Raw genomic sequence first — 230,686 nt, forward strand, 5'->3', positions numbered from 1 at the left:
TAAATACGGGGTGTTCTGGTGCGTGCACTTCCAGAGTGGCCACACGGCATGTTTGCCCGGCTGTTGGGTTTTCATCTTTCCCCAAAAGCAGGCTGTTGGCGGGGCATGGCTGGTTGTCCGCCACCTTTACAGCCGCTTGCAGGCCCAACGCAGAGAGATTGACCGGTTGGGCTTTTGCGTGCAGGTCATCCCCCTGCACCTGCGCGGTGGCCAGCGGCGGCACCGGGCGCGGTGGCACATTGCGCGTGATAATCCGCTGTTCTGCCGGTGTTGCTGCGTGTGCCTGCGCATATGTTAGCCCAGCGCTTGCCAACACCATACATGCGCCCAGATACCGTATAAAAGCCAAACCGTTTTTTCCTTCCTGCGCGTTGCCACCTGCCTGCTGTATTTATATCCGTTGTGGATACAGCCGGGCATTCAGGAGTGTAAGCACCAGCACAACCACTGCGCCACCCCCAACAGCCAACATAAGCGCAGGTGCCAGCCCCATACCTAATTGGGTAGCAAACCATGTTTGAAGCAAAGCGTTACTGGCGGCAATAAGGTTCCCGCACTGATAGGCAAGGCCGGGGAACGTAGCCCGCACAGAAGGCGGCGAAAGCTCGCTTAAATAGGCAGGCACCACGCCCCACGCGCCCTGAATACAGAACTGGATACACACAGCCCCCAACCCCAGCCAGAGCAGAGAATGTGGGAGTGTCCATAACGGCAGCAAAGGCAGCGTTAAGGCCGCAGCAAGAATAATGGCATATTGCCGCCCGATTTTTTGCGACAGAAACCCAAAGAACAATCCGCCCGCAATGGCAGCCAGATTATACAGCACCACAACGGTTGTAATGGACGTTGGCGGCACATGCCGTTCCAGCGCCAGAAACACTTTGGGGTAGAGATCCTGAGAACCGTGGCTCATGAAATTGAAAGCCGCCATCAGCACTACGGCAAAAACACATAATGCCGCATTGCCTTTTATAATGGCCAACAAGCCAAGATGTGCTTCTGCACTTCCGTGTTGTGTATCGGCCTTCTGCCGGGCCAGCCAATCCGGGCTTTCTGGCACACGCAGCCAGATATACAGGGCAGAAAAAATAGCGCCACTGCCCAGCACAAACAACCCACGCCACCCCAAAACCGGCAAGAGCAAAAATACCAGAGATGCCAGCAAATACCCCGCAGGGTACCCCGCCTGCAAAATGCCAGAAGCGGTGCCACGCCAGCTTTTGGGCACGCTTTCCATAATCAGGGATGTACCCACCCCCCATTCTCCCCCAAGGGCAATGCCGAATAGGGTGCGTAGCGCCAAAAATATAACAAGCGTTGGCGCAAAGGCCGATGCCAATTCTATAAGAGAATAAATAATAATTGTTAAAATCAGCACAGGTTTGCGGCCATATTTATCTGCCGCGCGCCCGCACAGAAAAGCTCCTAATGGCCGTGTCATCAACGTAAGTGTGGGCGCAAGCAGCACACTTTGCAGGGAAACGTTAAAACTGCGTGCCACATCATCAAGTGTGAACAACACAATAAAGAAATCACATGCATCCAACATCCATGCCAGAAAGGATGCCAGCACAACATGGCGAGCTGTTGCTTTATCTACCGACTGATCAGGCAGAGTAGACGGTGTTACAGACGAAAAAGAAGGCTCGGTCATTCACAGCTCCGGTTCTACAACCTGTTTTTACCGTGATGGTGCCACGCAAGCCCTTACAGCAGCCAGTGAATCTCAGATCACGACCCCGCCAGTGCGCCCATTTTTGCGTGATAAGCCAACATCAGCCCGTTTGTTAGAAACAGAACACACAACAGGGCCGAGGGGTTCCCCCGGCCCTGAAGCATCTTGCCGCGCGAAGCAAACTTGTAAAACCTCGCTTTAAGGTCAGGCCCTTGCCTGTGTGCGAGGTGCAGATTCCTCATCAAAAGCCATGTGGCTCCATACTCTGTCACACAGCATACGCACGATGGAAGGATCATTCAGCGATGAAAGATCTCCCAGATTATCCATTTCCCCACTGGCAATTTTGCGCAGCAAGCGGCGTACAATCTTGCCAGAACGGGTGCGGGGCAGATCTGGCACCAGATAAACAGCCTCTGGCGTGGCATAACGCCCCAACATACCGGAGATAAGGCGGCTTATGCCTTTTTCTGTCAGTTCCGTAGCCACGTTCTGGCGCTGGATAACAAATACCGCCAGCGCCTGCCCCTTTACCGGGTGCGGGATGCCCACTGCAGCAGATTCCACAATACGATGATCTGCTGCCAACGCATCTTCCACTTCTGCTGTACCCAAACGGTGCCCTGCAATATTGATAACATCGTCCATGCGCCCCGTAATCCAGTAATAGCCATCGGCATCTCGCCGTGCGCCATCACCCGTGAAATAATGCCCCGGAACCATACCAAAATATGTCTGGCAGAAGCGAGCATGATCTTTCCAGATTGTGCGGGCCTGCCCCGGCCATGAACGCGCAATGCACAGGCTGCCTTCCGCAGGCCCCTGCACCGGCCTGCCCTGCGTATCGGCTATGACCATTTCCAACCCCGGCAGCGGCGTGCTGGCAGAGCCGGGTTTAAGCGGTTGCACACCCGGCACTGGCCCCAGCACAATACCGGCGGTTTCTGTCTGCCACCATGTATCCACCACGGGGCAACGCTTTTTACCCACAACATCGTGATACCACAGCCACGCATCCGGGCTTATGGGTTCCCCCGCCACACCCAGCAAACGCAGAGACTCCAGATTGCGGGCATTCACCACATCATCGCCATCGGCCATCATGGCGCGCACGGCTGTGGGGGCAGTAAACAGCATGGTCACCTTATGCTCATCTATCAGATCCAACCACCTGCCCGGAGCGGGATATGAAGGCAGGCTATCGGAAATCATGGTGGTGCCGCCATTGGCCAGCGGGCCATACACAACGGATGTATGCCCGGTTATCCATGCCACATCTGCCGTGCACCACAGAACATCACCGGGTTGGTGATGGTATACCATGTCCATGGTGTAAGCTGCCCACACCATATAGCCACCAGTGGCATGCACAACTGCTTTGGGCTTTCCTGTGCTGCCAGATGTGTAGAGCATAAATAATGGTGCTTCTGCCCGCATGACAACGGGCACAAAATCTGCCTCAAACGAATCTACAAAATCATGAAAATCGTAATCCCTACCAGGCAGCATGGGAACAGGTGCATCAGACGTGCGCACAACCAGAACAGCCCTCACGCCACTTTCTGCACCTGCCTTGCACAGGGCTTCATCCATAATCGCTTTAAAGGGCACAATCTTGTTGCCGCGCATGCTTTCGCTGGCGGTAATTACCGCAACTGCGCCGCTATCTATAATACGTTCTGCAATACCTTCTGCCGAAAAACCACCAAACAGCACCACATGCACCGCGCCAATACGCGCACAGGCCAGCATGGCCACCACGGCTTCTGAAATCATGGGCAGGCAAATGGCAACGCGGTGCCCTTCCTCCACCCCCAAATGCACCAGCGCGTTAGACAGGCGGCAAACCCGTTCATGCAGCATGGCATATGTAATTTTTTCTGCCTCGGCCCGGCCTTCACGGTGGCTGATAAGGGCAACCTGATCGGCCTTGTCTGTCAGATGCTTATCAATACAGCACACGGATGCGTTGATAAGGCCATCTTCAAACCAGCTTATGGACACATCACCCGTAAAGCTGCCCGTAAAGCCACGCCTAGGCTTGCGGTGCCAGTGCACACGCCGGGCCTGTTGCAGCCAAAAACCATCCGGGTCTCGGCGTGCATAGCGCTGCATGGCGGCCAGTTCCGCAGGTGGCATCAGGGCCGGGTAATCTGCATATTGTGTAGGCAGGATAGTGATGTTTTCCGACATTGTTCCGTCTCCCTTACTTTTTTGTTGTTTGTTGTTCGGGATAGAAAGAGAATGTTCAGGCGGCGTTGCGATCGGCCTGACCGATGTGCGGCAGAACCGTGGCCACAATGCCTGCGTCCAATGATTCATAATCGTAATACCGGATTGTTTTGTACAGTTCCTCTCGCGTTTGCATACGGGGCAACATGTCTTGCGTACCGCCTGTGCGTGCAATGGTTTTGTACAAATCATCCTGCGCCTTATTGGCTGCCCGCAGGGAACTGACAGGCCAGATGACCATACGGTATCCCATATCTTCAAACTGAGATGCCGTGAAATAAGGAGAACGCCCAAATTCCGTCATGTTGGCAAGCAGGGGCACATCCGGCATACGGCGCACAAACTCCCTGAACATATCTTCAGAAGTCAGTGCTTCGGGAAAAATGGCATCTGCTCCAGCCTCGTAATACAAACGGGCGCGAGCTACTGCACCATCCAGCCCTTCTGAGCTCGCGGCATCTGTGCGGGCAATAATCACCATATCACGCCGGGCCTTGGCTGCGGCGGCCACCTTTTGCGCCATCTCCTGCGGGGTGGCGAGCTTTTTGTTATTCAGGTGCCCGCATTTTTTGGGCAGGATCTGGTCCTCAATATGCACGGCAGCGGCACCGGAATCTTCAAAAGCCCTGACCATGTTCATGACATTCAGAACTTCACCATATCCGGTATCACCATCCACCAAAAGCGGCAGGCCAGAGGCCCGTGCAATCTGGCGGATAAAGAAACACGCATCCTCAATAGTGATAATACCCAGATCAGGCAGCCCCATGCTGGCAGACATAGCCGCACCTGAAAGATAAAGAGTCTGAAAGCCGTTATCCTTGGCCTGCAATGCCGCCTGCCCATTATGTGCACCGGGAATTTGCATAATACCCGATTTGTTCAGCAGAGCGCGAAACCGCTGCCCGGCTGGTGTTTGCGGCAGATCCTTGCCTACCAGATATGTCATGCTGCATGCTCCAGGCCATCGCGTTCACGCAGGGGCACAAAAGGCCGATTATCCGGCCCCACATAGTTGGCAGACGGGCGAATGATTTTTCCATCCTGCCGCTGTTCCATAATGTGGGCGCACCACCCTGTTACGCGGGCAATTACAAAGATAGGTGTAAACATGGCCGTGGGAATACCCATGGCGTTGTAAGAAACCGCGCTGAACCAATCCAGATTAGGGAACATCTTTTTCTGTTCATCCATAATCCGTTCAATCCGCTCGGCTACATGATACAGGCGCATGTTGCCATTACGGCGCGAAAGGTTGCGGGCTGTTTCCTTGATAATCTCGTTGCGCGGGTCTGCTATGGTATAAACCGGGTGCCCAAAACCGATGATAACTTCACGGTTTTCCAAGCGCCTGAGAATATCCTCCTCGGCCTCATCCGCTGTGCGATAGCGTTGCTGAATATCCAGCGCCACCTCATTGGCACCGCCATGTTTGGGGCCACGCAGGGCACCTATGGCGGCTGTTACAGCAGAATACATATCCGAACCCGTGCCTGCTACCACTCTGGCGGTAAATGTGGAGGCGTTGAATTCATGCTCGGCATACAGAATAAGGGATGTGTGCATGGCCTGCACCCAATCCTCCGGTGGCGCTTTGCCATGCAGAAGATGCAAAAAGTGACCGCCTACACTTTCATCATCCGTATTGGTATCTATCCGCCGTCCGTGGTTGGAAAAATGATACCAATACAGCAACATGGAGCCTAAAGATGCCACAAGCCTATCCGCAATATCCCGCGCACCGGCGGTGGGGCAATCGCTCCGTTCCGGCAGCGCGCAGCCCAGAACGGAAACGGCCGTGCGCAAAACATCCATAGGGTGTGTAGCGGCTGGCAGACGTTCCAAGGCGGCACGCACAATGGCAGGAATATCCCGCATGCTGGCCAGATGCCGCCTGTAGGCTTCCAGCTCTGCACTATTGGGCAGATAACCGTGGATAAGAAGGTGTGCGACCTCTTCAAACGTGCTGGCGCGTGCAAGATCTTTGATATCGTACCCACGATAATGCAGATCATTCCCGCTCTGCCCCACAGTGCTGAGCGCCGTGTTGCCCGCAACCGTGCCTGACAGCGCAACAGATTTTTTTGGTTTTCTGTGCAGATGCGTTGTCATTGTTCTATTCCTTCCTGTGCGTTATCGCCTGTTTAGGAAGCCAGAGCCGTAGAGGTGGCAGCCGTAACCGTAGCGGGCTTGGCCTGCCCGAAATTGAAAATGCCTTCCGCAGTATTCTGGCGGATATCTCGCTCCGGAATGGCAATTTCCAGCATATGTAACTCCCCTGCTTTCAGGTTGGGCAGGTTTTGCACAATGTCCAAAAACCTTTCGGCTTCCTGATGCGGCACAATACCTTCTGAAAGTGTTTGGAACTTACGAATATAATCAGCCCGCTGCCACGGTGTGGCCCCTAGGGTATGGGCATTGGCAACAGCCAGTTCATCCGCAATAACCGAGCCATCTTTCATGCGGATAACAATGCGGCCGCCAAAGGCTTTTTTGTCCGGGTCTGTTTCGTGATACCTTTGTGTCCACTCGGGTTTTTCTATTGTGTGGATCTTGCGCCAGAGCCGCACTGTATCTGGCCTGCGGGCACGTTCCGGGGCATAGGAATGCACGTGGTGCCAGCTACCATCCTGCAAGGCCACGGCCACAATATACATGATGGAATGATCCAGCGTTTCCCGCGAGGCTTGCGGATCAAACTTTTGCGGATCATTCGAGCCCGTGCCAATAACGTAATGTGTGTGATGGCTGGTTTCTATCAGCACATCATCAACATCATCCCAGTTTTTGATTTTCTGGCCCATACGAAAGGCAAGATCAATAAGCGCCTGGCTTTGATATTCTGCCGAATGTTCCTTGGTGAAGGATGACAGAATAGCGCGTTTGGGCTCACCCATTTCTGGCAATGGCACACGGTAATGCGCATTTTTACCATCCAGCATCCAGGCAATAACACCATCTTCCCCTTCATAAATCGGGGTTGGAGATGTTTCGCCCATCATGGCGCGGTCAACGGCCTCTACCGCCATTTTGCTGGCATGGGCCGGGGCATAGGCTTTCCATGATGAAATTTCACCCTTGCGGCTTTGGCGCGTAGCGGTGGTAACGTGCAAAGCCTGCCCAATGGCCTGATAGATAACCGCTGGCGGCAAGCGCATAAGCGTGCCAATACCCGCAGCCACAGATGGGCCAAGATGCGCCACATGATCTATCTTGTGTTTGTGCAAACAAATGGCACGGGCAAGATCTATCTGAATTTCATACCCCGTGGCGGCACCACGGATTAAATCTGCACCGCTGCGGCGGCACTGCTGGGCAACCGCCAGAATGCCGGGAATATTATCGCCCGGATGAGAATATTCTTCCGCTAAAAATGTATCATGAAAATCCAGCTCACGCACGGCGGTACCGTTGGCCCATGCGGCCCATTCTGCATGCACACGCACATTTGGCCCCATGCCAAACACCGTGGCGCCACCTTCCCGCCGATGTGCCAGAGCCTCGGCCCGCGCGCTCATGACGGAATGACGGTTTACAGAGGCCATGGCAACAGATGCGTTATCTATCAGCCGGTTGATAATCATATCCGTAACTGCGGCCTCCACCGGCACCGGATCTGCCGCCACCTGCGCAATTTTCCACGCAAGCTGTTCGGGCCGTGGCAGACGGTCGCTTTCTGGATGAACACGCACATCATGATACTGCATTGTTTTTACCTCATGATCGGAATTTGATCGTGAGGGGAGTGTTGCAGAGTGTTGTTTTGAGCGGCAGAGAGATAAGAGTAAAAAGAGGCGAAGGGAATGTTCCCGTTTGCGAAGTTTGCGAAGTTCGTACCATGCCACAAACCAGAACCAAGCTTTTTGCTGGCCCGCGCTTGCGGCAGTTGCGCCAACGCGAAACCCTGACCCAAGCCAACTTGGCAGACATGCTAGACATATCACCAAGTTATCTTAACCAGTTAGAACGTAACCACCGGCCCGTTCCGCACCCCCTGTTGCAAAAGCTGTGTGAACGCTTTGACCTGACCCCGGCATGGTTCAGCAACACCAAAGAAGCCCATACCGTGCAGGCCATGCGCGAAACCATGGCAGACCCTGTATTTAAAAATGCATCCTTACCTTTGGCCAAAATGGCAGATGCCGTACATGCCAACCCGGATTTATGCGCAGCATTTTTAACCCTTTACCGCGCCTATAAATTTGAGCAGGAGCGTGAAAGCGACACTCTTTCTCCCTCCCCTCCGCTGGAGCCATATGAAACGGTAGGAGACTGGGTACAGCAACATCGCAACTATTTTCATGAACTCGATTGTGCAGCCGAAAAATTTTACGAAAATCTTGATCTCAAAAACGGCTTGGCCGAAGCCTTAAAAACCTATCTGCTTGATCAGCACGGCTTGCACACGCAACAAGACCCGGCGCTGGAAGAAGGCGGGCTGGTGTGGCGGATAGACCGGCACCGCCGCACCATTTTTTTACCCCCAGACCAACCGCCGGAAAGCACGCTGTTCTATCTGGCGCAGATTATTGGCCAACGAGACCATACCCGCCTGATAAGCAGCATTTTACGGCGTGAAGGCCCCAAAGAGAAAAATGCATTGGAACTGGGCCGTGTGTATCTGGGCAACTACTTTGCCGGGGCCTTGCTGTTGCCCTATATGCGCTTCCTGCACGCAGCACAGACCATGCGTTATGATATTGAGCGCCTGCGCCGCCATTTTGGCACCAGCTTTGAACAGATAAGCCACAGATTAAGCACGTTACAGCGCCCCGGTATGGAGGGCATTCCCTTTTATTTTCTCAAACTGGATATTGCGGGAAATATTCTTAAAAGTTTTTCTGCCAACCGTTTTTCTCAGGCACGGTTTGGTGGCCCCTGCCCGTTGTGGAACATCTTTCGGGCCTTTGCCACACCGGGGCAGGTGCAGGTACAGCTTTCTCAAACCACGGATGATTCCATTTACCTCAACGTTGCCCGCACAGTGGGGCATGAGGGCGTAACCTATACAGACCGCCCACGGCAGATTGCCATTGTGCTGGGCTGCACCATAAGCGATGCCGCAAAAACGGTTTATGCAGATGGTTTAAACCTGAATGATCACAGATTGGTTGTGCCTATTGGCCCCGGCTGCCGCGCCTGTGTGCGGGATAATTGCAGCCACAGATCTTTGCCTGTTTCGGGCCGGATGCTGGATACAGGAAGTGATGCCAGAGGCGTTGTGCCCTACCGGGCGCTACCTGAAAAACCCTGATATTTTATAAGGAAGAAGATAGTCTGGTGGGGCAAGGGGAACTTAAAAGACCTATCTGGAATGACCGGGGATGCAAAAACATTCCAGATAGGAACCGGGGATTGAACGGGATAAATCAAGACGAACCAAGAGTTGTCGCGACGATGCCCCTTGCCCCACCAGCAGAAACGCCTTCATCGCCGCGACAATTTTGATAATAAGAACCATTCTCAATAAACGCAACATAAAAAAGCAGGGGTGGAGAACTTTTTTGCTCCCCACCCCTGCCTTGCAACACAGTGTGTTGTTTTAGTTGGCTTTTTTAGCCGGTGTGGAGGGAGCTACTTTTTCCACCACATCGTCAGAAACAAAAACAATGCCATCCAGAAGTTGGTTAAGTGCTTCTACAGCCTGCTGAGGCTGTCGGCCTTCTGTAAACACTTTTGCGCGGTACAGGGCGCCTTCGCTCTGTTCCAGCGGTGCAAGGGCCAGAATGAAGTCTGCATCTTCACCCACAACCTGCAGGCTCTGCTGTGCCTGCTGGGTCTGCCCGGCCTGGAACTGCTTGTTGGCGTTAGCCAGTGCTGCCTGTTTTTCTGGAGCCAGTGTTTCGCTTACAATAAATTCACCGCCAACTGGTACCCATGTTGTGGGGTTGGCAACCGGCGTATGGCTTGCAGAAACCGGATGCTGCGGGGCTGGCTGAAGCTGGCTTTCTGCCGCAAAGAACTTCTTGTTATCTGCACTGGCGGCCTTGAAGCGCTTTTGCGCATCATACAGCGGCGGAATGGCGGCATCGGTTTTGCCCTGAGCCAGCAGATCACGCGCCTGAAACACGTCCATCATGGCTTTCTGGCCATCAACGGAAAGACGATGCATGGCATGGCCAGCCTTGAACTTTTCCCACGTGGTGTGCACGGTGCCTGCCTGTGCCACAGAAAAACTGGTGAGCAATACAGCAGATGCTGCAAAAAGAGCTTTTAAACGCATAAAAACTAATCCAAACTGATTTAAATTTTCAAAAGATAACGGATGATATCCTGAAAATTAATTTAATGCGCCGGGTGGGGTGATACAATTCATCTATATTAAAAAATATATTATAGTCAGGCGTTTTTTATTTATTGTCTGATACCTGAATGTTCTTTCTTCTCAAAACTCTGCTTTCAGCTCTCATTATTGCTCTGGTTTCCACTTTGGCGCGCCGTTACCCAGGATTTGGCGCGCTGGTTGCTGCCCTACCCCTTGTTTCCGTATTTGGCATGATCTGGCTTTGGCTGGAAACGCATGATCCCGCACGGATGGAAGCTCATGTGAGTGCCACGTTCTGGTATGTGCTGCCTTCCCTCCCCATGTTTTTGTTCATGCCGTGGCTGATGCGGTGTGGCGTGCATTTCTGGCCCGCGCTGGCCAGCGGCTGCGGCTTAACCATTGTTTTGTACCTGCTGATGATCTGGGCTGGCCCTTGGCTTGGCATCAGCCAATAAAACCTCTTGCCAGCAGAGTCGCCCACAGATTCTGCGGATGCTCCAGTGGGTAAGCCTGTGGATAACGTGTACAACCTACGTGAAAATTGTGGCTTGTACTGCTTTCTCCCAACACTTACCGCCGTATTTTGCGCGGTGACGGCAAGCGCCAGAAACTCTGCTTAATGGTGTCCGCCACCGCCGGAAACGGATCTACCCCTGTATTGCGAATAAGGGTTGCCACAGTCACCTGATCGCAATGTGGAGAACGTTGCACGTTCTTGCAGACATACACGCCCGCAGCCTGACGATGCTCAGAATACACAGCCTTCCATGTAGAAGACGGTACAAACACGTGGTCTGGCCCAATGGTTGGAATAGGATGCCCATGAAAAGCAGGACCGGTGACCACATACACATCACCCTCCTGCACAGCCAATTCCCGCACCGTGTATTCAATACGTGCCCAAATACCCTGATTAAGCACAATGGATTGCGGTACCATGTTGGAATACGCAAAAGTTTCAAATTGCGCTGTAGGCGTTGGCTGGTCCGCACTGGGGGCCATGTGCCCTCTGCTATAGCCGGATTTTTTGTAATCCTGATCTCGGCTGCCATCTGGCCAGCGGGAATCTGCATAAAAAGTGCCCGCACGCATCAAGCGTTCTGCAAGGCGCACATTATTGGCCTGCAAATGCTCCGCCGCCCACAAGGGTGTGTGCGTGACAGATGAAACCAAAACAGCATAGCCTGTGTTACAAAGCAGTTCTGTCTGCTTTAGCATGAAAGGCCGCGTTAGGGCGGGCAATCTGTTTTCTGGCCCAAAAGCCTGACATGCTGCGTTTTCCTGCGCCCAAGCAGCAGAAACTGGCAGGCAGGCCAAAACCACGCCCAAGCATATTTTCGCAACACGCACACTCATTGCACGGATACCAGCGTGAAGCCCTGTTTTGAATACACAATGCTGCCTTTGTTGAATGCCATAAAATACGAAATGTCTTTATAGAAAAGATAACGCCCAAACAAAGGCACATAAAACCCAATCAGCCACAGTTATGGAGTAGAAATGGAGCAGCCCTCACCTTCCAGCACCAATACACCAGAGGCCCTGCGTGAACGCCGCACGCAAATGATAACGGCAAAACTACCCACCAAAATGCGCCGTGGCATACAGTGGTTACGCAAACCCGAGCAAAAATGGGTGCGTCTGCCATCTGGGCTGCTGTTAATTCTGGGTGGGCTGCTTTCTTTTTTACCTGTGCTGGGTGTGTGGATGCTGCCCTTGGGGATTTTACTGCTGGCGGAAGATATTCCGCTCTTTCAAAGCCTGAGCGGTAAGATGTTGGGATGGATTGCCCGGCGCAAGCCCTCGTGGTTAGGCATTGCTGAAAACGAAACAGAAGAAGAAGCCTTCCTGCGCGTTCAAACCTTTCTGGAGCAGGATTTATATCATCCCTGAAGTTTTTATCCGCAGCCATCTTGACTGCCAAGCTTAGTGGCCTTGTCCACAGATTCTGCGGATGCTCCGGTGGGTAAGCCTGTGGATAACGGGCACAACCCATGTGAGTCACGCTGATGATTTGCCCATACCCTGTATAAATCTGGGCATCTGGCTGAATGCATTTTTCAGGGTTCTACTAACCATCCCGCATCATGCATGGCTGTAATTTTCATGATATCCGGCCAAGAATATAGTCAACCGCCCCCCTGCCCGATATGAACCCTAAAAATATTTTCATATTAGGGCCATACAATGGGTAAATATAATAAAAATATAGAAATACAGCTGATGCGCATTATCTCCATTGCCTTGGTTGTTATGGCGCATCAGGCATCACTTCGTACCAATATTCACCCACATTTTGGAGAAAGCCTGGGAACAGTATTACGCCCTTGGTTGGGTGTAGATATTTTCTTTGTCATATCCGGTTACTTCATGGGCTATATGGTTTTGGGTAAATCCAAACCCAATATGGCATTGGCAGAAAAAGTTTCCTTCTCCCTCGACTTTTTCAAGAAAAGATTTCTCAGGCTTTTTCCTGCTGCCTTTTTCTGGATTACCGTAACACTCACGGCGGGCCTTATTTCATCCAATCGCGGCTTGTGGGGGGATCAAACCAGCCTGTTCTATAAATGGCTGACTTCTATTTTATATATCAGAAACTTTGAAAACGCAGCCTCCCCCAGCCCCTTAGGCTGGTATTGGTCTTTATCGCTTGAAAATCAGTTTTATATTGTTCTGCCGCTTTTATTCTTCACCATAGGCAGAAAGTTTTTTATCCCCTGCGTTTATGCTTTGGCTGTTCTGCTGCTTTTCTGGCTACCCGGTGGCGTTGATTGGGGATGGTACCGCCCCACAGGGTTTATATGGGGGCTTATTGCTTATCATCTTGTAAATACACAGGGGATAGGTGATGTTATACGTGCAAAAGCACCACAAATTCCTGCAACACTTTCTGTCTTTCTGCTTATTTTTGGCCTTGTTGCGTCTACAGCCATACCCGCTGCATTTCAGAACCAGATGATGCCTTTTGCCATCAGCATTGTCTCTATTCTGGCGTGTGTGTACGTGGTGTATGCGGCCTTAAAATGCGGCACGTTGACTGTGCCAAAACCACTGGCCTTTCTAAGTTACTGGGGTGGAGAAATTACTTACTCCTTTTACCTGTGCCATATTGTTGTGTGGGATATTATGCAGGATATGCGCCAGTCTTACGGTTTGAGAATATCGTCCGAACTTTTTGCTGCTTCCGGCATCAGCATGGCCATTCTTTTTGCCACGCTCTCTTATTTCTTTATTGAATTACCATTTTATAAAAAGAAATCTGATCTGGAACCAACACTCAAGTAACCACAAAAAAAACCGCCGAAAGGCGGTTTTTTTCTTACCCAATCTTAAAATGCGCCTACAGTTTTAAACAGCTTCTGACATTTCATACGGAATGTTGGCTTTTGTCAGCTCTGCCAGAAAATCTCTATCCACGACAGCATCCTTGTAGTTCTCATCTTCCACACATTCCCGCCAGGAAAGTTCTGAGGCAGACGGCTTGCTGGTTTTCCATGTCTGGTGCAGGGCTGAGGCCTTGGAAACAAACTCTTTTAGAACAGAAATGGTCACTGTGCTCATAAGGTGAACTTTCTCTTTAATCTTGGCAATTGCCTATATGTGGCCTTCGCAGATGTGCGGTGCAAGGTATCAATTCACACTTTCCACAAGGTTGTACACAGGCAAGCCCCCCTACACACTCAGCATGGAAAGAGGCATAATTTATGCCCGACGATGCGGCGGTCTGGCTTTACGCCAGTTTCCTTCAGAAAAGGCCTTATAGGCCAGTTCATCATGCCCATAACTGGCGACTGCACGGCTATGATGCCCAAGCAAAAACCCATCACCACAGGCATGGTCCGCCCACTCTGGCGTGACATCATAAAGATACTTTATCGCCCCAATAGTCGTTGTACCCGGTCCGGTATTCACCCAGATATTCTCAAAACTGTTTGGGTTGTTTTTATAACGGGTAAGAGACTCACAAAGTGCATGAATGATGGCTTCAATAACGGGATGCTTTTTTCTGGAAATAATTAACCCGTTTTCAATGCACCATGGCGCGCCAACAGCATACATAAGAAAACATTCGTAAGACGCATGGCCAGTTATATGTGCAAGCGGCGCATGCATGGAAATATCAACATCAACATAAATGCCACCATGAACATACATATCGCACATACGCCACAGATCAGACCGCATGGCAGGATGGAAGCACACATCAAAAAGTGCCACCATATCCTGCCCAAAATGGGTATGCAGAAACGCACGAGCTGATTCATCATGCGTAAGAACCAGCTCAAAACCAGGATTATTATTTTTTACTTTTTCAATAGAGCGGGCTACATCATCTGGTAGTGTTTCACTATGCCAGTATTGAGAAATTCTTTTGGGAATATTCGGCGGCAAAATGCTTTGGCTTGGAGGATCAAGATCCGCCTGAGCCAGTGTTGGAAGCCAACCGCTTTCTACCCCTTCATGCAAACAACGGAAAAAATCCATTTTAACATGTGGCGGATTAGGACGCTTTGATTGCGTGCTCATACCTTTCATCATAAATATTGTTTTGTATGACATCTAGAATATCGCATCTGTGATTATTTTGCTTTCTGTAGAATAACAAAATACCAACCTTAAAGTAAAGATATGAACACAAAAGCAGCTTTTCATGGCAAATGTTCATGTGCCATATAGGCTATTCCAGGAACGATATTGGAGGAAATACCAAAATCTTCCAATGCAGGCATATTGATAAATTCATATTATTGTCAGTCATATCCAACCCCAAGGGATCTTATGGACAGTCTGAAAAAATTTAAACGATCTTTAAAAGATCAGCTCTCTTTACTCGGATATTACCGGCAGTTAAAACGTGTTGTGCGGCATACCCAAGGGCTTGAAGTGGTTTCTATGGGAGATCATTGCCTGACAGCTTCAGTCATTAAAAATCTTGGCCTTAAACAAAAATCCTACCCGTTTGATTGGATATTTAGTGATATCCGCATGGTAAACCACTGTATTCATGATGAATTTTCAACATTTCTGGATAAATCACAGCATATAAAAATTGCTGATAGCGATAAGCTCTCACCAGATGCAAATTTTTGTGATCACAGATATTATAAAGAACACTACGGTGTTCTGTTCACATTTAATCACTATGATATATCTGTTGATGATGTTTACAAATATTATAAACGCTGTGTTGAGAGATTTGTAGAACTACTCAATTCAGATAAAAAAGTTATGTTTTTATGTATTTCCCAAAAAATTTGTCAGAATGACTTTTATGAACTTTCAAAAACCTTATCATTTTACAAAAATAAATATCTCCTCGCCCTGAACTTTATCCAGCGTGAGGATGGTCTCTACACATGCAATATCAGCGCAGAAACAGAAAATGCTCTTTTATATTCCATTTCACGCAAAGAAAGTATTGATGGCACAAATTTTCAAACAACACAGGATTTTATCAGCTTCATGACTGTTTTTTGTTCATTCCTTGCCACCCAAAAGGGATAACAAAAACAAAGCTATCAAATTTTTGCCGTATATCCGTGACATACAACCAGAAGCCAAGAGCCTGTCCGCTACCTATGGCGGCTCTTGGTCAATATCCACGCCAAAACCCAGACCGCATTACCAGCAGCCGCCAGCCCACAGCCAAGATGATAGTGGCAAGGAAAACTCCCCCGCCACCAACAATCATCCCACACTCAAAATCCGGTGTCATGCAGACTGGATGGCCGCATTATCCGCCTTACATTTGGCAAAAATGACTTCAATATCCGCCACGTTCGGCCCGGTTTTGCTCTTGGACTGCTCAATGGCCTGCTTCACCGTTTCATAAACTTCCGGCCCATATTTCTCGGCCAGACCTGCAACGGTGGTTACAACACCAAGGATAGCGCTGATTTCTGCTGCGTTCATGTTACTTGCTCCCTCCAATAGTTGCACAGGAATCCGGCGTAGTCCCGGTTTTCAGGCCTGCCCAGCAGATTTCGAATGATGCGAAGTCTGTCTGCAATGCGGACACGGCTGTTTGCGTGATGCTACTGCCGGCCTCAATGGAGGTTTCCAGAGACGAGATTTCGTTAAACAAGGTCTGGCTGGCACGTTTGGCGATATCTTTTTGCGTATCAGTCAGCGCCACACCCGGTACCTTGCCTGCCATCACATCCGGCATCGGGTTAGCTAGCACATGGTAGGCGCTGTCCACATCGTAAACAGCCTGGTGTAGTTTCCCCTGCGCCGTATTGGCGCAAGCTGCCAAAAGCGGTAGAAGCCCCAGCGCAAAAAATACTTTCTTCATTTCGTATTGTCTTTCGGAATGGTCACAATAGATTCACTCCCTCCCTGAGGAAGATCGGATTTAGAAGAAACTGCACCGCGCAAAATAAGCGCAGCATTGGCAGCCTGCTTCCAGTTGAGAGCAAGGAAGTTGATAATCCGGTAAAGCAGCCAAAGCTTGCCGGACTGATTGGCCGGAAGCGGGATCTGGGTTGCGGCTGCACCTGCTGCTGCAAACACAACACAGGCATAAAGCACCCATGTTGCTTCTGGCTGAGGGAGAGCTGCCGCCATAGCGGGCAAAGACAGGCCAGCCGTAATGGCCTTGGCTGTCTGAGCCACAACGGTGGAACGTTGAGGTTCTACGGGAACAGGTGCATCAGTCATGTACGCCACCTCCCCGCAGGCTGACAAACAACCTGTTCACATCTACAACTTCAATCATCAGGCTCCCACTTGGGCTGCTGTGCATGCACCGGCACAGTTCGGCTGGCACGATCTTTGCCGTGCGTTCGCATTCGGTTTCAGTGAGAAACACCGTCTTTGTCCTTTCCAAGTAATCGCCATGCCAACTGCTGCTCGAGAGGTAGAAGAACGTGCTTCATGCCTTGATGGCCTGCTGAAATAGAGAAGTATTTGCAGCGGCATTGGCCTGCCCAAGCACTGTGTTATAATGCTGCTTGTGGTAAGCGCTGAGGGCTGCTGCATCTGTGGCAGAGGGCAATGGTTCAGAAGTACGCAAGTATTGCGCTCTGCACATACAAGCTGAATAAGCCTTGTTCTGCACAAGGTTTTCTGCTTCAGGCAGACCAGTCAAACCGCTTGCTGCCAGTATGCGATTAGCAAGATCAGGCCGGTAACGCAGAAAGTTCAGCCAAATATCATCATGAGTTCTGGGCTCCATCTGGAACCAGCCCAGTGCAGGCCCATTGATTTGCCGGTCATGCATAAACCTACTTTCGACAAGCCCTGTGCCTGTCACCAGATTTACTGCTGCATTGCCGCCAAGATTGATAGCTTCCAATACCGGAAGAATGATCTGGCGCTTGATGGCTGAAAGGGTTGCGATCCACACATTTTTAGTGCTCATGCTGCCTCCATTTCACGCGGGGGCAGAATGAACTGTGTTTCCTGTGGCTGAGGTGCAGGCTGTGTGGGCGCATCCCACGGTTCACGCCAGTGCAGCCACTTCACCCAGATTGTGCTGGCCACTTCCTGATCAGAAAGAAGTGTAGAACCAACAGCAGCCCCAAGCGTGCAGAACAGCCCCACAATAACCGCCAGTTTTTTCCAGCGCCGCAAACTGTCTTCTGCCAGCCTGTTCCGCTCTTCCTGTGCACCGGTATGTGCCGCCAACTGACGCGTCAGATCGGAAAGCTGAATACCAATCCGGTCCATTCCTGCATTGGTGGCTTGCTGGCGTGCGTTGCCTTCAGCTCGCACCGCAGCAATATCCCGGCTGATGCTGTCCAGTTTGCCGTCTGTTACGTCCTGCCGCCTCTCTACAGCGGCAAGACGTTCTTCATGATCATCCAGGCGTGCATGGACGCCATCAGCCACGCAGGGGGTGCCCGCGCTCTGTTCATCTGTCATTCTTTTATCCGAGAAGAAATGGACTGCCTTACAAAAGGCAGCCCTTGCGATTATGCGCCGCTATAGCCCCATTGCGCATCAATCCACGCAATACGGGTTTGTGCATAATTCATGATGTAAGAGACACTTTCTTTTTCAATATTCATGCTTACATCAATAGATCCTGTTGCACCGGTCAATTTCCAGTTTTCTAGATCCTGCTGCATTATTGTTGGATCAATCAGCACAACATATTCAGCAATCCAACGTTTAATACGCGCGGCATCAATAATTCCAGCTTGCCGCAACTGCGCCCAACGTGCCCGCAGTTCTGGACGAAAGATGGTATGCATAAGCTTAAAAAAGCCGGGAGACTGCCACCCATAACCATTTGGATTTTCCATAACCCATCCAATATTCTCGGCGTCAGATTTAGAACCACCCAAATCTATAATTAGCCCCCACGTTTCATCGCAATCGTACAACCATACAGACCATATCCCAGAGGTAGACGTCGCATTCCAACTGCCCAGTTCAAAGTTACTCTGCATGCTGTCATACGAACCTGCCAGTTCACATATCAGCACATAATCCAGAAATGACTGGAGATCGATATATTGTGGATACGTTGCGCGGGCATCTACGTTTCCAGCAACACAATCACCAAACCACTTCACAATCCTTGAACATGCAGCGTTGATATCTGGTGCAGATGTGGAAATATCATCTTGATCATCATACCCAGAAATGGCGGGAGACTGCACAGTCCATTCTGTAGATGTAAACGTGCCTTCCCAGATATTTCCTGCATGCTGCGGCTGAATTAAAATATGCTGGTTATTGCTATCATCCATAAGATAATCTGGAAGATCAGCAGGGGAACGCAACACATACATACCCAGAAATGTACCGTTCTGCCAAAGTTCCGCAGGGAAACCAGCCGTTGTAAACAACGCGGATGTATGTGTCCCTAAATCAGTACCATCAAAATACTGATAAGCAGACAACGGAGCCAGTAGCCCAGAAGGATTTTTACGCATCTCACGCCAGATAGCCGTCGTCAGGCTATCACGCACAAGAGTACGATCCGTACCATACCCTTTCAACGTCACACTTGTCATGGGGAACCAGTCACCAATACGAAGTGATAACTTGTTTCCTGTAATAGAATTTTTTAGTTTCAGTTTCCAGTTCTGTTTCAAAGCCCCTTGCGAGGATTGCCCTTGTGTCTGCCACGTCCCTGAAGCTGAAAAAAGCGGTGTTGTTCCCTCAAAAACTGTCACTGACATATTTGGGGTTGTGCTGGTGGTGGGCAGATCACCTTCCACCAAAATACGCCACGGTGCAGAGGGGGCCGCAAGAGTAATATAATCCCACTGGCCAGAGATATTGTTCGCACCCAGCTGAACAATACCCCCATTATTTATAAACCCTGTTGTGGGCTCAGAAACCTTAGCCAAAGATCAACCTCCCGTAGTAACGGGATGCGCCATCCCACATAATTTCCACGCAACAGATGGCCCCGATACGGCTATCCACAAAGGCAGCCCCTTCGGGCCATATTACGTTGTCAGGCCATGTAATTTCACAATTCCCGTCATACGGCTGTTGGGTAAAAACACGCATGGTCTGCAATTCGCCAACATTGCCGCCAGATACAGACAGAACACAGTCCTGATCAGGCAGGATGCGGTATCCAATGTTGCCATAACTTGCGAATGCCAGATTACAAGAAGCGCCGGGGTTTAGCTTGGTCAAGATTGGTGTGCCGCTTGTTACAGCATCCACAATCTGACCGCCGGAGAGAGTGTTTCCACCCGCTCCGGTTGCAACCCCTGCTGAAAAATCAAGCAGGGTTGACATTAGGCCGCGCCTCCAATTGTTGTTTTAGAAGCATTCTCCAGTACGGTAACGCGCGAAACGAGACCAGAAACCTGTAAAGTCAGGCCTGCCAGAATAACAGGAAAGATTTCTTCATAACGCAGCATTTGAATGTACTGCTGCTTACCAGAAGCATCAACGCTCTGCGCCTGCGTGAAGCTTTTGTCTTCGTTCTGCGTAACAGTAAAAATGGCCGTTTTTGTCCACAAAGCAAACTTTGACGGATCTAAGCCTGCCGCCGTAATCGCAGCTTCGATATCCTGAGCGATGTAACCAACATGGTAACGGGCGTTTGCCGCTCCCTTTTCAGCAATAGAAGTATTAAGCTGATATACAGTCGGTTTAACCGTTGCGAGTGCGGCAATAAGCTTCTGACCATCTGCATAAGCAGTATCGGTCAGCCTACCTGCAATGGTCTTGGTTGTTGCATCAGAGGTAACCACTGTAGCATTCTGAGCATAAACCGTATTAACCGGCTGTGCCGCAACGCCGATATTCAAGGAACCAGAAGAACGCCCGGTTAGGACAGTTCCGTCCAGATAGCGACCAAAAGACTTGCTACCATCGGGATTAATCCAGTTTAAATAATCTTTAGCGGAAGCTGAGCTACCATTATAATTGACAATAGCACTATTACCAGCACCGATAACGTTAGAACCGTAACCAAAGTTAATATAAGGAGCGTTATTATTGGCAGAGTTAGAAGGAATAACTACTGAGCCATCTGTTTCAATTTGCACAACACCGCCAGCAGCGCCTACGGATGTTACAGGAACATAAGTATTCCCCAAGTTAGCAACAGCATTTTTAGCGGCAGTCGCATCAGACTGCGCTGCCTGTGCTGTTGTATTTGCTGTAGATGCATTAGTGTTTGCCGTAGCGACCGCAGTTGCATTATCACCGACAGCTTTGCCAAGATCAGCAAGGGTCTGACTGGTCGTGCCGCCTGTAGCAGTGACAGAACAGGCGGAAAGATCAAGACCCGTAGGTGCGCCGTAAGTTGTAGACATGTAAAATTACTCCGAAACGGCGCACAGAACGCCAATGTTGTTAATGGTGTTAGGAAAGAAAATGCTGCCGTCTGTCAGGACAATTCCGGTATCGGCATCCACAGACAGACCGGCAGGCAGAGATGAGAGATTGCTAATGTAGGCAGCCGGCGCCACATACACATTCCCGTTCACGGTGAAATCTGATGGAACAGCACCCGTGGTTCTTGGCCGTGCCACCACAGCGCCACCTAGAACAGTCAGGTAATCATCATCCTGCATGGCTGTCGCCATATCAGAAAGTGCGATATCTCCTGATGATGTCCGTATCTTTGCGCTTTCATCCAAAGCCAAAATCGGCTTCAGTGTTGCTGTCTGGGTCTGTGTGGCAGGCACAACGGTCAGCGCAGATTGCAGGGCTGTACCGTCTGTCAGCGCCAGATTGCCGCTTCCATCCAAAGCAGCCACACCATTCGCTTTACCGCGTGCTGCGTTTACACCATTGGCTGCATTCTCGGTTGCCTGTTCTGCCTGTGTTGTGGCCGTTTCTGCTGCCGCCTGAGCTGCAGTTACCGCATCAGATAAACCGATAGTTTCAGAAATACCTTCAGCTAAAACAGAAACAGGTATCTGTTCTGCCTGCGTCGTGCCAGCTGATGTAACGACACCCACAAGTGTATCTGTACTGGATACGGCACTCGCCTGCGGCAAAGACGAGATAGGGGTGCCAGAGGACGTTGTCGTCCCCGACATTATTTACGTTCGTCCATACGGACGCCTCCATTTTTTGAAATGGGATTCCGAGCGACAACCTATGCCGTTATTCGGAAAATCCCTTTAATTTTCATCTGGGATGATATTTTTCTTCCCGAGATGATGACGCAGGAATAGCAGCGACCACGCGGAAACGTCAAGAACAAAATGAGAACAAATGTTCACGATATGGGAAAAATATCCGTCCAAGCCGAAAAAATCTGGAAGGTTCTAAAAACCTCTTGGTTTTGAGAGTGTATATATGATTCCATCCCCGTACCGTGATGAAGGGATGATGGCATGAAGCATGTAGGGTTGATTTGATGCCGAGGGACCACTGTCGCGCCTGAGCGGGATGCTGACTATCTATCAATATCGAGACAGATCCTGAATGCCACGCTGGTCGCGGCGCCAAAGCAGCACAATAAGTGGGCCGTGTTCTCAAAGGATAGAAGAACAAACCATCTAAGCTGCCCTGTAAGGACAGGGCTGCCCGCTAGCTGATACGCAAATGGAAGGCTAAGCACCTGCTAATCATGCCGCTGTGAAAGGTCGAGCGCCGCTTCCTGATAGAGACGGGCCTGTGTTCCGGCCGCGCTACAGACGGGGGATTGGGAGAGGATATGCAGACAAAAGGAGAGCAAGCGGCGGTCAGATAAAAGCGGCTTGGTCAGTCGCATGTAGAAAGGCTGGGTTGCCTGGCCATATGCGGGTTTGGACACCGAAAGGAATAACAAAGGAAAAGACCATCTTTGTTCCTGACGTTACGCCTCATGATTTACGACATACATGGGCATCGTGGCACTATTGTCTGTATCGTGACATTTCGGCTCTCAAAGAGGATGGGGGACTATGGGCATCGTGGCGCGCTATGCAAAGAAAACGCCTGATGCATATCGTGAAGAGATTCGCGCTTGGTGGGGGCTGTCTGAGCGGCACGGATCTGGCACGGATATAGCTGCCAAATAATACGAATTGATGCCGCTTAATGGCACTATATAGATAGATTTTTTAGGGAGAGTAATGCTCAAAATCCGCAGAAAACTGCTGGTTAGGGATGGTGGGCGCAACAGGGATTGAACCTGTGACCCCTACCATGTCAAGATAGTGCTCTACCGCTGAGCTATGCGCCCATCCGTAACCGTGGGCCGCCTTTTATCCTTCTTGCGTGGCAAACGCAACCCCTTAGAATACCAGCAACATGAAAAACCTTGCCCACTCCCTGCTGCCACGCCATTTGGCACGTTTGCTGGAAAACACATCAGAGGCAGACTTGTCAGATCAGACAAGCCGGGCCATCGCGCCGGCTCCGTTTGTGGTGCGAGGTAGCGTGGGTGCGCCAATTGTGCTGGCCTCCCCTCATTCCGGGCAGTTTTACCCAGAAGCCTTTGTGCAAAACTCCCGCCAGCCTCTTTCTGTCTTACGCAGTGGAGAGGATAGCCATATTCACCTTTTGGCAGAGCAGGCACATGCCTTAGGGCCAGCCTTGCTACATGCCACCTTCCCCCGCGTGTTTTGCGATGTAAACCGTGGCGCGTGGGATCTGGATACGCGCATGTTCCATGGCCCCATTCCTGCTTTTGTACGCCCTACAGAGCGTGGTCTTGCCGGTCTTGGCTCCATTCCACGTATTGTCGGCAACAGAAAGCCCATTTACCGGCATCGCCTGCCTTTTATGGAAGCCGCCCTGCGCATCCGCCATTATTGGATGCCTTACCATGCCACGCTGGCCGATATGCTGGACAAAACACGCGCAGAACACGGCACCTGCATGCTGCTAGACTTACACTCCATGCCCGATGTGCCTGAAGCGGCAAGCCCAGACTTTGTGCTGGGCGATGCCCACGGCACCACATGCCACCCAGATATTATCAGCACAGCCGAACAGACCTTACAGAGCCTAGGCTTCCGTACCACGCGCAACCAACCTTACGCTGGTGGATATATCACCCGCCATTACGGCAGACCGCAGCAAAACCTGCATGCCCTGCAAATTGAAATGCGCAGAAGTTTGTACATGGATGAAGAAACCCATATCTGCCACGCAGGCTTTGCACCGCTTTCCAACGCGCTGGCCACGCTTACGGAAAAGCTTCTGAAACTCTTTCCCGCTTCCCACGGTTTATAGAAAAGAAGCATGCGTATTATCTAACGGAGTGGATATTGAAAACGTAGCACAACCACCACATCTGATAATCACATAAAAGCAAACAATGCATTACAGGACGTGAACATGACAGAAACAACCCAGAACACCACACCCAATGCCGAAACGCGGGAGTTTAGTGCAGAAGTTGGGCGGATGCTGGATCTGGTTGTCCACTCTCTTTATTCTGAAAGAGAAATCTTCCTGCGCGAACTCGTGGCCAACGCAGCAGATGCCACAGACCGCAGACGCTTTGAAGCCCTGACAGATGGCGCTCGCGCCCTGCCAGAAGATGCCAAAATTCATATCAACCCGGATAAAGACGCACGCCTGCTGACCATTACCGATGATGGTTCGGGCATGACCAAGGAAGAACTTATTAACAACCTTGGCACCATTGCACGTTCTGGCACCCGCGCCTTTGGCCAGCAGCTTGAAAACGCCAAACCGGAAGATCGCCCCAGCCTGATCGGTCAGTTCGGTGTGGGCTTTTATGCGGCCTTCATGGTGGCGGATAAAGTGGATGTTGTGTCCCGCCGCGCGGGTTCTGATGAAGCATGGCGCTGGACTTCCGATGGACGTGGATCTTACACGTTGGAACCCGCCACGCGTGATAAGCCGGGCACAGATATCACCCTGCACATCAAGTCTGATGCTGAAGAGTTTCTGGACCCCACCCGCCTGCAAACCATTATTCGCAAATGGTCGGACAACATTGCATGGCCTGTAACGATCCTGCATGACGGTAAGGAAGAAACAGCCAATGAAGGTAAAGCACTTTGGCTAAAACCCAAAAGTGAAATTACAGAAGAACAGCTTGAAGAATTCTACCGACACCTGACCCACAACTTCGATAAACCGTGGGATACCCTGCACTGGCGCGCAGAAGGCACCATTGAATTTGCAGCCCTGCTGTTTATCCCTTCCATGCGGCCTTTTGAATTTGCGGAACAAACGCGCGAAAGCAAACTACGCCTGCATGTGCGCCGCATGTTTATTACTGATGAAGCCGAAATTCTGCCGCCGTGGCTGCGCTTTGTGCAGGGCGTTGTAGATACGGAAGACCTGCCGCTTAACGTTTCGCGCGAAATGTTGCAGGCTACCCCTGTGCTCGCACGCATTCGCAAGGCTGTCACCAGCAAGGTGATGGGTGAGCTGAAAACCCGCGCCAAGGATGCCGAAAGCTACGCTGCATTTTGGGAAAATTTTGGCCCGGTGTTGAAAGAAGGCATGTGGGATGACCCAGCGTACCGCACGGAAGTTGCCGCACTCAGCCGCTTCCGCTCCAGCGCTGTAGATGGTCTGACCTCTCTGGATGACTACATCAGCCGCATGAAGCCGGAACAGGATGCCATTTACTATGTAACGGGTGATAGCGCAGAAGTGCTGGCGGCATCTCCGCAGATTGAAGGCTTCAAGGCACGCAGTGTGGAAGTGTTGCTGCTGTCTGACCCGGTTGATTCCTTCTGGCCAGAACGTCTGGGCACGTATGAGGGCAAAGCCCTGCGCAACGTGGCACAGGGTATGACTGATCTGGAAAAATTTGGTGCGCCAGAAGAAACATCTGCCGAAAAGGCAGACATGGAAGCCCTGATTCCAGCCCTGAAAGAAGCACTGGGCGAAGATGTTTCAGACATATGCGCCACAGATCGTCTGGTTTCCAGCGCAATGGTGCTGAGTGCGCCAGAAGGTGGGCCGGATCTGCAACTGCGCAAACTGCTGCAACGCAGCGGGCAGAACATGCCAGAAGCGGCACCCATTCTGGAACTCAACCCGGCACATCCTATCGTGCATACGCTGGCACAAAAGGTAAAAGCTGGTGAAAAAGTGGATGCCTTGGCCCATATTCTGCTGGATGTTGCCAGCATTCAGAATGGTGACACTCCCAAGGATGTAAATGCCTTTTCTCGCCGCCTGATGGAATATCTGGCGCAGGGCACACAGCCAGAAGCCCCCAAGGCCTAAGGCTCGGCTTCACAAAATATTTATATGTTTCAAAAAGGCCCGGTTCTGCCGGGCCTTTCCTTTTTGTAAAACAAGATTTTCAAAAACTATTTTACAACAACAGCGCAGCAAGATCTGACCAATTACAGTAGAAAAGAACTTTTCCCACTCTGGCGCATTCTAGTAGGCAGAACCCGCTATTGCGCTTTTATTACAAAAGATAGCGGCACTTTTTTGAATAAGACCTGTTGTATGGAAAATTTTGAAAGGGCTATCTAAATGTTCTCCACCAAAAAAACAATAATGGCTGCAAGCTGTATTCTGGGGCTCAGTGCCGCAAGTATGGCACACGCACAGAACACACCTTCCCATCTTCCAGCAGGCACCACATTTCCGACCACTCCTGCAGATGCCCTTCCGGTAACAGATCCGGCCCATCCGGCTTCTGCTCCTACAAATGGCGCACAGGTTGTGGGGAATGTTTCGGGCACCTCTACCACAGCCACCCCCGGCGTTTTGGGGGAAGGTGGCCTGCCATCAATAGAAAACGCAAGCACCGGCAACGTGGCGGGGCTGCTTTCCTATTGCGTGCATAAAAATTATGCCTCTGGCACAACACCACGCAGTGTGGCCCGCAATCTTTCCAAACGCCCCGATGTGCGGAACGATCAGGGATATTCTTTAGGGGGGCAAGGGTTGCTACAAAACAGCACATCCAAACCCTTTGATATTGCCACGCTTGAACTTTCCAAGCGCGTAAAGCTGTGCAGCGACCTTACAAAAAAGGGCCAAAGCCTGACAGACTAATATCCTTCATACATGGGCAGGCCATAGCAGCCTGCCCTACTTTGTAAATATGCCAAACCTGCCTCTGCTGGCGTTACTTTTTACTTTCTGCTTTTTTGACATCCTTCCAAATACTATCAAGCATTTCCACGCTTTGGTCTTGCATGGAAAGCCCCTGTTCCGCCAGAACAGCCTCCACACCTTCAAACCTGCGAGTGAATTTGTCACATGCCTGGCGCAAGCAGGCTTCCGGGTCCAGCTTCAGCCTCCGTGCCAGACTGGCAATGGAAAACAGAACATCGCCCAGTTCATCCTGCATGCGCTCACGATTACCGGCTTCCAGCTCAACAGAAAACTCTTCAATCTCTTCATGAACCTTGGCCACCACGCCAGAAATATCAGGCCAGTCAAACCCCACACGTGCAGCCCGCGCAGCCAGTTTGGAGGCGCGTAATAATGCAGGCAATGCTGGCGGCACTCCCGCCAAGGCACCCGGTATAGCCGCCCCTTTACCAGTTTGCCCGGCACTACGTTGCCGTTCCTGCTCTTTCAACGTCTCCCATTGGCCGGGAATGTCCTGCTTTGGTTGCGGCGTATCCGCTACGGCATGGTCTTCCAGCACATCGGCTCCAAACACCACATGGGGGTGGCGGCGGATCATCTTTTCCGTAATCATGCGGGCTACGGTTGCAAAATCAAACCGCCCCTCTTCCTGCGCAAGCTGGGCTTGATACACAACCTGTAGCAGCAGGTCTCCCAATTCATCGGGAAACGCATTCCAATCTTTTTTCTGGATGGCATCCAGCACTTCATACGCTTCTTCAATGGCGTAGGGTGCTATGCTTTCATGCGTTTGCTCTCTGTCCCACGGGCAGCCCTCCTTGGGGTCTCGCAAACGGGCCATAAGGGCGAGCAGACGTTGCAATTCGTATGCTGCCTGCTGGCTGTTGCCCTGTTGTGCGCTTTTTGTTGGTTGGCGGGATGCGGGGGAAGTGGTCATGCTTGTTTCTGCCTTTGGTTTGCATACATACACCGCTACCCGGTGCAAAAAGATATGATGGCATTTTGCCATAAACAGCCGTGCCGTCTATGCGGCAGCACCCAGAAAGCCTAATCTGCCGCCAGAACCAGAATGAGGTAAGGCATGACACAGAAACCCGTAGTCTTTATTGATGGTGAAGCCGGCACAACAGGGCTTGAAATTCGCGAACGCCTTGCCCCTTTGCCTGTCACGCTCCATTCCGTAGAACCCGCACACCGCAAGGACCCAACCGCTCGTAAGGAAGCCATGCAGGCGGCCGATCTGGTTGTGCTGTGCCTGCCTGATGATGCCTCCCGCGAGGCTGTTGAAATGGCCGCAGAGCTAGGCGATGCCGCACCCCGCATTCTGGATGCCAGCACGGCTTTCCGCACAGCACCCGGCTGGGTTTATGGCTTTCCCGAACTGGAAGCTGGACAGGCCCAAGCCATTGCCATTGCCCCCCGCGTAACCAACCCCGGTTGTTACCCCACAGGTGCCATTGCCCTGCTGCGCCCGCTGGTGGATGCCGGTGTGATGGATGCGCGCTACCCGGTGTGTATTAACGCCATTAGCGGATACTCCGGCGGTGGCCGCAGCATGATAGAAGCGCATGAGGGCGATGATGGCCCTGCATTTGAACTGTATGGCCTGAAGCTTGAGCACAAGCACGTGCCCGAAATTCATCAACATGCGGGGCTTAAGCGCAGGCCGGTTTTTGTGCCTTCTGTTGGGCATTTTGCGCGCGGCATGATTGTGTCCATCCCGCTGCATCTGGATGATCTGAACGGAAACGTGAGCGGGGAAGACCTGCACAACATTCTGGAAAAACGCTACGCAGGGCAAGACCATGTGCGTGTGCTGGCCGCAGAGCCAAAACTTTCTGCCGAAGCCCTTGCGGGAAGCGACAGAATGGAACTGCGCGTGCATGCCAATACCCAGAACCGACAGGCACTGCTTACGGCCCGTTTGGATAATCTGGGCAAAGGGGCATCTGGTGCTGCGTTGCAGAACATCCGGCTGATGCTGGACCTGAACGCCGCCTAAACTCTGCCCTGCCCACGCAAAATAGAAGAAAGGTTAAACACTATGAGCAACCGTGTTGCGCTTGTAACTGGCGGAAGCCGAGGCATTGGTGCCGCTATTGTTGAGGCTCTGGCAAAAGATGGCTACGACATTGCCCTGTCTTACGCCAACAGTGCAGAGGCTGCCGAAAAGGTTGCCCAGAAAGTGCGCGCACTTGGCCGTAAGGCCGTTACAATCAAAGCCAATGGTGCCACGGTAGAAGGCAACAAGGCTGTTATTGCCAAAACCATTGCAGATTTTGGCCGGATTGATGCGCTGGTGTGCAATGCGGGCATGTTTCCTTATGGCCCAATTAACGAAACCAGCGTTGAAGATATTGAAAAAGTTCTCAACCTGAACGTGCGCGCTGTTATGATTGAAACAGCAGAGGCCACAAAGCACATGCAAAAAGGTGGGCGCCTTATCTTTATCGGTTCTGCCTTTGGTGCGCGTGCGCCTTTCCCCGGCATTTCCCTTTACGCCACCACCAAAGCGGCACTCCGCGGCTTTGCCAAAGGCGTTGCGCGGGATCTGGGGCCAAAAGGCATTACGGCCAACGTGGTGGAACCCGGCCCGATTGATACAGACATGAACCCGGCTGAAGGCGAAGTTGCAAAACTGATCAGCAGTTTTGTCGCAACCGGTGCTTATGGCACCGTAGCAGACATTGCATCTACTGTTGCCTTCCTTGCCAGCCCGCAGGCTGAATACATTACGGGTGCAGCCATTCCGGTTGATGGTGGTCTGGAAGCTTAAAAAGCTACCCATTTTCTAATGGGATTTTATTATGAGCCCCAACATCTTTTTACAGATGTTGGGGCTTTTTCTATTCCGTAGCTCCTGACAGCAGAAACTATGCTGACAACGCAGCATATTCCTGTTGGTCGGCCTGTACAACATATGGGCCAGCTGCTCGGACTTCCAGGCTGAGAATACCCATTTTGCTTGTTACGATGTTGTGCAGTGGCAACAATGCATTGCCGTTGGTCCATGCGCAATCTTGCCAGCCCATATCATGCCACCCTTCTGGCTTGGATGGCGCCAGATGCTCCTGAACCTGCTGCGACACCCGGATAGAGCCAAAATGGATTTTGCCAACAGCAACACCCATTTGACGACGATCATCCACAAACGGTCCGATAGAATCACAAGGGCGGCTGGAGCGAGATACCACGCGCACACTCTCCACCCCTGCGGGAAGCATGAAGCTGTAAATGTTCTCGGATTTTTTGAATGGATAAATAGTTGCCCCACTGTTGGTAATTAACTTGAGGTCCGGGTCTTCAATAAGAACTTTTGCTTCTGCACGGCCCTCGATTCCCAGATCTTTTGCTTTTTCTTCCAATTTTTGGAAAATTGGTTCAACAAAATCACGCTGAACACCCAATGGTGCAGCGGCATCTTTCTGCCAGTTTTTCTGCTTTCCACCAATTCTGACAACTTTGCCAGCCTGCTGGAAGTTACGACGGCTTCCTGTATCCAGATAGCTTTCAGTCAGCATACCATCTGCCATAATGACTGAATGTTTTTCCGTTTCAATATGGTAGTAATCATAAGATGTCATGGTGGTATCATAATAAATGGAACGACCATTTACCAACATACGTGCAGGAACAAACTTTCCTTCCACAAACAGACAATGTTCGGGTGTTATCAACATATCTTTAAAAGGTACGTTTTCTGCAATAGAATTTTTTAGAATCCGTATAGGATATCCAGCTTGATCTTCTGGCAAATTGGCATTGACAACAACATGTGCTGTTCCTGCCCATACCACTTCTTTTTGTTCTTCTGTACCATCAATAAAAACAGAAACCTTTTCACCGGGAGCAATATCCTGCACCGGCATATATCCATTTTGTGTTTTTATTAAAGAATCTTTTAAAAAACATGAAAATGTATCGCTGTACGTTCCATCTGTTGAAATAGTTGCAACCGAATATGCGCCTGATAAGCTTGGGGCAATGTTTAGCGGGTTAGAAACCGTTGTTGTATCTGGTATCACAACGTACAATTTCTGGTTTGTATAACCAATGCCTTCGTTAAGATCTGTACTGATAATTGTTTCTTTAGTTGTTGGATCATACGTTGCATATAGATCTGATGTAGAAATAGAAAGATCTAATGTGAAATGGTAATCATATGGATTGCTGATTTCATAATAATTGGAACCTGTCAGTCCGGATGCACCCGAAAGAGATACATCCTGATTTGATGAGGTAATTTCTATAGTATTTGAATCTGACATTTGAGAATCACCATATAATTTCATGAAAACATGCCAAAACGTAAGAGGTTTTGAAGCATGCCTATGAATGCAAAAATTACATACCTGATTTGATTATTTATTTTTGATAAGCATTAATGAACAAAATAAATACATAACATATAATATACATTTGTTTATTTAGTTAATTTGTTAGGTATTCTTTTATTTGTTACTTTACTATACTATTGTCAGAAAATATATTTTGCCAGAATATAGGTCTGCCGCAATGGCACAACTTTCTTAGTCGAAGGTGAAAACCTATGAAAACTCTGAACGATTCCGAAATCGCTATGGTTGCTGGCGGCACGCTGGGCGATGCTCTGGGCACCACACTGACAGACACACTGGCTGGTCTGGATGTTGGTCTGGCCACCATCCTTGGCGGCGTGAACAGCACGGTTAATGCCCTGGTTCCTGCTGTAACAAGCGGCGTAACCACGATTGGTGACGGCCTGCTGACGGGTCTGGACGCCACGACCAATGGCGTGACCTCCCTGCTGGGTGACGTTCTGAAAGTTTAATTTCAGAAATTTCCAGGCGGTTTGCAAAAAGCCGCCTGGTTATTTTGCAAAAATACTAAAGTGGTAAAACCTTGCACTCTTCAAAAAAGCCTGCATGAGTTCGGACCTTTTTAGGCGTGAGGTTCTGGAAGCACGGCGCCAATCATGGCTTGGGCAGGTTCAGGCCTCTCAACCGCTTTCTATCCGGATTGCGGCATGGTTCACGCTCGCCCTTGTGGTACTGGCCATTCTCTACACTATCTGGGGTGTTTATACCCGGCGTGTGCACGCTACTGGCTTAATGGTTCCCCCTTCGGGTCTTATTACCGTTAACGCCAATACAACTGGCACCATTGCCCTGCAAAACGCCATGGAAGGCCAACATGTTAAAAAAGGTGATGTACTGTTCACCATAGATCTGGAAGCCACATCCTCATCAGGCCCCACGCAGGAGCATATTCTCTCCCAGTTACGCCACCAGCGCGATCTGTTGCAGCAGCAAAAAGATATTCGCGCCCAAGACGCGCCCGTGGAAAAACAATCCATGGTGACCCAGATCCGTTACCTCAACCAGCAACACCAACATATCGGGCACCAGCTTGATAACGATGCCCATGTGCTGCCCGTGGTGGAAGCTGCCGTACGCCGCATGCAAACGGCACAGTCCGCGCATCTGGTGACAGAAACACAGTTCCAGAGCCAGCTTTACACCTATGCCCAACTACTCAGTAGTCATGCACAGTTTTTGCAAAGCTATACAGATACAGAAGGAAAGATTGCGGACCTTACCACAAAGCTCATCCGTTACGATGGCCAACTGGCGCATGATCTGAATGATCTGGACAAGCAGATAGCCCAGATTGACCAACAGATTGCAGAAAGTGAAGGCCACCGCAGCAGTATTATCCTTGCTCCAGATGATGGCACCCTCACCGCCATTCGCGTTAACCCCGGCCAGCAGGTTTCCTCTGGCACACCTTTGCTCACGTTATTGCCCACAGGCCATGCTTTGGAAGCTGAATTGTATGTCAGCTCTGCTTCTATAGGGTTTTTGCATGAGGGCGAACCCGTGCTGCTGCGCTATGCTGCCTTTCCCTACCAACGTTTTGGTTTGTATCGCGGTCATGTCAGCGAGATCACTCGTGCGCCCGTCACCGCAACAGATGGCACAGGCCAGAAAGCGGCTCCTTCAGACAAAGACAAAACGCAATCCCAAAATCCGGGGCAAGATATTTACCGCATTCGTGTGCGCCCCGATCAGCAGTTTGTTGAAGCCTATGGCCAACACAAGCCCCTTGAAGCTGGCATGGAAGTGGAAGCCGATATCGCTATTGATACCCGCAGATTGTACCAATGGATTTTCGACCCTGTTATTAGCATGCGCGATGATTTTTACGCCGTGAGCGGAGGATTGAGGTAATGGGCGTAACCCTCAAATCCCTTGAATTCGGGTGGCGTTCGCGCACGCCTGTTATTTTACAGGTAGAAGCCGCAGAATGTGGTTTGGCATGTCTGGCCATGATTATGGGCCATTATGGCAATCAGATTGATCTGGCCACATTGCGCAGGCGTTATTCCATATCCGTTAAAGGCGTTACTCTGCGCGATCTTATCGCCACGGCTGATACGGTGGGCCTCTCCACCCGTGCCGTGCGGCTAGAACTGGAAGATTTGCCCAACCTGCGCATGCCCTGCATTTTGCACTGGAGCATGAACCACTTTGTGGTGCTTACGCAGGTTAAGGGCAACAAAGTTACCATTCATGATCCAGCAGTAGGCCGCCGCACACTCAGCATGGGCGAAGTCTCGCGCGAGTTCACGGGTATTGCCCTGGAAGCCTCCCCAAACGATAGCTTCCGCCGCGAGGATGACCGAGAAACCTTGCGCCTGCGCGATCTGTTTCGCCATGTAGCAGGGCTACGCCCGGCCCTTATGGTGCTGGGTGCGCTTTCTCTTGGGCTGGAAGTGATTGCGCTGATCATGCCCATGGTCTCGCAGGTCGTGATTGATGAAGTGGTGGTAACGGCCGATCATGAACTGCTTATTACCATTGCCTGTGGCATGGCCCTGCTTTTGCTCTTGCAGATGCTTATTGGCTGTGTGCGTCAATGGGCCGTGCTACTGCTGAGCACACGGGTTGGCCTGCAATGGAACACCAGCCTGTTCGACCATCTCTCTCGCTTGCCGCTGGATTACTTTTCCAAACGCCATGTAGGCGATGTACTCTCACGCTTTAACTCACTGGGTACCATCCAAAAAACCATCACCACCGATATGGTCCAAACGGTTATGGATGGGCTGATGGCCGTGGGCATGGCCATCATGCTGTTCATTTATGGTGGCTGGCTGGGCATGGTGGCTATGGTGGCCACGGGGCTGGATGTGCTGTTACGGCTGATTACCTACCGCATCTACCGTGAGGCATCTGAAGAACAAATTGTTATTGATGCCCGCCAGCAAAGCCATTTTATAGAAACCCTGCGCGGCATGGCCAGCGTAAAGCTTTTGGGCCTGCGCGAGCGCCGCCGTACCACATGGCTGAATTTGCTGGTGGACAGCATTAACATCCGCCTACGCCTGCAACGGTATGATCTGATCTATGGCCGCATGGGCGATCTGATTTTTGGCGCTGACCGCCTGATTATGATGGTTCTGGGCGCGGGTGCTGTCATGAGCGGCCATATGACAGTGGGTATGCTGGTGGCTTTCCTGTCCTACAAAGATCAGTTCGCCACACGCATTGGCAATCTGATTAGCAGCGGCTTTCAGATACGTATGCTGAATGTGCAGACAGACCGTTTGTCCGACATTGTGATGACAGACCCGGAAGCCACAAGTACCACGGCTGCAGTGCCCCCACCCCGCTCGGGTGAGAAACGGGCCAGTGGCACGCTTAGTTGCTTTGGCCTGTCTGCACGCTATGGCTCGCAGGATCCGTGGATCTTCCGCAACATCTCACTGGAAGTGCCTGCAGGCAGCAGTGTAGCCATTGTCGGCCCTTCGGGCTGTGGCAAAACCACATTCCTTAAAGCCCTGATGGGGCTGATGGAAACGCAGGAAGGCAGCATCCGGCTGGATGGTGCGGATTTGGAAAGCCTGACGCTTGAAGGCTATCGCAACCGCATTGCCGGCGTATTGCAAGATGATGGCCTGTTCTCTGGCTCTATTGCAGACAATATCAGCGGCTTTTCCGAACAGGTGGATGAAGCATGGCTGGTGGAATGCGCCACCCGCGCCGCCATTATTGATGATATCAAACGCATGCCAATGGGGTTTGAAACCTTGGTAGGTGATATGGGCAGTGGGCTTTCTGGCGGGCAGAAGCAGCGCGTCATTCTGGCACGCGCGCTCTACCGCAAACCTGAAATCCTGTTTCTGGATGAAGCCACCAGCCATCTGGATGAACTGACCGAACACAAGGTGGCCGAGGCCCTACGCGATATGAACGTCACCCGCATTATGGTTGCACATCGCCCGGCAACCATCGCACATGCGGATACCATCTATATCTTCCAGCCCGGTGGGGTTCTGACGCAATATCAACCACCCAATAAGCAAAACAGAGCTGCGTCTTAACCTGTTAGTTTAGGGAATACGCACAACCAGCCGCCCCCGCACATGCCCTGCCAGCAGCATATCTGCAGCCTGCGGGGCTTCCGCCAGATCAATCTCACGCACCATGTCATCAAGCTGCCGCGGGTTTATCAGTTCAGCAAGGCGCGCCCATGCCTCCTGCCGCTCTCGCCGCGGGCATTGCACGCTATCAATGCCCACCAATGTCACACCACGCAAAATAAACGGGGCAACCGTTGCGGGAAAATCCATCCCTCCGGCTAATCCACACGCTGTAACCACCCCTTGCGGGCGCATACTTGCACATACAGAGGCCAGAACCTGCCCCCCCACAACATCAACCGCACCAGCCCAACGCGCTTTTTCTAACGGGCGAGATGGCGTGGTAAAGTGCGCACGCGGTAATACTTCTGCAGCCCCCAAACTGTGCAGGTAAGGTTGTTCCTCCAACCGCCCGGTTACAGCCACAACCTGATACCCCAACCGCGACAGCAGCATGATAGCCACGCTGCCCACCCCACCGCTGGCACCCGTTACAAGTACTGGCCCACTGGCTGGTTCCACCCCTTCACGCTGAAGAGCCTGCACACATAGCATGGCCGTAAAGCCAGCCGTGCCAAGCGCCATAACCTGCCGCCCATTCAACCCCAAAGGTTGTGGCAAAGCCCATAAACCCGGCACACGCGCCAGTTGGGCAAACCCGCCCCAGCGGCTTTCCCCCAAGCCATGCCCAGTCACAATAACATCCTGCCCAACAGGAACTGCCGGATGTGTAGAGGCTTCCACTTTGCCTGCCAGATCAATACCCGGCACCATGGGCCAGTTACGTATGATCGGGCCTTTACCTGTAAGGGCAAGCGCATCCTTGTAGTTGAGGGATGACCACTGCACCCGGATTGTTACATCCCCTTCTGGCAGGTCTGCTTCTGCCAGTTCGCGCAGCGTAACCTGCTGGCCAGTTTGTGTTTTTTCTACATACAGGGCTTTGAACATGTTTTTTCACCGCTGGTTAAGCTTTTGCCACCCATCAACCGGCCAAAATCTGGGGCACGGTACGCAGTACACCAACGCATGCAAAGCCCATCTGTGCCTGCATGACAGTATTTTGAAGTTTCCTCTCATTCCTGTTGGGAACAAAAATTAAACTAGGTATCTGTTCGGCCTGCGGGTATAGATGAAGCCACCATTACAGGTTTCACTTTATTTCGGACGTTCTCTTGTTCCTGTTTATTATGGGTCTGCTGACCCTTGTCCTGCTGATTGCTGTCAGCATTCTGATTTCACTTTCCGAGATATCCTTCGCAGCCGCGCGGGAGGTCAGGCTTCGCAGTCGTGCAGAAGCAGGAGACAAGCGCGCCCAAGCCTTTTTGGCCCTGCGCCGTAACAGCGGGCAGGTGATGACCGCCATCCAGATCTGCCTGAACGGTGTGGGCATTCTGGGCGGTATTGCCAGTTCCGAAATGTTCACCCCGCCTGTCACCGAATTTTTAAGCCGCTGGGGTATGTCAGACTGGTGGGCACAAAATCTGGCCTCTACCTTCAGCTTTATTTTTGTAACCGGCGCCTTTGTTCTGTTTGCTGACCTGCTGCCCAAGCGCGTAGCCATGAACAACCCGGACAAGGTGGCCATGGCCGTAGGGTGGTTCCCCCGCGTGGCCCTGCGGGTGCTGTATCCGTTTGTATGGATTTTCTCCAAAATTTCCGATGCCATTTTGCATGCCCTGAAAATTCCGGCAGCTTCTGCGGTGGAACCCATAACGCCGGAAGACCTGCATGCCATTCTGGCCGCTGGCACGGCATCCGGGGTACTGCTGCAACAGGAACACCAGATGATTGAGAACGTGCTGGCCCTACAGGCACGTTCCGTAACCTCCGCCATGACCCCGCGTGATGAAATCATCTTTCTAGATATTCAGGACTCGCCCGAACATAACCACGAAAAGGTACGCACCAACCCTTATTCCCGCTATCCGCTGTGCAATGGTGGGCTGGATAGAGTTATCGGCTCCATCCGTGCGGAAGACGTTCTGGCATCTGTGGTGGATCCTTCCATTGCACCCTCTGGCCGCCCCCATAGCAACCCCATTGCCCGGATGCGACGTGAAGTTCTCTCTGTTCCCGAAACGCTGAACCTTTGGGATACACTGGCCCAGTTTGATACGCACGGCACCGGCTTTGCCCTGATTGTTAATGAATACGGGCTGGTTGTGGGGCTGATTACCTTTAAAGACATTATGGGCGTGCTGATGGATGGGTTAGCCAGCCCGTTTGAAGAACAGGCCATAGTCAAGCGTGATGAAAACTCATGGCTGGTGGATGGTGCCGCCCCGATTGGTGATGTCATCCGCGAACTGCATGTATTGGATTTGCCCGATAGCGAGCAGTTTGACACAATTGGTGGCTTTATTATGCACCGTCTGCGCCGCATGGCCCGCAAGGCAGACCGGGTAGATGCCGCTGGTTTCCGCTTTGAAGTGGTGGATGTGGAAGGTTTCCGTATCAACCAGTTGCTTGTGACACGTATGACCGAGACCTCATGAATTTTCCCTGCCTCCGTTCCTCCGCTTTCCTTTTTGCCAGCCTTCTGGGTACCACATTTTCTCTTTTTCCACCTGCAATCATTATTCCAGAGGCATCTGCTGCACAGGCAGATACCTCTGATGCCACATTGGAACGGGTTGTGCTGGTTTCCCGCCACGGAATACGCAGCCCAACCAAACCTTTAGACAAGCTGGAAAAAAAGACCCGTCATACATGGACACCATGGCCTGTTCCCCCCGGTGAGATGACAGCACATGGCCAGTTTGATCTGGGCCTGATGGGGCAGTTTTTAAAAAGCTATTACCACATTGCCAGCAGGGATAGCTCCGCCCGTTGCCTGCCAGAACAGCCAGCTTTTATCTGGGCAGATTCCGCCAGCAGCCGCACACAACACAGCGGTGATATTCTAGCTGCGGCCTTGAGCGATGGGTGCCAGACGCAGGCCCGTTCCATGCCTGCCAAAACGCATGATCCACTGTTTAATGCCCTGGCGGCCCAAAAGACCGCACTAGATACAAATGACGTTGAAAAAGTTTTAGACCCTGAGCCAACATCAGATACACAACTGCCACCACCTGTGCAGTCTGGCATTGCAACCTTGCAGGCCCTGTTTGCCCCCAATGCCTGCGCCACTGGTACATCACCGTGTTTTTCCAAACACGCGCCGTTCTCATGGAAAAAAGGTACACCACATGCCGAAAATGGCATGGCGTTAGGTTCTACTGTTTCGGAAGCTCTGTTGCTGGAATATGCGCAGGGGCTTCCTTCTTCTATTCCGACAGCAAATGCGGATGCCGTGCAGACACTTAATAGCGTTCTGCCTGTGCATAATTACCAAAGTGCACGTATGCGCCGTACTCCAGCCATTGCCATCCCTCGGGGTGGCAAGCTGGCCCAAGCTATTTTAACACTCTTGAATGAACAGCCCTTTCCCTTACCGGATGGTAGCGTGCTGCCTGCGCAAGCCCGTGTAGTGATGTTTGCCGGGCATGATACGACGCTGGATATGCTGACAACTCTGTTTGGGTTGGACTGGACCTTTACAGACCAGCCAGACCCCACCGCCCCAGATACAACTCTGGCTTTTGAAACATGGAAGCACCCTGATGGACGCAAAGAAATCCGCTTTGCTGTTTTCCATCAGTCTCTCGCCCAACTGCGAGAAGGCCTGAAGCTGGACAATGTTGCCGGGCAAGGTGCACCCATGCCGTTAACCAGCACACTATGTAACCAGCCTAAAAATGAAATCTGTTGGCTGAAAAACCTGAGCCAAAACGTGCCGCAACATTAACCTTACACTCTGCCTGTGCATTGCTACCGCAGTGCACAGGCAAACACATTAGTTACTGCATGGGTTTAAGAAACCGAAATACAGAGCGCGTAATTTTGTTACCCTTGTAACGCACCTGCGTTTTTTTTGGCAAAACGCCAAAATGTTCTTTTACCCGGTAAGTATCCAGGCTGAACCCTGCTGCCAGCGCTTCCTTGTAAAGCTCATCAAACTTCTGTTGCAGATCTGGGCGCGGATGGTTGTAAATTGTGCCATCAAACCAGTGTTTGCGATCTTCCCCCTTCAAACGTTGCAAGGAATATTTGTGGGAGAACTGCGTGCCCATATCCGAATAATGCAGGAACTTTAACGCTTCCAGCGGCATGCCATCACCATCCAGATTGCTAAAGGCAGGATCTAGCGGCTGGATATATTCGGGATGCTTTTCAAAAAACGTTTTCAGCTTTTTGTGGGCCGAAGCGTCTTTCTTAATTTCTGCCAACGGGGGCAAAAGCTTCATGGCGGCTTCGCAGTCCCACATCAGGGTACCCAACCGTAAATCTCGCCCATGGCCAGATGCGAGCATCACCTTGCCTTGTGGAATAGGCTGGTTCCATAGTTCTGCAATATCTGAAAGAGCAAAAATATCAGCGTCCATATACAGCGCACGACCCTTGCCACCACAATAGGCAGGAATCCCCCATCTAAAGCCAGAAAAAGGCGTTGGCCATTCCGTTGTATTCCAGCCTTCCTCCGGTTTCAGGCCGGAATACCAGAAACTGGAAGGATCACGCGTAAGCTGCATGAAAGTAATATTCACCGGCAAACTGCTATATTTTGTAATACTATAGTGTAACACCATTAACTGTTCGAGGTCACAATCATTTGGATCACAGCCAATAAACAGTTTAACTACGGTATTCATTCGTAGGTCTTTCATATTGATTTTTTGTTATTAGAATAAACGTTTGCATAACAGAAAGAGCCAACGCTTCAAACAGAAGTAAGGCTAGTTTATTTTTTAATTACTACAGGACCGTTTATCTTGTAAAAAAGCTTTTCTTGGTCATATTTTCATTCTTTCTTTTCCTTAAAAATGGCATGATTATCTACCATATATACGTATGTATCATGGCTTATATACAGAGGACAAATATACATGAAACTTTATAAAGCAGCGTTTGCCTTTCTGCCGGCACTTTTGCTGGCTGCTTGCGCTGAAACGCCCATGGGCCCGACTGCACAGGTATTGCCCGGCCCCGGTAAGGATTACGGCACATTCCTGCAGGAACAGAATTTTTGCCGTTCTCAGGCTGCTGCTGCTGTTCATGGTCAGGCCGGTAGCCAGAATCGCAAGGCCCTGTATGGCGGGCTGGCAACAACTGCGCTTGGCGCTGGCTTGGGTGCTGCTGTTGGTGGTGGCACAGGTGCTGGCATTGGTGCCGCGGCTGGTGCGTTGGGCGGTGGCCTGGGTGGCAGTGCGTATTCCAACAGCCAGCAGGGTGGCATTCAGACCCAGTACAACAATGCGTATGTAGCCTGCATGGTTGCTTACAAAAACGTGCTGCCTGCCCCCAATGCTGGTTATATGCCCCAGCAGTAAAAGCTACGCTCTATCAGCCCACATATATTACGTGGGTTGATATCAGCAAAAAGGGATCGTTCCTTGCGGAACGATCCCTTTTTTTAGTGGGAAAATGTTGGGTTTAGAATGCAGCCTGCACACGGGCAGCAACGGAATTCCCATCGCGGCCAAGAATGTTATAGGCTTGGCTGTTACGTGTTACGATAAAGTGGTTGAAGTCCAGCATCACACGGAAGTGGCGGTTGGGATACCAGTTCACCCCACCGGACCATACTGTCTGGCGGCCACCACGCACACTGTTTGCCGTATCATCAAAATCAGCCACACTGTAACGGCCAGAAAGTTCCAGCGCCCCCCAGTAACCGTGTGCGGGATCAAATTCGTGTTCCACACCCGGTGCAGAGAAAGCACCTTCTTTTTCGTTATACATACGCGGCTTGCCGAACAGCGTATAGTTGGCCGCGCCATAGTAACCCTCGAACGACAGGGACGGCAGAGACTGCCCACCCTGCTGCTGGTTGCGGGTTACGCCGATGTGGTAATATTCACCCTTCAGCACCAGCTTTTTCCAGCGGAAGCCGAGTTCTGGACCGGCAGACCACACGGAACCAATGTTGCGCAAGGCACCCGTGTTCAACAACGCTGTTGTTGTCAGATTAACTTCTGGTGCTTCCTTAAAGGTATATGTGCGGCCATTTGTGCCATCGTTCACTTTGAACGCGCTGATGGCAGAAAGACCCAGATGCACGTCTATGTCTTTAGAAACATAGGGACGCCCGGCAACACGGAAGGTGCCACCTGTCTGGCTATCGCCAATGTTGGTATCCTTGGCGCGGTTACCAAATGTCTGGCCTGTGAAATACCCTGCAATCCACCAGCGTTTTTCATAATGCAAGCCACCAACACTAAAGCGGGCATCGCCTGCGGCAATGTTACGCACGATATCCGTGATGGCAGGACGTTCCATCATTTCGAAATCGTTGGAGCTTTCGGAATCTTCTTCCGTCACGCGAGGCTGGAAGTAGCCTACTGTTAGAATGGTGTTGTGCAAACCGGTGTAGTTCAGGTTGGCTTCATACAGACCATCAGACCCATCCGCGCTGCCAGACCCGAAATCAGGCGTTACGTTTGCCACCCAGTCTTTATACCGGAAGGTGAATGGAATACGCAGGCGGCGTGCGTTTTCTGTAAAGCTGGAGAAATCACCCTTGGTCTCGCCCCGACGCGGAGACATACCCATAAAGCCCCCGAAGTCTTCATGGAATGCCAGACCAATGGACAGACCATAAGCTCCATCTTCAGATGCAACCGTAAAGCGCCCTTTGGGGAAACCGATGGTCATACCACCAACGTGCACGTTTTCGTCCTGCTGCGTCGCTGCCTTGAAATCTTTCCATGATGTCGTCATGCCACGATCAGAAGGGGGCGTGCCAACACCGTTGTTCAGCAGAATGTTTTTATGCGGAACCTGTTCACCAAACTTTACGTTGGGATCTACATCGTTATCAGCATATTTTTCGGGGAACTTATACCCGTTCTGTGCCGTTGTACGTGCAGTCCGGCGTGAAACAGGGCCTTTCTGCCGTGCTTCGTTTTGAGCGATCTGAGATTTAAGATGTGTGATCTGCCCCATCATTTCACGCCGCATTTCAGCCATTTCGGCTTTCAGGGCGCGGATCTGGGCATCATCTGAACTGGAAGCCTCGGCCACTGGGGCGATTCCAGACATCAAAATAGAAGCAAATGCAAAAGATGGAAGAAGCGGTGAACAACGACGCATCATGGCCATTCCAAAACAGAAGAGGAGCGATGCGTGGTGAATAACTTTATTCCAACTTTTTGTGCGTGACGCTTAGATGATGGTTTCATGACAGTTTCATGAAAAAAGCGGCCCACAAAGAGGCCGCTTTCCATGATAAAATATATTATTGAAATAAGGGTATTAAAAACTGCTTATTTACCAGCCTGCCATGCAGATTGAATGCTATCCTTAACCGCCTTGGGCAGTGGCACGTAATCCAGCTTTGCTGCAATGGAATCGCCCTTGGCAAAATCCCAGATAAAGAAGCGCTTTACAGCTTCATCACGCGCAGGGTTACGTGCAGGCAGCGGCACCAGCACATAAGTGGCAGAAACAATTGGCCATGCCTGTGCGCCAGAAGTATTCAGCAAATTGACAGAAAAATGCGAAGCATTTTTCCAATCTGCAGCTTCTGCTGCCTGAGAGAAACTGGCCTGAGAGGCTGCAACGGCCTGACCAGAACTGTTCTTGAGGCGAATGGTGGTCAGATGGTTACGGCTGGCATAGGCGTATTCCACATACCCTACGCCGCCTTCAGTGTTCTGCACGGTGGCAGATACGCCATCGTTCCCGCGTGCGCCCAAACCACCTGGCCAGCTGATGGATGTGCCTGCGCCGTACTGATCATGCCAATTTTTGGAAGACTGATCGAGGTAGGATGTAAACACAAACGTTGTGCCAGACCCATCTGCACGATGAATAGGAGCAACAGCCGTATCTGGCAGGGAAACACCCGGGTTGAGTGCTGCAATTTTTGGATCATTCCAGCTGGTGATATCGCCGGAATAAATAGAAGCCAGCACATCACCGCTCAGCACCAGCACATCTGCCTTAATGCCCGGAATGTTCACAACCGGCACAATTCCACCCATAACGGTGGGGAACTGAAAAAGATGTGCACTTTCCAGCTTTTTGGCATCCATAGGTGCATCAGATGCCCCAAAATCCACCGTGCCAGCCAAAATCTGATTTTGCCCAGCGCTGGACCCTACAGTCTGATAATTTACATTAACACCTGTATCTGCTTTGGCGGCAGAGGCCCAAGCCTCATAAATCGGGGCAGCAAAACTGGATCCCGCACCAGTTACACTTTGTGCATGAGAAAAAGAGGGCACAGCAGCCAGCAAGCAGGCAACCGCAGCAGCACAGGTTTCAGACCGAAAAGAAAAACGCATTTTGGGGAGCATCCCTAAGCATCAACACAAAACGGCACCAGTACATGCCGCCTCTGCTTCGTAAGGGAGGGAACGCAAAAATGGGTTACGTCTGCAAGACAGTTTGGTGACAGTTTAATGAATGATCAGCCACTAACGGCAAAAGTGGCAGCCAGATATGGCAGGATGTGCCCTGCCCCACTGCACTTTCCACCACAAAACGCCCCCCATGCCGGCTGACAATATGCTGTACAATAGCAAGTCCCAACCCACTACCCTGCACAGCCGCCGCAGTTTTGGCCACGCGGTAAAACCGTTCTGTTAAACGAGCCAGATGCCGGGCAGGAATACCGGGGCCATTATCTGTTACACTCAGCACAATACCTGGCGCAGATGACCAACGTTGATCAGCCTCGGCCTGCTGGCAGGTTATGGTAATAAAGACAGGTTTACCGGCCTTTGTCTTTTCTGAAACAAGGCTATATTTTATGGCATTTTCAACAAGATTAACCACAACCTGCAAAAGCTGGGTTTCATCCCCGGCAACCTGCCAGCTCTTGTTTTCTGGCGGCTGTACATCAACCGTAACGGGCAAACCGGCAGCCAGAAGATCCCCTTCTGTCTGGCACTGATCAAACAGATCAACCAATCTCACCGCTTCCCGCGGTTTTTGGTGTTCCTGCATTTGCACGCGGGAAAGATAAAGCAGACTGTTCAGCAGGTTCTGCATCCGCTTGGCCTGCTGAGCCATAATTTCTAAAAACTCTTTTTGTGCCACAGGGTCATCCGCGGCTGGCCCTTGCAGGGTTTCTATAAATCCTAGCAATGCGGCCAAAGGCGTGCGTAATTCATGGCTGGCAAAAGCTACAAAATCTGTGTGCTGGCGTTCTGCAACAACGGCATCTGTTTCATCATACAGATCAACAAACACCAATGTTGTTTGCGCATTGGGGGATGTGTTTTCCCGGCGCATACTTATTGGCAACAAGGCTGCTGGCAGAGTCTGTTTTTGTAAAACAGCCTGAACTACCCGTAGCCGTGGAATATCCAAAATAACACGTACGCGCCCCGGCTGTGTGCTCCCTGCCTTTTGCGCAAGCACCACATCCAGTTTGGCCTGAAACGCCGGATGGCGCACTATACTGCCCAGGTCTCCATCAAACTGTTGTTCAGCCATTTTGGAAACCACGCACAAACCGCGTGTTTCATTTATCACCAGCATGGCAGCTGGCAGGCAGGCCATAACCTGCTCCAGGCAAGGTTGAGAAACTTCCTTACTGGGGCTGCGCCGAGCCAGAACAGGCACACGGCTTACAGAGGCTCGCATACGCCCAAGCACCATGCCACCCAAAGTTGCCATGGCTGCACCAACCATGGCCCCCTCCCCCATTATCAGCCATGCCTGTGCAACCATGCCAAAAATTTACCCTGTTCTAGCCCTGCGGCAGATCCAGCGCATACCCTCTGGCTCGCACTGTACGGATAAGATCCTGCTCATCCCCTTCATTCAGGGTTTGCCGCAGGCGGCGGATATGCACATCCACCGTGCGCAATTCTACAAAAGAACTGCGTTCCCAAGCATGTTTCAAAAGCTCCTCGCGAGAGAAAACTTTGCCCGGGTTGAGCATAAAGAATTCCAGCAGACGGTATTCGGTTGGCCCCAGAGCCAGCAAACGTCCGCTGCGTTCCACCTTGTGGCTCACCCGGTCCATCACCAGTGTATCAAACCGCAGGGTTTTATCTGCTGGCGGCAAACGGCGCAGCATGGCTTTTACGCGCGCAAACAACGCTTCCATGCTGAAGGGTTTTACAAGATAATCATCCGCTCCGGTATCTAAACCGCGGATCGTATCTGTTTCTTCCCCACGCGCACTTAACATCACAATAGGAAGCGTTGCTGTTTTGGGCTGCCCCCTTAACTGGCGGCACACTTCCAAGCCAGAAATACCTGGCAGCATCCAGTCCAGCAGCAACAGGTCAGGGCGTTTTTGGCGCACTTGTTCAAGTGCTGCTTCACCATCCCCAACAACGCGGACTGCATATCCCTGCTTTTCAAGATTGTAGCCGATAAGCCGGGAGAGTGCCGGATCATCCTCAACCACCAGAAGATCTGCCTTATTCATGCTTTCCCTGCTTTTTGTAACATGATTGAAAGATAGGGGGTTCTCACAGCAAAAAACAACGTCCCGCCACCTCGCAAGAAAGAGATCATGTGTGAAAACCGCTTATATATCGGGCAAAAAGTACCCGTATGAAAGTTTTGTGAAACCCTCACAAAGTTGCAACAAAAAAAGGCCTTCCCTTATGGAGAAGGCCCTTTTGTTACAAACGCATTGCCTGCCGGATCAATCTTCAAACGGGTCGCGCATCAGAATGGTGTCATCCCGATCCGGGCTGGTGGAAAGCAGAGTAACAGGTGCACCCACCAGCTCTTCAATACGGCGCACGTATTTAATGGCCTGCGCTGGCAGGTCTGCCCAGCGGCGTGCACCGTGGGTGGTTTCCTTCCAACCTTCCAGCGTTTCATAAACCGGGCGCACACGCTGCTGCGCTGCCGGGGCGGACGGGAAGCGTTCGATCTTCTGGCCGTCCAATTCATACCCAACGCAAATCCGGATTTCATCCAGACCATCCAGCACGTCCAGCTTGGTAAGCGCCAAACCGTTTACGCCACCAACGCGCACGGCATGACGCACCAGCACGGAATCGAACCAGCCACAACGGCGTGGGCGACCCGTGTTGGTGCCAAATTCATGCCCACGTTCACCAAGGCGGCGGCCTGTTTCATCATGCAGTTCTGTGGGGAACGGACCTTCACCCACACGGGTGCAATACGCCTTGGCAATACCCAGAACAAAACCCGCAGCCGTTGGGCCCATGCCTGAACCCGTGCCAGCATTAGCGGCAACTGTGTTAGAGCTGGTAACAAACGGATAGGTGCCGTGGTCCACATCCAGCATGACAGCCTGCGCACCTTCAAACAGAATGCGGCGACCTGCACGGCGGGCATCATCCAGAATGTCCCATGTAGGTGCCATATAAGGCAGCACTTTAGGGGCAATATCTGTCAGGAACTTAAGCAGTTCTTCTTTGGTGAATACGGGTGCACCCAGCCCTGCCAGCAGGGTGTTGTGGTGCAGCAGCAGTTCATCCAGCTTCCAGTCCAGCGTTTCTGGCTCGGCCAGATCACACAGGCGGATAGCGCGGCGGGCCACTTTATCTTCATACGCTGGGCCAATGCCACGGCCCGTGGTGCCAATTTTACGATCACCACGCGCAGCCTCACGCGCGCGATCCAGTGCACCGTGCACAGGCAGAATCAGGGGGGCATTTTCTGCAATCTTGAGCGTATCGGGCGTAACTTCCAGCCCCTGTTCCTGAATACGGCCAATTTCTGCCAGCAGTGCCTGCGGGTCCACCACCACGCCATTGCCAATAATGCCCAGCTTGTTGTTCACCACGCCAGAAGGCAGCAGGGAAAGCTTGTAAACCTGATTGCCCACAACCAGCGTATGCCCGGCATTGTGCCCACCCTGAAAGCGCACAACAATATCGGCCCGACTGGCTAGCCAATCTACGATTTTGCCTTTGCCTTCATCACCCCACTGGGCGCCAATCACGGTTACGTTGGACATGGATGGTGTGCTCCTGAAAGAATCTTGCCGCTAACTGAAAGAGAATACAGCCCCTTACGGGGAAAAATCATGACAAGGCCATGCAGTTGGTGCCACGCAATACATGCGTGCAGCCCAAACGGCGCGCTTCGACCTCTGGCTCTGCGGTGAGAGAAGATGCCGCCAGCGTGGCGTAACCTTGCGTGCGCAGGCGTACGGCCTCCCGCTTATCTGCTCCCGGTGCCAGATAGACACGAGGGCGCGCAGGGGTTGGCGGAATCATGCGGAACAGCACATCTGGCCGCAATGTCAGCCCACAAGCGGGTTCATTATCATTACACAGGTAACGACCACCGCGCCCCAGCTCTTCCGAACGGCCAACGGCAAACAGCGTCACACACACACCTGTATGATATTTCCAGCCCCGAAACTCTACCGGGTCCACCGTCATACGCAGGTTGGGACATTGCTCACGCAGGGCGGCAACCGTATCTACCAGACGGTCCAGAACAGCACGCGCCTTGGGGGGGAGGGTAATTTCCGTTAACCGCGCCACGGCATGTTCGGCCAGACCTGTGGCTTCCAGCAATGCAATAAGCGTACTGGCCAAGGCCCCACCCTGTTCAGCCACAGCGGCGGAATCCTTACGGTCCAACGCACGCATAAGGGCTGCACGCTGCGCTTCGGGCACTTTGCTTTCTTCCAGCAGGGCCGGAATAAAAGGCGGCATGGTGAGATCGAAGGAAACATCCTTCACACCCAGACGCTCAAGAGCTTCCGCCCCAACAGACATCACCTCTGCATCCGCCTCTGGCGAATCCGGGCCTATCAGTTCGATACCTGTCTGCATAATCTGGCGGCTGCTTTCTTCCGCCGCTACGGGGGACACCACAACACACACACCGGCGTAGGAAACACGCAGCGGGCGCGGTGTGCTGGCCACACGCGTTGCCGCCATACGGGCAACCTGCGGCGTAATATCCGGGCGCAGCACCATCATGCGGCGGGTATCCGGGTCCATCACCCGGAAACTCTGTTCCGCAAGGGCCGCACCGGCACCCGCCAGATACGTGTCCTCAAACTCTATAAGAGGAGGTCGCACGCGGTCGTATCCGTGGGATGCAAACACGTCCATAAGCGTGGCAACACCCTCTGCCTCGGTTCGGGCATCGGGTGTTAAAAAATCTACAAAGCCTGCGGGCAGCAGCGCCGGGCTGAAAGGCGGGTCTTCCGTCATGCTTCGGGCTATAGCACTGCATGGCGTGCCCGTCATGCCCGCAAAGGGGCACTTTTTGCGCTATATGCTTCTAACCGGTGTGGTTTTTTCAGCCATCTGCGTTGCCGGGCAGGGTTTCCCACCCTGTGCCAATAAAAGTCAGCACCCGCCGGCCCATGCCATCTGCACGCAAAACAATCAGATTCTGGTCTTCCAACCAGCCTAGCAAACGGCGCGCACGCCCTTTTGAAACCGTGCCATATACCCGTGCAATAGCGGCATCAGATGGGCATGGCTGCCGCTCCAGCGCGGCACGGGCCAGAAAAAGCCCCACGGCCTGAAGATCCTCCGGCAAGGTGGAGGCCAGAGCTTCGGCCTCCTGCCATTCGGGCTGGGTGGATGTTTCTTCATCCACCCCGCTACGTGCCGTAGCCAAGGCCCGATTAAAGCGCCGCATATCCAGCGCATTGCGCCCAAGCCCAGCAATACGGCACCGCACCAGAAAATCCTGATACAAAACAGGTGCCGGACGAAAGGCTGCTTCCTCATCCTCCATCATGTCACGCAGGATGGCGCGCATCCGGGCTTCACGCTCGGTTTGGGTTTCGGATGTTTCTTCGGGGGCTTCCTGTTCGGCTTGAGCGGCCTGTGCCTCACCATGTGCAGCAAGTTGGGTGAGCAAATCAGGCGGCGGAGGCGCAGGTGCCTTGCGGGGGCGGACAGGCATATCCTGCACAGGCACAGGAGCCAAAATAAGATCATGCACAGGCGCTGGCGGCGGCTCAAACGGTGTGAGCACCGGCCCGGCAGAACGGCTTTCTGTTTCCACCGTGCCAATACGCACCGGCGTTGGCCTGCGGCACAGGGCCGGACCAAGAGCAACAAAGGTGCCGCGCGCCAGATCACGGAACGATTCGGCCTGCCTGCGCTCCATCCCCAGCAGATCTGCTGCGCGGGACATATCAATATCCAGAAATGTCCGGCCCATTAAAAAGTTGGAGGCCTCTGCGGCCACGTTTTTAGCCAACTTGGCCAAACGCTGTGTGGCAATAACCCCGGCCAGACCACGTTTACGGCCACGGCACATCAGGTTTGTCATGGCGCCGAGGGATGCCCGCCGGGCTTCGTCCGAAACCTCCCCTGCGGCGGCTGGTGCGAAAAGCTGGGCTTCATCCACCACCACCAACACCGGGTACCAATATTGGCGCGGCACCTCGAACATACCGCCCAAAAATGCAGCCGCCCAGCGCATCTGCTGATCTGCATCCAGCCCTTCCAGATTCAGCACAACAGACGCACGGTGCATGCGCATACGCTCACCCGCCGCATGCAGCGCCATTTCGGAATGGTCTGCACCATCGATCACCAGATGGCCGAATTTTTCCGCAAGGCTGACAAAATCCCCCTCCGGGTCAATAATCGCTTGCTGCACCATGCGGGCAGATTGCTCCAGCAACCGCCGCAGCAAGTGCGATTTACCAGACCCCGAATTGCCCTGCACCAGCAGGCGCGTGGCCAGAAGTTCGGCCAAATCTAATTGCGCCGGGCCACCCCCCGGCACTTCACCCATTATAATCATGCTGCTCATGGCTGGAGGGGATACCGCTTAGCCCCTGTATCCTGCAACCATACCTGTAGGCCCTTTGCCGCCGCGCGCCCTGTGGCAAGGCAGGCATGCAGCAGATAGCCGCCGGTTGGGGCCTCCCAATCCAGCATTTCACCCGCCACAAATACGCCGGGCACTGCACGCAGCATAAAGCCATCTGTGCAGGAGTCGGACGTAATGCCACCAGCGGTGGAAATGGCACGGGCAAGCGGTTGCGGAGTGCTCAACACAACGGGCACAGCTTTTAACCGTGCAGCCAAGGCTTGAGGAGAAGAAGGGATATCCTGTCCCCCTTCACGCAGCAGTGCGACAGCAACAGGCGGCAGGCGCAATGCCTTGCGTAATTTATTGGAAAGGCTCTCACGCGGGCGGGTGGCGGCCAGACGGCGGGCTATTTCCTGCTCTGGCATATCCGGGCGCAAATCTACCATCACAATGGCCACGCCTTCTTCGGCAATTGCAGCCCGGATAGGAGCAGACAGCGCATAAATCGCGCCGCCTTCCAACCCGTTGGCCGTTACCATTACTTCACCCTGCACACGTTGCCCTGCAAAGCTGAGAGCTACAGGTTTAAGGGGAACGCCGGCAAAGCGCTCCTTAAACAGATCAGACCACGCTGTTTCAAAACCACAATTTGCGGGCTGTAATGGCGCTATATTTACACCCTGCTGCGCCAGAACCGAAACCCAGCCCCCTGCACTGCCCAAGCGTGGCCAGCTTGCCCCGCCTAGCGCTAGCAATGTGGCATCTGCCTGCATGGGGTATGGTTCATCCTGCCCTTCACGCTGCACAAGCAGGTTGCCTTGGGCATCCCACCCTTTCCATGCGGTGCGGGTGTGAAACACAACTCCAAGCTCCCGTAGCCGTGCCAGCCATGCACGCAGCAACGGAGATGCCTTCATGGCCGAAGGAAATACGCGGCCGGAAGACCCTGTAAAATGGGCTTGCCCCAGCCCTTCCATCCAGTGCTGGATATCTTGGGTTGTCCACGCATCCAATGCTGGCCGCAACCATGATTGCGCCATCCCATAACGCCGCATCAAGGCCTCATGCGGTTCGGAATGTGTGATGTTTAACCCACCCCGCCCCGCCATAAGCAGCTTGCGGCCAACACTGGGCATACGCTCCAGCACCTGCACGCTGCAACCAGCCTGCGCCAGATACTCCGCCGCAGCCAGCCCCGCAGGACCAGCCCCGACAATAACGATGTTTGCGGCTGAGGCGTGTGTCATGAGCAAGGTATTACTGGAATCGGAAAAGCGGAATCATACCGCCTTTCCGTCAGCACTGCGCACGGCTTTTGCCAGATCTTCAATCTGCGCCAACACGCGCGGAAGTGTTTCTGCCGTAGCGCGGCCTTTGTCATCCAGCGTTTCCGCCAAAGTGGAAAGCAGGGCCGAAGCCACAACCGCACCATCTGCAATGCTGGAAGCATTGGCAGCCTGCTGCGGCGTGCGCACACCAAACCCAATGGCGATTGGCAGTTTGGTAACCTTGCGCAGGCGTGGAATGGCGGCTTCCAGATCATGCGTAGTGGCAGACCGTGTGCCGGTAATGCCCGTAATGCTGACGTAATACACAAAGCCAGATGCGTGAGAGAGCACATAAGGCAGGCGCTCATCCGATGTGGTAGGCGCCACAAGCCGGATGATATCCAGCTTGTTGGCCTTGGCAAATGGTGCCAGCACATCGGCTTCCTCTGGCGGCAGATCCACCAGAATCAACCCGTCCACACCGGCACTGGCGGCATCACGGCAGAAGCGTTCATACCCGTAGGATTCTACCGGGTTCAGATACCCCATAAGGATAATGGGGGTTTCGTTATCCTGCTGGCGGAAGTCCGTGACCATATCCAGCACACCTGCCAGCGTGGCTCCGGCTTTAAGGCCACGGCGGGCAGCAGCCTGAATAACAGGGCCATCGGCGGAGGGATCTGAAAAAGGCATGCCAATTTCAATCAGGTCTGCGCCAGCAGCGGGCATTTTGCGCAGCAGTTCGAGCGATGTATCCCAATCCGGATCATACGCTTCCAGATACGGAATAAGCGCGCCGCGGCCTTGGGCCGCAAGTGCTTTAAAACGGGCTGCTATACGGCTCACAGCTTGACCCCCAGATGTTCGGCAACAGTGAAGATGTCTTTATCACCCCGGCCAGAAAGGTTGACCACCAGCAGGGTATCCTTGGAAAGCGTAGGCGCAATTTTGGCGGCATATGCCACGGCATGGGCGGATTCCAGCGCAGGAATAATACCTTCCATACGTGTGCAGAATTGGAAGGCATCCAGTGCCTCATTATCCGTAATACCTACGTATTCTGCGCGGCCGATATCATGCAGCCATGAATGCTCCGGCCCTACTCCGGGGTAATCCAACCCGGCACTAATGGAGTGTGCTTCTTCAATCTGCCCATCTGCGTTCTGAAGCAGATATGTGCGGTTGCCATGCAGCACACCGGGACGCCCGCGTTCAATAGAAGCTGCGGTTTTGCCGCTATCCAGCCCGTGGCCAGCAGCTTCCACACCAATCAGACGCACGGATTTATCATCCAGGAACGGATAGAAAATCCCCATAGCGTTGGAACCACCGCCAATGGCCGCCACCACCACATCTGGCAGACGGCCTTCGGCTGCCTTCATCTGGGCCTTGGTTTCCGTGCCGATCACGCTCTGGAAATCACGCACCATAGCCGGATACGGATGCGGGCCTGCCACTGTGCCAATAAGCATGTAGGTATCGGCAATATTGGCCACCCAATCACGCATGGCCTCGTTCATGGCGTCCTTCAGCGTACCTGCGCCAGAGGTAACGGGCACCACCTCTGCACCTAGCAGACGCATGCGGAACACGTTGGGTTTTTGCCGTTCCACATCGGTAGCACCCATGTAGATCACGCATTTCAGGCCAAACAGGGCACATACGGTTGCCGTGGCCACACCATGCTGACCAGCACCGGTTTCCGCCACAATACGGGTGCGGCCCATACGCCGAGCCAGCAAAATCTGCCCCATGACGTTATTGAGCTTGTGTGAGCCCGTATGATTGAGTTCTTCACGCTTAAGAAAAATTTTAGCGCCACCCAATTCTTCCGTCATGCGCTGGGCAAACCAGAGTGGGCTGGGGCGGCCGACATAATCTTTCAGATAATAATCCAGCTCCTTCTGGAAAGCCGGATCAGCCTTGGCGACCTTATAGGCCTCATCCAGTTCCAGAATGAGGGGCATAAGGGTTTCCGCTACAAAACGGCCCCCATGACGCCCACCAAAATGCCCCCGCTCATCCGGCTGGTGCCGGAGGGAATTGCTATGCACCGCTGACGTGCCGTGTTCCTTCGGATCTGCCATTTCTGGTCTGCCGCTCCCATACCGCGTGAAAAACCGCGCCTGCCAGATATGTAAAAGCCTGACATCGCCTGTCATAACGAAGCCGCAGGCTTACCAGATACCGCAAGGCGTTGCACAGCCCTGCAACCACGTAACCTTGCCAGAAACATGTAGAAGGCCGCATAATTTGTAACAGTTGAATATTTGCAGCCCACATCGCCACCTGACATTCTGTGTTCAGAAAACAGTGGCCCTGCCTGCCTTCGGTAGCGCGCGCACACAAATGGAGAATCGCATGTTCCTGGCCCACCGGCCTGGTATGCCCGCACGGGCTATTGAGACCGCAGCCGACGCCGCCGATGCCGTATGGCTGGACCTTTTAGACCCCACACCGCAGGAACAGGCTCTGGCAACCCAGTTATGTGGCCAGCCCATTCCCACACTGGATGATCTGAACGAAATTGAAAGTTCATCCCGCATTAGTGTGCGCAATGGCGCGGCCTTTCTTTCCTCCCCTTTATTACAAAAAACCGGCCCGGAATTTCAGACAACACCCGTAGGCTTTATTCTCACGCAAAACCGGCTGTTCACTATTCGCTTTCAGGCTTATCAGTCTTTTGAAACCGTGGCGTTACTTGTGGCGGACCATGCGCAGGTTATGCCCGCCCCCCATGCCATTCCCACGCCAGAATCAACGACCCCTACGCCTGCATCCACCGCGGCTCCCTCTGCCCCATTACACACCCAGCATGATGCGACCCTGCATGCCGGGGAAATTCTGGTGGCGTTGATTGAAACCATTGTAGACCGGCTGGCCGATATTCTGGAAAGCGTTGGAGACCTGCTGGACACCCTCTCTCACGATATTTTCCGCACCCGCCCTTCCGGGTCTGCAGTGCGCAACATTGCCTCTTGGCAGCGTGACCTGCTTCAGCGCGTGGGCAGTTCGGGCAATCTGTGTTCACGTATGCGCGATACGCTTTTGGGTATGGAGCGCATTGCCCTGTTTTTGAGCGAAAGCCGCAAAACGGCCAGCGCCATCCCCACCCCCGGATATATGCTGAGCACACGCCACATCACCACGGATTCAGTCCCCCAAGCGGGGGAAAGCAATACTGCCGCCGCTTATGCGCTTTCCAACCCGCTGCGGATGCGCATTACCACCGTAAGCCGAGACCTTTCCTCGCTAGATGCCTATGTTTCCCAAGCGCAGGACAAAGTGGAATTTCTGCTAGATGCCACGCTAGGCTTTATCAACATTGAACAGAACGGGGTGATGAAGGTGCTGACAGTTGTCAGCTTTATTGGTGTTGCCCCAACTTTGATTGCCGGTATCTATGGTATGAACTTCAAGAACATACCTGAACTGAACTGGTCTTTCGGATACTGGTATTCACTCGGGCTTATGGCCTCCACCATTGTGTTGCCGCTACTGTGGTTCTGGAAAAAAGGCTGGCTGGGAGGGATCAAGTAAGATGCAACAGTTCTGGAAAACGGCTTTTTTCTGCGCCTCTCTTATGGGGGCCGTTGCTACGGCACATGCAGCTTCTTCCACACCGACTCAGGCTCCGCCACCCAATGGGTATCAGGCATTTTTTGATCATCTCAGCACCGAGCCGCTGCGTTATGCCGCCATTTCTTCGCACAATGGCAAACGGCTTCTTGTGGGGCTTCACCCCTCAACAGAAGGCCATGTAGCTGGAGAATTAATGCTGCTGGATACCACCATGCGCCCATTGCTCACTGCGGATGTAGAAGGCACAGCACCTGACCTGCAAAATGGGCAAACAGGTACGTGCCAACTCACAACCACCCTGAAGGAAGACAGCCTGCACCTGAACGGCCCGTGTTCGCGGGACCAGATTTCCGGTGGGCTTACGCGCACTATGCACCCTTCCCAACTGTGGTCTCAGGTCAACAGCTTTATCTCGCCCGATATGTCAGTTTCTGCCGTGTGGCTAACGCGTGCTGGGTGGAATGCTGCCATTACGCCCGCACCCACGCCATAACGCCCACCCCACAAGGTTATTGACGATACATCTGGCCGTCGTTATTATACGGCCCCATAGTGCTGGCTGACTTCACCTGCCCAGTGCATCCTCCCTTTAGTCTGGATTATTCTGCCCCGGCATCACCTTCCAGCAAGGTGTCTATTTGCCATAGCCACGCGCTTTCGGCAGCCGATGGCATGAGAAATCCTGACATATCCCTTATGAACTTTTGCCAGTCAGGGCATTTCCTAGATGCATCTTGCGGAACTCAAGGCCAAATCCCCAGCGGATCTTCTGGCCTGCGCTGAAGACCTGAATATTGAAAACGCGTCATCCCTGCGTAAGCAGGACATGATGTTTGCCATCCTGAAGGCACTGGCCGACAACGACCAGGCGATCTACGGCGAAGGCACGCTTGAGATCATGCATGACGGGTTTGGTTACCTGCGTTCCCCCGAATCTAACTATCTTCCCGGCCCGGATGATATTTATATCTCCCCCACTCAGGTGCGCCGCTTTGGCCTGCGCACGGGTGATACGGTAGAAGGCCAGATTCGCGCCCCGCGTGACGGTGAACGCTACTTCTCTATGCTCAAGATCAACACGATCAACTTTGAGCCACCGGATGCCGTACGCCACCGGATCAACTTTGATAACCTGACCCCACTTTACCCTGAACGTCGCCTTCAGATGGAAGTGGAAAGTCAGGCAACCGCACCAGAACCGAAGGCTGAAAAAGGCAAGAAAGGCGCGCAGAAAGACTTTACGCCGCGCGTTATTGATCTTGTCTCCCCCATCGGTATGGGCCAGCGTGCCCTTATTGTGGCGCCACCCCGTTCGGGTAAAACGGTTATGCTGCAAAGCATTGCCTCGTCCATCAGTGCCAACCATCCGGAAGTTTTCCTGATTGTTCTGCTGATTGATGAACGCCCCGAAGAAGTGACCGACATGGCGCGCTCTGTGCGCGGTGAGGTGATTGCTTCCACCTTTGATGAACCCGCACACCGCCACGTGCAGGTTACAGAAATGGTGCTGGAAAAAGCCAAGCGCCTTGTTGAACACAAGCGCGATGTGGTGATCCTGCTGGATTCCATCACCCGTCTGGCCCGCGCCTACAACACCGTTGTGCCCTCATCCGGCAAGGTGCTGACCGGTGGTGTGGATGCCAACGCCTTACAGCGGCCCAAGCGCTTCTTTGGTGCTGCCCGTAATATTGAAGAAGGCGGTTCCCTCACCATTATCGCCACGGCGCTGATTGATACCGGCAGCCGTATGGACGAAGTGATCTTTGAAGAATTCAAAGGCACGGGTAACTCCGAACTGGTGCTGGATCGCAAGCTGGCAGACAAGCGCACCTTCCCGGCTATCGACATCACCAAGAGCGGCACCCGTAAGGAAGAACTGCTGGTAGATCGGGCTACGCTGTCCAAAATGTGGGTTCTGCGCCGTATTCTGGCCCCTATGGGCACGATGGACGCCATGGACTTCCTGCTGGACAAGCTGAAATACAGCAAAACCAACAACGACTTCTTCGAAGCCATGAACAACTGACCGGGCAGGCTTTTTTCGCCTCTCCCTCTATCAGTTCTTTTCTGCAGAGCGCCTGCTTCGGTTTACGAAGCAGGCGTTTCCTGTTTTTTGCGCAGTGTGAGCACCACGCTACCATCGGGCTGCGGCACATCAGACAAAATGGCATGCCCCAGCGCACGGGCAGACCGGCTGATATTCTTCAGCGGCTCCTCCCCTTTCAGGCGCACCGCCAGCAAGCCACCCGGCGGCAGGCCATCCAGCGCCAAGCGCGTGCGCACAAATGTCATGGGGCATTTTTCCGTTGTAATATCCAAAACGGCAATGCGCGGCTCTTCCTGCACGTTAAAATCGGGCACATAGGCAGCAGAACGAGTCATTCAGAAACTCCACAAAAGGACGAAAAACATAAGCTCATCTGCAAAAGATAGGGGCCTGCATCGCATAAAAAAACTGCCAGCGAGTGTAAAATTGGACAAACCCTATCACTTTCGGCTACCTGAAACCTGAAACACAAATTGTAACTCAAAGCAGGATTTGTGATCTTGAAGGCACAGTCGGCAGAATCGCGGATCGAGCAGCTGTGTGTTGAACACGGCCTGAAAATGACCGGACAGCGGCGCGTTATTGCGCGTGTTCTGTCTGAAGCAGACGACCACCCAGATGTGGAAGAGCTGTACCGCCGTGCCTTAACGCTGGATTCCCGCATTTCAGTGGCCACGGTATATCGCACCGTACGCCTTCTGGAAGAAAAAGGCATTCTGGAACGCCGCGATTTTGGCGGCGGGCGCGCACGGTATGAAGCAACGGAAAATGGGCGGCACCATTATCATCTGATAGACGTGGATAATGGGAAGGTTATAGAGTTTGAAGACCCGGAACATGAAGCCTTGATGAAAAAAGTGGCTGATCGGCTGGGCTTTGAATTTGTTTCCATGCGGCTGGAGCTGTTTGGCCGCAAAAAATCCGCTGCAAAGTCGGGCACCAAAACATCCTCTCGTGCCCGCCAGAAAGGAAATGCTGCATGAGTGCAACGCGCAACAACGGAGGGGGGCTTTCTGCGCTGGATCTGGAACGCAAAGGCTTTCCTGAACTGCGTGGTGGCACCCTGAGCGTACGCATTGCAGAAACAGAGGCCGAGCTGGAAGCAGCCCAAGCCCTGCGCTATCGTGTTTTTTATGAAGAAATGGGCGCACGCCCCGAGGGCGAAACCCTGCGCCTGAAACGCGATATTGATGAATTTGACAATGTAGCAGACCACCTTCTGGTTATTGACCACGCCATTGCCTCAGACGCACGTGGCGTAGTGGGCACATATCGGCTGGTGCAAAGTGACGCCGCTAAAAAAATCGGACGTTTTTATTCTTCCAGCGAGTATGACATTACGCCGCTAAAAGAATTCCCCGGTAAATTGCTGGAAGTAGGTCGGTCCTGCGTAGATAAAAACTACCGTGGGCGCACAGCCATGCAGTTGCTGTGGCGTGGCATTGCCTCCTACATTTTCCTGCATCAGATTGATCTGCTGTTTGGCTGCGCCAGCCTGCCGGGAACAGACCCGGACAAAATGGCAGATGAGCTGACGTATCTGTATCACAACCACTTGGCCCCTCCGGCCCTGCGCGTGCGTGCATTGCCAGACCGGAAAGTGGAAATGCTGCGCACAGACCCGCACAGCCTGAACCTGCGCCGGTGCCTGGCTGGGCTGCCACCGCTTATTAAAGGCTATCTGCGGCTGGGCGGCTATGTGGGTGATGGCGCTGTGGTGGACCCACAGTTCAACACCACAGATGTGGCTATTCTGGTGAAAAGTGAGCTGCTGGCAGATAAATATTACAGGCATTACGAACGCCGCCTGCGCGATGCGCTGGACTGATAACGGACAGCTTTTTCAACGTCCGTTTTCTTTTTCTGTCAGTCAGTAAACTAAGGTTTGCGCCGTGGTAAAACTGCCCGCGTTTTTTCAAACGGCGCATACCCGCCTGCGTCGATGCTGGCGGGAAAATTGGCGTTTCATGGGGTTCATGCTGGGAGTTGGCGCTCTTTCTGCGCTGGCCCTGCCCCCTTTGCACTTTTTGCCCATATTGCTGCTCACCTTTGGCATACTGGGCCGGATACTTAACACCACAACAAGTTGGAAACACGCGGCTTGGGCTGGCTGCCTGTTTGGCTTCGGCTTTTACACGGCCGGGCTTTACTGGCTGGTCAATGCGGTGCTGATCCGCGCAGATGAATTCTGGTGGTTTGTGCCCTTCCCTTCCATGGGGTGCGCCCTGATTCTTGCACCAATGGTCGGTGTACCCGCAGCACTCAGCACATTTGTGCCCTCAGGGTTGCGGCGTCTGGCATTTTTTGCGGGTGCGTGGACTGTATTTGATATGGGCCGCACATTTTTATTCAGCGGCTTTACGTGGAATGCACTGGGGAGCTGCCTTGCCATACCCGGCCTTGTTGGGGACCTGCTGATTCAACCTGCCGCATGGGTGGGAGAAGATGGGCTGACCTTGGCGCTTGTACTGGCAAGCCTGCTATGCGGAAGTGCCTTGTTAGACAGCCTGCATCTGCACACACCATTTACACCACAATCAGCAGCACCGTGCTGCACATCTACAGCACGGCGCAGAATTTACGCGGGCAGTCTCGCAGCCTCTGTGCTTTGGCTTGGTGTTGGCGCAGTACGCTTTTACAGCATTCAACCGCAAGGCGAATCCGGCCCGATAGCTGTTATGGTGCAAGGCAATGTGCCGGAAACTGAAAAAGTCGGCAAATTACGCCCCAGAGATATCTTTTTGCGCTACCTGCGCCTTACTGCTCAAGGTGTGCAGCAGGCACGGCAAATTCAGATTCAGCAGGCCGCCTCTGGCGCACCTTACCGCCCTATTGTGTTTTTATGGCCAGAAACCTCTTTCCCCGGCTATGATCTGCTGCAGGATACGCCCAAGGCCCGCGAAGTTATTATGGATTGGGCGCTGGGGGCAGATGCAGGGATTATTGGGGCACTCCGCCAAGATGATAATGGGCGTTACCGTAATTCCGTTTTAGCTTTAGCGCCCGATGGTGCCGTAAGTGCTGTGTATGACAAAGCACGCCTTGTACCTTTTGGAGAGTATCAACCCTCCTTCATTCCTTTGCAGATTGTACCACAAGGCGGATTGGCTGCTGGCCCGGGCCCTCAAACATGGCATTTGGCCAACATTCCTCCTGTTGGGCCGTTAATCTGTTACGAAGTTATTTTTTCAGGTGATGTCACCAACCGTCATGATCGGCCCCGTTGGCTTGCCAATGTCACGAATGATGGGTGGTTTGGCAACAGCGCGGGACCGCGCCAACACTTGGAATCCGTGCGCTTACGCGCCGTAGAAGAAGGGCTGCCCATTGTAAGGGCTGCCAATACAGGTATTTCTGCGGCCTTTGATGGCAGAGGCCATCTTCTTGCCAAATTGGGGTGGGACAAAACAGGTGCACTCGTTTCTGCTGTGCCTGCGGCCCTGTCTCGCACGTTTTTCGGGCATTACGGACAAACTGTTCCTTTACTATTATGCACTTTGCTGATTCTCGGGATGTCTATCCGACGCAGAAAAGCCTAACTTTTTCTTAATTTCCTGTTCACCGTTTTTTCAATTTTATGGCGCAGTTGCCTTTAAAGCAGGTGTCTGCGCTGTTTTTCTTTTGGAGGAGACGGCAAACATCTTTATAAAATGTTAACCTTCTTGAGCATATTCCCTCGTGAAAGCAGGAAAAGTTTCGAGGCGTGAAACATACGGAGCAGGAACCGATCGACACACCATGATCCAGCCTCATGCTGCTGCCAGTGCTATTGATGCCCATGTTGGCAAACGCATAAGACTACGCCGCACATTGCTGGGACTTTCTCAGGAAAAGCTGGGAGAAGCTTTGGGAATTACCTTCCAGCAAATACAAAAATATGAACGCGGAGCAAACCGGGTAGGTGCTTCGCGATTGTACCATATTGCCTGTGTGCTGGATGTACCGATCAGCTTCTTTTTTGATGATATGCACCCCGTCGGGGCTGTTTCCAACAAACATGCGCAGTTTTCGGAAACACGTAAAAGCTTTGGCACAACATCAGACAAAAATACGCCCGCAGCGCCTACAACAGATACAAAAAGCGTATTCAAAAAGCAGGAAACACTGGAACTGGTGCGTGCATATTACAGTATTCCAGATACGCAAATGCGCCGAAAAATTCTTGAGCTTATGCTAACAATGAGCAACCCCAAATAAACAAAGGGCGGCCCTTAAAGCCGCCCTTTTTAATGGCTGGATCAGAAGCTCTGATCGTCTCCGCCACCCCAGTCTCCACCGGCGTCTCCGGCATCTCCGCCCCAGTCAGAACTGTTCGCGTCAAAGTTAGGGTCTGCGCTGGTGCCAGCACCACCAAACGGATCTGCACCAGCGGCTCCAGCGCCAGCTCCCGCATCACCATAGTAATTGTTAATGGTTTCTGTGGGGGCTGCACCACCGCCCCAACCTGCATCACCACTGGCTGCACCTGCATCATGGTGTCCGCTGAAAAGGCTGGTCAGCGCATTGGCGGCCATCATACCACCCGCAACACCTGTAGCTGTTGAAAGCGCGCTGCCCAAAAAGCCCGAACCACCCTGAAACATGGAGGGGCGCATACCATAAGGCATGGGCTGAGGCTGATACTGCGGCGGCATGGGAGCTGCAGCAGGGCGACCACCCCAACCCGGAGGAGCTGTTGTTGGCTGCGGTTGCGGCTGTGCATTCTGCCCACCGCCAAACAGGCCGCCAAAGAAACCACCAGATTTCTGCTGCCCGGCGCTCTGCTGCTGTGCCTGTTGCAACGCCTGCTGAGCCTGCTGCAACTGGAACTGAAGCTGCTGAATACGGTTTTGCGCTTCTACCAGTGCGGCTTCCTGCACAACTGCCATCTGGGTAATGCGGTAACGCGCTTCCGGATATTTCTGGAATTCCTGCGCAATAAACTGGTCTGCCTCAGGGTCAATCGGGGGCAGATTGGGCCGCGTAGAGGGCACACTGGCAAAACCGCCCTGTGGTGCACCGCTTACACGCGCAAAGAATTTTTCGATCAGATCGCGTTCGTCGTTATTCATCCCATACCTTCCCTGCCCTTTTGGGCCTAACACTGGCGGCTATAGCCTCTGTTTTTACGCCAACACTCTGTCCAAGATGTGGCGCGGATACAAGCCCGATGCAAGAAGCCCTGCGCAGGAAGAATTGCACCATGGCCTGCCTTCTCTTCCGGTTCGGCGCATGGGGCTGTATGGTGTGCCCGCACGCAGCATGTATGAGCTGCATTATAACGTAACCTACCGGAGTAGCACCCTGATCATGGACCCGGCGTCTCCCCGCCCCACTGAGCGGCCTCTTTCCTTTCAGGATCTTATCCTGATCCTTCACCAGTTCTGGTCCAAACAGGGATGCGCCATTCTCCAGCCCTATGATCAGGAAATAGGCGCGGGCACCCTTTCCCCCCATACCACCTTGCGCGCCCTTGGCAGCAAACCGTGGAAAGCGGCTTATGTGCAGCCCTGCCGCCGCCCGTCTGATGGCCGGTATGGGGAAAATCCAAACCGCTTGCAGCACTATTATCAGTATCAGGTTCTGCTCAAACCCACGCCGGAAGAAAGCCAGAAACTGCTGCTGGACAGCTACCGCGCTATTGGGATTGACCCGGAACTGCACGATATCCGCTTTGTAGAAGATGACTGGGAAAACCCCACCATCGGTGCATGGGGCCTTGGCTGGGAAGTCTGGTGTGATGGCATGGAAGTCACGCAGTTTACGTATTTCCAGCAGGTTGGCGGTATTCCCGTAACCTTGCCTTCTACCGAGCTGACATACGGTCTGGAACGTCTGGCCATGTATGTGCAGGGCGTAGAGAACGTGTACGATCTGGATTACAACGGCGCGGGCCTGACCTACGGCGATGTCTTCCTGCGCGCCGAAAAAGACTATTCCCGCCATAACTTTGAACTGGCGAATACGGACCTGCTGTTCCAGCACTTTACAGATGCGGAAAAAGAAAGCGTGGCACTGGCAGAAGCCGGTGTGGCCCAGCCTGCATATGACCAGTGCCTGAAAGCCAGCCATCTGTTCAATCTGCTGGATGCGCGCGGCGTTATCAGCGTGAGCGAACGTGCCGCCTATATTGCCCGAGTGCGTAATCTGGCCAAGCTATGCTGTGAAACCTGGCTGGCTGGCGAGGACAAGTAAGATAATGCCCGAACTGCTGATAGAACTGTTCTCTGAAGAAATTCCGGCCCGCATGCAAAGTCAGGCAGGGGAAAACCTCCTGCGCTTGCTGACAGAAGCTCTGGCCCCTCTGCACCCGCAAAATGCCGTGGCGGCCACTGGCCCGCGCCGTATTGCCGCCAGCCTGAACATTGATGCCACCGTACCCGGCCGCACGGTTTCTGAACGTGGCCCGCGTGAAGGCGCGCCAGACAAGGCGCTGGATGGCTTTACCCGCAAGCACGGCGTAACGCGCGATGCGCTTACGCTACAGAACGGCTTCTGGATTCTGGAGCGTGAAGAACCAGCCGTAAGCGCACAGGCCCATATTGCGGCTGTGCTGCCTGATCTGCTGCGGCGCTTCCCTTGGCCCAAATCCATGCGCTGGGGTGCTGGCAGCAGCTTTACATGGGTGCGCCCACTGCGCCGCATTCTGTGCATTCTGGATGGTGAAACCGTGCCTTTCTCCCTCGCTCAGGGTGAAGATAACGGGCACAATCTGGTGGCTGCCAACCTTACAGAGGGCCATCGCTTCCTCAACCCCGGTGCCGTGGCTGTTTCCAGCGCTGCGGAATGGCGGAAAACCCTGCATGATCGCCATGTGATGGTGGATGCTGCAGAACGCCGCAAAACCATTACAGAAGGCCTGAACACACTGGCAGCCTCCGAAGGGTTGCAGATTGTGCCAGATGCCGGATTGGTGGACGAAGTGGCCGGGCTGGTGGAATGGCCTGTGCCGTTCCTTGGCCAGATTGATGCGCAGTTTATGGAACTGCCTGCCGAAGTGATGCAGGTTTCCATGCGTGTGAACCAGCGTTACTTTGCCCTGCGCAACAGCGATGGCACGGCCGCGCCGCGCTTTGCTTTTGTGGCCAACATTGTACCCGCAGATGATGGCACACTTATTGTCACCGGTAATGAACGCGTGCTGCGTGCCCGCTTTGCAGATGCCCGCCACTTCTGGGATCTGGACCGCAAGCAAACGCTGGCTTCCCGTCTGAAGGCGCTCGATTCCATCACCTTCCATGCCAGCTTGGGCTCTCAGGGTGATCGCACGCGCCGCATGGTGCGTCTGGCCGGTATTCTGGCCGACATGGTGGGCGCTCCCAAGGCCGATTGCGAACGCGCAGCCGAGCTGAGCAAAACTGACCTGACAACCGGCATGGTTGGAGAATTCCCCGAACTTCAGGGCGTGATGGGCGGTTACTACGCCAAGCATGACGGCGAAAGTGCTGCCGTGGCACAGGCCATTAGCGAGCAATACACTCCGCGCGGCCCCGGTGATTCGGTGCCAACTGCTCCGGTTTCCGTCGTGCTGGGTCTGGCTGACCGCATTGATATGCTGGTGGCCTTCTTTGCCGCTGGTGAAAAACCTTCCGGTTCGGGAGATCCGTTCGGTCTGCGCCGCGCAGCCTTGGGTGTTATCCGCCTGATCCGTGAAAACAATCTGCGGCTTGATCTGGTGCGCCTGTTTGTTCTGGCCGCCGAAGCTCTGCCTGCTGATTTGCAGGATGCGCCTGATCTGGATCTGCTGCCTCAGTTCATTGCCGAACGTCTGCGCGTGCAGGTGCGCTCTGAAGGTGCGCGGCATGATTGTCTGGCCGCAATTTCCGTTGATAATTCGGATACGGACATCGTGCGCCTGCTGGCCCGTGCCCATGCTTTGCAGGACATGCTGGAAACGGAAGACGGCAAAAACCTGCTGGCCGCCACGCGCCGCGCCGCCAACATTCTGCGGATTGAAGACAAGAAAGACGGCCCGCACGAAGATATGCCAGACCCCGCCCTGTTCACGCAGGATGAGGAACGCGCCCTGTTTGACGCGCTGGAACGTGTGGAACCCGCCGTGGAAAAGGACTTTGCCGCCGAACGCTTTACCGATGCCATGCGTGAAGCCGCCAGCCTGCGCGAACCACTGGATAAGTTCTTTGAAGTGGTAACGGTAAATGCCCCAGAACCAGAACTGCGGCTGAACCGCTTAAAGCTGCTTTCCCGCGTTGTGCGTATGATGCGGCTGATTGCAGATTTCAGCCAGATTGAGGGGTAATTACCCAGATAACCTTAACGTGGCTTGCTGCCTGTAAACGCGGCAAGCCACGTTAAATTCTGCCCGCAAAAACTCTACACAATGCGTTGCACGCAAGCGTGTAGCTGATACCCACAAAAAGCATAGTGTCTGCCCCAATACTCTTTTAGACAGGCACCAACCTTTCTCCGGCAAACCAAAGCTGGAACAGGCTTTTTCCGGTTTTTTACATGGTAGAATAGAATGACGTCTTCCCGCTCTCTTACCCTTGGTGTGCTGAATGGTATGGGAAGCGGTGCGTTATGGGGCACTGTATTTATTATTCCCCTGCTTCTACATGATTTTACATCTCTGCAAATGACAGCCGGGCGTTACATTGTTTACGGCCTGATCTCTCTGGCCTTGCTATTACCCCGTTGGAATATTCTTAAAAACATTCTGGGAAAAGCCGAATGGATTGCGCTTATCCGCTTATCTATTCTGGGCAATGTTCTGTATTACATTCTACTTTCCACCGCCATTACAACCGTAGGCGGCCCCGTAACCACGCTTATTATTGGTTTTTTACCCATTGCCGTGCTGGTTATGGGCATACGGGCCGGTAGTAGCATCCGTGTCAAACGGATTGCTGCCCCCATGAGCCTCAGTATTATTGGCATTCTGCTTATTGTTTCGCGCAGTTTTACGGCTCATGCCACAGCCACTCCGACGCATTCAGTTGCTTTTTCCACCCAGATTATTGGATTGTTCTGCGCTGTAGGAGCCTTGGCATCATGGACATTGTATGCCGTTGAAAACACACGCTGGCTGTTAAAAACCTCTACGGTGAGTGACCATGACTGGTCCCTGCTGACAGGCGTTGTGACCGGCGCACTAGCCCTTGTGCTGGTTATTCCCGCTTTTGTTTTTCATGCTGCGCCCCATGCTTGGCTAGATTGGGCACGTTTTTGGGGCGTATGTAGTGCTACGGCGCTTTTGGCTTCTGTAGTCGCCAACGGGTTATGGAACCGAGCCTCCCGCCTGCTGCCGCTCACACTTTCTGGACAGATGATTATTTTTGAAACGCTGTTTGCTCTGCTTTACAGCTTTGTATGGGCGCATCGCTGGCCAAGTATTGTAGAATTTTGCGCCATTATCTGCCTGATAACAGGTGTGCTGTGGTGCACGGCAGCCCACCGTACACCACACAACACATCTGAATAAAAGCTGAAATCAGGTTCGGGGTGTGCGGCCAAAAAAGAGGCTGATCACCAGCAGCACTACAAACACAAACAGCAGAATTTTCGCTATTTCTGTAAAGTTGCCTGCCGCGCCAGAAAACCCGAATATGGATGCCAGAAGGGCAAAAATTAGAAAAATCAGAACCCAGCGTAAAATAGCCATCTACTTTCTCCCTTCCGTCACACGTCAACGCGTATGACTGTTAGTGGCCTGTAGTAGAAAGACTAACGCACAAAAGCGGCAACAGTTTGCTGTTACCGCTTTGAGCTTACGCTGTACGCCTCTAGGGCGGCTTTAGTGTTCTTCTGCGCCGGGAATAATATCATAAGCTGGGCTACCGGCAGGTGGCCCGGGTGGCGGGGCATCACCTACCGCAATACCTACCATCTTTTCGGCTGATGCACCAATTTCTCGCGCATCAATGGCCGTGCCAAGTTCACCACTGCTGCCTGTGCCAACAGCATAGAGCATTTGGCCCGGTGTAAGCAGATTAGCCACGCGCGTAGCTTCACGCGGAGCAATGCAAATAACGGAGTGATCTTTCAAAATCACACCGGAAAGTTCCCCATTGGCATTGTAAAGCTGCTGCCAGATTTCGCCATGCAGCACCAAATCGGGGCCAGCAATCATTTCTGTAGAATGCACGGGCATGGCAATAAAGTTATCCTGCATGCCACGGCCACGCGGGCTGGTAATTCCAAATGCCCGAATAATAGGCAGTGTGCGGCCTTTTAACCCGCGGATGGAAATAGCATCCCCCGGTTTAACCAGACCAGCCAATGCATGCGTTTGTTCAGGAGAAACAAAAACCTGCGTGCCATCTTCCAGCACCAGCCCAAACACACCCCCGTGAGGGGATGGCAGAAACTGCGCGACCTTAGCGCTAAAGGAAGGCAAGCCAGAAAGATCATACACACCATCTGCCTGCTTTTCTGTGTGTGTCTGCCGAGCAGAAAAGGACTCTGCCTTGGTGGCAGGCGTTTTATGTGCTGGCGCGGCTACAGCCACGGAAGACACGAATAATGCAGCAGACAAAAAAAGCAGATAGCGCATAGCCCAACCGATTATGAAACGCCGCCCCCGCCCATATGTGCACGGGGGACAGCATTGCGTGAGATTCGTGGCCCTATTCTTTGCCACGAACTGTCATTCCCGCAAGAGCGGGAAAAGCGTGTCAGTGGCGGAAATGGCGCATACCAGTAAACACCATGGCAATACCGGCAGCATCTGCTGCGGCAATCACCTCGTTATCACGGATGGAACCACCGGGCTGGATAACCGCTGTGGCCCCAGCGGCAACAATGGTTTCCAGACCATCTGCAAACGGGAAGAACGCATCAGACGCAGCAACAGAACCCTGCGTAAGCGGCGTGTCCTGCCCGGCAGCCTTTGCAGCCTCACCACTTTTGGAAGCCGCAATACGCGCAGAATCCACACGGCTCATCTGGCCAGCGCCAATGCCTACCGTGGCGCCATCCTTGGCATACACAATAGCGTTGGACTTAACGTGCTTAGCCACACGGAATGCAAAGATCAGATCCTGCATTTCCTGTTCCGTAGGGGCGCGCTTTGTCACCACCTTCAGGCCTTCACGGCTGATCTGGCCGTTATCACGCGTTTGAGCCAGAAAACCACCGGCTACGGAACGCACCACAATGCCTTCTGCCGCAGGGTTAGGCAGGCCACCGGTTAGCAGCAGACGCAGGTTCTTTTTGCGGGACAGAAGCGCCTTGGCATCTTCTTCCGCATCCGGAGCCACAATCACTTCTGTAAAGATGGTGGAAATTTTTTCTGCCGTGGCAGCATCCAGCGTGCGGTTAAGGGCCACAATGCCCCCAAAGGCAGAAACCGGATCGCACCGCAGGGCCTGATCCCACGCAGATGTTAGTGAAGGTGCAACAGCCACACCGCAGGGGTTGGCATGTTTTACAATTACAACGGCTGGGCTATCAAATTCGGCAACAGCCTCAAACGCAGCATCGGTATCATTAATGTTGTTGTAGGACAGAGACTTGCCCTGCACCTGCTGTGCCGTTGCCACGCCCGGGCACACTGTGCCATCGCGATAGAAAGCAGCCTTCTGGTGCGGGTTTTCACCGTAACGCAGAATTTCCGCACGCTGGCCAGCCATAATAAACCGTTCGGGGAAAGGCTGCTGAGCCTGCTTAGCAAACCATGCAGCAATAGCGGCATCATAAGCGGCAGTACGGGCATACGCAGCACCCGCATAGGCACGGCGCATTTCCAGTGTGGTGCCACCATCACCCAGCGCATCAATCAGCCCTTCATACTGGGCTGGGTCTGTCAGCACCACCACATGGGCGTGATTTTTGGCGGCAGCGCGAATAAGTGCCGGGCCGCCGATATCAATGTTTTCAATGCAAGTATCTGCATCTGCGCCAGAAGCAACCGTTTTTTCAAACGGATACAGATTTACAGCTACCAGATCGATCGGGCCAATACCGTGTTCTTCCATCTGGGCCACGTGGGCTGGCAGATCACGCCGGCCCAGAATGCCGCCATGAATTTTGGGTACCAGTGTTTTTACCCGGCCATCCAGAATTTCGGGGAAACCTGTGTAATCCGAAACTTCCGTAACAGGGATGCCCGCATCGCGCAGCGCCTTGGCAGACCCCCCGGTAGAAAGAATTTCCGCTCCCTGCGCTGCAAGAGCGCGGGCAAGATCAAGCAGACCCGTTTTATCGGAAACAGAAACAAGGGCACGACGGATAGGCAGCGTCGTCTGGCTCATGGCGGACCTTTCGCATGGCAAAAACGTAATGCGGGCTGATGAACCCACATGCCACATGCAGACCATCAGCCGAGGGGTGAAAAACGACAAAACCCGCCTTAGCGGCGGGTAAATGTCCAGTACATAGGCTGGCGGCCAGCAGCAATGGCCTTGGCCTCATACCGTGTGGGGAACCAGCCTTCTGGCCGGGTTAAAACGGGTTCGGGCGCTTCAAAGTAATCCTGAGCTGCCATAACTTCCTGCACCCATGCCTGATAGGTAGGATCATCACTGGCAACGCGCCATACGGCACCGGGCTTAAGCACACGTGCAGCCAACGCCACATTTTGCGGATGCACAAAGCGCCGCTTGGCATGGCGTGCCTTGGGCCACGGATCTGGGAACATCAGGAACAACCTGTCCAGACACGCATCGGGCAGCACATTCAGCACTTGCCGGGCGTCATCATCCCACAGCCGCAGCATTTCTGGCACGGGAGCCGTTGCTTCCTCCCCCACCGGCACAAGGCGGCTTAACAGGGAGCACAAACCGTTATGGAAAACTTCGGAGGCAATGTACCCCACTTCGGGGTGCGCATTGGTTTGGGCAAGCACGTGCTCACCACCACCAAAGCCAACCTCAAACCAGATCTGTTCTGGCTTATGGCCAAAAACAGAAGCCGGATCTGCCGCGCGTTCTAGCGGAAAGCGCATACGCGGCAGGGTTTCATCCAGCAGCCGTTCCTGACGAGGGCGCAACGGATGCCCACGCTGGCGGCCGTACAGCCGCTCCGGCGGAGGTTTAACATCTGTTACCACAGGCTGACCATTTTCAGCCGAACCTTTAGCCTCCGCCATGAACAGAACGCCCTAAACTTAGCGGTTCAGCGCGCTACGCAGGGCATCAACCAGATCGGTCTGTTCCCACGTAAAGGTGTCCAGCTTTGCATCTGGCGTGCGGCCAAAGTGACCGTAAGCAGATGTTACAGCATAAATCGGACGGTTCAGGCGCAGGTGCTTACGGATACCACGCGGGGTGAGATCCATAACTTCACGCAGAATATCACCCAGACGGTTTTCATCCACGTCCTTGCCGGTTTCATCCAGATCCACATAAACGGACAGCGGATGAGACACGCCAATGGCGTAGGAAAGCTGAATGGTGCAACGGTCTGCCAGACCAGCGGCCACAACGTTTTTGGCCAGATAGCGGCAAGCATAGGCTGCGGAACGGTCAACCTTCGTGGGGTCCTTACCGGAGAATGCACCACCACCATGCGGGGCTGCACCACCATAGGTATCCACAATGATCTTACGGCCTGTCAGCCCGCAGTCACCATCCGGGCCACCAATAACGAACACACCCGTGGGGTTGACGTAGAATTCTTTTTCCGGCGGCACCCAGCCTTCGGGCAGCACATTCTTAACCACCTGGCCCAGACGACCACGCAGTTCTTCCTGATTCACACCTTCATCATGCTGGGTGGAAATCACCACGGAGGTGGCACCAACCGGGCGGCCATTGACGTAACGCAGGGTTACCTGGCTTTTGGCATCCGGCTGCAGGCCAGCCACAATCGGGTCACCCGCACGGCGCAGATCACGCATTTCATGCAGAATGCGGTGCGCGTAGTAAATGGGAGCTGGCATAAGGGTATCGGTTTCGTTCGAGGCATACCCGAACATGATCCCCTGATCGCCTGCGCCTTCATCTTTCTCGGCTGCGCTATCAACGCCTACCGCAATATCGGCAGACTGCGCATGCAGGTAATTGGCAGCTTCCGCACGGCGCCAGGAAAAACCTTCCTGATCGTAACCGATATCTTTGACAGCTTCGCGCGCCAGTTCAATCAGCTTGTCCGATGTAACGGAAGATGGGCCACGTACTTCACCCGCAAGAATGATGCGGTTGGTGGTTACCAGCGTTTCACAGGCAACGCGGGCTTCCGGATCTGCCGCAAGATAAGCGTCCAGAACGGTATCGCTGATCCGGTCAGCAACTTTATCGGGATGGCCTTCGGAAACAGACTCCGAAGTAAACAGAAAATCGCCGTCTTTACGCATGATGGTGCCGTTTGCCCCACGCACTGTGAAAAAGGAAACAGAAGCCCGCCCTAAAAAAAAGGGGGACGAGGTCGTATGAAGGGATAGAAAGCAGCGGTCAAGAGTATTGACCAAACAGGCCAACCAGAATCGCCGTTTTCAGCCTTGCGCCCAACGCGGGGCGGACACTGCCCGCCCCTTTGTTCTGGCATTATAGCGGGGGCAGACCCAGCACATCTTCCATGCTGTAAAGACCGGGTTTGCGCCCTTTTACCCACTTGGCTGCACGCACCGCACCCGTAGCAAAAATGCGCCGGTCAAAGGCGCGGTGGCCCAGAATGATCTGCTCATCGGCTGATGTGAACAATACTTCATGTTTGCCCACAATCTGCCCGCCACGTAAGGCTGCAAAGCCAATGGCCCCTTCCTTACGGGGCCCTGTATGGCCATCACGCCCGCTTTCCCGCACGTCTGCCAGCTTTACACCACGCCCCTGTGCCACGGCCTCACCAATAGCCAAGGCCGTACCAGATGGTGCATCCACTTTCTGCCGATGATGCATTTCCACAATTTCAGCATCATAGGAGTCTGCTGGCAGTACGCGGGCCATCATCTGCGCCAAACGCTGCACTAATGTGACGCCTGGAGAGTAATTGGCAGCATGCACCACAGCAATTTTTTCTGCCGCTTTGTTCACGGCTGACTGCTGCTCTGCTGAAAGACCAGTTGTGCCCAGCACCCATGCCGTACCCGCTGCGGCCAGAGCCTGCGCGTTCGGGATAACGGTATCAGCGTGGGTGAAATCAATCACCACATCGCTGTTAGCTGCAAGCTCGGCCATATCCTTAAACAGCGGCACACCTTGGGGCAGACCACTGGCTGCTTCCGGCTTGCGTGTTGTGCCGCCAGAAAGGGTTGCCCCTGCGGCCTGCACTTCCTCCACTAGCAAACGGCCCACGCGCCCCGTTATGCCTGCAATACCGATACGCATGAGCGCTTATTCCTTCCCTTCAAAAAAGTCCCGAACACGGCGGAAGAAGCCCGTATGTTCGGGGCTCTGCTTCACATCCTCACCGGCTTCTTTTTCAAATTCTTCCAACAGTTCACGCTGGCGCTTGCTGAGGTTTTGCGGCGTTTCCACCGTAACCTGAATGTACATATCGCCACGAGCGGTAGAGCGCAGAACCGAGAAGCCTTTGCCGCGCAGGCGGAAATGTGCACCGGTTTGCGTGCCAGCCGGAATTTTCACCTTGGTGCGGGAGCCATCAATAACAGGCACTTCAATTTCTGTGCCCAAAGCAGCCTGCGCCATGCGCAACGGCACGCGGCAATAAATGTTGGCACCATCGCGCTGGAAAATACCATGTTCCGTAACGGAAACATGGATATACAGATCACCCGGCGGCACACCGTTGCCTCCGGCCTCTCCTTCACCAGAAAGACGGATGCGGGTGCCATCTTCCACACCGGCAGGAATCTGCACTTCAACCGTGCGTTCCTTTTCCACTGTGCCTTCGCCGTGGCAAACCTTGCAGGGGTTTTTCACCACCTTGCCTGCGCCATGACAGGTTGGGCATGGGCGTTCCACAACAAAGAAGCCCTGCTGCGCCCGCACCTTGCCTGCGCCGTGACAGCTTGGGCAGACTTCAACGCCCGATGCGCCATCATCAGAGCCGGTGCCGTGGCAGGCTTCGCACGCCACGCGGGTTATCACCCGCACATCTTTCTTTACGCCGCTGAAAGCTTCTTCCAGCGTGATTTCAACATGAGTCTGGATATCGTTGCCGGTGCGGGCACGGCCACCGCGGCGGCCACCCATCATATCACCAAACATCTGTTCGAAAATATCGCCCAGACCACCGCCGCCAAAGCCACCGCTAAAGTCAAACCCGCCGGGGCCAGGGCCACCGCCTTCAAACGCGGCATGGCCGTACTGGTCATACGCAGCGCGCTTTTGTTCGTCCTTCAGGATATCGTAGGCTTGGTTGATTTCCTTGAACTTGGCTTCTGCTGCATCATCCCCGGGGTTCCGATCTGGATGATACTTCATGGCCAGCTTGCGATAGGATTTCTTGAGTTCATCGGCCGTGGCTGTTCGGGAAACTTCAAGAATTGCGTAGTAATCGAGCTGAGTGGCCATGGAAGTCCTCTTGTCGGGGGCTGCCTCTAAAGCATGAGCACAGCATGTGTCCGAAACAACAAAAAGCGCCCGCCTTACAATGAAGCGCGGACGCCAGAAATAAAGTAAAGGGTGACTATGTTTGTCACATAGTCACCCTTGTGCATAGCGTCCGATCAGGACTTCTTGGTGTCGTTCACGTCTTCAAAGTCGGCGTCAACGATTTCTTTTTCGTCCGGCTTTGCTGCTTCTGCTTCTGGAGCAGCTTCACCAGCCTGACCAGCCTTGTAAGCAGCTTCACCCACCTTCATGGCTGCCTGTGTCAGACGTTCGGTTGCGCTTTTCAGAGCTTCTGCGTCTGTGCCTTCCATAGCGGCCTTAACAGCAGCAATGGCGCTTTCAGCTTCGCTCTTTTCAGCGGCCGGAACCTTGTCACCAGCTTCGGTCAGAGACTTTTCAGTCTGATGCACCAGAGCTTCGGCATTGTTACGCAGTTCTACCTGCTCACGCTTGGCTTTATCGGCTTCAGCGTTGGCTTCAGCGTCCTTCACCATCTTGTCGATATCGGTATCGGACAGACCACCAGAAGCCTGGATCTTGATCTGCTGTTCCTTACCGGTTGCCTTGTCCTTAGCAGACACAGACACAATGCCGTTGGCATCGATATCGAAGGTCACTTCAATCTGCGGCACGCCACGCGGAGCTGCGGGAATACCAGTAAGGTCGAAGTTACCCAGCAGCTTGTTATCGGCTGCCATTTCGCGTTCGCCCTGATAGACCTTAATGGTCACAGCGCTCTGGTTATCTTCCGCCGTGGAGAACACCTGGCTCTTCTTGGTCGGAATGGTTGTGTTGCGGTCGATCAGACGGGTGAACACACCACCCAGCGTTTCAATACCCAGAGAAAGCGGCGTTACGTCCAGAAGCAGAACGTCTTTAACATCACCCTTCAGAACGGCACCCTGAATAGCAGCACCAATGGCCACAACTTCATCGGGGTTCACGTTACGGGCAGGGTCTTTACCAAAGAAGCCTTTAACCGTTTCGATAACCTTAGGCATACGGGTCATACCGCCAACCAGAATGACTTCGTCAATCTGAGAAGCAGACAGGCCAGCATCTTTCAGCGCTGCCTTACAGGGTTCCAGCGTACGCTGTACCAGATCGTCCACAAGGCTTTCCAGCTTGGCGCGGGTCAGCTTCAGAACAAGGTGTTTCGGGCCAGACGCATCAGCCGTGATAAACGGCAGGTTGATTTCTGTTTCCTTGGAAGAAGACAGTTCGATCTTGGCTTTTTCTGCTGCTTCTTTCAGACGCTGCAGAGCCAGCTTGTCAGACCGCAGATCAATACCCTGTTCGCGTTTGAACTCATCTGCCAGATAGCCGATGATGCGGTTATCAAAGTCTTCACCACCCAGGAACGTATCACCATTGGTGGATTTCACTTCGATCACGCCATCGGAAATTTCCAGAACGGAAACGTCAAACGTGCCGCCACCAAGGTCATACACAGCCACGGTGCCGCCGCTTTTCTTTTCCAGCCCGTAAGCCAGAGCAGCTGCTGTGGGTTCGTTGATGATACGCAGCACTTCAAGGCCGGCAATCTTACCTGCATCCTTGGTGGCCTGACGCTGGGCATCATTAAAGTAAGCCGGAACAGTAATAACGGCCTGAGAAACTTTTTCACCCAGATAGGATTCAGCCGTTTCCTTCATCTTGCCCAGAACGAAGGCGGAAATCTGTGAGGGGGCATATTTTTTGCCGCGCGCCTCAACCCATGCATCGCCGTTGTCACCCTGAACAATGGCGTAGGGCACCATTTCCTTGTCTTTCTGGACTGTCGGATCATCAAAACGACGACCGATCAGACGCTTAACAGCGTAGAAAGTGTTGGCCGGGTTGGTAACTGCCTGACGCTTTGCAGCCTGCCCCACCAGCATTTCACCACCTTCGGTGAAAGCTACCATAGACGGGGTGGTACGTGCGCCTTCGCTGTTTTCAATAACCTTAGTTTCATTACCTTCACGCACTGCAACGCAGGAGTTGGTCGTACCAAGGTCGATACCAATAACTTTACTCATTATATATTCCCTTTCAGCGACCCCATCTGGCCCGAAGCACCAGAAAAGGCCCTTGCTTTCATTTACCCGCCCGCTCTGCCCATAACGGGGTAAAAGCAGGCCTGAATGATAACCCTGATGTATGGTGGCGTTTTCTCTTTTTCAAGAAGGGAAAACACCTTGGCGGGCAGGATTTTTTACCTGCCGCCATGCCGTAACCTCCTGATCAGGAAGCCTTGGCAACCACCACCATGGCTGGCTTAAGCAGGCGCCCGTGCAGCGTCCATGTTGGCGTCCATGCCTGCATGACCGTACCGGGTTCGTGCTCAGCACTCGGCTGTTCTGCCATTGCCTGATGCAGGTTGGCATCAAACGGCTTGCCTGCCGGGTCATCACACTTGATGCCGTGACGTTCCAGAATAGAAATGAAGGAGCGTTCCGTGCTTTCAATGCCTTCACGCATTTTGGTCAGCACAGAATCTTCGCCTTCCTGCGCAGGTGGCAGGCTGGCCAGCGCACGGCGCAGGTTTTCTGCCGCTTCCACCACGTCACGCGCAAATTTCTGCACGGCGTACTGGCGGGCATCATCCAGATCACGCTTTGCACGAGCGCGCAGGTTCTGGTTTTCAGCCTCTGAACGCAGCCACTTTTCTTTAAAGTCAGCAGCGGTCTGCTCAAGTTCCTGAATACGCGCTTCCGGGCCGCTTGGCTGACCGTTCTGCGCAGCTTCAGCAGCGGCTTCGTGTTCCGGAGCCGTCTGCTCGGCCGGGGCCGGCTGTGCTGCCGGCGTTTCGACCTGTGTGGGATCTGTATCTTGGGTCATGCCTTTTGAAGTAAGCAACACAAACGCCGCCGACAAGACCCGCCACCCCTGCCATGTGCATGATTTTATGCCCTATCTACACAATACAGAAAAAAGCTGGCCGATTCTGGACAGGGGCACTTGGCAGGATAGGATGGCAGGGCCTAGTCTATAGGGCTTGCTCGCATGGCAGCAGGGAAGGACAACGCAGACAATGACAGAGCGCACCAAGCAGACAATTGCGCTGGTGGATGATGACCGCAATATCCTGACATCGGTGCAGATGACGCTGGAGGCAGAAGGCTTCAATGTTCGCACATATACAGATGGCGAATCGGCCTTGCAGGGTTTAACGGCTTATCCGGTTGATCTGGCTGTTCTGGATATCAAGATGCCCCGCATGGATGGCATGGAACTTCTGCAACGGTTGCGCACCCGCTCCAACCTGCCTGTCATTTTCCTGTCCTCCAAGAACGAGGAAGTTGACCAGCTTATGGGCCTGCGCCTTGGGGCGGATGATTACATCACCAAGCCGTTCTCCCAACGCCTGCTGCTGGAACGCATTCGTGCCCTTCTGCGCCGGAATGAAGTGAGCCGTGCAGAAGCCAATGGGGAGCCTACGGGCGGCGCATTGGTGCGTGGCAACCTTTCCTTGGATGAGCTGCGCCACAAATGCACATGGAAAGGGGAAGATGTGCCCCTGACCGTAACGGAATTTCTGCTGGTAAAAACACTGGCCCAGCGGCCCGGACTGGTGAAATCCCGCGATCAGCTGATTGATGCTGCGTATGGGGACACCGTGTATGTGGATGACCGCACCATCGACAGCCATATCAAACGTGTACGCAAAAAATTCCGCCAGGTGGATGACGAATTCAACCAGATCGAAACCCTGTACGGTATCGGTTACCGATATCGGGAAGACTGATCGCGGTTCATGACCAGCCAGCCCGCCCCTTCTTTTTTTAAGGCGCTGGCAGGCCGCATTGGTGGCCTGCATTATCTGTCCATGCCGGGCAACAAACCCCGCAAAGGCAGTATAGAAGCCACAGCGGCTTATCAGGCCTCTCGCACACGGCTGATTTCTCCGCTGATGCGGCGGGTCTTGCTGGTTAACATTCTGCCAATTGCCCTGCTGGGCGTGACCATTCTGTTTCTGAACCAGTTTCGGAACGGCCTGCTGGCAACAGAAGTTACCGCCCTGCGTGAACAGGCCCGGATTTATGCGGGCGCATTGGGGCAAAGTGCCGTACGCGCCGCACACCCCCATGCTACTAATCCGCAGGACCGTGACTATGTGCTGGAAGAATCTCTGGCCCGCCCACTGTTGCTGCGGCTGACAGAACCAAGCCCCAACGCCCATGCCCGCCTGTTTGGGCCAGATGGCCGCTTGGTGGCTGACAACCTGGCAGACTGGCCTGAAACAGCAGAACCTGCCCCAGCCACACCGCGCAATGAGCAACGTGTTAAAACCATTCCTTTTCCACCGGCCACGCAGCCCGGCATTTATGAACGGTTTCTGACATGGCTATGGGGAAGCCATAATTCGGGCATTGTCACGCTGAATACGGATGAGGAAGATATTCCTGCCCGGCCCTCCGGCACAGCTGTCGGCACAAAAGGCGCACCGCCGCCACCTCCGCTGGAAGCACCGCCCTATATCCGGCGTACCGCACGGGGTCGCCTGATTATTACGGTAGCTGAACCTGTCATGCATGATGGCAGCACCATTGGCATTATTCAGCTAACCCGCGTGGCCTCACAGGTTGATCGGTCCCTGTTTGCCATTCGGTCTTCCATTCTGTCCGTTTTTCTGATGGCTCTTGTGCTGACGGTACTGCTCTCGTGGTACCTCTCTCTCACCATTGCGCGGCCACTGTTGCGGCTGGCCGCATCAGCACAGGTTATGCGTGATGCAACAGGCCGCACTGGCACCGTGCCCGCACGACTGCTGGCCCGACGTGATGAAATTGGTGATGTGGCACGTGCCCTGCAAGCCAGCGCACAAGCACTCTGGAAGCGTATGGACGCCATTGAACGCTTTGCCGCTGATGTCAGCCATGAAATTAAAAATCCGCTGTCCTCCATCCGCTCGGCCATTGAAACACTGCTGCGTATTGAAGACCTGAACCAACAACGCCGCCTGCTGACCATTATCAACGATGATGTGCGCAGGCTGGACAGGCTGATTACCGATATTTCAGACGCCAGCCGTCTGGACGCCGAAATGTCGCGCGCAAAGGCCGAACCTGTTGCCATTGCACCGCTGCTTTCTGTTTTGGCAGAAATTCAGCAGGCTACCCGGCAAGATGGGCAACCCATTGTGCAAACAAATGTGCAGGGTGATACCCCAGAAAGCCCATTGGAAGTTCTGGCTGTAGAAGATCGTCTTGTGCAGGTTTTGCGCAACCTGATTGGTAATGCCATTTCCTTTTCTCCGCCCAACGGCCACATCACGCTCTCAGCTATGCCAACAGGCAAGATGGTCACCATTTCTGTGGCAGATGAAGGCCCGGGCATTCCGCAGGCCAAGCTGGATTCGATTTTTGACCGCTTTTATTCCGAGCGCCCGAAGAATGAAAATTTCGGCCAACACTCAGGCTTGGGGCTTTCCATCAGCCGTCAGATTATAGAAGCCCTGCACGGCACGATTTCCGTTGATAATCTGCACAACCAGAATGGGCAGGTTATCGGAGCCTGTTTTACCATTCAGCTCCCACGGGTCATTGTCACTCGTTAGCCCGGTAAAACAGAGTGCATTCAGAAGGCGTAATCTTCTTCCTGCGCTTCAGCCACTTCTTCCTGCACAACCAGCTCAAAAATAATTTTGGGCTGGGAAGAAGGCGCATCCTTTAACCACATCAGTGTCATGATTGGGGAAATGGAAGGAAAAAACTGCCGAAAAACGGGAAAACAGGACGGAAAATTTTCGGCATCAGCAACTGTGCAGAGAATATGGGTAACATCATGCAAGGCATGCCCCTGTTGGGCCAGAAGCTCTACCCCCTGCTCCAGTGCTGCACGGCACTGCTCAGCCATATCAAGCCCTTTGATATGCGGCGCCGTTATGCCTGAAAGAACAAATCCGCCCGTTATATGTTTAAGATGTGGTGTATGCTGTTTCACCAAAGCCCGATCTGCCTGTTGTTTTTGCGTCATGACAATGTCAGGACGTAAGGCAAGAATGAACAGACCGCAATTTTCTCTTTCGTAACAAACGCCTTGTTTTACGTCACAAAACGCAACGATGTGTTACGAAGTGATGCCTGCCTTGAGGATAATGCCTTCTCACAACGGGCCAAACTGCAGTAAAGTGGCTGAGCAAAGCACTTAACAGGTTTACTGGCTGATTCCGGGTTCTGGCATCTTTCTGCATCATCAACCAGCACCTGCCAGCCTCAAGATGGAGAGGAAAAGCCGTTCATGGTTACGGCAGATGATACGCCCGCACCACGCCGCATTCTGCTGGTGTCCGGCCTATCTGGGGCGGGCAAATCCTCTATCCTGCGGATTCTGGAAGATCTGGAACACGAAGTTATCGACAACCCACCACTTGGGATGTTGGATGATATTGTTGCCCGTGCAGAACGCCCTGTTGCCATTGGGGTAGATTCCCGCACCCGTGGGTTTGATGCTTCCGCCGTGCTGGAAGCCATGGCCCGCCTGCGCATGAACCCGCACCTGCGTGTTGAACTGATTTATGCCACAGCAGATGAAAGCGTGTTGCTACGCCGCTATACGGCAACACGCCGCCGCCATCCGCTGGCACCGCACGGCAGTATCAAAGAAGGCATTGAAGAAGAAATAGCCCTGACAGCTCCGCTACGGGCTGCGGCTGATCTGGTGATTGATACAACAGATATGCCCCCGCCGGAGCTACGCCAGTTTGTAGAAAGCCGCTTTAGCCCGTGGACAGGTGGGGCGCAGGAAGGCCTGACTGTAGCGCTGATGTCCTTCGCCTACCCGGCGGGCCTGCCGCGTGAAGCTGATATTGTTTTTGATGCCCGCTTTTTGCGCAATCCGCATTATGTGCCGGAACTGGCCCCAAAAACCGGTTTGGATGCTGACGTAGCAGAATATGTGGCTGAAGACCGCGATTACCTGCCCTTCCTGAACCAGATTCATACCATGCTGCAACTGGTGCTTCCGCGCTTTGTACAGGAAGGCAAGAAATACGCCACCATTGCCATTGGCTGTTCAGGCGGGCGGCATCGCTCCGTAACCATTGTGGAAGCCTTGGCCAAAAGACTTTCCGCGCCTGACGGAATGGGGAAGTATGAGGGCGCGGGAAAATGGCCCATCATGGTCATGCACCGTGAACTGGCCCGGCAGGGCATTACCTCTTGGCGTTGGGCCAGAAAACCTGTGGAGCCTGCCTTGTCTGATTCTTCACGCACACTCTAATTCCAGACGGAAACATACTGCCCTCAGGCATGGCCCACCTGTCCGCTCAAGCGCAATGGGTCGATATTGATAGAAGCCAAGGCACGCCGCCATTTGGCTGCATGGTCGCTCCCAAACACAATATCCCGCGTGGCGGGTGCCACCAGCCAGGCATCCTGCTGAAGAATTTCTTCTTCAAGCTGTCCGGCTGTCCAACTGGCATGGCCCATAGCCAACAAGGCTTCTTGCGGGCCTTTGCCTGCGGCAATTTCCTTCAGCACATCCACGCTGCCTGTCAGGGCAACATTTGGGCTGACACTCAGGCTATTTTCCCCTTCCCATTCAGCGGAATGCAGCACAAGACCCCGCCCTGCATCTACCGGGCCACCTGCACACAAACCAATCCGCCGGACCGGGGGCATGGGCTGGATATCAAGTTGGGCTAGCAATTCATCAAAGCTGGCCACAGCCAAGCGCTTGTTCACCACCAACCCCATTGTGCCCGTATCTGGCGCATGCGCGCAGATATAAATCACACTCTGAGCAAAAGGTGTTTGCGCCAACATGGGGGAAGCCACCAGCAACATACCTGCGAGAGAATGTGTTTCTTCTGGCTCGGATGGCGCAGAAATAGAAGAATTTACGGATATCATACTCAGAATATGAGAAGCGCCTCTTTTTTTGACAAGATTGAACCTGCCTTTATGACTGACATATGCCCCGCCGCAATCTGTGAAGGGCAAATATTTTGTAAGGCAATTATAGCATGAATACCCTTTCGCGCTTTCTGGATGCGCTAGACAGCTATCATGTTACGGATGGCAGCAAGTTTAAACTAAGCGCGCATAATCCGAATGATGACGGCAATCTGGGCCTGACAAAAGCAGATGGAAAACTTCTGCTGCGCAAAGTCAAAAGCCTTTTGCAAATATTGCAAGAACTTCTCTACGCCAACCAGACCCACTCTCTGCTGATCATTTTGCAAGGTATGGATGCTGCGGGTAAAGATGGCACTATCAAGCATGTAATGTCTGGCGTGAACCCCCAAGGGGTTTCCGTAACGTCTTTCAAACAACCCGGCCCGACTGAACTGCAACACGGCTTTTTATGGCGTATCCATACCGCCGCACCGCAGGCAGGGCGTATCGTTATTTTTAACCGCAGCCAGTATGAAGATGTGCTGGTAACCCGCGTGCATCCAGAATTGCTCCAGAACGCTCATCTGACGGGGGAAGTGAACACCCCTGAATTCTGGCAAGGCCGCTTTAGCGATATCCGCCATCTGGAACACTATTTTAGCCGCCAAGGCACTGTGGTGCTTAAGTTTTTCCTGAACATCTCGCCCGAAGAACAGCGGAAACGCCTGTTGGCCCGGCTGGATATTCCAGAAAAGCGCTGGAAATTCTCACCTTCCGATTTGAAAGAGCGTGAATTCTGGAAGGAATACGCCACAGCTTATCAGGATGCCATTGCCGAAACAGCGCGCCCATATGCACCGTGGATTATCGTGCCTTCCAACCACAAATGGTATGCGCGCCTTGTGGTAATTGGCACCATTATTCGCGCTCTTAGAAACCTGCATCAGGTTACACCCAAGCCCGCGCCAGAAGTTGAACACTTTCTGGATGAATACCGCGCCCATCTTCTGGCTGAAAAAGGCCAGATCCCCACTCCACAGAACTGAACCTGAATGATGTCTTCACGTTTTCCCGCACTTATGCTGGCAGGCCTTACGGGTCTGGTAGCCTCTTGCCTTTCCTCCCCAGCACAAGCCCGATGGGGCTGGAAGCAGGAAGCTCCTTCTGCCTCCTCCATGCCTGCAACCTGCAATAATCAGGATTTCCTGAACAAACAGCAGGATTATGAAAACGGCGGTGCCAAAGGGGATACACCCGTCCATATCTGCGGCACCGTGCGCGCAGTCAGCGCCAAGGCGCGCCATACACGCAGCGGGTGGCATGGATATTTTTATGTAACCGTTGCCCCCAACATTTCCATCCGCATTGTGACCAATCTGGATGAAATGCACACACCCTCATGGCCGTGGGTCAATAAGGGAGACCAGGTGGAAGTGGTGGGGCGTTATTATTACGATTCCTACCGCAAACAGGGCATTGACTGGACACACCGTGGCACTGGCAAATCCTGGCCAATTCCAGGTTCTGTTACGGTTAACGGCACCAAGTACGACTGATCTTTTTCAGTTCCACGCAGCACATACAAACAGGGCCGCCAGATATTTTCTGGCGGCCCTGCTGTTATTTACGCACGTGGCAGACATTCATCAGCCCGTTGCTTCTTCCTCATGCTCACTGCCGTGGGTGTCTTCCCCATTGTTGGATGAGCTATTGCTTTCAACAATATCAAACGCCAGTTCACCGTTCTTCAGGCCAATTTTAACGGCTCCACCCTTTGCCAGCTTGCCAAACAGCAGTTCTTCGGCCAGCGGCTTCTTGATGGATTCCTGAATAACGCGCCCCAGAGGCCGTGCGCCATACAGCCTGTCATACCCGCGCTCTGCCAGCCATTCCTTGGCTGCGGAAGACAGTTCGATGGTTACGTTGCGGTCTGCAAGCTGTGCTTCCAACTGGAGCACAAACTTTTCAACCACCTGCCCCACAATTTCAGGCGAGAGGTGTGCAAACGGAATAATGGCATCCAGACGGTTGCGGAATTCTGGCGTAAACAGGCGTTTGATGGCCTCTTCATCCTCACCTTCACGCACCTGACGACCAAAGCCCACGGCTTCCTTGCTCATATCCGACGCACCGGCATTGGTGGTCATGATCAGGATAACGTTGCGGAAATCGACCGTCTTGCCGTTATGGTCTGTCAGCTTTCCGTTATCCATCACCTGCAACAGCACGTTGTACAGATCTGGATGTGCCTTTTCGATTTCATCCAGAAGCAGCACAGCGTGTGGGTGCTGATCAATGGCATCCGTTAGCAAACCTCCCTGATCGAACCCAACATACCCCGGAGGCGCACCCAACAGACGAGAGATGGAATGCCGCTCCATGTATTCGGACATATCGAAGCGAACCAGCTCAATCCCCAGCGCCGTTGCAAGCTGACGGGCTACTTCTGTTTTACCAACCCCTGTGGGGCCAGAGAACAGATAGTTGCCAATCGGCTTTTCTGCATCCCGCAGGCCAGCACGCGCCAGCTTGATGGCCGCAGACAAGGCATCAATGGCCTGATCCTGCCCGAACACCATCCCTTTCAGGTCACGTTCCAGAGAACGCAGCACTTCCTTATCATCCGCAGAGATGCTTTTGGGTGGGATGCGGGCAATACGCGCGATAATGTCTTCCACATCCTTCAGGTTCACCGTCTTACGGCGGCGGCCTTCTGGCTGGAGCATGCGGGAAGCACCTACCTCATCAATCACGTCAATCGCCTTATCAGGCAGCTTGCGATCATGAATGTATTTGGCAGACAGTTCCACTGCCGCACGAATGGCTTCTTCCGTGTAACGCACCTTGTGGTGTTTTTCGTAGCTGCCTTTCAGGCCGCGCAGAATTTTCACCGCATCATCAATGGTGGGTTCTGGCACATCAATTTTCTGGAAGCGCCGCACAAGTGCACGGTCTTTTTCGAAGTGCTGCCGGAATTCCTTATACGTTGTGGACCCAATGCAGCGCAGAGTGCCTGCCGCCAATGCAGGTTTAAGCAGGTTGGAGGCGTCCATCGCGCCGCCTGATGTTGCCCCAGCACCAATAACGGTGTGGATTTCATCAATAAACAAGATGGCGTGCGGGTCCTGATCCAGCTCTGTCACCACAGCTTTCAGGCGTTCTTCAAAATCACCGCGGTAGCGTGTGCCTGCCAGCAATGCGCCCATATCCAACGAATAGATGGTGGATTTCAGCAGCACTTCTGGCACGTTACCTTCCACAATGCGGCGAGCAAGCCCTTCCGCAATGGCGGTTTTGCCTACACCCGGATCCCCCACATAAAGTGGGTTGTTCTTGGTGCGGCGGCACAGAATCTGAATGGTACGCTCAATTTCCGTATCGCGTCCGATAAGCGGATCTACCTTACCGGCAATCGCCTTATCGTTCAGATTGACGCAATAGGTAGACAGCGCATCCTGATTGCCCTTCTGGCTCTTGCTTTCTGTCCGTTCGGGTTCTTCCCCGCCCTTTTCTGCATTGGATTCCGTGCCCGCAACCGGGCGGCGCGTGGAACGATCCGGCGCTTTGGCAATACCGTGAGACAGAAAGTTAACAGCATCCAGCCGCGTCATATCCTGCAACTGCAGGAAATACACTGCATGGCTTTCCCGTTCGGCAAACAGGGCCACAAGCACGTTTGCGCCTGTTACCTCATCCCGCCCGGTTGATTGCACATGAATAGCCGCCCGCTGAATAACGCGCTGAAACGCGGCGGTAGGTTTTGGTTCTGTTGGCCGATCAGATGCCAGCCCGGCCAAATCCTTATCCAGAAAACCTGTCAGATCCGTGCGCAGGCGGTCCAGATCCACCCCGCACGCCCGGAACACCGTAACGGCGTCCGCATCATCAACCAGGGCAAGAAGCAGATGCTCAAGCGTGGCGTATTCATGATGCCGTTCACCGGCCAGAATGAGCGCCCGATGTAGAGTCTGTTCGAGATTGCGTGACAACATGACGAGACGCTCCTTTCCCCAGACATTGCAGGCACGGTAGCAACGCTACCCACCATACCCGCAGCCCTTGTTATCATATTTGGCTGCTTCTTCAGGAAATGCGAGTCTTATTCCGCGTAAAAAACGCGTATCATGCCGTTTTTTGGCAATAACGTTGCAGAAGTGATCAGTCTTTTTCGATCGTGCACTGTAATGGGTGCTGGTTTTGCCGCGCCAGATCCATAACTTGCGCCACCTTGGTTTCCGCTACTTCATAAGTGAACACACCGCACACCCCAACACCACGCCGATGCACATTCAGCATGATGTCTGTGGCCTCTTCCCGATTCTTCTGAAAAAAGCGTTCGAGCACGTACACCACAAATTCCATTGGGGTGTAATCATCATTCAGCATCAGCACTTTGTACATGGCCGGCTTGCGGGTTTTGGGCTTGGCCCGCACCACCACGCCAATATCAGCGCCATCATCTGAAGAATCCGTGCCTCCGCCACGGCGCAAAGGCCCATTACCCGTATGCAGAACAGGATCGCGATGCAGAACCATTATGGGCAAACTCCGGCAGCAGGTCAGACAAAATCATGAGGCTGTATCTTCCACCATATTGGTTACGGCAACCCCATATGGAAGAGGACATACCACGCCATACCTTTATAACGTGCCTATGCTCTGTGCACTGCCATATTTGTGCCACATAGGCAGAACACACGAAAACAGACACACTACCACGCCGCTAAAACTGAAACCCTGATTCGGATTTTTCCAGATTTATGCAGTCGTGGGCTTGCGATCTTAAGCGGCAGACGGAATAGTAACCCTGCAGGAAGCAGGTGGGGGTGGCAGTGGCAGACAGGACAGTAATGCGGCACGCAACAACGGCAGAAAACAATAAACTGCCCAAGCTGAAACGTAAAAAAACGCCATCTTTGCGCAAATGGATTGGCCTGCTGGCAGGATTAGCCGTTGGCACCACCGCCACTTATGGCAAAGCGCATGCACAATATGCGGGGCAGTTAAGCTCCATTGTGGTAGATGCACGCACAGGCGCTGTTCTTTCGCAAGATGATCCAGACCTCCGCCGCTACCCGGCCAGCCTGACAAAGCTGATGACCCTGTATATGACATTCAACGCCCTGCGCGCTGGTGCCATCTCACTGGATCAGGCTGTGCCCGTTTCCATCCATGCCTCTACTATGGAACCTTCCAAACTCGGATTGGTTCCCGGCTCGCATCTTACGGTTGAACAGGCGATTCTGGCTCTTGTTACAAAATCCGCCAACGATGCCGCCTGCGCATTGGGTGAATTGATTGGTGGCGGCAGCGAACCCCAGTTTGCCGCAATGATGACGCAGCAGGCCCATTACCTGGGCATGAGCAACACCACCTTCCGCAACGCCTCTGGCCTGCCTGACCCGGACCAGATGACAACAGCGCGCGACCTGTCCACCCTGGGCCGCCGTCTGATTTCTGATTTCCCAGAATATTACCACTACTTTTCAACACCGTATTTCAGCTTCCACCGCCGTATCATTCCCAACCACAACCCCATGTTGAAAGTGTATGCAGGGGCAGATGGCATGAAAACCGGCTACACACAGGAAGCCGGGCGTAACCTTGTTACCTCCGCCATTCGCGATAACGTGCGGCTTGTGGGCGTGGTTATGGGGGCTTCCAGCAATACCCAGCGTTCACTGGTTATGGCCAATCAGCTAGACCGCGGGTTTGATGCAGAAGGTGTAGCCCCTGTTGCACGGCCCCTTATGCTGGCCCGTGCCCAAATTGGCACACGCACAGCCCGCAACCATCATGCACTTATCATGGCGGCATCTGCCCACCGCCGTGTGGTGGAAGTGGCCTCAGCCCCTGCGGCACGCCGTGGCCGACACGTTCTGGCCATGCCAGTTTCTGGCGGCCACCATGTGCGGCTGATTGGTGCCAAGGTGCGGCCTGCAACGGCAACTTCTTCCAGAAGTGCAACCAAACACCGCACAGCACATAACCATACCTGAGTTTTTTCTGCCGATTCTTCCGGCTTAGGCAATCCGCAACGGCATAAGCGGGTTGCCTTTACTGCTTGCTAGTTCCATCTTGCGGCTGACTCGTTTAACGCCTGCAAAATTTAGGGAGCAGCATTATGGCCGGCAGAGGCGGAATTATTCTGCATACTGAAGAAGATTTTAAAATGTTGCGTGCTGCCGGCCGTCTGGCAGCTTCTACGCTGGATATGATTACCCCTTACGTCAAACCCGGCGTGACCACTGGGGAACTTGATCGTATTATTCATGAATACACGCTGGCGCATGGCGCCGTGCCTGGCCCGCTGAATTATCGCGGTTACCCCAAATCCTGCTGTATTTCCGTTAACCATGTTGTGTGCCATGGCATTCCCGGTGATCGCGTTCTGCAGGAAGGGGATATCGTGAATATTGATGTCACCCCCAAGCTGAACGGCTGGTTTGGTGATAGCAGCCGCATGTACACAGTGGGCAAGGTTGCTATCAAAGCAGCCAAGCTGATTACGGCAACCTATGAAAGCATGATGCGCGGGATTGAAGCCGTACGCCCCGGTGCCACGCTGGGTGATATTGGTTACGCCATCCAGAGCTATGCAGAAAAACATCGTTATTCGATTGTGGAAGACTTCTGCGGCCACGGCATCGGCCAGACCTTTCATACCGAGCCCAACATCCTGCACTATGGCCGCCCCGGTGAAGGCATGAAGCTGAAGGCAGGTATGGTATTTACCATTGAGCCCATGCTGAACATTGGCAAAGCCGATGTGAAAATTCTGGAAGATGGGTGGACAGCTGTAACGCGAGATCGCTCCCTTTCCGCCCAGTTTGAGCACATGCTGGCTGTAACCGAAAAAGGTTATGAAATTTTCACGCTTTCTCCTGCTGGCTATACCTGCCCACCCTACCCTGTAAAAGGATAAGCCCCCATGCCTGCTCCCATACAGCGTTTCTCCCTCCCCTCCCGTTTGGTGGCGATGGCAGTGCTTTGTATGGGAGTGGGGGCTACTACCGTACAGCCGCTATGGGCAGCGGCACCTGTGGCATCTGCGCCAGACCCACTGGCATTCAGCACAACGCAGCCTGATCAGTTACCCCCTTTAGCTCCCATACGTGGGGTGCATGGCATGGCCGTTTCTGCCCAACGCCTTGCATCTGAAGCCGGAGCACACATTCTAGCCCAAGGCGGCAATGCAGCAGATGCCGCCGTGGCTATGGGGTATGCATTGGCTGTTGTTTACCCTGCGGCAGGTAACTTGGGCGGAGGCGGCTTTATGCTGCTGCGCCCACCGGGCAAACAGCAAAGTGTTTTTCTGGATTTTAGGGAAAAAGCCCCCGCTGCGGCCACCCCCACCATGTTTTTGGATGAGCACGGCAATGTGCTGCCCGATCAGTCCGTCATCGGGTGGAAGGCTGTTGCCATTCCCGGCACTGTTGCTGGTCTGGAGGAAGTTCATAAACGCTGGGGCAAATTGCCGCGTCAGGCTGTGCTAGCCCCGGCCATTCGGCTGGCGCGTGAAGGCTTTGTGCTAGAAACGGGAGATGTAGCCTTACTGAACACCTCGACCGAGGCTTTTCGTAAAGACCCCTATGCACGGGCTATTTTCCTGCGCCCCGATGGCTCTCCCCTACAGGTGGGAGACAAACTGGTGCAAAAAGACCTTGCCCGCTCATTGGAACAGATTGCCCGCCACGGGGCAGATGCGTTTTACAAAGGCCCCATTGCCCATGCCATTGTAGATGCCTCTCGCAAGAATGGTGGCATCCTTACCCTTGCAGATTTTGCACATTACGCACCGCGCGAGCTGCCTCCGCTAACGTGCCATTATCGCGGGCTGGAAGTGGAAACCGCACCACCCCCAAGTGCCGGTGGTGTTGCCCTGTGTGAAATGCTGAACATTCTGGGTGGCTACAATATGCAAACCCTTGGTTTGCACACAGCCCCAGCTTTGCAGCGTGAAATAGAAGCCATGCGCCACGCTTATTCTGATAGGCGTGATTTGGGTGATCCGGCTTTTGTGCCCAACCCCAGCCAGCATTTGCTAGACACAACTTACGCAGCCGAAATACGGGCGCATATTCCCACAGATCATGCTGTGCCTTCTACATCCCTGAAAGCCGGGGATTCCTCTGCCGAAAAACCTGAAACCACACAGTTTTCTGTAATGGACAAAAATGGCTTTGCCATTTCCACTACATACACACTGAACGGATGGTTTGGCGCCAAGGTGATTGGTGGCAATACCGGCATTTTCATGAATGATGAGATGGATGATTTTTCCATCAAACCCGGCGCGCCCAATATGTTTGGTATTCCCGGCAGCACAGCCAACGCCATTGCTCCGGGTAAAACGCCACTTTCTTCCATGACGCCCACCATTCTCTCCCGTAATGGCAAGCCCGTTATGGTGATAGGCAGCCCCGGTGGCTCGCGCATTCCCACCATTGTGCTGTCTGTTATTCTGGGTGTTGTGGATTACGGATTGGATATCCAGCAGGCTATTGATCTGCCGCGCCTACATGAACAGTGGATGCCCGATGCAGTGGAAATAGAATCCGGCGCGGTCTCTTCATCTGTAGAACACACGCTGGAGCATGAGGGCTACCATTTTGCCCCTCATGCACCGTGGGGCATACCAGAGGGTATTCTTGCCGGCAGCCCACGCTTAACAGACCAGACCACAGGTGCCCCGCCGTATTTTGGCGGGTATGACAGACGCCACCCCGGCGGTGCCGCTATAGGCGAATAAGCCTATAGCCTGTCCAACTTGTGGGTGGTTCCCTTAGGGTCTTTCACTTGCTTGGGGCCTTGCACATATTCAGGCCCCAACGGCACCTTGCCGTAACCCCCGGGAATATCCAGCACATAGAGCGGCCACGCCAAACCGGTTACGCGCCCGCGCAACCCTGCAAGCAGGCGCTGCCCTTCTTCTACCGGCACATGAAAATGCGCTGTACCGGGGGCTGGGTCCAACTGGTGCAGGTAATATGGGCGCATGCGGGTTTCCACCATAGCGCGGAACAGGTCTTCCAGCGCCTGCTCGCTATCATTCACACCACGCAGCAGAACAGATTGCCCCAGTAGCGGAATACCCCTGCGCACAATGCGCTTAAGGCATGCCCGCGCGGGCTCGGACATTTCCCGCGCGTGGTTGATGTGTACAGCCATCCACATTGCTTTGTCTGTTTCCAGCGCATCCAACAGGGCATCTGTTACCCGCTCCGGATCTGCTACAGGCACACGGCTATGTACACGAATAGTCGTGACGTGCGGCATGGCCGAAAGCGCTGCCACAATATGCCCAAGTCGACGCGGAGAAAGCATCAGCGGATCTCCGCCTGTCAGAATCACTTCGCGAATCTGTTCATGCGTGCGCAGCCACTCCAGCGCCTGTTCCAGTGCTGCATCATCCAACACACCGCCATCTGGCCCCACATGCTCGCGCCTAAAGCAGAATCGGCAATAAAGCGGGCAGATCAGCAAAGGCTTTAACAACGCCCGATCTGCATAACGGTGCACAATGCCGGGCACGGGTGAAAGCGCGTTATCCCCAATAGGGTCAGAGCGTTCCTCTGGCGCAATCTCCAATTCCTGGGCGGAGGGCACAACCTGTACGCCTATCGGATCATCCGGCGTGGTGATTAAATCCAGAAAAGCCGGTGGAATGGCTGTGGCATAATGCTGGGCAACATCATCCAGCATCTCATGCTGTTTGGGGGGCACCAAACCGGCTGCTATCAGATCATCCGGGGTGCGCAATGTTTTGCGCCGTGAAAAAGAGGGCTTGACCGGGAAAGACATGTCACGCCTCTACTCCTCTCATGTCAGACTCTGCAACTGTTCAGCCTGATCCGGGTATGAAAGACCCAGATCATATTCTTGACCGGCTTCCTTTTCTGCTGCGCCGTAATCTGGTTTTACGCGGAGCCCGCGCCTTTCTGGAAGCGCGTGGTTGTGTGGAAGTGGAAACGCCTTACGCCGTGCCTACACCGGGGGAGGAGGTACATCTTCAACCCTTCCATACGGTACAAGAAGCACCTGATGGCGTGCAACAAAACCTGTTCCTGCACACCAGCCCGGAATTTGCCATGAAGCGTATTGTGGCGGCCACCGGGCTCCCTGTTTTTCAGTTTGCGCGTGTCTGGCGAAATGGCGAGGACAGTCACCTGCACGCCCCAGAATTTACCATGCTGGAATGGTACCAACCCAACATGACACTGGAAGGGCTGATGGATGAAACCGAGGCCCTTTTACAAGCCGTATTGCCGCCGATTCTCCACCATTCTGGCCATAGCCTGAACATATCCGGCCCGTTTGAGCGGCTGACCATGCAAGAAGCCTTCCATCGCCATGCCGGTGTCGACCTTCTGCCTACAGAAGGGAATGCACAGGCATTGGCAAACGCGGCAGGCAGCACATTGCGTGAGGGCGAAACGTGGGAGGACCTGTTCTTCCGCCTGCTAATGGAGCGCATAGAACCAGCCATTGGCCGCACGCGCCCTACGTTTCTTACCCATTGGCCAGCCAGCCAAGCCGCCTTGGCGCGCAAAAGCCCGCAAGACCCACGTGTGGCCCTACGGTTTGAGCTTTATGCTGCGGGCATGGAGTTGGCGAACGCTTTTGAAGAACTGACAGACGCCACAGAGCAACGCCTCCGTTTTGAGGCCGACCGCCACCAGCGCAAAACCCTCTACCCCAACCGCCCAGATTGGCCGGTGGATGAAAAACTGCTCAGCGCCCTGCCCCATATGCCCACCTGCTCTGGCATTGCGCTGGGATTTGATAGGTTGGTTATGCTGGCTTGCGGCACAACACGTATACAGAACGTCTTGTGGATAAACGGTTAGTCTGCAACATTTGGCGCAACCATAATATGTTGTTCAACATTTATCCGTATGATGCCCGGTTACAAAACTGCCGGCGGGAGCCAGAGCTGCCATGATGCATAAAAGATTTATCCTGCTGCTGGGCGCTCTGGCCCTAACGGGTTGCCAGGTACCCAGCAAAAAGGAACGGCGCCAGCTTGATTCCATGATCGGCAAACAAACAACCGATGTGGTGCGTACATTTGGCGTGCCAACGCGGCAGTTTGTTTCTGGCAACCATACCTTTCTGGCCTATATCAACCAGCAAACCGACTACACCATGCCCATGAGCGGTTGGGGATGGGACGGCGGCTGGGGTGGCTGGGGCGGATACGGCCCCGGCTGGGGCATGGGCGGCTGGGATGGTGGATGGGGCGGCATGGGTGGTGGCATGGGCACAGCCTATACCTACACCTGCCAGACCACGTTTGAGCTGGTAAACGGTATTGTAACAGCCTGGACAATGCGAGGAGACGGGTGCTGAGTATGCCCGGTGCGGTCTTCTACTTCATGAAGCCAGCCTTTCTTTTAGCGGCATGATCTTTTGGGAGACATCCATGCACTCTAAGCGTGTTCTGTACAGAACAGCCTTTACCTCTCGTGCGCTTGCACCCGCAGCCATAGGCATTGCAGCCTTGGTGCTTGGCGGCTGTACGCAAAGCCGCGCACGGCAGGATACGTATAAAGTTGCCAATTCAACCTGTTCATACATGATGCCAACAGTTTCGGGCACACGCACGTACGTACCCACCCAACAAAGCCAGAACTTTGCTGGGGCCGAACCAAAAGGTGCCCCAGATAGCAAGATTGCCTATCCCAACCCAGAAACACCGGCTTTTTGCGACCGTCCTTTGTCAGACACGCTTCCGAGTTCTCTGGAAATGGCAGATTACACCCATTTGCTCACGGCAACAGGGCTGCTTGCCATTCTCCAGCAAGATGGACCGTTTACAGTTTTCGGTATCCCGAATTCCGCGCTGGAAACCTATGATGCCCAGACAGGCAACAAGCTGACAAGCCCGGACAATACGGCAGTTATCAAGGAAATACTGTCTTACACCATTGTAAAAGGGCGGTGGCCTCTGGCCAAAATCAAGCAGGCGGCTCTGGCCTCCCCCACCCAATCGGTCGGGTTGCCTACCCTGAATGGCCAGTTGCTTTCAGCGTGGGTGGATGGGCCGTCTGGCCAAGTGGTTATTGGCAACGGACAAGGCATGACATCCCACCTATGGGTTACGGGAATTCCGCAATCTAACGGTGTGCTTTACTTCACGCAGGATCTTGTTCTTCCACCTGTTGCGCAACAAAACGCAGCTACCAGCACATCTGCTTCTGCGGCCTCTGTAACCCCTGCAAACCCACTGCCCACAGCACAGGCACAGGCACAGGCACAGGCACAGGCACAGGCACAGGCACAGGCACAGGCACAGGCACAGGCCAGCACGGTGGCCGCACGCACGCAACCGGCTACAGCCACCTACACATCTCGCAAGGAAAACCTTACAACGCCGCCTGTTTTACAACTGCCCTGAAAACAGTTTGAGAACACAAAAAGCCCCTGCCAGTGTAAATACCGGCAGGGGCTTTTTTTATGGATGAAGCAGGCAAGGAAGCCTGCTAACACCACCGCAGAATTAGAGGGCAGACTGCGCCTTATCCAGCACCATGCTGCACAGCTTGGTTTTGAGTTCACCCTTCAGGTTTGCCAAGGAGAACATCTGGTTATTGCCAGTCTGCAGCAGGCCGCGCTGGCCGGCTTCATACGCGCTGGAAGATGTCACGCCCGGCTGCTGTGTCAGGCTACCCAGAACGGATTGTGCTGTAGAAGAGCTCTGCTGGAGCACATTGTTCTGCACACAGTAGCCAAGAATACCGGCCAGATTGCCCGTGCTGGCGGAAGAAAGGCTTGGCAGCATGCTGGATGCCATGCTTGTGCCCTGACTTGCCACACCGCTTTCAGCACCAGACAGGGCACTTTTACCGATAGAGCCCAGTCCGCCGCCAAAACCCTGTGCATGCACAGCCGGAGCAGCCACAACACCAGCAGCCATAGCCAGCATCAGGAATGTTTTTTTATTCAGCATGGAAAATATCCAGTTCTCGATAATCGTGCCGCTTCCTTCATCCGCAGATCAGTATGATCTGTTTGATCAGAAAGCACGTTCTGATACTTAGCATTGCCCGCAAACATGGCAAAAACCCGTATCAAACCCGACAAAAATCAGCCTTGCCACGCATCTGGCTGCTGCCACCACTGTTCAGATGGCATAACAAAATCTGCCCCACTGGCATTCAACGCGGTCAGATCAGCCGGGGTTTGCGCCTGCGCCACCACGGGCAGCTCCATCATCAAAGACCACCAGCGCGTAAGAGCAGAAACAGTTTCAAGAGATGCGCCATCTTCTGCGCCAAAGCAGATGTAATCTGCGCCATCTTCACCAGCACACATGGCGGCATCTCGGCTTTCCCCCACAGCCACGCCAAGCTGAAGATCCGGCCCGATAATACGCCGCACATCTTTTACAGAAGCCGCTGTATATGACGCAGAAAGGTGCACGCCATCACACCCGGTTTCCTGCGCAAGAGTGGGGGCATTTTCCAGCATCAGGGCGATATCACGCGCCTGAATAACCGGTTTAAGCAGCAATACGGTCTGGCGAGCCGCAGAAGCAGGCATATCCACCAGCCGCAGCAACACGGCTGCGGGCTGATGGTGCGCTAAACCTGCCTCAAGGACAGGTAGAAAAGCCTGCGCATCAGACACAGCAGGCGTAACAAGATAAAGATCAGACATAGCGTTCCTTATCTCATGCCCGCTGCGCAGATACTACGGCTGTTTTAGCCTTTGAAAATGGTGGTGATTTTGTCCAGCAGGGCCAGAGCTTCTGCCTTCGGACGCTGGAACACGTTACGACCGATAATGGAACCGAAGCCACCGCCATCCTGAATACCCTGAATGGTCTGCAGCAGTTCATCCGTGCTGGTATGTGCACCACCGGAGAAGATCACGATACGGCGGCCTGCAAAGCAGGACTGCACCACGTGCTGCACGCGGGCAGCCAGAGTGGCAACGTCAATCTTGTTCTGCTCATACGCTGGCTTGTTGGCATCCAGCGCCACAACTTCCGTTGGCGGCTTTACCTTGATGATGTGCGCACCCGTCAGCGCTGCCATATGTGCGGCATAGGCGCATACATCCACTGCGGTTTCAGCTTTTTTGTCCAGAACGGGGCCACGTGGGTAGCTCCATACAATAACGGCCAAGCCAGCAGCTTTGGCTTCTGCCGCCAGTTCGCGCAGTTCTTCCATCTGCTCGAAGCAGTATTCGGAACCTGGATAGATGGTGAAACCAATACCGGAGCAACCCAGACGCAGTGCATCAGACACGGTGCCCGTTACAGCCTGATCTTTTTCTGTTGCAAGGCTGTTGGAGCTATTGCACTTCAGAATCAGCGGAATTTCGCCAGCATATGTTGCTGCGCCGCATTCCAGCATACCCAGCGGTGCTGCATAGCCGCTCAGGCCAGCTTCAATAGCCAGCTCAAAGTGATAATGCGGGTCATATGCTGCCGGATTGGCTGCAAAGGAACGGGCCGGGCCATGCTCAAACCCCTGATCAACCGGCAGAATCACCAGCTTGCCCGTGCCACCCAGCTTACCTGCGTTAAGCAGACGAGCCAGATTCATCTTGGTGCCGGGATTATCGCTCTCGTACTGGTCGAGAATAGCCTTAACCTTGGGGGTAAGTGTCATGGGTAACAATCCTTTTTTTGCCTTGTGTCCGGCAGTTTATTTTCCGGATCTGAGGATTGGCAATAACCGTCGGTGAAATACCCGACAAGAGAAGACGTGTGACATAATGATGGTATAAGGTGAAATGATGGCGGCCGGGCACGCAACAACATGCCAGATTCCTGCATATAAACCGCTTTTACCGCCTTAAACTGGGCCGTAGGAGCCTGCAACACTGCGTGTTTTTGGCCCATACGTACGGCACCCAATGCATAAGCTGCGCTGCCACCGCAATCCAGCGCATGCCAAAATGCACAGCCTGCCGAATCCTCCAGCGCTGCAATAAGAGCCAACCACCAACCCGCCCCCATAAAACCAGCAGCACCCGGGGCAGACAAAAAACCAAAACGCGCGCTTGTACCGTCTATCATGCCCGCCACTTCACGCGCAGCACGACAGGCAGCCATGCCAGATTCGTATCCATCAATCGTAAACAGCCTGTCTGGCTGCAATTTTGGCAAGAAAAGTGAAGCGTTTTTGGTTAGCATGCTTGACGCCATCGCGTTTGCGGGTGATTCCTGAGCGCAGTTGACAAAAACAAGAATGCAGGATCAAGCCGTGGAGCCGTCTTTGCCCCAGACTGACGAACACGCTGGTAAACAGCACCCGGCCACACAGCCACCGGCTGGGCAAGACCCCATAGCCCGGCTGGATCGTGCCTTGCAACGCATTTCCTTTGCTGTTGAAAAAGGGCTGCAACAGCAAACCCGCACGGGCACGGAAAAACAGGAACTGGTGGCCAATGTAGATGCCCTTCTCTCCCGCGTGCGTGATGCGCTGGAGCGGGCGGATAAGCCATCCCCCCTTACCTTTTACAACCCGGCAGAACACGAACAGGGAAACTGATAGAGCATGGCACTTGTTTCGGTTCGGATTAACGGCCACAGCTATACGGTAGGGTGCGATAACGGGCAGGAACGCCACGTTCAGGCCATGGCCCAGCAGGTGGAACGCCGCGTGCAGCGCGTGCGGGACATGGGCTTTAGTGGAGATGCCCGGGTGCTGGTGCTGGCCGCCCTTTTAATGGCGGATGAGATACAGGATCTTTCTGGCAGCCGCGTGCCAGATGCCACCATACAAGCTGCAAAAGATGCCGAACGCCTGCGGGCAGAGCAGGCTTTGACAGCCAGCCGTTTGGCAGATTTGGCCGAACGTGCGGAATCTCTTGCAGCGGAGCTTGAGCGCGCCTACATAGATGAGGCGGGGCTGCCCAACGCGTGAGGCAAGTCATCCCCTGGGCCGATAAGCACTTCCTAGGGAGCTGGCTCTGTTGTGGCCCTGGTCACATTATCCGGCGCCCACCTGCACTCGCAGGTCCTGGAGGTTGAAAGACCCACGGTTCATGGTGGCTCCGCACATTTCTTCCCCACAAGGTGATCCGCCTGCTGTTGCCGCACGCAAAAAAGAATTGCGCCAGCACTGCATGGCTACGCTAAAGGCGCGTGATGAGGCGCTGGACAGCGGTATCCTCACCCATTTGCATACGCTTCTGCGCCCCCTGCTGCCTGCCGTTGTTGCTGGCGTGTGGCCTCTGCCGCATGAAGTGAACTTATGCCCGCTGTGCCACACATTAGTGGATGCAGGCGCAACCATGGTCCTGCCTGAAACACCACCACGTGGACAGCCCCTTATTTTTCGGCGCTGGACGCCCCATACCTCCATGATGCAAGGCCGGTTTGGCACAGAATTTCCAGATGGCCCGGTGCTGCAACCCGCCATCATATTGGTGCCATTGCTAGGATTTGACCGCACAGGCAACCGGCTAGGATATGGCGGCGGATATTATGATCGTACTCTGGCCGCCATGCCCGATGCCCTTAGCATTGGGTATACACCATCCTGCCAGGAATTAGACAGTCTGCCTGCTGGCCCGTATGACAGGCCACTTTCCTGTATTGTGACTGAAAAGGAGATTCTCCGTTTTGACTAACTGCAAACACAGGAAACCCTTGGCGTGAGACTCCTTTTTCTGGGTGATATTGTTGGCCGCACGGGCCGCGAAGCCGTTTTAAGCCGCCTGCCCGCCCTGCGTGAAAAACTGGCGCTGGATCTGGTTGTAGTAAATGCCGAAAACGCCAGCCACGGCTTTGGCCTTTCCCCCGCTATTGCAACATCCCTGCTGCAAGGCGGCGTAGATGTTCTTACCCTTGGCAACCATGCGTGGGACAGGCGCGATCTGATTGGGCACATTACCTCCGAACCCCGCATTGTGCGCCCACTCAACTATCCCCCCGGCACGCCCGGCCAAGGCAGTGTGGTGGTAGAATTGGCAGATGGCCGCAAAGCCCTTGTGGTCAACGTCATGGGCCGTTTGTTTATGGACCCGCTGGATGACCCATTCCGGTGCATGAATGAACTGCTGAACAAGCATCGTCTTGGCACCACCATACAAGCGGCTATTGTGGATGTGCATGCAGAAGCCACGAGCGAAAAGTGGGCTATGGGCCACATGCTGGATGGCCGCGTTTCTTTGGTAGTGGGCACGCATACGCATACCCCCACGGCAGACCACCGGATTCTGGCAGGCGGCACCGCGTTTCAGACAGATGCAGGCATGTGCGGGGATTACGACAGCGTTATTGGCATGACCAAGGAACCCGCAGTCACGCGCTTTGTGCGCAAAATGCCGGGCGAACGCCTGCAACCCGCTGAAGGCGAAGCCACAATATGCGGAATTATGGTGGAAACAGAAGATGCCACCGGCCTTGCCCGCCGTGTGGCTCCTCTGCGCCAAGGGGGCTTGCTGGCCCAGACACTGCCTGATTTTTAAATCAGGCAGCACGTTTGTGGCGCTGTTTTAGGAGGCCTGATCTTTCAAAGCAGCCACAGCTTGCTGTGTGGCAATAGTAAGGGATTGAGGCAGCGCATCCAGCGCAAACCATTCCAGCCCATCATGCTTATGTGGCTCGCAGATATGGGGCTGCCCGGTGTACTGCTGCACCGTGTAAACAGGGGCAACCCAATGTGCGCCAGCTGCCGGATCAATCTGATCCACCACGCAAAGCAAAGCACCCAACTGCACGACTAAGCCGGTTTCTTCCTGCACTTCACGGATAACGGCTGCAGGTACGGTTTCAAACGGATCAACCTTACCGCCCGGCAAGCCCCAACAGCCTGCTTCTGGCTGTTTAAGGCGACGTATCAGCAGAATCTGGCCAGCATTATTCAGAATGGCTGCGCCACATCCTACTGCTGGTAAAGTCGGCTGCGCGCTCACCACACCAACCTTTTAATAGCGGCAACCGGAGCCAAACCTGCGGCCTTGGCTTCTTCTTTTGCCAACTGGATATCATCCCCAATCATTTCCTGATGGATACCACCCAGAATCCACAGCCCGGCCACATCTACAGCAGAAGCACCGCGCATATCGGTGGCCAGTGCATCGCCAATGGCCAAAATACGCTGGCGTGGCACATTCAGCATCTCAAAAACAGGTTCGTACACACGGGGGTATGGCTTACCAATCCAGCTCACCTTGCCGCCCTGTTCTGCATAAAAGGCAGCAAGTGCACCCGCACAAATCTGCCGTTTACCGCCTTTTACCACCACCATATCCGGGTTGGCGCATACCATTGGCAGGCCCCGTTCCAGACAGGCACGCAGTTCTGGCAGATACGGGTCTAGCGACCCCACGCCGCGTTCAGCATCTGGCCCGGTGTTCATGATAAAATCAGCATCGGCAGGCTGCGCCACGCGCTGCACGTCCAACCCATCATACAGGCCCAGATCATGCGTGCCGCCAATATGCAGCACTTTGGGACCAAGATTGGCAAACCAGGGGTCTGTTCGCGCTTTTAACAAGCGGCGGGTTTCTTCACCGCTTGTCATCACGCCATCATGCAGTTCACGGGAAATGCCAAAGGCTTCAAGCTGCGCGCACACCACATCTGCCGGACGAGGCGCATTGGAAAGCATGACAATTTTTTTGCCCGATGCACGCAGGGCCTGCAAACATTCCACAGCACCGGGATACGGCTGCACACCGTCATGCACCGTGCCCCATAGATCTATAATGTAGCCATCGTACTGATCTGCCAGCGCGGCAAGGCCTGTAATCTGCTGCATATCTTCTACAGTTTGTTGCGCTGTCATAAATCCTTACCCCGAATATCATCCAGCGTTTCAATGCCCTGCGCACGCATGATGTGCTGCATTTCACGCTTTAACCGCCCAACCAGTGCGGGGCCTTCATAAGCAAATGCTGTGTAAACCTGCACCAGATCAGCCCCAAGGCGGATTCGGGTCAGAATGTCTTCCCCGCTTTCAATGCCACCACAAGCCACCAATGCCAGACGGCCAGCCGCAGCCTGCGCAACCAGACGCAGCATTTCCGTTGCGCGTGGTTTGAGCGGACGGCCAGAAAGACCTCCGGCTTCTGTGCGATACGGGCTTTGCAGGGAATCGGGGCGTGCCAGCGTGGTGTTGGTAACAATCAGCCCCTGTGCGCCACCAGCTACGGCAGCTTCTACAATCGGGCCAATGGCATCATCTTCCAGATCTGGTGCCAGCTTAATCAGCAACGGTGGTCGTTCTGCATGGCGGGCCGAAATAGCATCCAGAATCCCTCGCAGGCGGGCAGCATCCTGCAAACCACGCAGGCCCGGCGTGTTGGGGGAAGAAACATTCAGCACAATGTAATTCACGTATGGCTTAACGCGGGCCACCAGTTCTGGATAATCACGCTCCGGGTCTGCGCCGGTTTTGTTAATGCCGATATTGGCACCTACCGGTGCCCCGGCCCCACCGCCCCGGCCTGATGGCAACGGGCGGGACAGACGCGCCAGACGCACGGCAAACTTGTCGATCCCCTGGTTATTAAAGCCCATGCGGTTGATAACCGCCCGGTCTTCCGTAAGGCGGAAAAGCCGGGGCTTGGGGTTGCCAGCCTGCGGGCGTGGCGTAACGGTTCCGGCTTCTACAAACCCGAATCCCAATTGCGCCAAGGGGCGCAGAACACGAGCGTTCTTATCAAACCCAGCGGCAATGCCGATGGGGTTGGAAAACCGCATACCCAGCGCGCGCGTGGCAAGGGCAGGATCATCCTTGGGCCGCTTTATGGGTACGGATACGCCCAGCGTCAGGGCATCCAAAGCCAGTTCATGGGCCTGTTCCGGATCTAACCGGCGCAGGAACGGAAGAGAGAGTGAGGCAAGCACAGACATGCCTTGTGTACTGCCCCAAGCCCAGCCTCAAGAAAAGCAGAAAAAACAGAGCCACCACACAAGCGTGAGAAAAGTTGATGCATTTTTATCTTGATAATGAGAATTATTCTCATCTAAATAGAGTTATCGCACACATGCCACACAAAGGATGAAGGCTTCTGCCTTCAGGAATGCGCCATGACACGTTCACCTGTTTACCTGACGGATCTTGCCTGCAGCGAACGGCTGACACTTTGGACCATTCGCCGCCTTGCAGGAATACAAACAAACCCCCACACGCCCACAACCGGGCCATCGGGCGGCCTGTTTCTACCCTGCTTCAGGCAGGAGTTTCTGGCTGTTGCACAAACCTTTCATGATGCGCTGACAGATATGGCCGCGCTGGAAATGCCTGCACTGGATATTCGGGTTGGCTGCGCTCTGTCTGTCACCAGCACAGAGTATCGTCTTTTATTGGCAACTGAAGCCGCGCAGAATGAGCGCAATACAGATATGGACACCCTGCTTCAGCCACTTGTGCCTTTTGCTGGACTGCGTGCACGTCTTGCTTCTGCCATTACAACACTGGGGGCTTGCCTTGCCGGAGCGGGATACTGGCTCTCTCACAGTTCCAGCCGTGTTGTGCCCACCAAGGTATCGGAACGCCCATCCGCTTATGGGGCTTACCCGGCCACGGCAGCACTTTCTCTCGCCCGCTGGCATGATCTGGACATGCAACCTAGACAAATGGTGGCGCACTGGCAGGAACGGGCCTCCTCAAAATATCAGCACTCGCAAGGGTTTCCGGTATCTTGATCAGGATAATAATTTTTTCTAAGGAAAAACGTGACACTGAATCTCAGGAAGCGTTTTTCCCTTACTTGTAAGGCGAGACCTTCTGCGCCGTTTTCTTGAAAGTTCTGTGGCAAGGCAGGTCTCTTTTGTTCGCGCTTCCCCAAGCAAAAACACAGATAGAAACCATGAAAGATCTGCCATCTTCTCAGCCCAACAAGCGCCCATTCCTCATACGGATCGGAAAAGCCCTGCGCCCGGTTTTTAACAAGCTCATTGCGCGGGATTCTTTCATTCCCAATACGCCGGTGTTAGATCCGGACATTTTTCCGTGGACCCAGATTCTACAGCGTTACTGGCAGGATATTGCCCGCGAATTTCATACCCTGAATGCTGCGGGAACAGCTATTCCGCCGTTACGGGCTCTTTCTCCTGATCACACGCGCATTGCTCCAGATACACGGTGGAAATCCTTTTTCCTGTACGGCTATGGCGTGAAAGTTCCGGAAAACTGCGCGCGCATGCCTAAAACGGCAGAACTTATTTCTCGTATTCCAGATTTGAATTCCGCCTTTTTCTCGGTGCTGGAACCCGGTGCCGTTATTCCCCCACACTATGGCGTAACCAAAGGATTGATAACCTGCCATTTGGGAATTTCCGTGCCTCGCAATGCCAATGACTGCTGGATTCGTGTCGCAGGCCAAAAACTGGTGTGGCACAATGGGCAGTGCCTGCTGTTTGATGATACGTACCAGCATGATGTGCACAACAATACATCAGACACACGCATCGTGCTGTTGATGCAGATCCGGCGGCCGACCAAAGGCATGGGTAGGATTGTGCAAAACCTCTTTCTAAACGGTATCCGCCGTTCTGCTTTTGTTAAGGATGTCCAGCACAACATTGCCCAATGGAACCAGCTTCAGGGCACAATGAAAGCCGCCTGATGTTTCAATTTACAAACTCGGTTGGCAGAATTTTCAGCCGGGTTTGTTTTCTGTTTGTTCCTTTTTGAGCCGTCTTCTGCTAGCATAGCTAGGTGATGACAGCAGTTGTACGCCGCATTATCCATATTGATATGGATGCTTTTTATGCATCTGTTGAACAACGGGACAATCCAGCGCTTAAAGGCCAGCCTGTAGCGGTAGGCCGATGCCAGGAACGCGGTGTGGTTGCCGCCGCCAGCTATGAAGCCCGAAAATTTGGCGTACGTTCTGCCATGCCATCGGTTCAGGCGCAGCGCAAATGCCCACACCTTATTTTTGTGCCACCGCGTTTTGATGTTTACCGTGCTGTTTCTGCCCAGATTCACGCTATTTTCGCGCGTTATACGCCCCTTATTCAGCCTCTTTCGTTAGATGAAGCCTATTTGGATGTGACGCATCCGCTCCTGCCCCGCCCTTCTGCCACAGCCATTGCGGAAGAAATACGTGCTGCCATTTTGCGTGAAACAGGGCTTACGGCCTCGGCTGGTGTGTCTTACAACAAATTTCTGGCCAAGCTGGCCTCAGATTACCGCAAGCCCAATGGACAATTTGTTATTCCGCCCAACCGGGGGGAAGATTTTGTGGCCAGCCTGCCCGTAAATGCTTTTCATGGCGTAGGACCTGCCACAGCCCGGCGGATGCACACACTGGGCATTCATACAGGGGCAGATTTACGGCGCTTTTCATTGGATATTTTGCGCCAGCATTTTGGCAAGGCAGCAGCTTTTTATTATGGCATTGCCCGCGGCAAAGATGATCGGCCGGTAGAACCAAACAGGCCGCGCAAATCGCTCGGCAAGGAAGTCACATTCGAGCAGGATTTGCGCACTCCAGCCGAATTACATGCAGCGTTGCGTGAACTGGCTAACAAAGTATGGGCCGGATGCCAGAAACGGAACCTGACAGGCCGCACGATTACCCTCAAATTACGCTATACAGATTTTGACCAATGCACGCGCAGCCTCTCCTTAGCTGATCCGGTGCAAGATGAGGAAATTCTGGCCGAAATGGCGTGCCGGTTACTTGCGCCATTGTTGCCAGTGCGCGCGCCAGTAAGACTTTTAGGCATTACCCTTTCAACTCTTTTAAACCCGCAAGATCAGGAAGCTGCCACGCAGCTCTCTTTACTTTCATAGATAATAAATAAATAAAGTTTTTATCCTAAATCATAGTACTTATATTTAATTTATTTCTATACCAAAACAAAAAATATATATTTATTATCTGTGATATTGATTTGGATTTTGCATATTCCTTATACGATTCAGTTCGATTCTTACTCGATATTCGTATTTAATTGCGATTATTTAACGGTTTCATCTTTACAACCTGCAAAATCCAATGCACCCGATACCAATCGGTTGTGACATAATTTTGTAATCAAGGTTGACGAGATGACTGCTTCCCCCACCTCAGACGGGCATACACCTGCCAATGCAGGCGCACGCACTGAAGATGGATACCATCGTGGTTTGGGTAAGCGACAAATCCAAATGATCTCGCTGGGCGGGGCTATCGGCACCGGGTTATTTCTAGGGGCTGGCTCCCGCCTGCAGGCAGTCGGGCCATCTCTCGCCTTGGTTTATCTGGTGTGTGGTGTTTTTGCTTTTCTGATGCTGCGTGCACTGGGGGAGTTGGTGATGTACCGCCCCACCAGTGGCAGCTTTGTTTCCTACACGCGGGAATTTTTAGGCCCCAAAGCCTCTTATATTGCCGGCACTATGGCCTTTTTTAACTGGGCCGTAACAGGCATTGTGGATATTACAGCCGTGGCGCTTTACATGCGTTTTTGGCCTGTTTTTTCCAGCGTACCGCAATGGCTTTTTGCCCTGCTAGCCCTTGTGCTGATAACCGGCATGAACCTGACCGGCGTAAAATGGTTTGGGGAACTGGAGTTCTGGCTTTCCTTGGTCAAAGTGCTGGCCTTGGGCGGATTTCTGGTCATCGCGCTGGTTATTCTGGCCTTGCGCTACCCCGTAGATGGGCACGCAACCGGGCTGCATCTGATTACCGAAAATGGCGGCATGTTTCCCCACGGCTTTTTGCCGGCACTGGTATTGGTGCAAGGCGTTGTGTTTGCCTATGCCAGTATTGAGCTGATTGGCACCGCAGCGGGGGAATGTGAGGATGTTAAATCCGTTCTGCCGCAAGCCATTAACAACGTTATCTGGCGTATTGCCATTTTTTACGTAGGCACCATTACGCTGCTTGTGCTGCTGCTACCGTGGAACACGTATCAAGCAGGTGTCAGCCCCTTTGTTACCTTCCTCTCTAAGTTAGGTGTGCCAGGCATAGACAGTGTGATGAACGTTGTGGTGCTCACAGCAGCTCTCTCCAGCCTGAACTCTGGCCTCTATTCTACTGGCCGCGTGTTGCGTGCATTGGCGCTGGATGGCGCTGCCCCACGTTATTTGGCCCGCATGAACAAACAGGCTGTGCCTTCTGCGGCCATTCTTTCCACCGTGGCCATCTATCTGGTGGGCGTGGTGTTGAATTACTTCATCCCCAGCCAGATTTTTGAAATTATGCTCAGTTTGGCCTCACTGGGTATTCTCAGCACGTGGTGTTTTATTGTGCTGTGCCAGATCCAACTGCGCAAAAAAATCCGCCGCGGAGAAATTGCTCCAACCTCTTTCCCGATGCCGGGAGCGCCTTTCACTTCGTGGCTGGCTCTCGCCTTCTTTATTGGCATCGTTGGGCTGATGGCGTTTGATTACCCAACCGGAACGGCAACGATATGCGCCATTCCCCTGCTGACTTTGGCGCTGGCATGGGGCTGGCGCCGCATGCGCTCCGCTCCGGAACATGACGCCGTGCCACAAACCGTTCCTTCTGTTGTGTTGACGGAAGATTTTTTGGTTCCCCATGAAGGGTCAGACAGATCATGATTCAGGCAGCCAGTGTGTTTTCCTCCCTCCAGCCGCGCGCGGGCGTTAAGTGTTGTCCTGCTGTTTGTCGCTCTCTGGTAGGCACATTGTTGCTTTCTGTCGGCCTTTCCACAGCCCATGCCGCAGATACAGGCAACAGTGCCGCTGCCGGATCTCAAGCTCCGGGGGAAGCACGCCCGCAATGGTATACGGGGTCTCTTGTTTCGCCTTCTGGTGCGCTTTCCAAAGCTGGTGTGTTCGCGTGGGAACCTTACGTCAGCTACAATCTGCCGGTGGGGTATCTGGATGCAAACGGCAATAGCCACCCGCTCCACCCTCGTCAGCAATCTGTTTCCAATTTTACGCTGTATAAATACTCCATCACTGATTCCATCAGTATTCAGGTCACCCCTACCATCAGTTACTTGTGGAAGAAGAAAGCTGGCACCAGTAGCGGGCTTAAATTTGGAGATCTGCCTGTTGATTTAATGTGGCGTTATCTGGATGCAGATCCTGCACGCTATATTCCAGCGCTCAGTGTATTTGCCGGGGTTGGTTTTCCTACCGGCAATTATCAGAGACTGGGCCGGGCTGAAGATGGCGTTGGTTCTGGCGTTTATACGTTCCGCTTAGCTTTTACGGAACAATCCACTTACACCCTGCCGGGGCAGCATGAATTGCGCTTGCGAATGTGGGGCACCTTCCGCCGCGCGCTTACAACCGCACATCTGCATAATGTCAGCAGTTACGGTACAGAGGTTGGGTTCCGTGGCACAGCACAACCCGGCATGTATGGGGAAAGCGGGTTTTCTCTGGAATTTGGCATCAACCAGAAATGGGTTTTGGCCATGGATCTGGCGCGAGACTGGGCCGATGGATCTCACATTAAAGGCCGCACGCCTACAAGCGGCAAAATAGAACGCATAGACCGCATTAACAGCTCTTCAGGAGACTGGTTGATAGCCCCTGCTGTTGAATACAACTGGTCTCCCCGTTTTGGGGTGATTGCAGGTGTTTCAACCTATTTTGCTGGCCATAACACCGGGTTTTCGGTTTCACCCCAAGTTGCATTTAATAGTGTGTTTTAACCGTTGCATATTGAAAATAAAAAAGAGCGGACTTTCATCCGCTCTTTTTTATAACACCGTATCTGGAAAATCTGATTACTCAACCAGATCTGGATGACGGAACTCCATCACCAATTCCAGATCATAATGTGCGGCCAATGCTTCCGTTGCTGTGCGTGAAGAATTATGCACACGGTAGCGACACAGAATTTCTGGCAGGTATCCGGGCTCCAGCCCTGCATCAATAAACTTCAGCCAGAAATCATAATCTTCCCAGCCTTCCTCAATGTGCGAGAAACCACCAACCTTTTCCCATGCGCTTTTGCGGATAAGCGCCATCACATCCACATAGTTGTTCTTGCGCATGCGTGCGGCATCCCAGATATCGGCATGGCCAATACCTTTGCGATCTCCAAACTCTTCAATCTGGGTATAAACCGCTGGAAACTTACCCTGCACAAGGGCTGTGTAGATTTTTTCAAGTGCAGTTGGGTAAATAGTATTATCGGCATCGATAATAAACACATACTCTGATTGCGCATGTTCAAACGCCATATTGCGCGAAAACGATGGCCCCTGATTACGCGGGTTGGTCAAACACTGCAGGCTATAAAAACGCTGCTTGTTTTCTTCCATCCATTCCGCAATCACATCAACGGAATCATCACGCTGGGAGCAGTCATCAACAACCACAATTTCCAGATCAGCATGCGTTTGATCTGCAATGCTATCCAGGCACTCTTCAATAACAGAAGCATAATTGAAGTTGGTAACGCAGACCGTAATCAGGTTTTTAGGTTTCCGAGATTTTTTCTTATAGGAAAAAATAACTTCCGGGCTGGGGTCCCATGGCTTGATAACGCTCATTTCACAGTGCTCCACACAGCAGAAATGTAATTTTTGAGATCGATATTCTTGGAATTGAATATTTTTTCATCTTGCAGAACATCAAAAATATTCTGCTGAATTCTGGCGGCCTCTTTTTGCCCATCTTCCGTCTTGATCAACCATTCTACCAGATTGGGCATATGCCGCGGCGTTTCCGCCAAGAAATGCTCACCTGCCTTATACAGCGGATGCGGGAAACATTCTTCTGTAACAACAATGGTGCCGGAAGCCATGCCCTGTTTGACAATCCGATGCCATTCAAAAAAGCAATTATCATCACGATGAATGTTTAACGCCACCTTGGAATTTTCTGCGACATAGCGCGGGAGGCGTGAAAGAATATCGTACATACCGGAGGACGGAATGGGCCCATCCGCCTTGCGGTAATAGAAGAAGCACTGATAGTTGGAAAAGAAGGCCGCTGAACGCGAAAAGAATTTTTCACGCTTGCGGGAAGCATTCCCAAAAAAGCTGACATCAATATCGCGTTCGACAATCGGCCGGAAGGGAGAGGAACCTGTTTTGGCCCCCTCTGGCAAAATACGGAACAACGGATGCTTTCTGTCTGCATCGGTAAGCTTGCAAGCTTCTATTTTTACCGGTGGATCAAAGTGGAAAACCGGCAGCCCGACATCAGAAAAGGATTTGAGGTTCTGATAACACAGATCCATCACCCCAGCAGACATGAGAATGTAGAGGATCCCACGTGTAAACCAGAGTGTCTGAGGTTGTTCTGTATTAAACATGATGGATTTTCTAATAATCTCATCACGCTTCCAGATTTCGTTTCCATCCAAAAAGAAGAATTCATGCGGAGCACAGAAAATGCAAAGCTCAGGGGTTTCTTCTTCTGGCGTTTTTTCAGTAAGTACCTTGGAATTCAGGCCGGCATCACACAGATAGTCGCTGAGGCACTCTGCCAGTTCCTGAATAAAGGAATTACCTTCGGAATGGTAAAATACCCCAATCGTTTTAGGAAAGTTCTTGCCGTAAACCTTATCGGTAATCTTGTAATTAATATCGTGCTTACACTCATTCCCCAAAAAGCGAACAATTGAGCGCTTGGAAAAAATTTCTCGCCCTTCACCAATACCATACAGCAACGCATGGCGGGCCGTTGGCATACTTGCGGATGAAACATCGCTGTTCATACGCACGTAATCATCTTCGTTAAAGAACGGATATTTCTTTAATCTGTTGAGAGCATTCGTAATGGAAACATAAGAATATTCTTGCAACAGACCTTTTTCAAAGAAAAATAGATGGTCATTATTTCTGATATAATGTGCAAACGGGTTTTCGTTTTTCCCGATAACATTTTTATAAAGGTTATAATATATTTCTGTATTGAAATTATCATTAGGATTACGGTTTTCATGCACACCGTAAAGAACATAATGTATAATTGGATCAAGACCAGATTTTTTTACATCGGGATTTTCTTTAAGATAAAATTCAATATCGAATTTTCCCGAATCAATTATTGATTTTATATCTTTTTTATTCCAGGCGGTCAAACTTACCATTGCATTTTCCGTTTGAATGCTATCGCTATTTACAGATGCTTGCTCGGAACATAAATTTTTATGCTAGAAAATACAAGAGTTAACTATTTCTCTACATGAAAATTATTATATCTATCTATGATTTTGCAATTTTATCATGAACTCATTGCCTGAAAATACTTTCTTTCAAGTCAGTGGGAGACTATATAGATACCCAACGTGTTTCATGAATTAAATTTTTATAAACCCTCAATGAGGCCTCACCCCCTTACATCCCCCCTCTTGCTGAACAAGTAATCCCTCATTGCAAACCCAAACAGAATAAGAGCTATCTTGTCGGAGTTCTTTTATGTCTACAACAACAAAAAATAATCTTCCCCTTACATCTCCAGATTTTTTATTCCCCACAGATCTCCAAAAAACAGAACGCAAGATCAATCGTATTCTTCTTGTTGGCTCATGTTTAACTTCTTTGTATCTGGAAGCCTTTAAGGGATATTATCCGGATATCAATTTTGATTATATCCCTTACAACTTTGTAAGTATTTTACCCAAAGCTCCGCCAGCGCCCACCGATCAGTACGATCTGCAATATGTACAAATTCCACTCCGCACCGTTTTAAGTGATCGTGTGGTAGAAGGCTTTCAACTGAATGATCCGGCCGTTGCAGAAAGTATCCTCAACGATGCTTTCAACACGTTGGATGTTATGCTGGATGCAGCCCTGCTTTATAACCGCGAACATGGATTGCTGACATTTGTCTCCAATTTCATGGCTCCACAAATGAGCACAGCTTCCAGCCTACTCTCCCAAGGCACAGAAACAGATCTTACCTATATGGTAAGGCGCCTGAACATGCATTTGGCCCGGAAAATTTCCAGTTATAAAAATGCTTATGTGCTGGATGTTGATTCCGTTGTGTCCTCCTTGGGCAAACGGTATGTGCTGGATGATATCATTTACTTCCATACTCATGGCGGTCTGTCTTTTCAGGATTGGGATGATTTTGGTGCGATTGAGCGCAACGAACCCATTCCTGCACTGGAAACGATTTACCCCATTCATCGGGAAGAATTTGTTAAAACCATCTTTCGCCAAATTGTTGCAGCCTACCGCACTGTGCATCAGGTAGATCAGGTCAAGGCCGTTATTTTTGATCTGGATAATACTCTATGGCGCGGCCAGATAGCCGAACATTACCGCCCAGAAGCACAACCTTGGCCACGCACAGATGGTTGGCCCGTAGGTTTGTGGGAAACTGTACAGACCTTGCGCGCCCGCGGTATTCTGGTGGCCATTTGCTCCAAAAATGATGAAGCCTATGTGCGCGAACGGTGGGATGACATTATCAACCCTCAGTTTATCAAATTGGAAGATTTTGCCTCTGTTAAAATCAACTGGGTTCCCAAGCCGGAAAACATCGCTGCTATCTGTCAGGAATTCAATATCAAGCCCAAAAGCGTTGTGTTTGTAGATGACAACCCAGTAGAACGTGCTTCTGTTAACACGGCTTTTCCTGAAATTCGCACAATTGGCGGCAACCCGTATCTCACGCGCCGTATCCTTTTGTGGTCACCTGAAACACAGGTTGCCCGTCTGACACAGGAATCTGCCCAACGGGAAACCATGATCCGCGGGCAAATTGCGCGTGAAGAAACACGTGCCAGTCTGAACCGTGAAGAATTTTTAGCATCTTTGGAATGCACGGTTTCCCTCACCTACATCACAGATACCGAACAACCAGAACTGGCACGCGCTCTAGAACTGACCAACAAAACCAACCAATTCAACACTTCTGGCAAACGGTGGACGTTTGAAGAACTCACTCGTTTTCTTACAGAGGGCGGAGAGGTTATTGTTGCAACAGTGCAGGACAAGTTCACGAACTATGGATTGGTGAGTGTACTTTACCTACGCAATAACGAAATTGTACAGTTTGTCATGAGCTGCCGCGTTTTGGGTATGGAGGTAGAAAAAAGCATTGTTGCTGATGTTGTCAGCCATGTTCGGGAAAAACATGGAGATGTCCGTATAACGGCGTCTATCCATGATCTTCCTGATAATACACCATGCCGTAATATTTATAAGGATTGCGACTTCCGGGAAGATTGGGTTTCAGAAAACATCCACTATTATATTTTAGATGAAAATAAAGAAGTGGAATTCCCATCCCACATAGAAGTTGTGGAAGAAGTATAAAATTACTAGCGCATAATATAAATAAAAAAGGGCGTATGGTTTAATAACCATACGCCCTTTTTTGAAACTTTAGAGCATACTACCGCAGTGGGCGGCCTTCCTGAAAACCATAACAAATGTAATGGATAAAAGGCCCTGGTCCAAATCCGGCCACATCAGGATTTACCCGCAAATAGGAAAGACTATCAAACAGCGCATTCGGGTTTCTGCCCTCCTTTGCACCGTAATCCAGAAAGTGTTCTAGCGGATCCACGCCCGCCTCACGGATATCTGGGTAAGCATTAAGGTACCACTGGCTATCAAAAAAGATAGCGGCCCGACGTTCTTTTTCAGCTTCTTGTTCCACAATACCCGCCTGAGACTGAAGTGCCAATGCAATTTGTTCTGCCGCAGGAGCCTGTGTAGGCTCTGCTACGGGAGCCGCTGCTACTTGTTCTGTAACCTGAGGTGCCACCGCTGGCTCATGTACTTCTGACACCGCAGGAGCCGTAACTTTTTTACGCGCCACTTTTACACGAGAAGAACGAACCTTACTCACAGGCTTTTTTTCACCGGACATCGCAACACTCCCTCGTGACGTTTTGCATATCAAGCACGTCGATACGTAAATGATTTTCTGACAGGCCTAATACAAGCATAATTATTTTTCTGTCCAGAAAATACTGATACCAAACCCACTCGTACTCTTTTCAATTTCTAAATACGAGGGAAAAACATGATTTACAATGTATCCGTAAAATCCACATAAAGAACCCTCTTCATAAAAATTTTACGAATACATGTCATTGCTTACCAAGTAGGCGTAGGCCCCTTTACAACAACAGCAAGATCATCCGGCCTGATCCATTTTTTGAATGCAGCCTGCACTTCTGCTCCCGTTGCCTTGTAATAAGCTTTTGCCCCACGATCTGCATTATCAAGCGGCAAATCCAGATCTTCCAAATAAAGATACTGCGCGGCAATCCGGCTTAAGCTGGCTCTGGCAAGAGGCAAGCTCCGCAAGAGTGAGGCTTTAGCCAAAGAAAGTTCTTCTGCTGTAGGCGGTGCAGACTGCATGGCCTTCAGGTCTTTCATGACAACACTCTGCGCTTTACCAACTTTATCTGGATCAGCACCATAATTGACCGTATAGGCCCCGCGCGTACGCCCCCAATCAAAGGAACTGCTTACAGAATAAACATAACCTGTCTTCACCCGCATATCTCTATACAGACGTGAGGAGAACAACCCGCCCCCAAGCACTTCATTACCCAACTGCAGCAGGAAGTGATCAGGATTTTGTGCCGTCAGGCCCAATGTTTCTGCCAGCACAACATCATTCTGCACGCTGCTTTTGTCAGGCACTGTCGCACGGGATGTTTTGCTCAGCGGCACGGTAGGCAGGTTAACATCAGGTGCCGGTCCTTCAACTTTCCAGCTACCAAATGCTTTTTCTAATACAGCCTGTGCTTTTTCTGGTGTGATATCGCCTGTTACAACAATAGTTGTCAGATCTGGGCGCCATGCACTTTGGTAATAATGCAGAACGTCATCACGGGTTATGCTCATAATAGATTCAGGCGTGGCATCACGCTGTGTCGGATCTGTTTCCGGCAGAATTGCGGCCTTAATCGCTTTATCAAACAGATGTCCGGGAGATACCAGTTCCCCAGCCTGTGCTTGCGCCAACTGTGTGCGTACAACCGTAAAATCTTTTTCCGGGAATGCTGGATGCAATTCATTTTCTGCCAGCAGGTTCACGCCTTTTTCAAAATCAGGCGTAAGAACCTGTAGGGAGAAGTTACCCCCTGCATCTTCCCATGCAGGCACATCATCCAGGGCTTTCTGGAAAGCCAGACGATCATGCTGCGTTGTGCCGTAGGAGAACAGAGCCTCTGTTAAGCTATGCACACCTTCCTTGCCCTTGGGTTCCTGCAATTCCGGCGTCTGGCGAATTTGGCCAGAAAGCTGAATGGTGTGGCTGACATGAGATGGCCAGACAATCAGCTTGATACCGTTAGACAAAGTGCTAACCGCAGGTTGCGGTGTAGGTTTGGGTTCTTCCAGTTTGGCCAGAGCTTTTTCTGCCCATTGCGGCAGTTTTACCGGCTTATCCGGAGCTGTTGCAAAAGATTCCGCCCCGCCAAAGCCTTTGCCAGAAACAGCCTTGCCAGATGCTTCTGGGGTAAGAATGGCAGACACGGCATGTGTCGGATCAAGCAGCTTTGCAGCCAGATCATTCACTGCCTTTGGTGTAACCGCCTGATAAGCAGCGACCAGATCTCCCGGGCTATCCAGATGCTGGAATGCCAGTGCATTAGACCAGATAGATGCCAGACCACTTACAGAGTTGGCAGAAAACTGAAGCTGGGCAATTTCTTTCTGCTTTGCGGCTTCAACCAATTCTGCTGGCACGCCTTCCTTGCGGATTTTTTCCAGCACAGCTTTCATGGCGTTCATGGGGCCAGAAGCATCTGCACCTTTGGGGAAAGCCGCAAGCGCCAAGCCAAAACCAGCTTCTTTTTTGGGAGCGTATTCAAACCCTGCGTACAATGCCTTGCCCTGTGGCACCAGATCATACAGAGCACCACGTTGGCTGGAGAGCACATCTGACAGAATATCCGCTGTTGCGAAATCTGATGAAGAGCTGCCTGCCATAGGGAATGCAAGCGTTGCAAACCCAACCGGATAATCTGTGGAAAGCGTAAGCGTTTTGGCAGGCGGCGCCACCGGAGTTACCTTGTGGCGCTGCGGCAGATCCTTCCGCGGGATATCGGCAAACGTATCCTGCACCAACTGCAAGGTAGAAACCGGGTTAATGTCACCCACAATAACCAGCACGGCATTGTTGGGGCCATACCACTTCTGGTAAAAATCTCTCAGATCAGCGGCGGTGGTTTTATCAAAGGAAGGCCGTGTGCCCAGTGCATCGTGTTCGTAAGGCGTGCCTGCAAACAGAATACCCTGCAGTTGTTCCAGATACCGGTAAGCCGGGCTGGAAAGATCACGCGCAACTTCCTGCTCAATCGCGCCGCGCTCTTTTTCCCAATCTGCTTCAGACAGGGTTAAGCCGTTCATGCGTAGGGCTTCAATTTTCAGCAAAACAGGCAAATCCTGCGCCTGTGCTGTATAGAAATACTGCGTTACATCTTCTGTTGTATCTGCATTATAACTGCCGCCCAAGCGCGTACCGATAGCTGCAAGCTGATCCTTATCCAAACCCTTGCTGCCACGGAACATCATGTGTTCCAGCGCATGTGCCGTGCCGGGAAAGCCTTCTGGCACTTCTGCCGAGCCAACCAGATAGTTGATTTCCGTGGTGACAACCGGTGCCAACCTGTTAGGGACAATTACAACCTTGAGGCCATTCGGAAGCGTTGCACGCACAACCTGCGCACTGCTCAGGCTGGGGGGCACAAGCGCAGATGGCATACCCGGCGCAGCATCCTGAGCATGCGCCAATGTGGGGGAAAGAGCCGTTCCCCCCAACAGGGCCAGCGTTATGGCCAGCAGTGAAAAGCGTGTACGGGCAGCAGAAGGCTTGCGGAAAATCATTCAGGCTTCCTGTTCATGCAGAAACAGATCAAAAAAGGGAAGTTACTGCCCCAAAGCAGGCAAAGGCAACTTTTTAACCAAGGCAGAAAGTTTATGCCGCCGAAGTTCAGACCGGGCACGTGCATCTTCTGTCATGTAATTTAACTGGATGGTGTAGCGCTGCCCCACAAACTGCTTATGCCCATGCCATGTGGTTGGGCCGTTGGGGAAAATCAGCAAAGTGCCATCTACAGGCGGCACTTCCTTGGCGTAATCCTCAATATCATGCGGGCCGCGCAAAAGGCGCAAACACCCTTCCTGCCGCTCCCATGCTTCACCCACCCCTGATGGATTGAGGTACAGCAAAATGGTTACGCGTTTGGCTAATGAATCTGTATGGATACGCCCATCTTTTTCACGCGTGCGCCCACGAATGGTGAGCATGGACGGCGCGTGTTCAAGATTGAGATGAAATTTTTCCGCTACAATCGCCTTTAGCCGTGGCCCTTCCAGTTCTTCCACCAGATGTTCCATAAGGGGAGAAAGCTGCAAGGACTCTGGCGGGAAAGACCCCCCAGACACAATATGCGGCCGATGCGCAAACAAACGCCCCAGATCTTCTGAACGGATAAAATGCGGCACCACCACATGCGGGAAAGGATCAGGCGCAACAGAAGCCTGCTCCAGTGCTGTATAATCCGGCTGGATAAAAGTATCTGACGTTGTCATGCCGTAATGTCCGCACAAATGAGGGTTTGCTCTGCGGACGGTAGAAGGGATAAGCGGCAGAAACAAGGCCTGCCAGAACGCACACCGTGTTTCTCTGCTTTTTCGCTGTATTTTTGGCCGATACCTACCGTATTGCCTTCAGATTACCTCTTTTTCCGTCTGGCAGCCGGGTCATATCCGCCACCACCTGGGCCTAATGGCCGTGGCACCTTATCCTTTTTGGGTTTACGCCCACTTGTTTGCGCCTTTCCTGCGGTTGAAGCCGCTACCGGTGGCGGTTCCAACCCAAGCTGCAAGGCTTCCAGCCTCTGAATTTCATCCCGCAGACGGGCAGCCGTTTCAAACTCCAGTTCCGCTGCGGCAGAACGCATGCGCTTTTCCAACCCGGCAATGGCTGCCCCCAGATCCTGCCCCACAAACTCAGCAACACCGGTATCTTCATCCGGCGCGATGGTAACGTAATCCTGCTCGAACACAGAAGATACAATATCGCTGATATTCTTGCGCACGCTTTGCGGCGTAATACCGTGCTCTGTGTTCCACGCTATCTGTTTTTCACGCCTGCGAGCTGTTTCCTCTACGGCGTATGTCAGAGAATCCGTCATTTTATCTGCATAAAGCAGAACCCGACCCTCTACATTTCGGGCCGCACGGCCAATGGTCTGGATAAGAGATGTGCGCGAACGCAGGAAGCCTTCCTTATCTGCATCCAGAATAGCTACCAGCGAACATTCTGGAATATCCAAACCTTCTCGTAACAGGTTAATGCCAATGAGCACATCAAACGCGCCCATGCGCAGGTCTCGGATAATTTCTATGCGTTCCAGTGTATCTACATCGGAATGCAGATATCTTACCCGAATACCGGCTTCGTTCATGTAATCAGTTAAATCTTCCGCCATGCGTTTGGTCAGCGTTGTCACCAACACACGCCCACCCTTGCCAATGGTGGTGCGGCATTCTGCCAGCAGGTCATCTACCTGATGCTCAACAGGCCGAATAATGGTGATCGGGTCCACCAACCCGGTTGGGCGAATAACCTGTTCAGCAAACACACCGCCTGTGCGTTCCATTTCCCACGGGCCAGGCGTAGCACTTACAAAAAGGCTTTGAGGGCGAAATTTATCCCACTCCGCAAAATTTAAAGGCCGGTTATCCAGACAGGAAGGAAGCCGAAAGCCAAACTCCGCCAACACAGATTTGCGCGCGTGGTCTCCTCGTTCCATACCACCAATCTGCGGCACGGTTACGTGGCTTTCATCTACAATCAATAGCGCATCTTCTGGCAGGTATTCAAACAGGGTTGGTGGTGGGTCACCCGGTTTGCGGCCGGAAAGATAGCGGGAATAGTTTTCGATCCCCTTACACACACCTGTTGTTTCCAGCATTTCCAGATCAAAGGTGGTACGTTGGTCCAGCCGTTCTGCTTCCAGCAGCTTGCCAGCCTTTGTAAACACATCAAGCTGCTCGCGCAGCTCCTGCTTGATGCCTTTGATGGCCTGATTCAACGTAGGGCGTGGGGTCACGTAATGGCTGTTTGCGTAAACAGTAATTTCTTGCAGATCAGCCGTTTTTTCACCCGTTAGCGGGTCAAACTCTATAAGCCCGTCAACCTCATCCCCGAACAGGGAAACACGCCAGGCTCTGTCCTCATTCTGCACAGGAAAAATATCTATTGTTTCACCCCGGACACGGAAGGTGCCACGCGCAAACGCAGCATCGTTCCGACGGTACTGGAGTTCAACAAGGCTTTTTATCAGCTTATCCCGGTCAATCTCTCCGCCCAGTTCCAGCTTCACCACCATACGGGAATAGGTTTCTACAGACCCGATACCGTAAATGCAGGACACAGAAGCCACGATAATCACATCGTTCCGCTCCAGCAGGGCCTGTGTGGCGGCATGGCGCATACGGTCGATCTGTTCGTTTATCTGGCTGTCTTTTTCAATATACGTATCAGAACGTGGCACATAGGCTTCTGGCTGATAGTAATCGTAATAACTGACAAAGTATTCCACAGCATTATTGGGAAAAAACTGCTTCATTTCCCCATAAAGCTGGGCTGCCAATGTTTTGTTGGGTGCCAAAATAAGTGTTGGCTTTTGCGTGGCCTCAATAATCTTGGCCATGGAAAAGGTTTTACCAGAACCCGTAACCCCCAGCAGAACCTGATCGCGTTCTCCAGCTTCCACGCCTGCCACCAGTTCACTGATAGCTTGCGGCTGATCACCTGCTGGTTCGTATTCGGACACCACTTCCATACGCTTGAGGCGTGGACGCGGAGCCTGCTTTTCCGGCTCGAACAGAACTGGGGGGAGACTGGCTGCACGCTCGCTTAATGAAGGGCGCTTTTTGCCACGTGCCGCAGAAGAAGAAGTTTTGGAAGCCATTGCCCAAACATGGGCTGCCACAGCCCCTTGCGCAAGATATGAAAGCGTACAGACCGCGACAAAACAGCCCTAACGCACCACATGAAACAGGATGCGGGACAGCGGGGTATGGGAAAGCACAATCACCACCAACCCTAGCCCGATGCCGACACGCCCGCCAATATAGGTGCATGCCTGAGAAAGCTCATCCCGGCTGGCCATATCCATAAACGGATCAAGCCCTTTATAATCAGCCAACGCCCGCATGCTGCGATAGCGGGAGAGCGCATCTACCCCTAACCCAGCACGGCTAAACTGCTGGGCACTGTACTGATCCAGATCTTCTTTACGAAACTGGATAGCTCCACCCCGATGGGAAACCTTTTTAGGCCCACCCCCAAATATTTCGAGAAATCTGAGCCTTCGGGCCGGAATACCCAAATATTCCGCAGCCTCTGCACGCCCCAACAACTGTTGGAGCGGAAACATACAGACTGCCGCCTGCTCAGGTTCAGCCTGATAAGGGGGATGCGGCTCTTTCATAACGTAACAGAGTGCGAAAAAAGCCGCATCTGAGTCAATGCGTATGGGCCACCGCCAGCCTTGCGGCAAGAACAGGGCTGGAAAAGCCAGCCCTGCGCCTGTTAGGGGATTAGGCCCGCAATGGCGGTGCCATAAACTCGGGTCCCACCGGATCCTTGATATCCTTGGCCAAGATGGCATCAATAGCTTTCATGTCTTCTGCATCCAGCTTCCAGCCAAAAGCATCATCCACGCCTGCAATCTGTTCTGGCTTACGCGCACCCCACAACGCAATTGTCGGGCCACGGTCCAGCACCCAGCGAATAGCCAGCGCCAACATGCTTTTGCCATACTTGTTGGCAATGGCTTTAAGATCTTCCACCGCCTGCAAATACTGGCCAAAACGCGGTTGCTGAAATTTGGGGTCTGTTTTGCGCAGATCATCCCCTTCAAACTTCCGGTCTGCCGTCATACGGCCAGAAAGCAGGCCACGGCACAGCGGGCCATAAGCCAGCACAACCAGATTGTTCTTTTCTGCATACGGCAGCACATCGCGCTCAATTTCACGCTCAAACAGGTTGTATGGCGGCTGCACGGCAGAAACAGGGGCAAACTTGCGGAATTCATCCATCTGTGCGGGTGAGAAGTTGCTCAACCCCAAGGCTTTAACCTTGCCGCTTTTTACCAGATTTTCCAGAGCACGGGCTGTTTCTTCAAACGGCGTACGCGTATCGGGCCAATGCACCTGATACAGATCAATATAATCTGTGCGCAGACGGCTTAAAGACTTTTCAACTTCTTCTTCAATCCGTGCTGGCCGACTATCTCTAAAAACCTTGCCATCCTGCCAGTTCAGCCCAACCTTGGTAGCCAGAATAACGCGGCCACGCCGGCCTTCCAACGCCTTGCCAATAACTTCTTCAGAATGCCCAAATCCATAGACTGGTGCTGTATCAATCATGTTGATACCAAGCTCCAGAGCTTCATCTATCGTCTTGCTGGCGTTTGCATCATCTGCGCCGCCCCACATGGAACCACCAATGGCCCACGTGCCTAGCGCAATGCGGGAAGCAGGTTTGGCTATACCCGGAATGGCAATTGTATCTGCCGACATAAGATGCGCTCCTTGATAGCTGGTTTGTATTTTCCGTGCGCAACATCCACACGGTTATGGCTTTATTTAACACGCATTTTCTGCATTGGGGCAAAGGGAAAAAACAACCAAATCCCTTTTACGCAGATAAGGGTTGACCAGTATTCATGACCTTCTACACTTCCCGATCATGAAAACATCATGCCATTCCTGCCTCCCCCGCTCCGGTGTTCTTGCTATTGTACGCAGGCAAAATAATTTTTTGCTTGTCCGCCGTGCCAATGCGCCAGATGCCGGGCTATGGGGTTTTCCGGGAGGACGGATTGAACCGGGAGAAACAATTTTTCATGCTGCAGAACGTGAACTGTTAGAAGAAACATCCTTACCTGCAAAAGCAACTTCTGTAATAGATGCTTTTGACAGCTTACATCATGACACCAATGGAAAGCTGACGTTCCATTACATTATCCTTGCTGTAAGATGTGAAGAGCACGAACACACCCAGAACCCGGTACAGGCTGGTGATGATGCCTTGGAGGCACGCTGGTTTTCCTACCAGGAAATCAGCACATTGGGGGCGCGTGCCAGCGCTCGGCTGCATAGTTTGGCACGTCAGATTCTGAAAATGGAAGATCCCACTCACCTTATCTGACGTGCAGATAGTATTTTAGGAAATTTCTAAAATTTCCTTTATTGTCTTCACATAATTCTCTTGCGTGTTTTCTGTAGAAATCCGCTTGAGTTCACGCACATGCACTTTTTCCCACAGTTCCTTGTCCTCATACAAACGGACAATGGCATCTGCAAAACCTTGTGCGTCTGAGACACTGGCGCACAGCATATCTTCACCCGGCACCCATCCAACCTGCTCGCACAAGATATCCGTTGCTACAATAGGAATGCCATGTGCTGCGGCTTCGTGCAGTTTGTAGGGTATCCCCCCCGCATACCGGGTTGGTGCCACAAATACCCGGTGGCTGTTATAAACAGGCGTTACATCCTCTACCCGCCCCGTTACCACAATACGTGGGTTATTAATGAGGGGTGTCAGATCAACACGCGGGTTTACATAACCACATACTGTAAATTTAACGTCTTCTGGCAAACGGCCATCCAGTAATGGCAGCACTTCTCCACTAAACCATGCAAGGGAATCCACATTAGGAGAATCCTGATCATGCATGGCCCCTAAAAAGAGAATATTCCGACGATCTTCCCACCCGGGAGACCGCGTTGAGACATTTTGCAAATGGCCAAGAACATGAACATTCGAAAAACCATGCGCATTAAGAACTTTGGAATCCTTGCTGTTCACTGCAATGATTTTTTCAGCCATAAACAGATGTCTGAATTCATGCTTCAGAAGATCATCCACCGTTTTTTCTGGCGTCTGCCCACGCAATTCCATTTTACGGTGCTCACGCGGTGCTGATACAGCTTCGGTATCTATAATCACCATTGTGCCTGTTAGGGCATCTGCACAATCCATCAGCACCGGGGCTAGACGGTCTGCATTATGCGTACGTGCAATCCAGATAGCATCATAATACCCAGCGCGGGACTTAATAAAATCTTCCAGTTCTGGCAGTTCCCGATCCCAAATCACTTCTGCCCGATCGGGAAAAGCCATGCAGATATCTTCCTGAGATTCTGTTGGCCTGAATACCGGGTACACCGTTACCTGGCATCCGGCCGCAATCATGCTGCGCACGATATCGTTCGAACGTGTAAAGCCAGACCCCAAAAACCGATAAGGCAATCTGTCTTCAATAAATAAAATGCGTTTCTGATCCTGCTTACTAAAACGCGCCTTTGTCAGCATTCTTGGGTTGTTCAGGCTTTTCTGGCGCAAATATGCCGTGTGCTTGCGGCGGAACACATCCTGATTGCGCGCTATCATGGAGCCACCACTCATGAAGCTGGATGTTCCATACTCATAATGCACGACCACCACCGAGGGATCATACACCACATCAAACCCGGCTTCATGAATACGCACGCACAGATCTGTTTCTTCAAAATACGCTGGGGCATAATCTGTATCAAATCCGCCCAACTTGCGGAGCAAAGATGTGCGCACCATCAGGAATGCACCGGCACAATAATCTACAGATCTTACAAAATTGGCTTCTGGCACATCCGGGCGCTGATCGCGCAGATAACCGCATACCGATCCATCACGCCAGACAATGCTACCCGCTTCTTGCAAGAGGCCATTGGTGCGCACAAGCTTGCCACCTACGGCTCCTGTTTTTATTTCATGCCGTAACCGTGCCAAAGCATTGCCAACAGCTTCGGGCATCAGTTCTGTATCATTGTTCAGATAAAGCGTGAACGGCCCACGCACTTTTTCCAATGCAGCATTACAACCCAGCAGGAACCCAACATTGCCGGGAAAACGCACAACATCCAACCCGCGCACATAACGTTCAATATGGCGCACACTATCGGTAGAGCCGGAATCCACCACAATAACCTGCATTTGGCCATTATAATTGGCACGTAACGATGCCAATGCGCTCATGGTCATCGCAAACAGATTATGTGCTACAATAATAACGCTTAAATCTGGCACATCATATGTAAAATCCAGTGTCTGGTTCAAAAGAACCGGCAACCGGATCTGACACATTTCATGGTAGAGTTTTTTGGAAAGAGCTTCACTTTCCTTAAGCCCTTCCACATCATCTTCTAACCTGCCGCCATGCGCAAGATAATGCGCGAATGCATCCGGGAAATCACCACGGCTGACTTCCTTTTGCACAACTGCATTACGATAATAGGATTCAAGATCAACATTGGCACTCGGTTTGCGCAGTTCATGCACACCATAGCGCAGAAAATGTTCATAAAAATTACGGAAGTTTCCGCTTTCAACCGCACCGCTTACGTCATGATTCACGCTGCCGTAAAACTCTTCCGAGAAATACGCGTTCGGGTTGTAATCTGTTGGTGTGGCATTACACAGATAATGGTGCAAAGCCGAGAGCCAGCGCCCTGAATCCAGTTCCTTCCTGACATGCGGATAGGTTTGGAGGTACCATTCAGGATCAAAATACCAAGACAGGCGCTGACCATATCCCTGCTCAGACTGCACGTTACTTACGCATTGCGCAAATGCGCCCAAACCTTCAATCCGTGCATGGCCACTTTTAAGATACGCTGTGGGGTTAAAAAACCATGATCCCGTTAAAAACTGCTCATCACCTACATTGAGGTAATGATCATAGAAATTCCGGAATCCTGCTTCTTCCAATACATTAGGTTGAAGATTGGGATGCTGCTTGAAATAAAATTCACGATCAAAAAGCCAATGCGGATTATGAGAAGAAAATCCCGTTTGGCAATAATGGTCAAACCCGGATTTCCATTCGCCTTTTTCCACAGCATTGGCAACCGCAGGATAACGCTGCAGATACCAATCTTCATCAAAATACGGGTTGGGTGAATGACGGAGCGCTGGCCCCTTTTCCCTATAAAATTCTTCTAATGCTTCTGTGCCCGCAATACCCAGAAAATTCAGAACATCCCCATATTTTTCTGCGTACCATGTTGCGTCAAATACGCTCCAATCGATTTTTTTAATATGACCGCTTAAAGACATAAAGATATCCTGACATTTCATTCAGGCACACAGTATAAGATTTATACGCAGTGCTTCAACCGCTACAATACGGCAACGAAGTGACTACGCCTTCAACAATAAAAACCTAACACTCAAACTGTAATATTTAATGGAAAATACGGCGCGTCACACGTTCCAGTTTTTTACGCCAAACCATAAACACCCACAACACAGCAGCCGCATACAGGCCGCCCATTGCCGCCATGGAAAGCGGAACCCCCGGCACCAGATACGTACCAGCATCACAGGGTTTGGAAGGCAACAGCGGCATGGAGGCCAGACGTTCTGCCATGGTATGCCCGGATATATGGGGCGCATGGCACGCTGGCAGCGGGCTTGGCCACCATTGCCACTCCACCCCTACATGGCAGATGGCAAGCCCAATATCTGCCACCATAAAAGGCACCGTTAACCACAAAAGCTGGCGTGCCACCTTATCTGGCAGCACAGCAGCCACAATGGCTGTACCCAACAGCAAGCGCCACGGCCACCGCTCCCACAGGCACAATTCGCACGGCATAATTTGCAAAACATGCTGGGTGTACCACACCACGCCCAGCGCCAATAACGCTGCACCTGCCAAAAATAGCGCCAACGGCCGAGATGGGTGGCTCCCCTTCATTCAGACCGTACCTCTGCCAATGCCGTAATAAAGGAACGCGCCCAACTGCCAGCCGTAACGCGCCAGACATCTGGCTGCAGCCGCTTCCACCTTACCTGTCTTTCTGAAAGAGACATGCTGAGTGATTTATGCAAGGCATCCGCCACTTCATCTGCATCATGCGGGTTTACCAAAAGCGCATCTTCCATTTCTGGCGCAGCACCAGCAAAACGGGAAAGAATAAGCACGCCAGGGTCTTCTTTATCCTGGGCTGCCACGTATTCCTTAGCAACCAGATTCATCCCATCCCGCAAGGGTGTTACCAACGCTGCGCGAGAAAGGCGGAAAAACGGAGCCAGCAGTTCACGCGGGACAGGGTGCGTAAGGTAACGGATAGGAACCCAGTCAAAATCTCCGTACGTGCCGTTAATATGGCCAACCACGCCATCCAGTTCTTCGCGCAGCACCTTGTATTCTGGCACACTGCCGCGAGAAACCGGGGTAATTTGCAGATAAATAACCTTACCGCGATATTCCGGATATTTACGCAAGAACACTTCGTAAGCCCGAAAACGCTCCGGCAGTCCCTTGGAATAATCCATACGGTCTACGCCGATAATCAACGGCAAGCCCCGCAGGCTTTTTTCAAGTTTCTGCACCTCCGGGTTATCTAAACCAGAAGAAGCCTGCTGCTGAAAACTTTCGGGATCTATTCCAATAGGGAACACACGTGCCTGCGCAGGCACACCTACAACGGAGAAACCTTCGTTGACATTTCGTGCATCGTCTTCTGTCTGCACACCCATCACATCATAGGCACGCAAAGACCGCATGAGTTTTTCTGCCCCCGGCAAGGCCCGCATCAAGCTCCATGGTGGGAACGGAATGTGCAGGAAAAAGCCGATACGGCATTTTATGCCCAACTCACGCAGCGCAAGCCCAAGTGGGAATAGATGGTAATCATGCACCCATATCAAATCATCAGATTTCAATAAGGGGGCAAGTTTCTGCGCAAACATGGTGTTTACGGCATGGTATATGTGCCTATCCTGCCGACTATAATTCATTAACCCGGCGCGATAATGGCAGAGAGGCCAGAGGATTCCGTTGGAATATCCTTCGTAAAATCCATTATACTCGGATTTGGTTAGATCCACGGTGGCGTAGGTTACATTATCCACCGTGTCTATGCTAACGCGCCGATCTTCCCCTTCATCATCTGGAATTTGTTGCCCAGACCATCCAAACCACAGGCATTCCTGCCCTTGCACGGCATCACGCAGAGCAACAGCCAACCCTCCAGCAGGTTGAGCACGATCGCGCACAGCCGGAACGCGATTGGAAACAATAACAAGACGCCCCATCCCTTACCGGCTCCCGCCTGTAAGAGAGGCCAACCAAGCCCGAAAAATGGAAGGGGTTGGAAAATCAGTTGGAATACGTAACCCCACGCCACCCATTCTGCGTACGGCAGCTATGGCATCTTCATCCGTTACGTCATCCCCTACAAACACAGGCTTTCTGCCCGTAAAGGGAGGACTTTCCATTAACAGGGAGACCGCATAGCCTTTATCAATTCCGGCCGGGCGAATTTCCCACGCCATTTTGGCTGGCAAAAGCAAGAATGCGCCTTGAGATTGCTTAACCCATTCATCCGCTGCCTGACGCAACGTTTCCGCAGCTTCTGGTGCGGCACGATAATGCAGAACAAAACCGCCTTCTTTATGCTCTAAGCGTGTGCCCGGCAGTGTTGCCAGCAGATCCCGCGCTTGAGCCAACCATTCAGGCGGGAGGGTAGGCAATGCTGCGCGTTCAATAGGGCCACCGGGGCGATGCCGGATAGCCACGCCGTGCTCACCCGCAACGGCAAAAGGCACATCACCCAGAAAATGATCGATCTGATCAATCGGGCGGCCAGAAACAACGGCCAAAGCATCCCCACATGCTTCACGCAGGCGGCGCAGGCTATCAAGAAGCCCATTTGGCACCACAACAGATTCTGGTGTGGGAGCAATATCAACCAGAGTACCGTCAAAATCGAGCAGAAAGGCAGTTTCATTCAACGGGGGTAGATGAAAACGGAAATCCTGCGCACCGAGAGAACCTAGCACGTTTGCACCTCAATTCTTGTTGTGATGGCTGGCCCTGATGACAAGACTGCTAGGCACTTGCAGCCAGACCACGATATTTTAACACGTTGCCGAACACCCCCTGCTTCGACAACCACCGATCTTACAGACCTGCCGCGCGGAACCGGCACAAAACTGAAACGGTTCCTTACCCAACGCTAATAAACGCCACCGGTTTCTTGCTTGTCTGGTATGGCATCGGGAATATCGGGATTGCCTGCATGGTTGGAAGATGAATTATCCCCCGCAGGGGCCGGAGTTGTATCCGAACCAGATGTCGGCGGCGCAGCAGGTGCAACCGGTTTAGGCAATGGGGGCAACATAGGCTGTGTGTCCTCGCCCTCACACCGCACCATACGCACGTCGTAAACCGGGCTTTCAAATACGCCCAATGTAGGTTCTGCCGCTAGCATCCAGCCCTGAAAGATGGCTCCGTTGGGGTGTTTATCCTGCAAAGCCAGCCATGCAGCAGCATCGGGAGAAAGTGTTGGCGGACGTTGCAAACAACGTGATGGCGTAATGTCCAAACTTTTATAATGTGCGGTTGTGCCGACTGGCACAGAAAGAACCTCTACATGGGCATCCAGCTTGTCCAGCACACGCACTACAGCCGTATTTTTACCTTGCCACGTATCTGGCGCATACACTGCCGGAGGTGCCAAAGCGGTACCCGCAGCATGTGCCAGCAAAGGCATTGCGGCCAGAATGGCCCCGCAGGCTACAGCTTTAGAAGTTGCGCGCTTCATGCCACCTGCCCTCCGTTTTTAGGAGAGGCAAGGCTATCAACCATATCTTTCAAACGCGCCCGCATAAACTGTTCACTCACCCCCATCAGCATGGCATCCTCAAATGCATCGCGCATAATATCCTGCACTTCCTGCCAGTTTTCTTCCAAAACACGCAGTTTTTCATGGCAGGTTATGGGGTCTCCATCATCCTGCGGCCAGACGCGTGGCTTTTCCATGCTGTTGTTTCCCGGCTTCAATCTTGAATTAACGGATTTTTATGTCTGTTTCAGGGCAGATCATTCCCGCCCGTGCCACCACCATTTGCAGGTGCTGCCTTGTTGGCACGTGTGAGGGTATCCGTAACCGAGAAAATGAATTTGCTGAGCAACTGCTCCAGACTGATGGAGCCCTGTGTCTGCCCAACTGTCTCACCGGGTTTGAGGGTTTTGTCATCCCCTCCGGGGGAGAGGGCAATATACTTGCCGCCCAGCAGGCTATCACTGGTGATAATGGCTGCCGTATCATCTGAAAGATGAATATCGGGTCGCACAGTGAAAGTGACATGCGCCTTAAAGGTGTGTGGGTCTACCGTTTCACGCACCACCTGCCCGACTGTTACCCCAGCCAGCCGCACGTCAGAGCCAATATCCAGCCCATCTATGTGCGTGAAATCAGCATTAAGCTGGTAACCGGTTGTGTCTGTCTTGCGGCCTTCGCCCACCACGGCAGCCACCAGCATGCCGCCGATAGCCACCAACACAAAAGTGCCTGTAAGCAGTTCTGTAAGACTACGCCGAGATTTTTCTGCCATTGCTGAAGCCATAAGCCGCATCGCACTCCCTGTATTGCCTGTTCGGTTTAGCAGGAAATGCGCAGCAGATCACGCATCAGGTGTCCATGCTTCGTAATCTCCCGTTGCGGGAGGATGCTTGCCGGTAGAATACAGGCTTCCCGCTGGCCTGTAAGCTTGTGCCGTGCCTGTCATATTTGGCTTATGCGGAAGCTGCCACGGCTTGCGTTCTTCTACCGGAATAGGTGCATCCAGCGTGTGGTGCAGCCACCCCCACCATTCAGGCGGCACGGCAGAAGGGTCCTCCCCTTTCAGGTAGATCACCCAGCGTTCGGGCCGTTCCACCCCACCACCCTGACGGGCCGGGCCTGTTGATTCGTAATAGCAGCGGCCATCGGCATCCTTGCCAACCAGCCGCCCCTTCCGGCGCGTATGCAGCCATGTTCCAAAGTTTGCCATGTTGTGGATGATAGGACTCCGCGCCATGCCCGGTCCATGAAATATGCACGCGCTTTCGATCAACTGCGCTCGAGCAAGCGGTATTTGGGCGGGAAACGCAACTTCACAAAAAGTTATCCCCCATATCCTCATTATGCAGAGTGTTAACTGCCTTTTGGCGGCACGATTCCGGGTTCCGACGCGATAGGCGGAAACGATAAACTGCCCGCATGAACGCAACAGCCAGACGCCACTGGAATGGCGTGCTGATGAGCACGCTAGAGGCCGCAGCAGACCCGGACGCTCCCCTTCGCTCCGTTACGCTGCCCGCAGAATGGGATACAGATGCCGCAACGGCATTGGCCCAGCTTGTACCAGGAGATGAAGCGCTGGATCTGCCCAGCCTTGCCTCCCGCTGGATTGATGCGCTGGCACCAGATGATGCCACGGCCCGATCTTTGGTGTGGATGCTGCTTACGCGGCAAGCCGCCCCAACGGAAGCCGTATGGCATTGTCGTTTTGACCGCCCGCCGGGCTTTATTGTTAATCTGGCGGCCTTTGTTTCCCCCGGTGAAGGGTTTGCTGCGCGCACGTTTGTTGCGGCTCTGCGGCTGATCTGTTCCGTATTACGCCATGCTGCCAGCACACTGGCCAGCCAGCGCAATGGGGAACTGCCGCTGCCAGATTTATTTGCACCAGAACAAACAGAAGCAGCCCCCACCGCACCAGCAGATACACTTGCCCCTACCCCCTTGGCTGGTGATATTCTGCTGACCAATCTGGACGCATGCCTTGCGGGCGTTGGGCTGGATTACGATAGCGAAGATGGCCGCGCCGCCGCGTGCGCCATAGCTGCGCTGGCCACACTCACTGCCCATGCTGGTCGGGGGCCAGAATCTCTCCCGCTGCCACCGGTGCGCACCGTTCTGCCCGGATTGGGAGAAACCCTGCGTGCTGTCTGGAACGAAGCGGCAGTGGAAACAGAAACGCCTCTGGCCCCGATTGAAACCGGCTTTTCTTCCTCCAACCCGATAGACGGGCTTTTGGGTGTGGAAGCCTGTGGGCTGGCTCCGGCTTTTTCCATGTTGCGGCCAGATGGCAAACTTTCCAGAAGCGCCTTACTGCGGCTGGAAGCCCGTGGCTTTACGGTTGAAACAGCTTTGGCTGCCGCACTGGCGGGTGAAACTGTTTTACCTCAACCCGGCCCCAACGCACATTTAGCCATGTATCGTGCCCTGACTGGTTTTGTGGACCGCATGCCCGCACGGCCAGAAGTGCAGAATCAGCCAATCCGCAACAAGCTGGAACGGGGCATACGCCGCACTCTGCCCCCACGGCATGGTGGCTTTACGCAAAAAACCACCATTGGCGGCCACCGCCTGTTCCTGCGCACAGGGGAATATGAAGATGGCACGCTGGGTGAGCTCGCCCTCACCCCCACGCGGGAAAGCGGCATGGTGCGCGGGCTGATGGAAAGCCTGGGTGAAGCCGTGAGCATTGGCCTGCAATACGGTGCCCCGCTGGAAGCCTTTGTGGAAAACTTTGCCTACACCTGTTTTGGCCCGGCTGGCACGGTGGAGGGAGACCCGGTTGCCTCCTACGCCACATCCATGTTGGACTATGCCTTCCGCGCCTTATCAGACACATATCTGGGCGTGCGGCTGCCAGATGGCCCGCATCAGGATGCGCAATCTGACCCGGACCCACTTCTGCCGCTAGATCTGCCAGAAGCAGATGATACGCCCCCCACCGGGCGCAAGCGCCGTAATCTGCGGCTTGTCTGCTAAAGGCATACGGTCCATTCTGCTGGGCAAGAGGCAAGTTTCTGCTTCTTGCCCAGCTTTTTAACACAAGGAATACAGCGTGATGAGCACTCCTGAATCCCGTCTGGCTGAACTTGGTATCGAACTTCCTACACCTGCCGCACCTGTTGCCAACTATGTAGCCTGCGTTCAAACAGGTTCTCTTCTGGTGGTTTCCGGCCAGTTGCCTCTTAAAGATGGTAAGCTGTTTGCTACCGGCAAGCTGGGTGATGCCGTTTCTGTTGAAACAGCGGTTGAAGCTGCGCGTTACAGCATGATCAACGTAATTGCACAGGTGCGCGCTGCTGTGGGCGACCTTTCCCGCGTGAAACGCGTGGTGCGTCTGGGTGGCTTTATTGCCTGCACGCCAGAGTTCACCTCGCACGCGGCTGCCATGAATGGTGCATCTGATCTGGCCGTTGCCGTATTTGGTGATGCCGGACGCCATGCCCGCTCCACCGTTGGCGTACCTTCCCTGCCGCTGGATGCCCCGGTTGAAGTAGAAGGGCTGTTCGAAATCGGCTGAGCTTGCAGGAAAGACAGACATGGCTGACTGGTCCGTATCTCTGCACAACAGTATCCACGCCATTCCGGCAACGGAGTGGGATGCCTGTGCTGGGGCGGACAACCCATTTGTCAGCCATGCTTTTCTTTCTGCATTGGAAGACAGCGGTTCCGTACGCAAAGAAACAGGCTGGCTGCCACAGTATGTCAGCCTGCATGCGCCAGATGGGCAATTGGCCGCCACTTGCCCTGCCTATATTAAAGGCCATTCATGGGGTGAGTATGTGTTCGACCAAGGTTGGGCACGTGCGTTTGAAGCCGCTGGTGGGCGTTATTACCCCAAACTGCAAATTGCCGTTCCCTTTACCCCGGCACCCGGCCCACGCCTTTTAACGCACCCCAATGCCCCGGCAGAAACCCAACAAGTTATGGCGGATGCCCTCCGCCAGATCTGCCATGATACAGGGCTTTCCTCCGCCCATGTAACATTCTGCACCAAGCAGGAAAGTCATGTGTTGGCAGAGCGCGGATGGCTCCCGCGCCTTGGCTTACAGTATCACTGGCACAATCAGAATTACGCCTGTTTTGATGATTTTCTGGAAACACTTTCATCACGCAAGCGCAAAGCCATCCGGCGCGAGCGGCGTGATGCCAATGCCGCTGGCCTGAGCTTTCATACCCTGCGCGGATCAGACATTACGCCGGAAGACTGGCAAGCGTTTTATACGTTTTACCAGAACACAATTGATAAGAAATGGGGCAACGCCTACCTGACACCCGATTTCTTCCCATTACTTTCCGAACGCTTGCAAGACCGTGTTGTGCTGATGATAGCACGGCATGAGGGCGCACCCGTTGCCGCAGCCCTGAACCTTTTAGGAAGCGATACATTGTATGGCCGCAACTGGGGGTGTGTTGGCAACTGGCCGTTTTTGCATTTTGAGCTGTGCTATTATCGCGCCATAGATTTTGCCATTGCCCACGGCCTCAAGCGGGTAGAAGCCGGAGCGCAGGGTGAACATAAAATCCAGCGCGGCTATTTGCCTGCTCTTACACATTCTGCCCATTGGCTGGAAAACCCTTCACTCCGCAATGGTGTTGGGGCTTTCCTTCAGGCAGAACGCCCCGCTATATTGGCGGAAGCCGAGGCCCTTAACGTGCTTTCGCCCTATCGGCAGGGTGAAACATGACCTGAAATTTCTTATGCATACCGGGCATATACGGGTGAAAACGTTGTCGTTTGGCGTTTTTTTGCGTATGCCCCAGCTTGAAACTCCACACGCTTCTGCATGATCAACTGGCAGCTCCATGACCAACGCATCTTCATCCTCCCTTCCCTCCGATCATCAGGCTTCTCTGATTGATGGCAAAGGCTTTGCCGCCAAAATGCGCCAGCATATCCGTGAGGATGTTCTGGCGTTTCACGAGAAACATGGCGTAACGCCCGGTCTGGCCGTTATTCTGGTTGGGAATGATCCTGCCAGCGAAGTGTATGTGCGCAACAAGGCTGTGCAGACCCATCACGCTGGCATGCGCTCCTTCATGCATATGCTGCCCGAAAACACATCGGAAGCTGAACTGCTGGCGCTGATAGAACGCCTGAACAAAGACCCCGAAATTCATGGCATTCTGGTGCAGCTTCCCCTGCCCAACGGGCTGGATGGACGCCGCGTAACCAACGCCATTCTGCCTGAAAAAGATGTGGATGGTCTGGGCGAAATTAACGCTGGGCGTCTGGCTGTTGGCCTGCCTTCGCTCATTCCCTGCACGCCGCTGGGCTGCCTGCTGCTGCTACGTGACCAGTTGGGGGATATGAAAGGCCAGCACGCCGTGGTTATCGGGGCTTCCAACCTTGTGGGCAAACCTATGGCTCTGCTGCTGCTGGCAGAAGGTTGCACGGTTTCTATTGCACATATTCACACGCGCGATACGGCAGCACTTGCGCGGCAAGCCGATATTCTCGTGGTGGCCACCGGTTGCCGTGAGCTGGTGCGCGGGGACTGGATTAAACCTGGTGCGACCGTGATTGACGTTGGCATCACCCGTATCAAAACCGATGATGGCAAAACCCGCCTTGTAGGTGACGTTGCGTTTGATGAAGCTGTTAAAGTGGCAGGCCGCATTACGCCGGTTCCCGGTGGCGTTGGCCCAATGACCATTGCCTGCCTGCTGAAAAACACGCTAACCGCAGCCAAATTGCAGCTTGAGGGGAGTGCGGAATGAGCCTTTCTCGCCTTTCGGTTGAGCTAATTCCGCGTTCTGCTGAGGCTCTGGCCGCAGATGTAGCTACGGTTAAAGCCACATTCCCTGCCGCAGATACGCTGAATATTCCTGACCTGATGCGCTTTCCCCTCCGCAGTTGGGATGCCGCAGCACTTGTACGCCCTCAGTTTGGAAATGTTATTCCGCATATCCGGGCCATAGATATTGCGCCCGATGCCCCTCTGCCCGGGGCAGACCAACCGGGGTTGGAAGAAATTCTGGTAGTGCATGGTGATCCACCAGCAGATCTTAGCCACCGTACATACCCCAACAGCACGGAAAGCATTATCCGCCGCTATCGGCGTGAAGCGCCGCATCTCAAAATCTATGCAGCGTTTGATCCTTACCGCCGTGCTCCGTGGAAAGAACTGGAAGATGTGGCCCGCAAGAAAGAAGCCGGAGCCATTGGTTTTTTCACACAGCCCGTATTTGACCTGAAGCTGTTTGACCTGTGCCGGGAATGGATGCAGGGCGAATGCGTATTCTGGGGGCTTTCCCCCGTTATTGGCCCCAAATCACGCTCTTATTGGGAAACGACAAACCACATTGTTTTCCCGCGTGATTTTTCTCCTACGCTGGATGCCAATATCCAGTTTGCACAAACGGTTCTTAAAGAACTGGCGCAGGAAAAAGGCAAAGCCTACCTGATGCCGGTGCGCATCAAGCTGGAGCAATATCTTCCCGCTCTGCAGGATGCCGTGGCATAACAAGCCGTGCAATCTGCCTGTATAATTTCCACCTATCCGATCGTTTTATAGGATCAGCCCATGCCGTTCTATCTTCTCTCTTGGCATGGTGCACTGGCAGGTTATACGGGGCTACGCTTGCATCCGGTTTCCTTTGCGCAGTCCTTTATGCGTGGCACAACCCCCGCCACGCTGGATGAGCAATCTGGGGTATTAAACCCCGGTGGGGCATTTACCAAAGCAGAAGCCGTCGAAAACTTTGCAGGCCGCCCGCTTGTATCTATCCGGGCAGGTAAAGGCTATCTTTCCAGCCGAGACCAGAATGTGTTCGATGTTGTGCCGCTTTGCGCTACGTGGGAGCGGTTTCTGCTTCTGCCGCCAGAGCTACTTCCTATCCTGCGCGATCTTACAGAACAGGAATGGTATCAGGGCACGCGCTTTGTTGGTCGTGCCACCTGTGCAGAACATCATCTGCAACTTGGTGGGCACAAATGGCCAACAGAACAACTGCAAGCCGAACGCACAAAAGACACCATAACGCTGTGGAGTGAAGCCACACCAGAAAAGGTCACCTTTACTGTGTGCCCTTCCCGCGTTCTGTCTGGGCTGATGGAAGATGTGCTGCATCTTTTACAAACAAACACATTGCGCCCTGCCACAACGCCGTGGGCCACATTGGATGATCTGCGCGAACAGATTCTGCGCTTAAGTGTTATCCCGCGTGATACAGGCACATGCGTGCAACTGGCACGCTTGTGCGCTCTTTTTGGGCAATGGGAACTGGCAGATGGTTTTTTAACCACAGCCCGCCAACACGATACACGGCCCGAACTACAATGGATGGCCGCCGTTCTGGCCTTGCGCACCAAAAATTACGATACCGCTGCCACATTAATGGAGCAGGCCCTTACCACCCGTTATCCTGATCGGGATATAGGCACACTGCTTGCCCCATTGGTAGCGCGGCAAAAGGCGGGCGAAAGTGCTCTTTTGCTGGTACCTGGTGCTTTAAGCAGCGTCGGCCTTCCGGCTTTTGAAACACCGTTTGATACGCTGTTGGTGCCTATGCGCCTTGCATCCAAAAACGGTCCGGATATCCGCCGCATCTATAGCTCTCTGTTTGAGCAGGCCTTCCAGAAACTGGATACAGAAAACCGCCTGCGCCTGTTAACGGCAGAAGCCCGGTTAAATGGCCTGAGCTGGTGGGAAGAACTGGGTTTGGGCCATACAAGCTGGCTAGCTGGCCTACAGGCCGAAGCGGATGAACATTATGCCATTGCCCGCAAACTGGCCGTGCAGGAAAATATGGCTCCAGCCCCGTATGATCAAGGGGTGTTTTCATGGCTCAGCACGCAGGAATGTGGGCGCTTGGCCAGCCGCGCCATACCGGATGTAACGGGTGTAGCAAACTGGCAATGGCACTTCAGCATGCCAGAAGAACAACCTTCCACCTGCTTGGCTTTTGCCTGCACGGGGCAACAGTTTGATCTGGTTCCCGGGCTTGTGCTTTCCCTTATTCATGCGTGCCGGGAAGATCGTTCTGCTGGCAAAATCCAGCTTTGCCTTGGTGTTGCCAACCCAACAGTGGATCAGCTTACCTTTCTCTCCACTGTTTCAGAATGGTTGGAAAACCATGCCACAACATTGCGGCTCAGTTTTGGACACGGAGAAACCAGATCAGATGCCACCATGCTGGAACCCGCATTACGCTATCTGATCCTGCCCGATATTGCCGCCCAGTTTAGGGTGCCTGTGTTGATAGGAGATTGCGCAGGTTATTTCCCTGCCAATTTTGTAAGCCTGCTGCGGGATATGAAAGCCCATGCAACATATGGCTTTGATCTGACCCAGTTTGATGACAACGGGCAGCAGCAATATGGCACACCGTGGAGCATGAATACGGCTTTGGCCTATTTTGGCGAAGCTGAACTTGTGCCCGCTATTGCCGCCTTTATGAGCGATTATCTGAATACAGTCTGCTCACCCGGCAATCCGTATCATACAGATATGGACCGCTGCGCATTGGCGCAGGTCTTTCGTCGCTTTGTAAGGTCTCGCTGGGCGCAACTTTCCATCCGGTTTTTAAATGATGGTCCGCCCCTGTTGGTTATGCCGCAACATGGGCAAACTGGGCTTGTGACACCAGATGATGTTTTAAACGATCTTAAAGCCTATACACGTTAAAGCCATTTCAGCCATCGCTACGGCTATTCCCCTGAACCTTTTTATAAGGTTCAGGGGAAATCAAAGCTCAATCGCGGGAGCCGCTACCATATAGGGCTGTCAGGCTGGCAGAAGCCAACTTGTGGTGGTTGACCATGAAACCCACCAATGCCGGGCTGGAATCTTCCTGCACATCCAACGTGGGCACATCCAACGCGTAAACCGTAAAGACATAACGGTGCACGCGCCCCGGCGGAGGTGCAGCCCCACCATAACCGGGCACACCAAAATCTGTGCGCACCTGCATGGCACCTTTTGGCAGCTTGTCCCCGGCCGAACCGGCACCTTCTGGCAGTGCTGTAATAGTGGCGGGAATGTTCACCACCACCCAATGCCACCAACCCGAACCGGTTGGGGCATCCGGGTCATACACCGTTACCACAAAGCTTTTGGTGCCTGCGGGAGCATCTTTCCATTCCAACGCGGGGGAGAGATTCTGCCCATGCTGGCCCATACCATTGTAAACCTGTGCCTGTGGCAGTGTATCACCATTTACAAAGGCAGGGCTTGTAAGAACAAATGCCATAAGAGCGGTTCCCGTACTGTTACCAGTTGCGGCTGATCAACCAGAATTCTTCGGATGTCAGCGTAACGCCTGCTTTGGATTCTGCTGCTGCTTTGGCCAGAGCCTCAATCCGTTCAATCATAATAACCTTACGCTGATGCGCTTCTGTGGTTTCATCGCTGGTTTTCAGCACACCCAAAGAAACTTCAGCGGCTTTGGCAACACGTGCTGCATCCAGAAGAGCGTAAGACATAAAGTGTCATCCTTTAAAATATCTATGCACCGGAATACCTTCCGGCGTTACTGAAAGGGGAATCTGGCCCCTAAGCGCCCTCTCTTCAACCCCTACAGGCTGCATGCCACCTGCAGAACTGCGCCTTTGCCTCTGGCCTTGGCCCAGCCTATTGCGTAAACGGTGCCATCATGAGCAGTGACCGCACCGAAGATTTTGATTTTCACCTCCCAGAAAGCCTGATCGCGCAGGAACCCGCCCGCCCGCGAGAAGCCGCGCGCCTTCTGGATGCCACACAGCCCGACATGTTTGCTGATAGGCATATCCGTGATCTGCCCTCGCTTCTGAAGCGGGGAGATTTGCTGGTTGCAAACAATACGGCCGTTATTCGTGCCCAACTTCATGGCCTGCGCGGAGAAGCCAAAATTGGCATTACGCTGGACCAGATTCAGCCAGATGGCAGTTGGCATGTGTTGGTGCGCAATGCGCGCAGGCTCAAGGTGGGCGATACTATTGCGTTCCCCGGTGTGCAGGACACAGCCCGCGTACAGGCGTTGGAACCCGGCGGGGGTGCGGTGCTTCGGTTCAGTGCGGAGGGAGATGCTTTTGATGCGTTTCTGCAAAAAGCAGGCGCATTGGCACTACCGCCCTATATTCATCGCCCGGAAGGTCCAACGGCGCAGGATACCAGTGATTACGCCACCATTTTTGAGCGTAACAAAGGGGCCGTGGCCGCACCCACTGCCGGGCTGCATTTTACGCCCGCGCTGTTGAAAGCCATAGATGCCGCAGGCGCCCAGCGCTGCACGCTCACCTTGCATGTAGGGGCCGGTACCTTTTTGCCTGTGCGGGAAGCCGAAATTTCTGAACACAAAATGCATTCAGAACGCGGCATCATCACCCCGGAAACAGCAGAGCGCATCAACGCCACCCGTAAGGCTGGCGGACGCATTATTGCCATTGGCACCACAAGCCTGCGCCTTTTGGAAACTGCAACCGATGAAAATGGCATTGTGCATCCGTTTGATGGCACAACCTCCATTTTCATTCGGCCCGGCTATCAATTCCGCGCTGTAGATATGCTGCTTACCAATTTCCACCTGCCACGCTCTACGCTGTTCATGCTGGTTTCCGCCTTTGCAGGCGTAGAACGTGCCCGGCAGATTTATGCCCATGCTGTTGCCAGCGGTTACCGCTTTTATTCCTACGGCGATGCCTGCCTGCTGCACTGCGCCCACTCCATCCATGCCCACCACCTTGGAACAGTAGAATGACCCGCTTTAACTGGACTTGTGAAAGCACAGATGGCGCAGCACGCGCTGGCATGCTGCACACAGCCCACGGCCCTGTGGCCACCCCAACCTTTATGCCGGTTGGCACAGTTGGCACGGTAAAAGCCATGACCATGGATGCCGTGCGCTCCACCGGCGCGGGCATTGTTCTGGGCAATACCTATCACCTTATGCTGCGGCCGGGGGCAGAACGCATACGTGCGCTGGGTGGCCTCCATAAATTTATGGATTGGTCTGGACCGATTCTGACAGATTCCGGCGGCTTTCAGGTGATGTCCCTTGGTGCGCTGCGGCGGCTGGATCAGGACGGCGTGACCTTCCGCTCCCATATTGATGGCTCTGAACATCGGCTTACGCCTGAAAGTTCAACAGATATCCAGCACGCGCTGGATGCCACCATCACCATGTGTTTTGATGAATGCCCGGCCCTGCCCGCACCGCCAGAAGCCATTGCGGCTTCCATGCGGCTTTCCATGCGCTGGGCGGCACGTTCTCGCCAAGCCTATGTACAGCGCGAAGGATATGGTCAATTTGGTATTGTGCAAGGCGGCACGGAACCTGAACTGCGGGCCGAAAGTGTAAAGGCGCTCACCGATATCGGGTTTGAAGGCTACGCCATTGGCGGTCTGGCGGTAGGCGAAGGGCAGGAACTGATGTTCGCCACGTTGGACACCACTACCCCTATTATGCCGCAGGACAAGCCGCGCTATCTTATGGGTGTAGGCACGCCAGATGATCTACTGGGTAGCGTGCAACGCGGTGTGGATATGTTTGACTGCGTGATGCCCACACGCGCAGGCCGCACTGCCCGCGCCTATACCGAGCGCGGCACGCTCAACCTGCGTAATGCACGCCATGCCACAGATGCACGCCCCATTTCTCCGCACTGTGACTGTCTGGCCTGTTCACGACATAGCCGCGCCTATCTGCACCATTTGTTCCGCGCCAATGAAATTCTCGGCCCCATGCTGCTGACATGGCATAATATTGCCTATTATCAGCGCCTGATGCGCCAGATCCGGCAGGCTATTGTTGAAAAACGGCTGGATGCCTTGGCCACCACTTTGCGTGCAGAATGGGCAGCAGAGGATTGGACGGAAGATGAAATGCCACAACCCACCATTCCGCCCGTTCCCTGACCAAGTGCTTCCATGACTGCACCTTCCGCGCATCCGCCTCAACCTGCCGCACCAGCGGCAAAACTGGCGGAAAAAATACGCATAAAAGCGCTGGAACTGGGGTTTGATGCCATTGGCTTCTGCCCGGCCCATCTGGGACCAGAAGTGCGCGCGCGGCTGAAAGATTTTCTGGCTGAAGGGTATCATGGTGAAATGGGCTGGTTGGCCGACCGCACCGAACAACGCAGCCAACCTACTGCCCTATGGCCAGAAGCCCGCAGTGTTATTGCGTTGGGCCTGAACTACGCACCGGCAGAGAATCCGTTAAGCGCACTCCAGAATCGCACATGCGGCAATATTTCCGTTTATGCGCGCCACCGTGATTATCACGATGTTGTTAAGGGCATGCTCAAGCATCTGGCCCAGTTTGTCGTGCGTGAAGCCCGCATGGTGCTGGATACACCCGCGGATGTAAAAGTATTTGTTGATACAGCCCCCGTGGCAGAAAAGCCTTTGGCCGCGCAGGCCGGGTTAGGCTGGCAAGGTAAACACACCAATCTGGTTTCCCGCCAACATGGAAGCTGGCTCTTTCTGGGTGAAATCTACACCACGCTGGAGCTGCCAGCATCTGCCGAGTCTGGAGGCAGTTGTGGCAGCTGTACCCGCTGCCTGAACGCATGCCCCACGCAGGCTTTTCCAGCACCTTATCAAATGGATGCACGCAAGTGCATTTCTTACCTGACTATTGAACATGCAGGGCCTATTCCGCACCCACTGCGTAAAGCCATTGGCACACATATTTATGGTTGCGATGATTGTCTGGCCGTATGTCCGTGGAACCGCTTTGCCCAAACATCCCGCCATATCAAGCTACAACCGCGACCAGATTTGATAGCGCCAGAGCTGGCAGCACTCAGCCAATTGGACGATGCCGCTTTCCGCACCATGTTTTCTGGCTCTCCCATCAAACGCATTGGGCGCAACCGGTTTATACGGAATGTGCTGATAGCTATTGGCAACTCTGGCAACCCGGAGCTGCTGCCTTACGCACATGCCTTGCGGCAAGACCCGGATTCTGTGGTGGCGGAAGCGGCAGATTGGGCCATGCAATGCCTGACGGGAGATGCAGCTTGAGCCGCCATTTACGCAAACGCAGCCTGATTCTGGCAGGCCATGATACCAGCGTAGCGCTAGAATCGGCCTTCTGGAACACGCTGGAAGATATAGCAAACCAGCAAAAGCAAACGCTGCCGCAACTGGTTACAAAAGTGGATGCCGCACGTTCCCCCGAGCAATCACTGGCCTCTGCCTTACGGGTTTATGCGCTGGAATGGCTGAAACAACAGCTTTCCATCAGCGCGACTCCCTGCACCTGAGAACAACGCAGAACTGCTGTGCCAGCTTAAAGCATCAGGTTGTTTGGGCAGGCTGCCAGAACGTGATAAACTGCTTTCATGGCGATCTGGGGTAAAATTTTTGGTGGCGTAGCCGGTTTTGCCGTAGGCGGCCCGGTTGGCGCAGCGGTTGGCACAGCACTGGGCCACGCAGCAGATACAGGTGCGATTCTTCAGCCCCCAACAGGCGGTTGGAGCGATAAATGGGCTGCGCGCGCAAGGCCAGACCCTAATGGAGCAGCTACCTTTGTGGCCGCCAAGCTGGCTGCCGCCCTTGGCAAGAAGGAACAGCTTTATGGGCTCTCCTGCGTTATTCTGAGCGCCAAGCTGGCCAAGTGCGATGCGCCGGTTAACCGGCGTGAAATCAACGCCTTTAAATCTCGTTTTCGCGTGCCTGATGAAAACATGCGTGAAGTTGGTCGTCTGTTTGATATGGCGCGCCAACGCACGGATGACTACGAAGCCTTTGCGCGCGAACTGGGGCAGGTTTACGCAACAGACAAACGCCCATTGGAAGACCTGATGGGGATTCTATTTACGATTGCGCGGGCTGATCTGGCAGCGGATGAGCCGCTAGCCCCAGAGGAAGAGCGCTTTCTTAAACGCGTGCATGCCTTGTTTGGCCTGAGCCGTGGCGCTTGGGAACGTGCAGCCCATGGGCGGTCTACCCCAGCGATGGCTGAAGATGATGCCTATGCTGTTATGGGCGCCTCGCCAGATCTTTCAAATGAAGAACTGCGTGCCCTATGGAAAAAGCTGGTGCGGCAATATCACCCGGATATCCTTCTGGCCCGAAATGCCAGCGCCGTTGAAATTGAAGCCGCATCCGTCAAGATTTCACGCATTAATGCTGCATGGGATATCATCAAGCGGGATCGTGGTCTTTAACTTCAGGATTCTCTTTTCTTTTTGAAGCAAGATAAGAAGTGCGACTTTCTGGCAACAGGTTGTACAAAAATCTTTCACACTGCTGTCAAAGATCGCGCCCACAGGTCTATTTTACGCCCCTGTTTGTTATGCAAGTAAGCCCTGCCATTGCGCCGCTGGTTTCTCGTGGTAGAGAAAGCGACAGCAATTGGCCTGCATACAGCATGGGCCAGACGGTCGTCACAGAGCAAAGGTAAAGGTGGCAATGATTTCAGGACGGAACGGCTCAAGGCTCCGCCCTCGCGCGCAGGCAAAAAAAAGTCAGACGCGGGAAGGTTCCTCGGCACAGCGCCGTTTTCGTCTGGGCACATTCTGCCTGGCCGCCACTTTGCTGAGCACAGCAGGATGCAGCGCCATTAAGGCCCCCGTGCCCAAAGACCCGGATGCTCTGGCTGAATACAAGGCCGCGAACGATCCCTACGAACCGTTGAACCGCAAGATGTTCAACATGACCATGAAGTTCGATAAATGGGCCCTTCGCCCCATGGCCAAGGCTTACGTATGGGCCGTACCGCGCCCGGTGCGTAATTCTCTGGGCAATCTTGTCAGAACCATGAACGAACCCTCCGTGTTCTTTAACGATGTCGGGGCCGGCAAACCACGCCGCGCAGGCGATATGTTTGTGCGCTGGTGCGTGAACATGACAGTAGGTTTGGGCGGCTTGATTGACGTGGCCAAAATGGCTGGCTTCCCACACCACGATAACGATGCCGGCATGACATTGGCCAACTGGGGTATTCCCGCAGGGCCTTATCTGTTCCTGCCCATGGGTCCATCTTCTATCCGTGATGGTATTGGCTACGCCATTGACCAAGGCCTTTCTCCATGGGACTATGTTCCCCGCGGATACGGGTTGGTCAGCTTCAACTGGGCGTATAACCTGTTTGGGGTGGTTCATGCCCGTTCTGAGCATCTGGATGAGCTTGATGCGCTGGAACGTGATGCGCTGGATCCCTATGCCACCATCCGCAGTGCCTATCAGCAACAGCGCCGGGCGCAGGCCGAAGCCATCAAGAATGATAACCGTGCGACCGTGCCAGACTGGTACCATTAAGAAAAACAGCCAAAAGGGTACACAGACATGAAATTTCTTTCAAGCCGCCGTGTTGTTCTGGGTGCCTTTGCCCTGCTTTGCGCTGGTGGCCTTTTTTCCGCTCCTGCGCGCGCTGCGGAAAACGCAAAACAGTTTATTCAGGTGTTTGGCAACCAGCTTGTTGCCATCGTCAACAGCCCAATTCCGTTGGCTGAAAAGAAAGAAAAAGTTCTGCCTTTGGTGCAGAAAAACGTCGATATTGATGGAATCGGCCGTTACTGCCTGGGCCGTTACTGGAAAACTGCTTCTCCAGACCAGCAGCAGCGTTATCTGGGCCTGTTCCATCAGGTTCTGGTTAACGCCATTACGGACAAGCTGGGTGAATACCGTGGCGTAAACTTTACGCTGGGTAATGTCACCAGCACTGGCGCAGGTGAATATGCCGTGGACAGCACGCTGGTACGCCCACAGCAGCCTGCTGCTGCCATGCAGTGGATTGTAAGCGAAGCCTCTGGCAGCCCAAAAGTGGTGGATGTTATTGGTGAAGGTGCAAGCCTGCGCCTGACACAGCGGAATGACTATTCCTCCTACATCGCACGCAATGGCGGTAACGTAGGTGCCCTGCTGGATGCTCTGCAGCGCCAGTTGAGCCACCACAACGCACCGGCTAACTAACGCGCACATATTCCAATTTAAAAAGGGGGTGTTCCATATGGAACACCCCCTTTTTTATAGCTTGGGCCAAACGCTTTCATAAACCAGCATTGTCTGGCCATCTCTCTCAAACGTTTCTTCCACTCGCATCCCAATACCGCCCAGAATAGTGCGGGATGCCACATTGCTTTCTGCCGCAACGGCTATCACTTTATTAATCCCGGCATCATGCGCAAAGTTAAGGGCTGCACTTGCAGCCTCTCGTGCAATACCGCGGCCACTAGCCCACGGAAAAAGCGCAAAGCGCAAGGCAAAGCCACGCCCATCTGGCCGGTCATGAATACCGGTCATGCCTACAAAACGGCCTTGTTCATGAATAGTGAAAATACCTACCCGGTGGCAGGCCCAGAAAGCGATATCATCCGCCATTTCCAGTTCCGCCTGCTGGCGGCTGCGCACACCACCAAGCATACGGCCAAAGGCACCGCCATCGGCTTTCAGGCGCACCATATCTTCCATATCCCGCCAGGTTACGGGCTTAAGCAGCAGGCGCGGAGTTCTGACTGAACGCGAATCCACAATTCACGCCTTGCAGCAAAGAAAAGGTAGATACCCTTCCTTTAATTGCACTTGCTGCCGGTAATACATGGTGTCTTCATCAAGATAGGAGCCCAATAAACATGGGCTCCTATAAACCTTACTTAACGAGCAAGAGGTTTGTACTGGATGCGGCCAGGTTCTGTAGCCTCTGGCCCCAAACGGCGGCGCTTGTCTTCTTCATATGCCTGGAAGTTCCCTTCAAACCATTCCACATGGGAATCGCCTTCAAAGGCCAGAATATGCGTAGCCAGACGATCCAGGAACCAGCGGTCATGCGAGATCACCACAGCGCAACCGGGGAATTCTGCCAGCGCATCTTCCAACGCACGCAGGGTATCCACATCCAAATCGTTGGTCGGTTCGTCCAACAGGATCACGTTGCTTTCCTGCCGCAGCATCTTGGCCAGATGCACGCGGTTACGCTCACCACCAGAAAGCACGCCGACCTTCTTCTGCTGGTCAGACCCTTTAAAGTTAAAGGCCCCAACATAGGCGCGTGAAGGCACAGCCCGCTTACCCAGATAGATGACATCCGTGCCGCCGGAAATTTCTTCCCACACGGTTTTGTCTGCATCGAGATCATCACGAGACTGATCAACGTAGCCAAGCTTTACGGTTTCACCAATCTTCAGATCACCCGCATCTGGCTTTTCCTGCCCGATAATCATTTTGAACAGGGTGGATTTACCAGCACCGTTCGGGCCGATAACCCCCACAATACCACCCGGCGGCAGCTTGAAATTGAGGTTATCAATCAGCAGGCGTTCACCAAAGCCCTTGGTCAGGTTTTCGGCTTCAATAACAGTGCCACCAAGGCGGGGGCCGGGCGGAATAACAATGTCTGCAACGCCGCTAACTTTTTCAGCACTGGCAGCCAGCATTTCCTCATATTTGGTAATACGGGCCTTGCTTTTGGTCTGCCGAGCTTTGGGGCTGGCATTAATCCATTCCTGTTCCGCAGCCAATGCACGCTGGCGGGAACTTTCTTCTTTTTCTTCCTGTGCCAGGCGCTTGCGCTTCTGTTCCAGCCAGGAGGAATAGTTGCCTTCAAACGGAATGCCGCGGCCACGCTCGATTTCCAGAATCCAGTTGGTCACGTTGTCCAGGAAGTAACGGTCATGGGTAATGACCATCACAGTGCCATCGTAATCCTTCAGCGTGCGTTCAAGCCACGCAACGCTTTCAGCATCCAAATGGTTGGTTGGTTCGTCCAACAGCAGCAGGTCGGGCTTTTCCAGCAACAGGCGGCACAGGGCCACGCGGCGGCGCTCACCACCAGAAAGCTTATCTACCGGGCTATCTGCGGGCGGGCAGCGCAGGGCATCCAGCGCAATATCCAGCTTGCGGTCCAGCTCCCAGCCATCACCGGCATCAATCTTTTCCTGCAATTCGGCCTGTTCGGCCAGCAGGGCGTTCATTTCTTCATCTTCCATGGGCTCGGCAAAGCGGGCGGAAATCTCGTTAAACCGATCTACGGCCTTTTTGAGATCACCAAAGCCCAGAGCCACGTTTTCACCCACGGTCAGCTTGGGATCTAGCTGCGGTTCCTGCTCCAGATAGCCAACACGCACACCTTCTGCGGCCCATGCCTCACCACCGAATTCCTTATCGATGCCGGCCATAATTTTCAGCAGGGTAGACTTACCAGCACCGTTCACACCCAGAATGCCGATTTTGGCACCCGGCATGAAGGACAGCGTGATGCCTTTGAACACTTCACGCCCGCCGGGATAGGACTTTGTCAGATCCTTCATGACATAAACGTATTGATAGGATGCCATGATAATGAACTCCCGTAATGCGGATGGGTAAGATAAAAGGGCGGGTGCGACCTCATCGGCGCAGCAAGCTGTTATCGCCTGCGCCCGGCAGGACTTGAACCCGCAACCAAGCCGTTATGAGCGGCCCGCTCTAACCAATTGAGCTACGGGCGCGCAGGCGGGTTCCTGATTACGCAACCTGAGCGATTTGGCAAGGGTTTCTGTGCTGAAAACTGCCACCTGGCATGAAAAACGCATTACTCTTGGCAAGCGGGCATCTGCCAGATAGGGTTTGCCGCCTTTAATTTTTCAGCTCTGGAGCAGTCTTCAATGGACGTTTCAAAACTTTCCCCCGGCAAAGATGTGCCGTTTGATATTAACGTCGTGATCGAAATTCCGCAGGGTTCTTCTGTCAAATACGAAATCGACAAAGAAAGCGGCGCCCTTGTTGTGGACCGTTTTCTGTTTACGCCCATGGCTTACCCCACCGCTTACGGCTTTATCCCCAACACGCTGGCCGCTGATGGCGACCCGACGGATGCCCTGGTGCTGACCCCGCACAATGTTGTGCCCGGCTGCGTGATTCGCGCCCGCCCGATTGGCGTTCTGAAGATGGAAGACGAATCCGGTCAGGACGAAAAAATCATCTGCGTACCGCACGACAAGGTGCACCCGCAGTTCACCAAAGTGGAAAGCGTGAGCGATCTGCCGGAAATTACCGTGCAGGCCATTGAGCACTTCTTCACCCGCTATAAAGACCTCGAAAAAGGCAAATGGGTGAAAGTGACCGGTTGGGGCACGAAGGAAGAAGCAGGCGAGTTCATTGTAAAAGCTCTGGAAGCTGCAAAAGGCAAATAAGCCGCCTTTGCACTCTGCTTACAAAAAGCTGCGGTAGCTTCTGCTCCGCAGCTTTTTTCTTGCCTCATACCCTGCGTAAAAAGAGCTCTCCCAGAAAACGGCTTATCAAGCGCGCCCTTGCCCTCCAATATGAAGCACGCGGATATTGGAGAAAACCAGCATGCCCATTCCGGGGTCTTCCCTTCCCTCACGCCAGCCCGTTCTCTTTCTCCCTCATGGGGGTGGCCCCTGCTTTTTTATGGACTGGCCCGAGACGTGGGACCGGATGGCGGAATATCTCCGCAGCACACAAAGCACCCTGCCCCGTAAACCTGATGCCATTCTGGTGGTTTCCGGCCATTGGGAGGAAGACATCCCCACCGTTACGGCTGCGCCCAATCCACCGCTCATTTATGATTACTATGGCTTTCCGCCACATACCTATCAGCTACAATACCCGGCACCGGGCAGCCCGGCGCTGGCGAGCACTGTTTGTAACCTTTTGCATGAAGCTGGCATGCCATGTGCCACAGACGAAGAGCGCGGGTTCGACCACGGCGTTTTCATCCCTTTCATGCTGGCGTTTGAAAACGCCGATATTCCGATTGTAGAGATATCCCTGCTTAAAAGCATGGATCCTGCAGCCCATATTGCCCTTGGGGCTGCTCTGGAGCCTCTGCGCGCCCAGAATGTGCTGATTGTTGGCACGGGCATGACCTATCATAACCTACGCCACTTTATGAACGGTTCCCCCGCGACCAATCAGGCTGCACAAGAATTTGATACATGGTTGGTAAAAGCGGTGACTGCCCCACCAGTTGAGCGCAATACCCAGCTTTTACACTGGGCCTCTGCACCCGGCGCACGTGTCTGCCACCCGCGCGAGGAACATTTACTGCCACTTATGGTGGCCGCAGGTGCCGCTGGGCAGGATGAAGGCATACGCACGTATAGCGATACAGTTTTAGGTAAAGCGCTATCTGGATTCCGCTTCGGTTAGAGGCGGAAAAAACTTACCGGAAACTTTCTGTTTGCTCAGGAGCTATCCCTCTCAAAGCTCTCGTTTTTGAAGGAACAGCTTATGAGCACTCTTTTCCCGCGCCCTTTCCTGACACTTGTGGGATTAACCTTTGTTCTCTCAACAGCTCAAGCTGCTCCAGCCTTTTCCGCTGTTGAACAGGGAAACTACGCCGTAGATCCCAACCACACACAGGTGGTGTTTTATGTGCTCCATCTGGGCTTTACCAATTATAGCGGCTTTTTCTCAAACGCATCGGGCACGCTTGCACTTGATCCTGCCCAGCCAGCCGAATCCCGGCTGAGCGTTTCCATCCCTGTTGGCAGCATTCTGACACCCAGCACCAAGCTGACAGAAGAGCTGAAAACATCTGAGTGGTTTGATGTGGCCCACTACCCCAAGGCTGAATTTGTTTCCTCCAAAATCACACAAACCGGCACAGACACCGCCGATATTGAAGGGCAATTCACGCTACATGGCATTACACAGCCACTTACCCTGCATGCACGCTTTATAGGTGCTGGGCAAAACCCCATGAACAAAACCTATACTGTGGGCTTTCAGGCCACGGGGGAGCTCAAACGCAGTGCCTATGGCATAAAAACCTATGTGCCTATGGTGGCAGACAAAGTAGAGCTTTCCATTGCTGGGGCGTTTGAAAAGGCAAAATAAGCCATTCCATTCAAAAGAAATTGCCGTTTTTCTGGGTGTAGCGAGAGAAAATTTTCCTGAAATGAATTTTTTTATGAAAACCCTGTTGCCAAACGCGAAAACATCGCTATAAAGCGCGACATACCAACGCACGAAAGCGCGTTGAAACTGCGGGTGTAGCTCAGTTGGTTAGAGCGCCGGCCTGTCACGCCGGAGGTCGCGGGTTCGAGCCCCGTCACTCGCGCCACTTTATTTCCTTAAAAAATTATTTTCTTTAGGAACACAAAAGTGGTGCGGCCTGCTTTTGTCCGGCTGCCAGGCAGCCGGAAGCAAGGCTTTTCAGCTTCAATCACCTAAAGCGCTGGCACCCTGCAGAATAACTGCAACGGCATGCACTGTGGCAGCAATACGCGCAGCTGTTTGCACGGCAGATGCCCCCAATGCTTCACGCACGATCTTTTCATGGCTGGTCACGCACAGATCACACCCGTTGATCACAGAAACAGCCAGACACCACAGCTCAAAATCAGCTTTTTCTACGCCGGGCTTCGCAATCACGCTCATGCGCAGCTGTGCAGGCATTTTGGAATATTCACCACCTGCCATGTGCACAAAGCGATAGTAAATATTGTTCATGGCCATAATGGCATTGGCTGATTTAGCTGCCGTCAGTGCTTCGGGTGACAGTGTTGAAGCAAACTGCGCCACAATGGCTGATGTTACTTCATCATTCCGGGCTGCCAGTGCAGATGCCACAAATGTGCCTGCAAGCTGCTGCGGTGTCAGCGTAACATCGTTAGCCAGAGAGCTGAGATTAAGCCGCAGATCCTTGGCATAATCGGGAATACGATCCTTGATTGCATCAATGGACATAGCGTTTTCCAGTTTTCAGGTTATTCGGGAAAAATCAGACGCATAGCGCCAGCACGGTTTTTGCCGCGTAAGCTGCACCACTGTTTGGCACAGATGGTAACCACATCAGGGCCACCGCCTCCCCCTTTATGGAAGAAGGCAACGGGTGGCATATGCCACCCGCACCGCCTCATCCGCCCCGCAGGCCGGATGAAATTTTCAGGCTCAGACTTTAATAAAGTCGTCACCCTTCTTCCAGTTACATGGGCACAGTTCGTCGCTCTGCAGGCCATCCAGAATACGCAGGATTTCCTGTGGGTTACGACCAACGGACAGATCGTTGACGGACACGTGGCGAATCACGCCATGCGGGTCCACAACAAAGGTAGCGCGCAGGGCAACGCCAGCTTCTTTAGCCAGAACGCCTGTGCCTTCTGTCAGCTCACGCTTGACGTCAGCCAGCATCGGGATCGGCAGATCCTTCAGGTCATCATGATGCAGGCGCCAGTTAAGGTGCACGAACTGGCTGTCGATGGACACACCGTACACAACGGCATCACGATCAGCGAAGTCTTTGGCCAGCTTACCGAAAGCAACGATTTCTGTCGGGCAGACGAACGTGAAGTCCATCGGCCAGAAGAATACGATCTTCCACTTACCAGCATCGCTCTTGTCAGAAATCTGAACGAAGTCGCCCTTCAGGCCTTCCGGGCCACCAGGAACGGCGGTCAGATCAAAGCTTGGGAATTTATCGCCAACTGTCAGCATAATCTTGCTCCTTATAGCTTGGCACACGCCATGCAGCACCAACGTGCCACCGGCTGTGTTGTCCTGTATGGCGCGGCTTTTTCATTTAAGCCAATGAATATTTTATATCAAAATCATTGAAGTATTCGATGAAATGCCGAACATTTGCCTCTCAGATACATTGCATCAGGAAATCACGCCGTGCTGCCGCTGCCTTCTGCCCAGCAATTACGCTATCTGATCACCCTTTCAGAACTGCGCCATTTCGGGCGGGCCGCCGCCGCTTGCGCTGTTACGCAATCCACCCTTTCCGCTGGCATTATGGCGCTGGAACGCCAGCTTGATGCCCCTTTGCTGGACCGCACCGTGGGCAAAAAAGTGGTGTTCACCCCTTTGGGGCACGAAATTGCGCTCAAGGCCCGGCAGGCACTAGCCGCGCTGGAAGCCGTGCCACAACTGGCAGCCGCAGCCCGCACACCACTGACAGGGCCATTACGAGTCGGCATTATTCCCACCATCGGGCCATTTCTGATTCCGCAGCTTGTGCGTAACCTGCGTGAACATTTCCCGCGCCTTTTGCTCTCCATTACGGAAGACACCACCGAACATCTGCTTGAAAAGCTTTCACTCGGCCAATTGGATATACTGGTGCTGGCCATGCCCTGCCTGTGTGATGGCACCGAAACGCACCCATTATGGCAAGACCCCTTCCGGGTGATTATGCCGCCTGACCACCCATTTTCTGCCTTACCTGCCGTGCCGGCTTCTCAGTTATCCGAACACAGCATGATCATGATGGAAGATGGCCACTGCCTGCGCGATCAAACTCTGGCCATCTGCCGCCAAAGCCCAAGCCGCAGCGGATCTGAAGGCGAAAGCGACTCCACCTTTACCGCCATGTCTCTTCACTCCATGGCCGAAATGGTGGAACTGGGGTTGGGCATTGCCATCATGCCGGAACTGGCCATCCATGCGGGCATTCTGCATGGGCGCAACCTTATTGCACGCCCCCTCACCAGTGATCTGGCACGGCGCACCATTGGGCTGGCATGGCGGCCGAGATCTCCTCGTGCAGCCGATTTTCAGACACTTGCCACAACCTTTGCGGCCTTGGCTCCACCTGTATCCACCCCGCACAAAGCAAATAAAGCCGTTAAATTATAAGAAAATGCGCCCGAAACTGCGAGAAATATTGACTCTAACGCACGCACCCGGTATGTGCCGAGCCAACTTATTTTGTACGTCCATCAGCATCGGCGGAGAAAACGGGCCATGAAAATCAGAAACAGCCTGAAGTCGGCCAAAGTGCGCGATAAAGACTGCCGTGTAGTGCGTCGTCGCGGCCGGGTTTATGTTATCAACAAGAAGAACCCTCGCATGAAAGCTCGTCAGGGCTAATTTCATGCGTCATCCGGCCCTCTTTGGCTGGCTGAACACGCATGTCATGCGTAAAACCCGTTTTTCCGCTTGCCGGAGAAACGGGTTTTTGTTTGTCGGCCTCTGCGCAATATATGCTGGCCTTCCTGCTACGGTGTGGGCACAGGCCAATACGCCGATAGCCCCCTCCGCGCCTTTACAGGCAAATACGGCTACGCAACATCCCAGCAGCGTTGCTGAGCAGATAAAACAGCTCTCTACGGCATTGGCTCATGCCAAAACGCCAGAAGAAGCTCATGGTCTGCAAGAAAAGCTGGAAGCCCTCCGCTCCGCCAAACTCTCCCCCACCACACAGCTTTTGGTCCGTCGGGCTGAAAAAGACCTGACAACTGATAAGCCAGATGATGCGGTAGAAGACATAGGCGATGCCCTAGCCCTGCAACACGACCAAGCCATTCTGTGGCGCACACGCGCCCAAATGCGCCTTGTGGCTGGAGACCTAAAAGGGGCCATCACCGACATTGGTGAGGCTTTGCAGCGTGATCCGCTGGATGTGGAAAGCTGGAGCCTTCTGGCCAGTGTTGAAGAACATCGCAACGATGGCAAAGCTGCCCTGAAAGCATGGCAAAAGGTGCTGGAACTCAGCCCCATGACAGACCGCAACCACAAGCGGCTGGATGCACTGCACATTAAAGCCTACGGGCAACCTACCTGATAGGGAATCGGGCCTTTAGGCCTGCTTGTTCTCTATCAGGCTTTTGCGAATTTTACGGCCCCGCTCAATCCGATCCACAATATAATCAGAATCTTCCCACCGGATAGCACGCGCCATGGCCTGCGCATCTTCCATAAACCGGCCCAGCATTTCCAGCAGCGCTTCGCGATTAGACAGGAAGATATCCCGCCACATGATGGGATCTGATGCCGCAATGCGCGTAAAATCCCGAAAACCGGATGCAGCAAAATCCAACACTTCGGAGCGCGTTTCGCTCGCCAGATCATCTGCTGTGCCGCAAATGGTGAAAGCCAGCAAATGCGGCAGATGGCTTACAATGGCGCAAACACGATCATGATGTGCGGGTGTCATTTCCCGCAAACGGGCACCGCAACGCTCCCACAGGGTGCGCACTTTTTGCAGTGCCTCTGCGGTCGTGCAGTCTAACGGCGTAATCAGGCACCAGCGATTCTCGAACAAATCTGCCAGCCCAGCATCTGGGCCAGAAAATTCTGTGCCTGCCATGGGGTGCGTAGGCACGTAAGGCACATCTGCCCGAAGTGAAGGGCTAATAGCCTCAATCACCGATACTTTGGTAGAGCCAACATCCGTCAATATCGCGCCGGGCTTCATGGCCGGAACAACTTGTGCGGCCACAGGCCCCATAGCGCCAACTGGCACGCATAACATCACGCAATCCGCCTGTGCGGCTGCGGCTGCGGCATCTGTTGTCACTTCATCCGCAATACCCAATTCCGCCACACGGGCGCATACATCTGGGCTCTGATCCACCGCTATAAGCTTGCGGGCCAGATTTCCCTCCGCCTGTGCGCGCCGCAGTACGGAAGACCCGATAAGCCCCGGCCCAATAACAGCCAGCGTATCAAAAACAGGCACAGTATTCTCAGCCAAGGTGGGAATCCTTCACCACTGAAGAAGGTGGGGGATAAGCAGCCTTGTCCTCATCCGTTTTATCATTACCCCGCAAACCGTGCATTTCCATGAACTGCCACGCCAGCAGAACAGGAATGCCAATAATGATCTCACGCCCGCGGCGCAGCAGGGAAAGCCCGAGCGAGACAGAAGGATCAATACCAAAAGCATGGCCCAGCGCCATATAGGCCCCTTCCTGCACACCCAGACTACCGGGCACCAGAAAGCCCAAAGACATGATGGCGCAGGTGACACCTTCCACGGCAACGGCATTGGGGAAGGAAAGATGCGCCCCCAAAAAACGTGCCGTCAGCCAAAGCATGGCCGCGCTGCCCAGCCATCCCACAAAATGGTACAGCGCCGAACGGCAGATATGCCACGGACGGCTCCATGCAGCTTCCATCCGCTCTTGCAGATCATCCGCGCCTTGTGTGAGGTTTTCATGCCATTGGGAGGCAAGGCTGCGGGTAAATGTGCCACCAAATTTACGGAACAGATTACCACCATGCCGCTGGGTCCAGATAAACCCGGCCGTACCTGCAATCAGGAACACCGCGCCACACACCACGGGCACAACAAACGGGCTGGAACGCTGATGCGCCACCAGAAAGGCAACAGCCAGCAGCACAAACGCCACCTGCCCCATCACTTCCGTGGTGATATCTACCAGATTGGCGCAAGCGGCCTCTGGCAACGCTACTTCCCGCTTATCGCCTTTATAAAACCCATGCGATGAGCACGTGGCCCGAATGCCGATAACAATGCCACCAAGCTGAGAAAAAGGCAGACATGTTGCTGCGGCGTCACGCACCATACGGGCAGACAACAGCCTGAAATAGCCCAGTTCGGGAAAAGCCGCATGCCAAGCCAGCCCCAGAACGCCATCTACCAGCAACTGGCAGCATACCATTACAAGAAAGCCGCCCAGACCTATACGCATAACAGCATGCAAAACGGAATCGAAACCGCTCCATGCCATTGCTGCCGTAACGGCCACAAGCCCGAGAAAAGTAAGAAAAACCGTAAGCTTCTTCAAGGCCCCAGCTCTGTCTGTCCAGCACACCCAAGGCCCTTTGCCATGTGGTAAAAAGCAAAAGACGCATCAGTGTGTGTGTGTGATTGGTCCGTCCCCTTACACCACCACGGGGTCTGGCGCCACCTCGGACAGCAGGATAAAGAAACAGACCTGCCGTTCGGGATTAACGTCCTTACCACTTTTTATTTACGTATCGTACCTCTGGGGGAGCGTATATTCTCATGACTGCCCATACCCTCGTAACCGGCGCAACAGGCTTTGTTGGTTCCGCCGTAGCCCGCACTTTGCTGGAACGGGGGCATTCCCTGCGGCTAATGGTGCGCGATGGCAGCGACAGACGCAATATTGCTGACATTCCTGCCGATCTGGTGGACGGTGACCTTTCTCGCCCCGAAACCTTTGCCCGTGCGGTAGAAGGCTGCCGCTACGTGTTTCACGTTGCGGCTGATTACCGCCTGTGGGTGCCAGACCCCGGCCCTATGATGACGGCAAACGTAGAGGGCACGCGCCAGCTTATGCTTGCTGCACAAGCGGCTGGTGTTGAAAAAATTGTGTATTGTTCCTCTGTCGCGGCATTGGGCCTGATTGGTGATGGCTCCATTGCCGATGAAAACACGCCTGTGCAGGAACATGCCGTTATTGGCATTTACAAGCGCTCCAAATACCGGGCCGAGCAGGAAGTGCTGCAACTGGTGCGTGATCAAGGGCTGCCGGCTGTTATCGTTAACCCCTCCACCCCTGTTGGCCCGCGAGACATCAAGCCTACCCCCACCGGGCAGATGATTCTGGATTGCGCCGCCGGTCGCATGCCCGCCTATGTAGATACAGGCGTGAACATTGTGCATGTAGATGACGTGGCAGAAGGCCATGCGCTGGCGCTGGAACGCGGCACAATTGGCGAAAAATATATTCTGGGTGGAGAAAATTACCTGCTGGGCGATCTGTTCGCCATGGTTTCAGAAATTGCCCACGTGCCGCCACCAAAAATCCGGCTGCCGCAGGAAGTGATCTGGCCTGTAGCTATTGTATCCGAATGGCTTTCCCGCTCCTTTGGCATCAACCCACGCGTTACGCGTGAGATGCTGGCCATGTCGCGCAAGAAAATGTTCTTCTCGTCCGATAAAGCCAAGCGTGAGCTGGGGTATAACCCGCGCCCAGCCCGCAAGGCAGTAGAAGATGCCATTACCTGGTTCCGCAATAACGGCATGCTGAAATAGGAGCGCAGCGGTGATACTGGCTCTGGCTATTTTATGCGCCATTATCTGGATCGGGCTGATATTTTTTCATGGAAAGTTCTGGCAGGCTGGCCCCACTCTGCGCCCCGCAGAGGCAGGCCGAACGCATATGGACATTGCGCCGGATGTTACGGTGGTTGTGCCTGCCCGAGATGAAGCTGATTCCATCCAGCCCGCCCTTTCCTCTCTGCTGGCGCAGGATTACGTGGGCCGCCTTTCCGTTATTTTGGTAAATGATCGCAGCACGGATAATACCGGTGCATTGGCTCGTGCCCTGCCAGACCCCCATAACCGGCTGACAGTTGTAGATGGGGCAGACCCTTCTGCCGGGTGGAGCGGCAAACTATGGGCCGTTGCCCAAGGTGTGGCAGAAGCCGAACGTCAATGTGCAGATGGCAGCGGTTACATGCTGTTTACAGATGCAGATATTCTTCATGCACCTGCGCATGTTTCCACCTTGGTGGCCAAGGCACAAACAGACCGCCTGCACATGGTTTCCGAAATGGTGGAACTCCAGTGCGAAAGCCTTGCCGAGCGCGCCTTGGTGCCAGCTTTCGTGTTCTTTTTTGCCCTGCTTTATCCGTTTGCCAAAGTGAACAACCCCAAGGATAAAACAGCCGGGGCCGCAGGTGGCACCATTTTGCTGCGGCGTGATATGCTCCGCCAAATTGGTGGCATTGAAGCCCTGCGTGGCGCCTTGATAGATGACTGCACATTGGCAAGCTGCGTTAAACAGGCAGGCGGCCACTTGTATCTGGGGCATTCCTGCCTGGCAAAATCTGTACGTCCCTATCCAACGGCTGGTGATATCTGGCGTATGATTGCACGTACAGCTTATGTGCAGTTGCGCTTTTCCCCTACGCTACTGGTGCTGACAGTATTGGCCATGATGATCGTATGGCTTGCCCCTGCAGCACTTGCTTTTCTGGCACACGGGCCTGCACAATGGGTAGGAGCAGCCACATTGGTGGCCTCTCTTTGCTCCTTTATCCCCACATTGCGGCGCTTTCGCCTTTCGCCCTTATGGGCATTGGCGTTGCCGTTTATCGCGCTGTTTTATACAGCCGCCACAATCGGGTCTGCCCTTAACCATCACCGGGGCAAAGGTGTGGTCTGGAAAGACCGCGCCTACACCGAAGCCATCCCCAATGATGGGCGCGCACTGGAGCAAAAAAGCCGGCGCGCCTAAAATATATCTTAAGGCCTCCCTCTGGGCAGGGCCGCAGTTAAGGGATAGGCATTCCCAGCAGCCTCATGTAAATCACGGGGCTGCCCTTACCGCGCAATCATATTGAGCCAGGCATGACCAACACAACCAGCGTATGGGGAACAGCAGACGTTTCATCCGGCAAGGGAGCTTCGGATGAAAACTTTCCCGTCGGTTCCCTGCTAATCAGCAAAAGGCTGCGCCCGCACGTGCATGCCTATTATGATTACGCGCGTGTTATTGATGACATTGCAGACAGCGAAACGCTTGCCCCCGATGACAAGATTACACGCCTGAATGCAATGGAAGAGGTTCTGCTGGGCAAGCGCGAACCTATCAACCGGCCCGATGCCCAAAGTGCGGCCACGCTGCGCCAGTCTTTGCTGCAAACACATGTGCCGTTTGAAACAGCAACCGATCTGCTGATTGCGTTCCGTGACGATTCGCGCGGGCATGTCTATCAAACATGGAATGATCTGCTGCAATACTGCCGGTATTCCGCCAACCCTGTGGGTCGTTACCTGATCGGCCTGCACGAAGAATCTTCCGCGGCTTTTGCTCCTTCCGATGCACTTTGCACATCACTGCAGATCCTGAACCACCTTCAGGATTGCGCGGGGGATCTCAAACGCCTGAAACGCTGCTATATCCCGGCAGACATGATGCAACGCTGCGGCACATCGCAAGATGATCTGCTGGCAGGCAGCACCTCTCCTGCCATGCGGCGCGTTTTCAACACCATGCTGGATGGCGTGGATGCCCTGAACCAACAGGCATCCGCCTTGGCCGCCCATATCCGTGACCGCCGGTTCCGTATGGAATGTGCTGCCATTGTAGACTTGGCACACTGCCTCACCCGCCGTTTGCGGCGTGAAGACCCTCTGGCAGGACGTGTGGCTTTGCGCCGGGCAGACGGCATGCATGCAGCCATTGCGGCCCTGCGGGCATGGGCATGACCTTTCCGAATGGCAGAACTTCTGTAAAAAGAGCCTGACCAAATAACTTTGACAATCGAACAACAAGTGAGAAGCGCGTGACAACCCCAGACATCCAGATGCATGACGAGCCGACCCCCCTTGGGTGTGATCCTGCTGATCTTGCCTGGGTGGAAAGCACGGTCAAACAGGCAGGAACTTCCTTTGCCGCTGGTATGCGCATCCTGCCCCCCATGCGCCGTTACGGCATGTATGCCATTTACGCTTTCTGCCGTGTGGTGGACGATATTGCCGATGGGCTTACCCCGCTGGCAGAACGCACGCAGGCGTTGGAAGAATGGCACAAAAAGATTGCCCACCTGTATCAGGACCGGCTTGAAACCCCACATGAGCCGCTGGAGCGCGTTTTACTGGCTGCCATTCCGTTCTTTGCCCTGCAACAGGCAGATTTTGATGCCATTATTGATGGCATGCTGATGGATACGGCCAGCCCGATTGTGGCGCCGGATGAAAAAACGCTGGACCTTTACTGTGACCGCGTTGCCGCTGCCGTAGGCCGTTTGTCTGTGCGTATCTTTGGTGAATGCTCTGATGAAGGCAATAAAGTAGCCTATCATCTGGGCCGTGCCCTGCAGTTGACCAACATCCTGCGCGATCTGCCCGAAGATGCCGCACGCGGCCGCCTGTATCTGCCTTCCGATCTACTGGACCGGTTTAATGTGCCGCATGATCCGGTAAAGGCGCTTACGGCACCCGGCCTACAGGAAGTTACCAAAATCATTGCCGCCCGTGCGCAGGATCACTTCACCACGGCTTTTGCCACCATGAAGCTCTGCCGCCCGCGCACCATGCTGCCAGCTCGCATTATGGGCGCCAGCTATGAAACGGTGCTGAAAAACCTGCGCAAACGTGGCTGGGGCCCTGATGTGCTGCGTCAGCTGCCTGAAAGCTCCACCGTGGGCAAGGTTTACGCGCTCGCCTGCTCTTATCTCCCCTGATCGCACGATAAGGAAACGGTGATGACAGGCACTCTGCATATTATTGGCGCGGGCATGGCCGGTTTGGCTGCTGCAGTGGAAGCCGCAGGCTCCGGCCCACGTATTATCGTGCACGAAGCTGGCCGCGCCTGCGGTGGGCGTGCGCGCTCTTATATGGACCGTCAGCTTGGTTGCCGGATTGATAACGGCAACCATCTGCTGCTTTCTGCAAACAAAACCGTTTTCCGTTATCTGGGGCTTACTGGCGCGCTGGATACCTTAACAGGCCCCCACGCGCCGCTTTTCCCCTTTGTGGATCTAGCCGAAGATGCCCGCTGGACATTAAACCTCTCCCGCGGGCGTATGCCGTGGTGGGTGTTTCAGCCGCATCGGCGTGTGCCGGATATGCGTCTGCCAGATTTGCGCAGCCTGTACCGTCTGATGAATGCTGGCGAAAACGAAACCGTTGCTGATTGCCTGCTACCCGGTGCCTTGGCACGGCGGCTGTTAGAACCGTTTGCTATTTCTGCCCTCAATACACTTACCGATACCGGAAGTGCCGCATTGCTGGGCGCTGTTATTCGTGAATCCCTTTCCTTGGGTGGTACTGCCTGTATTCCGTGGTTTGCCAAGGACGGTCTTTCCGAAACCTTGGTAGATCCGGCCCTCAAGCACCTACAGGATATGAATGTAGAAGTGCGCACTCAAAGCCGCATTACCGGTGTGGAAGAAGCGCGCGGACGCATTACAACCCTGCATACGCCCGAAGAAGACATTGCCTTGGGGCCTGATGATTCCATCATCATGGCTGTGCCCGCCCCTGTGGCGCACACACTGCTGGCCAACAAGATTGCAGGCATAACCGTTCCAACAGAATTTGAAAGCATTCTGAACCTGCATTTCCGGCTGGATGAACGCCCCATTCCACAAGGCTCTTTTGCGCAATGTGGATTTATGGGCGTTATTGGCGGTGTAACGGAATGGGTTTTCCTGCGTGAGAACATCCTGTCCGTTACCGTAAGTGCTGCCAACCGCTATGCAGACCAGAATCAGGATGATCTGGCCCGCACCATCTGGCAGGAAGTTTGCCGCGCTTGTGATGCCGTGCTGGAGCAACCCCTCCCGGCCGCACCGGCAGCCCAACGCGTTGTGTGGGAAAAACGCGCAACCTTTGCCGCCACGCCAGAACAAAACCGCCTGCGCTGCGGCCCAGCCACACCTTTGGTAAATCTGGCTCTAGCCGGAGACTGGACAAACACCGGCCTGCCCGCAACCCTTGAAGGGGCCATGCGGTCTGGCGTGCAGGCTGTTCATACTTTGGGCATCAAACACCCACGGTAATAACCCTTTAAAACACACTCCGCTCTAAACAGCTTTACGCTTGCAAGCAGAAAGGATTTTCTGACATGGCCGCCGATGGGAGTGCTCTTTCCGAATCACGCCTTTCTTCAGAGGCTCTGGATCGTGCGGTCCTTAGTGCGCATACGGCGCTCAGTCAGGCCCAGCAAGATGATGGGCATTGGGTTTATGAACTGGAAGCCGATGCCACCATTCCTGCTGAATATATCCTGCTCGAACATTTTATGGACAGGATTGATGATGCGCTGGAGCAGAAAATTGCCATCTACCTGCGCCGCATCCAAAGCGAAGAACACGGCGGCTGGCCCCTTTACCACAATGGCAAGTTTGACCTTTCAGCCACTGTAAAAGCCTATTTCGCGCTGAAAGCTGTGGGGGATGATATTAACGCCCCCCATATGCAACGTGCGCGAGAAGCCATTCTGGATCACGGCGGCGCAGAACGCTCGAACGTATTCACACGCTCTCAGCTTGCTCTGTTTGGGGAAGTGCCGTGGCGCGCAACCCCGGTTATGCCGGTAGAGTTAATGCTTCTGCCTGCCAAGGCATTCTTTTCCGTATGGAATATGTCTTACTGGTCTCGCACGGTTATTGCCCCGCTTCTGGTGCTGGCAGCCCTGCGCCCTGTGGCGGCAAACCCGCGGCAAGTTCATGTCCGCGAGCTGTTTGTAACGCCACCAGAAAAAGTGCAGGACTGGATCCGCGGTCCTTATCGCTCTGCATGGGGGTATGTTTTTAAAGGGCTGGATAGCGTTTTACGGCCGGTCGTGCCGTTTATTCCCGAAAAAACACATAAAAAGGCTATTCAAGCCGCCCTTGATTTTATCGAGCCTCGCCTGAACGGCAAAGATGGATTGGGGGCTATTTACCCCGCCATGGCCAATGTGGTGATGATGTATCGGGCCATGGGCGTGCCGGATGAAGACCCACGTGCAAAAACGGCATGGGAAGCCGTGCAGGCCCTCATCGTTGAAAAAGATGATGAAGCTTACTGCCAGCCCTGCGTTTCCCCCATTTGGGACACCGGCCTTTCTGGCCATGCCATGATTGAGGCAGCCTCCGGCCCCAATGGAATCGCACCAGAAAAAACTGTTGCTGAGCTGAAAAAAGCCTCTGCATGGCTCCGCAGCAAGCAGATCCTGAACGTGAAGGGAGATTGGGCTGTTCGTAACCCCAATCTGGCTCCCGGTGGGTGGGCTTTCCAATACGGAAACGACTATTACCCGGATGTGGATGATACAGCCGTAGTAGGCATGTTGCTGCACCGTGAAGGCGACCCCGCAAATGCTGAAGCCATTGAGCGCGCACGCACATGGATTGTGGGCATGCAAAGCACAGATGGTGGCTGGGGTGCTTTTGATATCGACAACAACAAGGATGTGCTCAACCACATTCCCTTTGCCGATCACGGCGCCTTACTAGACCCACCTACTGCCGATGTTACTGCCCGCTGCATCTCCTTTCTGGCCCAATTGCGGAACCCGGAAGATGAACCCGTTATTCAACGCGGGCTGGAGTATCTGCGCAAAGAGCAGGAAAAAGATGGCTCCTGGTTTGGGCGCTGGGGCACAAACTACATTTACGGCACATGGTCTGCCCTGTGCGCCCTGAATGCTGCTGGCGTTTCCCACGATGATCCTGCCGTGGTGAAAGCTGTGGAATGGCTACGCTCCGTCCAGCGTGCAGATGGTGGCTGGGGTGAAGGTTGCGAATCTTATGAAGGTGGCCCGCACGGCACATATGGCGAAAGCCTGCCCTCGCAAACTGCATGGGCTGTGCTGGGGCTGATGGCCGCAGGGCGGCGGGATGATCCAGCCGTAACACGCGGTATTGCATGGTTGGCAGACCAGCAGGATGCGAACGGGGAATGACATGAAGACCCCTATAATGCTGTTGGCTTCCCCAAAGTGTTTTACCTGCGTTACCACGGCTATAAGCAGTTCTTCCCGCTTATGGCATTAGCGCGCTATCGCAACCTTGAAAGCAGCAATACGCGCCGCGTTTCCTTTGGGTTCTAAATCAATGACATCAGCTTCCGCCCAGCCTTCCCCATCTCGCCCCGGTATTCTGGTGGGGTTAAAAGCGGAAGCACGCCTTATCCGCACTATTTTCCCTCATGCTGCCATTGCTGCCAGTGGTGCCACACATGCAGGGGCAAAGCGGGAAGCAGCCAGATTGGTGGCCAGCGGGGCTGATTGCCTGCTCTCCTTTGGCTTGGCAGCGGGGCTAAACCCAGCGTTATCTGCTGGCACCATTGTTATTCCTGAAAAGGTTTCCTGCTGGGGTACAGATGCCGTGTGTGATGCCACCTTACGCCATATTCTGGGGGGAGATCAGGCTGGTGTACAGGGTGGTACGCTGCTGCATAGTGATACTGTTGTGATGGACGCCGCCCATAAGGCACAGCTTTTTGCGCAGTCTCATTGCCCGGCATTGGATATGGAAAGTGGTTTCCTCGCCAAGGCAGCAGAAGACGCTGGTCTGCCTTTTGCGGTACTGCGGGTTGTGTGCGATCCGGCAGACCGCTCCCTACCTCCCATTGCAGGATCTGTTCTTTCTCCTGAAGGGGGGCTGCAAATCGGCAAATTGATATGTGATGTCGTGCGCCACCCAACACAGATTGGTGGGCTTATTCACCTTGGGCAAGATGCCGCTTTGGCACGTAAGGCCATGATCTCGTTTCTAACGGCACAGGCACAAATGCCAGCTTTCAAACGGCTTGCTGGCAGCTAATTCGCTTAGCGTCCGTCCATATTGGATACAATTTCATCTGCGTCCTCATCATCGGAGGACGCTTCAAAACTTTCCCAGACATTCTGTGGGACCGGGCGATTGAGAAACACAAACCCGGCCGCTACCATGATAGCGCCTGAAACAGGGAACACCCATCGGAAAGCCAGCATGGCCCAGCTATCTTGCGGATGGCTATATGCTACCGCCATCCAGCCGGTAAAGCACATCAGCGTAAAGCCACCACCCACTAACAAAGCAATGAGCAGAATGCGCCTGACGTAAGGTGACGCCAAGGCGCTTTTCTGATTTGGATTACTGTTTGAAGGCACGGGCAAGGAAGTTCTGCGTTTCAAGTGATACGGGCAAAGTGGTGTTGGTAAGAGCAACACCTTTCCACCCAGCCCCAAGAGCCGTGTACAGATTTACCGCATCACGCAGACGTTCCAGCTTGGCGAGAGCTTCCATGTTTTGCGCGTTCAAGGTTGTGCGTTCGGTTGTCAGCACTTCCAAAAATCCTACCAGACCAGCACCATAGAGTTTACGCGCGCGCTCACTGGCAGTTGCACTATCTTCTGCGGCTTTATGCAGTTGTTCGGCATATTCAATGTCATCATGCCATGCAGCCATGGCATCTTCAACTTCCTTAAAGCCCTGCAACACTGTCTGACGATATGTCAGACGCGCGGCTTCTGCCGCAGCCTGTGCTGCACGAACTTCTGCCGTCATCTTGCCGCCGTGCATCAATGGCATGCTGGCCATCAGCAGGAACTGCCAGCTCATGGCATTTGCCTGAAACGCCTGATACATGGCGGATGCATTGGGGTTAAAGGTGAGCGGCACCACAAAGTGCGGATACAGGTTGGCAACAGCCACGCCAATCTGAGCCGTGGCTACAGCGTATTGCCGTTCTGCCATACGGATATCCGGGCGGTTGGCAATAACAATGGATGGCAGTGTGGCAGGAAATTCCGGCACAATTGGCAGAGGCCGCGGTATCTTCAGCTCCTCTTCCAGCTCACCCGGCATTTTGCCCAGCAACACGGCAATGGCATGCGTTACTTGTGAAACACGTGTTTTAAGCGGCTCACGCGCAGCAATCTGCGCATCCATTTCTGCCTGAGCCTGTGCAATCTGCAAGGTGTTGCCCACACCTTCCAGATACAGCTTGTTAGTCAGGTCCAGCGCATCCTTGGCAACGCGAATGTTATCTGTGGCGATCTTGATCTGAAGCTGTGTTACGCGCAGCAACATATAGTCGGACGCAAGTTCGGACAGCAGCCCCATCAGCAATGCGCGGCGGCCTTCAATATTGGCTTCAACCTGATGTTCATGCGCTTCCACATCACGGCGGATACGCCCGAACATATCCAGCTCCCACGATGCCATGACACCATAGGTAAGCATGGAGGCTTCTGGCCGATTCTGGGGATTACCGGGGCGGATTGGCCAGTTATCGATGTTGATGGAATAGCGCACATCACCACCGCCCATATTAGCATCCATTTGCGGATACCACTGCGCGGCAGACCGATCACGAATAGCCCGTTCGGCCAGAATACGCTGCCCGGCAATCTGCAGATCGTAGTTGCCCTTAATGGCATCCTCTACCAACCGGGTCAGAATGGGGTCTTTGAACAAAGACCACCATTCCGTCATTTCCTTATTGGTGCGTTCGATCTCTTCAGGTGTAGCCGGATGCTCCTCTTCCTCCGTCTCCTTGAACGCTGCCGGAACCTTCATGCGGTCTGGCTGATAATTTGGCCCTACGGTACAGGCTGACAACAACATGGATGTTGCCAGAAACAGCCCAAGGCGACGACGACCCTTCATGTTCTGTCTCATGTCCTGCGCTTACAGATGATCTTGAAGCCAGGTCGTCAACTTTCCGCGGCGGCCTCTGGGTTCAGGGCCTACGCTCACAGTTGCCGTCATACCTGCTGCCAGCGTGACACTATCGGGCACGTGGTCAATGTGAATACGTACGGGAATACGCTGTGCCAGACGTACCCAGGTGAAGATCGGGTTTACATCCTGTAGCCCAAGCTTATCCGGTGTGCCGTTGGTATCGTTAATACCACGTGCGATGCTGACAACGTGGCCTGTAAGGATCGGCTTATAGCCCATCAGCTTAACGCGGGCTTCATCACCCACGTGTACGCCCCACATCTTTGTTTCTTCGAAATACCCGTAAACCCAGTAGGAGTCGGAATCGATAACAGCCATACGGGCCTGCCCGGCAGAGGCGTAATCACCGACTCGCAGGTTCAGGTTGGTAATGTAGCCGTTGACCGGAGAATACAGAACCGAACGCTGCAGGTTCAGTTTAGCCACATCCAGAGCAGCGCGTGCTGCATCAACAGATGCAATCTGCGTAGCCACATTGGAGTTAAAGACTTCCTGTTCTTCGGCCGACACAATGCCACCCAAGCCCATACGGCGGCGGGCATCGTTGCGTTTCAGCTTCAAATCTTCCAATGCGCCATCAAGCCGGGCCTGTGCCTCACGGATAGCAAGACGGAAACGCACCGGATCGAGCACAAACAGGGGGTCGCCCTTATGCACGAACTGGTTATCCACGATGGGAATCTGCACCACGGTGCCGGAAACTTCAGGCGCCACGTCTACAACGTACACACGCACACGGCCATCTCGGGTCCAAGGTGCAATCATATACACGTTCCACAGGGTAATCCCCAGAACGATGGCCAGTGAGACGACCGCAAGGGTCAGAACAACTCGTATCAGGGTGCGCAGAAGGGGCATTGCGGAGACTCAAAAGCCTTTTCGGGTCAGACGTAGAGGATCAGCAGGCAAAGGATACTGACGTATAACGATACTTCAAACAACGCGATATGCCAGAACCAGCCCAGAAGGCCGCTCCACCACAACACGAAGCGAACAAACATTGTAATCGGCAGCGCCGCTAGGGCGTACACGACAATAGGTGCAATAAAAACACCAAAAATATTGAATTCAGCTAGCATGGCACTGTTCTGGAAACTGGCATTACCGCATGCCTCTTTTATCACCACCAACGGTATCTCGGTGGTTTTGGGCGGCTTGCTCAACCCGGTCAAGAACGCCGCAGCATTCTTCCAGCTCTTCGGTGGAAACATCTTCAGTCAGGCGGGCTGTCACTTCATCAGCCACACGGCTGACAAGAGCCGCAACACTGCGCCCTTCTTCCGTAATACTTACCAGTTTGGAGCGGCGATCTTCTTCATCCGTTTCACGCACCACGTAGCCGCGCTTTTCCAGCACATCCAGAAGCCGCACCAGTGAAGGGGCTTCCAAGGACAGGGAGCGGGCCAGATCTGTCTGGCGCATGGGTGTTTTGGAGAAGTTAAGATAATAAATGGGCCGCCATGTGGCGTCTGTCAGGCCAAAGGCCCGCAGATCGGCATCAATCTCCCGCCGCCACACAGCAGCAAGACGCGCCAGCCGGTATCCAAAGAAACGGCGGGGCTCATTGGCCATAACGGGATGATGATTCGGTTCCATTCCCTACCCACACTAGTGAGCGTGCAAACAATTTGCACACTCACGAAAGACAGCGCCATCATTTACAGAAAAAATCCTGCGCGCCAATGCAAATTTGGAATGGAACCTATGGTTTCGTCCAGAGTGGACGATTTCAGTCCTTTTTCCGCCGTACAACGTCCCACACTTTGCGAGATCCGCCGCGGCCCATGGCTGTTGCAACGGTTGCCGTTACAGCTGCCATGGTCATGGAGTCGCGCATCATGGTGATGTTGCGGTCACGGGCAATGCGGGCTTCCACTTCCTGAACTGTCAGGTAAGAGCGGCGGCCAAACAGTACGCAAACCAGAGCTACAAAGAGATCCAGACCGAATACTGTAAAGGCCGCACCCACTGGGCCAAAATGGCCTACAAAAACCAAAAGCACCCAAAGGAGCCCATGCCCTGTAATCAGGGCAAATAGTCCAAATACTGCCGCCATTGCCAACAATACGGCCTGCTTGCCGTATCGTATGGCCATCTGTTGCATCAGGTTGGACTGAGCATTCAGGGCGGATTTACCAAGATCAAAGATACGCATGGGCTCCGAGGCTACCTTTGTTCAGATGACGCACAAGCGTCAGCGTGACAGACGCCCAAGGATAAAGCCCACCACGCCGGAAATGGCAATGGACAACCAGGAAGACTGACCACGATTACGCTTAGCAAGATCGCTTTGTGCATGATCGGCCAGTTCGCGCGCATTGGCAACCGCCTGCTCCTTCAGCGTGCCGGCTTTATCCCCTGCACGGCCCAGTGCTGGCACCAGATGCTGGGTCACAAGGCGTTCAAGATGTGCTTTTACGGCTTCCAATTCGTCCCGTGCCGTGTCGGCTGCGGCTTCGCCTGCTGCTTTTACTTCTTTGATTTTATCTGAAGACATGAAAGAAACCTCCGTTTACCTGCCTGAAATATAGTGCACTTTACTTCTAACCCACGGAAAGGGACATAGTTGCATGCATACCACGCATGGCTCATCCACAGCACTGGCGGTTCACAATCTGGCGTTCTTTCATAACGCACAACCGCTCACGCTTTCTCTACCGGCGGGAAGCTGCACAGCCATACTGGGAATCGGGCAGGACAATGAAGATCTGACCTGTCTGGCAGAAACATTGGCCGGCAGACGCCCCTGTACGGTTGAGCAGATAGAAATTAACGGCACACCATATAACTTAGGCACATCTGGCCATAAAAAACTGGCAACAATAGGCCCGCACGCGCCCTTGTTTCCGCATATTTCCGTTTTGGACAACATTCTCCTGCCCCTCCGCGCCAGTGGCACACTCCATAAAGCTGAGGTCTCACATCGCGGAGCTGAAATACTGGCCCTAACAGGGTTGGAAGCCCTGCGTGCCCAACCGGCACGCACACTTAATGCAGAACAGATATTTCGGACCCAGCTCGCCCGTGCCCTGATTACACAGCCTGAGGTTGTGGTTCTGAACCAGCCTTTCGAAAAAATGGATCAGCCCACCATCCGGCGTGCAATCACGTTTTTGGACCGGTTACGCCACGCCATAGGCTTGAGTATTCTACTGCTTTCACGGCAGAAGCAGGATTGCATGATGGCGGCAGACCAGATTGGCGTTATGCAAAACGGCACCCTGTTACAGATAGGAGATGTTACCACCCTTCTAAACCGCCCGGCTTGCCTGAGCGTGGCGGAACAGTTTGGCGATGCCAATGTTATCAGCGGCAAGGTACTTCTTATAGAAGATGACATTGCCGAATTGCGCCTACCATCGGGCGAAACGGTGGAAGCCGTGGCCGATTACAATCTGGAAGAAAATGACCTTGCCAGCATTTGCATCCTGCCTGACCGTCTTTCTGTTCTATTTCCTCGTTCTGGCGTTATGGAAATCGAAGATAAAACAGATATTGTCTGCACCCTTGTTTCGGCTCACCACATTGGCCACGCCATTGCCATGCGCTTTCGCACCTTGGATGGAACAGAAATTATAGCACATCGGCCGTTAGTCCATTTGCCGCGTGAACTCCGCCCTGGCAACAAGGCCATATTGGCCTGGCAACCACAGAACGCTATCGCCTTTCCGATGGATGCAAAATAAGGCTAAACTCATCTGCCTTTATCTGGCTGCACTTTATGCGCGAGGTTACCCTGTTTTCTTTTTCTTTCCTGCACGGTCGCTCCAGCGGGACACCGTCACCCCATCCTCGGAAACAAGAGCCTTCTGCCGGGACCATCTCCCGACGGAAAGCCCTTCTGGCTGGGTTGGGCGGCGGCGTAATCTCTCTTGCCCCTCAAATAGTTCAGGCGCGCCCTGTGCGCAGACATACGGTTGCACATACAGACACTGCCTTAAGGGTGCTGACATTTTCAGGCAGGATTTGTGAGATACAGAAAAAAATCCTTTTTGCCGGATATACGCGCCAGACACATCACCGCATCATCACCTCTGGATGGGACGGTTCTCTGACCGCCCTTCAACAGCAGGAAAAAACCAACCCCAAACATTGGGCTGCGATCATGATGGAAAACAGCAGTCTGGCGCTAGGTGGCAGCGCAGGCTTGCTTGCCCCCCTGCCTGAAGATGCAGCACAACCCAATTATTCAACCAGCATTGATTATGCCATTGCGTGGGATAGCTCGCGTTTTGATACGCCCCCCAACTGGGCTGATTTTTGGGATGTTGCCCGCCACCCGGGACGGCGCAGCCTGCGACGCGACCCCCGCACCACATTAGAAATTGCCCTGCTTGCTGATGGCGTGCCATCTGAAATGGTGTACCGCACACTCAACACCCAAGACGGGCTAATGCGCGCCTTCCGCAAACTGGATCAGTTACGGCCTTATATTGTGTGGTGGTCCACCCCAGAAGAAGCCGCACAGATTTTAAAAAGCGGCGGCGCTCTTATGGGGCTTGCTCCTACAGGGGAAATGCTGAACACAACCGCGGGTGATACCAAACGGTTTGGCATTTGTTGGCAGCAACGCCTGCAAATACGTTACGGATGGGGTGTGCCGCATAGTTCTGCCTCCACGGCTGCCGCACTTAGTTTTGTATCATGGCTTGATCAGGCACAGCAGCAGCAAGCATTTTCCAACGCGTGGCCGTCTTTACCATCCATGAAAGACATGACGGTGGATAACAACTTACGCCATCTGGCTGCGCCACTTGTTGTTGATGATATCTTCTGGATAAATCACTTAAACATCATTGCAGAACATTTTGAACAATGGGCGCTCCGCAAGTGATCCCTTCTCTGATGCATATCCCATTGCCTTATTCCTTTTTATGGGGATTTACCTGCATAAGCATGACCAGCATGTTTCTTATGTTTGTTCTGCTCATGCTGGCATTTGCCACACATGCAGGGCGCATTTTTTATATTTCATTCTTTATGTTGTTTATTCCCACAACAGTTCTTGGTATTTTTCTGCCTGTTGTTCTTAACGCACCTTATACTCCTTTTTTACAGGGCGCTTTAAGCCTGCCCCTGCTTGCCCTTTGGCCGCTGGCCAAACTCGAAACCCTACCAGAAGCATGGAGCGCGACAGCACGTGAATTGGGAGCCAACAGAAGCACATGCCTACAGCTTATTATCTGGCCCCTTCTTAAAAAACCTTTAATAGCAAGCTGCTTTCTTTCCCTCTTTTTTGGCATCACACAATGACAGCACCTTTTTGGGAAACAACCCCACTTACAGAAATGACTACAGAGCAATGGGAAAGTTTGTGCGATGGATGCGGTCGCTGCTGTTTGCACAAACTGCGTGATGATGACACAGAAGAACTGCATTACACATCTGTCGCGTGCCGTCTTCTGGATGTTAAAACCTGCCAGTGCACAGATTACGCACAACGCCACCGCAAAGTGCAGGATTGCATTACTCTGACACCAAAGATGATTCCTGAACTTGATTGGTTGCCACCAGACTGTGCGTATCGCCGCCTTTCAGAAGGGCGCGGTCTGCCACAGTGGCACCCATTGCTAACGCATACAGCTGAATCTGTTATTTCTTCTGGTGAATCTGCTGCCGGACGTTGCATAAGTGAAAGACGCGCAGGTGCATTGGAAGATTACATCGTCAGTTGGCCTGGCCTTCCTGCTGAGGAATCTCATTAAAAATCTTTGCCCAGAAAGATGTTTTCTTGAATTTTAAAGAAAATCCCTCTTGGCCAGATACGATTATGTTGGAAGGGTATGGTGCTGCCAAAATAATTTGGCGCATTTCAGCCAAAGCCAAACGCTGCATCATACGGATTTCTGCAAAAGAACAGGCTATTCTTGTTACTTTACCCAAAGGTTTTCCCTACACACAGGCCTTGGCATTTGTGCAAAAACAGACGCAATGGATTACAACGCGCCTTGAAAAATTAGTACAAACACCGCGCTTTGCTATCGGCTCCAATATCCCTATTCAAGATAAGAACTATACAATTTGCCATGCACCAGACCGCAGAGGAGGTGCATGGCTAGAAAATGAGTGTCTTTTTGTAAGTGGAGATCCCTCTTTTCTTGCGCGCCGCGTAGAAGACTTTCTCAAACAACATGCAACCAAAGTTCTTGCTCAAGAAATGCACCATCTCGCCCACACTGTTGGGCTTACCCCTAAACGTTTAGATGTGCGCGATACATCCAGCCGCTGGGGCAGTTGTTCATCTTCGGGGCGTATAATGTTGTCTTGGCGCCTAATAATGGCACCATTTTTTGTACGCCATTATTTGATTGCCCATGAATTAAGCCATCTACAACACATGAATCATAGTATCCAATTCTGGAAAATGGTCGACACATTAACCCCTCACAGACAGCAAGCAGAAAGCTGGCTGCAACATTTTGGACCTGTTTTACAAGCTGTTCGATAAACATGCTGTTGCAGTTATCTCCGACCATGCTAAAACGCTTTCAACCACCATAGATGCACCATGGCATCTGCGCGAACTTGGCGGAATGGTAGACGCAGGAGACTTAAAATCTCCAGTCCGTAAAGGGCGTGCGGGTTCGAGTCCCGCAGTTCGCATACCTTAAGGCGTTGATTTCATTGAGAAAATCTGAAAGCGGTGAAGTGTAAACCCGCTTCTCCACAGTCCTTCTCCAAAATGGAGAAGTTCTCAATGCTGGCTCTCGTGGGCACCCACTACCATTTCCGCCGCGTCGTCCCCGTTGCCTTGCGCCCCCTCTTCGGCAAAACTGAATTCTGGATTTCCCTCAAAACGGGAAGCAAATCAGAAGCCCGCCTCTCGGCCATGGCTCTTCATGCCCAGACCAGCGCGCTTTTCAGGACGGCCCGCCTTATGACTGACCCAGCCCAGAAGAAACCCATCACCAAAGACGACCTTCTGGCGCTGTATCAAGACATCATCAAAAAGCAGAAAGAGGTCATAGAGACCAACGAGCGGCATGCCGCAGAACAGCTCAAACTTGAGCGCTACCGCGCCAGCATGACCCGCTATGAAGACCTTCTCAAGACAAGAGCCTTCATCACCTATTCCTCAGAGGCCCTGGAACAGCTCAATCAGAACATGACCAGGCTGCGACAGGACATGATAACGGGCACAGCGCAGGACAAGACCAGCCTTGCCCGCAAGACCGAAGAAATAGACCGGCTTCATGCGACCCTGGTCAAACTGTTCCAGACTGGCCCGGCTTTGTCTCAGGCCCCCGGCGCTGTGCCGCCGTCCCACCAGTTAGCCTCGCCTACCCCAACGCCGACTGCCCCGCCCTCTCCCCGCCTGACAGAAGCCCTCCACCTTGCCTTGCTGGCGGATAGCCAGAAGAGTGACGCCACCAAGAAAGAAACTGCCCGCACGGTGGCACTGTTTGTGCAGGTTTTTGGCGATAAGCCGGTTAAAGAAATTACCGGACGGGTAGCTGGGGAGTTTCGAGATCTGCTTTTCTCCCTCCCAACTTCCTACGCCAAGGGCAAGCAGGAGAGGAATTTAAACGCCGAGGTCGAGCGGGCACAGGAGCTTGACCTGCCGACCCTCAGTGGCAAGAGCGTGAAGAACCACTTCATGCGCCTCTCAGCCCTCTGGAACCAGCTACTCCGCCGCGAGATTGCAGACAAGAACCCGTGGAGCAACTGGGACTTTGACCTGACCAAGCGCAATCCCCGCAGGGCATGGACTGATGACGAACTGGCCCTGCTGTCCTCTTCAGCATGGACCTGTAGCACCATCTCGCAAGCCACCTTTGCAGGCATCACACTGGTTGCCGCCTATAGCGGTATGAGGCTGGGAGAAATCTGCAACCTGCGCAATGAGGATGTTCAGGAGGTTGACGGTATCCCCTGTTTCCTTATCGGCCCTCACCCCGAAGACAAGTGGGCTCCCAAGACGGAAGCGGGCACCCGTAACGTGCCCATCCATAGTGCCTTGCTGGACTGGGATATTCTGGATTTCAGGAAAAACGGCGAGAAATTCCTGTTCCCGGAGCTGAAAACACCCAAAAGTGGCCCGCGTGGCACTGACTTTGGTCGGAATTTCTCGAAGTTCAAAACAACGATTGGCCTGCCTGCCGCCATTACGTTCCATAGTTTCCGGCACACGGTGTCTACCCGTCTCCGTAATCAGGCTGGAGACCTCAGAGAACTCTGGATTGATGCCCTGCTTGGTCATGAAGCCAGCCATAAGAGCCAGGGTGCCACGACCTATCTCTCCGGCATTGCAACGGAAAATCTCAAGCAGACCGTGGAAGCTATAAGCTATCCGACACTCTGTTTAAGACGGAATCTATGGCTTCTTAGGAGGGCAAGCGGAAAGTCTGCTTCTGAAACGCCAACACATGAAAGCCGACATCTATATACTCAGTGTTGCGCACGCCTTGTCCCTACACCTCGGGGGCAATCTCTCTTCCCGCCTGTACCTCGGGGTCATTTTCAAAAGCGTGCAGAACAGAGGACCAGAACGCCCTCAGGCTTGGAAAACTGCCCCAATTAGGTGGTTCTTCAACATCCGCAGTGGGATTAATACCGAGTACGGCCCAACTGACGCGATCGATGTCCGCATCGCCATAGGCCAGTAACGTCGTTAATTCGTCGATCGTTTGCGTTTTGAATGGCAGATTATATGTGCGAGGTCCCCATTGGATAGCTTCCGCTAGCGTGTTTCCAAACATATCGGCATCTTCACCCAAACAGTTGGCCCCCAGACTAGTCAGGCACGGAAACTTGTCAAGAATGTCATATTTAGTACAGGCGGACAGTATGGACATAATAATTCATCCATTGTGTTCTTTTTTGGTAATTGTAACAAGGAGGCGGTGTGCGGCTTTGCGTTGTCGATTAGCACTCTCGATCACGATAGCTCCCTTTCCCACGAGATATCCTTCGACGTCGACTGAACTTCCATTTGCGGCGCTCTTGAGCCAGGCATCAATCTTATGGGAGTTAGCTTTGAGAACCCGGTGAATAGCACGTTCAGCCTCTTCCTTCGAAGTGAAGAATGAAACGACAGGGCGTTTTTCCTTCGTAAACCGGCGTTCGATATATTCGTCGCTTGGATCGACGTGCTTTAGCAGGACATGACCCCCTGCCTTGCGATTATGTGGCGGTGCCTCATGGTGTTTGAGATCGAGCCGTTTCTGTCGATGGGGTGAGAGAAGGTTCTGGTTGGTAGGCGTTCTTGTCGGTTGAGAGGCATAGGGGGAAGGTCGGTGGAAGTGCTCCGCCGTGATATCGGCATGCCGGAAGGTCAGTCGGCTTGCATCCGCCGATGCGACGCGAATGACCCGAGTTGCCGCAAAATGTCCTGCCGCATGCAGCAGGCCTCCGGGGATCAGTGCGTCTGCGGCCGCACCTGCCAGACCCGCAACAGTGGGAGACGCATGCGCCTTCAGGGCTGCGGCGCGGACCGCACGTTCGGTCCGCGTTTGTGGTGGTGCGCCAGTATTCCACGCACGTCGTCCGGCGGTCATCATATCAACGCCGTGGGCTGCGAGCGCAAGGCCGCCCACTTTGCTGAGCAACGGTTCAGGGGCGACCAGAAGGCCAGTGGCCCCGGCCATTTCAGCCGCCCCGAAACCGATTGTGGCCAGACCTTCGGCTCGGTTGAAAGTTTGCTGGCTCGGCAGGTAGCGTCTGACGATGCTGACAAGCTGATGTTCGCTCATGACAAATGTCAGAGCGGGATGTTGGTTGGTATTCGACATGGCGTGTCCTGAAAACGCAGACACAAAAAAAGCCCGCCGGTGAGGGCGGGCTTTACGTGTCACACGGGTGATCCGCACCGTGGCTATGCCATGGCGTTTTTGGAGTGGATCATAATTTTGTGGGAAAGTCTGGATGAGTGAATATCACTATCCGAACTGTATTAAATATGTAGTAAAAACTGCGCGTGGATACCAGATGGAAAACAGGTCGACTGGATTCCAGCAATGTCCGGTTTTGTAAAATTGTTAACCACACACAGATGTCCGAAATGAGGCGGTATCCGCCTCTCTATTCCTTCCTGATCAGTTCCAGACCCTCTTCATATGTCGTCACGGAAAACTCGGGAAAATGATATTTGAATTTGGTTGAGTCGAAGAGATTGTCCTGCTCATAACGGGGCAGTAATTCCCTGATCTCCCGCACCTTTTTTGAGAAAATGCCTGCGATGATCAGTGACCATTTTCCAATGACCGAATAAGCGGGGGATCGATCGAAAATCCTGCTCGCCATGGTAACAAATGTCTTGTAAGTCGGCCGCTCGTCACAGCACGGCAGATGCCAGGTCTGCCCGAAAGCTCCCGGTGTATTGCCCAGCGTTGCGAGCGCGCGGCTCGCATCCGGCGTCCAGATGAGGGTCCGGCGGGTGTCGTCACGGACAGGAACTAGGGGCCTTTTACCTGCTTTCAGCCTGTCAATGATCAGGGCGTTGGTGAAGCTCTGGGTTTTCCCCGGGCCATAGAATTCCGGTGCGCGGGCAATGAGCACGGGAATGTCTCCGCGTGCCATTTCCTGCAGCACCATGGTGGCCATTGCCGCGCGCACCCGTCCTTTCCGGCCAACTGGCGCAAAGCGCGTTTCCTCCGTCTGGATCTGGCTGTTCTGCGGATACATGTAGGTATTGTCGAAATAGGCAAAGCTGGCCCCCGCCGCCCGGCACGCCTGCAAGGCATTCCTCAGCATGACGGGAAACCGTTCTTCCCAAAGTTTGCTGTCAGGGGGCAGGCCGGCCGTAAAGTAGACGATCCGGCTGCCTTTTACTGCCTGTGTCGTCTGCTCTGCATCCAGCAGGTTCGCCGCCATGAGCGTATCGTCTTCGTTGACCTTGCGAGGATTGCGACTCACAAGCCGCAACTCCCCGGTATGATGCTGATGCAATGTCCGCGCCAGTTCCGTGGCGATCTGGCCATTTGCACCCAGTATCGTCTGCATGTGAGGCTGCCTCCATGATGTCAGGTAGGTTTGCCTTTACACCATTAACCTTGAAGTCAGATTTAATGTCAAACCACAGATTGACCTTCAACCGGGCTTGAACGTTACAGGGCAGTGGTCAGAAACGCTGCCGCATGGGAGGGGCCAGCCATGAACCGTCGTATCCTTCACGTTGTTACCAACACCGCTCATTTCGGCAATTCCGCGCATCCGACCGGATTATGGCTGTCGGAACTGACGCATGCGTGGGACGTATTTGCCGCCAGCGGTCATGAACAACGCATTGTCAGCCCAAAAGGCGGCAGGGTTCCGCTTGATCCGCGCTCATTGAAATGGCCGATGCGCGATGCCTCCGCCAGGGCCTGGCAGGCCGATCCGGCAAAAATGGCCCTGCTGTCTTCAACATATTGCCCCGCAGACATCAATCCGGGTGATTACGATGCGATCTACTTCACCGGCGGTCATGGCGTGATGTGGGATTTTCCAGACAATGAGGGCCTTCAAACCATCACCCGCGCGCTATGGGAAAAGGGCGGTGTGGTCTCCGCTGTCTGTCATGGATATTGCGGACTGTTGAACACCCGGCTTGCAGACGGTTCCTTTCTGGTCCGGGGTCGGAAAATCACCGGGTTTTCGTGGACCGAGGAGAGGCTGGCAGGTGTCACACGAGAAATTCCCTACAATGCGGAAGCCCAGATGAAGGCACGGGGCGCGTTTTATGAAAAGGCGTTGCTTCCGTTCATGTCCCATATCGTGACGGATGGACGGCTGGTGACGGGACAGAACCCCTTTTCCGCCAGAGCGACGGCAAGAAAAGTGGTGGCGCTTCTGAATAAGGCTTAACGGGAGGCCGTCTTTTTACGGCGGCCAGAGCTTACTGACTGACGGCGGTCCGTCGCATCCAGAAGGCGGATATCGTCCGACGTGACGTCGAGGGCTTCGGGATGTTCCGCAAGCATGTTCGTCAGGACACGATGCGCGTTGGCCGCACAGTCCATGTCGTCAGGGCGTGCCTGAATATCCTCGATCAGGCGGAGCAGATGCACCCTGCTCTGCGTCAGGCGTGCCTGCAGCGCTTCGATATCTGCAATCTTGCGTGTCAGGGCATCCATCAATGTAGCATGGTCCCAACGCGTCAGATCAGAGGGCAGCAGGGCGCGGATTTCGTCCAGGGTAAACCCGGCTCTCTGCGCCGTTGTGATAAGACCCAGAATGGTCACGGTCTGAGATGAATAGGTTCGGTATCCGTTGGACCGACGGTCAACCGCTTTTAGCAGTCCAATGCGCTCATAGAACCGGATTTTGGAGGTCGTAAGACCACTTTTCTGGGCCAGTTCCCCAATCCTCATGTCCGGTTTCCCATTCTAAATTCATCTTGACGTTGAACTTATGTTCAACGTTAGCGTCTGGGCAATATCAAGCTCTGAATTGTTCAGGAGATGTATCATGTCATTCGTAACGACGTCCGACGGCACGGAAATTTTCTACAAGGACTGGGGACCGAAGGGTGCCCAGCCGATCGTCTTCCATCATGGCTGGCCGCTCAGCGCCGATGACTGGGACACGCAGATGCTGTTTTTCCTGAGCAAGGGATTTCGCGTGATCGCGCATGACCGTCGTGGTCATGGTCGCTCGGCACAGGTGAGCGACGGGCACGACATGGATCATTATGCGGCGGATACATCGGCCGTTGTCGAACATCTCGACCTGAAAAATGCCATCCATGTCGGACATTCGACCGGCGGGGGCCAGGTTGCCCGCTATGTCGCGAAATATGGTCAGCCTCAGGGACGTGTTGCCAAGGCCGTGCTCATCAGTTCCGTGCCGCCCCTGATGGTTCAGACGGACCGCAGCCCTGAAGGCGCACCGATCGCTGTCCTGAACGGACTGCGTGCGGGGCTTGCGGCCAATCGCGCGCAGTTCTTTCTCGATGTGGCCAGCGGGCCGTTCTACGGCTTCAACCGCCCGGGAGCTGAAGTTTCGGAAGGCACGATCCGCAACTGGTGGCGTCAGGGCATGATGGGCAGCGCCAAGGCCCATTACGAGGGCATCAAAGCATTCTCCGAAACGGATCAGACCGAGGATCTGAAGGCCATCACAGTACCGGTGCTCGTGCTGCAGGGTGATGATGATCAGGTCGTGCCTTACCAGAACGCGGCGGTCCTTCAGGACAGGCTGCTTCGGAACAGCACGCTGAAAATCTATCCCGGTTATCCGCACGGCATGCACACGACACATGCAGGCGTCATCAATGCAGATATCCTGGCGTTCATTACTGGATGATGATCGCATCATAACGATGTGACGTTTAGCGTCAGCAGGTAGCGTCTGGACTCTCCATCTGCCCTGTTGTGAGTTCAGTTCCCGAAATGTCGCCGCGCAGAAATCTGTCCGTCGATGTCGGCTTACGGTATCCTTAAGCCTCTTATTCAGATTGGGAACCGGTTCATGAGAAATTTGTTCTTTTTTCGTTCCTTGCGGGGAAATAGATTACCTTAGTCTCCATGGGGTTTGTGTCAGGAGCCAGCAGTGTCCAATGGCTACCCGTTGGGTGCCCTGGACAAGCTGGCAAGGGGGAGTGCCTCCCCCGTTGACCCCCACAAATAGGGAGACTGAAACCATGCCTGAAATCCGAACGTCCCGCCTCTCCGTCAGGGCCAGACCTGACGAACTCGACCGATGGCAAGTCGTCGCACGACGGGCCGGGCACCACACCACCGCCGCGTGGATACGCGCTTTGTTGCGTGATGCCGAGTTCGCAGGCCAGGAAGGCGACCTGCTCCTTGCTGAACTCAGAGGCCTACGGGGCGACCTTGCCCGCATTGGCAACAACCTCAACCAGTTAGCACATGCCGCCAACCGTGGCGAAGCGGTCGCCTGTGCCGCCACCCTGGACGACATCGACGCCCTGAAAGAGAGAACTGACAGGCTGTTGCGTCGTATCCGTCCTGCATCCCGGCAGACGATACATTGACCTTGCCCTCACAGATGTGTGGCCATGATTGTCAAGGAAACCCGCATCAAGACGGGCAGCGGCCATAAAGCCCTTGCCGCCCATGTCTTACGGGGGGAGAAAAACGAAGCCATTCTGGTGCGTGAAGGCAGCGAATACTGGCTTAAAGACTGGGTCAGGGAAGCACGCCGTGAAGGCCTGACCTATGGCCTCCGCCATATTGCCTTCAATCCCGAACAGGTCATGACAGACACTGAACTGTCAGGTTTTGCTGACCGGCTTTGTGAGGAACTTGGAGCGAATAAAGCCTCTCGCACCCTTATCATTCACCAGAAAGACGGCAAGAGGCACGGGCATCTTATTCTGCCGGAATGGCAGCACAACCATGTGCTGAGTAGCTGCTTCTCCTATATGCGACTGGAGAAGGTCGCCCGGTTAGAAGAAATCAGGCTGGGACACCCTTTAATAGCAGGGCGTCATGACGCAGCTATTGCCAAGGCCTTGCGCAAAGAGGGTAAACAGAGCGAAGCCGAACTGGTGGAAGCCCTCATACCAGAGGATACCTCCCTCCCCCGTGCAGCATACACCTCACAGGCACGCCGCATGACAGAACGGCAGGCTGTGGATTTACCGGCTTTGAAGAAAGAGATTACCGCCCTCTGGCAGCGTTCTGGCGAGAAGCTCCCGGCCTTCCGCCGTCTGTTACGGGAGCAGGGGCTGGTCATGCGTGAAGGCGAGAGACAGGCCACCAGACCAGGGGCGCATATTATCGAGACAGCAGACGGCACCCTGATTGGCTCTTTTACCCGGCTGACAAAAACACGCATGAAAGACTTCCGTGCGCTTCTGATGCAGGAAGCCTTGCCAGCAGAAGAACCCCGCCGTGTGCGCCCTGTTGCCGCCCGTGCCTGCCGGTTAAGCCCGCTTAGCGCCAGACCGCCCCTCGCCCTTCCACCGGAAGCGATGATTATGCCATTGCGTACAAGGCAGAGGCATCGTCCTACAGTGACCTCACTCAACCAGACACACCACCTTAACCCGGGCTTTGCCCACTACCTGGCAGACTGGAAAAAAGAGGTGGCGCGCTGTGAACAGATTATCCGCCAGAACCCTCTGTCCGTTTATGGGCCTGTGCCAACACGCGACCAGGTCTTCCAAAACGTCCTTAAAGAAACAAGGAAACTCCGCTTACAGCTTAAAAGCGCCAAGGAAACTCTCGACCTGGCGCATCAGGAACGCAAGGCAGCCTATGCGTCCCTGTTCGGGGGCCTGACCGAACGACGGAACAGGGCAGATGAGGCTTTTGAAAAGGCCATGCTTGTCCTTGCTGAAATCCTCTTCCATCTGATTGAGACCCTGCTCTATCTGTTCGGCCTGCGGGCAGAACCACCCCCGCCCCTCACCTTGCCGGTGCCGACAGAACGGGAACGCTCGTTAAAAAACTATTACAAACAGGAAAGAACATACGTGGCGGTGCTTCTCGATAAAGAGAGAAGACTTGACCTGCTCCGCGTCCTTTACCGGAAATCCATGACCCGACGGCAAGAAGAGCAAAGCAAGGCTGAAACTGCCTATAAGCCAACCCTCGAAGCCGCTCACAACCGCTTACGCCAGCTCAAGCAACTGCCTGGCCAGCACAAAGACCTTGATGAGGCCACACGAAAAGCCTTCTTCCGGGCTCAACATGCCGGGGAGCTTGAACAGGCTCTCATGATTCTCAGAACGCAGCCCTATAAAACAACCCACCCCAGAAAGGAGTTTTTCAGGCCCGAAACAGAAGCCACAACCTGGCAAAAACCCGCACCGAACCCGCAGTTAAACCGAAAGCTCTCTTCCACCCCTTCACCGTTTTGAACGTTTTGGGAAGTCTCTTGACGAGACCTTATTTCTTCTCCAAAGTTCTTCTCATAAATCGTTACCGGGAAGGACGCCTTTTAGCGTTTTTCTTGATGAAATCATGAAGGTTTCGAACGTAACTCACCCTCTTCTCAGGGTTCGAGTCCCGCAGTTCGCACTGCTAAGCACTTAAAATATAACAGTAAAATGAGAATTTGACAGGTCTGCGGGATTTTCCCGTTTGTCTTCCCAGAATGGGAAACCCAGAAGCTTCGAGGAGAGGCAAACTGGCTGGCGGCCATGATTGTGGATATTCGCAGAAATCAGACACTGGCACAACAGGCCGGAAACCTTCCGGCATCGTCTTCAGCTCCTCTTGAAGGAGGTGGGCGCAGAAGAAAAGCCTGTTCCTGTTAAATCGTCCTCCCCTCGCCTGTCGGTGATGGCGGAAAAATTCATCTATGCTGACACAGTGGCCGGTGAGTTCTTCGACCTTCTGGCATCTCTGCCCGCCACACATGGCAAAGGAAAAACTGTTCTCCCTCTGCGCATGGTGATTGCTCAGGCCAAAGAGCAGGGGCTGGAAACTGTTAGTGGCAAAACAGTGAAGAACCATTTCTCGCGCATGTCCTCACTTTGAAGCCATCTTGCTCAGCGTGATCTTGTAGATAAAAACCTATCGGCAGACTGGGACTTCAACGTTACCAAAAATATTGTACGCAGAGGATGGACTAATAGAGAATTGGCTTTGACTTGCAAGCACACAGTGTTCTGATGCTGCAGTCTCACATCGGACTTGGGCTGGCATTGTCACAATAGGCATGTTCACGGGCATGCGGTTAGGCGAAATCTGCAACCTCAGACATCAAGACATAGAAGTGATAGAGGTAGTTCCCTGCTTTCATGTTCATCCTCAGATGCCGAAGAATCTGTTCGATCACGGCACTTTCGCATCAGAGACACAGTCGCCAGTGGACGTTTTTCCTGTCACCAAAATGGACAGGCAGGTCACGCCAGGGAATGCTGGCACGGTAACGATACAGAACCGCTCCCATAAACAGACGGTTATCGGCAGATGTTCCGCCGACATGACCTTCACAACTCAGAAGAAAATCTTTTACTGGCCGACACTTACTTGCAAGAGCATGGTGAATCACTCTAGGCGACTCTCTCTACCCGTGGATGCGGCTTATTCAGCATGGAATTACCGAAAAAATTATGGAACACCTCAAAATTCAAATATAGAAAAATAAATTTCTGCACAGCATGGAAAAAACAATAAGAATATTCAATAGTTTTCTCCCTCAAACAACATTACGCTGAAAAGACACCTCATCGGTACCGATTATGTTCTTATCTATGACACAACTAAGAAGATACAAAACAAACGTCTGCCTAAATAAAGGCAGACGTTTCATCTTGGTTTACTTTACGGAAAAATATTAAAAATTTTCTAAACAGACAAAAACCGAGTAAGCAAATCAACATCAACATTCGCTTTTGTTGTCTGATGTACAATATTTCCACCTTCAATAACCAAAATACGATCTGCAATATCAAGGGCAAAACTCAGAACTTGCTCTGACACCATAATGCTCAGCCCACTATTATCACGAATTTTTTTCAAAGTATGCGCCATCTCCAGAATGATAGAAGGTTGTATGCCTTCTGTTGGTTCATCCAGCAAAAGAACCTTGGGGCGAGTTGCTAAAGCACGCGCAATTGCAAGTTGCTGTTGTTGCCCACCTGAAAGATTACCCCCTCTTCGTGATCCCATTTCTCTCAAAACTGGGAAAATATCATACAAATTTTCAGGAACAGACTTTTCCCCACGAACAAATAATCCTGTTTCAATATTTTCCTTTACCGTCATGGTAGGGAATATCATGCGCCCTTGAGGAACATAGGCCAAGCCGACTTCAACACGCTTATAAGCAGGTAGGTAGGTAATCTGCTTACCATCAAGAAAAATACTACCTTCACGAATAGGAAGATTGCCAATAAGCGATTTCATGAGAGTTGTTTTTCCCATGCCATTACGCCCCATAAGAACCACAATCTCACCATGCCCAATCTTTAGATCAACGCCATGTAAAACTTCACTGGCCCCATAAGCCACATGTAAACCCCGTACATCCAAAAGTGGAGTACCTAGCGCTGGTATATTCATGACATCATTGTCTGATTTAGTGTCCAAGATACACCTCCACAACTTTTGGGTCATTTTTTACATGCTCCATGGAGCCATCTGAAATAATACGTCCCTGATGAAGAACCGTAACACGATGGGCTATTTTTTCGACAAACCCCATATCATGTTCAATGACAAGAACTGACCGCGATTGAATAATACGCTGAAGAAGTTCTGCCGTGCGCACACGTTCGCTTACGGTCATACCTGCAACAGGCTCATCCAACATCAAGAGTGCAGGATCTTGAATCAATAACATTCCTATTTCTAGCCACTGCTTCTGACCATGACTCAGATCCGCAGCTTTTCTATCTAACTGTCTATCAAGAAAAATCATTTCCGAAATTTCTTTTATTCTATATATTATTTCCTTATTTCGTCTAAAAAACAGTGCCTCAAAAACACTTCGCCCTGAGGGATAGGATATTTCAAGATTTTCAAAAACTGTAAGATCTTCATAGACAGATGGCGTTTGAAATTTACGCCCCACCCCGGCCCTAACAATATCGTATTCTTTCAACCTGGTGAGTTCACGCCCTTCGAACTGGATTGATCCTGATGTAGCTTTCGTCCGCCCACAAATCAAATCCAGAACTGTTGTCTTTCCTGCACCATTTGGGCCGATTATGACCCGAATTTCTCCTTTTTCTAGCTGAAAGGAGAGGTCATCAACGGCTTTAAAACCATCAAAAGATACACTGAGGTTTTCAACAGAAAGTAGAGGATCATTCTGTATAGTCATCGCACATCCCCTTATATTGCTTTATCTACAGTATGAGGGGTTTGCCTACCATTCCCCCTTAGAATACGGCAGACATATGGATCAATATAATTCTGATAAAGACTAGCTAACCCACCAGGCAAAAAAAGAACAATTGCAATAAACAAACCTCCCATTGCAAATGTCCATATTTCAGGAAATGACTCTGAAAAACTTGTCCGCGCCCAGTTTACCAAAAGCGTACCATACACGGCGCCAACCAATGAATTGCGACCACCCACAGCACAGTAAATAACCATTTCAATAGAAGGCACAATGCCAACAAATGTTGGGGACATAAACCCAACTTCCAGCGTGAAGAGAGCTCCACCAATCCCAGCCATAGCGGCGGCCAATGCAAAAATAAATATTTTAAAATTTGCAACATTATAACCAGAAAATCTTACACGATCCTCCTGATCTCGCATTGCACGCAGAATACGGCCAAGTTTACTTTTGCGTACAAAACGTAACAACAGCAGGCAAGCTAAAAGCAAAACAACACCTGCATAGTATAGAATATATTTTGCATGGTCTGTACGAATATCCCATCCATCCAGCGTACGAAGGTCCGTAATACCATTTACACCTCCAGTATATCCTTGCTGCCCAACAATAAGGATAGTTAAAACAGATGCAATTGCTTGCGTAATAATTGCAAAATATGTTCCACCAACACGACGTTTGAACATTGCTGCGCCAATAACAACAGCAAGAACTGCTGGAACTACCATCATTGCAATAAGCGAAAAAGATAGACTATGAAATGGCTTCCAGAACCATGGCAACGCCGTAATCTGGTTCCAATCCATAAAGTCTGGAATACCCGGTGTAGACTGGTTCTTCGTAGCCTCCAACGTAGAAGCCTGAAGCTTCAGGAACATGGCCATACAGTACCCACCAAGCCCAAAGAATATTCCCTGACCAAGACTAAGAATTCCTGAATCACCCCAGCATGCAACCAAACCTATCGTGACAAAAGCATAAGTAAGATATTTGCCAATAAGATTAAGGCGGAACGCATCCAACCCCATTGGCAATACAATTAGGAGAATGGCAGCCAGAATTGAAAGAAAAAGAATATCCTTGCGGTTCTGAAGCGAGAGCATGTTTCCTTCTCCTAACGACGAACTTTGAGGGCAAACAAACCCTGTGGGCGCAGCATGAGAATACCGATGACAGTGAGCAAAACCAGAACTTGCGCCATGGAGCCACTTAGGAAAAATTCAAGTATAGAGCGTGCTTGAGAGATACTGAATGCAGATGCAATTGTGCCACCCAGACTTTCTGTGCCACCAAATGCAACTACAAGAAATGTATCCACAATATATTGCTGACCAGCCGTAGGGCTTGTGGAACCAATCATGGTGAAAGCCGCGCCAGCTACGCCCGCCACACCGCAACCTAAGCCAAATGTAAAACGATCAACCCGCTCCGTATTGATTCCCACATCACCAGCCATGGTTCGGTTCTGCATGACAGCCCGCACCTGCTTACCCCATCCAGATTTGTAAAGAAGACCGTAAATTACAATGGTAATGAGCAATGTAATAGCAATCACAATCATGCCATTGATAGGAATCTGAATAGTCTCACTAAGGTTCCATGATCCCATCATCCAATCAGGAAGCGTTACCCCGACTTCGCGTGCCCCAAAAGTTGAACGAAAAATCTGCTGCAAGATTAAACTCACTCCCCACGTTGCAAGAAGTGTATCCAATGGCCTTTTATAGAGAAAACGTATTAATGACCATTCCAGAAACATGCCTACAGCACCTGCAACGATAAAGGCCAAAATAACTGCAATAAAAAAATACAGGCCAAAAAGAGCTGGCATCCACTGCGCAAAAATATAGGAACAGACATACGTGGTATAAGCACCAAGGATCATAAACTCCCCATGGGCCATATTGATCACACCCATCTGGCCAAAAACGATGGCCAGACCCAATGCCATCAGGAGAAAAACTGAAAATAATATGAGTCCAGCAAAACTTTGCATAACAAAGATAGATGCCAGATCATTAAATGAGTATCCCGAAAGCATAATCAAGAATCTCCTGATGAGGGGAGAAAATGAACAAACACTGTACGATGCAGCTTACTGATACCCAACAGGGAACGGATTAGGCTCCATCAGCTCTGGCGTTTCATAAATCACATCAAACTGGCCATCTGTACGTGCACGCCCAACCAGTGTTTTACTCCATAGATGATGATTTTTATGAATACGTACGTAACCTTCTGGAGCATTTTTGAACTCCACCCCAGGAGAAGCATCAATAACCTTGCTGATATCGAAAGTTCCCGCTTTTTCAACAGCAAGTTTCCATAACCATGGTCCTAAATAAGCTGCCTGTGTAACATCTCCAATCACACTTTTTTCGCCCCACATTTTCTTGAAAGCCGCAACAAATTTTTTGTTATCAGGTGTATCAATACTTTGAAAATACTTCATACAAGCATAGGCTCCCGCAATATTTTCACCGCCGATACCGAGAATTTCATCTTCAGTAACAGAAATAGTCATTAGATTGTGCTTTGATAAATCCAACCCAGCGGCCTTGAGCTGCTTGTAAAAAGCTACATTCGATCCACCTACAATGATCGCATAAATCACATCGGGCTTCATGAGTTTGATTTTATTGATGACGGAATTGAATTGAGAATCTCCTAGTGGGAAATATTCTTCACCTACAACACGGGATCCCTTAAGGTGATTCTCAATATGTTTTCGAGCGATCTTGTTGGCTGTTCGAGGCCAGATATAATCAGATCCCAAAAGGTAATATGTTTTTGCGTTCTTTTCCTTACTGATCCAGTCAAGACCAGCAAGAATTTGCTGCGTAGCTTCCTGTCCAGTGTAGATCACGTTACGTGACTGTTCGAGCCCTTCATAAAAAGTCGGGTAGTAAAGCAATCCATTATACTGCTCGAATACGGGCAAAACAGCTTTGCGGGATGCAGACGTCCAACAACCAAAAACAGATGCGCACTTGTCATTTTCAAGAAGTTTACGTGCCTTCTCTGCAAAAGTTGGCCAGTCGCTTGCACCATCTTCCTGAATAAACTTGATTTTCCGACCCAGAACGCCACCACTTTCATTAATCTGTGCAATGGCCAACTTCTCAGCTTCAACCGATCCTATCTCACTCAGCGCCATAGTGCCTGTAATGGAATGCAGGATTCCAACGGTAACAGTATCATCTGTAACTGCCAGTCCCGTCGTATTGACCGCAGCGGTCGATGGAGCATCTGCATATGCAACACGAGACAGGAAAGGACTGAGAGAAAGCGCCGAAAGGCCAGTAAGCATCTGACGACGGCTAGCTTGCAATTTTAAAAGATGAGTTTTTTTGTCAGGCATAAGAGCTACTACCTTTGGCTGCGAGTGCCGATACACTCCATGGCAATAGCGTGACTGTCGGAAAGTAGGCATGTGTTCACCATACGTCGATTGACGTACAAAGGTGTCTTGAAAAAACTCTTTTCATTTCGGAATCGTTATTTACTATACATCCAACCCATTTCTGGTCCAAGCTTAGCTGGAAGCGTTCATAGTGTCGTGGGGAGACGCATGTTCCCACATCAACGAATTATCAGATCGCGCCGCACTTATAATCGGTGGGTCGCAGATGAAACAATGGAAGACTATGCCCTGCGCTTTACACCCGCAGCTGCTCGGCGATGGTCTCCCCTCAGCGTTGCGAATACGGCTTTCGGCGGCGTGTCCTTTCTCGCCCTTGAAATGATTGGCGGCATCGTCTTTTTAAAATATGGTTTCCCCAATGCCTGCTTGGCGTTGCTATTAGGTGTTGTGCTCATCTTTCTGCTGAGCCTTCCCATCAGCTATTATTCTTCACGTTTTGGTATAGATCTGGATCTGCTGACACGTGGTGCTGGCTTTGGTTACATTGGCTCAACCCTCACCTCTCTTATCTATGCATCATTCACCTTCATATTCTTTGCCATAGAAGGTGCGATTCTTTCCGATATACTCAAGATGTGTCTGGGTATTCCTCTCTGGCTCGGCTATATATTTTCTGCGCTTGTTATCATTCCTATTGTTGCCAAAGGTTTTACTTTAATAAGCCGTTTTCAGAGATGGACGGTTGCGCCATGGCTTATCCTACAGTTACTTCCTTTTCTGGTTATTGCATGGAAACACCCTGCCCCTGTAACCAACTGGATGCATTACGCTGGCTATCATGAGCTTCCTGTTCTGGAGTTAGCTGGAATTGGCGGGGCTCTCTCAATTATCTTTTCTGTTATTACCCAAATTGGGGAACAGGCAGATTTTCTTCGCTTTCTTCCGTTACCTCAACAACCACGACAAAAATGGACATGGTGGGCCGTTCTGCTTGTATGTGGGGCCGGCTGGATTTTTCCCGGTGGGTTAAAAATTCTTGCAGGCATGTTTTTAGCATGGATAGCCATCATTCACGGTGTGCCACCCACAGAAGCACAGCAACCCACAAACATGTATCTCCTCGCCTTCCAGCAGGTAACATCTATTCATGGTTTTGCTTTTGCACTCGCGATCATTTTCATCGTGCTGTCGCAGTTAAAAATCAATATAACAAATGCTTATGCAGGATCTATTGCATGGTCCAATTTTTTCTCCCGCATGACACACAGTCACCCTGGGCGCATTGTATGGGTTATATTCAATGTTGGGCTCGGTTTGCTTTTAATGGAGATGGATGTTTATAGCACGATAGTACACATGCTTTTTCTACACTCAACAATTGCTGCTTCATGGATAGGAGCACTTACATCTGATCTGATTATTAATAAACCGCTTGGGTTCAGCCCAAAAGGCATCGAATTTCGCCGCGCCTATCTTTACGATATTAACCCCGTAGGCATGGGCAGCATGACAGGCGGTCTTCTTATAGCCGCAGCAAGTTACACAGGGGTATTTGGTAGCACAGTATCCGCATTTTCACCTTTTATGGGCTTAACAACATCCTTTTTGCTGGTGCCTCTGATCGGATGGCTTACTGAAGGACGTTATTATCTAGCTCGCGCTCCACTTTCCCTTCAAAACGAAAAAAAACATTGTGTTTGCGTAGTCTGTCAAAATACCTTCGAACAAGAAGATATCGCTTTCTGCCCTGTCTATACAGGTTTTATTTGCTCATTATGCTGTACACTAGACTCTCGTTGCCATGATGCCTGCAAACCGGAAACAACACGCCTAACAGGACAAATCAAAAAAGTAGCATACAGCTTTCTACCTCGATCTCTCGCTTTCCATGTATCTGGTGTTATCGGCCGTTATTTTCTTATTTTTTCTGCACTTCTTTTTTGTGCAGGTATTATTTTATATGCTCTTTACCAGAATATTGTAAAGTTTCCGCATATTTCATCCTACCAGCTTTCGATTATTTTCTGGAAAACATTTTTTCTTCTCAGTGCACCTTTAACTGTGATTGCATGGTTTTTAGTCCTCAGCCAACGTAGTTATCGTGCAGCAGAAAATGAAAACAGGTTTCAGACCCAGCTTCTTATGAAAGAAATACTGGCGCATAAACGCACAGACCAAGAACTGAAAAAAGCTAAAGAACGTGCAGAAGCAGCTAATCTCTCAAAAAGTCGTTTTATGGTAGGTGTTAGTCACGAAATTCGTACACCTCTTAATTCTATTATGGGATATGCTTACCTTTTAGAAAATAAAATGCTTGCTCCAGAAAAGCAGAATGAAGGCTTAAAAGTTATTCAACGAAGTGCAGAACACTTAAGCGGCCTGATTGAAGGTTTATTTGATATTTCTAAAATAGAAGCTGGTCGTCTCGATATTCTACACGACAAAATAAATTTTCAAGAATTTTTAAAACATCTAACCGGAATGCTACGGTTCCAGGTAAATAATAAAAAACTTGTTTTTATTGAAGACATACCAGAAAATCTTCCAGAATATGTTATGACAGACCAAAGGAGACTACGACAAATTCTCATTAATCTTCTGTCAAACGCCATAAAATTTACCCCTAGTGGATCCGTATCATTTTCTGTTCGATGGAACATGGAAATTGCAACTTTTGAAATTAGGGATACAGGAATAGGAATACCAGATTCCGATATAGAACGGATTCAAGAACCTTTTCAAAGAAGTTCACACCCAGACTCCCACCGAATTCAAGGAACCGGTCTAGGTCTGACAATAACACGCCTTCTTGTTCAGATATTGGGGGGTGAATTCACCATCAAAAGTACAGTCGGACAAGGCACAACCTGTCGTGTACGTCTTATGCTTTCACAAACAGAATCAAAAGAAAATCCGCCGTCTACATGCAATATTCTTGTACATGAAGGAAGCAGGCGCCCAACTGTATTTGTAGTTGATGATGACAGTGTCCATCGCGGAATGATAAATGATATTCTAGAACCTTTTGGCTTCCTTATATATTCTGCAGGAAGTGGCCAGGAATGCCTTGAAATTGCACAACATATGCAGATCGATATTTTTCTTATAGATATCAATATGCCGGGTATGAACGGATGGGAACTGGCACGTCATCTACGTAAAAGCATAAATCATAATTCCACTATACTTGTAATTTCCGCTGCTGAACAAACCTCTTTAGGAAATAACCGTGAAGGATTATGTAATAGCATTCTATCCAAACCTGTTTCCATACCAGACCTTCTGCTTCTAATAGGTCAAACACTTAACAATCTAACGCTTACTCAAAATTCTTATAAAAAATCACATGTTTTACATAAAACTTTACATGAAAAAGATCTTTCTGAATTACGTCGTTTATCTAGGATTGGACATGTTGCTGGTATAGTGCGCCTGCTTGATAAAATAGATGACTCTGATTCAGAAGATATACAACTTATCCGTGATATGGCGAACCAATCTCAAATACACAAACTACAAAATTTTCTGGATAGTTATGAGGAAAGATCATGAATGGTATCGTTCTTGTCGTAGATGACAGCCCTGAAAACCTTTCTCTTGTAATGAATATATTAGAAAATGGCCGATTTACTACATTACTTTCTCAATCAGCCGAACATGCTCTTTCCATACTTTTAGAAGTAGATGTTGATTTGGTTCTTCTAGATGCACTTATGCCAGAAATAGATGGCTTTCAAATGTGCACAGAAATGAAGAAAATGCCCAAATATCATGATATCCCAGTTATATTTATGACTGGACTTTCTGAACAAAAAGATATTGTGCAAGCTTTTAACGTGGGCAGCGTTGATTATATCATCAAACCTATACAACCGGCCGAACTTCTAGCTCGTGTTCAAACACACCTTAAGAATGCTCGCACCACACGCGCTGTATATAGAGCAATTGATTTTTCAGGACGTCATTTTCTTGCCATGGATGAACATGGAAAAATTCTGTGGTTTACACCACAAGTTCCCTGCATGCTTGATTACACACTTGCTGTTGGAAGTTCATCTCTTCCAGAAGATATTGTACGCTGGTATCAGCGTTGTGTAACAGAACCCATAACAGTTGAACCATATTACAAATACACGAATAAAAATCAGAATTTCAATGTGAATTTGGCCTATATGGGACAACCTGATGCTGGAGAATTTCTTCTTCGTCTGACCATTGAAAAAGACGATGATAAAATTATTTCCTTACAAAAACGCCTTAATCTCACAGCACGGGAAGCAGAGGTTTTATTCTGGATTGCAAAAGGCAAAACCAATCGTGATATTGCTGAAATACTTTCCATCAGCCATAGAACGGTTAATAAACACCTTGAGCAATCTTACATAAAAATAGGTGTTGAAAACCGTGCCGCTGCAACTGCACGCGTTCTCCAGGCCTTGTTTATTTAAAATAAAAAAACCATCAATCATTTAAGATTGATGGTTTTTGCAAAAATTACTTTGGCATTGGCCCCAGTTTTACGCCATCTGGATAATATTTCCAACCATCTCGAATTCTCACTTTATTATCCCAAGGAAGCTTATATTCTCCAGCGGCAAGATCTTTTACCCATGTAAGGTAGTTTTCTTTTTCGCCACCAGGTTTTCCAACATAAGCGCGACATCCAAGATTAAATATATTGTTTTCCAAAGCCCAGTTTTCACGTGCTTTATCAACCAAACGAGGGAACAATTCCGCTGTAACAATTTCCCATGGATTACGATGGCCCTGTTGGATCACATTTCCATCATAATTGCAGATTGTTCCTTCACCAAAATAGTAAAATACATTGTCATAACCAGCTAGATTAACAGACATTGTATACATTAGATTCTGCCAGGCATTTGTCTTGTTCGTCCAAATCCACTGGTCATTAACCTGTGTTGAATATCCAGAAATCCGTATATAAACATTAGCCCCTTTATAGGCCGCCTCACGCGCCAGTTCTGGGAACATACCATCATGGCAAATACACACAGCCAGACGTGATCCTTTGGGCCCCTCACAAACTGGCATACCCAAATTACCCGGAGACCAAGGCTCAATTGGCACCCAAGGCTGTAATTTCCGATAGTGCAAGGCAATTTCGCCATCTGCATTAATAATAATAGCTGTGTTAAAAGGAGGTAATGAGGGGTCTTCGTTCTTCTCCATTAGAGAAAACACACCCCAAACTGCATTCCTGCGGCAAGCCTCCTTAAAACGCGAAATCTCCTCACTTTCGAGAGTCAATAGCATCTCGTCATAAGTCCAGATTGCTGTATTCAGACCTTGCGTTGAATATTCCGGAAAAACAATAAGATCGAGATCCGGATATCCGGCTTTGGTAGAATCAACCGCACGACAGATTTGGTCAACCTGTGTCTGAATATCTTCAGGCCCTTTAATGACCGGGACGGGGTACTGAATCAATGCAACAAGAAGGGCTTCTTCCCACGCACTTACACTGCCGGTGCTTCCCATGAATCTCTCCCATATCTCATGTCGAGAACCTATTTCTGGTTCGTTAATATGTGGTTTAGAAATATATATTTCTTAAACCCGCTATATGATCGTCCGACATAATATGGTGAGAGGCCCATACGTTGTTTGACGTACGAAAAATGACATTTATTCTTTACAGATAATAAGAATATAACTTTTACGCAAAATCCCGATCCACCCCACACATTATACTATGTGAATTTGTTTTTTGTTGTCTAAAAAATGAGTTTTTGTTTATTATATATGTTTCAATATATAGAAGAATATCCAAACAACTCTTTATTTCCTTGAAATAAGTCATTTCACGCATGCGCACATTTAGATTCGATATCGTAATGTTATGACTGCCACCCAACAATGAACCTCGGATACAGGAGGGAACATATGATTCCGGTCAGTCCAAGATTTTCGGGAAAACTCACAACACATCTTTCTCGCTATAGTCGCATCCTTTCTACCTGCTTCATTTTGGGAACAATAACTTCACAATATGCGCGCGCAGCCGTGACAGTGAATTTTGGAAAAGATCAGTTTTTTACAATTGGTGTTGGGGTTAAAGCCCAATACCTTTCAAAAGATCCAGCGGCAACGCCTAGTAACTCAAGTGCTGCCAGCGCAAGTAATTTGCGTATTTATATGGGAGCACAGTTTCATAAATACGTTAAGACCACATTGAATCTTGAACGTTTGCGTGATGGAAACTGGAATGTCCTTGATGGCATTTTGCAAATTGAACCATGGAAAGCTTTTAATGTTTGGGGCGGCCGCATGCTGACCCCAAGTGATCGCTCCAACCTTGATGGTCCATATTTCCTGAGTACATATGCGTTCCCCATTGTAGCTCAATACCCTGGGGCGTGGTCTGGACGTGATGATGGGCTTGCTGTCTGGGGGAGACTACTGAAAGATCATTTCCGCTATGTGGCTGGCGTCTATCGTGGCCATAACTGGCAGAGGGGGGCTTCCAATACAGGGGAGCATCCTTTGTTTGCTGGCCGCTTGGAATACAATTTTCTCGATCCCGAACCCTCACCTGCCTATTATACGGCCAGCACTTATTATGGAAAAGCAGATATTCTGGCAATTGGTCTTGCAGGCCAGTACGAAACAGATGGCGTAGGCACAGCACAACAAAAGGGTGATTACAAAGCCTGGAATATTGATGGTCTTTTTGAAAAACGAATTGGACCCGGAGCACGCTATGGCGTTTATACTTTGGAAGGTGCTTACTACCAGTATTACACCGATGGCGTAAAAGATATTGCAGCCGGCTATCATCAACGTTCAGCAGATTATGGAAATGTTGGTGGCATTAACAACGGTACAGCCTTTTTGGCGAGCACGGCATATCTGATCCCTTACACACTAGGATGGGGGCGACTTCAGCCTTTAGTACGTTACCAGCAGTTTCGTTACAAAAAAGACCTCTATGGCCCTGGCCACCCTAAAACCACCCAGTTTGACGCTGGTGCAAACTATGTATTGGACGGCCATAACCTGCGGTTTACCTTTGATTATGTAAGGTACAAACCAACGGGTACAAAAGCTTCCAATGCCTTCTTGCTGGGTATGCAATTTCAGTACTGATGAATGCACACAATAAACCCAACTATGTAATAGACGGCTCAGAAACGGCCGCTGGGAGACAGACGATGCTAACCTTAAAGCAACGCATGGTAGGTGCTGTTGCCATTCTAGCCTGCAGCGTGGTTGGAAACACTGCATGGGCAGAAAAAACACCACTGGAGAACCTTGATTGCCGACATCTTTTTGTAGAAGACGTGGAAATTTCTGACAAAATCGAAACTCTACAGCGGAAAGAATCTTCTGATATAGAGGCTGGAAAAGCAGAAGAAGATAAAGGCTTTTTTGTAAAACTTGACCCAATACCAGGCATAGGTGTGACGAAAGCTATGATCCTTACCCCAGCAGGAAAGCCTCTACGAGAAGATTCCACGGAGATGGGGTTAGATGCTTTACAAACACGCCTCTCGTCCATCCGCAGCGTAGAGCAGCGCAAGGTATGCCCAGAAGCAGGAACTTCTTTTCAAAAACGCACCACAATCCTTGATGATCAAGTGCGAGGAACTGAGTAAATAAAAATACACTATGACACATTTGCCGTGTCATCTCAGTTCTGCGATCTAAACGATAAAATATGCAAAAAAACGATACAAAAATCAGTTTCTAAGCAGGCTGTATCATCAGAAACAGCCTGCTTAAATTTGTACAATATGGCTAAAATGCATTTAAATATTCAAAGTTGAATCCGTTACAGGCAACCTAATTTCCAATAGTCCTAGATACCAATCATACATGAGGATTCTCTGGTTAGCGTGCTTCAATTGCGCAAATTTTTATGAATATTTATGTTTCAATTGCACTAACATCATTAAATGTTGTAAGTTTCTGCTGTAATTAGTTAACAACTCATCAGGCAGAGATTTATCCTTGCGCAATTTATCTGTTAAGAAAATGGCAACGCGCGTGTATTTCCAAGCCAAAGATAGTCAAAAATTCTCTATGTGGTGGTATAAAGCATGACTGAGCAGACAACAGTAACAAACACTCAAGCCAATCAGTCCAAACCAGCACAAACGCCCCCATATCCCACAGCGGCAGCACTGCCCACGCAGCAAGCCCCCAAAAATATTCGGTTTGATTTTAACGAAGGGTGCCGGGTTCACCTACCCTTACTGGAAGAAACTGAAGGGACCTGGCGTATTGAGCTCACAGATTTGGATACCGGAAATATCTTGTTTGCTCAGGCAGGGCTGAGCCAAGCACTCGTGCGCTCATCCAAACGCTGGTACGTGCGCTTTGGCATTACAGTCTGGCAGGATCATACAGCAGAAGACGGAAAAGTTACCAGTACACAGGTTTTTTCCCACGCTTATGATTCAAAAGATAAGCAGATTCTCATTATATTCCCTGTCGGAACATTAGGGGATACCTTAGCATGGGTGCCCTATGCGGCACGTTTTGCAGAAGTGCGACAAGCACAGGTAACATGTGCCATGTCTGAACTTCTGATTCCATTATTTCAGAACGCCTACCCACACATCAATTTTGTCACTCATGATGATGTGCGAACAAACAAACTCACCGAACAAGCTTACGCAACCTATTACCTTGGCCTCTTTTTTGATGATGCCGCTTGTGACTGGCAACCTTCCGACTTCCGCTTGGTAGGATTGCATAAGACAGCAGCATATATTTTAGGTGTCAGCACAAAGGAAGAACCTGCAAAAATCAGTTTTCCAGACGAAGGACGCCCTATTGAGGAGCCTTATGTCTGCATTGCGGCCCAGGCATCGTCCCAGTGCAAATACTGGAACAATCCAACAGGCTGGGATGAAGTCATTAAATGGCTGAAAGCCCAAGGATACCGAGTAATCTGTATCGACCAGAAAACTGTGCATGGCACTGGTATTGTCTGGAATCACATTCCATATGGCGCAGAAGACCAAACAGGCAGCCGCCCTCTGACAGAACGGGCACGCTGGTTAAAGCATGCTGCGTTTTTCATCGGGCTTGGCTCTGGCCTGTCCTGGCTGGCATGGTCTACCGGAACCCCTGTGGTGATGATTGCAGGCTTTAGCCACCCGACAACCGAATTTGAAACACCTTTCCGTATCATCAACTGGCATACCTGTAACTCCTGCTGGAATGATCCGAAAGAACGGTTTGACCACCATGATTTTCTGTGGTGCCCACGGCATGCCAATACACCGCGCCAGTTTGAATGCACGCGCCTTATTACGGCCCAGCAAGTCATTGCAACAATAAAACCTCTTGTTCATAAAAGATAACGAATATGCCGGATATTTCTCAAAACACCACAATCGGTGGTGACAGTAGCAGCACCGAACAAAATGGCGGAACCGTTATAAATAACGTTGGGCTTTTTGTGAGCTCAGGCGGCACAGCCAGCGGTGTAACTGCTGAGGCTGGGGGATACATACATGTTTATGATAACGGGTCTGCCATCAGTTCATTAATATCTGGCGGTACACTTGAAACTGTTGGAGAGATTTCATTTACATCAGCAACCGCAGGCGGGAATATCCTCGTTTCCTCCGGAGGCATAAGTGATAATGATATTATTGGTGTAAATGGGCAGGAAACTGTTTGGGGAACAGCCAATAATCTTACCCTTTCAGGAAGTGGTGCTCACGCTTATCTAAGTTCAGGCGGAAGCGGTACAAATTGGACCAATGAAGATGGTGGCTGGGTCGGCATATATGATGGTGCCACATTAACTGGCATTGAAGTCACCGATTCAGGTACTTTCGTTGATGTTCTGGGCGGGCAAGTCACCAGCGCTACAGCCACAAATGGCGGGATTCTCCAGATTGAAAGCGGTGTAACAGTTTCTGTTACCAGCGCCATATCTGGCGGAAGTATTCAAGTTTCTGGTGGTGGCACAGCGCAACAAAGCTTTATTGGCTCAAACGGCAATATGGATGTTTACAGTGGTGGCACCAGCATATCTGCCACCCTGAAAGAACCTGATGCCACACTTAATCTTTCCGGTGGCAACGCATCAGACACACTTCTTTCTGCTGGTGCTGTAAATGTTTATACAAGTGGTGCACTCACCAATACAACTGTTCAAAGTGGCATTATCAATCTATCTGGCGGCAGTGCTACTATTGTAAACGCCACTCATGGTAGTGGTGGCATCATTGTTAATGAGGGTGGCCGTTTAACCTCTGCAATGTTAGCAAGCGGAGGATATGTGCATATCTCTGCTGGCGGCACTGCAACTTCTGATATCGTTTCAAGCAGCGGCACAGAGTATGTAGACAACGGCGGCAGCAGTATTTCTGCCCAAATTTTAACTTCAAACGCCAATATCATTGTATCAAGCGGTGGTTTTGCCACCGATGCTAAAATTATCAGTGGTTATGCAACAGTTTATGATAATGGGACAATGGTTAATGGCTCCATACAAAGTGGAATCATAACCGTTTCTGGTGGACGTGTTGCCAATATAAATGCTGATAATGGCGGCGGTTTTGATGTTTCTGGCGGCAATGTTTCTGCCCTGCATATCAACACAGGCAGCTTCATTAATCTTTATAATGGTGGTTCTGCTACGGACATTACGGGAAGCGGAAGCAATCTTTCCGATGGTAATGGTGGTGTAAATGTTTTTGGTGGCACACTTACAGGCGCATCTTTTCAGGATGGAAGCACTTTAAGCGCCACTGGTGGCACAATTCAAAACGTTACGTTTAATAGCAATGGTTATGGTTTTGCTTCTAATGCAACTTTAACAAGCACGACAATTAACGCAAATGGCAATTTAGTTGTTTATGATGGCGCCACAACAAACAACACTGTTGTAAGCGGCACAAACGCCTTTGAAGCTGTTTCTGCGGGTGGAAGCTCTATTAACGCCATTATAAGTGATAGTGGCAATGAATATGCCAATGCTGGTGCAACAATTATCAATCCGACTGCTGAAAGTGGCGGAGCAATTACCATTCACAGCCAAGGTGTTTTAAGTAACGCGACCATTCAGAACGGCGCATCATTAAGCATTGAAAGCGGCGGGCAGCTAAGCGGCAGCGTAACTTTGCAAAATGGTGGCACAGCAGCCATTTATTCCGATGCTGGCGGCACCATTGTTATGGATGGTGATACTACAAATACCGGTCTGGTTATTTCCGGACTGACAGAAGGCGGCATTGTCAGCACTGTTATTTCTGGTTTTAACGGCACATCTGGTGGAGATTCAGATGGCATTGTGCTGGACGGAATAAAAGAGGGAGATGTCCAAGACGTATCCTATGATGCCAATGATACTAATAAAGTATGGATTAACCTGAAAAATGGCCACTCCATAGGTTTAACTATTGATGGTGTATCGAAGTACGGTAATGCCCTGGTTGTTGGGGATGATGGCAACCTGATTTACGAGGTCTGCTTCTTGCGCGGAAGTATGATCCGCACGCCTGATGGAGATGTTGCTGTCGAAAACCTTGTTACTGGTGATGACGTTATTACCTATGACTGGCACACCAAACAGGAAATCACACGGCCAGTTGTATGGATAGGCAAAGCTCAATGCAGCGTTCGCCCAGATCTACCAGATGACGAAGCCGGATATCCTGTACGGGTGTGTAAAAATGCCATTGCAGATGGCGTGCTTTACAAGGATATGCTGATTACCGCTGAGCACTGCCTGTTTTTTGATAGCAAATTTGTACCCGTGCGTATGCTGGTGAACGGGATTTCGATTTTTTACGATAAATCCATCACTTCCTATGATTACTATCATGTAGAAACAGATCAGCATTCCGTTATTACCGCCGATGGCATGCTCACCGAAAGCTACCTGGATACAGGCAACCGCCGTGCTTTCCATCAGGAAGGTGCCGTTATTCGGCTACGTAATGCTCGCAACAATTGGGAAGATGATGCCGGAGCGCCATTGTGCGTAGATCGTGCTTTTGTTGAACCCCTGTTCCACAAGCTGGCAGCACGAAATAGCTGTTCTACCAGCAAAGCAATATCTGCTGCACTCATACATGATCCTGACCTGCGCCTCATCACAGAAAGCGGGGCCACACTTCGCCCTCTACGGCAGGATGGACAGCACTATAGCTTCATGCTGCCAACCAACACCAAATATGTGCGCATTATTTCCCGCGCCAACCGTCCAACAGACGTCATCGGACCATTTGTAGATGACCGTCGCCTGATGGGTGTTGCTGTGGGAGATATACGGCTTCTTTCTGCCAAACAGCAGTATCAAATCACGCCTCACCTTCAGGCCGAAAAACCAGACGGTTGGCATAATACGGAGTGGACTGATTGCGCATGGACCAATGGTAACGCTTTGCTGCCTTTGGAAGAGCATCTCTCCTGCACTAACATAGGCATTCTATCCATAACTCTTCGCGCAGCAGGGCCTTTTCTGGTCAATCATCAGAACAAGGCTGATGCCAAACAGTCTGCCTGATAAACTGAAGTCATCATTATCTTTCATGCAGGCTCTACTCTAATATGTAGAGCCTGTTTTTTATTACTTCATAACCATCGTGTGCACATTCATCCTGCTCAAAAAATCTGAGGCAGCATGCAAAAGCAAAATCTCCAATAAACAACAGCGCCTCTTATCTCTGCGCGGCCCCTTCATCATAACTGTATTATTTTGGCATCACTCTCCATCCATATTTATGCATATACAGATTTATGTACCAATATATATAGACAAACTGACATCAGGCCCGGCAAAAGAGGCTCACCCCTTATTCTTTACTTTAAACCCGGACCTGCCAGATCTATGCACGATCGTTTCCATACTTTTTGCGCCGCCGGAACGTTTGGCGCCCTTTTGCTGACTACCTCAGCACTGGCTGCAACGCCTGTTTCTACAAAGCCGCATACGGGCACTAAACCAGCCGCTATCAAAACATCTGCCCCTAAGAAACAAGCTACCGCAGCCCCTATTGCAGGGATACTCGATGGCTCCAATGGTGAAACTGTGAATGTTCACGGCCACCATGCAGCCGATGGCACGGCTGCCAAATATATGAACAAAATTGTTTACCTGGGCCCATTGGGTAACCGAGATACTCTGGATACACCCTATTCCGTCATGGGGGTTCCGCACGATGTTGTGGTGAACCAGCAGATCCGCAACCTCAATGATATGGCGCAATATCTCCCTTCCGTGCAGCTGGAAGTGCGTGGTGACCCAAACACATCTCGCCCACAGTCCCGCGGGTTTGAAGCTGATGTGATCTCCAACTCTCGCCTTGATGGCCTGAACGTTGTTGCCACCACGCCTTATGCGGCAGAATGGGTAGACAACCTGCAGGTTCTGAACGGCTTGGCAGGCGCAATGTATGGGCCAGAAAACCCGGCTGGTGTTTTTGAATATACCCTCAAACGCCCGACAGATAGACGTACTGAGCGCCTTTCCGTTGGTGTCGACTCCATCGGCACACCAACCGTTAATGGCGATATTTCTGGACGTATAGGTCGTAATGGCTGGTTTGGTTACCGCCTGAACATGTTGCACGCCAACGGCACAGCATATACGCAAGGCAGTATGGTCCGCCGCGAAATGGTTAGCGGTGATTTTGATATCCACCTTGATGACAAGACGGTTATTGAAATTGATGCCAGCCACTATACTTTTGACCAGCGCGGCACTGCACCCGGCTTTGGCATTCTGGCAACAGGCGTAGGTGGAGATAAACTGCCTGAAGCACCGGATCTGAGCAAGCGGCTCGCTCCTGAATGGAGCGGCTACAATATGGAAACCAATACATTTCTTGCCAAAATCAAGCACCAGATCAACAAAGATTGGAGCTTCACACTTGGCGGCCTGTATCAGGATGCCGCCAGACAATCCTTTGGCGTAGCTGATACGTTGTGCGATGGCAGCAAAACCTGTGGCGGCCTAACTGGCAGCGATGGCTGGTTTAGTTCCAAAGCAACAGCCACAACCACGGCAAATGATTTCCGTGTAGGTAGTAACATGGCCTATTTTAACGGGCGTGTTCACACCGGCCCCTTGCAGCATGATCTGGTAATTGGCACCAACGGCTACATGATGGGCAATTATAACCCCACAGGGGCTGTAACAAGCGCACAGAACTTGGGGGTATATAACCTTTCCGGTGCCTCCCCTTCCAGCGGCACACAGCCTTATTATCACGGGCGTTATAAATCCAGCAGTGTCACCAGCCAGTCTTTTATTGTGGGTGACACCATGCGCATCAACAAGCATTGGTCTGTTATGGGCACCCTTGCCTGGAGCTGGATCAATCAAGAAAGTGCGCTTAACTCCAAAAGCCCACTCAGAAAAACCTTTGATACATCAGCCGCTTTCAGCCCAACGGCTAGCGTGATGTACAAACCAACAGATAACCAGACCATCTATTTCACCTATGGTCGCTCTGTTGAAGCTGGGCCTGTGACCCCTAACAGCGCAAGCTACACCAATACAAACATGGCGCTGCCCATCGCACATTCTGAAGAATATGAAGTGGGCTATAAACTGCGTTACAAAACAATGCAGTTTAACGTTGCCGGTTTCCGTATGACATCACCTTACGCAATGTATGTGGCCGCAAAGAACCCGGATGCAGGCTGCGCAGCCATGACCAATTGCCAGACCTATCAATATGGCGGCACGCAGCGCAACTACGGTGTGGAGGCCCAGATTTCTGGCGAGGTGCTGCCTAACCTTTCCGTACTTGCTGGCATGACCTGGCTGGATGCAGAACTGGTGCATGCAGCATCTTCTTCCCTCAACAATAAGGAAATTGTTGGCGCGGCACCTTTGCAGGCCAACATGCTGCTGGATTATCGCCTGCCTGCTTCCATGGGGTCTTTTGCATCTGGCTGGGCTTTTAATGCCAATGTGCATTACATGGGCAACCGTGCAGCTAACGTTACCAACACACTCCATACCGGGTCCTACACCACGCTGGATCTGGGCACGCGCTATGCCTTCCATGTGGCACAGTTTCCGTGGGTTGTGCGTTTTGGGGTGAGCAACGCTACGAATGAGCGCTACTGGGCCTCTGTTTACACAGGCGCACCAAGTGGCACATCTGGCGCTGCATCCAGCCTGTATGCTGGTTTGCCACGTGTTTATCACTTCACTTTCTCTGCGGAGTTCTGATACTCTTTTCCGCATAATCAAACGCACGGAAAATAGAGCCAACATGCGCGTTACCAATAGGTTGATAACTCCACTGGTTCTATTTTTCGTATGCACAAGTTTTTTCATATTCAGAAATATAGAAGGCTTTGGCAGCCTGCCTTTCAGTGATGAATCCGGGCACTTTTTAGGTGTTCTCGCCATGCAGCATGGTGATCGGCTTTATCGGGACTATATTGATGCGCATGGGCCTCTTGTTTTCATGCTCTCATGGATACTTGGCCCTATTGCAGGTGCTTCACACCTCTGGGTTTTTCGGTTTGTTTCTACCCTTATGGCCAGCCTTGCCGGGCTGGCCATTTTTTATACATCTCTTTTTACTTTTAATTGGCAACGTTATCTGGCCATTGCCATGTGGCTGGGAAGTATTGCGTCTGTTTGGACTGTACAAGGCCTTAATCTAGATAGTTATTGGCCCATCGGCGGTGCATTAACGGTTATCAGCTTGGCCACTTTTGTAATGCCAATGTGCCTTAATAAACCTGTATCTATGCCTCAGGCGTTTTGTGGAGGTTTTGCTACAGCGCTTTTACCTTTCGCGGCCTATGCGTTTGGTCCACTCGCCGTTTTCTTTTACGCCATTCCTTGCCTGATTTGGTTGTTTCGTCGCGCAACTTATAGAGGAACCATAAAAGAGATTACGCTGGGGTGCTTCTGTGCCTGTTTAGTTATGACATTATGGCTGGCTCTCTATGGTGATATTGGTGGCATGATTGCGTTCCATATCATTGCCAACCAAAAATGGTATGCGCATTATATTCCCTTTGGCGTAGATGCCTTTCTGCACGGCATGGCGCTTTCCTTTGCGCCCGATCGCATTATAGAAACACTGGCTGTTATCGCCTTAGGGTTGGGTAGTTTTCTTCTTGTTTGGAAAAGCACCTTTAAGCTCTCTGCCCTGCTGGCTATTTGCGGCCTAATGACACTTCAGATACGGGGCATGAATAGCTTTCAAAACGGGGCTTTTCTTATGGCTGCTTTTGCGCTGGCAAGCTTGATGGCTACAACCTGTTTGAAAAATTTCCCAAATATTTTAGCGCTCTTAGCATTCGGTAGCGTTGGGGGAGTATTTCTGTTCTCCCAACATGCCCTCTCCTCCCCTTGGGGGCAGACACTGGCGCAAAGACGTGCCGCAGGATGGCATCTGACACAGGATGACACTGTCGATTTTGCCAGAACCATACGCACCTATACACAACCGAATGAACGGATCTTGGCTGTTCCGTATAGCCCTGATGTGTATCTTCTGGCCCACCGTTTACCCATTAAAAAATATCATGCTTATCTTCCATGGGAAGCCGATTACGCAGCCCACCCGTGGCATGGGTATGATCGAGATTTATGCGTTGATTTACCCAAAGATAAACCTCCAGCCATTTATTTTGATAGCTGGGTTATCTGGGGTGTGCATGACCCAAAAAAGTTCATGTCCTGCGTGGTGGATATTCTGCACACAGATTATACGCAAATGCCTGCGGGATCTTCCGTCTATATCAGGAATGACCGTCTGCCCCACTCACCATCCTGACGCATAAATAGTATCAGATTAAATTTTATGCATGTGCTTTATTTAACTTTATAAATTCAAAAATAAAAATACTAAAAAACGTTATTATACAGCCCGTTGGCCTGGAAATAATGATTTAATTTTAGGCAGCCTTCAGTTTATCCTTGCATTCCTTTTGTTTTGCGCACATTGATAGCGCAAGCGGATGCTTTTATCTGAGTCATCGGCGCATGTTGCGTCAGTTTTTCTCCTTAAAAGTTATGATTTCGTGTGTATTTTGTACACGACCGCTGTTGTAAAAAAGGAGCCTTGTTATGGCAACAGGCACCGTAAAATGGTTTAACCCTACAAAGGGTTTTGGTTTCATTCAGCCGGACAATGGGGGACAGGACGCGTTCGTTCATATCTCTGAGCTTGAGCGCGCCGGTATGCATACCCTTACCGAAGGTCAGCAGGTCTCTTACGAGCTCGAAGCTGGCCGTAACGGCAAGACATCTGCAGTAAGCATTAAAGCAATCTAATCGCTTTAAGCTGCATATGATGCTGTAAAAAGCCGCCCTTTGGGGCGGCTTTTTATTTGCCGTTTTTTCAAATATCCCCTTACCCTTTTTCTTTCCAGCCACCGCCCAGTGAACGATAAAGCGTGACCAGATTTTGATATCTGGATACATCTACCGAAATTTGGTTTTGCTGTGCCTGCAAATAGGCGCGCTGTGATTCCAATGTTGTTAAATAGGAATCTATCCCTGCTTCATAACGCATCTTTGCAAGACGATAAGCATCTCCAGAAGCGTTTACCAAAGCATCCACTTCTTTCTGCTCATCCAGATACGCCTTTCTGCCCGCCAGTGCATCTGCAACTTCCCGGAATGCTGTCTGCACTGTTTTTTCGTAAGTCGTAATTTTGCTATCCCGGCGCGCCTTGGAGGCTTTCAGGTTTCCTGAATTTTGCCCCCATGTCCACAAAGGAATCTGAATGTTCGGGTTAACACCCCATGTAGTGGCCGCAGATGTAAACAGCTTATGAAACTGCAAGCTGGAAATACCATCACTGGCCGTAAGGGTAATACGCGGGAAAAACGCGGCACGCGCGGCACCAATATCTGCCTGCGCAGACAACAGATCATGTTCAGCCTGCACAATATCTGGCCGACGATTAAGCAGATCCGATGGCAAGCCTGCAGGTACATCCGCCAGAACAGTTTGCTGGCCCAAATTAGCAGGAGGCGGCAAGTTTGCGGGAATAGGTGCGCCTATCAGCAGGCTGATAAGGTTTTCATCCTGCTCCACTCTTCTTTGAGAATCAGCCAGCAAACCAGCACTTTGTGCAACCTGCGTTTCTGCCTGCCGAACAGTTAGCAGATCTGCTTCTCCGTGGTTATATTTATCTTGGATTAGCTGCAAAGTGCTTTGCTGGCTGCTCAACGTATTCTGTGCAAGCACCACAGCCTGTCTATCACCCAGCCACGCAATATAGGCGTTGGCAACCTGCGCAATAATGCTGATGGTCACCCCCCTAAAGTTTTCCTGCTGGGCCAGTGTTTCTTCTGCGGCTTCTCGGCTAAGGGAACGGATACGGCCAAAAATATCAATTTCGTAAGCCGAAAATCCAATCCCCCCCTGATAGAAACGGAACGGATTACGCGCCATGCCCGTACCTGTTTGAGCGCTATCCAAACCCGGGGCAAAGCTTAACCCCGCAGCATCGGATGGGGCCTGGTACATTGGCCCACCTGTCGCCCCAATACTGGGGAACAAACCCGCATGCTGAATATCATACCGCCCCTGGGCTTCTACAATGCTGGCCGCAGCTTGCCGGATATCTCTATTTTCACGCAGGGCAATGGTAATCAGCTGCTGCAAACGCGGATCTATAAAGAAGTCTCTCCAGCCAATATCGGATGCTGCCTTTTGCAGCATGACATTATCTGTGTGCTGATAATCTGCCCATGTTTGGGCAAGTGGTGGTTGTGGCCGCTTGTATTTGGGTATCATGGTGCAGCCACCCAAAAGCCCGACAGATACTGCGAAACATGCAACCTGACGATACAAGCGCGACTGACGTGATGCGGAAAAATGCGTCATTATTTTACTCGTGTCCGTCAGAATTCATAATCTGGGCATGCGGGTCTGTGCGTTCGCTTATGCGCTTCACCTTGAAAAGGCGAAGAACAACCACAAAGAACACAGGCACAAAATAGACAGCCAGCAACGTTGCTGATGCCATACCACCCACCACAGCCGTGCCGATGGCAACACGCGCGGCAGACCCAGCACCAGATGCAATAGCGAGCGGAAATACCCCCACCACAAAGGCAATAGATGTCATCAAAATTGGGCGCAGACGTTCACGCGCGGCTGTTAGAACGGACTCTTCCAAGGTTTTGCCTTGTTCAAAACCCATTTTGGCAAATTCAACAATCAGAATGGCGTTCTTAACCGCCAGCCCAACTGTTGTAAGCAGCCCGACCTGGAAATAGACATCGTTCGCCAAGCCACGCATCAACGTTGCAATAATTGCACCAACAACCCCCAGCGGAATAACCAGCAGAACCGCCAGCGGAATAGCCCAACTTTCGTACAACGCTGCCAGACACAGCAGAATAACAATCATGGCCAAAGCATAAAGCGGCCCAGTAGAGGAACCAGACGCATTCTGCTCGAAAGACAGGCCTGTCCATTCATACCCAATACCAGCAGGTAGTTTTTTCAGAATATTGGTAATTGTCGCCAATGCCTGCCCGGAACTATAGCCCTCCGCCGGTTGCCCCAGAATTTCAAAGGCGTTGAAGCTGTTATAGTTTTCAACCTTCTGCGGGCCAGAAATCCAGTGGGCGCTCACAAAGGTATTCAGCGGCACCAATGTGTTCGTAAAGTTCCGAATATACCATTTATCCAGATCCTGCGGCTGCATGCGGGAACTGGCAACACCCTGAATATATACCTGCTTCACACGGTCATTACGCGTAAACTGGTTAACGTAAATAGACCCCAGCGCCCCTTCAATAGTGGTATTGATATCATCAATTGTGACACCAAGGGCGTTTGCTTTTTCCCGGTCAATATCCAGATGGTACTGCCCAGCATCTTCCATACCGTTCGGGCGCACAGCCAGCAGGCTTGGGTCTTGTGCCGCCATACCTAGCACCATGTTGCGGGCTTCCAGAAGTTTTTCATGCCCCAGATGCGCACGGTCTTCCAGCTCAAGGTCAAAACCCGTTGCGTTACCCAGTTCCAGAACGGCTGGCGGGTTAAAGGCCAGAATCTGTGCTTTTGGGCTCCCCCAGAAATGCATCATAATCCGCATGGCAATGGCAGCAGAAGATTGTGACGCTTTGGGGCGGACAGACCAATCCTTCAAACGGATAAAGAATGCGCCAGAGTTCTGGCCCTGCCCTGCAAAGTTAAATCCATTTACAGAATAAACGGATTCAACAGAATCAGCTTCTGTCTTGAGAATATAGTCTGCAACAGCGTGGTTAATCTCGGCTGTCTTTTCCATCGGAGCATTGGGCGGCATGGTGATCTGCCCAAAAATCAGCCCCTGATCTTCATCTGGCAAAAAGCCACCCGGAACCCGCAGGAACAAAACAACCACAACGGCTGTAATAAGAACAAAAGCCCCCATTGCCAGCACAAAATGCCGCAGAAGATAGTTTACACCGCCAAGATACCCGTTGGTTAACCGTGTAAAGTTGCGATTAAACCACCCAGCCAGACCTTTGGTTTTTTCATGCTGCCCCGGCTTGAGCATTGTAGCGCACAAAGCAGGCGTAAGCACCATAGCCACCAGCACGGAAAGCCACATGGCCGAAACAATGGTGATGGAGAACTGCCGGTAAATAACCCCGACAGACCCAGAAAATGCTGCCATAGGCAAAAACACAGCGGACAGAACCAGTACGATACCCACGAGTGCGCCCGAAATTTCATCCATGGAAACACGGGCAGCCTCACGCGGGGAAAGCTGCTTTTCCGTCATCACACGTTCAACGTTTTCCACCACCACAATGGCATCATCCACCAGCAGGCCAACAGCCAGCACCATAGCCAGCATGGTAAGGGTGTTGATGGAATAGCCCAAAAGATTCAGCAGCCCGAACGTACCCAGCAGCACAACGGGCACGGCAATAGTGGGAATAAGCGTGGCGCGGAAGTTCTGCAAAAATACCAGCATGACCAAAAAGACCAAGCCAATGGCTTCCAGCAGTGTTTCAACCACTTCCCCAATAGAAAGCGTAATAAAGGGTTCAGTATCCAGCGGATAAACGGTTTTCAAACCCGGTGGAAAAAACTGTTCCAGTTCATGCAACTGGGCACGCACTGCGGCTTCGGTTGCAATCTGGTTTGCACCCGGTGCAAGTTTAAGCGCCATGCCGGAAGCTGGCATATTATTATAGTAGGAATTGGTATTGTACGTCTGCGGGCCAAGCTCGACCTTGGCAATGTCCCGAATACGTACCTGAGAACCATCAGGCTGCACTTTCAGCAGAATTCTTTGAAATTCTTCCGGAGAAGTCAGACGCTGCGGGCCAATAATGGTGGCATCCAGCCGAATACCTTTGGTTGCAGGCAAACCACCAAGTTCACCCGATGAAAGCTGGATATTCTGGGTCTGAATAGCTGTTTCAACATCTCTTACAGTCAGGCCGTAATTGAACAGCTTGGCCGGATCCATCCAGATACGCATGGAGTATTCAGAACCAAACAGCGTATGGTCACCTACGCCGGAAACACGGCTCAGCGGATCTGAAATGTTAGATGCCACATAATCAGCAATATCGCCGCCATTCATGCTACCATCGGTGGAAATAAAGGCCACCACCAGCATGAAGTTCTTAACGGCCTTGGTAATGCTCAAACCCTGAGCAGTAACTTCCGTTGGCAGTTTGGGCTGCGCAAGCTGGAGCTTGTTTTGCACCTGCACCTGCGCAATGTCGGGGTCTGTTCCCTGCGCAAAGGTCAGATCAATTTCCATCTGACCAGATGCGTAGGACTGCGCCGAAATATATTCCAGATGGTCCAGCCCGAACATCTGCTGCAAGATCGGGCGCACAACAGTATCGTTCACCGTATCAGCCGAAGCACCCGGATACGTGACACTGATGGCAATTTGCGGCGGCGCAATACTGGGATACTGGGAAATAGGCAGCCGGAAAATGGACAGCCCCCCAACCAGCATAATAATAAGACTGATCACCCACGCAAAAATTGGCCGATCAATAAAGAAGCGTGAAAGGCTCATGCTGGTTACTGGCTCTTTTGAGAATTCTGATCTACGGGGCTGGCGGCATTGGCTGCTGGTTGTGAGGCCTCTTCGTGCGGATCAACCTTGGCGCCGGGCGTTACTTTTTGCAGCCCTTCCACAACAATGCGCTCGCCTTCCTTCAGCCCGGATGTCACAATCCAACTGGCACCAACGGTTTGCCCGGTGGTGATCTGGCGTAGATCAACCGTGTTATCGGGCTTCACCACCCACACCTGCGGGTCACCATGTGTATTACGTGTTACGGCATCCTGCGGCACAACAAGCGCTGTGGGGTCCACACCCTCATCCAACTGGGCATGTACATACATACCAGGCAGCAACAGCTTATCCGGGTTCGGCATGATGGCACGTACAATAACAGTGGCTGTAGCGGTATCCACATTCACTTCAGAAAGCGCCATCTGGCCTGTATGTTCATATACAGAGCCATCTTCCAGCGTAACCGTTACCGGAACCTTGCCATCTTCCTGCCGTTGAATCCGTCCTTCTGCCAGTTCACGCTTAAGGCGTAGCAGCGTGATGGCAGGCAGATTGACGTCAACATATATAGGGTCCAGCCGCGTGATAATGGCCGTATTGTCTGTCTGGTTTGCTGTTACCAACGCACCAACGGTTATCAGCGTACGGCTGATCCGGCCGGAAATGGGCGCATACATTTTTGTATAGCCCAGATTCACCTGTGCGCTTTCTACCTGCCCCTGTGCGTTCAGGATACGCCCTTGGGCTTCCTTTTCCGCTGCCACGGCATCATCGTAATCCTGCTGGCTAATGGCATGAGACTGAACAAGCCCACGATAACGGTTCAGCTTGGCACGTGCTGTAACCTCGGCAGCCTGAGCTTCTGCCAGTTGCCCACGTGCTGTGTCATACACGGCTTTGTAACGTGAAGGATCAATCTGGTACAGCTGCTGGCCAACAACAACATCCGCGCCTTCGCGGAACAGCCGTTTTTCAATAACACCTGTAACCTGTGGGCGAACCTGTGCAATTTCAAAAGCATCCGTACGACCGGGAAGAGTGGTATGCACCGCAACAGACTGCTTTTTCATAACCTGAATCTGCACACTTTGCGGCGGCATTTCAGGGGTAGATGCCTTCTGATCGCATCCTGACAGCCCTATGAGCACACCCACAACAGCAGCATGGGTTAAACTACCGACTTCCCGCTTCATTAGGGAATCCTTTTAAGAAATTTTGAAATAATCGTTGCTCCAACATTTGCAGATACTGTTTTAAAATAACATCTTACTCACCCTGTACCTGCAAAAAACCACATGTTTTACCTGAACAATGCAAACCATTCAAAATACAATTCAAAGCCGCATAAACAAGATCATTTTAGTCCTGTTTCTTGCATAAACCTGCGCCTTGTCAAACACTATATTCATATCTGGCTTGCCTGAAACGCAACAATCCTACCGGGCCCTAGGAACTTCCGGCATAGCAGTCTGCATCTTGTCGTGTCATGATCACTTTTGCGTGATTATATGCCTTTGCATGACAGTACATGCAAGGCTTGAGATGCATTTACATTCTCATTTACGCAGGAATAAAGTGGTTAAAAATAAAATGTGTTATAACGCCTGAATATATCCAAACGTTATAACACAGCAGTACATAACCAATAAAATCTAATCTAGAAACGCTTTAACTGTATAATCTCTAACAGCGTTAAAGGTCTGATTGTGGTTTGCGCGAAAACGCCATGAAAAGGCACGTAATAAGCGCAATAAACCCAACATATATGAAAAATATCGTAAGATTATAGTAGATTACCGCTACAAGTGAAACAACAGCACCCAGCAACGCAATAGCTGGCAGAACCGGGTACAATGGTGCCCGATAGGGACGAGACAAAGCTGGTTCTTTCAGGCGCAAGCGAAACAGGCTGACCATGCTCAGCAGATACATGGTCAGAGCCCCAAAAACAGACATTGTAACCAATGTGGCCGTGAGAGACTGCCCATTGATAGAGATAATGTCATCCGAAAAGATAGCTGCAATTCCGATGCTGCCACCAGCCAACGTGGCCGTATAAGGCGTTTTGAAACGTGGATGCAGTTTACCCAACACAGCAGGCAAGAACCCTGCGCGAGCCAATGCAAAGATCTGCCGACCATACCCCATGATAATGCCATGCAAGGAGGCAACCAGACCAAACAGCCCCAGCCACACCAGCATGTGCAACCATCCGCTATTGCTGCCCACTACAGCCTTCATGGCTTGCGGCAAAGGGTCATTCAGGTTGGCAAGAGTATGCCAATCCCCCACACCGCCAGCAAACAGCATGACACCAAACGCCAATGAAACAAGCGTAAGCACACCCGCAATATATGCGATAGGGATAGAACGGCGCGGATCTTTTGCTTCCTCTGCCGCCATGGCAACGCCTTCAATGGCCAGAAAGAACCAGATTGCAAATGGAACGGCTGCAAAAATACCGCCCATAGCTTCCCAGCCAAAATGCGGCGCAACACCCCAACCGTTCTGAAGGAAATTGTGCCATGAAAATGCGGGTGCCACGACCCCCATAAACACAAGAAGTTCGATAATAGCTGCAATTGTTACAAACAGCTCAAATGTTGCAGCAATATGCACCCCCACAATATTTAGTGTCATGAACACCAAATATGCCCCCAATGCCGCAACTTTAGGGGAAAGATGTGGAAACTGCACATTCAGATATGCACCAATAGCCAAAGCAATAGCTGGTGGTGCAAAAATAAACTCCACCAGCGTGGCAAGCCCTGCCAACAAACCGCCCCAGCGCCCTAATGCCCGAAAACTATAGGCAAACGGGCCACCTGCATGCGGGATGGCACAAGTAAGTTCTGTAAAACTGAAGATAAAAGCCGTGTACATAATGGCCACAAAAACTGTGGCTACCAAAAACCCTAAAGTTCCAGCCGTGCCCCAGCCATAGCTCCAGCCAAAATACTCTCCGGAAATAACCAGACCAACAGCAATACCCCATAGATGGAACGTGCTGAGAGATTTGTTGAGATGCGTTGAACCCTCGCCCATGCTTCAGTACATCCTTTTGTGTCAGAGAATTATCAAGAAATTTTCGGTGTATTTTCGATTATTCCATTCTCTGGGGAAGAATCTTTCAAACCAATTCCTGTTTCTTTCAAACGCATGGCTTCCTGCATCAACCAGGCAAGTTTATCGGCCGCAGCAGACGTGGAAAGACCATATGTATGAATATTTGAGAGACAGTTTCTGGAAGAATCTGGACAGCCTACATAAGGCGCGTATGTCAGATACACTCCCATGCTGTCGGCAACACTTAAGCCGGGGCGCTCCCCAATCATCATGACAACAATTTTCGCACCCATTTTCTGGGCAATTTCATCACCCAATGCTACCCGGCTTTGTGTTGCCACAACCAAAGGTGCAATACGCCACCCGACCAACCGCTTGCACATGGCCCGATACAGCGGCAGAGCTTCCTTTTGTGTTGCGATAGAAGACAATCCATCCGCTGCAACAAACACCACATCCCATTGCCCATGAGGCAAAGCCTCAAGTGATGCAGTATTGAGCCTGCGCCCCAGATCTGGACGGCGCAAATACGTTTGCCTATCTTGCGCCTGGCTGGAAACGAAGATAACAGACGCATCTCCCATTTCTGCCTGTAAATGCGCAACATCCAAAGGAATATGCACAGCATCCCGCGCTTTAGAATGAGATTCCTGAAACGCTAAAACATCTTTTGTGCATTGTGCATTTCCAGAACGACTCAAACCAATACGAGCCCGTGTAAACTGCCGCAAACCCTGCCAGTCATCACGTTTTTCTGGAAGCGTTGAACCTGTAGCCAGTAGCTTTTTATCCGTCATGCTGCACCTACCAACTGCCCTAGTCGGGTTTGCCCCGGTGCAATTTCTCGCATGCGGTTGTGCTGGCTATCGTACAGTTCCATTTTCTCCAGCCATGCCGCAAATTCTGGAGCAGGTTTTAGACCTAACAAATTGCGCAATGTCAGAATGTCATGGAACGAAAGGCTTTGATAATTCAGCATCACATCATCAGCCCCCGGCACACCTATCAGAAAGGTAATGCCCGCTGTGCCAAGAAGCACCATCAGGTTATCCATATCATCCTGATCGGCCTCAGCATGGTTGGTGTAACAGGCATCACACCCCATTGGCACACCTAGCAGCTTGGCACAGAAATGGTCTTCCAAGCCGGCACGGATAATCTGCTTTCCATCATACAGATATTCAGGACCAATAAAGCCAACAACTGTGTTTACCAGTAAGGGATTATACGCACGGGCAACGGCATAGGCGCGTGCTTCTGCCGTTTGCTGATCCATACCATGATGCGCGTTGGCTGAAAGAGCTGCACCCTGCCCTGTTTCAAAATACATGACATTCTGGCCAACCGTGCCACGCTTAAGCCCTACCGCCGCATCTTGCGCTTCTGCCAGAATGGAAAGATTGATGCCAAACCCTTCATTCGCCTTTTGTGTACCAGCAATAGATTGAAAAACCAGATCTACCGCCCCACCCTTATTCATAATTTCCAATGTATTGGTCACATGCGTAAGCACACAGGTCTGGGTAGGGATATCATAGCACTGACGGGCATGATCCAACATATCCAATAAGGCCATGCCATTTGCCACACTATCTGTAGCCGGGTTAATACCGATAACAGCATCCCCCATACCGTACAGCAAACCATCCAGCGTTGAAGCAGCGATTCCTTTTAGATCATCTGTAGGATGATTGGGTTGCAAGCGGGAAGACAAACACCCTTCCAAACCAATGGTATTTCTAAAACCCGTGATCACACGAATTTTGCGTGCAACACTCATTAAGTCCTGATTACGCATGAGCTTGCTAACCGCCGCAGCCATTTCTGGCGTAATGCCCGGAGCAACAGCCGCCAGTGTTGCGGTATCAGCTTCGTGCGAGAGCAACCAATCCCGAAACTGCCCGACTGTCATATGTGCTAGCGGTGCAAAGGCAACCTTATCATGCGTATCCATAATAAGGCGCGTTACCTCGTCTGCCTCATACGGAACGAGCGCAACATCCAAAAAGGTCTGCAACGGAAGATCGGCCAAGGCATAGCGTGCTGCAATCCGTTGCACATCTGACTGTGCCGCAACACCAGCCAATTGGTCTCCCGAGCGTTCGGACGATGCAACTGCCAGCAACGTTTTCAGATCATCGAAGCTGTATGTCTCACCCCCCAGAGTGCACCGATACACCATTGAAGGAACTCCTTAGCTGCGCGCGAAAGAGATATGGTTCGCTTTCTGCATGCATTACAATCATATCTATTTCGGAATGATATCATAGGGAAATGATTTGCGACTTGACTGCGCGCTACATATTTTTAACATTTCATGACAAAGACGGCTGCAGCTTACACACTCGCTTCAGACAAAGGATTGCAATGTCTCCCCTGCCCGCCTTTTCTGCCTCTGGCGTTATGGCCGCCGCCGCTTCTGGCGCAGAAGGCTTTATTACAAGCCATGGTGGCGATATTGACCGCATTTCCGGCCGCGCAGGGTTGGCTCCAGGTAAACTGGCCCTACCCACAGATATGCTGAACCTGAACGCATATTGTCGTCTGTTTACGGAAGCGGCAAAGGAAACCCAGCACGGCAATTTGGGCCTATGGTTTGGGCAGCAGTTTCAACCCCAAACATTGGGGTTGATCGGGTTTGTGGCGCTTCTTTCCCCCACTGTAAAAGACGCCATTCATAATCTTGCAACGCACTTTATTTATCATCAAAGCTGCACGCACACGCGCCTTGTACGGCAGGGCAACCTATTGCGGCTTGAATACGCCATTACAGACCCAACCATTACAGAACGCCGGCAAGATGCAGAACTCACGCTCGGCATGTTCTGCAATGTGCTGCGCTATGCTTTAGGCCCTGCATGGCAGCCAGAAGAGGTGCATTTTGCACATGCGCAACCCGAACAGGCACAGGAGCACCGAGAAGCCTTTCAGGCAGATGTCCGCTTTGGCCGCCCTACCAATGCGCTTATTTTCCGCGATATTGGTTTGGAACACGCAATGCCGGATGCACAGCCCCATACGCTGGAAATTGTAAAAGCGTCTCTTATCTCACTCGCCCGCAACGGACACAGTGTCCCTCATCCGCATGTTTCTTTTAAAGAGCAGGTTTTATTAGCACTTAAAGAAATTTTGCCAGAAGGTGGGCACCTCACCCTATTAGCTGCCCGCATGAATATGCCGGTTTGGACCTTGCAAAGACGGCTGGCAGACCTTGGAATATCTTATTCTGATTTAGTGGAAACCACGCGCTACAAACAGGCATGTGTTTTTCTACAACAACCAGAGCATGACATCAGCCAGATTGCCAGATTATTGGGGTATTCTGAAACCAGCGCGTTCAGTAGAGCATTCCGCAAATGGAGCAGTGTTTCCCCACGCACATGGCGCCAGCAATACATGCCGGCGCCACCTTTCATCTAATATCAAAATTCCTTTTATAACTTAGGAATTATCTATAAATGCTGTCAAAAATTCCGCCATTTGAGAAATGGTCTTTTTGCAGCTTTGTCCACCCACCCAGGCTGGCAACATCAAATGTTTCTACCTTTGGAAACACCTGCCCATATTCTGCCAACACTGCCGGATCTACCGGACGGAAATAATGTTTGGCACCAATCTTTTGCCCTTCCGGGCTAAACAAAAACTCCAGATATGCTTTGGCAACAGCTTCTGTGCCATGCGCCTTTACATTTTTATCCACCAAAGAAACGGGAGGTTCTGCAAGAATAGTTTGTGAGGGCACGACAATATCAAACTGATCTGGCCCGATATCACGGGCAGCCATCAATGCTTCATCTTCCCATGCCAGCAAAACATCACCCAGATGGCGTTGTACAAAACTGTTTGTTGCTCCGCGTGCTCCTGTATCTAAAACAGGAACATGCTTGAATAAGCTTTTCAAATACGTTTTTGCTGCATCTTCTGAGCCATTATTCTGATGCAATGCCCATCCCCATGCCGCCAGATAATTCCAACGGGCACCACCAGATGTTTTGGGGTTAGGTGTAATAACCTGCACACCATCACGCACAAGATCTGGCCAATCCTTGATGTTTTTCGGATTTCCCTTGCGCACAAGAAAAACAATTGTGCTTGTGTATGGCGTAGAGTTGTGCGGTAGGCGTGTTTGCCAATCTGGTGCAATTAAACCTTTCTGCGCGAGCAAATCAATATCATAAGCCAAGCCTAATGTAACCACATCTGCTGGCACACCTTCCAGAACTGAACGCGCCTGTGCACCAGAGCCCCCATGCGCTGTTTTGACAGTCACACTGTCTTCTGGATGTGCCTGATGCCAGACATTTGCAAAAGCTTTGTCTACGTCAGCATACAACTCACGCGTGGGATCATAGGAGACATTCAAAAGATTGAAAGAGGCTGCCTGTGCCTGCCCAGCATGCACACCGAAGAAGGCTCCGCCACCCAAAGCTGCAGCCCCAACCAGCAGGCGACGACGAGAAAGCGAGAAGTCTTTGTTTTTCATAATTATGAGGCCTTCAAAACAGTTTTTCAGAATGCCGCCTGCACGCGGCCGACAACTGCATTTCCATCGCGCCCAAACAGATTAACGCCACCTGATACCCCTTTGGAACGCGTGACAATAAAGTGTGCGTAATCCAACATCACCTTGATATGCCGGTTAGGATACCAGTTAAACCCGCCCTGCCACACCGTTTGCTGGTTGCCGTTAACGCCTTCTCCACCCTGATTTTCCGTGCCGTACAAGTCTGTCACACTCCAGCGTCCGCTTACTTCCAACGCACCCCAGTGGCCGGTTGCTGGGTCGAAGTCATACGTTACACCGGGTGTAGTAAACGCTGCCGTTTTCTCACTATACACGCGGGGAGTTCCCAAAAGTGTATAGTTTGCTGCCACATACCAACCATCAAACCCAAGAGAGGGCAGATGCACAGTTTGCGCCTGATGGTCACGCTGCACGCCAATATGGTAGTATTCGCCTTTCAGCAAAAAGCGCTTCCATCGCAATGCCAGCTGGGGCCCAGCAGCCCAGATTTGCGCAACATCTGTAAGCGCTCCGGAGGTAAGCAGGCTGGTTTCCCCCAGCGGCACTTCCATGTTGTCTGACAATTTCAACTGGCGGCCACTGCTATTTTCATTAACTTTGAATACAGAAGTTGCCCCGGCACCCACATGCACATCGATATCTTTTGAAACATAAGGACGACCAGCCGCGCGAATAACTGCACCTGTCTGGCTATCAACTATCGTAGTATCCTTGGAACGGTCCCCAAACTTTTGGCCCGTAAAATACCCTGAAACAAGCCAGCGTTTTTCGTAATGCTCACCACCAACACTAAAGCGTGCCACGCCACCAGCAAGGTTACGCACCAGATCCACAATGGTTGGACGTTCCAGAAACTCGAAAGCCCCTGAACGTTCCGCACTTTCTTCTTCCATACGCGGCTGGAAGTACCCAACTGTCAGCGTTGTATTTCGCAATCCTGTATAGTTCAGGTTTGCTTCAAACAGGCCTACCGTTCCATCAACACTGCTGGATCCAAAATCTGGTGTAACGTTCACAACCCAATCTTTATACCGCCATGAAAGATAGAGCCGTAGGCGACGTGCATTTTGTGTGAGTGAATTGAAATTGCCTTTGGCCTCCCCATTGCGTGGGGACATTCCAAAAAATCCCCCCACATCTTCCTGAGCCAGCAAACCAATAGAAAATGCGTAGGCTTTATCATCCGAAGCAATGGTTGGACGTCCTTTAGGAAAACCAACCTGAATGCCACCAATATGGACTGTTTCTTCCTTTGCTGAAGCAGCTTTAAATTCCGCCCATGAAGCAACAGGACCTTCAGGCAAAGCCGGGTGCCCTTCCGAACCGGTGCGGGGGCCATGATGCACAGGATTTGAAGGTTCTTCTGCAAACACAGGCTGAGGCTCCTCCGCTCCAGCGGCCACAAGATGCGGATGCGTGGTGCGGGATGCAACCTTGGCATTGTTGCCCTTACTTTGTGCAACATGCTCATATCGTGAAACGCGCATTTGCAGGCGGTGGATTTCACCCTGCATGTCACGCCGCATCATGGCTATTTCACGCCGCAGAGCCGCAACTTCAGCTTCTGATGTTTCTGCATGTAATACGCACGGAAAAAACAGACCTGATATGGCTGTTGTCAGCAAAAAACCAGAGCGAACGGAACCAGTCATTAAGCGCCCCCAACAACCACATTGGTTGTTTTTAACCCACATAGGAAATACTTGTTGTTTTACTTGAATACGATTTTACGTATATTATTTCGAACCGAGAACTATTTAGCTTGCAGAAGCCCTTCCTGTCAAAACATAAAACACTGTTTGGAAAGGCTTTTATTTCTGCATGCGCCCAATAGATCAATCAGGTTGTTTCAATACACGAAAAACCTGTTTTTTAGGTGCGCATTCCACCCCGCCCTTGGTTCCCACGACGGAACACGCATGTAACAGACAGGATTGGGTTATCTGTCTGCGTAAATCTGCTGTTATGTAAAGATTTTACGCTTTCATGCGCCGCATAGAAACGACGCGTGGAACGGTCTGCTTCCAAAATAACAGTACCCAAAAAAGTACCATTCACTTCGATAATCTGAGATTCCAGCATTTTAATGCCTCTGGATAAAGAACACACCCAGCCGGCAAACTGATTATCCGGCCAGATCAGAAAAAGAATACAGGCGTATATTCAAACGCCTTAGCAGCACGACATCGAGCCGCGCAGCACATTCGTAAACAAACCGGATACATGCACATCACCCTTTGTGATTCTGCTGCGTTGTGACTTGAAAGACATTATGGGCAAACACACAACCGCGCAATAATAAACTATTAAAAATGGTTGTTTTTTTTAACAACAAAAATTTACGCATGTTGATTTTTGTTTTTTAATCAATGCATTAACAAAAATTCTCTGTTCGGAAAAATTTTTGCCTCGGCAGACACTGCCCCTGAGAATCGCAGAAAATTTTTAGCACGTATATTTTTCGTATTTTGTTATTTCCAGCGATAGGATAGGTTTTAATAACATTCAGCGTAAGGAAAGGCTCTGAAGACCCAACATGGTTTGACCTGCAGAGTATGCCCCAGGGCATATTCCATTTTCAAAACAAATCATACGTATAACGTGCCGCCACGATGGATTTATCTGCTTGCCTATGTTTTTTCTGCGCCGCCATACTCTGCCCGGCTTTCCGCTTACCTTTGGCATTACGCTTTTATGGGTAGGATTGCTTGTTATTCTACCCTTGCTGGCTCTTCTCTTACGCCCTTGGCAGGATGGTACGGCTGCCATTTTACAAACCTTGCATGATCCCCGGGTATTTGCGGCCTTTCGGGTTAGCTTTGGTTGTGCACTGTTTGCGGCTTTGCTTGATCTGCCTTTAGGCATTCTGTTGGCGTGGACATTGGTGCGGCTGCGTCCACCGGGTTACAAAATTATCAATGCATGCATTGATCTGCCTTTTGCTATCCCCACAGCTGTCACAGGTATTACGCTGGCCACTTTGTACGGCCCCAATGGCTGGATGGGAAAACTGCTGGCACATGCCGGTTTACAAGTAGCCTTTACGCCAACCGGTATTGTCATTGCCCTCATGTTTGTGGGCCTTCCGTTTCTTGTGCGTACCATTGAACCTGTATTGCAAAACTTTCCATCTGAAGTGGAAGAAGCCGCTTTCTTGCTAGGGGCAACGCCTTTTCAAAAATTTTACCGCGTCATTCTTCCTGCCATTCTGCCAGCAACATTAAGCGGTTTTGGGTTAGCCTTTGCGCGCTGCATTGGTGAATATGGCTCTGTTATCTTTATTGCAGGCAATCAACCTTTCCGCAGTGAAATTGCGCCTCTGCTCATTGTCATGCGCCTGCAGGAATTCGATTATTCTGGCGCAACCACCATTGCTGTCATGCTGCTGCTTACCGCCTTGCTCTGCCTTGGGGGTGTAAGCTTCTTGCGCCTGCGCGCTTCACGCGGGCTGATTATGGAAGAGACAAAATGACAACCGCACGCTTTTCCATAAGCCGCTTTATTCTGTGCGGATGCAGTTACGCTGTTGTGCTGCTTATGCTTTTGCTGCCTCTTGTGCTCATTTTTACAGAAGCGCTGAGGCAAGGGTTATCTGCTGCCGTATCTGCATTACTGGAACCGGATGCTCTTGCTGCCATTCGCTTAACCGCGTTTGTTACTGTAATTGTTACCGTTACAAACACTCTTGGCGGTATTGCTGCGGCATGGTGCCTGACAAAATATTCTTTTGTAGGCAAACGCTTTTTGATCATGCTGATAGAACTGCCTATCAGCGTATCTCCCGTAATTGCCGGCCTGATATGGCTTTTACTGTTTGGGCAGGAAGGCTGGTGGGGCAACTGGTTAGCAGCCCATAACATGCAAATTGCCTTTGCCGTGCCCGGCATTGTGCTGGCCACCCTGTTTGTAACGTTTCCTTACGTCACGCGCACTCTTATGCCCTATATGGAACAGCAGGGCCGCGATGCAGAAGAAGCAGCATTTTTGCTGGGTGCGAATTTCTGGCAAACCTTATGGCAGGTCACTCTGCCAGATGCCCGCTGGGCGCTACTTTCTGGCATTCTGCTTACCACTGCCCGCGCTATTGGTGAATTTGGCGCTGTTTCTGTTGTTTCAGGCCATATCCCAGGTGTGACAGAAACTATGCCGCTGCATATCGAAACACTTTACAATGGATACCAAACAGTAGCCGCCTTCAGCATGGCCGCACTTCTTGCCCTATGTGCCATGAGCACAGTTCTGCTTCGCACACTATTTGAGCATTCTTTTAGGAAACAGCCTTCATGAGCGTTAACCTGCACTCTTTTACACAATATGCTCCTGGTTCCTCCCGCAAGATTTTGGACAATATCAATCTGACAGTTGAAGACGGTGCCTTTATTGCGTTGGTTGGCCCCTCTGGTGCAGGCAAAACATCTTTGCTGCGTGCCATTGGTGGCCTCTCCCCGGTATATGAAGGACAACTGCTGATTGATGACCTGCCGATTGGTCATTCTGATCTTCCAAAACGCAAAACCGGCTTTGTATTCCAGAACTATGCGCTGTTCAGGCATATGAGTGTAGCGCGCAATATTTCCTTTGGGCTTGATGTTTTGCCACGCAAGCAGCGCCCAGATCGCGCAACTATTGCAGCCCGCGTGCAGGATCTGCTTGAACTTATTCAGCTTCCCCATTTGGCAGATGCTCGTCCAGATCAGCTTTCTGGAGGCCAACGGCAACGCGTTGCTCTGGCCCGTGCCCTTGCCACAGAACCAAAACTGCTTTTGTTGGATGAACCATTTGGAGCGTTGGACCCGATTGTACGCCGCACCATCCGCCGCTGGTTGCGAGAACTGCATGACAAGTTGGGCCTTACAACCATTCTGGTTACGCATGACCATGAAGAAGCTCTGGATATTGCTGACAGGCTGGTGGTCATGCAGGATGGCCGCATTGTGCAGGATGCTGATGCCACGACGCTCAACACATCTCCACAAACACCGTTTGTTATGCAGTTTTTGGGTGAGACACTCGAATTTGCGGGGAAAATACAGGATGGGCAGTTTATTCCTGAAGATACTGATGCCCTGCCATTTCCAGTAAGTCAAAAGAACGGAAAAACAACCGTATTTATCCGCCCTTGCGATGTGCAATTTATAAGCGGCAAAGGGGCGGCTCATATTCTTTCTCGCAGCCGCAACCCTAATGGGCTGTATCATTATGCTGTACAAACCACGCAAAGGGCGCTTGATATTACAACACCAATGCCAACCGAAATTTCCGAAGGTGAACAATTCGGGCTGGATATTTCACACGGCAAAATTTTCACAAATCTTCCGTAGGATAAAGCCCTGCCTATAAGCCGGATTGACAGCACACATTTTATATGTTGCGTTAAAATAACGGTTGATATGCAAGAACTTAGATAACCTTTTGCATTTCTGTATAAATTGATTCTGTATTTTCAATTTATTGTGAAAATACAGAATTTCTATCTGCATGGAATGTTTGTATGCCTGATAAAACCTCCACTCCGCACACAACGCCATCACATACAGCAGAAGGTTATCATCGCGCCCTCAATAAACGGCAGATCCAGATGATCTCCATTGGTGGCGCTATTGGCACTGGTTTGTTTTTAGGCGCGGGTGGACGCTTGCAAGCCGTGGGGCCCTCGTTAGCCCTGATCTATCTGGTATGCGGGATTTTCTGTTTTCTCATGCTGCGCGCTTTGGGTGAGTTGGTGATGTATCGCCCCACCAGCGGCAGCTTTGTTTCCTACACCCTGGAATTTCTAGGCCCCAAGGCATCTTACATTGCTGGCGCCATGTCTTTCTTTAACTGGGCCATGACAGGCATTGTCGATATCACCGCCGTAGCACTTTACATGCATTTCTGGGGCACTTTTGCGCACATGCCCCAATGGGTATTTGCCATGCTGGCGCTCTTGCTCATAACCGGCATGAACCTGATTGGCGTGAAATGGTTTGGGGAAATGGAGTTCTGGTTTTCCCTTATCAAGATTGTCGCGTTGGTTCTCTTTCTTATTATCGGAAGCGCCATTTTGGGCCTACGTGTGCCTGTAGATCATAACACAACCGGTTTTAGCCTGATTACACAGCATGGCGGCCTGTTTCCTCATGGCATTCTGCCTGCATTGGCCCTCACACAAGGGGTGATTTTTGCCTATTCAGGCATAGAAATGATCGGCACTGCTGCTGGTGAATGTCAGGATGTGCGCACCGTTCTGCCCACGGCCATCAATAACGTGATGTGGCGCATTGCCATTTTTTATGTTGGCACAGTTACTCTGCTGGTTCTTCTTCTGCCTTGGTCTGCCTATCAGGCTGGCACCAGCCCATTTGTGACGTTCTTCTCCCATCTGGGTATATCGGGCGTAGATTCCATTATGAACATCGTGGTGCTTACGGCAGCACTCTCCAGCCTGAACTCTGGTTTATATTCTACAGGCCGTGTTTTACGCGCACTGGCGCTAAATGGCTCCGCCCCGCGCTATCTGACACATATGAGCAAGCAGTCCGTTCCTTCTGCTGCCATTCTCACAACCGTTGGCATCTACCTTGTTGGCGTTTTTCTGAACTATTTGCTGCCTTCGCAAATCTTTGAAATTGTTCTCAATCTGGCTTCTCTGGGAATTATCAGCACTTGGTGCTTTATCCTGCTCAGTCAGATCAAACTGCGCCAAGCCATCAACGCAGGCCGCATTGCCCCTACCGGATTTGCCATGCCAGGTGCGCCATTTACATCTTGGGCAACCATTTTGTTCTTTTGCAGCATTATTGTGCTTATGGCGTTTGATTACCCAACAGGATCATTCTCTGTGGCCTGTATTCCCATTCTGGCTATCATTCTGTTTGTTGGCTGGAAAACCTTTAGCCACAAACCTCTGCACCTTGTTCCTCCCACCCAATCTTCCATCACGCTGACAGATGATTTGCTGGGAACAGAGAACACGCCAAACAAGCAGGACTAACCGCCATACCTAACTTATTCTTATGGTGCATCCTGTCCTGCAGGCTTTCTTCTTGAGATGAAACGGGCATCACCGTAATATATCCGCGACTGAAAGCGTGGTATTTTCCCCGCGAACGATGCAATATTTATAGTAAGGTGGCCGTAAATGGAGTGGACCGAAGAAATTATCGCCCAGCTCAAGGCATTATGGGCGGAAGGTCTTTCAACGGCAGAAATTGGTAGGCGTCTTTCCATCACCAAAAATGCGGTTGTCGGAAAGGCGCATCGCTTGGGGTTGCCTGCACGGCCATCTCCCATTCGGCGTAATGCCAAGCCCAAAACAGCAGAAAAAGCCGAAGCACCCTCAACGGCCACTCCTGCTATGGCACAAACGGCAACTCCTGCCCAACCTGCAAAACAGGCCGAAGCCGCCCCTACAGGTGAAACGGAAAAACAGCAACCTACACCGCCTGCTCCTGCACGTTCTACCCCCCCGGCCGCAACTGCGGCTGCCCCTGTGGCAGAAGAAAAACCCGCGAAAAAGGAAAAACCTGCAGCTTCAAGCAAAAGCAAGCCCAAGGCACCTTTACGCAGCATTTCTGACCCGGAACCACAAAAACGCCGCGGCCCATCTTGCTGCTGGCCAATCGGAGACCCTGGCACACCGGGCTTCCACTTTTGTGGTGCCACCCCAATACCGGGTAAACCATATTGTGAGGAACATGCGCAGATTGCCTATGTCAGGCTGCGCGATAGGCGCGATAACGTCGCCTAAATTATTATTCTAAAATAATATAAACCCCATCCCCTGAGGGCCTTATAAAGTCGGCCTTCAGGGGCAAGTCAGGGGCGTTACAATCAGCCTTCGGCTGCTGCTGGCTTTTCTGGTGCCGGCGTGGCTGAAGAAGACTTGGAAGCAGAATCACCGCTCAGCATTTCCAGCTGACCTGTAATCTGGCCGCCATCTTCAACTTTCAGACGATGACAAGCAGCCTTGCCAAGCAAGCGGCCACTGCCCTGCAGTGTCAGGCTACCACGTGCCGTCAGCGTGCCATCAACGGTGCCAGCAATTTCGGCATTTTCCACTTCCACACCACCGCGGAACAGGCCACCGGGCTTAACCACCAGTTCCTTAGCTGTAATCATGCTGGATTCAACAGTGCCTTCAACCACAAGGCGTTCTGCGTCCTGCACGGTGCCCTGCACGCTAATGCCACGCCCAACCACCAAAGTGCGCTGTTCCGGCTCATCCTTTTTAGGCTGCTGAGATTGCTGCGGCATACCACGCGCAGCTGCCGCACCAGGAAATGGCGGCATGCCCGCACCGGAAGGAAGGGGGGAACCGGAAGGAAGAGGCGCACGACCCATGGATGAGGTCTCCTTTACTGTATCTGTCTCAGGGCGGGGCGCAGGTTTTGCTGGCGTTCCCGCTGGATTAGAAGAAAAAATGGAACCAAACCCGCCAGCGGAACGCTGCGCGCCCGCCTGACTGGCGGAACCAGACTGCTCAGATGGCCGATTATCTTCGGGCTTACGTCTTTTAAACAAGAAAATCCCCCGCCTTGCTGGCTGTTCACTCTTGGACAGGCCCCACTGCTCAGGCACCTGTCCGCATCAAACCGTCTCGCCATGTGCTTATTTTCTTATACAGCCAGGCGGTTCTGCGGCAAGCACTCCATAAGCCCTAGTGTTGCCCTTTTTATGGCAGCACTGTAGCGAAACAGTTGGTATATGAAATTTTTCAGGAAAATCTTCCGTTATCATGACTGTTTCAGATGTAAAATATGACATCCTCGGCATTGGTAATGCCATTACGGATATTCTTGCCCGTGTGGAACCTGCGTTTCTGCAAAAACAAGGCCTGACCCCTGGCAGCATGACGCTGATTGATGCAGACCGGGCCAACACATTGCAGGCCCTTCTGGCTCCAGAACAGATTATGGGTGGCGGTTCTGTGGCAAATAGCTGCGTTGTGGCGGCTCAGTTTGGCGCACGTGTTGCTTATTTGGGCAAAGTTGCGCGTGATGATGCTGGCAAGCAGTTTACCGAAGATATGCGCGGCAATGGCATTACCTTTCCATCTGCACCGCTGAACACGCAGGTTTTTGATAATCTGCCAACAGCACGTTGCATTGTTATGGTAACACCAGACGGGCAGCGCACAATGGCAACCTATCTGGGCGCATGCACCTGCTTTACACCAGAAGACGTACTGCCAGACATGATTGCAGACTCCAGCATTGTATATCTGGAAGGCTATCTGTTTGACCCACCGCATGCGCAGGAAGCATTCCGCCGCGCAGCAGCTTTGGCGCACGCAGCAGGGCGTAAAGTGGCCCTTTCCCTTTCAGACCCATTCTGCGTTGGCCGCCACCGTCAGGCCTTTTTGGATCTGGTGAAAGGCCATGTGGACATCCTCTTCGCAAATGAAGATGAAATCTGCGCTCTGTATGAAACAGAAAACTTTGACGTTGCGGCACGCCATACCGCGCAGGACACAACCTTTGCAGCGCTCACACGCTCCGGTTTGGGGAGCGTTGTGCTGCATGATGGACAGATGACCAAGGTTGCCCCCGTGCCAACTCAGGTTGTGGATACAACTGGCGCTGGGGATGCCTACGCAGCCGGCTTTATGGCGGGCCTGACATCTGGCCGCACATTGCCAGAATGTGGCCGTCTAGCTTCCGTTGCAGCTTCTGAAATTATCTCACACTACGGCGCACGCCCACTTTCCAACCTCTGGGAAGAAATGGGCTTTTAAGCCTAACGATTTTGTAGCTTCTGCTTTCTATTTAAGCAGAAGCTACATCCGTATTCTGCGGAATAGCCACAACGCGGCCAGACTTTACGCAAAGAGCTATTTTCCCTTCGCACAAAGCCTGTGCTGTTTCACCAAACACCTTGCGCCGCCATCCAGCCAGCACAGCATGAGGCTGAGAAGGATCAAGCGCCAAGGCATCCAGATCATCAGCAGATGCCACCAAGCGCGGGGCAACATCATGCTTTTCACAGCAAGATGTTAAAAGCACCTTCAACAATGCCACCAGCGATGCTGAAGGCCTTGGTGTATCTTTGCTCTTGCTGCGGGGAGAACGTGGTAGCTCCGAATCTGGCAAAGCCTGTGCCTGTTTAATAGCCTGCAACAAGGCCTGTCCCGTACGCCCTTCTGCCAACCCACGAGAAACACCACGCACACGGGTTAAAGCTTCGGTTGTTGCTGGAGTCGTTGCCGCAATTTCCAGGAGGCTTTCGTCTTTCACCAGTCGTTGGCGCGGAACATTCACGCGCTGGGCTTCACGCTCACGTAAGGCTGCAATGGCACGCAAAACAGCAAGCATACGCCGGTTGTTGGTGCGTGCGCGCAAACGTTCCCACTGTTTTTCCGGGTCCGGGCGAAATGTGGCGGGGGCTTCCAATTCGGCCATTTCAGCCGCAACCCAATCCAAACGCTGTTCCTGCTCCAGCTTTTTAACAAGCCGCTCATAAACAAGCCGCAACCACGTTACATCGCCCGCAGCATATGTCAGTTGGGCAGGAGACAATGGCCGCACAGACCAATCTGTAAAGCGATGGCTTTTATCAATCATATGCCCGGTTAAGGAACCAACCAGGCTGTCATACCCTACCTGATCCCCAAACCCAGCAACCATCGCTGCAACTTGCGTATCAAAAAGGGGAGTCGGCAAGGCATCAAACAGGTGCAGAAAAATTTCCAGATCCTGCCGGGCAGCGTGAAACACCTTGAGCACAGCCGTATCCGCAAAAAGATTTTTTAGCGGAGTAAGATCAATACCTTCTGCCAGCGCATCTATCAGCACGACATCATTGGTCGCGCCAATCTGAACCAGACAGAGCTCCGGCCAGTATGTTTGCTCCCGCATAAACTCCGTATCAACCGTTACGAAGCTTTCGTTATGAAAGGGTGCAAGAGCCGCCTCTAACTCCTGAGTAGAGGAAATAAGACGCGCGGGAGGGAATTCAGGGGTTGCTGATCTGGCCATGTTTTTCTTCTTACATCCAGACCGTTAGAAAAAGAAGTGACCAAACGTTACACGTGAAACTTGACGAAAGAGCCAAGGCACGGAACATCTGCAAAAAACCACATGTGCAGGAGCACAAAATGACCCCAGCCGATGATGGCCGTGACCAGTTAACCCAGCTTGGAAAGCAGGTTGCTGCACCACAAAGCCCAGAAGAAGCTATTCTGGAGCGTGTGCCAGCCCCCTATCCAGACAAACACTATCTAGTGCGCTTTACTGCACCAGAATTTACATCGCTTTGCCCCATTACCGGCCAGCCGGACTTTGCCCATATTGTTATTGATTATGTGCCGGATAAATGGATTGTAGAGAGCAAATCACTGAAGCTGTATCTAACGAGCTTCCGTAACCACGGTGCTTTCCATGAAGCCTGCTCCATCCAGATTGCGAACACCCTTGTTGAAAGGTTAGCTCCACGCTGGTTGAGAATAGGTGCTTATTGGTACCCCCGCGGCGGTATTCCTATTGATGTATTCTGGCAAACAGGAGAACCACCCGCAGGCGTATGGGTGCCCGCGCAAGATGTACCCACCTACCGTGGCCGCGGCTAATGAGGCATAAAAAAAGCCACCGTATAGGTGGCTTTTTTTATAACACTTCTAACAACCTTAGCTGGTGGGAGAACCAGCCTCGATTTCAGCACGTACAGCCTGAATCTGATCCTGCAGCACGCTCAAACGGGTTGTATCCGTTTTATCTGCCTGATCCCAAGCTTCAGACAACGCTTCCAGCTGAGCTGTTGCATTATCGATAGAAATTTCGCTTACCGGCACAGCCTTGTCAGCCAATACGGTGCAACGTGTGGGAGTAATGTCTGCAAAGCCACCGCCAACAAAGTAGCGATCCTTCACTGTATCCCCGTCATACAGGGCGACAACACCACCACGCAGAAGAAGCATCATGGGTGCCCGTTCTGGCATGGCGGCAATATCACCTTCCATACCAGGCAGAACAGCCATATCTACTTCACGCGACACCAGAACCTTTTCAGGACTGATTATCTCAATCTGGATCGGCATGAACGCGCTCCTTCCCGAAGTCGGCTATTAAACCGACTCTCTCATTTTTTCTGCTTTGGCAACAACGTCTTCGATAGAACCCACCATGTAGAAGGCAGCTTCTGGCAGATCGTCATATTCACCAGCGCAGATGGCTTTAAAGGAACGCACGGTATCAGCCACGGACACCAGCTTACCCGGTGCACCTGTAAACACTTCTGCCACATGGAACGGCTGAGACAGGAAGCGCTGGATACGACGGGCACGTGCCACGATCAGCTTATCGTCTTCAGACAGTTCATCCATACCCAAAATGGCAATAATGTCCTGCAGGGATTTGTAGGTCTGCAGAATACGCTGCACTTCACAAGCCACATCGTAATGTTCCTGACCAACGATCTGCGGGTCCAGAGCACGAGATGTGGAATCCAGCGGATCCACTGCCGGGTAAATACCCATTTCTGCAATTGAACGGTTAAGAACCGTAGTTGCATCCAAGTGAGCAAAGGTTGCGGCTGGAGCAGGGTCAGTCAAGTCATCGGCTGGCACGTACACGGCCTGCACAGATGTAATAGAGCCCTTTTTGGTGGACGTAATACGTTCCTGCAGGGCGCCCATTTCCGTAGCCAGTGTAGGCTGATAACCCACGGCAGAAGGAATACGACCCAGCAGAGCGGACACTTCCGAACCAGCCTGCGTAAAGCGGAAAATGTTATCAACGAAGAACAGAACGTCCTGATTTTCTTCGTCACGGAAATATTCAGCCAGTGTCAGACCCGTCAGAGCAACACGAGCACGTGCACCCGGCGGTTCGTTCATCTGCCCGAACACAAGCGCCACTTTAGAGCCTTCGGTAGAACCGTTTTCACCCAGTTTGATAACGCCAGCGTCCTGCATTTCGTAATACAGGTCGTTCCCTTCACGGGTACGTTCACCAACACCAGCAAACACAGACACACCACCGTGCGCCTTTGCGATGTTGTTGATCAGTTCCTGAATAATAACGGTTTTGCCTACACCTGCACCACCGAACAGGCCGATCTTACCACCCTTAAGGTAGGGGCAGAGCAGATCAACAACCTTAATACCGGTCATCAGAATTTCTGATGCGGCTGCCTGATCTTCAAAAGCAGGGGCCTGACGGTGAATAGGAGCGCGACGAGAGGTCGGGATCGGACCTTTTTCGTCAATCGGCTCACCAATAACGTTCAGGATACGGCCAAGTGTTTCCGGGCCAACCGGCACAGTGATCTGTGCGCCTGTATCAGCCACTTCTGCACCACGGACCAAACCGTCTGTGCTGTCCATGGCAATACAGCGCACTTCGTGCTCACCAATTTCCTGGGCAACTTCAAGCACCAGTGTCTGATCACCCAGCTTGACGTGCAAGGCATTCAGAATTTTAGGCAGTTCACCTTCGAACTGCACGTCAACAACCGGGCCCTTAATCTCGGTAATGCGGCCAACTGCATTGGTCTTCGTGGCCGCAGGGGCCTGGGTCTGGGTTGTGGTATCCGACATGGGTCAGCTCCTGCGGGGCAAACGAGCGGGCTCAGACAGCCTGTGCGCCCGAAATGATTTCGATCAATTCGTTAGTAATGTTTGTCTGGCGGGTTCTGTTATAAACCTTGCTCAGACTATCAATGGAACGGCCAGCATTACGCGTAGCGTTATCCATTGCCGTCATACGGGCACCGTTCTCGCCCGCTGCGGTTTCAAGCAGCGAAGCATAAATCTGAACCTGCAGATTACGCGGCAGCAGCATTTCCAGCAGCGTTGCTTCATCTGGTTCAAATTCATACAGAGCCACATCATTAGATGCCGCAGCAGGTTTTTCTTCTGCCTCATCCATAACCATGGGCACCAGCTGCTGACATGTCGGCACCTGTGTCATCGCGTTTTTAAACTTGTTGAACACAAGGGAGCAGACATCAATTTCTCCTGCTTCCAGCAAGGTGTTGATTTTTTCACCCAGATTGCTGGCAGCAGAAAAAGGTACTTCCTTACCGCTAACGCCAATAACCTTATCAATGATAAGATCAGCGTAATCACGAGAAAAGAAGTTGAATGCACGGCGGCCAACAGGCAGCAACTTTACCGTTTTACCTTCAGACTGAAGGCGGCGGATTGTCTGCACTGTCAAGCGATGCACATTGGAGTTAAAACCGCCACAAAGCCCACGGTCACTGGTCAAGGGCACCAACAGATGCACCTTATCCTGACCTGTGCCTGCCAAAAGGCGTGGACCACCGTCCTCACCTTTTGTGGCAGCAGCAAGCTCACCTAGCATGCGGCGCATGGCCGCTGCATAGGGACGTGCGGCTTCCGCACTGGCCTGAGCCCGCCGCAGCTTGGCAGCCGCCACCATTTTCATGGCGCTCGTGATCTTCCGTGTCGATTTGATACTTCCGATACGCGCGCGGAGTTCCTTCAGGGAAGCCATTGGACGATTCTACCCTCTTAGCCGGCAAAGTTGCGGTTGAAGGTTGTCAGATATTCTGTCAGGCGCGCTTCCAGATCTTTGGAAATGGCCTTTTCCTTTTTAATGGTATCCAGAATATCTTTACCTGCGCTGCGCACATCGTTCAGCAGCGCACGTTCCCAACTCACAACCTTATCGACAGCAATACCATCAACAAAACCACGGGTGCCGGCAAAGAGCACAACAACCTGTTCTTCAACGGTAAGCGGAGAAGACTGGCTCTGTTTCAGCAACTCAACCAGACGGGCACCACGTGCCAGCATCTTCTGGGTTGCCGGATCAAGGTCAGATGCAAACTGAGAGAACGCAGCCATTTCACGATACTGCGCCAGTTCCAGCTTAATCTTACCTGCAACCTGCTTCATGGCTTTGATCTGTGCAGCAGAACCCACACGAGACACAGAACCACCCACGTTCACCGCAGGACGAATACCGCGATAGAACAGGTCGGTTTCAAGGAAGATCTGACCATCTGTAATGGAAATAACGTTCGTCGGAATATAGGCGGAAACGTCACCAGCCTGCGTTTCAATAACAGGCAGAGCCGTGAGCGAACCTGCGCCATATTCATCAGACATCTTCGCAGCGCGTTCCAGCAAACGGGAATGCAGGAAGAACACGTCACCCGGATAAGCTTCACGGCCTGGCGGACGACGCAGCAGCAGGGACATCTGACGGTAAGCCACAGCCTGCTTGGAAAGGTCATCGTAGCAGATCAGGGCATGCATACCGTTGTCGCGGAAGTATTCACCCATCGCGCAAGCGGCATAAGGCGCCAGATACTGCAGCGGAGCCGGATCAGATGCGGTGGCGGCAACGACGATGGAATATTTCATCGCGCCTTTTTCTTCCAGCAGACGCACAAGCTGTGCAACCGTGGAACGCTTCTGGCCGATAGCAACGTAAATGCAGTAAAGTGACTTCTTGTCGTCACCTTCATCATTCACGGTTTTCTGGGCAAGAATAGTATCTGTCAGAATGGTGGTTTTACCGGTCTGACGGTCACCAATCACCAATTCACGCTGACCACGGCCAACCGGCACAAGGGCGTCAATGGCTTTAATGCCTGTCTGCATCGGTTCATGCACGGACTGACGCGGCATAATGCCAGGCGCTTTCACTTCAGCGCGGCGCAGCTCAACGTCTGTCAGCGGGCCTTTACCGTCAATCGGGTTACCCAGACCGTCAACAACGCGGCCAAGCAGCCCCTTACCAACGGGAACGCTCACCACCATGCCGGAACGGGTAACAGTGTCACCTTCACGGATGTTGGTGTCATCACCGAAAATAACGATACCGACGTTATCGCTTTCCAGGTTCAGGGCCATGCCCTTCTGACCGGCGGTCGGAAAGTCCACCAGTTCGCCTGACATTACATTCTGCAGGCCGAACACACGGGCAATACCGTCTCCGACAGACAGAACCGTGCCGGTTTCGACAACATCAGATTCCTTATCGAACGAGGCAATCTGCTGCTTGAGGATATCCGAAATCTCTGCGGGACGGATTTCCATCACGCGGCTCCCTTCATGGCGTAATGCAAACGAAACAGGCGAGTCTTAAGGCTGGCGTCATAAAGCTTTGCCCCCACCCGCACGACCAAACCGCCGAGGAGGGAGGAATCG

The 230,686-nt window shown here is 52.1% G+C and carries 215 protein-coding genes, 4 tRNA genes, 1 other RNA gene and 3 pseudogenes (2 of these 223 running past the window's edge); 105 read left to right on the plus strand and 118 right to left on the minus strand.

Annotation, left to right across the window (positions count from 1 at the left end):
• The 6 genes from FCN51_RS17455 to FCN51_RS17480 all read right to left on the minus strand — a co-directional run.
• Positions 1 to 319: the 5' end (the start) of a thylakoid lumen protein gene (locus tag FCN51_RS17455; RefSeq protein WP_160257152.1), read on the minus strand. 800 nt of this gene lie to the left of the window's left edge; only the first 319 of its 1,119 coding nucleotides appear in the window; the start codon lies at positions 317 to 319; its stop codon lies off the left edge, out of view.
• Positions 320 to 391: 72 nt separating this feature from the next.
• A complete protein-coding gene (locus FCN51_RS17460) occupies positions 392 to 1,654 on the minus strand; it encodes an MFS transporter (RefSeq protein ID WP_003625024.1) in 1,263 nt (420 codons plus the stop codon).
• A gap of 225 nt (positions 1,655 to 1,879) precedes the next feature.
• Positions 1,880 to 3,868 carry an acetate--CoA ligase gene (acs, locus tag FCN51_RS17465; protein WP_160256469.1) on the minus strand — a complete coding sequence of 663 codons (1,989 nt, stop codon included), beginning with the start codon at positions 3,866 to 3,868 and terminating at the stop codon, positions 1,880 to 1,882.
• 55 nt (positions 3,869 to 3,923) lie between these two features.
• Complete coding sequence (gene prpB, locus FCN51_RS17470) at positions 3,924 to 4,856, minus strand: methylisocitrate lyase (protein ID WP_160256470.1); 933 nt, start codon at positions 4,854 to 4,856, stop codon at positions 3,924 to 3,926.
• Entirely contained in the window at positions 4,853 to 6,019 is a 1,167-nt protein-coding gene (gene prpC, locus FCN51_RS17475; protein ID WP_124294991.1) for a bifunctional 2-methylcitrate synthase/citrate synthase, read from the minus strand. Before prpC ends, prpB begins: the two co-directional genes overlap by 4 nt.
• Positions 6,020 to 6,051: 32 nt before the next feature.
• Positions 6,052 to 7,614, minus strand: coding sequence for an MmgE/PrpD family protein (locus FCN51_RS17480; RefSeq protein WP_160256471.1), 1,563 nt, complete (start codon positions 7,612 to 7,614; stop codon positions 6,052 to 6,054).
• 131 nt (positions 7,615 to 7,745) lie between these two features.
• On the opposite strand from FCN51_RS17480, the gene FCN51_RS17485 reads away from it, so the two are divergent.
• Positions 7,746 to 9,161: a helix-turn-helix domain-containing protein gene (locus FCN51_RS17485; protein ID WP_160256472.1), complete on the plus strand. Its 1,416-nt coding sequence runs from the start codon at positions 7,746 to 7,748 to the stop codon at positions 9,159 to 9,161.
• A 288-nt stretch (positions 9,162 to 9,449) separates the two neighbouring features.
• On the opposite strand, the gene FCN51_RS17490 is transcribed toward FCN51_RS17485, so the two are convergent.
• Positions 9,450 to 10,130, minus strand: a complete 681-nt coding sequence (locus FCN51_RS17490; RefSeq protein ID WP_160256473.1) for a YfdX family protein — start codon at positions 10,128 to 10,130, stop codon at positions 9,450 to 9,452.
• A gap of 149 nt (positions 10,131 to 10,279) precedes the next feature.
• On the opposite strand from FCN51_RS17490, the gene FCN51_RS17495 reads away from it, so the two are divergent.
• On the plus strand, positions 10,280 to 10,627 hold the full coding sequence (locus FCN51_RS17495) for a DUF3147 family protein (protein ID WP_003625037.1): 348 nt from the start codon (positions 10,280 to 10,282) through the stop codon (positions 10,625 to 10,627).
• Positions 10,628 to 10,742: 115 nt separating this feature from the next.
• On the opposite strand, the gene FCN51_RS17500 is transcribed toward FCN51_RS17495, so the two are convergent.
• Positions 10,743 to 11,528, minus strand: a complete 786-nt coding sequence (locus FCN51_RS17500; RefSeq protein ID WP_160256474.1) for a DNA/RNA non-specific endonuclease — start codon at positions 11,526 to 11,528, stop codon at positions 10,743 to 10,745.
• Between the two features lie 144 nt (positions 11,529 to 11,672).
• Here FCN51_RS17500 and FCN51_RS17505 point away from each other — a divergent pair, with 144 nt between their 5' ends.
• Positions 11,673 to 12,065 carry a hypothetical protein gene (locus FCN51_RS17505; RefSeq protein WP_003627656.1) on the plus strand — a complete coding sequence of 131 codons (393 nt, stop codon included), beginning with the start codon at positions 11,673 to 11,675 and terminating at the stop codon, positions 12,063 to 12,065.
• 294 nt (positions 12,066 to 12,359) lie between these two features.
• Positions 12,360 to 13,457 (plus strand): acyltransferase family protein, encoded by a 1,098-nt coding sequence (locus FCN51_RS17510; protein ID WP_160256475.1) that lies wholly within the window; start codon positions 12,360 to 12,362, stop codon positions 13,455 to 13,457.
• Between the two features lie 63 nt (positions 13,458 to 13,520).
• Here FCN51_RS17510 and FCN51_RS17515 read toward each other — a convergent pair whose 3' ends face one another.
• Both FCN51_RS17515 and FCN51_RS17520 read right to left on the minus strand, forming a co-directional pair.
• The gene (locus tag FCN51_RS17515; RefSeq protein ID WP_124294976.1) at positions 13,521 to 13,733 is read right to left on the minus strand and encodes a hypothetical protein; all 213 of its coding nucleotides are present in this window, start codon (positions 13,731 to 13,733) and stop codon (positions 13,521 to 13,523) included.
• 141 nt (positions 13,734 to 13,874) lie between these two features.
• Entirely contained in the window at positions 13,875 to 14,699 is an 825-nt protein-coding gene (locus tag FCN51_RS17520) for a glycosyltransferase family 32 protein (protein ID WP_236661367.1), read from the minus strand.
• A gap of 252 nt (positions 14,700 to 14,951) precedes the next feature.
• On the opposite strand from FCN51_RS17520, the gene FCN51_RS17525 reads away from it, so the two are divergent.
• Complete coding sequence (locus FCN51_RS17525; protein ID WP_160256476.1) at positions 14,952 to 15,677, plus strand: DUF1796 family putative cysteine peptidase; 726 nt, start codon at positions 14,952 to 14,954, stop codon at positions 15,675 to 15,677.
• Between the two features lie 207 nt (positions 15,678 to 15,884).
• Here the strand turns inward: FCN51_RS17525 and FCN51_RS17530 are convergent, their stop codons facing one another.
• The 11 genes from FCN51_RS17530 to FCN51_RS17580 all read right to left on the minus strand — a co-directional run bounded on the left by FCN51_RS17530 (position 15,885) and on the right by FCN51_RS17580 (position 22,773).
• On the minus strand, positions 15,885 to 16,085 hold the full coding sequence (locus tag FCN51_RS17530) for a hypothetical protein (protein WP_160256477.1): 201 nt from the start codon (positions 16,083 to 16,085) through the stop codon (positions 15,885 to 15,887).
• Between the two features lies 1 nt (position 16,086).
• Positions 16,087 to 16,467: a hypothetical protein gene (locus FCN51_RS17535; protein WP_160256478.1), complete on the minus strand. Its 381-nt coding sequence runs from the start codon at positions 16,465 to 16,467 to the stop codon at positions 16,087 to 16,089.
• Entirely contained in the window at positions 16,464 to 16,832 is a 369-nt protein-coding gene (locus FCN51_RS17540; RefSeq protein WP_160256479.1) for a hypothetical protein, read from the minus strand. The genes FCN51_RS17535 and FCN51_RS17540 overlap by 4 nt, the downstream gene beginning before the upstream one ends.
• Positions 16,825 to 16,983: a hypothetical protein gene (locus FCN51_RS17545; protein ID WP_167316215.1), complete on the minus strand. Its 159-nt coding sequence runs from the start codon at positions 16,981 to 16,983 to the stop codon at positions 16,825 to 16,827. Before FCN51_RS17545 ends, FCN51_RS17540 begins: the two co-directional genes overlap by 8 nt.
• Positions 16,984 to 17,046: 63 nt before the next feature.
• Complete coding sequence (locus FCN51_RS17550) at positions 17,047 to 17,535, minus strand: hypothetical protein (RefSeq protein WP_160256480.1); 489 nt, start codon at positions 17,533 to 17,535, stop codon at positions 17,047 to 17,049.
• Positions 17,532 to 18,038, minus strand: coding sequence for a hypothetical protein (locus tag FCN51_RS17555; protein ID WP_160256481.1), 507 nt, complete (start codon positions 18,036 to 18,038; stop codon positions 17,532 to 17,534). Before FCN51_RS17555 ends, FCN51_RS17550 begins: the two co-directional genes overlap by 4 nt.
• A gap of 50 nt (positions 18,039 to 18,088) precedes the next feature.
• Positions 18,089 to 19,477 (minus strand): CotH kinase family protein, encoded by a 1,389-nt coding sequence (locus tag FCN51_RS17560; RefSeq protein WP_236661369.1) that lies wholly within the window; start codon positions 19,475 to 19,477, stop codon positions 18,089 to 18,091.
• Positions 19,470 to 19,880, minus strand: coding sequence for a hypothetical protein (locus FCN51_RS17565; protein ID WP_160256482.1), 411 nt, complete (start codon positions 19,878 to 19,880; stop codon positions 19,470 to 19,472). Before FCN51_RS17565 ends, FCN51_RS17560 begins: the two co-directional genes overlap by 8 nt.
• Positions 19,880 to 20,908 (minus strand): tail fiber domain-containing protein, encoded by a 1,029-nt coding sequence (locus FCN51_RS17570; RefSeq protein WP_160256483.1) that lies wholly within the window; start codon positions 20,906 to 20,908, stop codon positions 19,880 to 19,882. The genes FCN51_RS17565 and FCN51_RS17570 overlap by 1 nt, the downstream gene beginning before the upstream one ends.
• A gap of 6 nt (positions 20,909 to 20,914) precedes the next feature.
• On the minus strand, positions 20,915 to 21,640 hold the full coding sequence (locus FCN51_RS17575) for a hypothetical protein (RefSeq protein WP_160256484.1): 726 nt from the start codon (positions 21,638 to 21,640) through the stop codon (positions 20,915 to 20,917).
• Between the two features lie 1,058 nt (positions 21,641 to 22,698).
• Positions 22,699 to 22,773 (minus strand) — tRNA-Val (locus FCN51_RS17580).
• A gap of 68 nt (positions 22,774 to 22,841) precedes the next feature.
• Between FCN51_RS17580 and FCN51_RS17585 the strand changes: the two genes are divergently transcribed.
• The 3 genes from FCN51_RS17585 (at position 22,842) to FCN51_RS17595 (ending at position 26,537) form a co-directional block, all read left to right on the plus strand.
• Positions 22,842 to 23,768: an N-formylglutamate amidohydrolase gene (locus FCN51_RS17585; protein WP_160256485.1), complete on the plus strand. Its 927-nt coding sequence runs from the start codon at positions 22,842 to 22,844 to the stop codon at positions 23,766 to 23,768.
• Positions 23,769 to 23,873: 105 nt separating this feature from the next.
• On the plus strand, positions 23,874 to 25,751 hold the full coding sequence (gene htpG, locus FCN51_RS17590; protein ID WP_160256486.1) for a molecular chaperone HtpG: 1,878 nt from the start codon (positions 23,874 to 23,876) through the stop codon (positions 25,749 to 25,751).
• Positions 25,752 to 26,009: 258 nt separating this feature from the next.
• Positions 26,010 to 26,537, plus strand: a complete 528-nt coding sequence (locus FCN51_RS17595; protein ID WP_012812417.1) for a DUF2501 domain-containing protein — start codon at positions 26,010 to 26,012, stop codon at positions 26,535 to 26,537.
• A gap of 73 nt (positions 26,538 to 26,610) precedes the next feature.
• Here the strand turns inward: FCN51_RS17595 and mazG are convergent, their stop codons facing one another.
• Positions 26,611 to 27,588 carry a nucleoside triphosphate pyrophosphohydrolase gene (mazG, locus tag FCN51_RS17600; RefSeq protein WP_160256487.1) on the minus strand — a complete coding sequence of 326 codons (978 nt, stop codon included), beginning with the start codon at positions 27,586 to 27,588 and terminating at the stop codon, positions 26,611 to 26,613.
• Positions 27,589 to 27,660: 72 nt separating this feature from the next.
• On the opposite strand from mazG, the gene argC reads away from it, so the two are divergent.
• Positions 27,661 to 28,581 (plus strand): N-acetyl-gamma-glutamyl-phosphate reductase, encoded by a 921-nt coding sequence (gene argC / locus FCN51_RS17605; RefSeq protein WP_160256488.1) that lies wholly within the window; start codon positions 27,661 to 27,663, stop codon positions 28,579 to 28,581.
• A 42-nt stretch (positions 28,582 to 28,623) separates the two neighbouring features.
• Positions 28,624 to 29,355: an SDR family NAD(P)-dependent oxidoreductase gene (locus tag FCN51_RS17610; protein ID WP_003629760.1), complete on the plus strand. Its 732-nt coding sequence runs from the start codon at positions 28,624 to 28,626 to the stop codon at positions 29,353 to 29,355.
• Positions 29,356 to 29,452: 97 nt separating this feature from the next.
• Here FCN51_RS17610 and FCN51_RS17615 read toward each other — a convergent pair whose 3' ends face one another.
• Entirely contained in the window at positions 29,453 to 30,871 is a 1,419-nt protein-coding gene (locus FCN51_RS17615; protein WP_160256489.1) for a Hint domain-containing protein, read from the minus strand.
• Positions 30,872 to 31,128: 257 nt separating this feature from the next.
• Here FCN51_RS17615 and FCN51_RS17620 point away from each other — a divergent pair, with 257 nt between their 5' ends.
• The 3 genes from FCN51_RS17620 (at position 31,129) to FCN51_RS17630 (ending at position 34,944) form a co-directional block, all read left to right on the plus strand.
• A complete protein-coding gene (locus FCN51_RS17620) occupies positions 31,129 to 31,389 on the plus strand; it encodes a hypothetical protein (protein WP_003623753.1) in 261 nt (86 codons plus the stop codon).
• A 94-nt stretch (positions 31,390 to 31,483) separates the two neighbouring features.
• The gene (locus FCN51_RS17625) at positions 31,484 to 32,788 is read left to right on the plus strand and encodes an HlyD family secretion protein (RefSeq protein WP_124294963.1); all 1,305 of its coding nucleotides are present in this window, start codon (positions 31,484 to 31,486) and stop codon (positions 32,786 to 32,788) included.
• Positions 32,788 to 34,944, plus strand: coding sequence for a peptidase domain-containing ABC transporter (locus FCN51_RS17630; protein WP_160256490.1), 2,157 nt, complete (start codon positions 32,788 to 32,790; stop codon positions 34,942 to 34,944). The genes FCN51_RS17625 and FCN51_RS17630 overlap by 1 nt, the downstream gene beginning before the upstream one ends.
• Positions 34,945 to 34,953: 9 nt before the next feature.
• On the opposite strand, the gene acuI is transcribed toward FCN51_RS17630, so the two are convergent.
• A complete protein-coding gene (gene acuI / locus FCN51_RS17635; RefSeq protein ID WP_160256491.1) occupies positions 34,954 to 35,934 on the minus strand; it encodes an acrylyl-CoA reductase (NADPH) in 981 nt (326 codons plus the stop codon).
• Between the two features lie 224 nt (positions 35,935 to 36,158).
• On the opposite strand from acuI, the gene FCN51_RS17640 reads away from it, so the two are divergent.
• Complete coding sequence (locus tag FCN51_RS17640; RefSeq protein ID WP_003629751.1) at positions 36,159 to 37,481, plus strand: hemolysin family protein; 1,323 nt, start codon at positions 36,159 to 36,161, stop codon at positions 37,479 to 37,481.
• Positions 37,478 to 38,773, plus strand: a complete 1,296-nt coding sequence (locus FCN51_RS17645) for a histidine-type phosphatase (protein ID WP_160256492.1) — start codon at positions 37,478 to 37,480, stop codon at positions 38,771 to 38,773. The genes FCN51_RS17640 and FCN51_RS17645 overlap by 4 nt, the downstream gene beginning before the upstream one ends.
• 52 nt (positions 38,774 to 38,825) lie before the next feature.
• Here FCN51_RS17645 and FCN51_RS17650 read toward each other — a convergent pair whose 3' ends face one another.
• On the minus strand, positions 38,826 to 39,692 hold the full coding sequence (locus FCN51_RS17650; protein WP_124294959.1) for a glycosyl transferase: 867 nt from the start codon (positions 39,690 to 39,692) through the stop codon (positions 38,826 to 38,828).
• A gap of 219 nt (positions 39,693 to 39,911) precedes the next feature.
• On the opposite strand from FCN51_RS17650, the gene FCN51_RS17655 reads away from it, so the two are divergent.
• Positions 39,912 to 40,355 (plus strand): glycine zipper family protein, encoded by a 444-nt coding sequence (locus tag FCN51_RS17655; protein ID WP_003623762.1) that lies wholly within the window; start codon positions 39,912 to 39,914, stop codon positions 40,353 to 40,355.
• Positions 40,356 to 40,458: 103 nt separating this feature from the next.
• On the opposite strand, the gene FCN51_RS17660 is transcribed toward FCN51_RS17655, so the two are convergent.
• The 10 genes from FCN51_RS17660 to trpB all read right to left on the minus strand — a co-directional run bounded on the left by FCN51_RS17660 (position 40,459) and on the right by trpB (position 53,143).
• The gene (locus FCN51_RS17660) at positions 40,459 to 42,126 is read right to left on the minus strand and encodes an OprO/OprP family phosphate-selective porin (protein ID WP_124305556.1); all 1,668 of its coding nucleotides are present in this window, start codon (positions 42,124 to 42,126) and stop codon (positions 40,459 to 40,461) included.
• Between the two features lie 164 nt (positions 42,127 to 42,290).
• The gene (pstS, locus tag FCN51_RS17665) at positions 42,291 to 43,325 is read right to left on the minus strand and encodes a phosphate ABC transporter substrate-binding protein PstS (RefSeq protein ID WP_003623764.1); all 1,035 of its coding nucleotides are present in this window, start codon (positions 43,323 to 43,325) and stop codon (positions 42,291 to 42,293) included.
• A 73-nt stretch (positions 43,326 to 43,398) separates the two neighbouring features.
• Positions 43,399 to 44,706, minus strand: a complete 1,308-nt coding sequence (locus FCN51_RS17670; protein WP_160256493.1) for a sensor histidine kinase — start codon at positions 44,704 to 44,706, stop codon at positions 43,399 to 43,401.
• Between the two features lie 19 nt (positions 44,707 to 44,725).
• The gene (gene phoB, locus FCN51_RS17675) at positions 44,726 to 45,415 is read right to left on the minus strand and encodes a phosphate regulon transcriptional regulator PhoB (RefSeq protein ID WP_003623766.1); all 690 of its coding nucleotides are present in this window, start codon (positions 45,413 to 45,415) and stop codon (positions 44,726 to 44,728) included.
• Between the two features lie 222 nt (positions 45,416 to 45,637).
• Entirely contained in the window at positions 45,638 to 46,927 is a 1,290-nt protein-coding gene (locus tag FCN51_RS17680; protein WP_003623768.1) for an adenylosuccinate synthase, read from the minus strand.
• A gap of 67 nt (positions 46,928 to 46,994) precedes the next feature.
• Positions 46,995 to 48,179 (minus strand): ATP phosphoribosyltransferase regulatory subunit, encoded by a 1,185-nt coding sequence (locus FCN51_RS17685; RefSeq protein WP_160256494.1) that lies wholly within the window; start codon positions 48,177 to 48,179, stop codon positions 46,995 to 46,997.
• Positions 48,180 to 48,231: 52 nt separating this feature from the next.
• A complete protein-coding gene (locus tag FCN51_RS17690) occupies positions 48,232 to 49,710 on the minus strand; it encodes an ATP-binding protein (protein ID WP_124305552.1) in 1,479 nt (492 codons plus the stop codon).
• The gene (locus FCN51_RS17695; protein ID WP_160256495.1) at positions 49,707 to 50,960 is read right to left on the minus strand and encodes a TIGR03862 family flavoprotein; all 1,254 of its coding nucleotides are present in this window, start codon (positions 50,958 to 50,960) and stop codon (positions 49,707 to 49,709) included. Before FCN51_RS17695 ends, FCN51_RS17690 begins: the two co-directional genes overlap by 4 nt.
• 33 nt (positions 50,961 to 50,993) lie before the next feature.
• On the minus strand, positions 50,994 to 51,827 hold the full coding sequence (gene trpA, locus FCN51_RS17700) for a tryptophan synthase subunit alpha (protein ID WP_003629738.1): 834 nt from the start codon (positions 51,825 to 51,827) through the stop codon (positions 50,994 to 50,996).
• Positions 51,824 to 53,143 (minus strand): tryptophan synthase subunit beta, encoded by a 1,320-nt coding sequence (gene trpB / locus FCN51_RS17705; protein ID WP_201762602.1) that lies wholly within the window; start codon positions 53,141 to 53,143, stop codon positions 51,824 to 51,826. The genes trpA and trpB overlap by 4 nt, the downstream gene beginning before the upstream one ends.
• 187 nt (positions 53,144 to 53,330) lie before the next feature.
• Between trpB and FCN51_RS17710 the strand changes: the two genes are divergently transcribed.
• The 3 genes from FCN51_RS17710 to rho all read left to right on the plus strand — a co-directional run bounded on the left by FCN51_RS17710 (position 53,331) and on the right by rho (position 56,589).
• A complete protein-coding gene (locus tag FCN51_RS17710; protein WP_201762603.1) occupies positions 53,331 to 54,521 on the plus strand; it encodes a magnesium transporter CorA family protein in 1,191 nt (396 codons plus the stop codon).
• Position 54,522: 1 nt separating this feature from the next.
• On the plus strand, positions 54,523 to 55,056 hold the full coding sequence (locus tag FCN51_RS17715; protein WP_160256496.1) for a hypothetical protein: 534 nt from the start codon (positions 54,523 to 54,525) through the stop codon (positions 55,054 to 55,056).
• A 234-nt stretch (positions 55,057 to 55,290) separates the two neighbouring features.
• Complete coding sequence (rho, locus tag FCN51_RS17720; RefSeq protein WP_003623786.1) at positions 55,291 to 56,589, plus strand: transcription termination factor Rho; 1,299 nt, start codon at positions 55,291 to 55,293, stop codon at positions 56,587 to 56,589.
• Between the two features lie 62 nt (positions 56,590 to 56,651).
• Here rho and FCN51_RS17725 read toward each other — a convergent pair whose 3' ends face one another.
• Positions 56,652 to 56,945 (minus strand): sulfurtransferase TusA family protein, encoded by a 294-nt coding sequence (locus FCN51_RS17725; protein ID WP_160256497.1) that lies wholly within the window; start codon positions 56,943 to 56,945, stop codon positions 56,652 to 56,654.
• A 159-nt stretch (positions 56,946 to 57,104) separates the two neighbouring features.
• Between FCN51_RS17725 and FCN51_RS17730 the strand changes: the two genes are divergently transcribed.
• The 4 genes from FCN51_RS17730 (at position 57,105) to FCN51_RS17745 (ending at position 60,807) form a co-directional block, all read left to right on the plus strand.
• Positions 57,105 to 57,593, plus strand: a complete 489-nt coding sequence (locus FCN51_RS17730) for a Fur family transcriptional regulator (RefSeq protein ID WP_012812409.1) — start codon at positions 57,105 to 57,107, stop codon at positions 57,591 to 57,593.
• A complete protein-coding gene (locus FCN51_RS17735) occupies positions 57,590 to 58,438 on the plus strand; it encodes a GNAT family N-acetyltransferase (protein WP_003623791.1) in 849 nt (282 codons plus the stop codon). The genes FCN51_RS17730 and FCN51_RS17735 overlap by 4 nt, the downstream gene beginning before the upstream one ends.
• Before the next feature lie 64 nt (positions 58,439 to 58,502).
• Complete coding sequence (lnt, locus tag FCN51_RS17740; RefSeq protein ID WP_160256498.1) at positions 58,503 to 60,149, plus strand: apolipoprotein N-acyltransferase; 1,647 nt, start codon at positions 58,503 to 58,505, stop codon at positions 60,147 to 60,149.
• 199 nt (positions 60,150 to 60,348) lie between these two features.
• A complete protein-coding gene (locus FCN51_RS17745) occupies positions 60,349 to 60,807 on the plus strand; it encodes a helix-turn-helix domain-containing protein (protein ID WP_035362207.1) in 459 nt (152 codons plus the stop codon).
• Positions 60,808 to 60,848: 41 nt separating this feature from the next.
• Here the strand turns inward: FCN51_RS17745 and FCN51_RS17750 are convergent, their stop codons facing one another.
• Entirely contained in the window at positions 60,849 to 61,661 is an 813-nt protein-coding gene (locus FCN51_RS17750; protein WP_160256499.1) for a DUF2076 domain-containing protein, read from the minus strand.
• A gap of 76 nt (positions 61,662 to 61,737) precedes the next feature.
• Between FCN51_RS17750 and FCN51_RS17755 the strand changes: the two genes are divergently transcribed.
• The 3 genes from FCN51_RS17755 to FCN51_RS17765 all read left to right on the plus strand — a co-directional run bounded on the left by FCN51_RS17755 (position 61,738) and on the right by FCN51_RS17765 (position 66,031).
• Positions 61,738 to 62,784, plus strand: coding sequence for a glycine--tRNA ligase subunit alpha (locus tag FCN51_RS17755; RefSeq protein ID WP_201762604.1), 1,047 nt, complete (start codon positions 61,738 to 61,740; stop codon positions 62,782 to 62,784).
• Between the two features lie 4 nt (positions 62,785 to 62,788).
• On the plus strand, positions 62,789 to 64,849 hold the full coding sequence (glyS, locus tag FCN51_RS17760) for a glycine--tRNA ligase subunit beta (RefSeq protein WP_160256500.1): 2,061 nt from the start codon (positions 62,789 to 62,791) through the stop codon (positions 64,847 to 64,849).
• A 222-nt stretch (positions 64,850 to 65,071) separates the two neighbouring features.
• Positions 65,072 to 66,031, plus strand: a complete 960-nt coding sequence (locus tag FCN51_RS17765) for a DMT family transporter (protein WP_160256501.1) — start codon at positions 65,072 to 65,074, stop codon at positions 66,029 to 66,031.
• 9 nt (positions 66,032 to 66,040) lie between these two features.
• Here FCN51_RS17765 and FCN51_RS17770 read toward each other — a convergent pair whose 3' ends face one another.
• The 9 genes from FCN51_RS17770 to FCN51_RS17810 all read right to left on the minus strand — a co-directional run bounded on the left by FCN51_RS17770 (position 66,041) and on the right by FCN51_RS17810 (position 75,824).
• Positions 66,041 to 66,211 (minus strand): DUF1328 domain-containing protein, encoded by a 171-nt coding sequence (locus FCN51_RS17770; RefSeq protein WP_003623804.1) that lies wholly within the window; start codon positions 66,209 to 66,211, stop codon positions 66,041 to 66,043.
• Between the two features lie 132 nt (positions 66,212 to 66,343).
• On the minus strand, positions 66,344 to 67,102 hold the full coding sequence (locus tag FCN51_RS17775) for a hypothetical protein (RefSeq protein WP_160256502.1): 759 nt from the start codon (positions 67,100 to 67,102) through the stop codon (positions 66,344 to 66,346).
• Between the two features lie 121 nt (positions 67,103 to 67,223).
• On the minus strand, positions 67,224 to 68,801 hold the full coding sequence (gene purH / locus FCN51_RS17780; protein ID WP_160256503.1) for a bifunctional phosphoribosylaminoimidazolecarboxamide formyltransferase/IMP cyclohydrolase: 1,578 nt from the start codon (positions 68,799 to 68,801) through the stop codon (positions 67,224 to 67,226).
• 98 nt (positions 68,802 to 68,899) lie between these two features.
• Positions 68,900 to 69,637, minus strand: a complete 738-nt coding sequence (trmB, locus tag FCN51_RS17785; RefSeq protein WP_003623812.1) for a tRNA (guanine(46)-N(7))-methyltransferase TrmB — start codon at positions 69,635 to 69,637, stop codon at positions 68,900 to 68,902.
• An 18-nt stretch (positions 69,638 to 69,655) separates the two neighbouring features.
• On the minus strand, positions 69,656 to 70,843 hold the full coding sequence (gene metK / locus FCN51_RS17790) for a methionine adenosyltransferase (protein WP_035362213.1): 1,188 nt from the start codon (positions 70,841 to 70,843) through the stop codon (positions 69,656 to 69,658).
• A 190-nt stretch (positions 70,844 to 71,033) separates the two neighbouring features.
• Positions 71,034 to 71,813 carry a 4-hydroxy-tetrahydrodipicolinate reductase gene (gene dapB, locus FCN51_RS17795; protein WP_160256504.1) on the minus strand — a complete coding sequence of 260 codons (780 nt, stop codon included), beginning with the start codon at positions 71,811 to 71,813 and terminating at the stop codon, positions 71,034 to 71,036.
• A 6-nt stretch (positions 71,814 to 71,819) separates the two neighbouring features.
• The gene (gene dnaJ / locus FCN51_RS17800; protein ID WP_003629720.1) at positions 71,820 to 72,962 is read right to left on the minus strand and encodes a molecular chaperone DnaJ; all 1,143 of its coding nucleotides are present in this window, start codon (positions 72,960 to 72,962) and stop codon (positions 71,820 to 71,822) included.
• Between the two features lie 155 nt (positions 72,963 to 73,117).
• Positions 73,118 to 75,022 carry a molecular chaperone DnaK gene (gene dnaK, locus FCN51_RS17805; RefSeq protein ID WP_003623819.1) on the minus strand — a complete coding sequence of 635 codons (1,905 nt, stop codon included), beginning with the start codon at positions 75,020 to 75,022 and terminating at the stop codon, positions 73,118 to 73,120.
• Positions 75,023 to 75,227: 205 nt separating this feature from the next.
• On the minus strand, positions 75,228 to 75,824 hold the full coding sequence (locus FCN51_RS17810) for a nucleotide exchange factor GrpE (RefSeq protein ID WP_035362208.1): 597 nt from the start codon (positions 75,822 to 75,824) through the stop codon (positions 75,228 to 75,230).
• A gap of 193 nt (positions 75,825 to 76,017) precedes the next feature.
• On the opposite strand from FCN51_RS17810, the gene FCN51_RS17815 reads away from it, so the two are divergent.
• Both FCN51_RS17815 and FCN51_RS17820 read left to right on the plus strand, forming a co-directional pair.
• Positions 76,018 to 76,731, plus strand: coding sequence for a response regulator transcription factor (locus FCN51_RS17815; RefSeq protein WP_003623821.1), 714 nt, complete (start codon positions 76,018 to 76,020; stop codon positions 76,729 to 76,731).
• A 9-nt stretch (positions 76,732 to 76,740) separates the two neighbouring features.
• Positions 76,741 to 78,543, plus strand: coding sequence for an ATP-binding protein (locus tag FCN51_RS17820; protein ID WP_124294950.1), 1,803 nt, complete (start codon positions 76,741 to 76,743; stop codon positions 78,541 to 78,543).
• 20 nt (positions 78,544 to 78,563) lie between these two features.
• Here the strand turns inward: FCN51_RS17820 and FCN51_RS17825 are convergent, their stop codons facing one another.
• Positions 78,564 to 78,962, minus strand: a complete 399-nt coding sequence (locus tag FCN51_RS17825; protein ID WP_003623823.1) for a RidA family protein — start codon at positions 78,960 to 78,962, stop codon at positions 78,564 to 78,566.
• A gap of 264 nt (positions 78,963 to 79,226) precedes the next feature.
• On the opposite strand from FCN51_RS17825, the gene rapZ reads away from it, so the two are divergent.
• Positions 79,227 to 80,207 (plus strand): RNase adapter RapZ, encoded by a 981-nt coding sequence (gene rapZ / locus FCN51_RS17830; RefSeq protein WP_160256505.1) that lies wholly within the window; start codon positions 79,227 to 79,229, stop codon positions 80,205 to 80,207.
• Between the two features lie 23 nt (positions 80,208 to 80,230).
• Here the strand turns inward: rapZ and FCN51_RS17835 are convergent, their stop codons facing one another.
• Positions 80,231 to 80,839, minus strand: a complete 609-nt coding sequence (locus FCN51_RS17835) for a YqgE/AlgH family protein (protein WP_003623828.1) — start codon at positions 80,837 to 80,839, stop codon at positions 80,231 to 80,233.
• 113 nt (positions 80,840 to 80,952) lie between these two features.
• On the opposite strand from FCN51_RS17835, the gene FCN51_RS17840 reads away from it, so the two are divergent.
• Both FCN51_RS17840 and FCN51_RS17845 read left to right on the plus strand, forming a co-directional pair.
• Positions 80,953 to 81,870, plus strand: a complete 918-nt coding sequence (locus tag FCN51_RS17840; RefSeq protein WP_003623830.1) for a polyphosphate kinase 2 family protein — start codon at positions 80,953 to 80,955, stop codon at positions 81,868 to 81,870.
• Positions 81,871 to 81,876: 6 nt separating this feature from the next.
• Entirely contained in the window at positions 81,877 to 82,380 is a 504-nt protein-coding gene (locus tag FCN51_RS17845; protein WP_160256506.1) for a DUF3465 domain-containing protein, read from the plus strand.
• Positions 82,381 to 82,470: 90 nt separating this feature from the next.
• Here FCN51_RS17845 and clpA read toward each other — a convergent pair whose 3' ends face one another.
• A complete protein-coding gene (clpA, locus tag FCN51_RS17850; protein ID WP_003623836.1) occupies positions 82,471 to 84,816 on the minus strand; it encodes an ATP-dependent Clp protease ATP-binding subunit ClpA in 2,346 nt (781 codons plus the stop codon).
• A 166-nt stretch (positions 84,817 to 84,982) separates the two neighbouring features.
• Complete coding sequence (clpS, locus tag FCN51_RS17855) at positions 84,983 to 85,360, minus strand: ATP-dependent Clp protease adapter ClpS (RefSeq protein WP_003623838.1); 378 nt, start codon at positions 85,358 to 85,360, stop codon at positions 84,983 to 84,985.
• A gap of 314 nt (positions 85,361 to 85,674) precedes the next feature.
• Between clpS and FCN51_RS17860 the strand changes: the two genes are divergently transcribed.
• The 3 genes from FCN51_RS17860 (at position 85,675) to ggt (ending at position 89,576) form a co-directional block, all read left to right on the plus strand.
• On the plus strand, positions 85,675 to 86,823 hold the full coding sequence (locus FCN51_RS17860; protein WP_003629714.1) for a D-alanyl-D-alanine carboxypeptidase family protein: 1,149 nt from the start codon (positions 85,675 to 85,677) through the stop codon (positions 86,821 to 86,823).
• A 125-nt stretch (positions 86,824 to 86,948) separates the two neighbouring features.
• Positions 86,949 to 87,749 carry a type I methionyl aminopeptidase gene (map, locus tag FCN51_RS17865; RefSeq protein WP_003623842.1) on the plus strand — a complete coding sequence of 267 codons (801 nt, stop codon included), beginning with the start codon at positions 86,949 to 86,951 and terminating at the stop codon, positions 87,747 to 87,749.
• Between the two features lie 6 nt (positions 87,750 to 87,755).
• Positions 87,756 to 89,576, plus strand: coding sequence for a gamma-glutamyltransferase (gene ggt / locus FCN51_RS17870; protein WP_160256507.1), 1,821 nt, complete (start codon positions 87,756 to 87,758; stop codon positions 89,574 to 89,576).
• Positions 89,577 to 89,578: 2 nt separating this feature from the next.
• On the opposite strand, the gene FCN51_RS17875 is transcribed toward ggt, so the two are convergent.
• Complete coding sequence (locus FCN51_RS17875) at positions 89,579 to 90,628, minus strand: lysine-2,3-aminomutase-like protein (protein ID WP_160256508.1); 1,050 nt, start codon at positions 90,626 to 90,628, stop codon at positions 89,579 to 89,581.
• A gap of 20 nt (positions 90,629 to 90,648) precedes the next feature.
• Between FCN51_RS17875 and epmA the strand changes: the two genes are divergently transcribed.
• The 3 genes from epmA (at position 90,649) to FCN51_RS17890 (ending at position 93,224) form a co-directional block, all read left to right on the plus strand.
• The gene (gene epmA / locus FCN51_RS17880; RefSeq protein WP_160256509.1) at positions 90,649 to 91,674 is read left to right on the plus strand and encodes an EF-P lysine aminoacylase EpmA; all 1,026 of its coding nucleotides are present in this window, start codon (positions 90,649 to 90,651) and stop codon (positions 91,672 to 91,674) included.
• Between the two features lie 91 nt (positions 91,675 to 91,765).
• Positions 91,766 to 92,176 carry a hypothetical protein gene (locus tag FCN51_RS17885; protein WP_006116827.1) on the plus strand — a complete coding sequence of 137 codons (411 nt, stop codon included), beginning with the start codon at positions 91,766 to 91,768 and terminating at the stop codon, positions 92,174 to 92,176.
• Between the two features lie 52 nt (positions 92,177 to 92,228).
• Positions 92,229 to 93,224 carry a fasciclin domain-containing protein gene (locus FCN51_RS17890; protein ID WP_160256510.1) on the plus strand — a complete coding sequence of 332 codons (996 nt, stop codon included), beginning with the start codon at positions 92,229 to 92,231 and terminating at the stop codon, positions 93,222 to 93,224.
• A gap of 102 nt (positions 93,225 to 93,326) precedes the next feature.
• Here FCN51_RS17890 and FCN51_RS17895 read toward each other — a convergent pair whose 3' ends face one another.
• The 4 genes from FCN51_RS17895 to FCN51_RS17910 all read right to left on the minus strand — a co-directional run bounded on the left by FCN51_RS17895 (position 93,327) and on the right by FCN51_RS17910 (position 95,972).
• Complete coding sequence (locus FCN51_RS17895) at positions 93,327 to 93,752, minus strand: DUF2501 domain-containing protein (protein ID WP_174714285.1); 426 nt, start codon at positions 93,750 to 93,752, stop codon at positions 93,327 to 93,329.
• 161 nt (positions 93,753 to 93,913) lie between these two features.
• Positions 93,914 to 94,486, minus strand: coding sequence for a thiamine phosphate synthase (locus FCN51_RS17900; RefSeq protein ID WP_160256511.1), 573 nt, complete (start codon positions 94,484 to 94,486; stop codon positions 93,914 to 93,916).
• Between the two features lie 44 nt (positions 94,487 to 94,530).
• Positions 94,531 to 95,445 (minus strand): class I fructose-bisphosphate aldolase, encoded by a 915-nt coding sequence (locus tag FCN51_RS17905; protein ID WP_003624754.1) that lies wholly within the window; start codon positions 95,443 to 95,445, stop codon positions 94,531 to 94,533.
• Positions 95,442 to 95,972, minus strand: coding sequence for a hypothetical protein (locus tag FCN51_RS17910; protein WP_160256512.1), 531 nt, complete (start codon positions 95,970 to 95,972; stop codon positions 95,442 to 95,444). Before FCN51_RS17910 ends, FCN51_RS17905 begins: the two co-directional genes overlap by 4 nt.
• Before the next feature lie 55 nt (positions 95,973 to 96,027).
• On the opposite strand from FCN51_RS17910, the gene FCN51_RS17915 reads away from it, so the two are divergent.
• The 5 genes and pseudogenes from FCN51_RS17915 (at position 96,028) to FCN51_RS17935 (ending at position 98,254) form a co-directional block, all read left to right on the plus strand.
• On the plus strand, positions 96,028 to 96,330 hold the full coding sequence (locus tag FCN51_RS17915; RefSeq protein ID WP_003630953.1) for a hypothetical protein: 303 nt from the start codon (positions 96,028 to 96,030) through the stop codon (positions 96,328 to 96,330).
• 6 nt (positions 96,331 to 96,336) lie between these two features.
• Positions 96,337 to 96,663: pseudogene (locus tag FCN51_RS17920) on the plus strand (cell division protein ZapA); the annotation flags it as partial.
• A 21-nt stretch (positions 96,664 to 96,684) separates the two neighbouring features.
• Positions 96,685 to 96,840: non-coding RNA, 6S RNA (gene ssrS, locus FCN51_RS17925), on the plus strand.
• A complete protein-coding gene (locus FCN51_RS17930; protein ID WP_160256513.1) occupies positions 96,827 to 97,414 on the plus strand; it encodes a 5-formyltetrahydrofolate cyclo-ligase in 588 nt (195 codons plus the stop codon). Before ssrS ends, FCN51_RS17930 begins: the two co-directional genes overlap by 14 nt.
• Before the next feature lie 24 nt (positions 97,415 to 97,438).
• Positions 97,439 to 98,254: a TIGR00282 family metallophosphoesterase gene (locus FCN51_RS17935; protein WP_003624765.1), complete on the plus strand. Its 816-nt coding sequence runs from the start codon at positions 97,439 to 97,441 to the stop codon at positions 98,252 to 98,254.
• Between the two features lie 27 nt (positions 98,255 to 98,281).
• Here FCN51_RS17935 and FCN51_RS17940 read toward each other — a convergent pair whose 3' ends face one another.
• Genes FCN51_RS17940 through FCN51_RS17950 form a run of 3 tightly spaced genes read right to left on the minus strand, consistent with a single transcriptional unit; the run spans position 98,282 to position 100,646 of the window.
• A complete protein-coding gene (locus tag FCN51_RS17940) occupies positions 98,282 to 98,704 on the minus strand; it encodes an NUDIX hydrolase (RefSeq protein WP_201762606.1) in 423 nt (140 codons plus the stop codon).
• Entirely contained in the window at positions 98,698 to 99,576 is an 879-nt protein-coding gene (locus FCN51_RS17945; protein ID WP_012812381.1) for a TIGR01459 family HAD-type hydrolase, read from the minus strand. The genes FCN51_RS17940 and FCN51_RS17945 overlap by 7 nt, the downstream gene beginning before the upstream one ends.
• Positions 99,573 to 100,646, minus strand: coding sequence for a quinone-dependent dihydroorotate dehydrogenase (locus FCN51_RS17950; protein WP_124294938.1), 1,074 nt, complete (start codon positions 100,644 to 100,646; stop codon positions 99,573 to 99,575). The genes FCN51_RS17945 and FCN51_RS17950 overlap by 4 nt, the downstream gene beginning before the upstream one ends.
• Before the next feature lie 177 nt (positions 100,647 to 100,823).
• Between FCN51_RS17950 and FCN51_RS17955 the strand changes: the two genes are divergently transcribed.
• The 5 genes from FCN51_RS17955 to FCN51_RS17975 all read left to right on the plus strand — a co-directional run bounded on the left by FCN51_RS17955 (position 100,824) and on the right by FCN51_RS17975 (position 106,358).
• Positions 100,824 to 101,441 (plus strand): hypothetical protein, encoded by a 618-nt coding sequence (locus FCN51_RS17955; protein ID WP_160256515.1) that lies wholly within the window; start codon positions 100,824 to 100,826, stop codon positions 101,439 to 101,441.
• A 164-nt stretch (positions 101,442 to 101,605) separates the two neighbouring features.
• Positions 101,606 to 102,364 (plus strand): aspartyl/asparaginyl beta-hydroxylase domain-containing protein, encoded by a 759-nt coding sequence (locus FCN51_RS17960; RefSeq protein WP_160256516.1) that lies wholly within the window; start codon positions 101,606 to 101,608, stop codon positions 102,362 to 102,364.
• Between the two features lie 95 nt (positions 102,365 to 102,459).
• Positions 102,460 to 103,539 (plus strand): DNA polymerase IV, encoded by a 1,080-nt coding sequence (gene dinB, locus FCN51_RS17965; protein WP_124294935.1) that lies wholly within the window; start codon positions 102,460 to 102,462, stop codon positions 103,537 to 103,539.
• Between the two features lie 258 nt (positions 103,540 to 103,797).
• Entirely contained in the window at positions 103,798 to 105,291 is a 1,494-nt protein-coding gene (locus FCN51_RS17970; protein WP_160256517.1) for an amino acid permease, read from the plus strand.
• On the plus strand, positions 105,288 to 106,358 hold the full coding sequence (locus FCN51_RS17975) for a hypothetical protein (RefSeq protein WP_003630894.1): 1,071 nt from the start codon (positions 105,288 to 105,290) through the stop codon (positions 106,356 to 106,358). The genes FCN51_RS17970 and FCN51_RS17975 overlap by 4 nt, the downstream gene beginning before the upstream one ends.
• 75 nt (positions 106,359 to 106,433) lie before the next feature.
• On the opposite strand, the gene FCN51_RS17980 is transcribed toward FCN51_RS17975, so the two are convergent.
• Together FCN51_RS17980 and FCN51_RS17985 are read right to left on the minus strand one after the other, a co-directional pair.
• Positions 106,434 to 107,204, minus strand: a complete 771-nt coding sequence (locus tag FCN51_RS17980) for a glycosyltransferase family 2 protein (RefSeq protein WP_003624784.1) — start codon at positions 107,202 to 107,204, stop codon at positions 106,434 to 106,436.
• Positions 107,201 to 108,376 carry a CgeB family protein gene (locus tag FCN51_RS17985; RefSeq protein WP_236661379.1) on the minus strand — a complete coding sequence of 392 codons (1,176 nt, stop codon included), beginning with the start codon at positions 108,374 to 108,376 and terminating at the stop codon, positions 107,201 to 107,203. Before FCN51_RS17985 ends, FCN51_RS17980 begins: the two co-directional genes overlap by 4 nt.
• Before the next feature lie 703 nt (positions 108,377 to 109,079).
• Here FCN51_RS17985 and FCN51_RS17990 point away from each other — a divergent pair.
• A complete protein-coding gene (locus FCN51_RS17990; RefSeq protein WP_003624788.1) occupies positions 109,080 to 110,930 on the plus strand; it encodes an HAD-IIIC family phosphatase in 1,851 nt (616 codons plus the stop codon).
• Between the two features lie 79 nt (positions 110,931 to 111,009).
• On the opposite strand, the gene FCN51_RS17995 is transcribed toward FCN51_RS17990, so the two are convergent.
• The 6 genes from FCN51_RS17995 to FCN51_RS18020 form a co-directional block, all read right to left on the minus strand.
• Positions 111,010 to 111,489, minus strand: coding sequence for a hypothetical protein (locus FCN51_RS17995; protein ID WP_003624791.1), 480 nt, complete (start codon positions 111,487 to 111,489; stop codon positions 111,010 to 111,012).
• 230 nt (positions 111,490 to 111,719) lie between these two features.
• A complete protein-coding gene (locus FCN51_RS18000) occupies positions 111,720 to 114,464 on the minus strand; it encodes a M16 family metallopeptidase (RefSeq protein WP_160256518.1) in 2,745 nt (914 codons plus the stop codon).
• A gap of 42 nt (positions 114,465 to 114,506) precedes the next feature.
• Complete coding sequence (locus FCN51_RS18005; protein ID WP_012812377.1) at positions 114,507 to 115,172, minus strand: 2OG-Fe(II) oxygenase family protein; 666 nt, start codon at positions 115,170 to 115,172, stop codon at positions 114,507 to 114,509.
• Positions 115,173 to 115,315: 143 nt separating this feature from the next.
• On the minus strand, positions 115,316 to 117,562 hold the full coding sequence (gene uvrB / locus FCN51_RS18010) for an excinuclease ABC subunit UvrB (RefSeq protein WP_035362361.1): 2,247 nt from the start codon (positions 117,560 to 117,562) through the stop codon (positions 115,316 to 115,318).
• A 69-nt stretch (positions 117,563 to 117,631) separates the two neighbouring features.
• The gene (locus FCN51_RS18015) at positions 117,632 to 118,084 is read right to left on the minus strand and encodes a hypothetical protein (protein WP_160256519.1); all 453 of its coding nucleotides are present in this window, start codon (positions 118,082 to 118,084) and stop codon (positions 117,632 to 117,634) included.
• Between the two features lie 109 nt (positions 118,085 to 118,193).
• Positions 118,194 to 119,177, minus strand: a complete 984-nt coding sequence (locus FCN51_RS18020) for an aldo/keto reductase (RefSeq protein ID WP_003624799.1) — start codon at positions 119,175 to 119,177, stop codon at positions 118,194 to 118,196.
• Between the two features lie 133 nt (positions 119,178 to 119,310).
• On the opposite strand from FCN51_RS18020, the gene FCN51_RS18025 reads away from it, so the two are divergent.
• Positions 119,311 to 119,808, plus strand: coding sequence for an NUDIX hydrolase (locus FCN51_RS18025; protein WP_201762607.1), 498 nt, complete (start codon positions 119,311 to 119,313; stop codon positions 119,806 to 119,808).
• Between the two features lie 15 nt (positions 119,809 to 119,823).
• Here FCN51_RS18025 and FCN51_RS18030 read toward each other — a convergent pair whose 3' ends face one another.
• The 8 genes from FCN51_RS18030 to FCN51_RS18065 form a co-directional block, all read right to left on the minus strand.
• Positions 119,824 to 122,781 carry a glycosyltransferase gene (locus tag FCN51_RS18030; RefSeq protein ID WP_160256521.1) on the minus strand — a complete coding sequence of 986 codons (2,958 nt, stop codon included), beginning with the start codon at positions 122,779 to 122,781 and terminating at the stop codon, positions 119,824 to 119,826.
• Positions 122,782 to 122,887: 106 nt separating this feature from the next.
• Positions 122,888 to 123,403 carry a disulfide bond formation protein B gene (locus tag FCN51_RS18035; protein ID WP_012812372.1) on the minus strand — a complete coding sequence of 172 codons (516 nt, stop codon included), beginning with the start codon at positions 123,401 to 123,403 and terminating at the stop codon, positions 122,888 to 122,890.
• On the minus strand, positions 123,400 to 124,746 hold the full coding sequence (locus FCN51_RS18040; protein ID WP_160256522.1) for an alpha,alpha-trehalose-phosphate synthase (UDP-forming): 1,347 nt from the start codon (positions 124,744 to 124,746) through the stop codon (positions 123,400 to 123,402). The genes FCN51_RS18035 and FCN51_RS18040 overlap by 4 nt, the downstream gene beginning before the upstream one ends.
• Positions 124,747 to 124,749: 3 nt before the next feature.
• Complete coding sequence (gene otsB, locus FCN51_RS18045) at positions 124,750 to 125,493, minus strand: trehalose-phosphatase (protein ID WP_003624809.1); 744 nt, start codon at positions 125,491 to 125,493, stop codon at positions 124,750 to 124,752.
• Between the two features lie 176 nt (positions 125,494 to 125,669).
• Positions 125,670 to 126,257 (minus strand): DUF2155 domain-containing protein, encoded by a 588-nt coding sequence (locus FCN51_RS18050; protein WP_160256523.1) that lies wholly within the window; start codon positions 126,255 to 126,257, stop codon positions 125,670 to 125,672.
• Positions 126,254 to 126,475, minus strand: coding sequence for a hypothetical protein (locus FCN51_RS18055; protein ID WP_012812370.1), 222 nt, complete (start codon positions 126,473 to 126,475; stop codon positions 126,254 to 126,256). The genes FCN51_RS18050 and FCN51_RS18055 overlap by 4 nt, the downstream gene beginning before the upstream one ends.
• A 50-nt stretch (positions 126,476 to 126,525) precedes the next feature.
• On the minus strand, positions 126,526 to 127,071 hold the full coding sequence (gene mlaD / locus FCN51_RS18060) for an outer membrane lipid asymmetry maintenance protein MlaD (RefSeq protein ID WP_003624817.1): 546 nt from the start codon (positions 127,069 to 127,071) through the stop codon (positions 126,526 to 126,528).
• Between the two features lie 48 nt (positions 127,072 to 127,119).
• A complete protein-coding gene (locus FCN51_RS18065; RefSeq protein ID WP_160257158.1) occupies positions 127,120 to 127,488 on the minus strand; it encodes an NADH:ubiquinone oxidoreductase subunit NDUFA12 in 369 nt (122 codons plus the stop codon).
• A gap of 209 nt (positions 127,489 to 127,697) precedes the next feature.
• On the opposite strand from FCN51_RS18065, the gene FCN51_RS18070 reads away from it, so the two are divergent.
• The 6 genes from FCN51_RS18070 (at position 127,698) to FCN51_RS18095 (ending at position 134,905) form a co-directional block, all read left to right on the plus strand.
• A complete protein-coding gene (locus FCN51_RS18070) occupies positions 127,698 to 129,254 on the plus strand; it encodes a TSCPD domain-containing protein (RefSeq protein ID WP_003629215.1) in 1,557 nt (518 codons plus the stop codon).
• Positions 129,255 to 129,330: 76 nt separating this feature from the next.
• Positions 129,331 to 129,795, plus strand: coding sequence for a RidA family protein (locus FCN51_RS18075; protein WP_003624824.1), 465 nt, complete (start codon positions 129,331 to 129,333; stop codon positions 129,793 to 129,795).
• 19 nt (positions 129,796 to 129,814) lie between these two features.
• Entirely contained in the window at positions 129,815 to 130,963 is a 1,149-nt protein-coding gene (locus tag FCN51_RS18080; protein WP_160256524.1) for a GNAT family N-acetyltransferase, read from the plus strand.
• A 118-nt stretch (positions 130,964 to 131,081) separates the two neighbouring features.
• Positions 131,082 to 131,996 (plus strand): bifunctional methylenetetrahydrofolate dehydrogenase/methenyltetrahydrofolate cyclohydrolase FolD, encoded by a 915-nt coding sequence (gene folD, locus FCN51_RS18085; RefSeq protein ID WP_003624830.1) that lies wholly within the window; start codon positions 131,082 to 131,084, stop codon positions 131,994 to 131,996.
• A complete protein-coding gene (locus tag FCN51_RS18090; RefSeq protein ID WP_160256525.1) occupies positions 131,993 to 132,742 on the plus strand; it encodes a methylenetetrahydrofolate reductase in 750 nt (249 codons plus the stop codon). Before folD ends, FCN51_RS18090 begins: the two co-directional genes overlap by 4 nt.
• Positions 132,743 to 132,802: 60 nt before the next feature.
• Positions 132,803 to 134,905 (plus strand): hypothetical protein, encoded by a 2,103-nt coding sequence (locus FCN51_RS18095; protein WP_160256526.1) that lies wholly within the window; start codon positions 132,803 to 132,805, stop codon positions 134,903 to 134,905.
• Between the two features lie 67 nt (positions 134,906 to 134,972).
• On the opposite strand, the gene FCN51_RS18100 is transcribed toward FCN51_RS18095, so the two are convergent.
• A complete protein-coding gene (locus FCN51_RS18100) occupies positions 134,973 to 135,470 on the minus strand; it encodes a kinase inhibitor (RefSeq protein WP_003624834.1) in 498 nt (165 codons plus the stop codon).
• A gap of 19 nt (positions 135,471 to 135,489) precedes the next feature.
• Complete coding sequence (locus tag FCN51_RS18105; RefSeq protein WP_003624836.1) at positions 135,490 to 135,702, minus strand: hypothetical protein; 213 nt, start codon at positions 135,700 to 135,702, stop codon at positions 135,490 to 135,492.
• Between the two features lie 170 nt (positions 135,703 to 135,872).
• On the opposite strand from FCN51_RS18105, the gene queA reads away from it, so the two are divergent.
• The 7 genes from queA (at position 135,873) to FCN51_RS18140 (ending at position 142,120) form a co-directional block, all read left to right on the plus strand.
• Positions 135,873 to 136,955 (plus strand): tRNA preQ1(34) S-adenosylmethionine ribosyltransferase-isomerase QueA, encoded by a 1,083-nt coding sequence (gene queA, locus FCN51_RS18110; RefSeq protein WP_160256527.1) that lies wholly within the window; start codon positions 135,873 to 135,875, stop codon positions 136,953 to 136,955.
• Complete coding sequence (tgt, locus tag FCN51_RS18115) at positions 136,952 to 138,112, plus strand: tRNA guanosine(34) transglycosylase Tgt (RefSeq protein WP_003629207.1); 1,161 nt, start codon at positions 136,952 to 136,954, stop codon at positions 138,110 to 138,112. Before queA ends, tgt begins: the two co-directional genes overlap by 4 nt.
• A gap of 12 nt (positions 138,113 to 138,124) precedes the next feature.
• A complete protein-coding gene (gene queG / locus FCN51_RS18120) occupies positions 138,125 to 139,225 on the plus strand; it encodes a tRNA epoxyqueuosine(34) reductase QueG (protein ID WP_160256528.1) in 1,101 nt (366 codons plus the stop codon).
• Positions 139,222 to 139,467 (plus strand): ribbon-helix-helix domain-containing protein, encoded by a 246-nt coding sequence (locus tag FCN51_RS18125; protein ID WP_003624845.1) that lies wholly within the window; start codon positions 139,222 to 139,224, stop codon positions 139,465 to 139,467. Before queG ends, FCN51_RS18125 begins: the two co-directional genes overlap by 4 nt.
• Before the next feature lie 78 nt (positions 139,468 to 139,545).
• Positions 139,546 to 140,373 (plus strand): TerB family tellurite resistance protein, encoded by an 828-nt coding sequence (locus FCN51_RS18130; protein ID WP_003624849.1) that lies wholly within the window; start codon positions 139,546 to 139,548, stop codon positions 140,371 to 140,373.
• A 244-nt stretch (positions 140,374 to 140,617) separates the two neighbouring features.
• The gene (locus FCN51_RS18135) at positions 140,618 to 141,466 is read left to right on the plus strand and encodes an MlaA family lipoprotein (RefSeq protein ID WP_003624851.1); all 849 of its coding nucleotides are present in this window, start codon (positions 140,618 to 140,620) and stop codon (positions 141,464 to 141,466) included.
• 27 nt (positions 141,467 to 141,493) lie between these two features.
• On the plus strand, positions 141,494 to 142,120 hold the full coding sequence (locus tag FCN51_RS18140) for an MlaC/ttg2D family ABC transporter substrate-binding protein (protein WP_003624853.1): 627 nt from the start codon (positions 141,494 to 141,496) through the stop codon (positions 142,118 to 142,120).
• A 54-nt stretch (positions 142,121 to 142,174) separates the two neighbouring features.
• On the opposite strand, the gene FCN51_RS18145 is transcribed toward FCN51_RS18140, so the two are convergent.
• From FCN51_RS18145 to FCN51_RS18155, 3 genes are all read right to left on the minus strand, one after another.
• Positions 142,175 to 142,678, minus strand: coding sequence for a GNAT family N-acetyltransferase (locus FCN51_RS18145; RefSeq protein ID WP_160256529.1), 504 nt, complete (start codon positions 142,676 to 142,678; stop codon positions 142,175 to 142,177).
• Positions 142,679 to 142,800: 122 nt separating this feature from the next.
• Entirely contained in the window at positions 142,801 to 144,480 is a 1,680-nt protein-coding gene (ettA, locus tag FCN51_RS18150; protein WP_003625655.1) for an energy-dependent translational throttle protein EttA, read from the minus strand.
• Between the two features lie 79 nt (positions 144,481 to 144,559).
• Positions 144,560 to 144,633: transfer RNA gene (locus FCN51_RS18155), tRNA-Ile, on the minus strand.
• A 156-nt stretch (positions 144,634 to 144,789) separates the two neighbouring features.
• Here FCN51_RS18155 and ppa point away from each other — a divergent pair.
• The 4 genes from ppa (at position 144,790) to FCN51_RS18175 (ending at position 147,212) form a co-directional block, all read left to right on the plus strand.
• Positions 144,790 to 145,317, plus strand: a complete 528-nt coding sequence (ppa, locus tag FCN51_RS18160; protein ID WP_003625653.1) for an inorganic diphosphatase — start codon at positions 144,790 to 144,792, stop codon at positions 145,315 to 145,317.
• A 160-nt stretch (positions 145,318 to 145,477) separates the two neighbouring features.
• On the plus strand, positions 145,478 to 146,296 hold the full coding sequence (locus FCN51_RS18165; RefSeq protein WP_160256530.1) for a DODA-type extradiol aromatic ring-opening family dioxygenase: 819 nt from the start codon (positions 145,478 to 145,480) through the stop codon (positions 146,294 to 146,296).
• Between the two features lie 81 nt (positions 146,297 to 146,377).
• Positions 146,378 to 146,986: a YceI family protein gene (locus FCN51_RS18170; protein WP_160256531.1), complete on the plus strand. Its 609-nt coding sequence runs from the start codon at positions 146,378 to 146,380 to the stop codon at positions 146,984 to 146,986.
• 149 nt (positions 146,987 to 147,135) lie between these two features.
• Positions 147,136 to 147,212, plus strand: a tRNA-Asp gene (locus tag FCN51_RS18175).
• A 98-nt stretch (positions 147,213 to 147,310) separates the two neighbouring features.
• On the opposite strand, the gene FCN51_RS18180 is transcribed toward FCN51_RS18175, so the two are convergent.
• Genes FCN51_RS18180 through FCN51_RS18190 form a run of 3 tightly spaced genes read right to left on the minus strand, consistent with a single transcriptional unit; the run spans position 147,311 to position 148,585 of the window.
• Complete coding sequence (locus FCN51_RS18180; protein ID WP_003625645.1) at positions 147,311 to 147,838, minus strand: carboxymuconolactone decarboxylase family protein; 528 nt, start codon at positions 147,836 to 147,838, stop codon at positions 147,311 to 147,313.
• 20 nt (positions 147,839 to 147,858) lie between these two features.
• Positions 147,859 to 147,990 carry a hypothetical protein gene (locus tag FCN51_RS18185; protein ID WP_003625643.1) on the minus strand — a complete coding sequence of 44 codons (132 nt, stop codon included), beginning with the start codon at positions 147,988 to 147,990 and terminating at the stop codon, positions 147,859 to 147,861.
• Positions 147,991 to 148,042: 52 nt separating this feature from the next.
• Entirely contained in the window at positions 148,043 to 148,585 is a 543-nt protein-coding gene (locus FCN51_RS18190) for a peroxiredoxin (RefSeq protein WP_035362426.1), read from the minus strand.
• Between the two features lie 180 nt (positions 148,586 to 148,765).
• Here FCN51_RS18190 and FCN51_RS18195 point away from each other — a divergent pair, with 180 nt between their 5' ends.
• From FCN51_RS18195 to FCN51_RS18205, 3 genes are all read left to right on the plus strand, one after another.
• Complete coding sequence (locus tag FCN51_RS18195) at positions 148,766 to 149,728, plus strand: hydrogen peroxide-inducible genes activator (protein ID WP_064776014.1); 963 nt, start codon at positions 148,766 to 148,768, stop codon at positions 149,726 to 149,728.
• A 108-nt stretch (positions 149,729 to 149,836) separates the two neighbouring features.
• The gene (gene ykgO / locus FCN51_RS18200; RefSeq protein WP_003625637.1) at positions 149,837 to 149,962 is read left to right on the plus strand and encodes a type B 50S ribosomal protein L36; all 126 of its coding nucleotides are present in this window, start codon (positions 149,837 to 149,839) and stop codon (positions 149,960 to 149,962) included.
• 4 nt (positions 149,963 to 149,966) lie between these two features.
• Positions 149,967 to 150,656 (plus strand): tetratricopeptide repeat protein, encoded by a 690-nt coding sequence (locus FCN51_RS18205; RefSeq protein ID WP_160256532.1) that lies wholly within the window; start codon positions 149,967 to 149,969, stop codon positions 150,654 to 150,656.
• A 15-nt stretch (positions 150,657 to 150,671) separates the two neighbouring features.
• Here FCN51_RS18205 and FCN51_RS18210 read toward each other — a convergent pair whose 3' ends face one another.
• Entirely contained in the window at positions 150,672 to 151,553 is an 882-nt protein-coding gene (locus tag FCN51_RS18210; RefSeq protein WP_003625631.1) for a prephenate/arogenate dehydrogenase family protein, read from the minus strand.
• Positions 151,554 to 151,560: 7 nt separating this feature from the next.
• Entirely contained in the window at positions 151,561 to 152,652 is a 1,092-nt protein-coding gene (locus FCN51_RS18215; protein ID WP_124294909.1) for a lysylphosphatidylglycerol synthase domain-containing protein, read from the minus strand.
• A 194-nt stretch (positions 152,653 to 152,846) separates the two neighbouring features.
• Here FCN51_RS18215 and hpnA point away from each other — a divergent pair, with 194 nt between their 5' ends.
• The 7 genes and pseudogenes from hpnA (at position 152,847) to FCN51_RS18250 (ending at position 161,071) form a co-directional block, all read left to right on the plus strand.
• Positions 152,847 to 153,842: a hopanoid-associated sugar epimerase gene (gene hpnA / locus FCN51_RS18220; protein ID WP_003625627.1), complete on the plus strand. Its 996-nt coding sequence runs from the start codon at positions 152,847 to 152,849 to the stop codon at positions 153,840 to 153,842.
• Between the two features lie 10 nt (positions 153,843 to 153,852).
• Positions 153,853 to 155,049 (plus strand): glycosyltransferase, encoded by a 1,197-nt coding sequence (locus FCN51_RS18225; RefSeq protein WP_160256533.1) that lies wholly within the window; start codon positions 153,853 to 153,855, stop codon positions 155,047 to 155,049.
• A 113-nt stretch (positions 155,050 to 155,162) separates the two neighbouring features.
• On the plus strand, positions 155,163 to 156,023 hold the full coding sequence (gene hpnC / locus FCN51_RS18230) for a squalene synthase HpnC (protein WP_124294907.1): 861 nt from the start codon (positions 155,163 to 155,165) through the stop codon (positions 156,021 to 156,023).
• A 98-nt stretch (positions 156,024 to 156,121) separates the two neighbouring features.
• Entirely contained in the window at positions 156,122 to 157,000 is an 879-nt protein-coding gene (hpnD, locus tag FCN51_RS18235; protein WP_160257159.1) for a presqualene diphosphate synthase HpnD, read from the plus strand.
• A 21-nt stretch (positions 157,001 to 157,021) separates the two neighbouring features.
• Entirely contained in the window at positions 157,022 to 158,320 is a 1,299-nt protein-coding gene (gene hpnE, locus FCN51_RS18240) for a hydroxysqualene dehydroxylase HpnE (RefSeq protein WP_160256534.1), read from the plus strand.
• A gap of 65 nt (positions 158,321 to 158,385) precedes the next feature.
• Positions 158,386 to 160,356: pseudogene (gene shc / locus FCN51_RS18245) on the plus strand (squalene--hopene cyclase).
• Between the two features lie 4 nt (positions 160,357 to 160,360).
• Positions 160,361 to 161,071 (plus strand): phosphorylase family protein, encoded by a 711-nt coding sequence (locus tag FCN51_RS18250; RefSeq protein ID WP_310258148.1) that lies wholly within the window; start codon positions 160,361 to 160,363, stop codon positions 161,069 to 161,071.
• 5 nt (positions 161,072 to 161,076) lie between these two features.
• Here the strand turns inward: FCN51_RS18250 and FCN51_RS18255 are convergent, their stop codons facing one another.
• The 7 genes from FCN51_RS18255 to FCN51_RS18285 form a co-directional block, all read right to left on the minus strand.
• Complete coding sequence (locus FCN51_RS18255) at positions 161,077 to 161,364, minus strand: hypothetical protein (protein ID WP_231111112.1); 288 nt, start codon at positions 161,362 to 161,364, stop codon at positions 161,077 to 161,079.
• A 19-nt stretch (positions 161,365 to 161,383) separates the two neighbouring features.
• On the minus strand, positions 161,384 to 162,913 hold the full coding sequence (locus FCN51_RS18260; protein ID WP_064776021.1) for an efflux transporter outer membrane subunit: 1,530 nt from the start codon (positions 162,911 to 162,913) through the stop codon (positions 161,384 to 161,386).
• Positions 162,914 to 162,922: 9 nt separating this feature from the next.
• The gene (locus tag FCN51_RS18265; protein WP_003625609.1) at positions 162,923 to 163,834 is read right to left on the minus strand and encodes an HlyD family efflux transporter periplasmic adaptor subunit; all 912 of its coding nucleotides are present in this window, start codon (positions 163,832 to 163,834) and stop codon (positions 162,923 to 162,925) included.
• Between the two features lie 26 nt (positions 163,835 to 163,860).
• Positions 163,861 to 164,055, minus strand: coding sequence for a DUF1656 domain-containing protein (locus tag FCN51_RS18270; protein WP_019088863.1), 195 nt, complete (start codon positions 164,053 to 164,055; stop codon positions 163,861 to 163,863).
• Positions 164,056 to 164,077: 22 nt separating this feature from the next.
• Positions 164,078 to 164,572, minus strand: a complete 495-nt coding sequence (locus FCN51_RS18275) for a MarR family winged helix-turn-helix transcriptional regulator (RefSeq protein ID WP_003625605.1) — start codon at positions 164,570 to 164,572, stop codon at positions 164,078 to 164,080.
• Between the two features lie 133 nt (positions 164,573 to 164,705).
• Positions 164,706 to 165,131, minus strand: a complete 426-nt coding sequence (locus tag FCN51_RS18280) for a phage holin family protein (RefSeq protein WP_003629184.1) — start codon at positions 165,129 to 165,131, stop codon at positions 164,706 to 164,708.
• Between the two features lie 39 nt (positions 165,132 to 165,170).
• Positions 165,171 to 165,473 (minus strand): hypothetical protein, encoded by a 303-nt coding sequence (locus FCN51_RS18285; protein ID WP_003625602.1) that lies wholly within the window; start codon positions 165,471 to 165,473, stop codon positions 165,171 to 165,173.
• Between the two features lie 73 nt (positions 165,474 to 165,546).
• On the opposite strand from FCN51_RS18285, the gene FCN51_RS18290 reads away from it, so the two are divergent.
• The 7 genes from FCN51_RS18290 (at position 165,547) to FCN51_RS18320 (ending at position 171,497) form a co-directional block, all read left to right on the plus strand.
• Positions 165,547 to 166,662 (plus strand): ATP-binding cassette domain-containing protein, encoded by a 1,116-nt coding sequence (locus FCN51_RS18290; protein WP_160256535.1) that lies wholly within the window; start codon positions 165,547 to 165,549, stop codon positions 166,660 to 166,662.
• A 35-nt stretch (positions 166,663 to 166,697) separates the two neighbouring features.
• Positions 166,698 to 167,810 (plus strand): extracellular solute-binding protein, encoded by a 1,113-nt coding sequence (locus FCN51_RS18295; protein WP_160256536.1) that lies wholly within the window; start codon positions 166,698 to 166,700, stop codon positions 167,808 to 167,810.
• Positions 167,792 to 168,229 carry a spermidine/putrescine ABC transporter permease gene (locus FCN51_RS18300; protein WP_160256537.1) on the plus strand — a complete coding sequence of 146 codons (438 nt, stop codon included), beginning with the start codon at positions 167,792 to 167,794 and terminating at the stop codon, positions 168,227 to 168,229. The genes FCN51_RS18295 and FCN51_RS18300 overlap by 19 nt, the downstream gene beginning before the upstream one ends.
• Complete coding sequence (locus FCN51_RS18305; protein ID WP_003625594.1) at positions 168,226 to 168,681, plus strand: YcgN family cysteine cluster protein; 456 nt, start codon at positions 168,226 to 168,228, stop codon at positions 168,679 to 168,681. The genes FCN51_RS18300 and FCN51_RS18305 overlap by 4 nt, the downstream gene beginning before the upstream one ends.
• Before the next feature lie 65 nt (positions 168,682 to 168,746).
• On the plus strand, positions 168,747 to 169,424 hold the full coding sequence (locus tag FCN51_RS18310; RefSeq protein WP_012812358.1) for a M48 family metallopeptidase: 678 nt from the start codon (positions 168,747 to 168,749) through the stop codon (positions 169,422 to 169,424).
• Positions 169,425 to 169,495: 71 nt separating this feature from the next.
• Positions 169,496 to 169,579 (plus strand) — tRNA-Leu (locus FCN51_RS18315).
• Positions 169,580 to 169,673: 94 nt separating this feature from the next.
• On the plus strand, positions 169,674 to 171,497 hold the full coding sequence (locus FCN51_RS18320; protein WP_236661384.1) for a DUF6538 domain-containing protein: 1,824 nt from the start codon (positions 169,674 to 169,676) through the stop codon (positions 171,495 to 171,497).
• Here FCN51_RS18320 and FCN51_RS18325 read toward each other — a convergent pair.
• The 3 genes from FCN51_RS18325 to FCN51_RS18335 all read right to left on the minus strand — a co-directional run bounded on the left by FCN51_RS18325 (position 171,388) and on the right by FCN51_RS18335 (position 173,917).
• Positions 171,388 to 171,771, minus strand: coding sequence for a hypothetical protein (locus FCN51_RS18325; RefSeq protein ID WP_076027020.1), 384 nt, complete (start codon positions 171,769 to 171,771; stop codon positions 171,388 to 171,390). The genes FCN51_RS18320 and FCN51_RS18325 overlap by 110 nt on opposite strands.
• Before the next feature lie 6 nt (positions 171,772 to 171,777).
• Positions 171,778 to 172,707 (minus strand): RNase A-like domain-containing protein, encoded by a 930-nt coding sequence (locus FCN51_RS18330; RefSeq protein ID WP_236661386.1) that lies wholly within the window; start codon positions 172,705 to 172,707, stop codon positions 171,778 to 171,780.
• A 289-nt stretch (positions 172,708 to 172,996) separates the two neighbouring features.
• Positions 172,997 to 173,917 carry an SDR family oxidoreductase gene (locus tag FCN51_RS18335; RefSeq protein ID WP_160256538.1) on the minus strand — a complete coding sequence of 307 codons (921 nt, stop codon included), beginning with the start codon at positions 173,915 to 173,917 and terminating at the stop codon, positions 172,997 to 172,999.
• Positions 173,918 to 174,067: 150 nt separating this feature from the next.
• Between FCN51_RS18335 and FCN51_RS18340 the strand changes: the two genes are divergently transcribed.
• Positions 174,068 to 174,760, plus strand: coding sequence for a type 1 glutamine amidotransferase domain-containing protein (locus FCN51_RS18340; RefSeq protein ID WP_160256539.1), 693 nt, complete (start codon positions 174,068 to 174,070; stop codon positions 174,758 to 174,760).
• On the opposite strand, the gene FCN51_RS18345 is transcribed toward FCN51_RS18340, so the two are convergent.
• On the minus strand, positions 174,757 to 175,266 hold the full coding sequence (locus FCN51_RS18345; protein WP_160256540.1) for a MerR family transcriptional regulator: 510 nt from the start codon (positions 175,264 to 175,266) through the stop codon (positions 174,757 to 174,759). The genes FCN51_RS18340 and FCN51_RS18345 overlap by 4 nt on opposite strands.
• Before the next feature lie 97 nt (positions 175,267 to 175,363).
• On the opposite strand from FCN51_RS18345, the gene FCN51_RS18350 reads away from it, so the two are divergent.
• From FCN51_RS18350 to FCN51_RS18365, 4 genes are all read left to right on the plus strand, one after another.
• Positions 175,364 to 176,200, plus strand: coding sequence for an alpha/beta fold hydrolase (locus FCN51_RS18350; RefSeq protein WP_160256541.1), 837 nt, complete (start codon positions 175,364 to 175,366; stop codon positions 176,198 to 176,200).
• Positions 176,201 to 176,537: 337 nt separating this feature from the next.
• Entirely contained in the window at positions 176,538 to 176,891 is a 354-nt protein-coding gene (locus tag FCN51_RS18355) for a plasmid mobilization protein (RefSeq protein WP_160256542.1), read from the plus strand.
• A 24-nt stretch (positions 176,892 to 176,915) separates the two neighbouring features.
• Positions 176,916 to 178,724, plus strand: coding sequence for a hypothetical protein (locus tag FCN51_RS18360; protein WP_236661388.1), 1,809 nt, complete (start codon positions 176,916 to 176,918; stop codon positions 178,722 to 178,724).
• Between the two features lie 367 nt (positions 178,725 to 179,091).
• Positions 179,092 to 179,346, plus strand: a complete 255-nt coding sequence (locus FCN51_RS18365; protein WP_160256543.1) for a hypothetical protein — start codon at positions 179,092 to 179,094, stop codon at positions 179,344 to 179,346.
• A gap of 325 nt (positions 179,347 to 179,671) precedes the next feature.
• Here the strand turns inward: FCN51_RS18365 and FCN51_RS18370 are convergent.
• The 6 genes and pseudogenes from FCN51_RS18370 to urtA all read right to left on the minus strand — a co-directional run.
• Positions 179,672 to 179,863, minus strand: a pseudogene (locus FCN51_RS18370) (transposase); the annotation flags it as partial.
• 296 nt (positions 179,864 to 180,159) lie between these two features.
• Positions 180,160 to 180,876 (minus strand): urea ABC transporter ATP-binding subunit UrtE, encoded by a 717-nt coding sequence (gene urtE / locus FCN51_RS18375; RefSeq protein WP_160257160.1) that lies wholly within the window; start codon positions 180,874 to 180,876, stop codon positions 180,160 to 180,162.
• A gap of 16 nt (positions 180,877 to 180,892) precedes the next feature.
• A complete protein-coding gene (gene urtD / locus FCN51_RS18380) occupies positions 180,893 to 181,639 on the minus strand; it encodes an urea ABC transporter ATP-binding protein UrtD (protein ID WP_160256544.1) in 747 nt (248 codons plus the stop codon).
• 11 nt (positions 181,640 to 181,650) lie between these two features.
• Positions 181,651 to 182,766 (minus strand): urea ABC transporter permease subunit UrtC, encoded by a 1,116-nt coding sequence (gene urtC, locus FCN51_RS18385; RefSeq protein WP_160256545.1) that lies wholly within the window; start codon positions 182,764 to 182,766, stop codon positions 181,651 to 181,653.
• 11 nt (positions 182,767 to 182,777) lie between these two features.
• On the minus strand, positions 182,778 to 183,704 hold the full coding sequence (gene urtB, locus FCN51_RS18390; RefSeq protein WP_160256546.1) for an urea ABC transporter permease subunit UrtB: 927 nt from the start codon (positions 183,702 to 183,704) through the stop codon (positions 182,778 to 182,780).
• 54 nt (positions 183,705 to 183,758) lie between these two features.
• Positions 183,759 to 185,096, minus strand: a complete 1,338-nt coding sequence (urtA, locus tag FCN51_RS18395) for an urea ABC transporter substrate-binding protein (RefSeq protein ID WP_199798445.1) — start codon at positions 185,094 to 185,096, stop codon at positions 183,759 to 183,761.
• On the opposite strand from urtA, the gene FCN51_RS18400 reads away from it, so the two are divergent.
• Both FCN51_RS18400 and FCN51_RS18405 read left to right on the plus strand, forming a co-directional pair.
• Positions 185,097 to 188,579, plus strand: coding sequence for a hybrid sensor histidine kinase/response regulator (locus FCN51_RS18400; protein ID WP_160256547.1), 3,483 nt, complete (start codon positions 185,097 to 185,099; stop codon positions 188,577 to 188,579).
• Positions 188,576 to 189,475, plus strand: coding sequence for a response regulator transcription factor (locus FCN51_RS18405; RefSeq protein WP_160256548.1), 900 nt, complete (start codon positions 188,576 to 188,578; stop codon positions 189,473 to 189,475). Before FCN51_RS18400 ends, FCN51_RS18405 begins: the two co-directional genes overlap by 4 nt.
• Positions 189,476 to 189,521: 46 nt before the next feature.
• Here the strand turns inward: FCN51_RS18405 and FCN51_RS18410 are convergent, their stop codons facing one another.
• Positions 189,522 to 190,529, minus strand: coding sequence for a formamidase (locus FCN51_RS18410; protein ID WP_003626057.1), 1,008 nt, complete (start codon positions 190,527 to 190,529; stop codon positions 189,522 to 189,524).
• 378 nt (positions 190,530 to 190,907) lie between these two features.
• On the opposite strand from FCN51_RS18410, the gene FCN51_RS18415 reads away from it, so the two are divergent.
• From FCN51_RS18415 to FCN51_RS18445, 7 genes are all read left to right on the plus strand, one after another.
• Entirely contained in the window at positions 190,908 to 192,137 is a 1,230-nt protein-coding gene (locus tag FCN51_RS18415) for a hypothetical protein (protein ID WP_012812334.1), read from the plus strand.
• The gene (locus tag FCN51_RS18420) at positions 192,137 to 192,646 is read left to right on the plus strand and encodes a hypothetical protein (protein ID WP_201762608.1); all 510 of its coding nucleotides are present in this window, start codon (positions 192,137 to 192,139) and stop codon (positions 192,644 to 192,646) included. The genes FCN51_RS18415 and FCN51_RS18420 overlap by 1 nt, the downstream gene beginning before the upstream one ends.
• 444 nt (positions 192,647 to 193,090) lie before the next feature.
• A complete protein-coding gene (locus FCN51_RS18425; protein WP_160256549.1) occupies positions 193,091 to 194,362 on the plus strand; it encodes an autotransporter strand-loop-strand O-heptosyltransferase in 1,272 nt (423 codons plus the stop codon).
• A 5-nt stretch (positions 194,363 to 194,367) separates the two neighbouring features.
• A complete protein-coding gene (locus FCN51_RS18430) occupies positions 194,368 to 197,523 on the plus strand; it encodes a Hint domain-containing protein (protein WP_160256550.1) in 3,156 nt (1,051 codons plus the stop codon).
• Between the two features lie 324 nt (positions 197,524 to 197,847).
• Complete coding sequence (locus tag FCN51_RS18435) at positions 197,848 to 200,202, plus strand: TonB-dependent siderophore receptor (protein ID WP_064776028.1); 2,355 nt, start codon at positions 197,848 to 197,850, stop codon at positions 200,200 to 200,202.
• A gap of 43 nt (positions 200,203 to 200,245) precedes the next feature.
• Positions 200,246 to 201,769 (plus strand): hypothetical protein, encoded by a 1,524-nt coding sequence (locus FCN51_RS18440; protein ID WP_160256551.1) that lies wholly within the window; start codon positions 200,246 to 200,248, stop codon positions 201,767 to 201,769.
• Between the two features lie 293 nt (positions 201,770 to 202,062).
• Entirely contained in the window at positions 202,063 to 202,269 is a 207-nt protein-coding gene (locus FCN51_RS18445; RefSeq protein WP_003623691.1) for a cold-shock protein, read from the plus strand.
• Positions 202,270 to 202,348: 79 nt separating this feature from the next.
• Here the strand turns inward: FCN51_RS18445 and FCN51_RS18450 are convergent, their stop codons facing one another.
• The 6 genes from FCN51_RS18450 to FCN51_RS18475 form a co-directional block, all read right to left on the minus strand.
• Positions 202,349 to 203,833, minus strand: coding sequence for an efflux transporter outer membrane subunit (locus FCN51_RS18450; protein WP_003623693.1), 1,485 nt, complete (start codon positions 203,831 to 203,833; stop codon positions 202,349 to 202,351).
• Between the two features lie 4 nt (positions 203,834 to 203,837).
• Entirely contained in the window at positions 203,838 to 206,993 is a 3,156-nt protein-coding gene (locus FCN51_RS18455) for an efflux RND transporter permease subunit (RefSeq protein ID WP_160256552.1), read from the minus strand.
• A gap of 5 nt (positions 206,994 to 206,998) precedes the next feature.
• A complete protein-coding gene (locus FCN51_RS18460) occupies positions 206,999 to 208,189 on the minus strand; it encodes an efflux RND transporter periplasmic adaptor subunit (protein WP_160256553.1) in 1,191 nt (396 codons plus the stop codon).
• 499 nt (positions 208,190 to 208,688) lie between these two features.
• Complete coding sequence (gene eat, locus FCN51_RS18465; protein ID WP_087635590.1) at positions 208,689 to 210,041, minus strand: ethanolamine permease; 1,353 nt, start codon at positions 210,039 to 210,041, stop codon at positions 208,689 to 208,691.
• A gap of 32 nt (positions 210,042 to 210,073) precedes the next feature.
• A complete protein-coding gene (gene eutC, locus FCN51_RS18470; RefSeq protein WP_160256554.1) occupies positions 210,074 to 210,859 on the minus strand; it encodes an ethanolamine ammonia-lyase subunit EutC in 786 nt (261 codons plus the stop codon).
• Complete coding sequence (locus tag FCN51_RS18475; RefSeq protein WP_160256555.1) at positions 210,856 to 212,244, minus strand: ethanolamine ammonia-lyase subunit EutB; 1,389 nt, start codon at positions 212,242 to 212,244, stop codon at positions 210,856 to 210,858. The genes eutC and FCN51_RS18475 overlap by 4 nt, the downstream gene beginning before the upstream one ends.
• A 92-nt stretch (positions 212,245 to 212,336) precedes the next feature.
• Between FCN51_RS18475 and qhpR the strand changes: the two genes are divergently transcribed.
• Positions 212,337 to 213,482: an AraC-like transcriptional regulator QhpR gene (qhpR, locus tag FCN51_RS18480; RefSeq protein ID WP_201762609.1), complete on the plus strand. Its 1,146-nt coding sequence runs from the start codon at positions 212,337 to 212,339 to the stop codon at positions 213,480 to 213,482.
• A 28-nt stretch (positions 213,483 to 213,510) separates the two neighbouring features.
• On the opposite strand, the gene FCN51_RS18485 is transcribed toward qhpR, so the two are convergent.
• The 3 genes from FCN51_RS18485 to FCN51_RS18495 all read right to left on the minus strand — a co-directional run bounded on the left by FCN51_RS18485 (position 213,511) and on the right by FCN51_RS18495 (position 216,669).
• On the minus strand, positions 213,511 to 214,545 hold the full coding sequence (locus FCN51_RS18485) for a sulfate ABC transporter substrate-binding protein (protein WP_160256557.1): 1,035 nt from the start codon (positions 214,543 to 214,545) through the stop codon (positions 213,511 to 213,513).
• Positions 214,546 to 214,571: 26 nt separating this feature from the next.
• Complete coding sequence (locus FCN51_RS18490; protein WP_160256558.1) at positions 214,572 to 216,239, minus strand: OprO/OprP family phosphate-selective porin; 1,668 nt, start codon at positions 216,237 to 216,239, stop codon at positions 214,572 to 214,574.
• A 220-nt stretch (positions 216,240 to 216,459) separates the two neighbouring features.
• A complete protein-coding gene (locus FCN51_RS18495; protein WP_003623707.1) occupies positions 216,460 to 216,669 on the minus strand; it encodes a hypothetical protein in 210 nt (69 codons plus the stop codon).
• A 550-nt stretch (positions 216,670 to 217,219) separates the two neighbouring features.
• Between FCN51_RS18495 and cysT the strand changes: the two genes are divergently transcribed.
• The 5 genes from cysT (at position 217,220) to FCN51_RS18520 (ending at position 222,316) form a co-directional block, all read left to right on the plus strand.
• Positions 217,220 to 218,059, plus strand: a complete 840-nt coding sequence (gene cysT, locus FCN51_RS18500; protein ID WP_003631068.1) for a sulfate ABC transporter permease subunit CysT — start codon at positions 217,220 to 217,222, stop codon at positions 218,057 to 218,059.
• Positions 218,056 to 218,874, plus strand: a complete 819-nt coding sequence (locus FCN51_RS18505) for a sulfate ABC transporter permease (RefSeq protein ID WP_160256559.1) — start codon at positions 218,056 to 218,058, stop codon at positions 218,872 to 218,874. The genes cysT and FCN51_RS18505 overlap by 4 nt, the downstream gene beginning before the upstream one ends.
• Positions 218,871 to 219,908, plus strand: a complete 1,038-nt coding sequence (locus tag FCN51_RS18510) for a sulfate/molybdate ABC transporter ATP-binding protein (RefSeq protein ID WP_124294859.1) — start codon at positions 218,871 to 218,873, stop codon at positions 219,906 to 219,908. The genes FCN51_RS18505 and FCN51_RS18510 overlap by 4 nt, the downstream gene beginning before the upstream one ends.
• A gap of 170 nt (positions 219,909 to 220,078) precedes the next feature.
• On the plus strand, positions 220,079 to 221,560 hold the full coding sequence (locus FCN51_RS18515; RefSeq protein WP_012812317.1) for an amino acid permease: 1,482 nt from the start codon (positions 220,079 to 220,081) through the stop codon (positions 221,558 to 221,560).
• A gap of 147 nt (positions 221,561 to 221,707) precedes the next feature.
• Positions 221,708 to 222,316, plus strand: coding sequence for a GcrA family cell cycle regulator (locus FCN51_RS18520; RefSeq protein ID WP_160256560.1), 609 nt, complete (start codon positions 221,708 to 221,710; stop codon positions 222,314 to 222,316).
• 83 nt (positions 222,317 to 222,399) lie between these two features.
• Here the strand turns inward: FCN51_RS18520 and FCN51_RS18525 are convergent, their stop codons facing one another.
• Entirely contained in the window at positions 222,400 to 223,146 is a 747-nt protein-coding gene (locus tag FCN51_RS18525; RefSeq protein ID WP_160256561.1) for a bactofilin family protein, read from the minus strand.
• A gap of 157 nt (positions 223,147 to 223,303) precedes the next feature.
• Here FCN51_RS18525 and FCN51_RS18530 point away from each other — a divergent pair, with 157 nt between their 5' ends.
• Positions 223,304 to 224,302, plus strand: a complete 999-nt coding sequence (locus FCN51_RS18530; RefSeq protein WP_064776039.1) for an adenosine kinase — start codon at positions 223,304 to 223,306, stop codon at positions 224,300 to 224,302.
• Positions 224,303 to 224,333: 31 nt separating this feature from the next.
• Here the strand turns inward: FCN51_RS18530 and rnd are convergent, their stop codons facing one another.
• Positions 224,334 to 225,542, minus strand: a complete 1,209-nt coding sequence (gene rnd, locus FCN51_RS18535) for a ribonuclease D (protein ID WP_160256562.1) — start codon at positions 225,540 to 225,542, stop codon at positions 224,334 to 224,336.
• Between the two features lie 119 nt (positions 225,543 to 225,661).
• On the opposite strand from rnd, the gene queF reads away from it, so the two are divergent.
• Entirely contained in the window at positions 225,662 to 226,132 is a 471-nt protein-coding gene (gene queF / locus FCN51_RS18540; protein ID WP_035362188.1) for a preQ(1) synthase, read from the plus strand.
• Positions 226,133 to 226,189: 57 nt separating this feature from the next.
• Here the strand turns inward: queF and atpC are convergent, their stop codons facing one another.
• The 5 genes in view from atpC to atpH are tightly spaced (at most 31 nt apart) and all read right to left on the minus strand, a layout consistent with a single transcriptional unit that may run on beyond the window.
• Positions 226,190 to 226,600, minus strand: coding sequence for an ATP synthase F1 subunit epsilon (gene atpC / locus FCN51_RS18545; protein WP_003629790.1), 411 nt, complete (start codon positions 226,598 to 226,600; stop codon positions 226,190 to 226,192).
• 27 nt (positions 226,601 to 226,627) lie between these two features.
• Complete coding sequence (gene atpD / locus FCN51_RS18550) at positions 226,628 to 228,100, minus strand: F0F1 ATP synthase subunit beta (RefSeq protein WP_004449187.1); 1,473 nt, start codon at positions 228,098 to 228,100, stop codon at positions 226,628 to 226,630.
• 31 nt (positions 228,101 to 228,131) lie between these two features.
• Positions 228,132 to 229,022 (minus strand): F0F1 ATP synthase subunit gamma, encoded by an 891-nt coding sequence (locus FCN51_RS18555; protein WP_035365852.1) that lies wholly within the window; start codon positions 229,020 to 229,022, stop codon positions 228,132 to 228,134.
• Between the two features lie 17 nt (positions 229,023 to 229,039).
• A complete protein-coding gene (gene atpA / locus FCN51_RS18560) occupies positions 229,040 to 230,575 on the minus strand; it encodes a F0F1 ATP synthase subunit alpha (RefSeq protein WP_003629794.1) in 1,536 nt (511 codons plus the stop codon).
• Positions 230,575 to 230,686: the end of an ATP synthase F1 subunit delta gene (gene atpH, locus FCN51_RS18565; RefSeq protein ID WP_012812312.1), read on the minus strand. It continues 512 nt past the right edge of the window; 112 of the gene's 624 nt are visible here — the last part of the coding sequence; its start codon lies off the right edge, out of view; it ends in the stop codon at positions 230,575 to 230,577. The genes atpA and atpH overlap by 1 nt, the downstream gene beginning before the upstream one ends.

Origin of the sequence: Acetobacter pasteurianus (assembly GCF_009914215.2) — a bacterium.
GTDB classification, from domain to species: domain Bacteria; phylum Pseudomonadota; class Alphaproteobacteria; order Acetobacterales; family Acetobacteraceae; genus Acetobacter; species Acetobacter pasteurianus.

Coding starts and splice junctions, on each gene's coding strand:
- hpnD (WP_160257159.1), top strand. CDS start 156,122: ATGCATGACGAGCCGACCCCCCTTGGGTGTGATCCTGCTGATCTTGCC.
- FCN51_RS17505 (WP_003627656.1), top strand. CDS start 11,673: ATGGAGCAGCCCTCACCTTCCAGCACCAATACACCAGAGGCCCTGCGT.
- FCN51_RS18340 (WP_160256539.1), top strand. CDS start 174,068: ATGAACCGTCGTATCCTTCACGTTGTTACCAACACCGCTCATTTCGGC.
- FCN51_RS17625 (WP_124294963.1), top strand. CDS start 31,484: ATGAGTTCGGACCTTTTTAGGCGTGAGGTTCTGGAAGCACGGCGCCAA.
- FCN51_RS18320 (WP_236661384.1), top strand. CDS start 169,674: ATGCTGGCTCTCGTGGGCACCCACTACCATTTCCGCCGCGTCGTCCCC.
- FCN51_RS18505 (WP_160256559.1), top strand. CDS start 218,056: ATGACAACCGCACGCTTTTCCATAAGCCGCTTTATTCTGTGCGGATGC.
- clpA (WP_003623836.1), bottom strand. CDS start 84,816: ATGTTGTCACGCAATCTCGAACAGACTCTACATCGGGCGCTCATTCTG.
- FCN51_RS18285 (WP_003625602.1), bottom strand. CDS start 165,473: ATGTCTTCAGATAAAATCAAAGAAGTAAAAGCAGCAGGCGAAGCCGCA.
- FCN51_RS17575 (WP_160256484.1), bottom strand. CDS start 21,640: ATGTCGGGGACGACAACGTCCTCTGGCACCCCTATCTCGTCTTTGCCG.
- FCN51_RS18030 (WP_160256521.1), bottom strand. CDS start 122,781: ATGAAATGTCAGGATATCTTTATGTCTTTAAGCGGTCATATTAAAAAA.
- FCN51_RS17810 (WP_035362208.1), bottom strand. CDS start 75,824: ATGACCCAAGATACAGATCCCACACAGGTCGAAACGCCGGCAGCACAG.
- FCN51_RS17745 (WP_035362207.1), top strand. CDS start 60,349: ATGATCCAGCCTCATGCTGCTGCCAGTGCTATTGATGCCCATGTTGGC.
- FCN51_RS17495 (WP_003625037.1), top strand. CDS start 10,280: ATGTTCTTTCTTCTCAAAACTCTGCTTTCAGCTCTCATTATTGCTCTG.
- FCN51_RS18005 (WP_012812377.1), bottom strand. CDS start 115,172: ATGACAACGTCAGATACTTTTATCCAGCCGGATTATACAGCACTGGAG.
- FCN51_RS17840 (WP_003623830.1), top strand. CDS start 80,953: ATGAATACCCTTTCGCGCTTTCTGGATGCGCTAGACAGCTATCATGTT.
- urtC (WP_160256545.1), bottom strand. CDS start 182,766: ATGCTCTCGCTTCAGAACCGCAAGGATATTCTTTTTCTTTCAATTCTG.
- FCN51_RS17515 (WP_124294976.1), bottom strand. CDS start 13,733: ATGAGCACAGTGACCATTTCTGTTCTAAAAGAGTTTGTTTCCAAGGCC.
- FCN51_RS18275 (WP_003625605.1), bottom strand. CDS start 164,572: ATGGAACCGAATCATCATCCCGTTATGGCCAATGAGCCCCGCCGTTTC.
- FCN51_RS17900 (WP_160256511.1), bottom strand. CDS start 94,486: ATGTCTGATCTTTATCTTGTTACGCCTGCTGTGTCTGATGCGCAGGCT.
- FCN51_RS18515 (WP_012812317.1), top strand. CDS start 220,079: ATGCCTGATAAAACCTCCACTCCGCACACAACGCCATCACATACAGCA.
- FCN51_RS17750 (WP_160256499.1), bottom strand. CDS start 61,661: ATGAATAACGACGAACGCGATCTGATCGAAAAATTCTTTGCGCGTGTA.
- FCN51_RS18140 (WP_003624853.1), top strand. CDS start 141,494: ATGAAATTTCTTTCAAGCCGCCGTGTTGTTCTGGGTGCCTTTGCCCTG.
- FCN51_RS17485 (WP_160256472.1), top strand. CDS start 7,746: ATGCCACAAACCAGAACCAAGCTTTTTGCTGGCCCGCGCTTGCGGCAG.
- FCN51_RS17715 (WP_160256496.1), top strand. CDS start 54,523: ATGCAACAGTTCTGGAAAACGGCTTTTTTCTGCGCCTCTCTTATGGGG.
- FCN51_RS18185 (WP_003625643.1), bottom strand. CDS start 147,990: ATGCCACCCGTTGCCTTCTTCCATAAAGGGGGAGGCGGTGGCCCTGAT.
- FCN51_RS17555 (WP_160256481.1), bottom strand. CDS start 18,038: ATGACAGATGAACAGAGCGCGGGCACCCCCTGCGTGGCTGATGGCGTC.
- FCN51_RS18405 (WP_160256548.1), top strand. CDS start 188,576: ATGAATGGTATCGTTCTTGTCGTAGATGACAGCCCTGAAAACCTTTCT.
- FCN51_RS18310 (WP_012812358.1), top strand. CDS start 168,747: ATGTTGGAAGGGTATGGTGCTGCCAAAATAATTTGGCGCATTTCAGCC.
- FCN51_RS17690 (WP_124305552.1), bottom strand. CDS start 49,710: ATGAGCAGCATGATTATAATGGGTGAAGTGCCGGGGGGTGGCCCGGCG.
- rho (WP_003623786.1), top strand. CDS start 55,291: ATGCATCTTGCGGAACTCAAGGCCAAATCCCCAGCGGATCTTCTGGCC.
- FCN51_RS17535 (WP_160256478.1), bottom strand. CDS start 16,467: ATGAAGAAAGTATTTTTTGCGCTGGGGCTTCTACCGCTTTTGGCAGCT.
- FCN51_RS18070 (WP_003629215.1), top strand. CDS start 127,698: ATGAACGCAACAGCCAGACGCCACTGGAATGGCGTGCTGATGAGCACG.
- FCN51_RS18170 (WP_160256531.1), top strand. CDS start 146,378: ATGAGCACTCTTTTCCCGCGCCCTTTCCTGACACTTGTGGGATTAACC.
- FCN51_RS18280 (WP_003629184.1), bottom strand. CDS start 165,131: ATGCGTATCTTTGATCTTGGTAAATCCGCCCTGAATGCTCAGTCCAAC.
- FCN51_RS17660 (WP_124305556.1), bottom strand. CDS start 42,126: ATGGCCATGATGCGTCGTTGTTCACCGCTTCTTCCATCTTTTGCATTT.
- FCN51_RS18330 (WP_236661386.1), bottom strand. CDS start 172,707: ATGTCGAATACCAACCAACATCCCGCTCTGACATTTGTCATGAGCGAA.
- FCN51_RS17815 (WP_003623821.1), top strand. CDS start 76,018: ATGACAGAGCGCACCAAGCAGACAATTGCGCTGGTGGATGATGACCGC.
- FCN51_RS17650 (WP_124294959.1), bottom strand. CDS start 39,692: ATGAAAGACCTACGAATGAATACCGTAGTTAAACTGTTTATTGGCTGT.
- prpC (WP_124294991.1), bottom strand. CDS start 6,019: ATGACAACGCATCTGCACAGAAAACCAAAAAAATCTGTTGCGCTGTCA.
- map (WP_003623842.1), top strand. CDS start 86,949: ATGGCCGGCAGAGGCGGAATTATTCTGCATACTGAAGAAGATTTTAAA.
- queA (WP_160256527.1), top strand. CDS start 135,873: ATGAGCAGTGACCGCACCGAAGATTTTGATTTTCACCTCCCAGAAAGC.
- glyS (WP_160256500.1), top strand. CDS start 62,789: ATGCCCGAACTGCTGATAGAACTGTTCTCTGAAGAAATTCCGGCCCGC.
- FCN51_RS17860 (WP_003629714.1), top strand. CDS start 85,675: ATGCGGCACGCAACAACGGCAGAAAACAATAAACTGCCCAAGCTGAAA.
- FCN51_RS17910 (WP_160256512.1), bottom strand. CDS start 95,972: ATGCTAACCAAAAACGCTTCACTTTTCTTGCCAAAATTGCAGCCAGAC.
- FCN51_RS17895 (WP_174714285.1), bottom strand. CDS start 93,752: ATGCTGGCTATGGCTGCTGGTGTTGTGGCTGCTCCGGCTGTGCATGCA.
- FCN51_RS18290 (WP_160256535.1), top strand. CDS start 165,547: ATGCATACCACGCATGGCTCATCCACAGCACTGGCGGTTCACAATCTG.
- FCN51_RS17995 (WP_003624791.1), bottom strand. CDS start 111,489: ATGTCCGGTGAAAAAAAGCCTGTGAGTAAGGTTCGTTCTTCTCGTGTA.
- trpB (WP_201762602.1), bottom strand. CDS start 53,143: ATGACAGGCGATGTCAGGCTTTTACATATCTGGCAGGCGCGGTTTTTC.
- FCN51_RS18135 (WP_003624851.1), top strand. CDS start 140,618: ATGATTTCAGGACGGAACGGCTCAAGGCTCCGCCCTCGCGCGCAGGCA.
- FCN51_RS18420 (WP_201762608.1), top strand. CDS start 192,137: ATGAATGCACACAATAAACCCAACTATGTAATAGACGGCTCAGAAACG.
- cysT (WP_003631068.1), top strand. CDS start 217,220: ATGTTTTTTCTGCGCCGCCATACTCTGCCCGGCTTTCCGCTTACCTTT.
- FCN51_RS18425 (WP_160256549.1), top strand. CDS start 193,091: ATGACTGAGCAGACAACAGTAACAAACACTCAAGCCAATCAGTCCAAA.
- FCN51_RS18100 (WP_003624834.1), bottom strand. CDS start 135,470: ATGGCATTTGTTCTTACAAGCCCTGCCTTTGTAAATGGTGATACACTG.
- folD (WP_003624830.1), top strand. CDS start 131,082: ATGACCAACGCATCTTCATCCTCCCTTCCCTCCGATCATCAGGCTTCT.
- FCN51_RS17585 (WP_160256485.1), top strand. CDS start 22,842: ATGAAAAACCTTGCCCACTCCCTGCTGCCACGCCATTTGGCACGTTTG.
- FCN51_RS17655 (WP_003623762.1), top strand. CDS start 39,912: ATGAAACTTTATAAAGCAGCGTTTGCCTTTCTGCCGGCACTTTTGCTG.
- FCN51_RS17775 (WP_160256502.1), bottom strand. CDS start 67,102: ATGCGCTATCTGCTTTTTTTGTCTGCTGCATTATTCGTGTCTTCCGTG.
- FCN51_RS17570 (WP_160256483.1), bottom strand. CDS start 20,908: ATGTCTACAACTTACGGCGCACCTACGGGTCTTGATCTTTCCGCCTGT.
- FCN51_RS18270 (WP_019088863.1), bottom strand. CDS start 164,055: ATGCTAGCTGAATTCAATATTTTTGGTGTTTTTATTGCACCTATTGTC.
- atpC (WP_003629790.1), bottom strand. CDS start 226,600: ATGCCGATCCAGATTGAGATAATCAGTCCTGAAAAGGTTCTGGTGTCG.
- FCN51_RS18530 (WP_064776039.1), top strand. CDS start 223,304: ATGACTGTTTCAGATGTAAAATATGACATCCTCGGCATTGGTAATGCC.
- ykgO (WP_003625637.1), top strand. CDS start 149,837: ATGAAAATCAGAAACAGCCTGAAGTCGGCCAAAGTGCGCGATAAAGAC.
- mazG (WP_160256487.1), bottom strand. CDS start 27,588: ATGGCAAAATGCCATCATATCTTTTTGCACCGGGTAGCGGTGTATGTA.
- FCN51_RS17915 (WP_003630953.1), top strand. CDS start 96,028: ATGCAGGATCAAGCCGTGGAGCCGTCTTTGCCCCAGACTGACGAACAC.
- FCN51_RS17970 (WP_160256517.1), top strand. CDS start 103,798: ATGACTGCTTCCCCCACCTCAGACGGGCATACACCTGCCAATGCAGGC.
- FCN51_RS18180 (WP_003625645.1), bottom strand. CDS start 147,838: ATGTCCATTGATGCAATCAAGGATCGTATTCCCGATTATGCCAAGGAT.
- FCN51_RS18190 (WP_035362426.1), bottom strand. CDS start 148,585: ATGCTGACAGTTGGCGATAAATTCCCAAGCTTTGATCTGACCGCCGTT.
- FCN51_RS17980 (WP_003624784.1), bottom strand. CDS start 107,204: ATGAGCGTTATCAAGCCATGGGACCCCAGCCCGGAAGTTATTTTTTCC.
- FCN51_RS17695 (WP_160256495.1), bottom strand. CDS start 50,960: ATGACACACGCCTCAGCCGCAAACATCGTTATTGTCGGGGCTGGTCCT.
- FCN51_RS17765 (WP_160256501.1), top strand. CDS start 65,072: ATGACGTCTTCCCGCTCTCTTACCCTTGGTGTGCTGAATGGTATGGGA.
- FCN51_RS17735 (WP_003623791.1), top strand. CDS start 57,590: ATGAGTGCAACGCGCAACAACGGAGGGGGGCTTTCTGCGCTGGATCTG.
- atpA (WP_003629794.1), bottom strand. CDS start 230,575: ATGGAAATCCGTCCCGCAGAGATTTCGGATATCCTCAAGCAGCAGATT.
- FCN51_RS17460 (WP_003625024.1), bottom strand. CDS start 1,654: ATGACCGAGCCTTCTTTTTCGTCTGTAACACCGTCTACTCTGCCTGAT.
- FCN51_RS18040 (WP_160256522.1), bottom strand. CDS start 124,746: ATGGGGCGTCTTGTTATTGTTTCCAATCGCGTTCCGGCTGTGCGCGAT.
- FCN51_RS17755 (WP_201762604.1), top strand. CDS start 61,738: ATGTGGCGCGGATACAAGCCCGATGCAAGAAGCCCTGCGCAGGAAGAA.
- FCN51_RS18475 (WP_160256555.1), bottom strand. CDS start 212,244: ATGGTGTATCGGTGCACTCTGGGGGGTGAGACATACAGCTTCGATGAT.
- FCN51_RS18065 (WP_160257158.1), bottom strand. CDS start 127,488: ATGGCAAACTTTGGAACATGGCTGCATACGCGCCGGAAGGGGCGGCTG.
- trmB (WP_003623812.1), bottom strand. CDS start 69,637: ATGGCGGAGGCTAAAGGTTCGGCTGAAAATGGTCAGCCTGTGGTAACA.
- urtD (WP_160256544.1), bottom strand. CDS start 181,639: ATGACTATACAGAATGATCCTCTACTTTCTGTTGAAAACCTCAGTGTA.
- FCN51_RS18520 (WP_160256560.1), top strand. CDS start 221,708: ATGGAGTGGACCGAAGAAATTATCGCCCAGCTCAAGGCATTATGGGCG.
- rnd (WP_160256562.1), bottom strand. CDS start 225,542: ATGGCCAGATCAGCAACCCCTGAATTCCCTCCCGCGCGTCTTATTTCC.
- FCN51_RS18440 (WP_160256551.1), top strand. CDS start 200,246: ATGCGCGTTACCAATAGGTTGATAACTCCACTGGTTCTATTTTTCGTA.
- FCN51_RS17885 (WP_006116827.1), top strand. CDS start 91,766: ATGATGCATAAAAGATTTATCCTGCTGCTGGGCGCTCTGGCCCTAACG.
- FCN51_RS17510 (WP_160256475.1), top strand. CDS start 12,360: ATGGGTAAATATAATAAAAATATAGAAATACAGCTGATGCGCATTATC.
- FCN51_RS17955 (WP_160256515.1), top strand. CDS start 100,824: ATGACACGTTCACCTGTTTACCTGACGGATCTTGCCTGCAGCGAACGG.
- eutC (WP_160256554.1), bottom strand. CDS start 210,859: ATGACGGATAAAAAGCTACTGGCTACAGGTTCAACGCTTCCAGAAAAA.
- FCN51_RS18015 (WP_160256519.1), bottom strand. CDS start 118,084: ATGAAAGAGCCGCATCCCCCTTATCAGGCTGAACCTGAGCAGGCGGCA.
- FCN51_RS18460 (WP_160256553.1), bottom strand. CDS start 208,189: ATGAAGCGGGAAGTCGGTAGTTTAACCCATGCTGCTGTTGTGGGTGTG.
- FCN51_RS17520 (WP_236661367.1), bottom strand. CDS start 14,699: ATGAGCACGCAATCAAAGCGTCCTAATCCGCCACATGTTAAAATGGAT.
- FCN51_RS18485 (WP_160256557.1), bottom strand. CDS start 214,545: ATGAAAAACAAAGACTTCTCGCTTTCTCGTCGTCGCCTGCTGGTTGGG.
- htpG (WP_160256486.1), top strand. CDS start 23,874: ATGACAGAAACAACCCAGAACACCACACCCAATGCCGAAACGCGGGAG.
- queF (WP_035362188.1), top strand. CDS start 225,662: ATGACCCCAGCCGATGATGGCCGTGACCAGTTAACCCAGCTTGGAAAG.
- FCN51_RS18130 (WP_003624849.1), top strand. CDS start 139,546: ATGGCGATCTGGGGTAAAATTTTTGGTGGCGTAGCCGGTTTTGCCGTA.
- FCN51_RS18300 (WP_160256537.1), top strand. CDS start 167,792: ATGGGCGCTCCGCAAGTGATCCCTTCTCTGATGCATATCCCATTGCCT.
- FCN51_RS17825 (WP_003623823.1), bottom strand. CDS start 78,962: ATGACGCAAAAACAACAGGCAGATCGGGCTTTGGTGAAACAGCATACA.
- FCN51_RS18445 (WP_003623691.1), top strand. CDS start 202,063: ATGGCAACAGGCACCGTAAAATGGTTTAACCCTACAAAGGGTTTTGGT.
- FCN51_RS17565 (WP_160256482.1), bottom strand. CDS start 19,880: ATGTCAACCCTGCTTGATTTTTCAGCAGGGGTTGCAACCGGAGCGGGT.
- FCN51_RS18335 (WP_160256538.1), bottom strand. CDS start 173,917: ATGCAGACGATACTGGGTGCAAATGGCCAGATCGCCACGGAACTGGCG.
- FCN51_RS17835 (WP_003623828.1), bottom strand. CDS start 80,839: ATGATATCCGTAAATTCTTCTATTTCTGCGCCATCCGAGCCAGAAGAA.
- FCN51_RS18325 (WP_076027020.1), bottom strand. CDS start 171,771: ATGTCCATACTGTCCGCCTGTACTAAATATGACATTCTTGACAAGTTT.
- FCN51_RS17680 (WP_003623768.1), bottom strand. CDS start 46,927: ATGTCCAACGTAACCGTGATTGGCGCCCAGTGGGGTGATGAAGGCAAA.
- acuI (WP_160256491.1), bottom strand. CDS start 35,934: ATGTTCAAAGCCCTGTATGTAGAAAAAACACAAACTGGCCAGCAGGTT.
- FCN51_RS18000 (WP_160256518.1), bottom strand. CDS start 114,464: ATGATTTTCCGCAAGCCTTCTGCTGCCCGTACACGCTTTTCACTGCTG.
- FCN51_RS18490 (WP_160256558.1), bottom strand. CDS start 216,239: ATGACTGGTTCCGTTCGCTCTGGTTTTTTGCTGACAACAGCCATATCA.
- FCN51_RS17710 (WP_201762603.1), top strand. CDS start 53,331: ATGGAGAATCGCATGTTCCTGGCCCACCGGCCTGGTATGCCCGCACGG.
- FCN51_RS18105 (WP_003624836.1), bottom strand. CDS start 135,702: ATGTCTTACGCTCTTCTGGATGCAGCACGTGTTGCCAAAGCCGCTGAA.
- FCN51_RS18495 (WP_003623707.1), bottom strand. CDS start 216,669: ATGCTGGAATCTCAGATTATCGAAGTGAATGGTACTTTTTTGGGTACT.
- FCN51_RS17945 (WP_012812381.1), bottom strand. CDS start 99,576: ATGACAGCGCAACAAACTGTAGAAGATATGCAGCAGATTACAGGCCTT.
- FCN51_RS18415 (WP_012812334.1), top strand. CDS start 190,908: ATGAACCTCGGATACAGGAGGGAACATATGATTCCGGTCAGTCCAAGA.
- eat (WP_087635590.1), bottom strand. CDS start 210,041: ATGGGCGAGGGTTCAACGCATCTCAACAAATCTCTCAGCACGTTCCAT.
- FCN51_RS18305 (WP_003625594.1), top strand. CDS start 168,226: ATGACAGCACCTTTTTGGGAAACAACCCCACTTACAGAAATGACTACA.
- FCN51_RS17875 (WP_160256508.1), bottom strand. CDS start 90,628: ATGTCTTTCCCGGTCAAGCCCTCTTTTTCACGGCGCAAAACATTGCGC.
- epmA (WP_160256509.1), top strand. CDS start 90,649: ATGTCAGACTCTGCAACTGTTCAGCCTGATCCGGGTATGAAAGACCCA.
- urtE (WP_160257160.1), bottom strand. CDS start 180,876: ATGAATATACCAGCGCTAGGTACTCCACTTTTGGATGTACGGGGTTTA.
- ppa (WP_003625653.1), top strand. CDS start 144,790: ATGGACGTTTCAAAACTTTCCCCCGGCAAAGATGTGCCGTTTGATATT.
- FCN51_RS17480 (WP_160256471.1), bottom strand. CDS start 7,614: ATGCAGTATCATGATGTGCGTGTTCATCCAGAAAGCGACCGTCTGCCA.
- FCN51_RS17685 (WP_160256494.1), bottom strand. CDS start 48,179: ATGACGGGCACGCCATGCAGTGCTATAGCCCGAAGCATGACGGAAGAC.
- FCN51_RS18090 (WP_160256525.1), top strand. CDS start 131,993: ATGAGCCTTTCTCGCCTTTCGGTTGAGCTAATTCCGCGTTCTGCTGAG.
- FCN51_RS17490 (WP_160256473.1), bottom strand. CDS start 10,130: ATGCGTTTAAAAGCTCTTTTTGCAGCATCTGCTGTATTGCTCACCAGT.
- FCN51_RS17550 (WP_160256480.1), bottom strand. CDS start 17,535: ATGAGCACTAAAAATGTGTGGATCGCAACCCTTTCAGCCATCAAGCGC.
- prpB (WP_160256470.1), bottom strand. CDS start 4,856: ATGACATATCTGGTAGGCAAGGATCTGCCGCAAACACCAGCCGGGCAG.
- FCN51_RS17890 (WP_160256510.1), top strand. CDS start 92,229: ATGATCTTTTGGGAGACATCCATGCACTCTAAGCGTGTTCTGTACAGA.
- FCN51_RS18020 (WP_003624799.1), bottom strand. CDS start 119,177: ATGTCGGCAGATACAATTGCCATTCCGGGTATAGCCAAACCTGCTTCC.
- hpnA (WP_003625627.1), top strand. CDS start 152,847: ATGACTGCCCATACCCTCGTAACCGGCGCAACAGGCTTTGTTGGTTCC.
- FCN51_RS17820 (WP_124294950.1), top strand. CDS start 76,741: ATGACCAGCCAGCCCGCCCCTTCTTTTTTTAAGGCGCTGGCAGGCCGC.
- purH (WP_160256503.1), bottom strand. CDS start 68,801: ATGAGCCAGACGACGCTGCCTATCCGTCGTGCCCTTGTTTCTGTTTCC.
- ggt (WP_160256507.1), top strand. CDS start 87,756: ATGCCTGCTCCCATACAGCGTTTCTCCCTCCCCTCCCGTTTGGTGGCG.
- FCN51_RS17615 (WP_160256489.1), bottom strand. CDS start 30,871: ATGAAATTATATGGTGATTCTCAAATGTCAGATTCAAATACTATAGAA.
- FCN51_RS17960 (WP_160256516.1), top strand. CDS start 101,606: ATGAAAGATCTGCCATCTTCTCAGCCCAACAAGCGCCCATTCCTCATA.
- FCN51_RS18165 (WP_160256530.1), top strand. CDS start 145,478: ATGCCCATTCCGGGGTCTTCCCTTCCCTCACGCCAGCCCGTTCTCTTT.
- FCN51_RS17500 (WP_160256474.1), bottom strand. CDS start 11,528: ATGAGTGTGCGTGTTGCGAAAATATGCTTGGGCGTGGTTTTGGCCTGC.
- atpD (WP_004449187.1), bottom strand. CDS start 228,100: ATGTCGGATACCACAACCCAGACCCAGGCCCCTGCGGCCACGAAGACC.
- urtA (WP_199798445.1), bottom strand. CDS start 185,096: ATGCCTACTTTCCGACAGTCACGCTATTGCCATGGAGTGTATCGGCAC.
- mlaD (WP_003624817.1), bottom strand. CDS start 127,071: ATGCGGCTTATGGCTTCAGCAATGGCAGAAAAATCTCGGCGTAGTCTT.
- FCN51_RS17620 (WP_003623753.1), top strand. CDS start 31,129: ATGAAAACTCTGAACGATTCCGAAATCGCTATGGTTGCTGGCGGCACG.
- FCN51_RS18360 (WP_236661388.1), top strand. CDS start 176,916: ATGATTGTCAAGGAAACCCGCATCAAGACGGGCAGCGGCCATAAAGCC.
- FCN51_RS18555 (WP_035365852.1), bottom strand. CDS start 229,022: ATGGCTTCCCTGAAGGAACTCCGCGCGCGTATCGGAAGTATCAAATCG.
- qhpR (WP_201762609.1), top strand. CDS start 212,337: ATGATTTGCGACTTGACTGCGCGCTACATATTTTTAACATTTCATGAC.
- FCN51_RS17905 (WP_003624754.1), bottom strand. CDS start 95,445: ATGACACTTACCCCCAAGGTTAAGGCTATTCTCGACCAGTACGAGAGC.
- FCN51_RS17985 (WP_236661379.1), bottom strand. CDS start 108,376: ATGAACAGCGATGTTTCATCCGCAAGTATGCCAACGGCCCGCCATGCG.
- queG (WP_160256528.1), top strand. CDS start 138,125: ATGACTGCACCTTCCGCGCATCCGCCTCAACCTGCCGCACCAGCGGCA.
- FCN51_RS18050 (WP_160256523.1), bottom strand. CDS start 126,257: ATGAAGCGCGCAACTTCTAAAGCTGTAGCCTGCGGGGCCATTCTGGCC.
- ettA (WP_003625655.1), bottom strand. CDS start 144,480: ATGGCATCCTATCAATACGTTTATGTCATGAAGGATCTGACAAAGTCC.
- FCN51_RS17930 (WP_160256513.1), top strand. CDS start 96,827: ATGGTGGCTCCGCACATTTCTTCCCCACAAGGTGATCCGCCTGCTGTT.
- FCN51_RS17540 (WP_160256479.1), bottom strand. CDS start 16,832: ATGACTGATGCACCTGTTCCCGTAGAACCTCAACGTTCCACCGTTGTG.
- acs (WP_160256469.1), bottom strand. CDS start 3,868: ATGTCGGAAAACATCACTATCCTGCCTACACAATATGCAGATTACCCG.
- FCN51_RS18250 (WP_310258148.1), top strand. CDS start 160,361: ATGACATCAGCTTCCGCCCAGCCTTCCCCATCTCGCCCCGGTATTCTG.
- FCN51_RS17725 (WP_160256497.1), bottom strand. CDS start 56,945: ATGACTCGTTCTGCTGCCTATGTGCCCGATTTTAACGTGCAGGAAGAG.
- metK (WP_035362213.1), bottom strand. CDS start 70,843: ATGCGTAAAGACGGCGATTTTCTGTTTACTTCGGAGTCTGTTTCCGAA.
- FCN51_RS18430 (WP_160256550.1), top strand. CDS start 194,368: ATGCCGGATATTTCTCAAAACACCACAATCGGTGGTGACAGTAGCAGC.
- FCN51_RS18035 (WP_012812372.1), bottom strand. CDS start 123,403: ATGAAGGGGAGCCACCCATCTCGGCCGTTGGCGCTATTTTTGGCAGGT.
- phoB (WP_003623766.1), bottom strand. CDS start 45,415: ATGAATAAGGCAGATCTTCTGGTGGTTGAGGATGATCCGGCACTCTCC.
- FCN51_RS18450 (WP_003623693.1), bottom strand. CDS start 203,833: ATGACGCATTTTTCCGCATCACGTCAGTCGCGCTTGTATCGTCAGGTT.
- hpnE (WP_160256534.1), top strand. CDS start 157,022: ATGACAGGCACTCTGCATATTATTGGCGCGGGCATGGCCGGTTTGGCT.
- tgt (WP_003629207.1), top strand. CDS start 136,952: ATGACCCGCTTTAACTGGACTTGTGAAAGCACAGATGGCGCAGCACGC.
- FCN51_RS17595 (WP_012812417.1), top strand. CDS start 26,010: ATGTTCTCCACCAAAAAAACAATAATGGCTGCAAGCTGTATTCTGGGG.
- FCN51_RS18350 (WP_160256541.1), top strand. CDS start 175,364: ATGTCATTCGTAACGACGTCCGACGGCACGGAAATTTTCTACAAGGAC.
- FCN51_RS17990 (WP_003624788.1), top strand. CDS start 109,080: ATGTCTACAACAACAAAAAATAATCTTCCCCTTACATCTCCAGATTTT.
- argC (WP_160256488.1), top strand. CDS start 27,661: ATGACACAGAAACCCGTAGTCTTTATTGATGGTGAAGCCGGCACAACA.
- FCN51_RS17950 (WP_124294938.1), bottom strand. CDS start 100,646: ATGTCTGTGCTTGCCTCACTCTCTCTTCCGTTCCTGCGCCGGTTAGAT.
- FCN51_RS17670 (WP_160256493.1), bottom strand. CDS start 44,706: ATGGTTGCACAGGCATGGCTGATAATGGGGGAGGGGGCCATGGTTGGT.
- FCN51_RS18455 (WP_160256552.1), bottom strand. CDS start 206,993: ATGAGCCTTTCACGCTTCTTTATTGATCGGCCAATTTTTGCGTGGGTG.
- hpnC (WP_124294907.1), top strand. CDS start 155,163: ATGACCAACACAACCAGCGTATGGGGAACAGCAGACGTTTCATCCGGC.
- FCN51_RS17530 (WP_160256477.1), bottom strand. CDS start 16,085: ATGAACGCAGCAGAAATCAGCGCTATCCTTGGTGTTGTAACCACCGTT.
- FCN51_RS18080 (WP_160256524.1), top strand. CDS start 129,815: ATGGCTGACTGGTCCGTATCTCTGCACAACAGTATCCACGCCATTCCG.
- FCN51_RS18345 (WP_160256540.1), bottom strand. CDS start 175,266: ATGAGGATTGGGGAACTGGCCCAGAAAAGTGGTCTTACGACCTCCAAA.
- uvrB (WP_035362361.1), bottom strand. CDS start 117,562: ATGGCTTCCAAAACTTCTTCTTCTGCGGCACGTGGCAAAAAGCGCCCT.
- urtB (WP_160256546.1), bottom strand. CDS start 183,704: ATGCTTTCGGGATACTCATTTAATGATCTGGCATCTATCTTTGTTATG.
- FCN51_RS17525 (WP_160256476.1), top strand. CDS start 14,952: ATGGACAGTCTGAAAAAATTTAAACGATCTTTAAAAGATCAGCTCTCT.
- FCN51_RS17975 (WP_003630894.1), top strand. CDS start 105,288: ATGATTCAGGCAGCCAGTGTGTTTTCCTCCCTCCAGCCGCGCGCGGGC.
- FCN51_RS18205 (WP_160256532.1), top strand. CDS start 149,967: ATGCGTCATCCGGCCCTCTTTGGCTGGCTGAACACGCATGTCATGCGT.
- pstS (WP_003623764.1), bottom strand. CDS start 43,325: ATGCTCCCCAAAATGCGTTTTTCTTTTCGGTCTGAAACCTGTGCTGCT.
- dnaJ (WP_003629720.1), bottom strand. CDS start 72,962: ATGGCCACTCAGCTCGATTACTACGCAATTCTTGAAGTTTCCCGAACA.
- FCN51_RS18260 (WP_064776021.1), bottom strand. CDS start 162,913: ATGAGACAGAACATGAAGGGTCGTCGTCGCCTTGGGCTGTTTCTGGCA.
- FCN51_RS17845 (WP_160256506.1), top strand. CDS start 81,877: ATGATGTCTTCACGTTTTCCCGCACTTATGCTGGCAGGCCTTACGGGT.
- FCN51_RS18095 (WP_160256526.1), top strand. CDS start 132,803: ATGCCGTTCTATCTTCTCTCTTGGCATGGTGCACTGGCAGGTTATACG.
- dapB (WP_160256504.1), bottom strand. CDS start 71,813: ATGCGTATCGGTATTGCAGGCATAACGGGGCGCGTGGGCCGTTTGCTA.
- dinB (WP_124294935.1), top strand. CDS start 102,460: ATGACAGCAGTTGTACGCCGCATTATCCATATTGATATGGATGCTTTT.
- FCN51_RS17770 (WP_003623804.1), bottom strand. CDS start 66,211: ATGGCTATTTTACGCTGGGTTCTGATTTTTCTAATTTTTGCCCTTCTG.
- FCN51_RS18355 (WP_160256542.1), top strand. CDS start 176,538: ATGCCTGAAATCCGAACGTCCCGCCTCTCCGTCAGGGCCAGACCTGAC.
- FCN51_RS18055 (WP_012812370.1), bottom strand. CDS start 126,475: ATGGAAAAGCCACGCGTCTGGCCGCAGGATGATGGAGACCCCATAACC.
- FCN51_RS17645 (WP_160256492.1), top strand. CDS start 37,478: ATGAATTTTCCCTGCCTCCGTTCCTCCGCTTTCCTTTTTGCCAGCCTT.
- FCN51_RS18265 (WP_003625609.1), bottom strand. CDS start 163,834: ATGCCCCTTCTGCGCACCCTGATACGAGTTGTTCTGACCCTTGCGGTC.
- FCN51_RS17610 (WP_003629760.1), top strand. CDS start 28,624: ATGAGCAACCGTGTTGCGCTTGTAACTGGCGGAAGCCGAGGCATTGGT.
- FCN51_RS18435 (WP_064776028.1), top strand. CDS start 197,848: ATGCACGATCGTTTCCATACTTTTTGCGCCGCCGGAACGTTTGGCGCC.
- FCN51_RS18295 (WP_160256536.1), top strand. CDS start 166,698: ATGCGCGAGGTTACCCTGTTTTCTTTTTCTTTCCTGCACGGTCGCTCC.
- FCN51_RS18410 (WP_003626057.1), bottom strand. CDS start 190,529: ATGGGAAGCACCGGCAGTGTAAGTGCGTGGGAAGAAGCCCTTCTTGTT.
- FCN51_RS17630 (WP_160256490.1), top strand. CDS start 32,788: ATGGGCGTAACCCTCAAATCCCTTGAATTCGGGTGGCGTTCGCGCACG.
- dnaK (WP_003623819.1), bottom strand. CDS start 75,022: ATGAGTAAAGTTATTGGTATCGACCTTGGTACGACCAACTCCTGCGTT.
- clpS (WP_003623838.1), bottom strand. CDS start 85,360: ATGGTTCTGCATCGCGATCCTGTTCTGCATACGGGTAATGGGCCTTTG.
- rapZ (WP_160256505.1), top strand. CDS start 79,227: ATGGTTACGGCAGATGATACGCCCGCACCACGCCGCATTCTGCTGGTG.
- FCN51_RS18510 (WP_124294859.1), top strand. CDS start 218,871: ATGAGCGTTAACCTGCACTCTTTTACACAATATGCTCCTGGTTCCTCC.